This is a genomic window from Pandoraea sp. XJJ-1, assembly GCF_026802345.1.
Classification (GTDB): domain Bacteria; phylum Pseudomonadota; class Gammaproteobacteria; order Burkholderiales; family Burkholderiaceae; genus Pandoraea; species Pandoraea cepalis.
Genome location: NZ_CP113827.1, coordinates 3,439,832 through 3,667,026, shown reverse-complemented (window position 1 = coordinate 3,667,026; position 227,195 = coordinate 3,439,832). Strand labels below are relative to the sequence as shown.

219 protein-coding genes, 4 tRNA genes, 4 pseudogenes and 2 riboswitches (1 of these 229 cut by a window edge) are annotated in these 227,195 nt (G+C 62.4%); of the genes and pseudogenes, 140 read left to right on the top strand and 87 right to left on the bottom strand.

The features are described from left to right. Window positions 1-202: 202 nt before the first annotated feature. From OYT13_RS16845 to OYT13_RS16830, 4 genes are all read right to left on the bottom strand, one after another. Window positions 203-1,075: a DUF6414 family protein gene (locus tag OYT13_RS16845; protein WP_268566679.1), complete on the bottom strand. Its 873-nt coding sequence runs from the start codon at window positions 1,073-1,075 to the stop codon at window positions 203-205. A 346-nt stretch (window positions 1,076-1,421) separates the two neighbouring features. Beyond that, a complete protein-coding gene (locus OYT13_RS16840; RefSeq protein WP_268566678.1) occupies window positions 1,422-1,928 on the bottom strand; it encodes a hypothetical protein in 507 nt (168 codons plus the stop codon). 72 nt (window positions 1,929-2,000) lie between these two features. Further along, entirely contained in the window at window positions 2,001-2,240 is a 240-nt protein-coding gene (locus OYT13_RS16835; RefSeq protein WP_268567894.1) for a DUF3761 domain-containing protein, read from the bottom strand. A 175-nt stretch (window positions 2,241-2,415) separates the two neighbouring features. After that, window positions 2,416-3,165 (bottom strand): S24 family peptidase, encoded by a 750-nt coding sequence (locus OYT13_RS16830; RefSeq protein ID WP_268566677.1) that lies wholly within the window; start codon window positions 3,163-3,165, stop codon window positions 2,416-2,418. Window positions 3,166-3,262: 97 nt separating this feature from the next. On the opposite strand from OYT13_RS16830, the gene OYT13_RS16825 reads away from it, so the two are divergent. Continuing rightward, a complete protein-coding gene (locus tag OYT13_RS16825; protein ID WP_268566676.1) occupies window positions 3,263-3,592 on the top strand; it encodes a hypothetical protein in 330 nt (109 codons plus the stop codon). A gap of 87 nt (window positions 3,593-3,679) precedes the next feature. Here OYT13_RS16825 and OYT13_RS16820 read toward each other — a convergent pair whose 3' ends face one another. The 3 genes from OYT13_RS16820 to OYT13_RS16810 all read right to left on the bottom strand — a co-directional run bounded on the left by OYT13_RS16820 (window position 3,680) and on the right by OYT13_RS16810 (window position 4,834). Continuing rightward, window positions 3,680-3,937, bottom strand: coding sequence for a hypothetical protein (locus OYT13_RS16820; protein WP_268566675.1), 258 nt, complete (start codon window positions 3,935-3,937; stop codon window positions 3,680-3,682). A 154-nt stretch (window positions 3,938-4,091) separates the two neighbouring features. After that, the gene (locus OYT13_RS16815; RefSeq protein ID WP_268566674.1) at window positions 4,092-4,337 is read right to left on the bottom strand and encodes a hypothetical protein; all 246 of its coding nucleotides are present in this window, start codon (window positions 4,335-4,337) and stop codon (window positions 4,092-4,094) included. Further along, window positions 4,334-4,834: a hypothetical protein gene (locus OYT13_RS16810; RefSeq protein ID WP_268566673.1), complete on the bottom strand. Its 501-nt coding sequence runs from the start codon at window positions 4,832-4,834 to the stop codon at window positions 4,334-4,336. The genes OYT13_RS16815 and OYT13_RS16810 overlap by 4 nt, the downstream gene beginning before the upstream one ends. Window positions 4,835-4,988: 154 nt before the next feature. Between OYT13_RS16810 and OYT13_RS16805 the strand changes: the two genes are divergently transcribed. The 7 genes from OYT13_RS16805 to OYT13_RS16775 are packed head-to-tail and all read left to right on the top strand — an operon-like array spanning window position 4,989 to window position 8,815. Then, window positions 4,989-5,303, top strand: coding sequence for a hypothetical protein (locus OYT13_RS16805; RefSeq protein ID WP_268566672.1), 315 nt, complete (start codon window positions 4,989-4,991; stop codon window positions 5,301-5,303). A gap of 1 nt (window position 5,304) precedes the next feature. Continuing rightward, entirely contained in the window at window positions 5,305-5,784 is a 480-nt protein-coding gene (locus OYT13_RS16800; RefSeq protein ID WP_268566671.1) for a hypothetical protein, read from the top strand. Further along, window positions 5,781-6,752 (top strand): YdaU family protein, encoded by a 972-nt coding sequence (locus tag OYT13_RS16795; RefSeq protein WP_268566670.1) that lies wholly within the window; start codon window positions 5,781-5,783, stop codon window positions 6,750-6,752. Before OYT13_RS16800 ends, OYT13_RS16795 begins: the two co-directional genes overlap by 4 nt. Next, window positions 6,703-7,479, top strand: a complete 777-nt coding sequence (locus OYT13_RS16790; RefSeq protein ID WP_268566669.1) for a hypothetical protein — start codon at window positions 6,703-6,705, stop codon at window positions 7,477-7,479. Before OYT13_RS16795 ends, OYT13_RS16790 begins: the two co-directional genes overlap by 50 nt. Before the next feature lie 3 nt (window positions 7,480-7,482). Further along, window positions 7,483-7,686 carry a hypothetical protein gene (locus OYT13_RS16785; RefSeq protein ID WP_268566668.1) on the top strand — a complete coding sequence of 68 codons (204 nt, stop codon included), beginning with the start codon at window positions 7,483-7,485 and terminating at the stop codon, window positions 7,684-7,686. Further along, window positions 7,683-8,156, top strand: a complete 474-nt coding sequence (locus OYT13_RS16780) for a RusA family crossover junction endodeoxyribonuclease (RefSeq protein ID WP_268566667.1) — start codon at window positions 7,683-7,685, stop codon at window positions 8,154-8,156. Before OYT13_RS16785 ends, OYT13_RS16780 begins: the two co-directional genes overlap by 4 nt. A gap of 32 nt (window positions 8,157-8,188) precedes the next feature. Continuing rightward, on the top strand, window positions 8,189-8,815 hold the full coding sequence (locus OYT13_RS16775; RefSeq protein ID WP_268566666.1) for a hypothetical protein: 627 nt from the start codon (window positions 8,189-8,191) through the stop codon (window positions 8,813-8,815). A 180-nt stretch (window positions 8,816-8,995) separates the two neighbouring features. On the opposite strand, the gene OYT13_RS16770 is transcribed toward OYT13_RS16775, so the two are convergent. Then, on the bottom strand, window positions 8,996-9,391 hold the full coding sequence (locus OYT13_RS16770) for a type II toxin-antitoxin system HicB family antitoxin (protein ID WP_268566665.1): 396 nt from the start codon (window positions 9,389-9,391) through the stop codon (window positions 8,996-8,998). Beyond that, the gene (locus tag OYT13_RS25180; RefSeq protein ID WP_327198099.1) at window positions 9,388-9,747 is read right to left on the bottom strand and encodes a type II toxin-antitoxin system HicA family toxin; all 360 of its coding nucleotides are present in this window, start codon (window positions 9,745-9,747) and stop codon (window positions 9,388-9,390) included. Before OYT13_RS25180 ends, OYT13_RS16770 begins: the two co-directional genes overlap by 4 nt. Before the next feature lie 44 nt (window positions 9,748-9,791). Here OYT13_RS25180 and OYT13_RS16760 point away from each other — a divergent pair, with 44 nt between their 5' ends. The 16 genes from OYT13_RS16760 to OYT13_RS16685 all read left to right on the top strand — a co-directional run bounded on the left by OYT13_RS16760 (window position 9,792) and on the right by OYT13_RS16685 (window position 22,951). Further along, window positions 9,792-11,207, top strand: a complete 1,416-nt coding sequence (locus OYT13_RS16760) for a site-specific DNA-methyltransferase (protein WP_268566664.1) — start codon at window positions 9,792-9,794, stop codon at window positions 11,205-11,207. Window positions 11,208-11,283: 76 nt separating this feature from the next. Then, window positions 11,284-11,799, top strand: coding sequence for an HGGxSTG domain-containing protein (locus OYT13_RS16755; RefSeq protein ID WP_268566663.1), 516 nt, complete (start codon window positions 11,284-11,286; stop codon window positions 11,797-11,799). Then, window positions 11,768-13,075, top strand: a complete 1,308-nt coding sequence (locus OYT13_RS16750; protein WP_268566662.1) for a phage terminase large subunit family protein — start codon at window positions 11,768-11,770, stop codon at window positions 13,073-13,075. Before OYT13_RS16755 ends, OYT13_RS16750 begins: the two co-directional genes overlap by 32 nt. Window positions 13,076-13,088: 13 nt before the next feature. Next, window positions 13,089-14,477 carry a DUF4055 domain-containing protein gene (locus OYT13_RS16745; RefSeq protein ID WP_268566661.1) on the top strand — a complete coding sequence of 463 codons (1,389 nt, stop codon included), beginning with the start codon at window positions 13,089-13,091 and terminating at the stop codon, window positions 14,475-14,477. 141 nt (window positions 14,478-14,618) lie between these two features. After that, window positions 14,619-15,392, top strand: coding sequence for a DUF6651 domain-containing protein (locus tag OYT13_RS16740; RefSeq protein ID WP_268566660.1), 774 nt, complete (start codon window positions 14,619-14,621; stop codon window positions 15,390-15,392). Window positions 15,393-15,456: 64 nt separating this feature from the next. Further along, window positions 15,457-16,785 (top strand): P22 phage major capsid protein family protein, encoded by a 1,329-nt coding sequence (locus OYT13_RS16735; RefSeq protein WP_268566659.1) that lies wholly within the window; start codon window positions 15,457-15,459, stop codon window positions 16,783-16,785. Window positions 16,786-16,859: 74 nt separating this feature from the next. Further along, the gene (locus OYT13_RS16730; RefSeq protein ID WP_268566658.1) at window positions 16,860-17,114 is read left to right on the top strand and encodes a HeH/LEM domain-containing protein; all 255 of its coding nucleotides are present in this window, start codon (window positions 16,860-16,862) and stop codon (window positions 17,112-17,114) included. 3 nt (window positions 17,115-17,117) lie between these two features. Further along, a complete protein-coding gene (locus OYT13_RS16725) occupies window positions 17,118-17,519 on the top strand; it encodes a hypothetical protein (RefSeq protein ID WP_268566657.1) in 402 nt (133 codons plus the stop codon). Between the two features lie 9 nt (window positions 17,520-17,528). Continuing rightward, entirely contained in the window at window positions 17,529-18,200 is a 672-nt protein-coding gene (locus tag OYT13_RS16720; RefSeq protein ID WP_268566656.1) for a hypothetical protein, read from the top strand. A 140-nt stretch (window positions 18,201-18,340) separates the two neighbouring features. Further along, window positions 18,341-19,030 carry a hypothetical protein gene (locus OYT13_RS16715; protein ID WP_268566655.1) on the top strand — a complete coding sequence of 230 codons (690 nt, stop codon included), beginning with the start codon at window positions 18,341-18,343 and terminating at the stop codon, window positions 19,028-19,030. A 7-nt stretch (window positions 19,031-19,037) separates the two neighbouring features. Further along, window positions 19,038-19,202, top strand: coding sequence for a hypothetical protein (locus OYT13_RS16710; RefSeq protein ID WP_268566654.1), 165 nt, complete (start codon window positions 19,038-19,040; stop codon window positions 19,200-19,202). A 63-nt stretch (window positions 19,203-19,265) separates the two neighbouring features. After that, window positions 19,266-20,807 (top strand): phage tail protein, encoded by a 1,542-nt coding sequence (locus OYT13_RS16705; protein WP_268566653.1) that lies wholly within the window; start codon window positions 19,266-19,268, stop codon window positions 20,805-20,807. A 102-nt stretch (window positions 20,808-20,909) separates the two neighbouring features. After that, entirely contained in the window at window positions 20,910-21,416 is a 507-nt protein-coding gene (locus OYT13_RS16700) for a Rha family transcriptional regulator (protein WP_268566652.1), read from the top strand. A 69-nt stretch (window positions 21,417-21,485) separates the two neighbouring features. After that, window positions 21,486-21,917 (top strand): hypothetical protein, encoded by a 432-nt coding sequence (locus tag OYT13_RS16695; RefSeq protein WP_094068753.1) that lies wholly within the window; start codon window positions 21,486-21,488, stop codon window positions 21,915-21,917. Between the two features lies 1 nt (window position 21,918). After that, a complete protein-coding gene (locus tag OYT13_RS16690; protein WP_268566651.1) occupies window positions 21,919-22,290 on the top strand; it encodes a hypothetical protein in 372 nt (123 codons plus the stop codon). 172 nt (window positions 22,291-22,462) lie between these two features. After that, the gene (locus tag OYT13_RS16685; protein ID WP_268566650.1) at window positions 22,463-22,951 is read left to right on the top strand and encodes a hypothetical protein; all 489 of its coding nucleotides are present in this window, start codon (window positions 22,463-22,465) and stop codon (window positions 22,949-22,951) included. Here the strand turns inward: OYT13_RS16685 and OYT13_RS16680 are convergent. Next, window positions 22,939-23,163: a hypothetical protein gene (locus OYT13_RS16680; protein WP_268566649.1), complete on the bottom strand. Its 225-nt coding sequence runs from the start codon at window positions 23,161-23,163 to the stop codon at window positions 22,939-22,941. The two genes, OYT13_RS16685 and OYT13_RS16680, sit on opposite strands and share 13 nt — an antisense overlap. A gap of 160 nt (window positions 23,164-23,323) precedes the next feature. On the opposite strand from OYT13_RS16680, the gene OYT13_RS16675 reads away from it, so the two are divergent. The 16 genes from OYT13_RS16675 (at window position 23,324) to OYT13_RS16600 (ending at window position 35,300) form a co-directional block, all read left to right on the top strand. Further along, window positions 23,324-25,087: a hypothetical protein gene (locus OYT13_RS16675; protein ID WP_268566648.1), complete on the top strand. Its 1,764-nt coding sequence runs from the start codon at window positions 23,324-23,326 to the stop codon at window positions 25,085-25,087. Continuing rightward, window positions 25,084-26,043: a hypothetical protein gene (locus OYT13_RS16670; RefSeq protein WP_268566647.1), complete on the top strand. Its 960-nt coding sequence runs from the start codon at window positions 25,084-25,086 to the stop codon at window positions 26,041-26,043. The genes OYT13_RS16675 and OYT13_RS16670 overlap by 4 nt, the downstream gene beginning before the upstream one ends. Continuing rightward, window positions 26,036-27,166 carry a hypothetical protein gene (locus OYT13_RS16665; protein WP_268566646.1) on the top strand — a complete coding sequence of 377 codons (1,131 nt, stop codon included), beginning with the start codon at window positions 26,036-26,038 and terminating at the stop codon, window positions 27,164-27,166. Before OYT13_RS16670 ends, OYT13_RS16665 begins: the two co-directional genes overlap by 8 nt. Continuing rightward, on the top strand, window positions 27,163-27,816 hold the full coding sequence (locus OYT13_RS16660) for a phage baseplate assembly protein V (protein WP_268566645.1): 654 nt from the start codon (window positions 27,163-27,165) through the stop codon (window positions 27,814-27,816). The genes OYT13_RS16665 and OYT13_RS16660 overlap by 4 nt, the downstream gene beginning before the upstream one ends. Continuing rightward, the gene (locus OYT13_RS16655; protein WP_268566644.1) at window positions 27,816-28,217 is read left to right on the top strand and encodes a phage tail protein; all 402 of its coding nucleotides are present in this window, start codon (window positions 27,816-27,818) and stop codon (window positions 28,215-28,217) included. The genes OYT13_RS16660 and OYT13_RS16655 overlap by 1 nt, the downstream gene beginning before the upstream one ends. Continuing rightward, entirely contained in the window at window positions 28,214-29,338 is a 1,125-nt protein-coding gene (locus tag OYT13_RS16650) for a baseplate J/gp47 family protein (protein WP_268566643.1), read from the top strand. The genes OYT13_RS16655 and OYT13_RS16650 overlap by 4 nt, the downstream gene beginning before the upstream one ends. Then, complete coding sequence (locus OYT13_RS16645; RefSeq protein ID WP_268566642.1) at window positions 29,338-30,009, top strand: hypothetical protein; 672 nt, start codon at window positions 29,338-29,340, stop codon at window positions 30,007-30,009. Before OYT13_RS16650 ends, OYT13_RS16645 begins: the two co-directional genes overlap by 1 nt. Before the next feature lie 64 nt (window positions 30,010-30,073). Continuing rightward, entirely contained in the window at window positions 30,074-31,807 is a 1,734-nt protein-coding gene (locus OYT13_RS16640) for a hypothetical protein (RefSeq protein WP_268566641.1), read from the top strand. Between the two features lie 9 nt (window positions 31,808-31,816). Further along, window positions 31,817-31,993 carry a hypothetical protein gene (locus tag OYT13_RS16635; protein WP_261939060.1) on the top strand — a complete coding sequence of 59 codons (177 nt, stop codon included), beginning with the start codon at window positions 31,817-31,819 and terminating at the stop codon, window positions 31,991-31,993. A 286-nt stretch (window positions 31,994-32,279) separates the two neighbouring features. After that, a complete protein-coding gene (locus OYT13_RS16630) occupies window positions 32,280-32,618 on the top strand; it encodes a hypothetical protein (RefSeq protein ID WP_268566640.1) in 339 nt (112 codons plus the stop codon). Then, window positions 32,615-33,094, top strand: a complete 480-nt coding sequence (locus tag OYT13_RS16625) for a glycoside hydrolase family 73 protein (RefSeq protein WP_268566639.1) — start codon at window positions 32,615-32,617, stop codon at window positions 33,092-33,094. Before OYT13_RS16630 ends, OYT13_RS16625 begins: the two co-directional genes overlap by 4 nt. 76 nt (window positions 33,095-33,170) lie before the next feature. After that, a complete protein-coding gene (locus OYT13_RS16620; RefSeq protein ID WP_268566638.1) occupies window positions 33,171-33,785 on the top strand; it encodes a hypothetical protein in 615 nt (204 codons plus the stop codon). A 19-nt stretch (window positions 33,786-33,804) separates the two neighbouring features. After that, window positions 33,805-34,119, top strand: a complete 315-nt coding sequence (locus OYT13_RS16615; RefSeq protein ID WP_268566637.1) for a hypothetical protein — start codon at window positions 33,805-33,807, stop codon at window positions 34,117-34,119. Continuing rightward, complete coding sequence (locus OYT13_RS16610; RefSeq protein ID WP_268566636.1) at window positions 34,116-34,430, top strand: hypothetical protein; 315 nt, start codon at window positions 34,116-34,118, stop codon at window positions 34,428-34,430. Before OYT13_RS16615 ends, OYT13_RS16610 begins: the two co-directional genes overlap by 4 nt. A gap of 10 nt (window positions 34,431-34,440) precedes the next feature. Further along, window positions 34,441-34,908 carry a hypothetical protein gene (locus OYT13_RS16605; RefSeq protein WP_268566635.1) on the top strand — a complete coding sequence of 156 codons (468 nt, stop codon included), beginning with the start codon at window positions 34,441-34,443 and terminating at the stop codon, window positions 34,906-34,908. Next, window positions 34,905-35,300, top strand: coding sequence for a DUF1353 domain-containing protein (locus tag OYT13_RS16600; protein WP_268566634.1), 396 nt, complete (start codon window positions 34,905-34,907; stop codon window positions 35,298-35,300). The genes OYT13_RS16605 and OYT13_RS16600 overlap by 4 nt, the downstream gene beginning before the upstream one ends. A gap of 273 nt (window positions 35,301-35,573) precedes the next feature. On the opposite strand, the gene OYT13_RS16595 is transcribed toward OYT13_RS16600, so the two are convergent. From OYT13_RS16595 to OYT13_RS16580, 4 genes are all read right to left on the bottom strand, one after another. Beyond that, on the bottom strand, window positions 35,574-36,788 hold the full coding sequence (locus OYT13_RS16595; protein WP_268566633.1) for a tyrosine-type recombinase/integrase: 1,215 nt from the start codon (window positions 36,786-36,788) through the stop codon (window positions 35,574-35,576). 184 nt (window positions 36,789-36,972) lie between these two features. After that, a tRNA-Thr gene (locus OYT13_RS16590) sits at window positions 36,973-37,048 on the bottom strand. 203 nt (window positions 37,049-37,251) lie between these two features. Then, on the bottom strand, window positions 37,252-38,274 hold the full coding sequence (locus OYT13_RS16585; RefSeq protein WP_017234213.1) for a class 1 fructose-bisphosphatase: 1,023 nt from the start codon (window positions 38,272-38,274) through the stop codon (window positions 37,252-37,254). A gap of 151 nt (window positions 38,275-38,425) precedes the next feature. Then, a complete protein-coding gene (locus tag OYT13_RS16580; RefSeq protein ID WP_026131998.1) occupies window positions 38,426-39,709 on the bottom strand; it encodes an aspartate carbamoyltransferase in 1,284 nt (427 codons plus the stop codon). A 134-nt stretch (window positions 39,710-39,843) separates the two neighbouring features. On the opposite strand from OYT13_RS16580, the gene OYT13_RS16575 reads away from it, so the two are divergent. From OYT13_RS16575 to OYT13_RS16565, 3 genes are all read left to right on the top strand, one after another. Further along, on the top strand, window positions 39,844-40,764 hold the full coding sequence (locus OYT13_RS16575) for a LysR substrate-binding domain-containing protein (RefSeq protein WP_026131997.1): 921 nt from the start codon (window positions 39,844-39,846) through the stop codon (window positions 40,762-40,764). A 512-nt stretch (window positions 40,765-41,276) separates the two neighbouring features. Continuing rightward, complete coding sequence (locus tag OYT13_RS16570; RefSeq protein ID WP_017234210.1) at window positions 41,277-42,695, top strand: MFS transporter; 1,419 nt, start codon at window positions 41,277-41,279, stop codon at window positions 42,693-42,695. Between the two features lie 57 nt (window positions 42,696-42,752). Continuing rightward, window positions 42,753-43,346 carry a class I SAM-dependent methyltransferase gene (locus tag OYT13_RS16565; RefSeq protein ID WP_017234209.1) on the top strand — a complete coding sequence of 198 codons (594 nt, stop codon included), beginning with the start codon at window positions 42,753-42,755 and terminating at the stop codon, window positions 43,344-43,346. Window positions 43,347-43,380: 34 nt separating this feature from the next. Here OYT13_RS16565 and OYT13_RS16560 read toward each other — a convergent pair whose 3' ends face one another. Continuing rightward, window positions 43,381-44,304: a LysR family transcriptional regulator gene (locus OYT13_RS16560; RefSeq protein WP_017234208.1), complete on the bottom strand. Its 924-nt coding sequence runs from the start codon at window positions 44,302-44,304 to the stop codon at window positions 43,381-43,383. A gap of 135 nt (window positions 44,305-44,439) precedes the next feature. On the opposite strand from OYT13_RS16560, the gene metE reads away from it, so the two are divergent. Then, window positions 44,440-46,746: a 5-methyltetrahydropteroyltriglutamate--homocysteine S-methyltransferase gene (metE, locus tag OYT13_RS16555; RefSeq protein WP_268566632.1), complete on the top strand. Its 2,307-nt coding sequence runs from the start codon at window positions 44,440-44,442 to the stop codon at window positions 46,744-46,746. Window positions 46,747-46,851: 105 nt separating this feature from the next. Here the strand turns inward: metE and pepN are convergent, their stop codons facing one another. Continuing rightward, window positions 46,852-49,563, bottom strand: coding sequence for an aminopeptidase N (gene pepN, locus OYT13_RS16550; RefSeq protein ID WP_268566631.1), 2,712 nt, complete (start codon window positions 49,561-49,563; stop codon window positions 46,852-46,854). Between the two features lie 200 nt (window positions 49,564-49,763). Between pepN and OYT13_RS16545 the strand changes: the two genes are divergently transcribed. Further along, on the top strand, window positions 49,764-50,372 hold the full coding sequence (locus tag OYT13_RS16545; RefSeq protein ID WP_017234205.1) for a DUF4136 domain-containing protein: 609 nt from the start codon (window positions 49,764-49,766) through the stop codon (window positions 50,370-50,372). Window positions 50,373-50,542: 170 nt separating this feature from the next. On the opposite strand, the gene OYT13_RS16540 is transcribed toward OYT13_RS16545, so the two are convergent. The 7 genes from OYT13_RS16540 to xdhA all read right to left on the bottom strand — a co-directional run bounded on the left by OYT13_RS16540 (window position 50,543) and on the right by xdhA (window position 60,765). After that, on the bottom strand, window positions 50,543-51,100 hold the full coding sequence (locus tag OYT13_RS16540; RefSeq protein ID WP_130027900.1) for a TMEM165/GDT1 family protein: 558 nt from the start codon (window positions 51,098-51,100) through the stop codon (window positions 50,543-50,545). A gap of 16 nt (window positions 51,101-51,116) precedes the next feature. Further along, a riboswitch (yybP-ykoY riboswitch) is annotated at window positions 51,117-51,301 on the bottom strand. A 366-nt stretch (window positions 51,302-51,667) separates the two neighbouring features. Continuing rightward, complete coding sequence (gene guaD / locus OYT13_RS16535) at window positions 51,668-53,005, bottom strand: guanine deaminase (protein WP_017234203.1); 1,338 nt, start codon at window positions 53,003-53,005, stop codon at window positions 51,668-51,670. Window positions 53,006-53,024: 19 nt separating this feature from the next. Then, the gene (locus OYT13_RS16530) at window positions 53,025-54,449 is read right to left on the bottom strand and encodes an NCS2 family permease (RefSeq protein WP_254440943.1); all 1,425 of its coding nucleotides are present in this window, start codon (window positions 54,447-54,449) and stop codon (window positions 53,025-53,027) included. Window positions 54,450-54,725: 276 nt separating this feature from the next. Continuing rightward, the gene (locus OYT13_RS16525) at window positions 54,726-55,766 is read right to left on the bottom strand and encodes an adenosine deaminase (protein WP_268566630.1); all 1,041 of its coding nucleotides are present in this window, start codon (window positions 55,764-55,766) and stop codon (window positions 54,726-54,728) included. An 86-nt stretch (window positions 55,767-55,852) separates the two neighbouring features. Continuing rightward, window positions 55,853-56,932, bottom strand: coding sequence for a xanthine dehydrogenase accessory protein XdhC (xdhC, locus tag OYT13_RS16520; protein ID WP_268566629.1), 1,080 nt, complete (start codon window positions 56,930-56,932; stop codon window positions 55,853-55,855). Next, a complete protein-coding gene (xdhB, locus tag OYT13_RS16515; protein ID WP_017234199.1) occupies window positions 56,932-59,280 on the bottom strand; it encodes a xanthine dehydrogenase molybdopterin binding subunit in 2,349 nt (782 codons plus the stop codon). The genes xdhC and xdhB overlap by 1 nt, the downstream gene beginning before the upstream one ends. Window positions 59,281-59,292: 12 nt before the next feature. Then, window positions 59,293-60,765, bottom strand: a complete 1,473-nt coding sequence (xdhA, locus tag OYT13_RS16510) for a xanthine dehydrogenase small subunit (RefSeq protein WP_017234198.1) — start codon at window positions 60,763-60,765, stop codon at window positions 59,293-59,295. Between the two features lie 190 nt (window positions 60,766-60,955). Here xdhA and OYT13_RS16505 point away from each other — a divergent pair, with 190 nt between their 5' ends. Then, window positions 60,956-61,921, top strand: coding sequence for a LysR substrate-binding domain-containing protein (locus OYT13_RS16505; protein WP_017234197.1), 966 nt, complete (start codon window positions 60,956-60,958; stop codon window positions 61,919-61,921). 95 nt (window positions 61,922-62,016) lie between these two features. Here OYT13_RS16505 and OYT13_RS16500 read toward each other — a convergent pair whose 3' ends face one another. The 4 genes from OYT13_RS16500 to OYT13_RS16485 all read right to left on the bottom strand — a co-directional run bounded on the left by OYT13_RS16500 (window position 62,017) and on the right by OYT13_RS16485 (window position 65,610). Beyond that, window positions 62,017-62,529: a disulfide bond formation protein B gene (locus tag OYT13_RS16500; protein WP_017234196.1), complete on the bottom strand. Its 513-nt coding sequence runs from the start codon at window positions 62,527-62,529 to the stop codon at window positions 62,017-62,019. Window positions 62,530-62,750: 221 nt separating this feature from the next. Next, window positions 62,751-64,136 (bottom strand): amidase, encoded by a 1,386-nt coding sequence (locus tag OYT13_RS16495; protein WP_017234195.1) that lies wholly within the window; start codon window positions 64,134-64,136, stop codon window positions 62,751-62,753. A 2-nt stretch (window positions 64,137-64,138) separates the two neighbouring features. Further along, the gene (locus tag OYT13_RS16490) at window positions 64,139-64,852 is read right to left on the bottom strand and encodes a GntR family transcriptional regulator (protein ID WP_017234194.1); all 714 of its coding nucleotides are present in this window, start codon (window positions 64,850-64,852) and stop codon (window positions 64,139-64,141) included. Between the two features lie 71 nt (window positions 64,853-64,923). Then, window positions 64,924-65,610, bottom strand: coding sequence for a DUF2848 domain-containing protein (locus tag OYT13_RS16485; protein WP_268566628.1), 687 nt, complete (start codon window positions 65,608-65,610; stop codon window positions 64,924-64,926). A gap of 460 nt (window positions 65,611-66,070) precedes the next feature. Between OYT13_RS16485 and OYT13_RS16480 the strand changes: the two genes are divergently transcribed. Further along, entirely contained in the window at window positions 66,071-67,852 is a 1,782-nt protein-coding gene (locus OYT13_RS16480; RefSeq protein WP_017234192.1) for a cation:proton antiporter, read from the top strand. Window positions 67,853-67,958: 106 nt separating this feature from the next. Here OYT13_RS16480 and OYT13_RS16475 read toward each other — a convergent pair whose 3' ends face one another. From OYT13_RS16475 to OYT13_RS16465, 3 genes are all read right to left on the bottom strand, one after another. Further along, window positions 67,959-68,525: a PaaI family thioesterase gene (locus tag OYT13_RS16475; protein WP_268566627.1), complete on the bottom strand. Its 567-nt coding sequence runs from the start codon at window positions 68,523-68,525 to the stop codon at window positions 67,959-67,961. A gap of 188 nt (window positions 68,526-68,713) precedes the next feature. After that, on the bottom strand, window positions 68,714-69,457 hold the full coding sequence (gene ribB, locus OYT13_RS16470; protein ID WP_261938203.1) for a 3,4-dihydroxy-2-butanone-4-phosphate synthase: 744 nt from the start codon (window positions 69,455-69,457) through the stop codon (window positions 68,714-68,716). Window positions 69,458-69,554: 97 nt separating this feature from the next. Next, a riboswitch (FMN riboswitch) is annotated at window positions 69,555-69,734 on the bottom strand. Between the two features lie 228 nt (window positions 69,735-69,962). Next, window positions 69,963-70,163 carry a heavy-metal-associated domain-containing protein gene (locus OYT13_RS16465; RefSeq protein WP_026131995.1) on the bottom strand — a complete coding sequence of 67 codons (201 nt, stop codon included), beginning with the start codon at window positions 70,161-70,163 and terminating at the stop codon, window positions 69,963-69,965. 271 nt (window positions 70,164-70,434) lie between these two features. Here OYT13_RS16465 and OYT13_RS16460 point away from each other — a divergent pair, with 271 nt between their 5' ends. From OYT13_RS16460 to OYT13_RS16445, 4 genes and pseudogenes are all read left to right on the top strand, one after another. Next, window positions 70,435-72,981, top strand: a complete 2,547-nt coding sequence (locus OYT13_RS16460) for a heavy metal translocating P-type ATPase (protein ID WP_017234188.1) — start codon at window positions 70,435-70,437, stop codon at window positions 72,979-72,981. 174 nt (window positions 72,982-73,155) lie between these two features. Continuing rightward, complete coding sequence (locus OYT13_RS16455) at window positions 73,156-73,974, top strand: endonuclease/exonuclease/phosphatase family protein (RefSeq protein ID WP_268566626.1); 819 nt, start codon at window positions 73,156-73,158, stop codon at window positions 73,972-73,974. Continuing rightward, window positions 73,971-74,360, top strand: a pseudogene (gene cueR, locus OYT13_RS16450) (Cu(I)-responsive transcriptional regulator); the annotation flags it as partial. The gene OYT13_RS16455 and the pseudogene cueR, both read left to right, overlap by 4 nt. A gap of 484 nt (window positions 74,361-74,844) precedes the next feature. Continuing rightward, window positions 74,845-74,985 carry a DUF3563 family protein gene (locus OYT13_RS16445; RefSeq protein WP_017234185.1) on the top strand — a complete coding sequence of 47 codons (141 nt, stop codon included), beginning with the start codon at window positions 74,845-74,847 and terminating at the stop codon, window positions 74,983-74,985. A gap of 243 nt (window positions 74,986-75,228) precedes the next feature. Here OYT13_RS16445 and OYT13_RS16440 read toward each other — a convergent pair whose 3' ends face one another. Together OYT13_RS16440 and OYT13_RS25305 are read right to left on the bottom strand one after the other, a co-directional pair. Continuing rightward, on the bottom strand, window positions 75,229-75,693 hold the full coding sequence (locus tag OYT13_RS16440) for a DUF995 domain-containing protein (protein WP_017234184.1): 465 nt from the start codon (window positions 75,691-75,693) through the stop codon (window positions 75,229-75,231). Between the two features lie 83 nt (window positions 75,694-75,776). Next, window positions 75,777-75,947, bottom strand: coding sequence for a hypothetical protein (locus tag OYT13_RS25305; protein WP_442796497.1), 171 nt, complete (start codon window positions 75,945-75,947; stop codon window positions 75,777-75,779). Window positions 75,948-76,100: 153 nt separating this feature from the next. Here OYT13_RS25305 and OYT13_RS16430 point away from each other — a divergent pair, with 153 nt between their 5' ends. After that, window positions 76,101-76,577, top strand: coding sequence for a nuclear transport factor 2 family protein (locus OYT13_RS16430; protein WP_017234183.1), 477 nt, complete (start codon window positions 76,101-76,103; stop codon window positions 76,575-76,577). Between the two features lie 58 nt (window positions 76,578-76,635). Here the strand turns inward: OYT13_RS16430 and OYT13_RS16425 are convergent, their stop codons facing one another. Continuing rightward, complete coding sequence (locus tag OYT13_RS16425; protein WP_268566625.1) at window positions 76,636-77,946, bottom strand: Nramp family divalent metal transporter; 1,311 nt, start codon at window positions 77,944-77,946, stop codon at window positions 76,636-76,638. Between the two features lie 19 nt (window positions 77,947-77,965). Between OYT13_RS16425 and imuA the strand changes: the two genes are divergently transcribed. From imuA to OYT13_RS16400, 5 genes and pseudogenes are all read left to right on the top strand, one after another. After that, complete coding sequence (gene imuA, locus OYT13_RS16420; protein ID WP_261938207.1) at window positions 77,966-78,964, top strand: translesion DNA synthesis-associated protein ImuA; 999 nt, start codon at window positions 77,966-77,968, stop codon at window positions 78,962-78,964. After that, a complete protein-coding gene (locus OYT13_RS16415; protein WP_268566624.1) occupies window positions 78,894-80,432 on the top strand; it encodes a Y-family DNA polymerase in 1,539 nt (512 codons plus the stop codon). The genes imuA and OYT13_RS16415 overlap by 71 nt, the downstream gene beginning before the upstream one ends. Window positions 80,433-80,453: 21 nt before the next feature. Continuing rightward, window positions 80,454-83,762 (top strand): error-prone DNA polymerase, encoded by a 3,309-nt coding sequence (locus OYT13_RS16410; protein WP_268566623.1) that lies wholly within the window; start codon window positions 80,454-80,456, stop codon window positions 83,760-83,762. Window positions 83,763-83,795: 33 nt separating this feature from the next. Then, window positions 83,796-83,993 (top strand): annotated as a pseudogene (locus OYT13_RS16405) (type II toxin-antitoxin system RelE/ParE family toxin); the annotation flags it as partial. 63 nt (window positions 83,994-84,056) lie between these two features. Continuing rightward, window positions 84,057-84,368 carry a HigA family addiction module antitoxin gene (locus OYT13_RS16400; protein ID WP_017231791.1) on the top strand — a complete coding sequence of 104 codons (312 nt, stop codon included), beginning with the start codon at window positions 84,057-84,059 and terminating at the stop codon, window positions 84,366-84,368. Between the two features lie 61 nt (window positions 84,369-84,429). Here the strand turns inward: OYT13_RS16400 and OYT13_RS16395 are convergent, their stop codons facing one another. The 6 genes from OYT13_RS16395 to OYT13_RS16370 all read right to left on the bottom strand — a co-directional run bounded on the left by OYT13_RS16395 (window position 84,430) and on the right by OYT13_RS16370 (window position 93,015). Then, entirely contained in the window at window positions 84,430-85,800 is a 1,371-nt protein-coding gene (locus OYT13_RS16395) for a nucleobase:cation symporter-2 family protein (RefSeq protein ID WP_017231792.1), read from the bottom strand. Between the two features lie 431 nt (window positions 85,801-86,231). Further along, window positions 86,232-87,740, bottom strand: a complete 1,509-nt coding sequence (locus OYT13_RS16390) for an HDOD domain-containing protein (RefSeq protein WP_017231793.1) — start codon at window positions 87,738-87,740, stop codon at window positions 86,232-86,234. Between the two features lie 18 nt (window positions 87,741-87,758). After that, window positions 87,759-89,480, bottom strand: a complete 1,722-nt coding sequence (locus OYT13_RS16385) for a putative bifunctional diguanylate cyclase/phosphodiesterase (RefSeq protein ID WP_198288636.1) — start codon at window positions 89,478-89,480, stop codon at window positions 87,759-87,761. A 354-nt stretch (window positions 89,481-89,834) separates the two neighbouring features. After that, entirely contained in the window at window positions 89,835-90,584 is a 750-nt protein-coding gene (locus tag OYT13_RS16380; protein ID WP_017231795.1) for an aspartate/glutamate racemase family protein, read from the bottom strand. Between the two features lie 80 nt (window positions 90,585-90,664). Further along, window positions 90,665-91,567 (bottom strand): transporter substrate-binding domain-containing protein, encoded by a 903-nt coding sequence (locus tag OYT13_RS16375; protein WP_017231796.1) that lies wholly within the window; start codon window positions 91,565-91,567, stop codon window positions 90,665-90,667. A gap of 191 nt (window positions 91,568-91,758) precedes the next feature. After that, window positions 91,759-93,015 carry a D-amino acid dehydrogenase gene (locus OYT13_RS16370; RefSeq protein WP_268566622.1) on the bottom strand — a complete coding sequence of 419 codons (1,257 nt, stop codon included), beginning with the start codon at window positions 93,013-93,015 and terminating at the stop codon, window positions 91,759-91,761. A gap of 220 nt (window positions 93,016-93,235) precedes the next feature. On the opposite strand from OYT13_RS16370, the gene OYT13_RS16365 reads away from it, so the two are divergent. Next, the gene (locus OYT13_RS16365; RefSeq protein ID WP_017231798.1) at window positions 93,236-94,195 is read left to right on the top strand and encodes a LysR family transcriptional regulator; all 960 of its coding nucleotides are present in this window, start codon (window positions 93,236-93,238) and stop codon (window positions 94,193-94,195) included. 15 nt (window positions 94,196-94,210) lie between these two features. Here OYT13_RS16365 and OYT13_RS16360 read toward each other — a convergent pair whose 3' ends face one another. Further along, window positions 94,211-94,822, bottom strand: coding sequence for a hypothetical protein (locus OYT13_RS16360; RefSeq protein ID WP_017231799.1), 612 nt, complete (start codon window positions 94,820-94,822; stop codon window positions 94,211-94,213). Between the two features lie 75 nt (window positions 94,823-94,897). Next, a complete protein-coding gene (dbpA, locus tag OYT13_RS16355) occupies window positions 94,898-96,310 on the bottom strand; it encodes an ATP-dependent RNA helicase DbpA (RefSeq protein ID WP_026131565.1) in 1,413 nt (470 codons plus the stop codon). Between the two features lie 141 nt (window positions 96,311-96,451). On the opposite strand from dbpA, the gene OYT13_RS16350 reads away from it, so the two are divergent. Together OYT13_RS16350 and OYT13_RS16345 are read left to right on the top strand one after the other, a co-directional pair. Further along, window positions 96,452-101,512 (top strand): NAD-glutamate dehydrogenase, encoded by a 5,061-nt coding sequence (locus tag OYT13_RS16350; protein WP_268566621.1) that lies wholly within the window; start codon window positions 96,452-96,454, stop codon window positions 101,510-101,512. Between the two features lie 236 nt (window positions 101,513-101,748). After that, window positions 101,749-102,969, top strand: coding sequence for an MFS transporter (locus OYT13_RS16345; RefSeq protein ID WP_268566620.1), 1,221 nt, complete (start codon window positions 101,749-101,751; stop codon window positions 102,967-102,969). A gap of 15 nt (window positions 102,970-102,984) precedes the next feature. On the opposite strand, the gene pdxR is transcribed toward OYT13_RS16345, so the two are convergent. Then, on the bottom strand, window positions 102,985-104,622 hold the full coding sequence (pdxR, locus tag OYT13_RS16340) for a MocR-like pyridoxine biosynthesis transcription factor PdxR (protein WP_268566619.1): 1,638 nt from the start codon (window positions 104,620-104,622) through the stop codon (window positions 102,985-102,987). 96 nt (window positions 104,623-104,718) lie between these two features. Between pdxR and OYT13_RS16335 the strand changes: the two genes are divergently transcribed. Further along, on the top strand, window positions 104,719-105,444 hold the full coding sequence (locus OYT13_RS16335) for a GNAT family N-acetyltransferase (protein ID WP_261938217.1): 726 nt from the start codon (window positions 104,719-104,721) through the stop codon (window positions 105,442-105,444). Between the two features lie 72 nt (window positions 105,445-105,516). On the opposite strand, the gene OYT13_RS16330 is transcribed toward OYT13_RS16335, so the two are convergent. The 3 genes from OYT13_RS16330 to OYT13_RS16320 form a co-directional block, all read right to left on the bottom strand. Next, on the bottom strand, window positions 105,517-106,809 hold the full coding sequence (locus tag OYT13_RS16330) for an NCS2 family permease (RefSeq protein ID WP_150562824.1): 1,293 nt from the start codon (window positions 106,807-106,809) through the stop codon (window positions 105,517-105,519). A gap of 91 nt (window positions 106,810-106,900) precedes the next feature. Then, window positions 106,901-107,941, bottom strand: a complete 1,041-nt coding sequence (locus tag OYT13_RS16325; RefSeq protein ID WP_268566618.1) for a porin — start codon at window positions 107,939-107,941, stop codon at window positions 106,901-106,903. Between the two features lie 1,117 nt (window positions 107,942-109,058). Beyond that, window positions 109,059-109,898, bottom strand: coding sequence for a metal-dependent hydrolase (locus tag OYT13_RS16320; RefSeq protein WP_268566617.1), 840 nt, complete (start codon window positions 109,896-109,898; stop codon window positions 109,059-109,061). A 157-nt stretch (window positions 109,899-110,055) separates the two neighbouring features. Between OYT13_RS16320 and OYT13_RS16315 the strand changes: the two genes are divergently transcribed. Further along, on the top strand, window positions 110,056-110,706 hold the full coding sequence (locus OYT13_RS16315) for a TetR/AcrR family transcriptional regulator (RefSeq protein WP_261938219.1): 651 nt from the start codon (window positions 110,056-110,058) through the stop codon (window positions 110,704-110,706). Window positions 110,707-110,827: 121 nt separating this feature from the next. Here OYT13_RS16315 and OYT13_RS16310 read toward each other — a convergent pair whose 3' ends face one another. Further along, entirely contained in the window at window positions 110,828-113,068 is a 2,241-nt protein-coding gene (locus OYT13_RS16310; RefSeq protein WP_268566616.1) for an NADP-dependent isocitrate dehydrogenase, read from the bottom strand. Between the two features lie 568 nt (window positions 113,069-113,636). On the opposite strand from OYT13_RS16310, the gene OYT13_RS16305 reads away from it, so the two are divergent. Next, on the top strand, window positions 113,637-114,383 hold the full coding sequence (locus OYT13_RS16305) for a hypothetical protein (protein ID WP_268566615.1): 747 nt from the start codon (window positions 113,637-113,639) through the stop codon (window positions 114,381-114,383). Here OYT13_RS16305 and OYT13_RS16300 read toward each other — a convergent pair. Then, entirely contained in the window at window positions 114,274-115,644 is a 1,371-nt protein-coding gene (locus tag OYT13_RS16300) for a sensor histidine kinase (protein WP_150562820.1), read from the bottom strand. The two genes, OYT13_RS16305 and OYT13_RS16300, sit on opposite strands and share 110 nt — an antisense overlap. Before the next feature lie 2 nt (window positions 115,645-115,646). Then, window positions 115,647-116,306, bottom strand: a complete 660-nt coding sequence (locus OYT13_RS16295) for a response regulator (protein WP_268566614.1) — start codon at window positions 116,304-116,306, stop codon at window positions 115,647-115,649. Between the two features lie 143 nt (window positions 116,307-116,449). Here OYT13_RS16295 and OYT13_RS16290 point away from each other — a divergent pair, with 143 nt between their 5' ends. The 4 genes from OYT13_RS16290 to OYT13_RS16275 all read left to right on the top strand — a co-directional run bounded on the left by OYT13_RS16290 (window position 116,450) and on the right by OYT13_RS16275 (window position 120,655). Further along, window positions 116,450-116,866 carry a PepSY domain-containing protein gene (locus OYT13_RS16290; protein WP_150562818.1) on the top strand — a complete coding sequence of 139 codons (417 nt, stop codon included), beginning with the start codon at window positions 116,450-116,452 and terminating at the stop codon, window positions 116,864-116,866. 112 nt (window positions 116,867-116,978) lie between these two features. Next, a complete protein-coding gene (locus OYT13_RS16285; RefSeq protein WP_268566613.1) occupies window positions 116,979-117,446 on the top strand; it encodes a DUF2271 domain-containing protein in 468 nt (155 codons plus the stop codon). Between the two features lie 25 nt (window positions 117,447-117,471). Next, window positions 117,472-119,682: a PepSY domain-containing protein gene (locus tag OYT13_RS16280; protein WP_268566612.1), complete on the top strand. Its 2,211-nt coding sequence runs from the start codon at window positions 117,472-117,474 to the stop codon at window positions 119,680-119,682. Further along, window positions 119,663-120,655, top strand: coding sequence for an FAD:protein FMN transferase (locus OYT13_RS16275; protein WP_268566611.1), 993 nt, complete (start codon window positions 119,663-119,665; stop codon window positions 120,653-120,655). The genes OYT13_RS16280 and OYT13_RS16275 overlap by 20 nt, the downstream gene beginning before the upstream one ends. 93 nt (window positions 120,656-120,748) lie before the next feature. Here OYT13_RS16275 and OYT13_RS16270 read toward each other — a convergent pair. The 4 genes from OYT13_RS16270 to OYT13_RS16255 all read right to left on the bottom strand — a co-directional run bounded on the left by OYT13_RS16270 (window position 120,749) and on the right by OYT13_RS16255 (window position 123,254). Further along, window positions 120,749-120,823, bottom strand: a tRNA-Val gene (locus OYT13_RS16270). Between the two features lie 256 nt (window positions 120,824-121,079). Then, window positions 121,080-121,820 carry a DNA polymerase III subunit epsilon gene (gene dnaQ / locus OYT13_RS16265; RefSeq protein ID WP_268566610.1) on the bottom strand — a complete coding sequence of 247 codons (741 nt, stop codon included), beginning with the start codon at window positions 121,818-121,820 and terminating at the stop codon, window positions 121,080-121,082. A 112-nt stretch (window positions 121,821-121,932) separates the two neighbouring features. After that, on the bottom strand, window positions 121,933-122,382 hold the full coding sequence (gene rnhA, locus OYT13_RS16260) for a ribonuclease HI (protein WP_017231812.1): 450 nt from the start codon (window positions 122,380-122,382) through the stop codon (window positions 121,933-121,935). Between the two features lie 11 nt (window positions 122,383-122,393). Then, a complete protein-coding gene (locus tag OYT13_RS16255; protein ID WP_017231813.1) occupies window positions 122,394-123,254 on the bottom strand; it encodes a methyltransferase domain-containing protein in 861 nt (286 codons plus the stop codon). Window positions 123,255-123,313: 59 nt separating this feature from the next. On the opposite strand from OYT13_RS16255, the gene gloB reads away from it, so the two are divergent. After that, the gene (gene gloB / locus OYT13_RS16250; RefSeq protein WP_268566609.1) at window positions 123,314-124,096 is read left to right on the top strand and encodes a hydroxyacylglutathione hydrolase; all 783 of its coding nucleotides are present in this window, start codon (window positions 123,314-123,316) and stop codon (window positions 124,094-124,096) included. A 325-nt stretch (window positions 124,097-124,421) separates the two neighbouring features. Next, complete coding sequence (locus OYT13_RS16245) at window positions 124,422-126,098, top strand: transglycosylase SLT domain-containing protein (RefSeq protein WP_261938220.1); 1,677 nt, start codon at window positions 124,422-124,424, stop codon at window positions 126,096-126,098. A gap of 75 nt (window positions 126,099-126,173) precedes the next feature. Here OYT13_RS16245 and OYT13_RS16240 read toward each other — a convergent pair whose 3' ends face one another. The 6 genes from OYT13_RS16240 to OYT13_RS16215 form a co-directional block, all read right to left on the bottom strand. Continuing rightward, a complete protein-coding gene (locus tag OYT13_RS16240) occupies window positions 126,174-127,430 on the bottom strand; it encodes a DUF2087 domain-containing protein (protein WP_268566608.1) in 1,257 nt (418 codons plus the stop codon). 7 nt (window positions 127,431-127,437) lie between these two features. After that, complete coding sequence (locus OYT13_RS16235; protein WP_232424491.1) at window positions 127,438-128,133, bottom strand: hypothetical protein; 696 nt, start codon at window positions 128,131-128,133, stop codon at window positions 127,438-127,440. A gap of 6 nt (window positions 128,134-128,139) precedes the next feature. Next, window positions 128,140-129,018, bottom strand: coding sequence for a class I SAM-dependent methyltransferase (locus tag OYT13_RS16230; RefSeq protein ID WP_017231818.1), 879 nt, complete (start codon window positions 129,016-129,018; stop codon window positions 128,140-128,142). Continuing rightward, window positions 129,018-130,220, bottom strand: a complete 1,203-nt coding sequence (locus OYT13_RS16225) for an MFS transporter (RefSeq protein WP_268566607.1) — start codon at window positions 130,218-130,220, stop codon at window positions 129,018-129,020. The genes OYT13_RS16230 and OYT13_RS16225 overlap by 1 nt, the downstream gene beginning before the upstream one ends. Further along, complete coding sequence (locus tag OYT13_RS16220; RefSeq protein WP_017231820.1) at window positions 130,220-131,410, bottom strand: hypothetical protein; 1,191 nt, start codon at window positions 131,408-131,410, stop codon at window positions 130,220-130,222. The genes OYT13_RS16225 and OYT13_RS16220 overlap by 1 nt, the downstream gene beginning before the upstream one ends. A gap of 100 nt (window positions 131,411-131,510) precedes the next feature. Next, the gene (locus tag OYT13_RS16215; protein ID WP_017231821.1) at window positions 131,511-131,693 is read right to left on the bottom strand and encodes a hypothetical protein; all 183 of its coding nucleotides are present in this window, start codon (window positions 131,691-131,693) and stop codon (window positions 131,511-131,513) included. 755 nt (window positions 131,694-132,448) lie between these two features. Here OYT13_RS16215 and OYT13_RS16210 point away from each other — a divergent pair. Beyond that, complete coding sequence (locus OYT13_RS16210) at window positions 132,449-134,350, top strand: propionate--CoA ligase (RefSeq protein WP_017231822.1); 1,902 nt, start codon at window positions 132,449-132,451, stop codon at window positions 134,348-134,350. Window positions 134,351-134,433: 83 nt separating this feature from the next. Here the strand turns inward: OYT13_RS16210 and OYT13_RS16205 are convergent, their stop codons facing one another. Beyond that, window positions 134,434-135,351: a LysR family transcriptional regulator gene (locus OYT13_RS16205; protein ID WP_017231823.1), complete on the bottom strand. Its 918-nt coding sequence runs from the start codon at window positions 135,349-135,351 to the stop codon at window positions 134,434-134,436. A 217-nt stretch (window positions 135,352-135,568) separates the two neighbouring features. On the opposite strand from OYT13_RS16205, the gene OYT13_RS16200 reads away from it, so the two are divergent. The 11 genes from OYT13_RS16200 to mctP all read left to right on the top strand — a co-directional run bounded on the left by OYT13_RS16200 (window position 135,569) and on the right by mctP (window position 148,803). Then, a complete protein-coding gene (locus OYT13_RS16200) occupies window positions 135,569-136,966 on the top strand; it encodes a M20 family metallopeptidase (RefSeq protein ID WP_017231824.1) in 1,398 nt (465 codons plus the stop codon). After that, entirely contained in the window at window positions 136,963-138,318 is a 1,356-nt protein-coding gene (locus OYT13_RS16195; protein WP_017231825.1) for an MFS transporter, read from the top strand. Before OYT13_RS16200 ends, OYT13_RS16195 begins: the two co-directional genes overlap by 4 nt. 566 nt (window positions 138,319-138,884) lie before the next feature. Further along, window positions 138,885-141,227, top strand: a complete 2,343-nt coding sequence (locus OYT13_RS16190; protein ID WP_268566606.1) for a bifunctional salicylyl-CoA 5-hydroxylase/oxidoreductase — start codon at window positions 138,885-138,887, stop codon at window positions 141,225-141,227. A 9-nt stretch (window positions 141,228-141,236) separates the two neighbouring features. Further along, window positions 141,237-142,049 carry an SDR family NAD(P)-dependent oxidoreductase gene (locus OYT13_RS16185; protein ID WP_017231827.1) on the top strand — a complete coding sequence of 271 codons (813 nt, stop codon included), beginning with the start codon at window positions 141,237-141,239 and terminating at the stop codon, window positions 142,047-142,049. A 35-nt stretch (window positions 142,050-142,084) separates the two neighbouring features. Further along, complete coding sequence (locus OYT13_RS16180) at window positions 142,085-142,948, top strand: enoyl-CoA hydratase family protein (protein ID WP_268566605.1); 864 nt, start codon at window positions 142,085-142,087, stop codon at window positions 142,946-142,948. A gap of 13 nt (window positions 142,949-142,961) precedes the next feature. Then, the gene (locus tag OYT13_RS16175; RefSeq protein WP_261938229.1) at window positions 142,962-144,146 is read left to right on the top strand and encodes an acyl-CoA dehydrogenase family protein; all 1,185 of its coding nucleotides are present in this window, start codon (window positions 142,962-142,964) and stop codon (window positions 144,144-144,146) included. Between the two features lie 59 nt (window positions 144,147-144,205). Further along, the gene (locus OYT13_RS16170) at window positions 144,206-145,849 is read left to right on the top strand and encodes an AMP-binding protein (protein WP_261938230.1); all 1,644 of its coding nucleotides are present in this window, start codon (window positions 144,206-144,208) and stop codon (window positions 145,847-145,849) included. A gap of 87 nt (window positions 145,850-145,936) precedes the next feature. Then, complete coding sequence (locus tag OYT13_RS16165; RefSeq protein WP_017231831.1) at window positions 145,937-146,407, top strand: acyl-CoA thioesterase; 471 nt, start codon at window positions 145,937-145,939, stop codon at window positions 146,405-146,407. A gap of 2 nt (window positions 146,408-146,409) precedes the next feature. Beyond that, window positions 146,410-146,817 (top strand): RidA family protein, encoded by a 408-nt coding sequence (locus tag OYT13_RS16160; protein WP_026131573.1) that lies wholly within the window; start codon window positions 146,410-146,412, stop codon window positions 146,815-146,817. Window positions 146,818-147,025: 208 nt separating this feature from the next. Next, on the top strand, window positions 147,026-147,256 hold the full coding sequence (locus tag OYT13_RS16155) for a DUF3311 domain-containing protein (RefSeq protein WP_017231833.1): 231 nt from the start codon (window positions 147,026-147,028) through the stop codon (window positions 147,254-147,256). Further along, the gene (gene mctP / locus OYT13_RS16150; protein WP_261938231.1) at window positions 147,253-148,803 is read left to right on the top strand and encodes a monocarboxylate uptake permease MctP; all 1,551 of its coding nucleotides are present in this window, start codon (window positions 147,253-147,255) and stop codon (window positions 148,801-148,803) included. Before OYT13_RS16155 ends, mctP begins: the two co-directional genes overlap by 4 nt. Window positions 148,804-149,268: 465 nt before the next feature. On the opposite strand, the pseudogene OYT13_RS16145 reads toward mctP, so the two are convergent. The 3 genes and pseudogenes from OYT13_RS16145 to OYT13_RS16135 all read right to left on the bottom strand — a co-directional run bounded on the left by OYT13_RS16145 (window position 149,269) and on the right by OYT13_RS16135 (window position 152,322). Continuing rightward, window positions 149,269-149,806, bottom strand: a pseudogene (locus OYT13_RS16145) (ureidoglycolate lyase). A 77-nt stretch (window positions 149,807-149,883) separates the two neighbouring features. Beyond that, window positions 149,884-150,909 (bottom strand): annotated as a pseudogene (gene alc, locus OYT13_RS16140) (allantoicase). Between the two features lie 81 nt (window positions 150,910-150,990). After that, window positions 150,991-152,322, bottom strand: a complete 1,332-nt coding sequence (locus OYT13_RS16135) for a C4-dicarboxylate transporter DctA (protein WP_017231914.1) — start codon at window positions 152,320-152,322, stop codon at window positions 150,991-150,993. Between the two features lie 432 nt (window positions 152,323-152,754). Between OYT13_RS16135 and OYT13_RS16130 the strand changes: the two genes are divergently transcribed. The 8 genes from OYT13_RS16130 to OYT13_RS16095 all read left to right on the top strand — a co-directional run bounded on the left by OYT13_RS16130 (window position 152,755) and on the right by OYT13_RS16095 (window position 162,600). Continuing rightward, the gene (locus OYT13_RS16130; RefSeq protein WP_026131594.1) at window positions 152,755-153,522 is read left to right on the top strand and encodes an SDR family NAD(P)-dependent oxidoreductase; all 768 of its coding nucleotides are present in this window, start codon (window positions 152,755-152,757) and stop codon (window positions 153,520-153,522) included. Beyond that, complete coding sequence (treF, locus tag OYT13_RS16125; RefSeq protein ID WP_442796417.1) at window positions 153,519-155,162, top strand: alpha,alpha-trehalase TreF; 1,644 nt, start codon at window positions 153,519-153,521, stop codon at window positions 155,160-155,162. The genes OYT13_RS16130 and treF overlap by 4 nt, the downstream gene beginning before the upstream one ends. Window positions 155,163-155,306: 144 nt before the next feature. After that, window positions 155,307-156,068 (top strand): FadR/GntR family transcriptional regulator, encoded by a 762-nt coding sequence (locus tag OYT13_RS16120; protein ID WP_017231911.1) that lies wholly within the window; start codon window positions 155,307-155,309, stop codon window positions 156,066-156,068. A 195-nt stretch (window positions 156,069-156,263) separates the two neighbouring features. Next, the gene (carA, locus tag OYT13_RS16115; RefSeq protein WP_017231910.1) at window positions 156,264-157,409 is read left to right on the top strand and encodes a glutamine-hydrolyzing carbamoyl-phosphate synthase small subunit; all 1,146 of its coding nucleotides are present in this window, start codon (window positions 156,264-156,266) and stop codon (window positions 157,407-157,409) included. Window positions 157,410-157,448: 39 nt separating this feature from the next. Further along, the gene (gene leuE, locus OYT13_RS16110; RefSeq protein WP_150562794.1) at window positions 157,449-158,117 is read left to right on the top strand and encodes a leucine efflux protein LeuE; all 669 of its coding nucleotides are present in this window, start codon (window positions 157,449-157,451) and stop codon (window positions 158,115-158,117) included. Window positions 158,118-158,135: 18 nt separating this feature from the next. Further along, window positions 158,136-161,378 (top strand): carbamoyl-phosphate synthase large subunit, encoded by a 3,243-nt coding sequence (gene carB, locus OYT13_RS16105; RefSeq protein WP_017231908.1) that lies wholly within the window; start codon window positions 158,136-158,138, stop codon window positions 161,376-161,378. A gap of 246 nt (window positions 161,379-161,624) precedes the next feature. Beyond that, window positions 161,625-162,101: a transcription elongation factor GreA gene (gene greA / locus OYT13_RS16100; RefSeq protein WP_017231907.1), complete on the top strand. Its 477-nt coding sequence runs from the start codon at window positions 161,625-161,627 to the stop codon at window positions 162,099-162,101. Further along, window positions 162,085-162,600, top strand: coding sequence for a DUF4149 domain-containing protein (locus tag OYT13_RS16095; RefSeq protein WP_261938233.1), 516 nt, complete (start codon window positions 162,085-162,087; stop codon window positions 162,598-162,600). Before greA ends, OYT13_RS16095 begins: the two co-directional genes overlap by 17 nt. 118 nt (window positions 162,601-162,718) lie before the next feature. Here OYT13_RS16095 and yhbY read toward each other — a convergent pair whose 3' ends face one another. Beyond that, on the bottom strand, window positions 162,719-163,219 hold the full coding sequence (gene yhbY, locus OYT13_RS16090) for a ribosome assembly RNA-binding protein YhbY (RefSeq protein ID WP_017231905.1): 501 nt from the start codon (window positions 163,217-163,219) through the stop codon (window positions 162,719-162,721). Window positions 163,220-163,358: 139 nt separating this feature from the next. On the opposite strand from yhbY, the gene OYT13_RS16085 reads away from it, so the two are divergent. From OYT13_RS16085 to phoR, 11 genes are all read left to right on the top strand, one after another. Continuing rightward, window positions 163,359-164,009: an RlmE family RNA methyltransferase gene (locus tag OYT13_RS16085; protein WP_017231904.1), complete on the top strand. Its 651-nt coding sequence runs from the start codon at window positions 163,359-163,361 to the stop codon at window positions 164,007-164,009. A 119-nt stretch (window positions 164,010-164,128) separates the two neighbouring features. Beyond that, window positions 164,129-166,003: an ATP-dependent zinc metalloprotease FtsH gene (ftsH, locus tag OYT13_RS16080; protein ID WP_261938234.1), complete on the top strand. Its 1,875-nt coding sequence runs from the start codon at window positions 164,129-164,131 to the stop codon at window positions 166,001-166,003. A gap of 312 nt (window positions 166,004-166,315) precedes the next feature. Further along, a complete protein-coding gene (gene folP / locus OYT13_RS16075) occupies window positions 166,316-167,212 on the top strand; it encodes a dihydropteroate synthase (protein ID WP_410007531.1) in 897 nt (298 codons plus the stop codon). Between the two features lie 191 nt (window positions 167,213-167,403). After that, window positions 167,404-168,747, top strand: coding sequence for a phosphoglucosamine mutase (glmM, locus tag OYT13_RS16070; RefSeq protein ID WP_150562791.1), 1,344 nt, complete (start codon window positions 167,404-167,406; stop codon window positions 168,745-168,747). Between the two features lie 490 nt (window positions 168,748-169,237). Beyond that, window positions 169,238-170,272 carry a phosphate ABC transporter substrate-binding protein PstS gene (gene pstS, locus OYT13_RS16065; protein ID WP_017231900.1) on the top strand — a complete coding sequence of 345 codons (1,035 nt, stop codon included), beginning with the start codon at window positions 169,238-169,240 and terminating at the stop codon, window positions 170,270-170,272. A gap of 136 nt (window positions 170,273-170,408) precedes the next feature. Continuing rightward, entirely contained in the window at window positions 170,409-171,383 is a 975-nt protein-coding gene (pstC, locus tag OYT13_RS16060; RefSeq protein ID WP_017231899.1) for a phosphate ABC transporter permease PstC, read from the top strand. Next, window positions 171,383-172,279, top strand: a complete 897-nt coding sequence (gene pstA / locus OYT13_RS16055; protein WP_017231898.1) for a phosphate ABC transporter permease PstA — start codon at window positions 171,383-171,385, stop codon at window positions 172,277-172,279. Before pstC ends, pstA begins: the two co-directional genes overlap by 1 nt. A gap of 60 nt (window positions 172,280-172,339) precedes the next feature. Further along, window positions 172,340-173,122 (top strand): phosphate ABC transporter ATP-binding protein PstB, encoded by a 783-nt coding sequence (gene pstB / locus OYT13_RS16050; protein ID WP_017231897.1) that lies wholly within the window; start codon window positions 172,340-172,342, stop codon window positions 173,120-173,122. A 20-nt stretch (window positions 173,123-173,142) separates the two neighbouring features. Next, window positions 173,143-173,850 (top strand): phosphate signaling complex protein PhoU, encoded by a 708-nt coding sequence (phoU, locus tag OYT13_RS16045; protein WP_017231896.1) that lies wholly within the window; start codon window positions 173,143-173,145, stop codon window positions 173,848-173,850. Between the two features lie 36 nt (window positions 173,851-173,886). Beyond that, on the top strand, window positions 173,887-174,588 hold the full coding sequence (phoB, locus tag OYT13_RS16040) for a phosphate regulon transcriptional regulator PhoB (protein ID WP_017231895.1): 702 nt from the start codon (window positions 173,887-173,889) through the stop codon (window positions 174,586-174,588). A gap of 91 nt (window positions 174,589-174,679) precedes the next feature. After that, window positions 174,680-176,023 carry a phosphate regulon sensor histidine kinase PhoR gene (gene phoR / locus OYT13_RS16035; RefSeq protein ID WP_017231894.1) on the top strand — a complete coding sequence of 448 codons (1,344 nt, stop codon included), beginning with the start codon at window positions 174,680-174,682 and terminating at the stop codon, window positions 176,021-176,023. Window positions 176,024-176,087: 64 nt separating this feature from the next. On the opposite strand, the gene ppk1 is transcribed toward phoR, so the two are convergent. Continuing rightward, the gene (gene ppk1 / locus OYT13_RS16030) at window positions 176,088-178,208 is read right to left on the bottom strand and encodes a polyphosphate kinase 1 (RefSeq protein ID WP_268566604.1); all 2,121 of its coding nucleotides are present in this window, start codon (window positions 178,206-178,208) and stop codon (window positions 176,088-176,090) included. A gap of 152 nt (window positions 178,209-178,360) precedes the next feature. Between ppk1 and ppx the strand changes: the two genes are divergently transcribed. Then, window positions 178,361-179,905: an exopolyphosphatase gene (gene ppx / locus OYT13_RS16025; protein WP_261938236.1), complete on the top strand. Its 1,545-nt coding sequence runs from the start codon at window positions 178,361-178,363 to the stop codon at window positions 179,903-179,905. Window positions 179,906-180,025: 120 nt separating this feature from the next. Here the strand turns inward: ppx and OYT13_RS16020 are convergent, their stop codons facing one another. Both OYT13_RS16020 and OYT13_RS16015 read right to left on the bottom strand, forming a co-directional pair. Beyond that, window positions 180,026-180,853, bottom strand: a complete 828-nt coding sequence (locus OYT13_RS16020; RefSeq protein WP_026131590.1) for a GNAT family N-acetyltransferase — start codon at window positions 180,851-180,853, stop codon at window positions 180,026-180,028. A gap of 186 nt (window positions 180,854-181,039) precedes the next feature. Further along, window positions 181,040-181,516 carry a SixA phosphatase family protein gene (locus OYT13_RS16015; RefSeq protein ID WP_026131589.1) on the bottom strand — a complete coding sequence of 159 codons (477 nt, stop codon included), beginning with the start codon at window positions 181,514-181,516 and terminating at the stop codon, window positions 181,040-181,042. Window positions 181,517-181,693: 177 nt separating this feature from the next. Between OYT13_RS16015 and OYT13_RS16010 the strand changes: the two genes are divergently transcribed. Further along, window positions 181,694-181,770, top strand: a tRNA-Pro gene (locus tag OYT13_RS16010). A gap of 112 nt (window positions 181,771-181,882) precedes the next feature. Here the strand turns inward: OYT13_RS16010 and OYT13_RS16005 are convergent. The 18 genes from OYT13_RS16005 to OYT13_RS15920 all read right to left on the bottom strand — a co-directional run bounded on the left by OYT13_RS16005 (window position 181,883) and on the right by OYT13_RS15920 (window position 193,274). Continuing rightward, window positions 181,883-182,947 (bottom strand): tyrosine-type recombinase/integrase, encoded by a 1,065-nt coding sequence (locus OYT13_RS16005; RefSeq protein WP_268566603.1) that lies wholly within the window; start codon window positions 182,945-182,947, stop codon window positions 181,883-181,885. Beyond that, window positions 182,944-183,183 carry a DUF4224 domain-containing protein gene (locus tag OYT13_RS16000; RefSeq protein ID WP_268566602.1) on the bottom strand — a complete coding sequence of 80 codons (240 nt, stop codon included), beginning with the start codon at window positions 183,181-183,183 and terminating at the stop codon, window positions 182,944-182,946. Before OYT13_RS16000 ends, OYT13_RS16005 begins: the two co-directional genes overlap by 4 nt. A 242-nt stretch (window positions 183,184-183,425) precedes the next feature. Beyond that, window positions 183,426-184,388: a DNA-methyltransferase gene (locus tag OYT13_RS15995; RefSeq protein ID WP_268566601.1), complete on the bottom strand. Its 963-nt coding sequence runs from the start codon at window positions 184,386-184,388 to the stop codon at window positions 183,426-183,428. Continuing rightward, complete coding sequence (locus tag OYT13_RS15990) at window positions 184,385-184,747, bottom strand: hypothetical protein (protein WP_268566447.1); 363 nt, start codon at window positions 184,745-184,747, stop codon at window positions 184,385-184,387. Before OYT13_RS15990 ends, OYT13_RS15995 begins: the two co-directional genes overlap by 4 nt. Further along, window positions 184,744-184,959 carry a hypothetical protein gene (locus tag OYT13_RS15985; RefSeq protein WP_268566446.1) on the bottom strand — a complete coding sequence of 72 codons (216 nt, stop codon included), beginning with the start codon at window positions 184,957-184,959 and terminating at the stop codon, window positions 184,744-184,746. The genes OYT13_RS15990 and OYT13_RS15985 overlap by 4 nt, the downstream gene beginning before the upstream one ends. Beyond that, the gene (locus OYT13_RS15980) at window positions 184,956-185,501 is read right to left on the bottom strand and encodes an HNH endonuclease signature motif containing protein (RefSeq protein ID WP_268566600.1); all 546 of its coding nucleotides are present in this window, start codon (window positions 185,499-185,501) and stop codon (window positions 184,956-184,958) included. Before OYT13_RS15980 ends, OYT13_RS15985 begins: the two co-directional genes overlap by 4 nt. Further along, window positions 185,494-187,014: a hypothetical protein gene (locus OYT13_RS15975; protein WP_268566599.1), complete on the bottom strand. Its 1,521-nt coding sequence runs from the start codon at window positions 187,012-187,014 to the stop codon at window positions 185,494-185,496. Before OYT13_RS15975 ends, OYT13_RS15980 begins: the two co-directional genes overlap by 8 nt. Then, window positions 187,007-187,390 (bottom strand): hypothetical protein, encoded by a 384-nt coding sequence (locus OYT13_RS15970; protein WP_268566443.1) that lies wholly within the window; start codon window positions 187,388-187,390, stop codon window positions 187,007-187,009. The genes OYT13_RS15975 and OYT13_RS15970 overlap by 8 nt, the downstream gene beginning before the upstream one ends. Before the next feature lie 113 nt (window positions 187,391-187,503). Next, window positions 187,504-187,848, bottom strand: a complete 345-nt coding sequence (locus OYT13_RS15965) for a hypothetical protein (protein WP_268566598.1) — start codon at window positions 187,846-187,848, stop codon at window positions 187,504-187,506. Next, complete coding sequence (locus tag OYT13_RS15960) at window positions 187,845-188,174, bottom strand: hypothetical protein (RefSeq protein ID WP_268566597.1); 330 nt, start codon at window positions 188,172-188,174, stop codon at window positions 187,845-187,847. The genes OYT13_RS15965 and OYT13_RS15960 overlap by 4 nt, the downstream gene beginning before the upstream one ends. A 75-nt stretch (window positions 188,175-188,249) precedes the next feature. Then, window positions 188,250-188,747, bottom strand: a complete 498-nt coding sequence (locus OYT13_RS15955; protein ID WP_268566596.1) for a siphovirus Gp157 family protein — start codon at window positions 188,745-188,747, stop codon at window positions 188,250-188,252. Further along, a complete protein-coding gene (locus tag OYT13_RS15950; protein WP_268566595.1) occupies window positions 188,747-189,388 on the bottom strand; it encodes an ERF family protein in 642 nt (213 codons plus the stop codon). The genes OYT13_RS15955 and OYT13_RS15950 overlap by 1 nt, the downstream gene beginning before the upstream one ends. A gap of 63 nt (window positions 189,389-189,451) precedes the next feature. Continuing rightward, the gene (locus OYT13_RS15945; protein ID WP_268566594.1) at window positions 189,452-189,694 is read right to left on the bottom strand and encodes a hypothetical protein; all 243 of its coding nucleotides are present in this window, start codon (window positions 189,692-189,694) and stop codon (window positions 189,452-189,454) included. Continuing rightward, a complete protein-coding gene (locus OYT13_RS15940; protein ID WP_268566593.1) occupies window positions 189,691-190,185 on the bottom strand; it encodes an HNH endonuclease in 495 nt (164 codons plus the stop codon). Before OYT13_RS15940 ends, OYT13_RS15945 begins: the two co-directional genes overlap by 4 nt. Beyond that, window positions 190,182-191,456 (bottom strand): hypothetical protein, encoded by a 1,275-nt coding sequence (locus tag OYT13_RS15935; RefSeq protein WP_268566592.1) that lies wholly within the window; start codon window positions 191,454-191,456, stop codon window positions 190,182-190,184. The genes OYT13_RS15940 and OYT13_RS15935 overlap by 4 nt, the downstream gene beginning before the upstream one ends. Continuing rightward, complete coding sequence (locus tag OYT13_RS15930; protein WP_268566591.1) at window positions 191,453-191,875, bottom strand: hypothetical protein; 423 nt, start codon at window positions 191,873-191,875, stop codon at window positions 191,453-191,455. The genes OYT13_RS15935 and OYT13_RS15930 overlap by 4 nt, the downstream gene beginning before the upstream one ends. Window positions 191,876-192,049: 174 nt before the next feature. After that, complete coding sequence (locus OYT13_RS15925; protein ID WP_268566590.1) at window positions 192,050-192,568, bottom strand: hypothetical protein; 519 nt, start codon at window positions 192,566-192,568, stop codon at window positions 192,050-192,052. Window positions 192,569-192,593: 25 nt separating this feature from the next. Next, on the bottom strand, window positions 192,594-193,274 hold the full coding sequence (locus OYT13_RS15920) for a LexA family protein (RefSeq protein ID WP_268566589.1): 681 nt from the start codon (window positions 193,272-193,274) through the stop codon (window positions 192,594-192,596). Here OYT13_RS15920 and OYT13_RS15915 point away from each other — a divergent pair. Next, window positions 193,273-193,668 (top strand): transcriptional regulator, encoded by a 396-nt coding sequence (locus OYT13_RS15915; protein ID WP_327198098.1) that lies wholly within the window; start codon window positions 193,273-193,275, stop codon window positions 193,666-193,668. The two genes, OYT13_RS15920 and OYT13_RS15915, sit on opposite strands and share 2 nt — an antisense overlap. Window positions 193,669-193,742: 74 nt before the next feature. Here the strand turns inward: OYT13_RS15915 and OYT13_RS15910 are convergent, their stop codons facing one another. Continuing rightward, complete coding sequence (locus tag OYT13_RS15910) at window positions 193,743-194,003, bottom strand: hypothetical protein (protein ID WP_268566588.1); 261 nt, start codon at window positions 194,001-194,003, stop codon at window positions 193,743-193,745. A gap of 152 nt (window positions 194,004-194,155) precedes the next feature. Between OYT13_RS15910 and OYT13_RS15905 the strand changes: the two genes are divergently transcribed. The 35 genes from OYT13_RS15905 to OYT13_RS15740 all read left to right on the top strand — a co-directional run bounded on the left by OYT13_RS15905 (window position 194,156) and on the right by OYT13_RS15740 (window position 221,337). Then, window positions 194,156-194,539, top strand: a complete 384-nt coding sequence (locus OYT13_RS15905; protein ID WP_150590747.1) for a phage regulatory CII family protein — start codon at window positions 194,156-194,158, stop codon at window positions 194,537-194,539. Window positions 194,540-194,615: 76 nt separating this feature from the next. Continuing rightward, a complete protein-coding gene (locus OYT13_RS15900) occupies window positions 194,616-195,026 on the top strand; it encodes a recombination protein NinB (RefSeq protein ID WP_268566587.1) in 411 nt (136 codons plus the stop codon). A gap of 6 nt (window positions 195,027-195,032) precedes the next feature. Then, a complete protein-coding gene (locus tag OYT13_RS25300) occupies window positions 195,033-195,329 on the top strand; it encodes a Ref family recombination enhancement nuclease (RefSeq protein WP_442796416.1) in 297 nt (98 codons plus the stop codon). A 61-nt stretch (window positions 195,330-195,390) separates the two neighbouring features. Beyond that, window positions 195,391-196,188 carry a helix-turn-helix domain-containing protein gene (locus tag OYT13_RS15895; protein ID WP_268566586.1) on the top strand — a complete coding sequence of 266 codons (798 nt, stop codon included), beginning with the start codon at window positions 195,391-195,393 and terminating at the stop codon, window positions 196,186-196,188. Then, window positions 196,130-196,927 (top strand): ATP-binding protein, encoded by a 798-nt coding sequence (locus OYT13_RS15890; RefSeq protein ID WP_268566585.1) that lies wholly within the window; start codon window positions 196,130-196,132, stop codon window positions 196,925-196,927. Before OYT13_RS15895 ends, OYT13_RS15890 begins: the two co-directional genes overlap by 59 nt. Beyond that, entirely contained in the window at window positions 196,924-197,301 is a 378-nt protein-coding gene (locus OYT13_RS15885; protein WP_268566584.1) for a RusA family crossover junction endodeoxyribonuclease, read from the top strand. The genes OYT13_RS15890 and OYT13_RS15885 overlap by 4 nt, the downstream gene beginning before the upstream one ends. A 9-nt stretch (window positions 197,302-197,310) precedes the next feature. Beyond that, window positions 197,311-197,820 (top strand): hypothetical protein, encoded by a 510-nt coding sequence (locus OYT13_RS15880; protein ID WP_268566583.1) that lies wholly within the window; start codon window positions 197,311-197,313, stop codon window positions 197,818-197,820. Beyond that, window positions 197,820-198,149, top strand: a complete 330-nt coding sequence (locus OYT13_RS15875; RefSeq protein WP_268566582.1) for a hypothetical protein — start codon at window positions 197,820-197,822, stop codon at window positions 198,147-198,149. The genes OYT13_RS15880 and OYT13_RS15875 overlap by 1 nt, the downstream gene beginning before the upstream one ends. Next, window positions 198,149-198,307, top strand: coding sequence for a hypothetical protein (locus OYT13_RS15870; RefSeq protein WP_268566581.1), 159 nt, complete (start codon window positions 198,149-198,151; stop codon window positions 198,305-198,307). The genes OYT13_RS15875 and OYT13_RS15870 overlap by 1 nt, the downstream gene beginning before the upstream one ends. 79 nt (window positions 198,308-198,386) lie before the next feature. Next, window positions 198,387-198,716, top strand: coding sequence for a hypothetical protein (locus OYT13_RS15865; RefSeq protein ID WP_268566580.1), 330 nt, complete (start codon window positions 198,387-198,389; stop codon window positions 198,714-198,716). Between the two features lie 60 nt (window positions 198,717-198,776). Further along, the gene (locus OYT13_RS15860; protein WP_268566579.1) at window positions 198,777-198,953 is read left to right on the top strand and encodes a ribosome modulation factor; all 177 of its coding nucleotides are present in this window, start codon (window positions 198,777-198,779) and stop codon (window positions 198,951-198,953) included. Beyond that, window positions 198,946-199,440 (top strand): hypothetical protein, encoded by a 495-nt coding sequence (locus tag OYT13_RS15855; RefSeq protein ID WP_268566578.1) that lies wholly within the window; start codon window positions 198,946-198,948, stop codon window positions 199,438-199,440. The genes OYT13_RS15860 and OYT13_RS15855 overlap by 8 nt, the downstream gene beginning before the upstream one ends. Next, entirely contained in the window at window positions 199,440-199,895 is a 456-nt protein-coding gene (locus OYT13_RS15850) for a terminase (RefSeq protein WP_268566577.1), read from the top strand. The genes OYT13_RS15855 and OYT13_RS15850 overlap by 1 nt, the downstream gene beginning before the upstream one ends. Window positions 199,896-199,946: 51 nt before the next feature. Further along, a complete protein-coding gene (locus OYT13_RS15845) occupies window positions 199,947-201,407 on the top strand; it encodes a hypothetical protein (RefSeq protein ID WP_268566576.1) in 1,461 nt (486 codons plus the stop codon). After that, window positions 201,404-201,685, top strand: a complete 282-nt coding sequence (locus OYT13_RS15840; RefSeq protein ID WP_268566575.1) for a hypothetical protein — start codon at window positions 201,404-201,406, stop codon at window positions 201,683-201,685. Before OYT13_RS15845 ends, OYT13_RS15840 begins: the two co-directional genes overlap by 4 nt. 6 nt (window positions 201,686-201,691) lie before the next feature. After that, window positions 201,692-203,941, top strand: a complete 2,250-nt coding sequence (locus OYT13_RS15835) for a molecular chaperone (protein WP_268566574.1) — start codon at window positions 201,692-201,694, stop codon at window positions 203,939-203,941. Window positions 203,942-203,943: 2 nt separating this feature from the next. Further along, window positions 203,944-204,306: a zinc ribbon domain-containing protein gene (locus OYT13_RS15830; protein ID WP_268566573.1), complete on the top strand. Its 363-nt coding sequence runs from the start codon at window positions 203,944-203,946 to the stop codon at window positions 204,304-204,306. 649 nt (window positions 204,307-204,955) lie between these two features. Then, window positions 204,956-206,017 (top strand): hypothetical protein, encoded by a 1,062-nt coding sequence (locus tag OYT13_RS15825; protein WP_268566572.1) that lies wholly within the window; start codon window positions 204,956-204,958, stop codon window positions 206,015-206,017. Window positions 206,018-206,036: 19 nt separating this feature from the next. Further along, window positions 206,037-207,026, top strand: a complete 990-nt coding sequence (locus OYT13_RS15820) for a phage major capsid protein (RefSeq protein WP_268566571.1) — start codon at window positions 206,037-206,039, stop codon at window positions 207,024-207,026. 10 nt (window positions 207,027-207,036) lie between these two features. Then, window positions 207,037-207,618, top strand: coding sequence for a hypothetical protein (locus tag OYT13_RS15815; protein ID WP_268566570.1), 582 nt, complete (start codon window positions 207,037-207,039; stop codon window positions 207,616-207,618). A gap of 95 nt (window positions 207,619-207,713) precedes the next feature. After that, window positions 207,714-208,292, top strand: a complete 579-nt coding sequence (locus tag OYT13_RS15810) for a chromosome partitioning protein ParA (RefSeq protein ID WP_268566569.1) — start codon at window positions 207,714-207,716, stop codon at window positions 208,290-208,292. Between the two features lie 9 nt (window positions 208,293-208,301). After that, window positions 208,302-209,246 carry a phage adaptor protein gene (locus OYT13_RS15805; protein ID WP_268566568.1) on the top strand — a complete coding sequence of 315 codons (945 nt, stop codon included), beginning with the start codon at window positions 208,302-208,304 and terminating at the stop codon, window positions 209,244-209,246. Then, complete coding sequence (locus OYT13_RS15800) at window positions 209,236-210,801, top strand: hypothetical protein (RefSeq protein ID WP_268566567.1); 1,566 nt, start codon at window positions 209,236-209,238, stop codon at window positions 210,799-210,801. Before OYT13_RS15805 ends, OYT13_RS15800 begins: the two co-directional genes overlap by 11 nt. A 135-nt stretch (window positions 210,802-210,936) precedes the next feature. Then, window positions 210,937-211,383, top strand: coding sequence for a GNAT family N-acetyltransferase (locus tag OYT13_RS15795; protein ID WP_268566566.1), 447 nt, complete (start codon window positions 210,937-210,939; stop codon window positions 211,381-211,383). Then, entirely contained in the window at window positions 211,358-212,296 is a 939-nt protein-coding gene (locus OYT13_RS15790) for a tail fiber domain-containing protein (protein WP_268566565.1), read from the top strand. The genes OYT13_RS15795 and OYT13_RS15790 overlap by 26 nt, the downstream gene beginning before the upstream one ends. Beyond that, window positions 212,293-212,997, top strand: a complete 705-nt coding sequence (locus OYT13_RS15785) for a phosphoadenosine phosphosulfate reductase domain-containing protein (RefSeq protein ID WP_268566564.1) — start codon at window positions 212,293-212,295, stop codon at window positions 212,995-212,997. The genes OYT13_RS15790 and OYT13_RS15785 overlap by 4 nt, the downstream gene beginning before the upstream one ends. Window position 212,998: 1 nt before the next feature. Then, the gene (locus OYT13_RS15780) at window positions 212,999-213,316 is read left to right on the top strand and encodes a hypothetical protein (RefSeq protein WP_268566563.1); all 318 of its coding nucleotides are present in this window, start codon (window positions 212,999-213,001) and stop codon (window positions 213,314-213,316) included. Between the two features lies 1 nt (window position 213,317). Next, window positions 213,318-214,967, top strand: coding sequence for a hypothetical protein (locus tag OYT13_RS15775; protein WP_268566562.1), 1,650 nt, complete (start codon window positions 213,318-213,320; stop codon window positions 214,965-214,967). Continuing rightward, window positions 214,967-217,636 (top strand): glucosaminidase domain-containing protein, encoded by a 2,670-nt coding sequence (locus tag OYT13_RS15770; RefSeq protein ID WP_268566561.1) that lies wholly within the window; start codon window positions 214,967-214,969, stop codon window positions 217,634-217,636. Before OYT13_RS15775 ends, OYT13_RS15770 begins: the two co-directional genes overlap by 1 nt. 74 nt (window positions 217,637-217,710) lie before the next feature. Beyond that, the gene (locus tag OYT13_RS15765) at window positions 217,711-218,922 is read left to right on the top strand and encodes a hypothetical protein (protein ID WP_268566560.1); all 1,212 of its coding nucleotides are present in this window, start codon (window positions 217,711-217,713) and stop codon (window positions 218,920-218,922) included. Between the two features lie 21 nt (window positions 218,923-218,943). Beyond that, a complete protein-coding gene (locus OYT13_RS15760; protein WP_268566559.1) occupies window positions 218,944-219,780 on the top strand; it encodes a hypothetical protein in 837 nt (278 codons plus the stop codon). Between the two features lie 2 nt (window positions 219,781-219,782). Continuing rightward, complete coding sequence (locus tag OYT13_RS15755; protein ID WP_268566558.1) at window positions 219,783-220,007, top strand: hypothetical protein; 225 nt, start codon at window positions 219,783-219,785, stop codon at window positions 220,005-220,007. A gap of 24 nt (window positions 220,008-220,031) precedes the next feature. After that, window positions 220,032-220,277: a hypothetical protein gene (locus OYT13_RS15750; RefSeq protein WP_268566557.1), complete on the top strand. Its 246-nt coding sequence runs from the start codon at window positions 220,032-220,034 to the stop codon at window positions 220,275-220,277. Next, the gene (locus OYT13_RS15745) at window positions 220,274-220,756 is read left to right on the top strand and encodes a glycoside hydrolase family 108 protein (RefSeq protein ID WP_268566556.1); all 483 of its coding nucleotides are present in this window, start codon (window positions 220,274-220,276) and stop codon (window positions 220,754-220,756) included. The genes OYT13_RS15750 and OYT13_RS15745 overlap by 4 nt, the downstream gene beginning before the upstream one ends. Then, entirely contained in the window at window positions 220,753-221,337 is a 585-nt protein-coding gene (locus OYT13_RS15740) for a hypothetical protein (RefSeq protein ID WP_268566555.1), read from the top strand. Before OYT13_RS15745 ends, OYT13_RS15740 begins: the two co-directional genes overlap by 4 nt. Before the next feature lie 55 nt (window positions 221,338-221,392). Here OYT13_RS15740 and OYT13_RS15735 read toward each other — a convergent pair. Together OYT13_RS15735 and OYT13_RS15730 are read right to left on the bottom strand one after the other, a co-directional pair. After that, window positions 221,393-221,467 (bottom strand) — tRNA-Arg (locus tag OYT13_RS15735). 158 nt (window positions 221,468-221,625) lie between these two features. Then, window positions 221,626-222,849: a CaiB/BaiF CoA transferase family protein gene (locus tag OYT13_RS15730; protein WP_268566554.1), complete on the bottom strand. Its 1,224-nt coding sequence runs from the start codon at window positions 222,847-222,849 to the stop codon at window positions 221,626-221,628. 243 nt (window positions 222,850-223,092) lie between these two features. On the opposite strand from OYT13_RS15730, the gene alaS reads away from it, so the two are divergent. Together alaS and OYT13_RS15720 are read left to right on the top strand one after the other, a co-directional pair. Continuing rightward, window positions 223,093-225,717, top strand: a complete 2,625-nt coding sequence (gene alaS, locus OYT13_RS15725; RefSeq protein ID WP_268566553.1) for an alanine--tRNA ligase — start codon at window positions 223,093-223,095, stop codon at window positions 225,715-225,717. 373 nt (window positions 225,718-226,090) lie between these two features. Next, on the top strand, window positions 226,091-227,195 hold the 5' portion of the coding sequence (locus tag OYT13_RS15720; RefSeq protein ID WP_261938304.1) for a YbfB/YjiJ family MFS transporter. Its footprint extends 161 nt past the window's final position; only the first 1,105 of its 1,266 coding nucleotides appear in the window; the start codon lies at window positions 226,091-226,093; its stop codon lies off the right edge, out of view.

The following is a 227,195-nucleotide window of genomic DNA, read 5'->3' as shown; positions in this document are numbered from 1 at the left end:
AGTCAGCGGAATGGGGTGGGTTGTGTGCTGCGTTGGAGTGAATTATTACCAAAATGGTAAATCAAGTCAAACCAAAAAGGTAATGTTTGGATTGATTTTATTTACTGAATTGGTAATGTCGATAGCGCAAGCTAGGCACGAGGGATTGCGGACGCAAAAAAGCCCGCGCGAGGCGGGCTTGTGGGGTGGCAACGGCAATCAATTATGGCGATGTGCGCTTAGTGACGACGCGGAATATCATGATTGGCGTGATCGCGTAAGCGTCAGTGGTTCGGCCCACCATTTCTCTAACCGACGATAATAGTGTCGAAACGGATTCAATCATGGCGTTCGCATGCGTGACGGAAGGGGCTACGTCGGTCTCGTCGGGAACGGCGTCGAGAACTGCGACCATATGCCATTCGCCTCGCATTTGAGATCCATGAGCAAGAGTGAGAGATGCGGTACTAACAAGCATGTTCTCCTCTTTGAGGCATGCCCATATTTTCCTTCCCTCTTTATCCGAAAAATAGATCTGAGGCATCGGTGGCATGACATTGAGGATGTCACCGATTGAGTCCAGCTGCTTGCGCGCACTTTGAAATTCGGCCCGATTCTTGTGTGTTGGTTTGATGTCGGAAGTCATCAGGTTGATGCCTGGCTTCCATATGTTCTGCATGAATTTGACATCAAGCAGCTGCGGAACCCCAGAGCACAGCACCAGCCCCCCGATTCCAGCGCGAGCCAAATCCCTTTCGATGAAATCGAACTCATCAAGTCTATCGAGTACTGATATCGGGCGTGTCCAGTGCGCGTCGTACAGATGCTCGAATGCCTCGGTCGCACTGTTTGTGGCGCCGAGTTGTCCCCCCAAGGACGCACCTAACCGTGCTTTCAAAATGAGAGCGTTCTTCTCCCCATTCCCATCAACTTTGCCCGAAATCTGGGACGTTGCGCCCTCGCTAGATTGGGCGGAAGACTTTGTGGATGTCAGGAGACCGCCATCAAACAACTGTGAAAACCAATATTTTAGTTTTTCTGAATCAATGTACAGAAAATCATAGATGGAATCTATGTTTTGTGAGCCTTGCTCCATTACGAAGGTCCTCTTCTATTCTCTTTCGTTTTTCTTCGAGGCTCTTCTGTGACCGAACTATCGATTCCGCAAGTTCCCTGAAACCCGCGCGAACGCCGTCCGCGGAAGGGGCTTCCGCTAAGAGCTCTTCGAACAGCTTTTCAGGGACTTTACTCATAAGACCATTCTATCAGGACTATGCGAACCGATTTCTAGCACATGCCGAGCCATCTTACCAAGCATTTTAGAGCGCGTCTTACAGAATTCGACCTCAATTCCGGTTCACTGAGATCGCGTTTGCCACTATCGTCGCCGGTAGCGTCTATGCTCGACCATGGGTCCCGAACACGCCCGTGGACCCCGAAAATCATCGCTTCTTGACCGGCTCGGCCACCCAAGACACGGTCCAGGCCCCCTTCTTCGAAATGGTCTTCTCGCCGACGATTTCGAGAAGCCCCATGTCGGGCGAGTCAGGGATGTTGTACTCGGCCGAAATTACCTTGTAGCGCTTCTTGGGGTCGAGCATGACGCACTGACCATCAGGATTTGATTCGGTGATGACCATCGCAAGCATTTTGGTCTGTTCGCCCTTCGCGCCGTAGTCGAGCGCCTCGCCCAGGGCATCCTTCGTCAAGCAGGCCAGCGATGACTGCGGGAAGCGAACGAGGGCCTCTGCCTCGATCTGCTTTGCGCGCGCGGCAGCAAGCTTCTTCTCGTGTTCCGGATCAGCTTGGGCCGTTGCCGAGGCCGGTGCGGATGGCTCGGCGGCTGCCGACGCAGGTGCGGATGGCTTCTTCTGTTCGTCAGCATCACTGCCGCACGCCGCCAATATGCAGACGCTCAGTGCTGCAACGGCAAATCCCCATTTCGTCATTTCTTGTTTTCCCCTAGTCGTTCGTGACGCCCACTCTCGCCGGATGGCCCGATTACCGTCGACGGTCGACTTTCATTCCCATTCCGCCACACCCCCGTGGCGCGAGCAGGTGCCGCGGTGAGAATGGCTGAAGCTGTACGAACCGTCACGACACCGCGCCGACGTCCCGTCAGGCTTGGCGCCGTTCTTGGTATGCGCTGGCGAATGGACGGTTTCCCCGCGCTTGTTCGCGTAGTGGCCGTGCTCGACGAGTTGGCTTTCCTGCGGCTCTATGTACGTTGAGCGCGCTTGTCTGGCACAGGCAGGTCCCATGGTGCCCAGAAAGCCGGCGGCCGCGATGAATGCTAGTACTGCGCCCCGTAAGTACATTCGTTCCCCCTCTTTTGATTCTTATCGCGGCTGATGGCCGTCTGCTTTCACTTGGTGAGCGTTTTTGATTCCTGACGTCAGAAGCAGGCCATACCATAGAAATGTCGCGCCGAAAGTGCTAATTGCCGCCGCCCCAGCCGGATCCCGATCGGTAGATCACCTCGCCGACGATCACTACGAACTCGAGCATGTTAGGCGGGATCTCCTTGTCTCGATATTTCCCCGAGTTGATCGAATGCAGGACGATGCCCCCGCCTGCAAGCGTGAATATCTGCTTCACGAGCGGCTCGCCTTCAAAGTAGATGGCGTACACGCGCCCGTCACGGATGGCGGTCTTCGTGTCGTCGATGATGATCGAGTCGCGGTTGAACAGATACGGCTCCATGCTGTCGCCGCGCACCACCACCATCTTGCAGTTCTTCGGGTTCGATCCGATTTTCTTGAAGAAGCCTGCGTCGAAGGGTAGGGCGTGCTTTTGCCGCAGTTCCCACTGGATGCCGCCGTTGCCAGCTGAAAAGCCGTAGTCGTATCGGTCAATCCAGACCCGGTCGGGGTCTTCTGGCAGATCAGATGGATCCTCGTAAACCAGCACATTGCCCTTGTCCGCTGGCAGCGGAAGGGTCACGTTGGGCTGCTCGTCAGTGCGGCCCGAGTGCTCAACATCCATCCAAAATTCTGGGTAACCGAAAGTCGATTCGATCTTCCGAGCGGTGCCCTTGCCAATGGGTTTGGCGCCGGAAATATAGCGGCTTACGAGCGATGGCGTCGAATACCCCAGCTGATCTGCAGCGGTCGTTTGGCTGTTGCCGCATTTCTCGCTTACAGCTGAAGCGAAGTTTCGGCGGCGGATTTCCTCGATTGATTTCATGGGACAAATTAAGCCACCCCTTACCGAATTGGTAAATGCACCACTGGGGTAACAAAATGCGCTTGAGATATTACCAAAAAGGTCATAACATTCGTGCATGAACACCTCCGATACCGAAGACTTCAAGGCCTTTTACCGGTCGCTCAGCGCGACCGATAAGCGCCGCTTTGCCCAGGAAGCCGGAACCACGACCGACTACATCGAAACGCACCTGGTGTACGCGCGGAAAGTTCCTCGAAAGCAAAGCATGGATCGCCTTTTCGACGCTTGCAAAAATCACGGCGCGAAGTTCGATAAGGCGGGGTTGATTGCGTTCTTCTACGGAAGTCCCGAGGAACCTCACCCAAGCCCCCGAAGTCGCCCTCCCGCCCAAAGAGGCGGTGAGGGCGCAACGGCTGACGGGGAAACTGCGGGGGCGATCGCATGACGAAGGTCGCCCCGAGCACGAGCATTGGTCCCCGCAGTGCTGAAGGCGCAGCGGGGAACTCCGGTGAATTGTCCGATGAGGTCATGTTCAACGAGGCACTGCGTCGTCATTTGGTTTCCGAGGCGGATCGCCGATCAATTCTAGAAAGGCGGCGCAACGCTCGTCGAAGTGAGTCAGGTACTCGTCAGAGACGTGGCTCGCGATGAGTGTGTCCCGCCATTTCTCTAGGTTGCCGCTGAGCACCGCTTCGTATCCGCGATCCGCGCTGCGCTTGATGGTGGTTGCCAGCGCCAACATAAGCACATCTATCCGGGCCGCAAGCTCGGGCGAGTTGTTTTCGATCACTGAGGGTTCCTCTCTTATGAGAAGTCAATCGGGCTGTGGTGACTGCGATCTTACTGGCGTGAGCCGGAACCCTCACCCAAACACAACGGAGTGCAAATGAAGATCGTCCCGATCCATCGTCGCGCCGGTTTCCTCTGTACCGTCGCCTCGCTTTTCAGCGCATGGCGGCTGCATCGCGCTGACCGCCAACACCCCAGTCCCTACTACGACCCGAAGCAATTCCGGGGGCGTCGATGAGCTCATTTCCGAAGTTCCTTCCCGCGCGCGTTGAGTTTTCCGGTCCGGCGTGCGAGTTGCACGTCACTGTGCCCATCGGCATTGGATCGAAGACGTTCTGGTCGCCAATGTCGTTCGGTGCCGCATTCATCGGCTGGATCCGGTTCGAGTTCGTGGCGGTCATGCATGGGGAAGCAGTGTATGCAGCCACTGAACTACGTCCGGCACATTCTGAAGCCCCTTCTCCACTAGAGATTTGGCCAGTGTTTTCATCGCTTCGGACGAAAGGGTCGACAGATGCTTCTTGAGCGCCGACTTTTCCGCGGGGCTCGCAGCGGAAGCGTCGACGCGCGATTCGATCAGATCCTTGATCGTGTCGGCGTGCAGCTTGACCGTTACCACACCAAAGATTGCAGACAGGCCGCCGTCATCGGCAAGGAAATCCATGCCACGGGCCGTGATTGTAGGCAGTCCGAGCATCGCCCCGCCATTCAGACTGTACGAAATTCGGGCGTCTATCAATCCATGCGCTTCGAGGTATGCGGCGTTCGCGATGTACTTTTCTTCAGTCTCATCGTCAACGTCTTTCAGCATCGGTCGAATGTCATGGGCTCTGGGATAGCTCGACGCCAGTTCGGTCAGCAGTTCCCGCTGGTAAGCGCGGTCCAATTTCAACGTCATGGGGATTCCCCTTGTCATAGCGTCAACGGTGTCAGAGCCAACGATTCTAAGGCAGGTGGGAATCCTCACCATTTCTATTCGGCGCAGTCGCGCCGCCTCGTTTGTTCTGTTGGAACCAATCGTATGGATCACGAACCGCACGTGGGAGCAACACATGAAGGTTGCTGAGAAGAACGAAAATGTGGTAGTGGGCCTCATCGCGAAGCGTACCCAGATCGCCGTCGCGAACGCTCTCGGCATTGACCGGACGAACTTCAACCGCTTCCACAACAGCCGCGGTCACGGGCTGTCTCTCAAGAAGTTCTGCGAAATGCTCGAGCTTCTCGGCCTTGATCTGTCTCGGCTCGAAGGTGCGCCGGAAATCCCTGAAGACGCAGACACGGTCACGATGCCGCGCGCTGAGTACGAGGCGATGCTCGAGCGGCAGGACGCGATGCGCACGCTTCTCAAGCACTCGCTGGGGGACTGATATGGCTGCGAGCAAGCGCCCCCGCAAACCATACCGCCCGGGCCGCAATGGCTGCGGGGTACTACTGCGCGCCGAACCGTGGAAAGTGGCGGCTGTTTTCGGCCCGCTCGAGCAAATCTTGGACGAGCTGGAAGGTGAAGGCACTGTATCGGCTATGCCGAACGGGACGCCGATTTTCCAGGACACGAACGACGGTTGCTGGTACGAGATGGTGCCGGCGCTTGCCGGCTTCGTCGACGCTTACGAGATTCACGAATCACGCTGCGGCCGTGCCATGCCGCTGGAACCGCTGCGCCTGCTGGCGCGCAAGTTGGAAGTGAGCATGCCATTGTTCGACACCGACACGGTGCCGGCGCGCGCAGCGCTCGCGGTGCTTAAAGCGGAAACGATGAACATGCGCGCGGATTACGCGCGCGACCTGGTGCAGACGGTGCGCATCCAGGTCGAAATGGAACAGGTCCGCGAGGCTGGGGCGCCATGAACTTCTACAAGCGACACATCGGTGACTACCTGAAAGACACGGCTCATCTGTCGTTGCTTGAGCACGGCGTGTATGCGCGCCTGCTCGACGTCTATTACACCCGCGAGGCCGCTATCCCGGACGATCAGGCCGCGCGCCTGGTGTGTGCACGTTCCCCTGAAGAGACGGAAGCGTTACGTAACGTGTTACGCGAGTTCTTCACGCGTGACGGTGACGTGTGGGTGCAGGCCCGTTGTGAAGCCGAGATTCAGTCTGCTAACGGCGGCACGGAAGACGAGCCGAAACCGAGCAGGACCACGAAGGCGGAACGACAGAAGCGCTACAGGGAACGCCGCAAGTCCCTGTATGAAGCCCTTAGAAATCATGGGATTACGATGCCTTTCGATGCGTCGATTGAGGCGTTGGAAGATGCATTGTTGCGTGTCGCCGTTACGCCACGCGTTACGCCTAAACATAACGGTAGCGACGCCAATGGCGACGTAACGGAAGACGTAACGGCCACGGCTACCAGAAGCCAGACACCAGAAGCCAGAAGCCAGAGTGAAATCGTCATTGGTGCTTCAAACGCTGTAGGTGCTCGCGTAACGCGCTTCGACGATGACGTCGTTCCGCTCAACGAAGCCGACTGGGCGAAGTTCTACGGCGATGAGCACGGGATCGTCTTCGACCCTGCCAACGTCCACGACCGCAAAAAGTTCATGCCGCTGGCGAAGGCCTGGGTGAACGCCGGTGTGTCGGTCGGGCAGATGCGCGCTGCGATCATCGACGCGCAGGGACGGGCGACGGAAGCCATCGCCTACCTGCCGGCCTACGTCGACCGTGTGCTCGCCAACCAGGGCGCACCCCGCGCCTCGCCGCGCAGCGCCGAAAACGCAGCGATCCTCGCCGGCCTCGCCGGTAACCCCTTGGGAGACGAGTATGGGAACGACCCCGGCACCATCGACGTCGACGCGACTATCGTCGGCTGACTGGCCGCATGACGCGGCACCGCAGCGGCTCATCGAACGCCTGTTCACCCTGCTTGGCCAGCGCTACGGCGCGCGGCTGGCGGACATGTGGCGCGGCGGTGATCCGGCTCGGCCCGAGACCGTGCAAAAGCACCTCGACGGCGTGAAGCGGCAGTGGGCCTTGGACCTTGCCGACTTGACCGCACCCGAGTGGCAGCGTGGCATTGCCGCGCTGCGCGATCGACCCTACGTGCCCACCTGCCCGGAATTCCGGCTGCTTTGCCGGCCGCGCCAGCACGTCAACGAGCTGCTCGACTATGCCGTCGCGCAGCTGCACCGACGCGACACTGATGGCGGCGACGTCTGGCCCGATCCGGCGCTGTACTGGGCGGCGCAGCGTGTCGGCGGGTACGAGATGCGCACGTTCGGCCGGGACGTCCTCGTGAAGCGGTTCGCCGCAGCGCTCGACGCGGTGCGTGACGAGGGCAACCTGCAGCCCGTGCCGGCCGCAATGGCCGCGCTGCCCGCCCCCGGCAAAGCCACGACGGACAAGGCGACAGGCCGTGCTCACCTCGCCGCGATTCTGGCGGCCCGGCCGGGTCGGTCGGAACGTTCGCCCTCGCGTACGCGCGAGGCGTTGCTCCCGATTGCCGATCGCCCCGACGCCGTTGCGAAGTTGCTCCCGGATTCTGTCGTCGCGTACGCGCGAGGGGAAGGCAAGGGCGCTGCTCAGGTTCCAAAGGCATGACACATGGACCTTTGCCCACTGTGCCGCGCCAACGCCGGACGCCTCGACTTCACGAAGCCGTGCTGCCGCGTCCGGCACCTGATGGCGCTGCCGAAGGTCGAAATGCGCCGCGCGACGCTCGACCGGTGGCGCAGGCAGTTGGGCGAGACGGCCGTGAACCAGATCGAAACCGAAGTGAAGGCCCGATGGGCAGCGAGGAACGCATGACTGATAACCGCCATCTGTTCGACGAGACCCGGCTTCTGCGCCGGGTTGTTTTCTCCGTGCCCGGCCAGCCGGTGGCGAAAGGGCGACCGAAGTTCTCGCGCCAGGGCGGCTTCGTGCGCACGTACACGCCCGAGAAGACCGTGAACTACGAGACGCTCGTGAAGCTGGCCGCCGGCGAGGCAATGGCGGGCGCCGCGCCGATCGACGGCCCGGTCGAACTGTGGCTCGACATCGAACTCACGATCCCGGCGAGCTGGTCGAAGAAGAAGCAGGCGGCGGCCGTGGCAGGGAAGGTGGGGGCGACGAAGAAGCCCGACGCCGACAATGTGCTTAAAGCGGTGAAGGACGGGATGAACGGCATCGTCTGGAACGACGACGCCCAAGCGGTCGAGTACCGCATCAGCAAGCGTTACAGCCTGACGCCTGGCGTGCGGGTGCAGGTTGAGCAGTTGCCGCTCGAAGCGGCGTGATGGATTGGCACTTTTGACGGGGGAACAGGCCAATGAACGAAGCATTCCAAGACACTCGACAGGCGCTGCACGTGGCGTACCTCGTTCTGTCGCTGCCGCCGCGCCAGAAGGCGCCGTTCCGAAACATGCTGATTCGGATCATCGAAGCCATCGACAAGCCGACGAAGGCGCAGGAAGCATGGCTGAACGAACTGCGCGGGCCGCAGGGCGAGTATGACCCCGACCGGCTGACGCTCGAGGAATTCCGGACACAGTGCGCCATGATCACGGACGCAGCACACACCAGGTTGCCCGCGCCGGAATATGCCGCGGTGCTCGCGCGCTTCGCGCACGACGACCAGAAGGTGGCCGGAATCAACGCTCTGGCGGTATGGTCGCGGAAGTCGAGCGGCATTACCGCCGTTGCGCTGCTGCGGGATCTCGCCGCGTGGAATTACCTGCCGCGAACGAAGCGCGAGGGCGCATCGATTCGGGATCTGGCCGAACAGCACAAGGTGACGAAGGACAAGGCGTTCCGCGCTGCGAAGTGGATGGCGGGGCGCTTCGCCGAGCTGGAAAATCTCGCAGTCGCGCGACTCGAAACCGGGTTCGTGCTTCACGGCGTTGTGCCGCCAGCAAACCGTCCCACGTGCGAGTTCGCCCAATCCGTTGCAGCGTAAGGACTTCGAAGGAAAAATCCCTTGCAGTTTTGCGACAAAGCACCTAAGATTCGCCAATACTCACCGCGAGTACACCCAAAGCCCGCCCAGCGCGGGCTTTTTGCATTGGTGGATCGAAACCACACGAGGCTGCCAACAGCCAAGAACTGCGGCAGGCATCTCATGTAGTGACGCTCAGTGTTATGCGTGTTCCATCTCGCGCTGTGCCGCGAGCGCCAGGAACGCCGAGCGCGACATATGGCGCTTCTCGGCCACAGCGTCGATTTGATGTACGAGACGCTCGGGCAGGCTGATGTTCAATCGAATCGCCTTGCTGCTGACCTTCGACAGATCGATGTCGACGAACATCCAGCAGCCCGAGCCGTCATCCACTTCGTGCGCGTGCAGCTTGTGGATGTCGTAGGTCGGGGCCGGGATCGCTTCGGCGCTGTCTTCGTACATAAGCTCGACGGCTTCCTGAGCCATGCGCTCGAGTTCGTCGAGCGTATCGGCTGCGGTGTGCACGCCCGGAAGATCCGGGAACGCGGCGCCGAAGGCGCTATCGCCTTCTTGCCACACGTAGATCGGATATTTCATTCGCTTCTCCAGTCAATGCCCGCTTGCTTGAAGATCGAGCGGGCGGTGCCAATCGGCATGTCCTTTTTCGGGTGCGGGACGATCACCACTCGACCGTTCTCGTGCCGAAATTTGTGGTGGCTGCCTCGCACCGACACTTCGGTGAACCCGGCGGCCTTCAGTCGTTTGATGATGTCTGCGCTTGTCATGTGTGTAACTTTACACAATACACAATGTTGTGTAAAGATATTTTGCGCAGGTTGACGCGTATCGGTTGATTCGCCCGTCAGGGCACAGACCATAACGCCGCGTCGCTGCCCGGGCCAGCCGGCCAGTGTCCGATCCCTTCTCGAAATAACCCCGGCAGCGCGCCACATGTCGCCACCCGTACCTCCTGCGGGGAAACGAGCGGTGGGGGCGCGTGGATGTACCGATTTCAGCATCACCCCTATTTTTCCCGTCTATGAAAAAGCCTGCTCAACTCGCGATCGTCTACCGGTCGACGGATGAGCTGGCCGCGTACGAGAACAACGCCCGCACGCACAGCGCGGCGCAGATCCAGCAGATCCGTGAGTCGCTTGCTGAGTTCGGCTGGACGAATTCCGTCCTGATCGCCCACGGCGGGATCCTCGCCGGACACGGCCGCATTGAGGCGGCTGTTGGAATGTGGGAATCGGGCGAGAACATCGCCATGTGCCCGAAGCCATTCGAAGTGCCGACGGTCGACCTGTCGCACCTCGACGCGGCGCAGCGGCGTGCGTACATCCTTGCAGACAACAAGCTGGCCGAAAACGCCGGTTGGGACGCGGACCTGCTCGCGGCGGAACTGACCGACCTGAAGGACGACGGCTTTGACCTGTCGGTGATCGGCTTCAGCGATGCTGAGCTGCGCGAACTATTCGCCGAACCCGGCGAGCCCGGGCCGGGCGGCGAAGGGTCGCTGGCCGAACGATTCATGGTGCCGCCGTTCAGCACGCTCGATGCCCGCGCGGCGGCGTGGCAAGACCGCAAAGACGCATGGCTGGCGCTGGGCATCCAGTCTGAGGTAGGGCGCGACGCACCAGCATACGGCGATGCCAGCGAGACGCAGAAAGCGGCACGCGGCGCCCCGGCGCAGCATCGCACCAGCGTGTTCGACCCGGTGCTGTGTGAGCTGACCTATCGCTGGTTCTGTCCGGACGGTGGCACAGTGCTCGACCCCTTCGCCGGCGGCAGCGTGCGCGGCATCGTCGCCGCGCGCCTCGGACGGCGGTACGTCGGCATGGAACTGCGCGACGAGCAGGTGGCCGCCAACCGCGAGCAGCTTCACCTGATTGCGCCGGACGATCCGGCGCCAGCGTGGCAGGTGGGCGACAGCCGCCACATCGGCAAAGCACTGAAGGACGTCGCCGCCGACTGCCTGTTCTCGTGCCCGCCCTACGCGGACCTCGAGCGCTATTCGGACAGGCCGGAAGACCTGTCCACGATGAAGTACCCCGAATTCCTTGCGGCGTACCGCGAAATCGTCGCGGGCGCGGCGACGCTGCTGAAGCCCGACCGATTCGCCTGCTTTGTGGTGGGCGACGTGCGGGCGCGCAGCGGCGCGTATCGCAATTTCGTGTCCGACACGATTGCCGCCTTCCTCGACGCCGGGCTGACCCTCTACAACGAGGCGATCTTGCTCACTGCATTGGGCAGCGCGCCTATCCGCGCGGGCAAGCAGTTCGCCAGCAGTCGCAAGCTCGGCAAGGTGCACCAGAACGTGCTGGTGTTCGTGAAGGGCGACTGGAAGAAGGCTGTCGCTGCCTGCGGTGAGGTAGACATGACGGACGTTCAATTTCCCGATCCGGATGAGTGATCTGGGGCTGTCCCCAGCGGTTCTGAAATAACACCCCATGCAAGACGGGCCGGGGGCTCGTCGATAGGAGGCCCCGATGGCTCGACTGTGCGGGGCGAAAACCCGCTCGGGCGCGACCTGTAAGAACGGGGCCATGGCCAACGGGCGGTGCCGGATGCATGGCGGGAAAACGCCCCAGACAAACCAGAACGCGGCCAAGCCGGGTTCGCTATACAGCAAATACCTCACGCCGGAAGAACAAGCTCAGTTCGATCAGATCGAGCTGGGCCGCGTTGATGACGAATTGCGGCTGACTCGCATCCGCCTGGCACGCGCACTGGGTCAGGAGCAGGAAAAAGGCGGAACGCTCGAGGTCGATTCCGCAGTGAAGCGTCAGGGAGGTGGCCCGCAGGTCGCCGCAGCCGAATTGCACACAAAGCGCCGTGATTACGTGGGCATCATCGATCGCTTGACCGCTCGCATCGAATCACTTGAGCGTACTCGTGCTGAACTCATGAAGGACGCGCCGCCGGGCGGTGACGATGACCTGACGCGAGATGATACGGTCATTCTTAAACCTGATGAGCCGATCCCCGAAAATCCAGTCGTCTAACGTCGCGCTCACGCCCAAGCAGGCAAACATCTTTGCGTGGGGCTGGCAGCCAGAGGCGCGCTTCCGTGACGCGGTTTGCGGCCGTCGTTTTGGCAAGACGTTCCTTGGTGCGAAGGAAATGCGACGAGCGGCCAAGCTGGCCGTGAAGTGGAACGTCTCGACAGACGATGAAATCTGGTACGCCGCGCCAACGTTCAAGCAGGCGAAGCGAGTTTTCTGGCGTCGGCTGAAAAAGGCGATCCCGCCGGGCTGGCGGTTTGGCAAGCCGAATGAGACCGAGTGTTACATCACGCTGACGTCGGGCCATGTGATTCGGGTCGTCGGACTCGACGCCTACGACAACCTCCGAGGCTCGGGCCTGTTCTTCGTTCTGGTCGACGAGTGGGCAGATTGCCCGTATGAGGCTTGGGAAGAAGTCCTGCGGCCCATGCTTTCGACTTGCCGCTATTACGTGGATGGCATCGAGCGTCGCGGCGGTCATGCCTTGCGCATCGGGACGCCCAAGGGCTTCAATCACTGTTATGACACGTACCTCGCTGGTCAGGGACGCGAGCCGGATCACAAGAGTTGGTCCTACACGTCGGTGCAGGGCGGAAACGTGCCACCCGAGGAAATTGACGCAGCCCGGCGCAGCATGGATCTGCGCACGTTCCGTCAGGAATACGAAGCCAGCTTCGAGAACTACCAAGGCGTCATTTACTACTGCTTCGATCGCCGCCTGAATCATACGGACGAGACGATTCGCCCCGGCGACGAGTTACACATCGGCATGGATTTCAACGTCGGCAAGATGGCCGGAATCGTCCACGTCGTTCGTGGGGATCTGCCTCGCGCTGTAGACGAACTGGTAGACGTATTCGATACGCCGGCGATCATCGAGAAAATCGCGCAGCGATACGCCGGGCACAGGATCGTGGTCTACCCAGATGCGTCGGGTGACAACCGCAAGACGAGCAACGCCAGTCAGTCTGATATCGCGCTGCTGAAGAAGGCGGGATTCACCGTCGTTGTAAATGCTACCAACCCTGCCGTCAAAGACCGTATCAACAGCATGAACGCGATGCTTTGTAACACCTACGGCGAGCGCAGATTGCTCGTCAACACGAAGAAGTGCCCAAAATATACGCAGGCGCTTGAGCGACAGGTTTGGGACGAGAAGGGGCAGCCAGACAAGACCGCTGGCTTTGACCACCCGAACGATGCTGGCGGCTACCTCATCGTGAAGCGCTGGCCGATTGTGAAACAGACTGTCACGGTTCAACCGCTGGCCGCATAACGAGACTCTCAGCATGTCCAACGTTCGCACCCCGTCCGCTGTAGTTGCCGACGCGGCCGAGGATCTCGCCCTGATTGCCGCCTTGATGGGCGGCACGCGTGGAATGCGCGCCGCGGCCAAGAAGTATCTGCCGCAGTGGCCGAACGAGGCGGACAACGCTTATGACGCACGCTTGAGCACTGCGACGCTTTTCCCCGCGTTCCCGCGTACGGTAGAGGTGCTGGCCGCAAAGCCGTTTTCGCGGCCGATAACGCTCGGCGACGACATCCCATCGCGCATCAAGCAATGGTGCGAGGACGTCGACCTTCAGGGCCGCAACCTGCACAGCTACGCCGCGTCGCTCGCCGACGCAGTGCTCGCCGAAGGCATGGCCGGCATCCTGGTCGATCACCCGACGAAGGAGAAGGGTGTCAAGACGGTCGCAGATGAGCGGAAAGCGGGTCTGAGGCCGTACTTCGTGCACATCCGAAAAGGCGACATCCTCGGGTGGCGCTCGGTGCGTATCAAGGGGGTCGAAACGCTTACGCAACTGCGGCTGCTCGAGCGGGTGACGGTTGAGGATGGGCCATTCGGCGAGAAGCAGATCGAGCAAGTTCGCGTGCTGTACATCGGGAAGTGGGAAGTCTGGCGCGAGACAGAAAAGGTCGACGAGCAGGGTGACAAGGTGTGGGCTGTCCACACAACGGGCACCACGACTCTGAGGCGCATACCCTTTATCGTCGTGTACGGCAAGCGGACGGGTTTTATGACCGCCGTGCCGCCGCTGATGGAACTCGCACACGCGAACGTCGAGCACTGGCAGTCGAAGAGCGACCAGCAGACCATTCTGCATGTCGCGCGCGTTCCGATTCTTTTCGGCAAGAACCTTGGCGACGCGCAGATCGTGGTCGGTGCTTCCACGGCAATCAAGGCCGACTCAGCCGACGCCGACCTGAAGTTCGTCGAGCACACCGGGAAGGCCATCGAGGCCGGTCGGCTCTCGCTGCTGGATCTCGAAGACCGGATGCGCCAGGCTGGCGCCGAATTGCTGGTCATCAAGCCTGGCAACGTGACCGAGGTCCAGACGCTCGCGGACAACGAGCAGGGCATGTGTGCCTTGCAGCGCATCGCGCACGACGAAGAAGACGCGATCGACGCGGCGCTTCAGTTGATGGCTGAATGGGTCGGTGAGGCACAGGGCGGCCACGTCACGATCTATAAGGAATTCGGTGCAGCAACCCTCGCGCAGGCATCGCTCGAGCTGCTGCGCGACATGAACATTGATGGCACGTTCTCTGATGAATCGCTGTTCCGAGAGGCGCAGCGGCGCGGCGTGATCAGCCCGGAATTGGACTGGAACGCCGAGAAGACCCGCATTGCCGCCAACCTCAAGCGCCCTGGCGCACCAGTGATCCAAGACTGAGCGGGCGCGTGTCACACGATTTACCGAAGGCCCCTGGCATCGCGCCCGGGGCCTTTTTCATTGCCTGTCCGGCGGACGCCGACTGGCGCACCGCGGCGGATGCCGCATTGAATTGAGGGCGGATGCCCGAGGAAAGCCACCATGCCATTCAAGTACGACGCTGAAGGAAACATCGTCACGCAGGAAGTCAACGGCCAGAAGCTGCCTGTCTTCGTCAACGCTAGCGGCGGTGAAGCGCCGTTCGACGCTGACGCAACGGTCGGGAACATTTCACGGCTCAACGGCGAGGCCAAAAGCCACCGCGAGCGAGCCGAGAAGGCGGAAGGCACTCTGAAGGCGTTTGAGGGCATTGGTGATCCCGCTGCTGCTATCGCCGCGCTGGAAACGGTCAAGAACCTGAACGACAAGAGGCTGGTGGACGCCGGCGAAGTCCAGAAGGTGAAGGACCAGGCGATCGCATCCGTTCGCGCCGAGTTTGAACCCGTCGTCAAAGAGCGAGACTCGCTGAAGACGGCGCTTTTCGACGAGAAGATCGGGGGTGCTTTCGCGCGCTCGAAATTCATCGGCGAGAAGGTCGCCATCCCGGCGGACTTCGTTCAGGCGTCGTTCGGTAAGCACTTCGCCATCGAGGACGGGAAGATTGTGGCGAAGGACGCGAGCGGCAATCAGCTATTCAGCCGCACCCGCCACGGTGAACCTGCCGATTTCGAAGAAGCACTCTCGATCCTGATCGATGCCCATCCACAGCGGGACAGCATCCTGAAGGGTTCGGGTGCAAGCGGCGGCGGTGCGAGTGGCGGCGGCAACGGTGGCGGCAGTGGCAAACGCACGATCACGCGTTCTCAGTTCGAGGGCATGGGGGCGGCCGAGCAGGCAGCCGCCGCGCGCGACGCGAACGTGACGATCACGGACTGATCGGTCCGAATCCCAACTGAAGGCCGCCCAGGGCGGCCGTTTTCGTTTGAAGAGGCTCATACACATGAAGCGTTTCCTTTCCACCCTGCGCCGCACGGCGCTGGCCACGATCGCAATTGCAGTCGTGGTCTACCCGATGGCGACCATGGCAAAGGTCGCTTCCAAGCTGTTCGAGTTCATGGGAGGCGCTGCCGCCTTCCCCGTCAAGGGCGGTGGCATGGTTCTCGGGGCAAACACCCTCACTGGCCTCATCCCCACGATCTATGAGGCGCTGGACGTCGTCTCGCGCGAGCTGATCGGTATGATTCCCGCCGTTTCGCGGAACAGTTCCGGCGGTCGAGCGGCGCTCAACGAGTTGATCACGATCCCGATCGCCCCGCCTGGTCAGCTGGAAGACAACACGCCGGCCGTTACTGCCCCGAACTCCGGCGATTCGAACATCGGCAACGTGCAGATGACCATCAGCAAGTCGAAGCATGTACCGATTCGCTGGAATGGTGAAGAGCAGAAGGGCATGAACAACGCCGGCACCTACGCTGGCGTGCTGATGAATCAGTTCGCGCAAGCTTTCCGCACTCTCGGCAACGCGGTCGAGGTCGATCTCGCCACGACTGCATATCAGAACGCATCTCGTGCCTACGGTACGCCTGGTACGGCCCCGTTCGGCACCGCCGGTGACCTGTCGGACATCGCCCAGGTGCGCAAGATCCTCGACGACAACGGCGCGCCGCAGATCGATCTGCAACTGGCCCTCGGGTCGTCGGCGATCGCCAACCTGCGCGGTAAGCAAAACGTCCTGTTCAAGGTGAACGAATCCGGCACCGACGAACTGCTGCGCCGGGGCATGATCGGCGAGCTGGAAGGCATGGCCATCCGCAACTCGGCGGCCATTAAGCCGATCGCGAAGGGCACCGGGGCGAGTTATACCACCGACACGGCCGGCTATGCCGTCGGCGCCACCCAGATCAACCTGATCACCGGCACCGGCACGGTGCTGAACGGCGACACGGTGACCTTCGCGGGCGACGCGAACAAGTACGTTGTGGCAAGCGGCGTGACGGCCCCCGGCGTGGTCACGATCGCGGGCCCGGGCCTGCTGCAAGCTATCCCGGCGTCGGCTACCGCCGTCACTGTGGGCGCGACGGCGACGTCGAACCTCGCTTTCAGCCGCTCGGCGATCCAACTGATCACCCGTGCCCCCGCAATGCCGGTTGGCCCGGACGGTAAGGCGATGGACATGGCGGACGACGTCATCCAGGTGACCGACCCGGTCACTGGGATCACGTTTGACGTGGCCGTCTACCGCCAGTTCATGCAACTGGTCTACCACGTGCGCTTGGCATGGGGCACGCAGGCCATCAAGCAGAACCACATCGCCGCGCTGCTCGGGTAATCCCGCGCGACGCGTTCCGCAATTGACCGGGGCAAGCGGCGCTTGCCGCGGCCCCGGCCCACACTGGAGTGACCATGCAACTCGAAACCGTCAAAGTCGTCTCGCCTGTGTCCGACGACAACCCGCACGGCTACATCGTGATCAACAAGACGGACCTCACCGACGAGCACGAGCTTTTCGACGAGGACGGCGCGAAAAAGGAACCGACCGCCAAGGCGCTCAACGTCGAGCAGTTGAAAGCAGCGCTCACCGAGAAGGGCATCGCCATTCCGGACGGCGCGAAGAAGGCGGACCTGCAGACACTGCTCAACAAGGCCAGCGAAGGCTAAACCATGCTCACCGACGCGCAACTGACTGATGTTCGCCGGTTCATGGGCTACCCGCTCGCGGGCACGACCATGCCGATCACGAACGATCAGGACATCGTCTACGGGCGCTTCGGGATGGTGGTCATGTCGCTGCATCAGCGGTTGACGACGCTGTCGGCGAGCGAAGAAGCTGTGATGGTGAACACCTACCTGACGTCGCTTTACACGTTGGAGGTTGCGGTTCCTGCGACCGGCGACAACCTTGATACGCAGCAGGCGGCTGTCTGGAAGCACAACCCCAACGAGATGCGGGATCGCCTGGCGCTGTTCGACGAGTGGCGGCGCCGATTGTGCGCCTTCGTCGGCTTCGCGCCCGGCCCGATGCTTGGCCCGGGCGGTTCGACGATCTCGCTCGGCCGCGCCTGACGGTACACGATGGACGCAACCACCCTTCAAAACCGCATCTACGCCGGCTACGCTCAGGCCGCCAAGCGCCTGGGGCTGACATATGCGCAGTATCGACCCGCTTCCGCTGCGAACCCCTTGGCAGTGCAGCAGGGCACTCTGCTTGCGGCGCTCAACGCCGAGGACATGACCTACGGCAAGCCGAATCGGTACGGTAACCCTGTCTGGTACGGCTTGTTCGACGGCAGGCTGACCCAGGCCGGCGACTATCTCGTCGGCGCGGGTGGGACATTCTTCATCGCCAGTCAGCAGTTGCACCTGCCCATTCAGTGCGTCGAGTGCAACGTCACAGTGCGCGTGTCCCGCGTGGCGACACCTGCGGGTGTGGGGGCGGTCGGCTACGGCGGCCCCTGCGGCGAGCCGGGCGCCGCGGGTGACAATTACCTGATCGGGGACGCGACGGGCGCGGGCTGGCCGGCGTCCATTCTGCTGTTCGGGCAGCGCGAGAAGTCCATCAGCGGCTTGCCTTCGTCGTCCCAGCAAATCGGCTGGCGCATCCTGTTGCCGAAGTCGGTACCGCAGTCGGTCATCATTCAGGCGTCCGACACCGTCTCGTGTAGCCTCGGTCGACGGTACGTCGTGCAGGGCGCCGAGCTTACGGACATGGGCTGGCGCCTGACAACCACGGAACTTCACGCGTAATGGCCGACCTCTCAGACGTCAGCAACCTGCTTGTTGCGCAGGTCGCGGCCTACCTGTACCCGAACGGCACAGCGAATCCAATCTCGCCCATCGCCGGGTGCGCCGTCAAGGTCTTTGCCGGGTGGCCACAGCCCGAGGCGATGCGCGAAGACTTCGCCAACAACATCGGGTATGTGTCCGTCTACCCGCTGCCGACCGAAACCGTTTTGCGCTCGACTGTTCGTGAGTGGGAAGTACAGTCCATCGCGGCGCCGACTGTCACCGTCGCGGTGAGCGACGTCACCGCGACGCTGGGCGGCACCGTGGCGGCATCGCAGAACGTCGCGGCGGTTGTCGATGGCAAGCCCTTCGTCTACGGCGTGCAGGCGACCGACACTTTGTCGGGGATAGCGACCGCTCTCGCCACGATGATCAGCGCGGACCAGCCGGCAACGTCGTCAGGCACCGGATTTACCGTGCCCGGCGCGCACTTGATCGAGGCGCGTGTCGGCACCGCTGGCACGATCATTCGCGAACTGCGCCGCCAGCGGAAAGGCTTTCAGATCACGGCCTGGGGTAATTGCTTCGATGTCCGCGACCGGCTAGGTATGGCAATCGATCAGGCGCTCGGGCCGCTCGTGCGCGCGACGCTGCCCGACGGCTCGCAGGCGATCTTTCATTACCAGAGCAGTCGGCAGGATGACACTCAGCAGAAGCAGCTAATTTACCGTCGCGATGTGATCTACGGCATCGACTATTCCACCACTCAGATTGACAACGCTTTCGGCGTCGTCGCCCCGCAGGCGTTCGTCGTCGGCGGCATCGACACGCTGGGAATCCCCACTTCGTGAGGCACTCATGAACCTCGTTGTTTTGCACGCCTTCGGCGAATACCAGAAGGGCGACCGAATCACCGACGTCGACAAGGTGGCGGCGGTACTCGACTCGGAACAGGCCGCTTGTGTCGTGAAGGTCGCGGCGACCGAAGAAGCCAGCACCGCCAAGCCGAAGAGCAGCAAGTAAGCCGCTCGATCACCCGCATTCTCAAGCCGCCTCCGGGCGGTTTTTTCGTTTCCGGAGGCACTCATGCCGGTTTTTCAAGAAGGCGCGCTGAATACCACCGCGCTGATCGTCCCGGACGTCTATGTCCAGATCCTGTCGCCGCGCAACACGCTCATCAACGGCCTGCCGACCAACATCCTCGGTGTCGTCGGGACGGCGCAATGGGGGCCGGTGAACTCGCCCACCATTGTCGGCGACATGCCCGGCTATGCGCAGAACTTTGGCGCTGTAATGGCCCGGAAGTACGACATGGGCACGCAGGTCGCACTCGCCGTCTTGCAGGGCGCCAACAACTTCCGTTGCGTACGCGTGACCGATGGCACGGACGTCGCCGCCAGCGCGGTGCTCGGTACGTCCCCGACCGACATCACCTTCACGGCCAAATACACCGGATCGCTGGGTAATAGCCTTGTGGTTACGCTGGGGACCGGATCGTCGGCGAACTCGTGGCGCGCTGTCGTGGCGATGCCCGGCCAGGTGCCCGAGGTGTTCGACAACATCACCGGAACCGGCGCAGCCCTGTGGGCGAACATCGCAGCGGCGATCAATTCGGGGCAATCCGGCCTGCGCGGGCCTTCGCAGTTCATTGTGGCAACGGCGGGAACCGGCGCGACTGCGCCTACGGCTGGTTCGACCACCCTCACAGGCGGTACCGATGGCGCCGCCACGATCACGAGCGCGACGCTGCTCGGCGTGGATACGACGCCGCGTAAGGGCATGTATGCGCTTCGCAACACGTTTGCCAGCGTGGCGCTGCTGGCGGACTGCGACGACACGACCAGTTGGACGACCCAAGTGGCATTCGGCCTGTCCGAAGGCATCTACATGATCGCCGTCGGCCCGGCCGGCGACACGATTTCGAACGCTGTGTCGACGAAAGCGTCTGCTGGCATCGACTCGTACGCGATCAAGCCGCTCTTCGGCGACTGGATCTACTGGCAGGACACGGCCAACAACGTCACGCGCCTGGTATCGCCGCAAGGCTTGAGCGCGGGGCGACTTGCCAACTTGTCCCCCGAACAGTCGAGTCTGAACAAGCCGCTGTATGGCATCGTCGGCACGCAGAAGTCGATGCAGAACCAGGTCTATTCGAGCGCTGAACTACAAGCGCTCGCGCAGGCCGGTATCGACGTCATCACCAATCCCATTCCGGCCGGCAACTCGTTCGGCGCGCGGATCGGGCACAACGCGAGCAGCAATCCGGTCGTCAACGGCGACAACTACACGCGGATGACGAACTATCTTGCCTACACGCTGAACAGCGCCATGGGCATTTTTGTCGGTAAGTTGCAGTCGACTCGCGATAACGACCCCCTGAAGCGGCAGGCCGGATCGACCATCAGTTCGTGGCTCGAAAGCATGAAGGGCGACGGCGACAAGATCGGGATGATCGACGACTACTCGGTGCAGTGCGACAGCAAGAACAACACGCCGAATCGCATCGCGCTCGGGTACCTGCAGGCCGACGTGAAGGTCCGATACCTGGGCGTCGTCGAGAAATTCATCGTCAACCTTGAAGGCGGCCAATCGGTCACCGTAACGCGCCAGAGCACGCAGCCGGCGTAAGGCGTCACGTGTGGCGGATAGGTCAGGCCGACCGAAAAGCGCGCGTCCTGGGCGCGCCCGCCGCCGCACACCTCATTTCCCAGGCATCCGCAGGTGATATTCATGAATGATTTCCTTTCGCCGCTCGTTACTGCGGTGGACGGCGAACCGCGCGCATCGACTGTGGTGATCGCCTCAGGCTTGGGGCAGCCTCACGCCAGCGTGATTAAACTGGTTCGACGCCATGCCACAGCCCTCGACAGCCTAGGAAGGGTCGGATTTGAAATCCAATCCTTTGCGACGCGTGGCGGGACGCAATCTCGCGAAGTGGCGCTGCTCAACGAACACCAGGCCGCGCTATTGATCTCTTTGATGCGCAATACCGAGCGCGTCGTTGATTTTAAGGTTGGCCTCATTCGCGAGTTCTATCGGATGCAAGACGAGCTGGGGCGCCGCGAGCAGACGCTGTGGCAGCAGATGCACGCGCTCATCGCGAAGGAAGTTGAGTCGAAGGTGCGTGCGTCCTTCGGGTCCCGCCTCATGCTCGAGCGACGCCGTGAAATCCCCCGGTTTGACGCCGAGCGTGACCGGTTGAACGCTCAATTGCAACCGTCCCTGCTTACACACTGACCCGGCCTCGCGCCGGGTTTTCGCTTTCTGGCCTGCCGCGCGCGGGCCTTTTTCATTTCGGAGCACGCCATGCCCGTGAATGGCTTCAACGTAGGCCGCGACGTGTCGGTCGATATCAACACGTCGACCGGCCCGCTGAATTTCGGCCTGATCACCAAGTTCACTGCCAAGCAGGACATCACCGACAAGAAGGTGAAGGGCCTGGACGGCATCACGCGCCATGTGCGCTTCCCGGACGGGTGGTCCGGCACGTTCGACATCGAGCGGCAGGGCCCCGAACTCGACGACTTCTTCGCCCAGTCCGAAGACAACTACTACGCGGGCGTCGATGAGCAGGGCGGCACGATCACGGAAACCGTTACCGAAGTGTCGGGTGCGGTGTCGCAGTATCGCTTTCTCGGGGTGCTGCTGAAGTACGACGACGCAGGTGACTGGTCGGGCGACGATACCGTGAAACAGAAGGTCTCGTTCGTGGCGTCGCGCCGCGTCAAGGTGTCTTGATATGACGAAGCTCACTGTGAATACGGGGACCCCGAGCGACGAGGTCGTGCGGGCAGCCGTTGCCGAACACTCGGTGCAGGACGCGACGGGGCGCACGCTGCTCCTGCGCAAGCCCGGCATCCTCGCGCAATATCGGCTCATCGAGGCTCTCGGGGACTCGGCGAAGAACGAGGCCTACATGGGCATGGTCATGCCGCTGCTTTTCGTCGGCGCGATCAATGGCGACGCGGTGCCACCATTGCGCACGAAGAGCGAGGTGGAGGCACTGATTCAACGCTTGGATGATGCTGGCGTCGAAGCCGTCATGCTTGGCGTACAGGCGCACTTCGCGCGCCAGGATCCGGAGGCGGACCGCGAAGCGCTAAAAAAATAGTCAGGGCCACGCCGATCCGCGAGGCACTCTGGCTCGTCAAGAACGGCGTGCCCTTCGACGTCGCTTTTAGCGTCGACGACGCCACGCGCGCTGGCTGGTCCATCATCTTCAGCGAGATGGAAGGGCACGTTTTCAACTTCCGGACGATGGAATTCGAGCAGCCGAGGTCGTGATGAAGGAATTCGGTGATCTGGCGTCGTTCGCGGCTCATCTCGGTGCGATGGCCACCGTCGTCGACCGCAGTCTGCATCAAGGCCTGAAGAAGGTCGCGGTCGTGATCGAAAAGCGTGCTGAAGCCAAATTCGGTGATTATCAATCCGGCGTTGGCCCGTTCCCCGCATGGGCGCCCCTTGCAGAGTCGACGAAAGCAGAACGAGTTGCGAGCGGGTTCACCCCAGATGACCCGCTGTTGCGCTCTGGCAGCCTGCGCGACTCGGTCGAACATCAGGTTTCGCATCTTGAAGCGATTATCGGATCGCCCGATGACCGAATGGCCTGGCAGGAACTCGGCACGGATAAGATCCCGCCGCGGCCGGTGCTTGGCCCGGCGGCCGTTGAATCGAGAAAGGAAATCGAGCGAATTGTCGCCGGCGCTGCTGTGAGCGGGCTGCTGGGCGGCGACGTAATGGCGGGCGTGCTGGCGAAGACCTACGAGGGTTGATTGCCGAAGCTTGCGAGCACTAAGAAGGCCACGACCAGCAGAACCGGCGCCCAAAGCCACCACATCAGAATCGCGAAGACGAGCCACTTCAACAGCGACCCCGCCCACGAGCCCGAAACTCGGTCCGCGCGTTCACGGCGGACCTTTGGGTATTGGACGAAGCTGAACCGATCAGCGGCCCATTCCTGCATCCGATAGAGAATCTTTCCCATGTTTGAAGCCTATTCGATTGGCATCCGCGTTCGGCTGGTCAATCTGGCCACGCAGGGGCTGACGTTGCTGGGTAAGGACATTCTCAAGACGCACGGCCAAGCGGTCCAGCTCGAAAAGCAACTCAACGCGCTGAAGCTTGCGGGGGCGGGTTTTGCCGCGATGAAAATCGGCGACGGCATGCTCGGCTCGCTCGGAAAAACTCTTGAGGTGTCCAAGGAGTATACGCGACAGCTTTCCCTGATGGGAGCATCGGGGATGTCGCAGAAGGAAATCGCGGAGGCGACCGGAGCGGCATGGAAGACGTCCAAGGACGTACTCACGAGCAGTGCGGCCGAAAACCTGTCGGCCATCCGCGAACTGCGGTCCGTCTTTGGTACCGATCACATGCACGAAGCCTACGGCATTCTGCCTGTGGTGCAGCGCACGCGCGCAGTGATGGAAGCCCTGAGTGGCAAACCGCAAGAGCACGTCGCCTTCGATATGGTCAAGGCGATCGAGCTGCGCAATACGGGCGTGATGAGCATGGAAACCATGCAGCGCAACGCCGACATGATGGCCAGGACGCTGATGGCATTTGGCGGCACGCTGAATGTGCACGACTACCACATGGCACTCAAGACGGCGAAGACGTCCGGGATGCGTCTGGACGACGATTTCGTCTACAAGTACCTGCCGACGCTGATGCAGGAGGTCAAGACGGGCAGCGGCGGCGCGCAGTCCGCCGGTACGATTCTTGAGACCATGCGCCGCGCGATCGCGGGCGGCCGGATCCCCGAGAAGATGATCGGCAACTGGCTCGATGCTGGGCTGGTCAATGCGAATGGCGTCGGGCGGGGTGGGGCGGGCAATCGCCACATCAAGCCGGGGTCGATCGTCGGCACGGAACTGTTTCTGTCGAACCCGTTCGAGTGGGCAACCACGATTGCACGCCCGGCGATCGAGAAGCTGATGAAGACCCGCAACGTCGGCTTCGATACGGCCACGGCGATGCTCTTCGGCGATCGGAACGCAGAGTTCGGCGTTTCGACGCTGATCAAGAAGGCCGCTCAATTCGAGCGTGACCGCAAGCTGGTCGAGTCCGAAGGCAACAGCATGGACACGTACCAGAAGCTGCTGAAAACGAACCCTCAGTTGGCATCCGGCGCGATGCATAAGCAGTGGGAAAACGTCCAGGCACGGCTTGGATATGAAGTGCTGCCGCGCCTGATCCCCTACATGATCAAGTTTGCGGATTCGCTCGACGGCATTTCCCAGTGGATGCAGCGCAACGGCGCAGCAACGAAGACGATTGTCCTCGGCTTTGCCGGTGTTGCCGTTGCGCTTTCTGTGCTTGGGCGTGTGCTGATGACTGCTGGAATCATCAAGTTCCTCGGCCTGGGGCCTATCATCGGGCGATTTTTCGGTGTTCTCGGAACCGGGCTGATGTGGCTCGGCAGAGCGCTCCTGATCGCCGGTCGCGCGCTGCTTCTCAACCCCATCGGTCTCGCCATCACGGTAATCGCCGCCCTCGCATACGCACTCTGGCGGAATTGGGATGACGTCGCGCCGAAGCTGACGGCCGCATGGGAAACCATAAAGTCGTCGCTTGGCGCCGTGGCCGATTGGATTGTCTCGAAATGGAAATGGGTGAAGTCGCTATTGCCATTCGGCGGTGACGACAAGGAATCGACTTCCCCGGCGGCGCCGGGAACGCCAAATGCGCCGAGCGTCGACGGCGTCCGGTACGAGAGCCGCCATATCGCAACCCGCGATCAGGGGCAGCGTCCACTTCAGGCGAAGCTCTTCCTGACCGAAAGCGGCCGGCGCGAGATTGCTTCAAGCACTTCCGCAATTCAGGCGCGGGAAGTGTCTCGTCCGCTCGGCTCTGGCATGTACGACGTCGGTCTCGGGCTGCCCCCGGTCGGCATGAAATACGCAAAATGACACCTGACACTGTTCTCATGCTCGGCGACTTCAGCTTTACGCGCCTTGAGGTCCCTGAAAGCATCCGCTTTGGCGGCCCGCAGGCGCTGGTCGTGCACAAGATGGTCGGCGGCGTGCGGCACGTTCAGGCAATGGGCGACGATCCGGAGCCGTTGTCATGGTCGGGCCTGTTTTTCGGTTCCAATGCACTCGATCGCGCGCTGTACCTGAAGACGTTGAAAGAGTCCGGCCAGGAACTCGAGCTGATCTGGTCCGAGCTGTACTACCTGGTCGTCATCCGCGAATTCACGGCAGACTTCGAGCGCTGGCACCAGCTGCCGTACCGCATCACGTGTGAGGTCGTGGAAGACCTGACGCGCTCGGTGCGCGACGTGCCGGACGCGGGCATCGACGCTCTCGTGAGTGACGACATGCTGTCGATCGGCGGCCTCTCTGACCTGGTCGGCGACGGTCCGCTGTCCGCGCTGGTAGGTGGCCTCAACACGGCAATCGGTCAGGTGTCGAGCTTCGCCAAGGCCGCGCAAAGCACCATCAACGGGGTGCTACAACCGCTCAATGCGGTGCGCTCGCGGGTTCAGACGTTGATTGCGTCGACGAACAACACGCTGCTCAACGTCACGACACTGGGCGGCATTCTGCCGAACAACCCGATTTCTCAGAATATCGCGCGCTTGACTCAGCAAGTGACCGCTGCAACGCAATTACCGGTGTTGGCTCAGCTCAACACCGTGGTCGGGCGTCTCGGCAAGAACCTCGGCACGATCAACGCAGGAACGAAGAGCCTGACCCTCGCTGGCGGCAATCTCTATCGCGTGGCCGCCAACGAGTATGGCGACGCGATGGGGTGGACGACGGTCGCTGCGGCAAACGGCATTACGGATCCGGTGCTGAACGGCGTTAACTCGGTGAAGATCCCGCCGTACAACGTGCCCACGGGGGGCGTGTTCAATGCGTAGCCTCAACCAGGTGCCCATGGCGGCTACCGCCACCCAGGCGCGAGGGGCCGTAAAGTTGAATGACACGCTGATCACGGGCTGGGTGAGTTGGGAAGCTGAATCGAACGGTTTCTACTCAGCGGACACCTTTCGGGTGACGTTCGTTGCCGACATGCTGCCAAGCGACCGCGACGCGCGCTGGTTTTCCGAGCAGGAAGACATGTTCGTCGAGTTGTTCGGCGGGTACGTTGACGATCCCGACAGGTATGAGTTGACGGACCTTGTCAGCGAACTGTACGGCCGCGTCGACGATATCGATTTCGACATCGTGGCCGGCACGATCGAGCTGGTCGGGCGCGATCTCACGTCGGTATTCATCGACGCCAAGACAACCGAGAAGTGGCCGAACCTGACCGCGTCGCAGATCGCCACCCAGCTCGCGCAGCGTCGTGGCCTTAAGCCGGTGGTCACTGCGACGAGCGCCAAGGCGGGCAAGTACTACGAGATCGATCACGTCAACTTGACCGATCAGCGTAGTGAGTGGGACTTGCTGGCATATCTCGCGCACATTGAGGGGTTCGTCGTGTACGTCAAGGGCAAGGAACTGCACTTCGAGCCGAAGACAGATCCCGATGCGACGCCCTATCTGATTCAGTGGGTTCCGCCGGACGACACGAAGGGCTACCCCGAAGCGAATGTCGTGGACATGAAATTCAGTCGTGCGCTGACAGTGTCCCGGGGCATCCAGGTTGTGGTGCGGACGTGGAACGCCAAGCAAAAGAAGGGCTTCACGGTGTCGTACCCGAACAAGGGCAAGACGACACAGGCGGGCAAGGCGAAGCCATTCGGCGGCGCACAGATCTACAGCTACACGATTCCAGGCCTGACACAAGAGCAAGCGCTGGAACGCGCCCAGAAGATCCATGCGGAACTCATCGCGCACGAGATGAAGCTTCAGATTTCCCGCATGCCTGCCGACTCGATCCTCGGGGTCACAACGATGGTCGAGGTTGCCGGTACGGATACGGCCTGGGACCAGAAGTATTTCCCGGACAGTGTCGTTCGTCGAATGAGCATGCCCGATGGCTATGTGATGTCGCTGAACGCCAAAAACCATGCCCCTGATTCGACGGTGACACTATGAACCCTCATGCCCTAGCGAACGCGATGCGCGGGCTGGCTCAGATTAATGCTTGCACGCGCTCGGAATCGCGCGACGGGACGATCAGCAGTTATGACCCGGATGCGCACTCGGTCAAAGTGCTTCTGCAGCCCGAGGGGGCGGAAACGGGATGGATCCAACTCGCGGCAGCAGCCGTCGGGGTAGGGTGGGGTGTGGTGTTCGCCCCGTCCATTGGGGACGCGGTCAAGGTCGATTTCGTCCTCGGCAACGCCGAGACGCCCGTTGCCGTGGCGCGATTCTTCAATGACGTCGACCAGGCGATGCCGGTGCCATCCGGTGAGTATTGGATGGTGCACAAATCCGGCGCGTTCATGAAGATGACGAACGACGGGAAGGTCGCGATCAACAGCTTGGTCGAGATCGATGCCACGGCGCCGACGATCATGATCCAGGCCACCGGGAATGTGAATGTGCAAGCCGGTGGCCAGGCAAACATCACCGCGCCGGCCATCAACATTGGCGCGGCGGGCCAATCGCTGCTTTCCATCATCACGTCAGCGTTCATGTCCCTGTTCAACGGCCACACCCATAACGAGACGGGGACGGTCACGGCTGCCCCGAATCAACAGATGGGCGCAGCGCACATGACGTCTACGGTCAAGGCATCCTGATGAGCGATTTGAATCACATGTGGGGCTCAGACCTTACCGTCTCGGCCTCGGGCGATTTGCAGCTAGTCGGCGGAGCCGACCAGACGCAACAGCGTATCTTGCGGCGCCTGATGACCAACCCGCGCGGCCCGGCCGTTGGCGGGACGCCGCCGGAACCCGGCGATTACATCTTTCATCTGGATTACGGGGCGGGCCTACCCCGCGAAGTCGGGCGCACGCTCGATGCCGGGCGCATCCGCGCCAAGATTCGCGGTCAGATCCTGCGTGAAGCCTCGGTTGCCCGCCGGCCGATCCCTGTGATCGATGTTCAAGCCATCGCGAGCGGGGTCAGCGTGTCGATTCGCTATACGGACGCGGCCACCGGCCAGCCCGCCACCCTCAGTTTCAACGTGAATCAATGACCATTTCCACGAAAGACTTCGTGACGCTGGTGCGCGAGCAGGTGACGGCCATTCAGGGCGCTGCTGCGGGGCTCGTAGACCTCACCATCGGCTCGACGCTGCGCGCGGTCGTCGAGGCGACCGCAGCCGTTGCCTTGTGGCTGCAATCGCTGATTCTGCAGTTGCTGGTCATCACGCGTGCGTCGACGTCGAGCGGTTCAGACCTTGATTCGTGGATGGCTGATTTCGGGGTGACCCGAATTCCCGCTGACCCGTCCAGCGGGCTCGTGACGTTCGCTCGGTTTACGCCGACGCTCAATGCGATCGTGCCGATCGGTGCGCGCGTGCAGACAGGGGACGGTACGCAGACGTTCGCGGTCACGCTGGATGCAACGAACCCAGCCTACGACGCGACTCAGAACGCCTATGTATTGGGCTCTGGTACGTCTTCCGTTTCGGTGCCTGTGCTCGCTCAAGTTGCTGGCGCGTCGGGCAATGTTGTTGCCGGTGCGGTGAACACGATCGTGCAGGGTATGCCGGGCATCGACACCGTGACCAACGCCGCAGCGTTTACCAACGGCGCCGATGCCGAGATCGACACGGCACTGCGCGCCCGCTTCGTCGCGTACATCGGCAGTCTGTCCAAGGCAACGAAGGCGGCGGTTCTGTATGCCGTGCTTTCGCTGCAACAGAACGTCAGCGCCACGGTCACCGAAAACCAGCAGCGCAGCGGGTTGGCGCAGCCCGGGTTCTTCTATGTGATCGTCGACGACGGCACGGGCAGTCCTTCGTCGACGCTGCTTGCGTCTGCGGCCAATGCGATTGAAGATGTGCGCCCGCTGAGCGTGACATACGGCGTGTATGGGCCCAATACGGTCATCGCCAACGTGGTCATGGCGATTGCGACCGCGAGCGGGTACGACCATGCTGCAACCGTCGCCTTAGTGACAGCGGCGATTCAGAACTACATCAACACGCTGGGACTCGGCGTGTCCCTGAGCTTCACGCGCCTCGCGCAGGTCGCGTACGCGGCGTCCGACGGCGTCACGAACGTTACTGGCGTCACGCTGAACGGCGGGACGTCGGACCTCGCTGCCACGTCGCAGCAGACCATCAAGGCCGGTACGGTGCAGGTGACGTGATGACGGGTGACCAACAGGACATGTTTCAGCGCCTGCGTGCGCTACTGCCGACGGCCTGGTTCCCGGGCGTTGCCGAGATCCTCGACGCGTTGCTGGCGGGCATCGCGTATGCCCTGAATTTCGCCTACTCGTTGTTGGCATATGCGAAGTTGCAGACGCGCATCGCCACGGCCACGGACGGCTGGCTCGACATGATAGCGTGGGACTTCTTCGGCGCTGCGCTAATGCGCGAGCCTGGGCAGTCCGATGATTCGTTCCGTATTCGGATCATCATCAACCTGCTGCGGGGGAAGGGAACCCGGCCGGCGATGGTCCAGGTGCTGAAGGATGTAACCGGGCAAGCGCCGATCGTCTTCGAGCCGAACCGGCCGATGGATATGGGCGCGCTGAACTCGCCAACGTCTGCCGGCTACTGCGGCGTCGCTCGGTTAGGCTCGATGGCCGTTCCCTACACGGCGATGATTACCGCGTTCCGCCCCGTCTCTACGGGCGGTACTGCTGGGGCGGCGTACTGCGCCGCGCCGTCACAATCGGCACTGAATACGCCACTCGCTGCGTCCTACACGAACTCTTCGTCTTACACCCATTCGTCGGCGTCCGACGCCGACATCTACGCCGCCGTCGACGCTGTCAAGCCAGTGGGCACGGTCATGTGGGTGGCCATCCGCTGATTGCAGAATTTCTTCATTGACCAGGGTCGCCAAGTGCGGCCCTTTTTCATTTCGGGGGCAATCCTTGAATCGTCTTATCACACAGATTGGCCAGTCGATCTACGAGTGGTTTTTCACGAAGCCGGCGCAGGACAGTATGGTCGCGCTGGGTAAGCTTTCTGCGGCCGTGCTGGGCACGTCGCCAATCGCGAACGGACTCGCGTGCACGCCAACGTCCCCGGCCACACTTCAGGTGACGATCGGTGCGGGTGAACTCTATGCGCTGGCACCGCTCGAGGCATCGGTCTATGGCACGTTGCCTGCCGATACCACGCACCAGGTTGTCAAGCAGGGGATTTCGCTCGATCCGGTGCTCGTGTCGTGTGCGCCGCCGCTGACAGCGGGCCAGGCAATCAACTATCTGATTCAGGTCCAGTATCAGGATCAGGACGTGAGCCTCGACCCGACGACTGGCAGCTCCACCCCGGTCGTGCTTCAGTTTTACAACTCGTCGAACCCTTCCCAGCCCTGGCAAGGCCCTAACGACAGCGGGCAGACCAGCAACACCATCAGGAAGGGAATTGTGGCGGTTCAGGCGAAGGCGGGTATCGCTGCGCCGACTGGATCGCAGGTAACGCCTGCACCGGATGGCGGGTGGACGGGGCTGTGGGTTGTCACTGTAGCGAACGGTCAAACCACGATCACGGCCGGCAGCATTACGCAATTCAATGGTGCGCAAATTCTGTCTGAAACGCTTACGCAGAAGATCAGCCAGGCAAGCGGTGACGCACGATATGCGGCGCTCGCTGGGCTGTCATCGCAAGTGTTCTCGGTCGCGCAAGCGACGCAGTCACAGCACGCCATGCCGCTCGGCCAAGTTCAGGCGTCGATCGGTGATTCCGGCTCTCCGTCCTTCCGGAACAAGCTCGCGAACGGATGGGCCTACATCGCTCAGGATGCCGTGCGCAGCCTATCGACGAGTCCGCAGTACGGCTTGGTCGACATGGCATCTGGTTGGGCCTCCGGTGGGGCGGTAAGCGCCGGGACGATCACGCAGGACGCGGCATCACCGGTTGGTCGCACCGGGTATGCCTTTAAGTTGGCGGCGGTCACGCTCACGGGCGCAGGGCAAGTGTCTTGGCGCTATCGAATGGATTCGGCGAACGCGCTGGAGTTCAAGAACCAGACAGCGCAATTTCAGATTGCCGTGCAGCACGATGTCGGCGCTGCGATCAACTACACGGTGATCGTGCGCAAGCCCACCGCGCTCGACAACTTTGCGTCGACAACCACAATTGCAACTTCGGCCTCTACATCAGTTTCAAGCGGCACGCCGACGAAGCTGATTCCGTTCCCCGCTGGACAGGCGCTCGGCGACGTATCGAATGGGCTGGAAATCGAGGTTCAGGCCGCGTGTGGTGCGATCACCGCCAAGAACTTCTGGTTCACGGAATGGCAGTTGGAAGAGGGCACGAAGGCAACGCCGTTCGAGTTCAGGCCGATCACTGTAGATACGGCCGCGTGCGAGCGCGTCTTCCAGAAGATCGGTTTCAGCGCGAATACCTACACGCTTGGCCAGCGAGGTAACGCGGCCGCCGCGAACACCCAATACATGAACGCCTTCTACCGAACCCGGATGCGGGCGGCTCCGGCCGGAAGTGTCGTGGGGACCTGGGTGGTCAGCAACTGCTCGCAGCCCGGCATATCGGCATGTTCCGACAACTCGACGCTGATTCTCACCACAGCAACGGCGGCCGGTGATTTCTACTTCCTGCTCAATTCCGCGAGTACCGGCATTGTGCTGGACTCTCGTCTCTAAGGAGCCATCGTGGCCACTATTCAATTTCAGCAGATGAAAGACCCCATCACGATGGAGGTGCGGGCAAACGTCATCCAGTACACGGATGACGACGGCGGAGTGTGGACCGTGCCGCAGGGACATCGTTTCTGGGACATCTACGAAAAGTGGCTGTCGGCGGGAAATTCGCCGTTGCCGGCTGCCTAGCGAGGCCGCGCCGACGACGAGCCGCCGGTGAGTGCGCGCACCAACATATCGGCCACCCTCGGGTAGTTTTTTTGTTGCCCGCCGCGCGCGGGCACTTTCCCCAGAGGAACACATGCCACGAATTGATGCTGTCACTGCTGCCGGCAGGGACGGGCCCGCGATTGTTTATCAGGTCGTGCCGCTTGCTTCGGCAAGGTGACAGAGCAATATCTGCCGCAGTCGCCTAAGAGCGAATTCGATAGTGTAACCAAGCCGCCTACGGGCGGCTTTTCATTTCCGGGGATCAATGGAACCGAGCGAAATCATGGACATGCCCGAGGAAGATTTTCGGCGTCACGTCGCTCTGCGCATGAGCGCGCAGGATATTGCCATCGCGGAGAACACGGCGTTGACGCAGCAGGTTGCCGACGACACTGCATTCATTCGCAGCGCCTGGGCGGAAGGCATTGTCGCCGTGCGCTTTGGCTGCCGCCTAGCCGCTGCCTGGCGCTTTCTCATGCGCAGCGTGTTTCTGCCATTCGTTGCGCCATTCGCAGCGCTCTATGGCATTTGGTACTACAGGCATTTTCACGAATTTCCGGACTGGCTCAGCGCCACGTTCAAATTTGTAATGGCGGTGCTATGAGCCCGGAAGATTTCATCGCAGCCATCGCGCCGGCAGCCCAGGCCTGCATGCGCCGCACCAAAATTCCCGCCAGCTTCACGATTGCTCAAGGTGCACTGGAATCGGGCTGGGGGGCGTCGCAGCTCGCGACGAAGGCCTTCAACCTGTTCGGCGTCAAGGCCGATCGCGCATGGAAGGGGCCGACGGTCATCATGCCGACCATCGAGGTCATCGGCGGCAAGCGGATCACGGTGTCGGCGCAGTGGCGCCGCTACTCGGGGTGGCAAGAGTGCATCGACGATCACGCTGCATTTCTGATGAGCAATCCCCGCTACCGTGCGGCATTCGACTTTCCAGACGGTATCAGGTTCGCCAGCGCGATCGCGGCGGCTGGATATGCCACGGACCCGGATTACGCCCGAAAGCTGACCGCAACCATTCAGGCGCGCAAGCTTGACCGGTTCGATGTGATTGGAGGTGCTGCCGGGCTTGGTTAAGCATCGCGAACAAGAGCGACAGCTCTGCCTCATGTAACTGCCGCCTTTGGGCGGTTTTTTCGTTTACGGAGTCCATATGGAGCGATGCAGCCACGGGTTGCCGCTTGAGAAGCCGTGCCACTCGTGCACGGCCGATGGCTTGGCGAAGGTGGCCGGCGAACATCTCGTCAAGGAAACCATCGTCGAGGTCGAGTACTACCCGGACCACAGCGCGCCTCGCACTGAATCGGCGACGTTCCGGCATACCAAGGCAGCGGGTCATAAAGCGGGGCTGCGGTGCGCGATCAGTGGCCAGCCCGACCCCGAATATCACCACTTGTTCTGCGAGTGGGCCGACGCAGATGCGGTCGACTGGGAGGCGGTGCGCGGAATCGCTCTCGGCGAGATCACCGAACTGCCTGTGCTCGATCTGGCGACTGATGCGCCAACCGGCGAGACGTTCCCGGCCAGCGAATCGCTCATCTGGCTGATCTGCAAACTGTCCGAGTTGCGCGGGTTCGATTGGAAGGCATTCGATCCAGCCAAGCCGGACATGTTTGTGGACTCGATGCAGAACATGCTTCCGGTCGCCGTCAAGTTCCATCGGTCGCCGACGCACGGCATCCATCACCGCAGTTTCCCGACCTACGTGTTCCAGGCGTATCCCCGCAAGTTGGGGTTCGTGTTCACCCCAGACGAAGTGCCTCACTAACCAACCTGAAAGGAATGTCATGAACATCAAGCAAAAAATTGTGGTGTATCTCGGGCTCGTGCTGCTGTTGATAGCGGTCCTGGCGCTGTGGGCCGTGTTCGCCTACAACGGCAAGACCGACGTCGGCGCGTTCATTGCGCAGATCGGCGGCCTAGTGACCATCATCATCGCAGCAATCAGTGCAGTGGGCGGCTTCCACTCGGCGCAGTCGGGCGGCTCGGCACTTCTTGCGGGCGTCTCGCTTTTGCCGTCGAACGATACGGCGGCTGTGCCGTCGGCCGGCACCAACGCTGCCCCAGATCCCGTGACGCCGCCGGTTGGCTCCTCGCAATGATTCGCGCCGCGCTCGCGTGTGCGGTTGGCCTGGCGCTGTCGGCCTGCGTTGGCACTGCCCGGTATGAGGTGCGGCCGTTCTATGACTCGGCTGGCCGGCTGATCTGCTGCGAGGCATCCGTCTCAAGCAGCAAGGACGTCGGTGCCGTTACCGTGCGCGTCAGTAACACCCCCGATGGCTTCAGCCTCGACTTCGGCGAGACCGGCGTTTCCGCCAGCGCGCCGATCACCGCCGGCGGCGGCATCGCTTCCAGCATCTCGGCCGCAGTCACCAGCGCGGCGGCTGCCGCCGTCAAGCTCACCACCCCGTAAGGAAATCACCATGAAGAAGATCCTCGTGCTGCTTGCGGCAGGCATTGCCGCGTTCATCGCGGCTGGCTGCGCCAGCCAGTCGGCGACCATCCCACCGGTTGCCATCCAATCGCCCGCGCAGATCGCCGCTCGCGCGTGCCCATTGCTGACGGACGAACTCAGCACGCTTGCGCTCGCCGGCGTGTTCACTGGCGGCGCGCAGGACACGCTGACGAAAGAGATTCAGCCTGCAGTTGACAAGGTATGCGAGGCCGGTGCGGTTCCGACGCAGTTGAGCCTTCAGACGCTCTCGAAGTCCGTTACCCCGCTGCTCGTCGCTTTGGTGAAGGCATCCAGCCTACCGGACGTGGACAAGACGAAGGCGATCCTCGTGATTGGCACCTCGAAGGCGGTGCTCGATACCGCGCTCATCGCGCTCGCGCCTCCTGCTGCTGCTGCAGAGGTGCCTGCGGCAGCTTCGGCGCCAGTCGCAAAATGAGCAGGTTCCTGACGAACCTGGCCGTCACGCTAGTGAGCGACGCGACGAACTCGGGACGCGGCACGTGGCGGCTCACGGCGCCGCTGGTATATCGTTCCGATGTCGCCGGCCAAACGTTCGCCGTGCCAACCGGCTTCGAAACCGACTTTGCATCGGTCCCGCGCGCGCCGGTGGCGTTCCTGCTTACGGCAGATAGCGCCCACGAGGCTAGCGCACTTCACGACTGGCTGTATTCCACACATCCTGTCGACAGGGCGACGGCGGACGCGATCCTGAAAGAAGCATCGATTGCGTCCGGCGTGCCGGCGTGGCGTGCGTGGTTGATGTATTGGGGCGTGCGGCTCGGCGGGGCATCGCATTGGTCGACGAATGCCGCAGCACGCGCGCAGTGAAGTCGGAAAAGATAATCATCGTGAGCAAAAAATAAAATATGATCGCTTAGATTATCTTTTCTCCGTCCGCCACCATTGCGGGGCGCTAGCGGTTCGGGGCGTCAGGTATCCCGGGCAGTTCTCCCCGCCGCTGCCGCTGATCGGAAAGAAGCGCCTGAAGCCTGGATCGCCATCGGTGGCATCTTGGGCGTTGCTTCGTTCTTCCGCGGCAAGATGCAGGCTGACCCGAGCGTTAAAACGGACAATCGGGGGTAAGCGTGCCATCGAGGGGCGTCACTTTGCAGATTCCCGTAACTGGTCGAGATAGTCTGCCCATCGCTGCATGATGGCGCGGCGCTGCTGCACGTGGCTCGTGCGGTTGTAGGCGCGCCCGAGTGAGTCGCGCACCTTGTGCGCGAGTTGCGCTTCGATATGATCGACGTTCTCCTCGAGCACTTCATCTAGGATCGTGCGTGCCATTGCGCGGAAGCCATGCCCGGTCATGATCGTGCTGTCGTAGCCGAGGCTGCGCAGAGCCGCATTCACTGTGCTGTCGCTCATCGGCCGATCGCTGCCGCGCGCGCCGCGGAACACGTACTTGTGTGTTCCCGTGAAGCGATGCAGTTCGCGCAGCAGTTCGACGGCCTGTGTTGGCAGTGGCACGATGTGCGGGCGCCCGTACAATTTGCCATCCTTGCGCCGCTTCATGCGTTTAGGCTGAATCACCCACAGCGCCTCCTCTAGATCCACCTCATCCCATTCAGCCATACGCAGTTCACCGGGGCGCTGGAACAGCATCGGCGCGAGCTTCAATGCGATCCTAACGGTGTGCGTACCAGCGTAGCCATCGATCGAGCGCAGCAACTGGCCGACCTGTTTCGGATCGGTGATCGCGGCGAAGTGGCTGACCTCGACCGGCTTCAGGGCATCGCGCAGGTCTGAGGTGATATCGCGGCGGGCACGGCTGGTGCCGATCGCGTACCGCATGACCTGGCCGGTCGTGTCGCGCAAGCGGTGCGCTGTCTCATGCTTGCCTTCGCGCTCGACGCGCACCAGCACCTCGAGCAAGTCCGGCGGCTCGATATCCCCGATGCGCTTATCGCCCAACCATGGGAAGGCGTAAAGCTCGAACCGGCGCATGACCTTCTCGGCGTACTTCTCGGACCAGCCGGATTTGACCTTGCCGAACCACTCTCGAGCGACGATCTCGAAACTGTCGTCGGCATTGACGCGCGTGGCACGCTTCTCGGCCTTTCTCGCCGCGCCCGGGTCTGCGCCGTTGGACAACTGCATGCGGGCCTCGTCGCGCCGCCTACGCGCTTCCGCGAGGGTGATCTCGGGATAGCTGCCCAGGGCGAGCAACTTCTCCTTACCTCCGAATCGGTATTTCAGCCGCCAGTGCTTCGAGCCGTTGGGCATGATCTGCACGTACATGCCGGCGGTGTCGGTGAGGCGATATTGCTTCTCGCGCGGCGCGGCCTTGCGCACCTCGACGTCGGTAAGGGCCATCTGTCGATTCCCGGTGGGGTGGGGGTATCGAAATGCGGGGGTATGGCCTGCTACCCCCAAGGATACCCCCATGCTTGTCAGTATTCAGGGGTATCAGATGGTACTACATGCGCAAATAAAAAAGCCGCCAGGCTATATGCCACGGCGGCTTTCGTACTTCATCGCATTCCAAAAAACAGGCTTTTGGTGCCGGAGAGAGGAATCGAACCCCCGACCTTCTCATTACGAATGAGCTGCTCTACCGACTGAGCTACTCCGGCGCTGCGAAGAAGTGAGATAATAGCAGACTTTGCCCGTTTGTCACTACCTTTTCCAAAGATTTTTTACTGTCTTTGCGTGAGTTACGCGTAAATCTTTGAAATCTCAGACATTCAGCGCTTTCGTCGTCGCGAAGCATTTTTCCCAATCACGGGCTCGCGTCATGCGGCCTTCGCAACGACGATCCATCCGCCTTGATTCCGCTTCATTCGCCCTGTTTCGTACCCGCTTCCAGGTGATAGCCCGTCACGCGCTCGACTTCATGCTTCGAGCCGAGGAACACCGCCACGCGCTCATGCAACTTTTGCGGTTGAATTTCCAGAATGCGCTGCACGCCGTTCGTCGCCGCGCCACCCGCCTGTTCGACCAGGAAGCTCATCGGGTTCGCTTCATACATGATGCGCAGCTTGCCGGGCTTGTCCGGATCGCGCTTGTCGGCCGGGTACATGAACACACCGCCGCGCGTGAGAATGCGATGCACGTCGGCCACCATCGAGGCGATCCAGCGCATGTTGAAGTCCTTGCCGCGCACGCCTTCCTTGCCTTGCAGCAGCTCGTTGATGTAACGCTGCACCGGCGCATGCCAATGACGCTCGTTCGACATGTTGATCGCGAACTCCTTGGTGTCCTCCGGAATGCGCATGCCTTCCTGCGTGAGCACCCACGACCCCATCTCGCGATCGAGCGTGAAGCAGTTCACGCCGTGACCCGTTGTCAGCACCAGTACCGTTTGCGGGCCATACACCGCGTAACCGGCCGCGACCTGTTGCGTGCCCGGTTGCAGGAAGTCCTTCTCGGTCGGATCCGTCACGCCGTCCGGACAACGCAGCACCGAGAAAATCGTGCCGATCGACACGTTCACGTCGATATTCGACGAGCCGTCGAGCGGATCGAACATCAACAGATACTCGCCCTGCGGATAACGGTTCGGAATATGGAAGACGTCTTCCATCTCTTCCGATGCCATCGCCGCCAGATGACCGCCCCATTCGTTCGCTTCGAGCATGATTTCGTTGGAGATCACGTCGAGCTTCTTCTGCACTTCACCCTGGACGTTTTCGCTGCCGGCGCTGCCCAGCACGCCGCCAAGCGCGCCCTTGGACACGGCATGGCTAATCGACTTGCACGCGCGCGCGACCACTTCGATCAGCAGGCGCAGCTCAGCAGGAATATTGTCGAACTCCCGCTGCTGTTCGATGAGATATTGGGTAAGGGTCTTGCGCCGCATGTGGGCCTCCGGGAAAGCAAAAAAGCGTACCGATTCGAGATGGACGCAATTTTACTCGTAAAGACACACTGCCCCCGCGAAAAATCCTTGGGGGCAGTGCAATTTCAGGTGTGTCTGAGGTCGGTTTCGGTGTTTTCCGAGCGACGACCGATCAGTCGAGGCCGTCGAACAGGGCGTCGTCCGGGCCGATGTGCGAAGGCGCGCGCCACGCGGCGTCGCGCATGCTGTGCTGCACCTGCTTGTCCACGCCGAGCAGGATCGCGAAGATCGCCATGCGCACCGGAATGCCGTTGTCGGTCTGACGGAAGATCGCCAGGCGCGGGTCGTGATTCAGGTCCGTCGACAGATCGTTGGCGCCGGGCCGGCTGTCACGCGGCAGCGGGTGCATGATGATCGTGCGGGCGTCGCAGTACTGATTGATCAGCGCTTCGTTGATCTGGAAGTCCGGCGTATAGCCCTCGATGGCCTCATCGGCGAAGCGTTCCTTCTGGATGCGCGTGGCGTACACCACATCCGCACCGTTCAGATCGGCGAGCGAGTGGCTCTGCACGATCACGTGACCATTTTGCGAGATCTGATCGAGGATGTACGTCGGCATTTCCAGCGACGGCGGCGAGATCAACGTAAACTTCAGGCCGCGGTACAGGGCGAGCAGCTTGATGAGCGAGTGCACCGTGCGGCCGTAGCGCAGGTCGCCGACCATCGCGACATGCGCGCCGTCGACCAGCTTGCCCAGACGCGAAAATTCCCGGCCGATCGTGTACAGGTCGAGAATCGCCTGGCTCGGGTGTTCGCCCGGGCCGTCGCCGCCGTTGATCACGGGAATGTTCGTGGCGCGCGCAAACTCGGCGACCGAACCCTTTTCCGGGTGACGTACGACGAGCGCGTCGACATATCCGCTCATCACGCGACTCGTGTCGTAAATCGACTCGCCCTTGGCCATCGACGAGAACGTGAAGCCGGTCGTGTCGCACACCGAGCCGCCCAGGCGACAAAAGGCTGCGCCAAAGCTTACGCGGGTACGCGTGCTGGCTTCAAAGAACAGATTGCCGAGCACCGCGCCTTCGAGCACGCGCGAAATCTTTTGCCGGCGTGCAATCGGTTGCATGATATCGGCAACGTGGAACAGGGCTTCGAGCGAATCGCGCGAGAACTGGTCGACCGAGATCAGATGCGGCTTGCCGTCGAGGCCCATGCGTTCACGCAGCGGTTTGTGTGCGCTTTGCGTAGATTCCGAGGACGGAGCTTCGCGACCGAGGATTTCACCGACGAATTTCTCCACGATGCTCGGCATCGTGCGATATTCGCTCGAGTCCTCCGGCAGCAGCCAGGTGTCGAGGGCGCGCCGGCGAACGCCGATGCGCTCGGCGAAGCTGTCGCGGGTCATGTTCAGGCGGCGCATCGCGTCGCGCAGGAAAGTCTGCTGTGCACTCATGGTCGGGTCGGCAGGGAGGTGTACGCGATGCGTATAATAGGCGTCGATTCGTTGTTTGTCCAGCAAAAGACGTGCCCCGCGCGGGGCCGCGCCAGCCGGGCGTTTCCGGCATTTCCGGCGTATGCCGTACGGGTATGGAAAACCTTCTCCGCAAGCTAGACCTTACATCGTTGCGCCTTTTCGTGGCCGTGTGCCAGGAGCGGAGCATGGCGCGCGCCGCCGAGCGCGAATTCATTGCGCCGTCGGCGATCAGCCGGCGCATTGCCGACATCGAGGCGATCGTCGGCCTCCCGCTCATCCAGCGTCATCAGCGCGGTATTACCGTCACGCCGGTGGGCGAGACGGTGCGCCGCTATGCCGAACACATTCTCGGCACCATCGAATCGCTGGGGGCGGAGTTGTCGCAGTTCCACGAGGGTGCGCGCGGCAGTGTGCGCATCGCGGCGAACCTGTCGGCCATCGTGCAGTTCCTGCCGGAAGATCTGGCCGCGTTCGGCCGAGTGTTTTCCGCCGTGGACGTCGAGCTCGACGAACAGCACAGCAACGAAGTGCTCCAGCGCGTGGCCGAGCGGGCCGTGGACGTCGGAATCTGCAACGCCGTCGAAGGCATCGAGGCGTTCACGATGGTGCCGTACCGCCGCGACCGCCTCGCCGTGATTCTGCCCGCTGGACATCCGCTGGCCGCGCGTGCGGGCGAGATCCCGTTCTCGGCCTGTGCCGGCGAGACGCTGGTGGGCCTTCAAGGCAACAGCGCACTCACGCAGTTGCTGCGCCAGCAGGCGAGCGCAGCAGGGGCGCCGTTGCGGATCAAGATTCGCGTGTCCAGTCTCGACGCGTTGTGCCGCATGGCGCATGCGGGCCTGGGCATTGCCATCGCACCCGAGCAGGTCGGTCAACTCTACGTGGGCAAGCTCGATGTGGTTGTGCGCCCGCTGACCGACGAGTGGGCGCATCGCCAGCTCTGGCTCGTGTTCCCCTCGCGCGAGCAGTTGAGTGCGACAGCATCCGCCGTGGTGAATTTCCTCGCACAAGGGCAGGCGGGATCCGGGCTGTAACGGGAACTCGCGACGCGCGAAGGCCTTTCATCGGCTCGTCGGCGGCACGCCGGCGGCCCAAGGCGCCCCCGCAACGGCTCACGCCGACGCACCGAACCGGCGATCCGCCGCGCGCGCCTCACTTCGCAAACGGTCACGCCGGCCTTGCCAAGACGGCACGGCAGGGCGCAAACCGCGCCGCTATGCTGTCTTCGGGAGCACGGTCCGGCTGCGACGTTCGTTTCGGTGGCTGCATTCGGTTCCTGTCCGACGTTCCGGTCATTGTGCGCGGTGCGCGGACTTGATGAATATCGCCATTTTTCGTAGTACGTGACAAAGCTGACAGGCGCGGTGTCATTCGTGGCACAATTTCGCCCCCTTGCCTGTCGATTCATGGTGTATCCGATGCGCCGGTCACGGCTCGTCAGGCGATTGCCTGCCAGCCGGTCGGCCGGGACGCGTCGGACAATGATCTGTTCGGCCATGACCGAGCGGGCCCGGAGACGATTTCCATGCTATCCCCCGACGCTTCAATGCCTTCCATGCCTCGTGCCGCTCAAGCCCCCGCTGCGGCAACCCGCCTGAGCGCCGGCGAGATCTCCGCCCGCCTCGACCGTTTGCCCCCGACGCGCACCGTCTGGAAACTGGTGGTGTTGCTCAGCCTGGGCTTCTTCTTCGAACTCTACGACCTACTGTACACGGGCTATGTGGCGCCCGGGCTGGTGAAAAGCGGCATCCTGACGCCCACGACATCGGGGTTGTTCGGGATGACGGGCGTGGCGAGCTTCATCGCGGCGCTGTTCACCGGTCTGTTCATCGGCACCATCGCCTGCGGCTTTCTCGCGGATCGGTACGGCCGTCGCGCCGTCTTCACGGGCTCGCTGCTCTGGTACACGGTGGCCAACGTCATCATGGCGTTTCAGGACACCGCCACGGGCCTTAACTTCTGGCGCTTCGTGGTGGGGCTTGGCATCGGCGTGGAGCTGGTGACGATCGGCACCTATATTGCCGAACTCGTACCCAAGCAGATTCGCGGTCGGGCGTTCGCGTGCGAACAGGCGGTCGGTTTCACCGCCGTGCCGGTCGTTGCGCTGCTCGCCTACTGGCTCGTGCCGCGCGAGTTCCTCGGCCTGGAGGGCTGGCGCTGGGTGGTGCTCATCGGCGCCCATGGTGCGGTGTTCGTCTGGTGGATTCGCCGCGCGCTGCCGGAGAGCCCGCGCTGGCTAGCGCAGAAGGGGCGCCTCGACGAGGCGGACCGCGTCTTGTCAGAACTCGAAGCGAAGGTCGCCCGCGAATACGGCAAACCGCTGCCGCCCCCGGGCGAGCCGGAGCGGGTCGTGCCGAAGGGCGCGTTTCGCGACATGTGGGTGCCGCCGTATCGCAAGCGCGCGATCATGATGATTCTGTTCAACATCTTCCAGACGGTCGGCTTCTACGGCTTCGCCAACTGGGTGCCGACGCTGCTCATCAAGCAGGGGATTACCGTGACGACGAGTCTGGCATACGCCAGCGTGATCGCGCTGGCCGCCCCCGTGGGTCCGCTGATCGGGCTGTGGATGGCAGACAAGGTCGAGCGCAAGCACGCCATCGTGTGGACGGCCGGCATCGGTATCGTGTGTGGGATCGCGTTCTCGCAGGTGACGTCGTCGTTTCTGCTCGTGGCAATGGGGATCGGCCTGACGCTCGCGAACAACATCATGTCTTACAGCTATCACGCGTATCAGACCGAACTGTTCCCCACGGGGATCCGGGCGCGCGCCGTCGGCTTCGTCTATTCGTGGAGCCGCTTCTCTGCGATCTTCACGGCGTTCCTGATCGCCGCCGCGCTGCGCCATTTCGGGGTGACCGGGGTGTTCGTGTTCATCTCCTGCGCGATGCTGATCGTCATGCTCGCCATTGGCCTGATGGGCCCGCGCACGCGTGACATCGCGCTGGAGAAAATCTCGCAGTAAGGCATAGTGCCACGCGCTGACGCGGTCATTCCCCGCTGGCTTCCGGAGTCGCCGATCATGACGGATCTGCAAACAGAAGCGGCCTACGAGGCCAACGCCGTTCGTTACAACGAGGACTGGTGCAACCAGCCGCCGCCGGACGACATGTACGCACTGCTGGTGCGCCATTTCGTCCCCGGTGGACGCACGATCGATGTGGGCTGCGGCAACGGACGCGATGCCGCCTGGCTCGCGCAGCAAGGGTTCGACGTGGTCGGCTACGACAGTTCGCCCGCGCTCGTCGAACTGGCGCGTCAATCGTTTCCGTCGGTGACGTTTCACCTCGGGCACCTCCCGGGACTGGAGGGCGTGACGGCGCAGTTCGATAACGTGGTGTGCGAGACGGTGCTGATGCATCTGCCCGCGAATGATGTGCCGCAGGCGGCCGCCCGGCTCTGGGCGCTCGTGCGTCCGGGGGGCGTGCTTTACGTTTCATGGCGTGTCACCGAGGGTGACGATCTTCGCCATGCGGACGGACGGCTCTATAGCGCCTTCTCGCCCGACGTGGTGCGCGCTGCCCTTCACGGCGGCGTTGTCTTGCACGAGGAAGACGTCACCAGCGCGAGTTCCGGTAAGCGAGTGTGCCGTCTGGTCGTACGTCGCCCGGCATGACACCGCGGATGGCTATCGGCCGCGCGACGCCGCGTCAGAGCAATTCGATTTCCGGAAGCGTGAGCAGGCTCGTCTCGCGCATGAGCGAGACGAATTCGCCGATATAGGGACGCGCGGTGATCGCTGGCAACGTTGCCGCCCAGAGTTCCGCGGTGAGCCCTTGCGGTGTGATCGGGCGCGCGCTCACATAGCGGCGCTCGAGATAGCCCGACACGGCCCACAGCGGCAGGGCAGCCAGCCCGCGCCGGCTGGCGACCAGTTGCAGAATCGCCACCGTCAACTCGGTGGTACGGCGCGTCGGTTCGATCCCTGCGGGACGCAGTACCTGACGCACGATATCGAGCATGTCGTCGGGCACGGGATAGGTGATGAGCGTTTCGTCACGGAAGTCCGCGGCGTCGAGATACGGTTTGCCGGCGAGCGGATGGTCGTTCGCCATGAGCGCCATCATCTGGAAGCGGAACAGCGGGTGGAAATCGACCGCCTCGCCTTCTTCACGTTCGGAAATGATCGCCAGATCGGCGCGGTCCTGATGCAACAGCCCGATGGGGTCGGCATGAAAGCCCGACACGATATCGAGTTCGACTTCCGGCCAGCGTTGCCGGAAGGCATCCATCGCGGGCATCAGCCAATCGAAACACGTGTGGCACTCGACCGCGATGCGCAGCGTGCCCTGGGTGCCCTGCGCAAGCCGCGTGAGGTCGCGACCCGCTTCGTCGACGGCCGGTACGACTTCTTCCGCCAACGCCAGCAGCCGCTTGCCCGCGGGGGTGAACACCAGCGGCGACGACTTGCGCACGAACAGCGGCAAGCCATAGAAATCCTCCAATGCCTTGATCTGATGCGAGAGCGCCGACTGCGTCAGGTGCAGCCACAGCGCCGCACGCGAAACGCTGCCCGTATCGCGCAGCGCGAGCAACGTCTGCAGATGGCGAAGTTCGATGGGAGTGCGTTGCATGAATAAAATTAATAATAAATGGCAAAAACTTTCGTTTGAATAATACACGGATGGCCGGGATACTGCCAGCCTGGGCGGGCATTGCCCGCAGACGACGACTTCGCAACATCGCACGCTTCCCGGAAGGACACCCCCATGGCTCAGGCCCACGTACTCGGATTGCCGCGCATCGGCGCACACCGTGAACTCAAATTCGCCGTCGAGGCGTTCTGGCGCGGCGAGATGAGCGCCACCGCGTTGCAAGAGATCGGACGGCAGATTCGCGCGGCCAACCGGCGCGCGCAGCGCGAGGCGGGGCTCGACTGGATCACCGTCGGCGACTTCCATTGGTACGACCACGTGCTCTCGACGCTGGCGCTCGTCGGCGGGCTGCCGGCGCGCTTTGGCTGGGCGCCCGCAGCGCTCAGCCTCGACGACTACTTCGTCGCTGCGCGGGGCGATGCTGGCCAAAGCGCGATGGAAATGACCAAGTGGTTCGATACGAATTACCACTATCTCGTGCCGGAATACTCGCCGCAGACGCGTTTCGGCGAGGGCACCGAGTGGCTGTTCGACGACGTGGCGGAAGCGCTGGCCGAGGGCGGAAGCGTCAAGCCGGTGTTGCTCGGCCCGCTTTCGCTGCTGTACCTGGGCAAAGAGAAGAACGGCCTGGCCGACCGTCTCTCGTTGCTGCCCGACCTGCTCACGCAATATGAGCGGGTGCTGGCGCGCCTGAAGACGCAAGGCGTGACGTGGGTGCAGATCGACGAGCCGATTCTGGCGCTCGACCTGCCCGAGCCGTGGCGCGACGCCTTCACGCCTGTGTATCACCGTCTCGCGCCCGTCGCCCCATCACTGCTGCTCGCCACGTACTTTGGCGATGTCAGCGAGCACGCGGCGCTGCTGGCGGCGTTGCCCGTGGCCGGGGTGCATCTCGACGGCGTGCGTGCACCGAAGCAACTCGACACATTCGCCGCGCAGTGGCCGCAACAGAAGGTGCTGTCTGTGGGAGTGGTCGATAGTCGAAACGTCTGGCGCTGCGATCTGGCGAAGGCGAGGGCGTTGCTCGTGCCGTTGGCGGATGCGCTCGGGGACCGGCTGTGGGTGGCGTCGAGCGGCTCGCTGATGCACTGCCCGGTCGACCTGGCGAGCGAAGGGCGTCTGGACAAGGAAGTGCGCACTTGGCTCGCCTTTGCCGTGCAGAAGCTTGCTGAAGTGGCGTTGCTGCGCCGCTCGCTGGACGCTGCGGCGTTCGCGAGCGCCGACGTAAGCGCCGCCTTCGTCGCCGATGCCACCGCGCAGGCCGCGCGCCGAACGTCGCCGCGCATTCACAACAGCGTGGTGCAAAAGCGTCTGGCGGCGCTCACCGACGCGCACGCGCGCCGTGCGTCCGACTACCCAGCGCGTGCCAGCGCGCAGCGCGCGTGGCTCAAGCTGCCCGTACTGCCGACGACGACCATCGGATCGTTCCCGCAGACGCCGGCGATTCGTCGGGCGCGAGCCGACTTCAAGCGACGCGCGCTGTCGCATCTCGATTACCTGGAGACGATGCGTGCGCAGATTCGTCTGGCCGTCGAGAAGCAGGAAGCGTATGGACTCGACGTGCTCGTGCATGGCGAGGCCGAACGCAACGACATGGTCGAGTACTTCGGCGATCTGCTGTGGGGCTTCGTGATCACCGAGCAAGGCTGGGTGCAGAGCTACGGTTCGCGCTGCGTGAAGCCGCCGGTGATTTACGGCGACGTGTACCTGCCCGAGCCGATGACCGTCACATGGAGCGCTTATGCGCAGCAACTGACGGACAAGCCGGTCAAGGGCATGCTGACCGGCCCGGTGACGATGCTGCAATGGTCGTTCGTGCGCGACGATCAGCCGCGCGAACTCACGGCGTTGCAGATTGCGCTGGCGCTGCGCGAGGAAGTGGCTGCGCTGGAGAAGGCGGGCGTGCGGGTGATTCAGATCGACGAACCTGCGCTGCGTGAGGGGCTACCGTTGCGCGAGGGCGATTGGCCGTCGTATCTGGCGTGGGCGGTGCGCGCGTTCCGCGTGTGTTCATCGGGCGTGGCCGACGACACGCAGATCCATACGCATATGTGCTATTCGGAGTTCCACGACATTCTGCCGTCGATTGCGGCGCTCGATGCCGACGTGATCTCCATCGAGACCACGCGCTCCGACATGGAACTGCTTGGCGCCTTCGAGGCCTTCGCGTATCCGAACGAGATCGGCCCGGGCGTGTACGACATTCACTCGCCGCGCGTGCCGTCGCAGGCGGAGATGGAGCATCTGATCGAGGCGGCGCTCACACGCATTCCGGCCGAGCGTCTGTGGGTCAACCCGGATTGCGGGTTGAAGACGCGCGACTGGGCGCAGGTCGATCACGCGTTGACGAATATGGTTGCCGCCGCGAATGCCGTGCGCAAGCGTCTGTCGGCGGGGCAGCGGCAGGTGTTGGCTGCCTGACGTTGCGGTCGTCTCCGGCGTGGGGCATTCAAGACAAAACGCCGCTGATGCACGGGCGCATCGGCGGCGTTTCTTGCGTTGCGGGGCCGGTCAGCCCAGGTCAGCTCAGGCGAGCGATTTTTCGACGATCTCGCGCACATCCTTCGACAGTGCCGCGTGCTGCGAGACTTGCTGCAACGCCTCACGCATGCGCTCGCGCAGGGCGGGCGTGTATTTGCGCCAGCGGTCGAGCACGCGAGCCAGCCGGGCGGCCACCTGCGGGTTCAGCGCGTCGAGCGCGAGGACCTGTTCGGCCCAGAATCGATAACCGGAACCGTCGGCCGCATGGAACTGCGCGGGATTGCCGCTGCAGAAGCTGAAAATCAGCGAGCGCGCGCGGTTGGGGTTCTTCAGCGTAAAAGCCGGATGCCCCATGAGGGCGCGCACCCCGTCGATCACGCAATGGCCGCCGTCGCCGCGTTGCATGGCTTGCAGCGCGAACCACTTGTCGATGGCGAGCGGCTCGTGCTCGAAGCGCTGATAGAAGTCTGCCAGTACCTCGGCGGCATGGAGCGACCCATGTGCCGCGTCGCTCTCGCGCGCGGCGCCGCCGCGTTGTACGAGCGCGGTGAGCGCGGCGAAACGGTCGGTCATGTTGTCGGCCGAGTCGTATTGGGTGCGCGCGGTCTGCGCGATACCCGCATCCGAGAGTTCCATCAGGTACGACAGCGCGAGGTTCTTCAGCGCGCGCTCGCCCGCCGAGGCGGCGTCCGGGCGGTAGGCGCCCGGCACGCGATGGTTGTGATACGCGGCGAGCCACTCGGTATGCAGCGATGCGGCCAGACGCTGACGCAGATACTGACGTGCCGCGTGAATGGCCGCCGGGTCGATTTCCGTCATCTGCTCGCCGAGATACGACTCGGCCGGCAGCGTGAGCGCTTGCGCGCGGAAGGCGGGGTCGAGCGTCTCGTCGCGCAGCACCTGGCGGAAGGCTTCGAGCACATAGCTGTCGACGCTCGGCAACTGGCCCATCTGAATCGATTCGACGAGCGCCAGCAACTGACGCGTGGCCAGCCGCTGTCCCGCCTCCCAGCGGTTGAACGGATCGCTGTCGTGCGCCATCAGGAACGCGAGTTCGTCGATGGTGTACTCGTGCTCGACGATCACCGGCGCCGAGAAGCCGCGCAGCAGCGACGGCATCGGGTTGTGCGGCACGTCGACGAACGTGAAGCTCTGGCGCTCCTGCGTGAAGTCGAGCACCTGCGTGGTGGCGGCCGGCGCATCGCCGGGCTCACCGGCCAGACGCAGTGCCATGTCGCGACCGTCGCGATCGAGCAGGCCGACGGCGAACGGGATATGGAACGGCTGCTTGACGAGCTGGCTGTCCTGCAGCTCCACACCGACCTTCGGGCAGCGCTGCGTCAGCGTGAGGGTATAGGTGCGCGCGGCCTCGTCATAGGCGGCTTCGACGCTCACGCGCGGGGTGCCGGCCTGGCTGTACCAGCGGCCAAACTGCGTGAGATCGCGCTGATTGGCATCGGCCATCGCGGCGCGGAACTCGTCGCACGTGACCGCCTGCCCGTCGTGACGCTCGAAGTACAGGTCCATGCCCCGGCGGAAGCCCTCGCGCCCGAGCAGCGTCTGATACATGCGCACGACTTCGGCGCCCTTTTCGTAGACGGTGACCGTGTAGAAGTTGTTGATTTCGACGTAGCTCTCGGGACGCACCGGGTGCGCCATCGGACCGGCGTCTTCCGGGAACTGGGCCTGACGCAGCACGCGCACGTCGTCGATACGCTTGACGGCGCGGCCCGACTCGGAGCCCATCATGTCGGCCGAGAATTCCTGATCGCGGAACACGGTCAGGCCTTCCTTCAGGCTCAACTGGAACCAGTCGCGGCAGGTCACGCGATTGCCGGTCCAGTTGTGGAAGTACTCGTGGCCCACCACGGCTTCGATGTTGCCGAAGTCGTCGTCGGTGGCGGTGGCGGCATCGGCCAGCACATACTTCGTATTGAAGATGTTCAGGCCCTTGTTCTCCATCGCGCCCATGTTGAAGTCGCTCACGGCCACGATCATGAAGCGGTCGAGATCGAGCACGCGGCCGAAGCGCTGCTCGTCCCACCGGATCGAGTTGACCAGCGAATCCATCGCATGTTCGGTCTTCTCCAGATCCTGCGGCTGTACCCAGACCTGGAGCAGCTTCTCGCGGCCGTCGCCGGCGACGAGGTGCTCCTCACGGCACACCAGTTGACCGGCGACCAGCGCGAACAGGTAGCTGGGCTTCTTGAACGGGTCGTCCCAGACGGCGAAATGACGGCCATCGGGCAGGTCGCCCTGGTCGATGAGGTTGCCGTTGGCCAGCAGCACCGGATACGCTTCGCGATCGGCGCGCAGCGTCACGGTGTACGTTGCCATCACATCCGGGCGGTCGAGGAAGTACGTGATCTTGCGAAAGCCCTCGGCTTCGCATTGCGTGAAGAAGTTGCCGCCCGAGACATACAGCCCCATGAGCGACGTGTTCTCCTGGGGGCGACAGCGCGTGACGAGCATGAGGTCGAAGGCCTCGGGGGGCGCGTCGACCGTGAGCGTTTCCTCGCCGGTGCGGTAGCCGGGCCAGGGCTTGCCGTCGAGTTCGAGGCTCACCAGTTGCAGGCCTTGCCCCACCAGTTCAAGCGCGCCGCCCGGACCCGCCGGGTTGCGGTGGACCCGCATGCGGCTGGTGACGGTGGTGACGTCGGGGGCGAGGTCGAAGTCGAGTTGGACGGTGTCGATCAGATACGCCGGGGGCGTATAGTCGGAGCGTTGGATGACACCTGCGAGGTCGGTTCTGAGCATGGACGGTGTTTTGCGGACGGCCAAGGATTTGCAAATTGTAACGGAGTGGCGGCGCCTTGGCGTTCAGGCGAGCGATTTGCTGAATTTTGCTTCGGCGCCGCCGTCAAAGGTTTCGGATGTGCGCGCTGCGCCGTCCTATGTTTAAATCGGCGCGACGGGTGCACGGCGGTGCGCCCGGCCGCTTACTGGAGCAGGCGATCATGGGGAAACGATGGGCCTTGGCGACGTTGGCCGTCGTCAGTGTTTTGCTGGCGGGGTGCGCCAGCACGGTCACGAGCCAGGTGACCGCGTTCGGCGATGCACCGGGCTTCGACGGCCCGCGAACTTACGCGCTCGTGCGCACGCCCGAACAGCAGAACAATCAGGAGCACGCGACTTACGAGCAGTGGCTGCGAACGCGTCTGGCCGGAGACGGCTTCAGCGAGCGAAGCCCGTCGAGCGCGCACTATCTGGTTGGGATGAGCTACGGCATCACCCAACAGATAATGCGTGTGGCTGAGCCCGTCTACGATCCGATGTTTGCGCCCGCCCCGTGGGGGCCTTGGGGGCGTCCGTGGGGCGGTTACGGCTACCCGTTCGGCGCGCCGCCCGCGTACGTCCAGCGGGATTATTCGTATGGGCTGGCGGGTTTGCAGTTGCGCTTCACGGACCGTGCGAGCGGCAAGGAGGTCTACCGAGTGCAGGCCAATACCAGTGACGCAGGCACGTCGCTGGCCTCGGCCATGCCGTACCTGATCGACGCCGCGCTCAGGCAGTTGCCGTTGCCGAGCGGGCGCACGATTAATGTCGAGCAGAAGGTCGGGCGTTAGGCGGGCGTCAGGCCGGCCGAGGGCGGGAAGGGGGTAGGTTGCCAGGGGAGAGACCCGGCAGACGTTGGGCGGTCATCCAGAGGTCACGCCGACGAACGGCATGCGACAGACTTACGCCAAGGCGAGGCGACGTGTCTTCGAGACGCGCGACTCGCCTTGGCGTTTGCGGTTTACTGCATCAACGTGATGATGCCGAGCACTGCGAAGATCACGGCGGCCACGGCGTGTACGGTCTTGGTCGGCAGACGACCGGCGAATTTGTGGCCCACGAGCACGGCCGGCACGTTGGCCAGCATCATGCCGAGCGTGGTGCCGGCCACCACGCCGAAGAAGTCCTGGTAGCGCGCGGCGAGCATTACCGTGGCGATCTGCGTCTTGTCGCCCATCTCGGCGATGAAGAACGTGAAGACGGTCGTCACGAACACGCCGAATTTGCGGCGCGTGGTGGTCTCTTCGTCATCGAGCTTGTCGGGGATGAGAATCCAGATCGCCATGCCGAGGAACGACGCGACGACGGCCCACTTCATGATGGCGGGACTGATGGCCGTGGACAGCCATTCGCCGACGGCGCCGGCAAAGCCATGATTGACGAGGGTGGCGACGAGAATGCCAAGAATGATCGGCACGGGCTTCTTGAAGCGCGCGGCGAGCACGAGGGACAGCAGTTGGGTTTTATCGCCGATTTCAGCGAGCGCGACCACACCGGTCGAGACCAGGAAGGGGGACATCGTATTTTTTATCTCCGCCGGGCCGTGAATACGCGAGCCAATGACCATGCGTCCCGGCCCGGATGGCGGAAGCATCGTCATCGGTCTCGCCAGGCCCGAGGGCTGCGCACGCCATAGCCGGTATCGGCCAAGTCTGTTGACGTACGCCCCTGCAGATGACAATCGTCTCTGACAGGGCGGCTACTCCCCAATGAATCGGAGCGGATTATAGCATTTGCCACGTGACATGGGCATGACGGGGAGGGTTGGCCGCTGGATGGGCACTTGATAAGCACTTGACGGGCGTATGCCGGGAAAGGAAAAAAGGGCAGCCGATCGGCTGCCCAAGGAGATCCCCGGCCGCATGCCCCTTGCGCGCGACCGGTGACCGCGAGGGAATGCGCGTCGTGCCAAGGCGACGGCGCGCGTTCTCTCGCGTAAGTCGTGACGCTCCGTGATGTCTCACAGCGTCTTGCAACGTCTCGCAGCGTCCCAAACGTCCCGAATGTCGTGAACAAGCTGAACGACCCGAACGCCCGTGCGGACGCCAGGCGCGTCAGTGCGTCAGTGCGTCAGTGCGTCAGTGCGTCAGTGCGTCAGTGCGTCCGTGCGGCGATGCACCGGCTGGCCGGCGGCGTAGGTTGTGGCGATGGCACGATCGTCGCCAAGCATGGCGAATGCGAACAGCAGCTCTTCGAGCGATTCGGCCAGTGCCGTGCGACGGGCGAGCAGCGGGGTGGCCTTCGGGTCGAGCACCACGAAGTCGGCCTCTGCGCCCACGGCCAGCGTGCCGATGGTGCCGTGCAGATCCAGCGCGTGCGCGGCGCCTTCGGTGGCCAGGTAGAACATGCGTTCGGCCGAGAGGTGATAGCCCGACAATCGCGCCACCTTGTGGGCCTCGTTCATCGTCTGCAGCATCGAGAAGGTCGAGCCGCCGCCCACGTCGGTCGCGAGCGTCACTGGCATGCGGCTCGCTTCCGCTGCCGCGAAGTCGAACAGACCACTGCCGAGGAACTGATTCGACGTCGGGCAATGCGCGGCGACAGTGCCCGTTTCGAACATGCGGCGACGATCATGCTCGTCGAGCCAGATGCAATGGCCGTACACGGCGCGCTTGCGCAGCAGCTTGTAGTGGTCGTACACGTCGAGGTAGCTGCGATGCCCGGGAAACAGCGAGCGCACCCATTCGACCTCGTCGGTGTTTTCGGCCACGTGGCTCTGGATGAATACGTCTGGATACTGCGTGGCGAGTTCGCCGCAAACGCCCAACTGGGCTTCGGTCGATGTCGGCGCGAAGCGCGGCGTGAGCGCGTAGAGCTGGCGTCCCTGGTTGTGCCAGCGCTGAATCAGCGCCTCGCTGTCGCGCGCGCCGCTCTCGGCCGTGTCGCGCAGGAATTCGGGGCAGTTGCGATCCATCATCACCTTGCCGGCGATCATGCGCAGATTGCGCGCGTCGCTGGCCGTGAAGAACGCATCGACCGAGCCGGGGTGCACCGTGCAGTACACGAGCGCGCTCGTGGTGCCGACACGCAGAAGTTCATCCAGGAAGAACTGGGCGACGTCGGCCGCGTAAGCCGGATTCTCGAAACGGCGCTCGGTCGGGAACGTGTACTTCTCGAGCCACGGCAGCAGCCCCGGCGCGGGCGACGCGATCATGTCCGTCTGCGGATAGTGGATGTGCGTGTCGATGAAGCCGGGCGTGACGACCTTGTCGCGCAGATCGTCGATCGGCGTGCCGTCGGGCAGCGTGGGGGCCACCTTCGCGTAGTCGCCCACGGCGGTGATGCGCCCATTCTCGAAGGCGACGAGGCCGTCGGTATGGTGCACGGTGCCTGGCGAGCCGTCGAGGTAGGCGCGCGACGGATCGTGCGTGAAGTAGACCAGTTGCGCGCGCACAGCGCGCAGGGCTTGGTGTGTCGTGGACATGTACAGGGTCCTTGCGTCGTTACATTTGCGTGAGCAGCAGCACTGCCAGCGCGGCGACGATCCACATCGCCGGCTTGATCTCCTTCACGCGTCCCGTGAACAGCTTGAGTACGACGAACGCGAGGAAGCTATAGGCAATACCGTCGGTGATCGAGTAAGAAATCGGAATCATCACGACTGCGATGAAGCTCGGAATCGCTTCGTCCATGCGGTGCCATTCGATGCGCGCCACGGACTCCATCATAAACACCCCGACCAGGATCAGCGCCGGCGCCGTCGCGATGGCGGGCACCAGCGAGAGCATCGGGGAAACGAACAGGAACGGCAGAAACAGCAGGGCGCATACGACGGCGGTCAGGCCGGTGCGTCCGCCCTGGGCAATGCCGGCGGCCGATTCGATGTAGGCGTTGGCCGGGCTCGTGCCGAGCGGGCCGGAGATCAGCACCGAGAACGAATCGACGATCATGGCCTGACGCATATTGCGCGGATTGCCATCGCGATCCTTCATGTTGCCGGCCTCGGCAATGCTCATGAAGGTCGAGAGCGTATCAAAGAACGCGGTGAAGAGCATTACGAAGATGAACGGCAGGTACGCGACCTTGAGCGCACCCAGCAGATCGAGCTGGCCGATACCCGAGAAATCGGGCGCGGCGAAGAAACCGTGGAAGTTCACTAACGTGGCCGTGGCGATTTCCTTGGGGAAATACGCGCTGCCGTCGCCCCACAGACGTCCGACCGGAATGGCCATGAGCGTGGTCGCGATGATGCCGATCATCAGCGCACCGTTCACGCGGCGCGCGACGAGCACGGTCGTGAGCGCCAGCCCGATCAGGAACGTGACGGTCGGCGGCGACAAGTGGGCCAGCCGCACGACGGTGACCGGGTCACCCACCACGAGCCGGGCGTTGACGAGGCCGATCACGGTGATGAACAGGCCGATGCCGCACGAGATTGCATAGCGCAGGTTCGCCGGAATCGCCTCGACCACGAAGCGTCGCACATTGAGCGCGGCGAGCAGCGCGAAGAGGATGCCCGACCAGAACACGCAGCCGAGTGCGGTCTGCCACGGCATGCCGACGCCGTGCACCATCGTGAACGCGAACAGCGCGTTCAGCCCCATGCCCGGCGCGACCAGCACCGGATTGCGCGCGTAGAGCCCCATCGCGCAACTGCCGAAGAAGCTGATGAGCACCGTAGCGGTCAGGGCCGCCGGGAACGCCATGCCGGTCTTCGACAGAATGGCCGGGTTGACGACGATGATGTACATCGCGGCAAGGAACGTCGTGATACCCGCGATCACTTCCGTACGGAACGTCGATCCGAGTGCGGTGATGCCGAAATATCGGTCGAGGGGCGAGACAGGTTGCGCGCCCGCCACGCGCGTGCTGTCGTGGGCCGCTTCGGGCGCGGCACTGCCCGCAGGAGGGCTGAGCGATGAGTCCATGGGGTGTTGTCTCCGATGTTCTAAGGTGTCGTGCTCGCATGACGCCGCGGGTGTGGGGGCACCGCGTGACGCCTATCTGGGCACGCTCGAAAAATAGCATCGGGCCCCGGCGAAAATATTCCCCTTGCGGCATGTTCCACATCATCGCGAGATGATGTGGCGATGCATCGGGGCGCGGTGTGCGTTGCGCGGGCATAAAAAACGCCCGAAGGGCCTTCGGGCGTTGTGAGATTCGATGCGGTTCGGGGTGGCCGATCGACAAGGCTCGGCTAACGCTTACCCCGCCTGCGCGGCGCGAAAACGCTCCAATTCGTCCACCAGACGCCGTTTTTCGCTGTCGTCGATAAACGAGGCTTCGAAACTATTCCTTGCCAACGTGTAAGCGTCGTCGAGCGTCATGTCCAGCGCGTCGAACGTGGCGAGGAAGTTCTCATTCAGGTAGCCGCCGAAGTAAGCCGGGTCATCCGAGTTGATCGTGACGGCCAGTCCGCGCTTGAGCAACGCGTGCAGCGTGTGCTGACCCATATGGTCGAACACCTTGAGGCGGATGTTCGACAGCGGGCACACTGTCAGCGCGATCCTTTCCCGGGCCAGGCGCTCGAGCAGCGCCTCGTCTTCAATGGCGCGAACACCGTGGTCCACACGCTCAACGTGCAGCACGTCCAGCGCCTCGTGAATGTACGCGGGCGGCCCTTCTTCCCCGGCATGCGCCACGAGGTGCAGCCCCAACTCGCGGCATCGCGCGAACACGCGTGCGAATTTGGCGGGCGGGTGGCCTTGCTCGGACGAATCGAGGCCTACGCCGACGAGCCGGTGCCCGTGGCTGTTGAAATACGGCAGCGCCGTTTCCAGCGTTTGCAGGGCGTCCGCTTCGGGCAGATGACGCAGGAAGCAGAGGATCAGGCGGCTTGTGATGCCGTGCTGCGTCTCGGCTTCGGCCAGTGCGCGTTCGATGCCGTGGATCACCGTCGCCATCGATACGCCGCGCGCGGTGTGCGTCTGCGGATCGAAAAAGATTTCCGTATGGCGGATATTGTCGGCGGCCGCGCGCGCAAGGTAGGCGCGGGTCATGTCGTAGAAATCGTCTTCGGTGAGCAAGACGCTCGCGCCCGCGTAGTAGATGTCCAGGAACGACTGGAGATCGGTGAAGGCGTAGGCGTCGCGCAGGGCCTCTACGCTCGGGTAGGGCAGCGTGACGTGGTTGCGCTCGGCGAGCCGGAAGATCAGTTCGGGCTCCAGCGTGCCCTCGATATGCACGTGCAGCTCCGCCTTGGGCATGGCGCAAAGGGTCTTGGCGAGTTCGGGCGTGAGTGGCATGACTAGGTCTTGATGAGGGGGATGGGCGGGATTTTACCGTCGCCCGCGAAAGTCGGTCACCCGGTGTCCCGGGCGCCAGGGGGCCTTCAAACGTGGACACCGGTGTCCTGCGACGCGGCCGGTCCGCTGTGTTGCATCTGTTGCTCGCGCACGCGCAGCAGTTGCGCGGCGACCGCGATCGCGATCGTCGCCGGCGCCTTGCCCGTGATGCCCGCCACGCCGATCGGGCAGATCATCTGCGCGAAACGCTCCGGCGGCACCCCGCGATCGCGCAGGCGATGCTCGAACTGACGACGTTTGGTCATCGAGCCGATCAAGCCGAAGTAGGCGAAGTCGTCGCGCTTGAAAATGGTCTCGCACAGGCGCTGATCCAGCGCATGGTTGTGCGTCATGACCAGGAAATACGCGCCCGGTGGCGCTTCGTCAACGACGGCTTCGGGGGTGTCGGTCGACTCGACGATGGTGTTCGGCGGCACCGTTTCCGGGAAGGTCTCGGTCCGCTCGTCGGCCCAGGTGACGCGGCACGGCAGCGTGGCCAGCACCTGCACGATGGCCTGTCCGACGTGACCGGCACCGAACAGCACGATGTGGAAATCGCTGGGCGCCAGCCGCTCGCTCAGCCAGAGCCAGCCATCGCTGGCTTGCCAGAACGAGCAGGCGGCGTCGTCGGCGTCGCGGGTCAGCGTGTGCGGATGCGCGAGCGGTTCGCTCGGATCGAGTGCCGTGAGCAAGACGGCGCCGCCTTGCTGCTGGCTGGCCGCCGCATCGGCCCCGGGTGCGCCGAACGCCACGCTGCGCAAGCTGGCCTCGCCGGCTGCGAGCCGTTTGTGCAGGGCACTTACCCAGGCCAGATCGGTTAGCGTGAGCACCTCGAAGGCGAGGGTGACGGCGCCGCCGCAGCACTGTCCGAGGCTCGGGCCGAGCGCGAAACGCTCGACGTGCCGCGCGCCTTGCTGTCCGTACTGGCGCAGCAACTGGCGCGCGACGTCCATCGCCCGCCATTCGAGATGGCCGCCGCCGATGGTCTCCCACGCGTGCTCGCGTGTCACAAGCAGGTGCGTGCCCGCTTCGCGCGGCGCGGAGCCTTCCACGCGCGCGATCGTCACCAGTACCGCGGCCTCGCCGCGGACCAGCAGCCTGTGAGCGGCCTCGACCCAGCGATGCATCAGGCGGCGCTCCGCGTGCGCAGCTCGGTGATCGCCGTGAGCAGCGCCTCGGACGTTGCCGGCGCATTGAGCACCGGCTCGTCCCGATAGTCGTTCACGCTCGCCACGGCGTCGCGCAACGCGTTGAACACCGAGAACGGCAGCAGCAGCGGCGGCTCGCCCACGGCCTTGGAGCGGTGGATGGAGTCCGACACGTTCGTGTTCTCGAACAGCGCCACGCGGAAATCCGTTGGGCAATCGCTGATGCCGGGGATCTTGTACGTGGACGGCGCGTGCGTCATGAGCTTGCCCTCCTGATTCCACCACAGTTCTTCGGTCGTCAGCCAGCCCATGCCTTGAATGAACGCCCCTTCCACCTGCCCGATGTCGAGCGCGGGGTTGATCGATTTGCCGGCGTCGTGAAGCACGTCGGCGCGTAGCAGACGCCATTCGCCGGTGAGCGTGTCGAGCACCACTTCGGAGACGGCCGCGCCGTAGGCGAAGTAGAAGAACGGGTTGCCGTTCATGGTCGCGGCGTCCCAAGACAGGCCCGGCGTGGCATAGAAGCCGTCGGACCACAATTGCACGCGGGCCCAATAAGCCGCTTCCACCAGATCGGGGAAGGGGATGTCGTGGCCATTTGCACTCACCACATCGTTGGCGAACTGCACGTCGTCGGGCGCACCGCCGTACTTCTGCGCGGCAAACGCGGCCAGACGTTGGCGGATCTGCCATGCGGCGTTCTGCGCGGCCTTGCCGTTCAGGTCGGCGCCCGTCGAAGCTGCGGTGGCCGACGTGTTCGCCACCTTGCTGGTGTCGGTCGCCGTCACGCGCACATGCGAGAGATCGACGCCCAGTTCGTGCGCCACGACCTGCGCAACCTTCGTGTTCAGGCCCTGGCCCATCTCGGTGCCGCCGTGATTGACCAGCATCGAACCGTCACGATAGATGTGCACCAGCGCGCCCGCCTGATTGAAGGCCTGCACGTTGAACGAAATGCCGAACTTGAGTGGGGTGAGCGCGAGGCCCTTGCGCAACACGGGACTCGTGCGATTGAACGCGCGCACGGCGTCGCGACGTGCGCGATACTCGCTCGTCTGCTCCAGTTGCGCGACGAGTTCGTGAATGATGTTGTCCTTGACGACCTGTCCGTACGGCGTGACGTTGCGCTCGGTCTTGCCGTAGAAGTTCACGCGGCGCACGTCGAGCGCGTCTTTGCCCAGGCGCCGTGCAATGGCGTCCTGTACGACTTCCATGATGAGCGCGCCCTGCGGGCCGCCGAAACCGCGAAACGCCGTGTTCGATTGCGTGTTCGTCTTGCCGCACAACGCGCGCAGGTCGGCGTCGGGCACGAAATAGGCGTTGTCGAAGTGGCAGATGGCGCGTGTGGCGACCGGTCCCGACAGGTCGGCCGAGAAACCGGCACGCAGTGTCATGTCGACCTTCGCGCCCGTGATACGGCCGTCGTCGTCGAAGCCGACGTCGTATTCGAAGTAAAAGCCGTGGCGCTTGCCGGTCATCATGAAATCGTCGTCGCGATCCAGACGCAGCTTGACCGGGCGTTTCAGACGCGTGGCGCACAACGCGGCGACACAGGCAAACAGCCCCGATTGCGATTCCTTGCCGCCGAAGCCGCCCCCCATGCGACGGCATTCGACCTGCACCTGATGGCTGTGCCAGCCCAGCGCGTGCGAGACGAGCGCCTGCATCTCGGTCGGGTGCTGCGTCGAGCAGTAGACGTGAATGCCGTCGTTTTCCTTCGGGATCGCGTACGAAATTTGCCCTTCGAGATAGAACTGCTCCTGCCCGTTGCACTCGAATGTGCCGCTCAGACGGTGCGGCGCGGCTTGCAGCGCGGCGTCGGCGTCGCCACGGCGCAGTTGATAGGGCGGCAGCACGCTGGCCCCCGCGGCCTTGGCGGCCTGTGGCGTGAGAATGGCGGGCAGGTCTTCGTATTCGCCCTTGGCCAGACGCGCCGCGCGGCGGGCCGCGTCATGCGATTCGGCCACCACGGCGAACATCGGCTGCCCGATGTACTGGACGAGGCCGTCCGCGAGAATCGGGTCGTCGTGAATGACCGGACCGCAATCGTTCACACCGGGGATGTCGGCGGCAGTGTAGACCGCGACCACGCCCGGCGCCCGACGCACGGCGTCGAGATCGAGCGAGAGCACGCGTGCGTGCGCCTTGGGCGACGCCCCGAGCGCGCAGTGCAGCGTGCCTTGCAGTTCGGGGATGTCGTCGGTGTAGGTGGCTTCGCCGGCCACGTGGAGTTCGGCCGACTCGTGGGGCCGCGAGCGGCCCACCTGTGCGCTGGCGCCTGCCGCGGCACCGGTCTGCGTCATGAAGCCTTCGACTTGCGTGTTCATGGGCAACTCCGGTTAGACGTTGGCGAACGCGTTGACTTCGTGTGCCGCAAGCGGCGCATCGAGGCGCGTCTCCAGGAAAAAACGATACAGCAGATTCTGCGCGCCGGCGAGCCGGTAGGCGCTGGTCGCGCGCATGTCCGAGAGCGGTTGGTAGTCGGCGGGCAAGGCCGACATTGCCGCGTGCACGGTGGCGTCGGTCCAGGGCTGGCCGATCAGGGCCGCTTCGATGGCGCTGCCGCGTTTGGGCGTGGCCGCCATGCCGCCGAAGGCCACGCGTGCCGAGCGTACGATCTCGCCGTCGAGTTCGACCGCGAAGGCCGCGCATACCGCCGAGATGTCCTGATCGAAACGCTTGGCCAGCTTGTAGGTGCGAAAGCGTTGCACCGCCGGGGGCAGCGGTACGCGGATGCCCTGCACGAATTCGCCCGCCTCGAGCGCGTTCTTCTGATAAGCCACGTAAAAGTCTTCGAGCGGCATCTCGCGCACGGCCCCGTCGCGATGCAGCACGATGCGCGTGCCGAGCACGATCAACGCGGGCATCGAATCGCCGATGGGCGAGCCGTTCGCGACGTTGCCGCCCAGCGTTCCGGCGTTGCGGATCGGGAACGAGGCGAAGCGCTGACGCAGCTCGGCCAGATCCGGATAGTGGGTGACGAGCGCATCGAACGCATCGTTGAGCAGCGCCCCCGCACCGATGTAGAGGCCGTTCGGACCCTCCGAAATCTCGCGTAGTTCCGCCACCTGTCCGATATAGATCAGATGCTTCAACTCGCGAAATTGCTTGGTGACCCACAGACCGACATCGGTGCTGCCAGCCAGAAGGCGCGCGTCCGGGTAGGCGGCGCGCAGGCGGCCCAGCTCGGCCAGCGTGCGCGGGGCGTGGAAGACCTGGCCGTCGTGCGAATACGACAGCGTGTCGTCGCGTTGCAACGCCTGGAGCTGCTTCGCCAGCGCCGCGCGGTCGAATTCCTGGCGCGGCAGGTCGAACATCTGCTGGGCGGCGTCGACGATCGGACGATACCCGGTGCAGCGGCACAGATTGCCGGAGAGCACGTCGTCGATCTCGCGGCGGGTCGGGCAGCCGGCCTGCTCGGGGCGGTTCACGTACATGGCCCACAGCGACATCACGAAGCCCGGCGTGCAGAAGCCGCATTGCGAGGCGTGGCAGTCCACGAGCGCCTGCTGCACCGGATGCAGCGCGCCGTCGGGCGCGCGCAGATCCTCGACCGTGAAGAGCGCGCGGCCGTCGAGCGTGGGCAGAAACTGGATGCAGGCGTTCACCGCGCGCAGCGCCACGTTGCCGTCGTCGGCCAGTTCGCCGATCACGACGGTGCAGGCGCCGCAGTCGCCCTCGGCACACCCTTCCTTGGTGCCGGTGCAGTGCAGGTCTTCGCGCGTGTACTGAAGCACGGTACGGGTCGTGGCTTCGCCAGTGACCTCGTGCACCTTGCCGCGGTAATAGAAGCGGATGGCTTGTGTCTCCATGGTTCTCAGTGTAGTGCAGTGGGATTGCGGGCGCGCCGGGACATGGCCGGCGTGGGAATGAGCCGAAGATAGCACCGGCGGCGGGGGTAAATATTTCGCGGCCATGATGATGGCTATTCGGTCGCCCCGATGACGTGGCATTGTCATAAACTATGGCTCGACCCCAAGCCTCGCAGAGCGCGCCCGCCCCATGCAAAGACCCCGCGAACAGATCGACGCGTACCTGCTGCGGGTACTGCACACACTGCTCACCGAGCAGAGTGTCTCACGCGCTGCGCTCAAGCTCGGCCAGTCGCAGCCGGCCATCAGCAACTCGCTGCGCCGCCTGCGCGAGATCACGGGTGACGCCATCCTGGTGCGCGGCAAGAGCGGCATGGTGGCGACCGAGCGTGGCCGGGAGTTGCTGGGCTACGCCACCGACGCGCTCGCCGCCATCGAGCGCATCACCCATCCCGCTACGGAATTCGCGCCTCAGACCACCACGCGGGCGTTTCGCCTCGGTGCCCCCGATTACCTGGACGCCGTCTTCCTGCCCAACATCGCCGAAGTGCTGCGCCGTGACGCCCCCTCGGCGCGGCTGCACGTGCAGCCGATCAACACCGCCTTCGACTACGCGGGCGCGTTGGAGAACGGTTCGCTCGACGTGGTGATCGGCAACTGGCTGGAGCCGCCGCCGCAACTGCACATGTCCCGGCTGTTCGACGACGAAGTGGTTTGCATGTTGGGCGCGCAGCATCCGCTCGCGAACAAGGGCATTTCGCTTAAGCATTATCTGGAATTGCCGCATCTGGCACCGACGCCTTACGTGGCCGAGCGCCAGAGTTTTATCGACGGATGTCTGGCCGAGCAGGGCCTGCGCCGCAATATCCAGATGACGATGCCTTACTTCGGACTCGTGCCGTACGTGCTGATGCGCACCGATCTGGTGTTCACGACCGGGCGGCAGTTTGCGCAGCACTATGCCCGCTATCTGCCGATTCGCGTGTTGCCGTCGCCCTTTGCCTTTCCGCCGATGCGCTTCTATCAGCTATGGCACGAGCGCACGCATGCCGCACCGGAGGTGACGTGGCTGCGCCGACGCGTGGCGGAGGTGGCAACGGAACTCGATGCCGCGAACGGCGGCGGGACGCCGGCGCCTGTGGTGGCGCGACCTTGACGGCGGGGGGCGGACGTTTGAACGACCGGACGGCTAAAGGGGCGGCGAGATGAGGCCGCTGCCCGGAGGCAGGCGGCCCGGGAGACGCGTGACGCTCAGCGCAGCGAAATCGCGCGGCGCGGACGATGCAACGCCAGCGAGAGGAAGATCACGACAAACGCGGCGAGCGACCACATCGGCAGGGTGAGACCGAGGATGGGCGGGTACATCGTCTGACACATCCCCTGAACCTGGAAGACTTGCGGCAGCAGGCGCGACGTCGGCAACGCATCGACGAATGCCTCGACCACGTCGTACCCGCAGCTCACCAGCGGATTGGCCTGCACGTAGATCAGATACCCCGACGCCGCCATGCCGCCGATCGCCGACAAAGCGGCGAGCACACGCGCGAACTGAATACCCGCCCAGCCACGCGAGACCGCGCCGGCCAGCCCGAAGATCGCGATCAGCACAAGTGCGTAACGCGCCAGAATGCACAGCGGACACGGATCCTCGTGACGCACATACTGGAAGTACAGCGCGCCGCCCAGCAAGGCGAGGCAGACGACGGTGAGCAGGAGGTACCGCAGGCGTTCGCGGCGCAGGGCCGGGTCGATTTGAGCGTTCATTTCACTTCGGGCGGTAGGCCATCACGAATCCCGCTCAACCCCACATGACGCCGGGCGGCAGGCACTTGGGCTGGCATTGTAACCCCAGCCCGAGGCGTGCGTGAGTCGAAAAGTTGCGGAACTATTTGCCCGAGAATGAGACGGTTGCGGACGCTGCGTCGACGGTCATGGCCCGGTGTTGCGGCGCAGCGCGAGCGGTGCCGCCGCCCGCGCTGCCAACATCAACCGCCCAGGCCGGCCGAGCGCAGGGCGTGCTCGATGGCGCGTCCGACCGGGAACAGGCGGGCGTCGTCGCCTGCCGCGGCGCTGACCATCAGGCCGATGGGCGCTTCGCCCTCGGCCTGGCACGGCAGCGAGAACGCGCAGCCGTCGATCATGTTGATGGCCGTCGGGTTGCGCAGCACCAGCGCGTTGGTGGCCGTAAAAGTGTCGTCGTTCGCCTCGAGCGGCGCGATGGCCGGTGGCGTGAGCGGCACGGTCGGACACAGCACCGCGTCGAAGCCCTGCCAGACAGGGGTCGCTGCGGCGATGAGCGCGGCGCGGGCGTTCAGCAGGTCAATGTAGTCGGCGGCGCTGGCCGGCTCACCCTTGCGGATGCGCACCAGCACCCGAGCGTCGTAGTCCTGCGCACGCTCGGCCTGCAGCTTGCGATGCCACGCGAAGGCTTCGATGGGCGAAAAGCCGAATCGATTGATGGCGGGCAACTGTTCGAACGGCGTGAACTGGAATTCCACCAGCGTCGCCCCCGCCCTGGCGAGCGTGGCGAGGGCGCGCTCGTAGATCTCGATGGCGGCGGGTTCCGCCCCGTCCAGCACGAAGTTCGTCAAGACGCCCAAGCGCATGCCGCGAACGTCGCGCGGCGGCGGCAGGGACTCGTCGACGGCATGGCCCGAGAGAATCGCATCGACCCAGGCGCAGCAATCGACCGAGCGGCCGATGGGGCCGACCGAGTCGAGCGATGTCGACAGCGGCAGGGCGCCGTCGCGCGGCGTGCGCGCCGCCGTCGGCTTGAAGCCTGTCAGGCCGCAGAAGGCCGACGGAATACGGATCGAGCCGCCGGTATCGGTGCCGAGTCCGACCGCCGCCATGCCATCGGCCACCGACGCGGCCGCGCCCGACGACGATCCCCCGGCAATGTGCCCGGCCTGACGCTGCCACGGCGAGCGCGGCGTGCCGTAATGCGGGTTCAGGCCGAGTCCGGAAAAGGCGAATTCGGTCATGTTGGTGCGGCCGATGATGACGGCGCCGGCCTGACGCAGGCGCGCCACGGCGAGGGCGTCGTGCTTGGCCGGGGCGGCGTTCGACAGGACTTTGGACCCTGCGCGCGTGACTTGTCCGGCGACGTCGAACAGATCCTTCACCGACACGGGAACGCCCATCAGCGGCGACAGACGTGCACCGGCCCGGCGCAGGGCGTCGAGGCCGTCGGCGGCGCTGCGCGCGGCTTGTGCATCGACTTGCGTGAAGACGACGTTGCCCTGACCCGCCGGATCATTGATGCGCGCGAGCGCCTGCTCGGTCAATGCGCGGCTGGTGGTGCGTCCGGCGTCGAGCGCGGCGGCGAGGTCGGACAGGGGGCGTTGCAGATCGATGGCGTCGGTGCTCATGGTCAGATCGCTTTCAGGATATGGGTACGGAATTCTTCGATATGCCGGGCGATGGCCCGGCGGGCGCGTTCGGCATCGTGCGCGGCGAGCGCTTCAAATAGTTCGAGGTGTTCCTCGTAGACGTCTTCCATATGGCTGGGCGTCGACAGGGCGAGGAACCAGAATCGCAGCGAGCGCTCGTGCAGACCGCGCAGAAGCTCGGCGAGCGTCTGGTTGCGCGAGGCGCGCGAGATGGCCAGATGGAAGTCGCGGTCGATGCGCATCATCGCCGCCACGTCGCGTGCGGCGATGGCCGCCTGAGACCGTGCCAGCACGGCTTCGATGGCGGCGAGGTCGTCCGGCGTGGCGGCGCGCGCGGCCAGCCCCGCGCAATACGTCTCGTTGATCATGCGCACGTCGATGATCTCGAGCGCATCGTTGAGCGAGACCGGCGCGACCATCGCCCCCTTGCGCGGCAGGATCACCACCCACCCTTCGAGGGCAAGGCGGTGCATCGCCTGATGCACCGGGGTGCGTCCGAGTCCCGTCGACTGCATCAACTGCGCTTCGTTGAGCGTCTCGCCCGGGCGTAGACGCAGCGTGATGATGTCGTGCTTGATCGCGTCGTACGCGCGCTCGGTCAGGCTGCGGCCATCTGCGGCGGCCTGCGGTGTGGCGGTAGCGGACGCATCGGGATTGGCCGCGAGAAGCGTGTCGTCGGGGGTGTCGTTGGGCATCGGGGCGGGTCGGTTCTATCGGCCAGCGTCGGGTCTGCGCTTCGATGGGCGCCGGTCGGCGTCAGTCGGCTTTAGTCGGCAATCGCCAGCGCCTGCGTGGCGTAGCGATGTCGGATCGTGCGGCCGAGGACCGGATCGTGCAGTTCGATCTCGAACTGCTCGCCGCCAGCCACGCCGCCAATGGCAGCGAGTGTGCCACAGAACATGGCGGCGCCCGCCGGCAGGCCATCCGGCCCGAGTTTGTCCATCAATTCCTGCGGCGAGAGCAGGCTGGCCACGGTGCCTTCCTGATAGAGGCGCCGTTCGCCGTCGCGCGTCACCCAGGAGCGCAGCATCAGCTGATCCCAGTGCGCGGCGACATCGGCAAAGCGCCACGCGTCGCGTGCCACCGGCTTCGCGCAGACTTGCTTCGAGACGGTCACGCCATAGGCTTCGACTTCGCGGTCGGTGTGATCCGAGCCCACGCTCACGAGCAAATCGCCACCGTGGCGCACGAGCACGCATTCGGCTTCGCCGCTGCTCGTCTGGCCGACGACGTCGATGGTGTCGTCTTGCGCGAGCAATGCGGGCGCCAGTCGGTAGAAGCACGGCGTGCTCGACGGGCGGCGCACGCCCAATGCGGCCAACTCGGCAATGTGGTGCTCGACGGCGTCGCGATCGCGTCCGGCCCAGCCGGCGATGATCAACGTGTCGACGGACACGTCGACGCACGGATGGGGGCCGTCGCCGGACACCCTGAAGGACAGATGGGAACGCATACGTGACCACTCCTGTAAAATTCGATTGATATTTGTGTGATATTTCACAAGGTCGGAAGACAAAAAGCAAGCGGAAAAATTTCGTCGTGTGCGACGAATATGGGGAATTTTTTATGAAAAGCCCCGTCAATCCTGGGTTGCGCGCGTGTTCGCCGATCGCGTATATTGAATCGGCATCGGTATTGGGTTGGATATTCGTCTGATTTTTGCCGAAACGGTCGCGGAGGCCGACGCCCCTCAGGGGGATTGGCGGGACAGCGGACCGGCGGCCAATGCCCGAGTGACGACCGGGCGAACGAGCGCAACGTCAATCAAGTCGGCGGCACACCGCCGGCTTCCCACCTTCATCAAGCATCGCGTTTTGCATCGTCGCGGCGGCCCGTCAGGGAAGCGGCGCGCGGCGGGCGTGACATCAAAAACAGCAAAATCGGCGCAACTCGCCGCGGGGAGAACTTATCGGATGCATCACGCCATTGACTTCATTCAGGACCTGGCCGTCATCATGCTGCTGGCCGGCATCGTGACGGTCATCTTCAACCGGTTCCGACAGCCGGTCGTGCTCGGCTATATCGTGGCGGGCGTGATCATCGGCCCGTATACACCGCCGTTTGCGCTGATACATGACGAGAAGACGATCGGCATTCTGGCCGAGCTCGGTGTCGTGTTCCTGATGTTTTCGCTGGGGCTGGAGTTCAGCTTGCGCAAGCTTGCGCGAGTGGGCGTGACGGCATTCGTGGCGGCGATCACCGAGATTGTGCTGATGCTCTGGCTTGGCTACGAGATCGGCCGCTTCTTCGGTTGGAAGGCGATGGACTCGATTTTCCTTGGCGCGATGCTCGCCGTCTCGTCGACCACCATCATCGTCAAGGCGCTCGACGAACTCGGCATGAAGCGAGAGCGATTCGCCCAGCTCATCTTCGGTGTGCTGATCGTGGAAGACGTGCTCGCCATTGGCATGATCGCGCTGCTCTCGGGCATCGCCATCAGCGGCTCGGTGGATGCCGGCGAGGCCACCTTTACGCTGGGCAAGCTGCTGCTGTTCATGGTGGTGTCGCTTGTCGTGGGCATTCTGCTCGTGCCGCGCATTCTCGCGTACGTGGCGAAATTCAAGAGCGATGAGATGCTGCTGGTCGTCGTGCTCGGCCTGTGCTTCGGCTTCTGCCTGCTGGTGATTCAGATGGGTTACAGCGTGGCGCTCGGCGCGTTCCTGATCGGCGCGATCATGGCCGAGGCGCGAGAGCTGCATACCATCGAACGGTTGGTTGCACCGCTACGCGACATGTTCAGCGCCGTGTTCTTCGTCACCATCGGACTGCTGCTCGATCCGCACGTGCTGGCGACGTACATCTGGCCGATTCTCGTCATCACCCTCGCCGTCGTGATCGGCAAGATCGTCTCGTGCGGACTGGGGGCGTACCTTTCGGGGCAGGACGGCCGGACGTCGATGCGCGTGGGCATGGGGCTGTCGCAAATTGGCGAGTTCTCTTTCATCATTGCGTCGCTCGGGTTGTCGCTCAAGGTGACGAGCGACTTCCTCTACCCGATTGCGGTCGCCGTCTCGGTCATCACGACGCTGCTCACGCCGTACCTGATCAAGAGTGCCGATCCGTTCACGGGATGGCTCGGCCGCATGATGCCCGGACGTCTGTCATACGTGCTGCGTCAGTACACGCAGTGGTTGCAGAGCATTCATCTGACGGGCGATAGCGCGGCGCTCGTCGGCATCGTGCGTCGCATCGTGATGAGCGTGGCGATCAATCTTGCGCTCGTGGTGACGATTTTCCTCGGCGGCGCCTTCTTCTATCGGCGTTTGGCGGCGCTGATGTCGCCGTGGGTGCGCGACCCGAGCCTGCAAAGCGCGGTGGTCTGGGGCGTGGCGCTCGTGCTGTCGCTGCCGTTCCTGATCGCGGTGTACCGCAAGCTCAAATCGCTCTCGCTCCTGCTTGTGGAGTTGTCGGTGCCGCCGAGCCTGACCGGACGCTACACATACCAGGTGCGCCGCGTGGTGGCCGAAATCCTGCCGATTGCCGCCATGGTCGGGGTGATCCTGCTGGTGGCGGCCTTGTCGGCGAGTATCCTGCCGTCCACGGAGATGGTCGTGCTGATCGTGGCGGGAACGGTGGTGCTGGCGATCATCATGCGGAGCTGGTTCGTGCGCATGCACGCCAAGCTGCAGATTGCACTCAAGGAGACGCTGGAACACCAGCCCGATAGCGAGCAGGGCGGCGGCTCCCCGCATTGAGCGACGCGCGAGCCGTGGCGACGTCCTGACGACGGCGCGCAGCGACACAAAAGCCCGCCGGGGGATTTGCTTCCCCGGCGGGCTTTTTCATGGCGCGTCGCTGCCCTTATGTCTTGCGCGGCGGAAAGTCGAAGATCAGGCACGTCGTCGTGGCGTGCGCATACAGGGTGCCATCCGGACCGACGATGCGGCCCTCGGCGATGCCGACCTGACGCCCGACCTGGATGACTTCGCCTTCCGCACGCACGCAAGGCACGTCACGCGTGAGGGCGCGCACCATATTGGTCTTGAGTTCGAGCGTGGTGTAGCTGCGTCCGGCGGGAAGCGTGGAGTGCACCGCGCAGGCGACCGCGGAGTCGAGCAGCGTGGCGAACCAGCCGCCGTGTATGGCACCGAGCGGGTTGTAATAGGGCAACGCCGGGCGGCCTTGAAAGACCGCGCGGCCGTTCGCGGCTTCGATGGCGATGAAGCCCAGCGTCTCACTGATCGGCGGCAGCGGCAGCCTGCCGTCGAACATCGCTTCAAATATTTCCATGCCCGACAGGCCGATCACGTCGGACGGCGTTGCCACGCCGTAGCGTAGCGGACCGTGACGTGTGAGCCGTTCGCGCACGGCGGCTTCGTCGGCTTCCCATTGCGCCAGTACGGCGGCGGCATCCGGTCGGGTATTCATGGCGTTTTCCTCGTAACTTTTATCAGGCAAGCGATGGCGCGAGATTATAAAAGTCACGGTGCGCCCCGGGGGTTTCGGCGTTAGAGGGAAGCGTCGAGACCGGAGCACGGCAACGGCGGCTCACGCCGTCGCCGTGATTCGGGTTGTCGTCGTTACCTCGGAAGGAGGGGGCTGGCCGCGCCGCCAGCTCAGGCCGCTTGGGCGTGCCTGCGACGATACTGGGCCAATTCGTCGATGGTCAGGATCGGCAGGCCATGTTGCTCGGCGAAGCGCTCGATGTCGGCGCCGCGCGTCATCGTGCCATCTGGATTCATCAACTCGCACAGCACGGCGGCAGGTTTCAGGCCGGCAAGCACCGCCAGATCGACCGAGCCCTCCGTGTGACCGCGACGCGTCAGCACGCCGCCCGGCTGTGCGCGCAGCGGGAAGACATGGCCCGGGCGGGACAGGTCGGCGGGCTGGGCATCGTCGGCGATGGCGGCGCGAATCGTGGTCACGCGGTCGGCCGCGCTCACGCCGGTGCTCACGCCCTGGCGCGCCTCGATTGTCACGGTGAAGGCCGTGCCATGGCGGCTCTGATTCTGCTCGACCATCGGCGGCAGATCGAGACGGCGCAATGTCTCGTCAGGCAGACACAGGCACACGATGCCACTGCATTCGCGGATCAGCATGGCCATGGTGGCCTGCGTGATTTTCTCGGCGGCGACGATCAGATCGGCCTCGTTCTCGCGGTCCAGGTCGTCCATCAGAATGACCGGACGGCCTTCGCGCATGGCGTCGAGCGCGGCTGGCAGACGGACGTCGACCGGTGCCAGGTTGGCGAACGCCGGGTAGGCATGCAGATCGTCGGTTGTGCGGGTCGCATCGGCCCTGTGAGCGGTCGATGTAACGGCTTGCGATACGGCTTGGGTGGTGCTTTGGGTAACGGACATGAAACGCTCCTCGCGTAAATCAATCGGGCGAAAAACGTTTTCGGGGCATGCGAACGGACGCCTCCATGGGACAGTGCCCCATAGCGCGCGGGTATCGACGCATCTTCTCTCATCCGGACTATGACCGTCGGCTCTGGCTTCGCACCAGATCTGCTGACCCTGTCAGTGTCACGAAAGCGACGGTGACAGGCGCTCGCGGGCTCATGACCCACGCAGCTTGCACTGCGCGGCGTCACATACCGCCGGTGGGGACTTTCACCCCGCCCTGAAGACGTGTATGCCGCAAGCAGCGCGCCTCGCAGTCACTGATCGCGTGGCGTCGTTGCGTAGTCGGCGAGAGAGAGCGTAGCACAGGGTGTTGCTGCGCTGCAGGGAAGACTGCGCGGCGCTCGTGGGAATGATGGCGGACGATTGGCTCAACGTCGGCTCGGGAGGAAGGCCGGCGCGGATGTCGCGCCGACCGCCGATGTGAGCGTTGCGCGACGTCGGACGTGCCAGGCGATGCTCAGGCGTGGGTGCCCTTGACGGTGTACCCGGCGTCGGTGATGACGGCGCTGACCTCGGTGGGCGAGAGGCGGCTTTCGACGTCGACGCGACCCGAGTCCAGATCCACATTGACCTTGGCGGCCGGATCGCGCTCGGTGATCGCACGCGTGACGGCTTTGACGCAATGACCGCAGCTCATTCCTTCGACTTGCACTTGCATGTTGCACTCCTTGAAAGCGGTTTCGGTGACGGTGATCAAACAAATCGATGATAGACCTTCCTACGACAGGAAGCTCAAGCGCTATTTTCAGTGTATTCGCTGGATCGCCCAGACGCAGCCCAAACCCGAGCGGTTCCGGGCGCGCTATCGTAATAAATGACGAGACTGTCATGGGATGGTGTGCGGCAGATTGACGCTGGCGGCTTGACCTTCCCTTCATGGAAAGGTCTATGCTTCGACGCATGATGACAGTCCTCCTGGAGACCCTGAAATGATTCGGAACTGGTCGGTCGGTATCGAAGGCATGACCTGCGCCTCATGTGTGACGCGGGTTGAGAAGGCATTGCGGCGCGCGCCGGGTGTGGCCAGCGCCAACGTCAATCTCGCGACCGAGACGGCGGCCGTGGAAGCTGCGCCCGGCGTGACGCCCGCGGCTCTGCTTGGCGCGGTCGAGACGGCCGTCAACGACGCGGGATACCAGGTGGCGGAGCAATCGTTCGAGTTGGCGATTGGCGGCATGACCTGCGCATCGTGCGTGGGGCGTGTGGAGAAGGCCCTTCGTCAGGTGCCCGGTGTGGTCGAGGCAAACGTGAACCTGGCGACGGAGCGTGCCGCCGTGCGCGGGGTGCGTGGCGTCGTCGACGTGGCGGCGCTCACCGCTGCTGTGGAGCAGGCGGGATACGAGGCGTCGCCAGTCACGGACCCCGCGCAGGCGGCCGCATCCCACGAAGGTCCGGCGTGGTGGCCGGTTGCCGTGGCGGCGGTCTTGTCCCTGCCGTTGTTGTTGCCAATGCTGCTCGAACCCTTCGGCATTCATCTGATGCTGCCGCCGTGGGTGCAATGGTTGCTCGCCACACCGGTGCAGTTCTGGCTCGGGGCGCGCTTCTATCGGGCGGGGTACAAAGCGGTGCGCGCCGGTAGCGGCAATATGGATTTGCTGGTGGCATTGGGCACGTCGGCCGCCTATGGGCTGAGTCTTTACGAATGGTGGCGTGCCCCGGCGCACGGCATGACGCACCTGTATTTCGAAGCGGCGGCCGTGGTCATCACGCTGGTGCTGCTTGGCAAGTGGCTGGAAGCGCGGGCAAAGCGTCGCACCGTGGAAGCGATTCGTGCGCTGGCGGCCTTGCGTCCCGAGACCGCGCGCGTGTTGCGCGATCCGCAGGGCGCGGCGAGCGAGGTGACGGTGCCGCTGGGCCAAGTGAAGGTCGGCGACTGGGTGGTGGTGCGCGCCGGTGAACGGGTGCCTGTCGACGGCGTCATTCGCGAGGGGGCGAGCCAGCTCGACGAGTCGTTGCTGACCGGCGAACCGTTACCGATCGAAAAAGCGGCCGGCGACAAGGTCGTTGGCGGCTCGATCAACGGCGCCGGTACGCTGCGGGTGGAGACGACGGCGGTCGGCGCCGATACGGCGCTGGCCCGCATCATTCGCATGGTCGAAGATGCGCAGGCGGGCAAGGCGCCGATCCAGCGCGCCGTCGATCGGGTGGCCGCGGTGTTCGTGCCGGTGGTGGTGCTGGTCGCCGTCGTGACGCTGGTCGTTGGCTGGGGGCTCGGCATCGGCCTGGAGACAGCGCTGCTCAATGCGGTGGCAGTGCTGGTCATCGCGTGCCCGTGTGCGCTGGGCCTGGCAACGCCTGCCGCGATCATGGTGGGCACTGGGGCGGCGGCACGGCAGGGCATTCTCATCAAAGATGCCGAAGCGCTCGAACTGGCGCACCGCATCCGCGTCGTGGCGTTCGACAAGACGGGCACGTTGACCGAGGGCAAGCCGCGCCTCGTGGCACACCTGCCGGTGACGGGGGTGCGTGCCGATACCTTGCTGCGATGGGCCGCGGCGGTGCAGTCGGGCAGTTCGCATCCGCTGGCGAAGGCGGTCACGACCGCCGCAGCGGAAGCCGGGGTGACCTCGGCGGTGCCGACGGCATTCGACATCGCTGCGCTGCCGGGGAGAGGGATGCGGGCACGTATCGAGGAAGTTGGGGAGGGTGGGGGTGTTGGGGGCGTCGAGAACGCGGGCGCCTCGCGCAACGGTCATACGCTGCAGCTGGGGAACGCGCGGTTGCTTGAGGAGTTGGGTGTCTCGGAAGGGGCGCTGGCTCACGAGGCAGCGCGTCTGGCGGCCGAGGGACGTACCGTCTCGTGGCTGGTCGAGACTTCAGGGGAGGGCGCAAATGTCGAGGCACCGGCGCGCTTGCTTGGGCTGTTGGCGTTCGGTGACACGCTCAAGGCCACGGCGCGGCCGGCCGTCGACCGCTTGCATGCGCTGGGCGTGCGTTGCGTGATGGTGACCGGCGACAACGCGGGGAGCGCCAAGGCGGTCGCCGACGCGTTGGGACTCGACGAGGTGCATGCCAACGTGCTGCCGGAGCACAAGGCGGCGGTGATCGCGCAACTCAAGCGTGACGGCGTGGTCGTAGCGATGGTGGGCGACGGCATTAACGACGCCCCAGCGTTGGCCGCGGCCGACGTCGGCATCGCGATGGGCTCGGGTACCGACGTGGCCATGCAGACGGCGGGCATCACACTCATGCGCGGCGATCCGCTGCGGGTGGCCGATGCCATCGATGTGTCGCGTCGCACCTGGTCGAAGATTCGCCAGAACCTCTTTTGGGCGTTCGCGTACAACGTGGTCGGGATTCCGCTGGCGGCGTTCGGGCTGTTGAGCCCGGTGATTGCGGGGGCGGCGATGGCGCTCAGCAGCGTGAGTGTGGTGAGCAACGCGTTGCTGCTGCGGCGCTGGCGTTCATCGGCGACGCAAGACGTCAGTGCCGGCGCTGCCGCCAAGATTGGCGAGGCCCGCAGCGCGAGTGCTTGAGGGCGGTTTGCCCGGGCACAAGGCGAACGGCGCATAATGAATTTGTTAGAGGCACGCGCGGTCGGCGACTGCCCGATGCGTTGCCTGAATTTTTAATTGACTTGAAATTCGTCGAAAGCGGCATCATTTGATTGGTATCGTCTGCCTTCCGGCGCGGAATGAATCCTGCCGAACATGAATAGCCTCCATATCGCAAGTTACAACATCCACAAGGGCTTTTCCGCATTCAACCGTCTGCGTGTTCACGAACTGCGTGCCGGCTTGGAAGGGCTTGCGCCGGATCTGGTCTTCTTGCAGGAAGTGCAGGGCCTGCATCAGGGGCATGCGGTGCGTCACAGGAATTGGCCGGTGCAGCCGCAACACGAGTTTCTGGCCGGCGCCATGTGGCGCGATCACGCGTATGGGCGCAATGTCGTCTATGAACAGGGGCATCATGGCAATGCGATTCTGAGCCGTTATCCGATCGTCAGGTCGGACAACCACGACATCACAACCTATAGTTTTGAGAAGCGCGGCATGCTTCACTGCGAGATTGCCGTGCCGGGTCTGAAGCAGCCGCTGCATTGCCTGTGTGTGCATTTGTCGTTGGCCGGACATGGTCGCCGTCGCCAGTTCGAAATGTTGACGGAGCGTGTGGCCGACGCTATTCCCGCCGATGCGCCGTTGATTATCGCGGGTGACTTCAATGACTGGAGCAATCAGGCAGACCGGTTGCTGGCGGAACGCTTGGCGCTGACCGAGGTGTTTCAGAACCGCGGGGGGCGTCCGGCGCGCAGTTTTCCGAGCGGATTGCCGCTTTTACGACTTGACCGCATTTACGCACGAGGCTTTCATATCGAAGGGGCGCAGGTTTTACACGGGCGTCCCTGGTCACGGATTTCCGATCATTCACCGATCAGCGCCCGACTTGTGCCGTCGGACGCCAACAGGACGATGAGCGGTTCCTCCACTCCCGTCGTTCAACCCTCGTTCCCCCCAGTGAGGCAGCCATGAACATCGGACAAGCGGCGCAGGCCAGCGGCGTCACGGCCAAGATGATCCGGTACTACGAAAGTATCGGCCTGATGCCCCCGAGTCCCCGCTCCGAGGCGGGTTACCGGCGATATGGCGAGCCGGATCTCCATCTGCTTCGCTTCATTCGCCAGGCGAGGCGGCTGGGTTTTGGGATCGATCAGATCCGTCAACTGCTGGCACTATGGCAGGATCGAGACCGATCCAGCGCGCAGGTGAAGGCGTTGGCGCAAACCCATGTCGATGAACTCAACCAACGCATCGGTGAATTGGTGGCCATGCGCGACACGCTCTCTCATCTCGCCATGCACTGTCACGGTGATGATCGTCCAGACTGCCCGATACTCGAGGGGATCGCTGCCGCTGACCTTCCCGGTGACCTGGGCGGCAAGGGGGCGCGTTTCGCGAGCGCGATAGCGTCGTGCGGTCCGGCGCAGTCGGCCACAGCCTCAGACGCCGCAACCGGCACCGATGCCCCGGCGTCGGCAGGCGGCTCGGTCAGTGACAGCGAGGGGCAGATCCGTCACGTCCCCCAGCCCTAACACATGAAGTCGACATGACCGGCTGACGCCCGATATCCCCTATGACGCGCCGCAATGACGGCGCTTTTTTTGTTTCCTGAATTTTGATTCGCCCGCTGCGACAGCATGCCGCAGCGGGTGTTGCGTTACGTCGACAGCCGAATATGTATTTGATTTTAAATAGAATTTTCACGAATTGACTGGATTCGAAGTGAGCCTCTAGCAGATTTTTGATGTTTTTCGCAAATAGGGGCTAACCCTTAACGGGAAAACCCTATACAATGCGAAGCACTGCTGCAATGCAGCACACTAAATGAATTGGAGAAACATCATGGTTGCCGCCCTGTTTGAAGTCGTGAACACTTGGTTTGAAACGGCTGAGCGTCGTCGTCGCGAAGCGTTCCTGGCTGAGTCGAAGGACATCATTGAGTTGGAACAACGTATCCGCGCGCTCGAAACCGCCGGTTACTAAGCAAGTTTGTAGCAAGTCCCTCCGGACGAACGGTCGTCGCTGGCGCAATCAGGCAAGTCGATCGTCACAGCGGGCGATCCCCGTCATCCATGCGATGGCGTGCGACGGCGCCCAACCGTGAGTCCGGATGCCAATCCCTGCGGTTTCGGGGTTGGCGAGTGCAAGCCCGCCACTTTGGCGGGCTTTGTCGTTAATGTCCTGCCCTTTCGTCCTTCGCTTTCGCCGTACCCCGGCGGAACGTGTCTATTTCTCGATTCTGAACTCGGTGGCGAGCGCCGCGCCGTTGGCGAGCGAGGTCACACCGTAGTACTTGTCACCGACCTTGAACATGAAGCGGCACCAGTTCTCGGTCATCGCGCGCCATTCGAGGTTCACGCAATACGAACCGTTGTCGTTGACCGACCACGTGCCGGTGGCGTGAGCGACCTGGTTCGCGCGGCTACCCGACCCGATGCTGCCCTTGTTGTCGCTCGTGGCATTGAGCGACCCATTGGTGTCGTTGATCCATTTGCGCGTACTGCCGTTGTTGGCGAGGTGGGTGATGTGCGCGCCGGGCATGAGCGAGCGCAATTCGTCGACACTGAGTTGCTGACCGCTGGCACTCTTGATATCGGAGAGATGCATCGGGTCCGCGTGGGCGAACGACGACAGTGCGAGCAGGCCGGTAGCAAGGAATGCCGTGGCGGGGGAAGTGAAGCGGCGGACCATGATGACTCCCGGACGAAGCCTGCCAATGTTGCGTGCAGGCCGACGGAACACGCGTCGCGATCGGTCGTGCGTGCCGTCAGACGTTATCGTCCCGCATTGAGACGCGGTGTCGCTATCGGTCCAGATGATGCGCTATTACTATAGGCGACAAGCGGGCGTCTGCACAGATGCGTGCCGTCCGGGGCGCGCGGTGAGCAACCCATCGCCTCGTCCCCGAAGATCTCGCGCAGCTTGGCCGGACTGACCTGGTGGATGTCGCCGGCTACGGTCAGGTCGTTCTGGCGGAACGACTCGTCGTCGTGTTAGTGCGTCGACGGAGGTATGCGCGCCGCTGCGCCAAGCGCCAAGCGCAGCTTGGCGATACACTCGCACGGCTTTCCCCTCGTACTTTCGATAGGAGTGTTGTCATGGCCGACAGTGAAGCCCGCCCGCCGTTTCCGCCATTCACGCGTGAGACTGCAATTCAGAAGATTCGTATGGCCGAGGACGGCTGGAACTCGCGCGATCCTGCACGGGTTGCGTTGGCCTATACGGTCGACAGCCGCTGGCGCAATCGGGCCGAATTTCCGCGTGGCCGTGAACAGATCGTCGAATTCCTGACGCGTAAATGGCAACGCGAACTCGACTACCGGCTAATCAAGGAACTGTGGGCGTTTACCGAGAATCGCATCGCGGTGCGGTTCGCTTACGAATGGCGAGACGATTCGGGCAGTTGGTTCCGTTCGTATGGCAACGAAAACTGGGCGTTCGACGCGCAAGGGCTTATGGCCGAGCGCCATGCCAGCATCAACGACTCGCGCATCACCGAAGGCGAGCGCCTGTTCCATTGGCCGCAGGGGCGCCGTCCCGACGATCATCCGGGATTGACCGAACTCGGGCTGTAAAGCCGGCGGGCATGGCGACGATGACGCTGACGCGCGTCGCGTCGCCGTTTGCGCGACCTCAGTCCAACCCGACGATGAGCAGCAGGTTAGTGGCGGTGATGACCGCGAAGAGGCCCCACGCGAGCGCCTGTGCGGGACGCCCGAGCGTGTTGCCGTTCATCACGCGCGGGTCGCTCACCGAGCGGATGAGCGGCCACATGGCGAACGGCAGTTGCAGACTGAGCAGCACCTGACTCCATACCAGCAGCTTGCCCACGGCGCCGTCGCCGAGCCACAGCACGCCGATCAGCGCGGGCACGAGCGCCAGCCCGCGCGTGATCAGACGACGCTGATAGCAGGGGATCCGGGCGTGCAGAAATCCGTCCATGATGACTTGCCCGGCGATCGTCCCGGTGAGCGTGGAACTTTGTCCCGACGCAAGCAGGGCGATGCCGAACAGGAAGGCCGCGGCGCCGCCCGCAAGCGGCGTGATGAGCCGATATGCCTGCTCGATATCGGTGACGTTGGTCTGGCCGCTGGCGTGAAATACCGAACCCGCCAGTATCAGAATGGCCGCATTCACGCACATGGCGAGCGCGAGCGAGACCCATGTGTCGATGCGCACCAGCGCGAGGGTGTCGCGCACGTCGCCGCGTTTGCCGCCGACCACCCGCCGCGTCTGCACGACCGACGAATGCAGGTACAGATTGTGCGGCATGATCGTGGCACCGACGATGCCGAGCGCCAGCACGAGGGCATCGTGCCGGTCGTGGCTGGGCGCACCCGGCATGAGACCGGCGGCCACCGCATGCCAATCGGGCGGCACCATGACCACTTGCGCGACGAAGCACAGCGCCATCGTGCCGATCAAGCCGAAGACAATGGCTTCGATCTGACGGAAGCCTTTGCCCTGCAGGCCGAGCACGATCATCGTGTCGAGCGCGGTGAGGACGATGCCCCAGGCGATCGGCACCCCCAGCAATAGCTTGAAGGCGAGCGCACAGCCCAGGACTTCGGCGATATCGCAGGCGACGATCGAGATCTCGGCGGTGATCCACTGGACGAGTCGTCCCGCCCGCCCGTAGCGCTCGTAGCTCGCCTGCGCGAGGTCGCGCCCGGCGACCAGTCCCAGCCGGGCAGCGAGCATCTGGAGAAAGATGGCGGCAAGGCTGGAGAGCGCCACCACCCAGAGCAGCGAATAGCCGAATTGCGATCCGGCCTGGATGTCCGTCGCCCAGTTGCCGGGGTCCATATAGCCGATGGCGACGAGCAGGCCCGGGCCGGCAAAACGCTTGAGTTTGATCCAGCGGGGTTCGCGTGCGTCGATGACGATGCTGCCTTTGACTTCGGAAGGACAGAAGGGCGCAGTGGCGGTGGTCGGCAGCGGCATGAGAAAAGGAGATCGGTCGATGACGCCAACGGTAGCCGGGCCGGCGCCTGCCCGCAAGCGCGATCATGGCGGCGGCAAGGTCACGGATATCACGGCGGTGGCAGATGAACTGCTATACTGTACATTCATACAGTATTTTGGGTGCGCGATGACCCTGCCACTTTCCTCTTTGCCTGCCGGGCTGTGGCGCGCCAGTGAACTGGCGCATTGCCACCGTGCTGGCCACACCACGGGTTTTGCCGCGCTGGACGCCGAGCTGCCCGGCGCCGGGTGGCCGCATGGTGCGGTGACGGAGTTGCTGAGCGAGCGTCCGGGCATCGGTGAATGGCGGTTGCTGGCCCCGACGCTACGCGATCTCACGCAGGCGGGCCAGCCGGTGATGGTGATTGCGCCGCCGATGCTGCCATATGCCCCGGCGCTGGCGGGATGGGGCATCGATCTGCGCTGGCTCAGTGTCGTGATGCGTCCGGTGAGTCCGGCACGTCAGGCGCCTCGGGCGCGCGGCACACGCGGCCTGAAGGCGGAGGATCGCGACATGCTCTGGTGTGCCGAGCAGGCCCTCAAAAGCGCGTGCTGCGGGGCGGTGCTCACCTGGCTTCCGGCCGCGACGCCCGAGCAGATCCGGCGGCTTCAGGTCGCGGCCGGTGGCGGCGAGACGCTGACCTGGGTGGTGCGAGGGCCCGCCGCCGTCGCGACCGCCTCGGCGGCACCGTTGCGACTGGGGCTTGCCGTTGGGCCGGGGAGTCGTCTCGGCGTGCAGTTTCACAAGCGGCGGGGGCCGCCGCGTCTCGAACCGCTCTGGCTGACGTTGCCCGCGCCGTATGCGCATGTCTCGCAACCGGTGACGGGCGCGGCCGACGATGCGCGGCCGGGGCCTGTCGGGCCTGGTCCGGCACCTTCGTCCACACCGTCCACGGTGCCTTTGGTTTCTGTTTCCGGAGTCTCGCATGGCTTGCTGGATCGCCCTGCATCTGCCCTATCTGGCGCTCGAGATCGCCTCTCCGCTCACACCGGCTGACACGCTGACCGACACAACGGTCGTGCTGGCGCAGTCGCGTGTCTGGCAGGCGAGTGAGGCGGCGCAGGCAGCCGGCGTGCAACCCGGCATGCGCCGTGGCGGCGTGCTGGCGCTATTGCCGCAGGCGCGATTCCACGATCGCGACGAAGCGGCCGAGACGGTCGCGCTCGAGGCGCTGGCGCTGGCCTTGCTGCGCTTCGGCCCCGACGTTGCGATCGCCTCGCCACAATGCGTGCTGATCGACGTGGCACCGAGCCTGCGCCTGTTTGGCGGTCTGGCATCGCTGGCGGCGCAGGTGTTTGAGAGTGCCGAGGCGCTCGGGCACCGGGCGTCGTTGGGCCTTGCCGCCACGGCCAGCGCGGCGGCGCTGCTCGCGCGTGCCGGTACTCCTTGTCGGCCGCCGCGGTTGCCACCGACACCACCGACGCCGATGACGCTGCCGCAATCCCTCGATTCCCGCTCGGTCGCCTTGTTGCCCGAGGCGCAGCCGTGGCTCGACTGGCTCGCGCAAATCGGCTGTGTGACGTTGGGCGAACTGCGCGCGCTGCCTGCTGCGGGCGTGCGGCGCCGCTGCGGTGCGGAACTGCCCGCTGCGCTTTCCCGGGCCTATGGCGAGACGCCGGAGGCCCCCGCCTGGTATCGCGCCCCGCCCCATTTCGAGGCGGTGCTGCCGCTGCCATCGCTCACGCATGACGTGGATGTGCTGCTCTTCGGTCTGCGCCGTCTGCTCGCCCAACTCACGGGATGGCTGGCCGCCGGGCAACTGGCCACGCGCGCGCTCGCGCTGGTGCTCGAGCATGAGCCGCTCGGGCGGCAAACGCTGGCACCGACGCGTTTCGACATCCGTCTTGCCGAAGCGAGTGCGGCGCCCGCGCACTTGCTGTCGTTGTGCAAGGAGCGGCTGGCCCGCTCGCCACTGGTGGCCCCGGTGCTGACGTTGCGGCTCGATGTCACGCAGACGGCGCCCCATGTGCCGCAAAGCGGCTCGCTCCTGCCGGAGCCGGGCCGCGCCCGGCAGGATTTTGTGCAACTGATGGAGCGTGTGGCGGCGCGGTTGGGCGACGAGCACGTGCGGCGTTTGCAGGTGCGTGGCGATCACCGGCCCGAGGCGGCGTTCGTCAGCTTGCCGTATGGGGCGTCCGGCAATCCTTCCCATGCCTCCCACGGCACGATGTCCGGCGCGGTCGGTCATCGGCCCGATGGCGAGTCCCTGTTGCCGCCGCGCCCGGCGTGGCTGCTCGATGTACCGCAGCGCCTCGGCGTACGTCAGGAGCGCCCGTGGCGGCAGGGGCCGCTACAACTGATGAGCGGTCCTGAGCGTATCGAAGCCGGCTGGTGGGAGCCAGGCACCGTCACGCGCGACTACTTCATTGCGGCCGATATCACGGGGGCGTTGTTGTGGGTGTTTCGCGAGCGGCCCGTGAATGGGGCGGATGCCGCGTGGTACTTGCATGGCCTGTTCGGCTGAGTCCGGCGGGTCCGCTGTGCGATGAATGTCGACGATTTCCTGCCGTGGCAAGGCCCGACCGAAGGGCTGGCCGCCAATGATGAGCGTGCCGACGCGGCCGGCGCCGATCCGGCGGCGCCCCCCGATCCGCGTGCGGCCGACGACGGCAGCCTGCCTGCCTATGCCGAACTGCACTGCCTGTCGAATTTCTCGTTCCAGCGTGGCGCGTCGCATCCGGAGGAACTGATCGCGCGGGCCGCGCACCTGGGCTACACCGCGCTGGCGATGACCGACGAGTGCTCGCTGGCCGGTGTCGTTCGCGCACTGGCCGAGGCGGTGCAGTATCCGTCGGTGTCGTTGATCGTGGGCAGCGAGTTTCGTCTGACGCCCGAGGACAGCGCAGCCGCGCTGGGCAGTGTGCATCTGGTCGCGCTTGCGCAGCACCGCGAAGGCTACGGCAATCTTTCCGAGATGATTACACTCGGTCGCATGCGCGGCCCGAAGCGCGGTTATCGGTTGCACGCGCGAGACTTCAGCGCGCCGGCAACCGGGCAGGCGCATCTGCGGGGTCTGCCGGGGTGCCTGATGATCCTGGTGCCGGAGACCGGCGCGAGTCCCGAGCGCACGCTGGCCCAAACCCGCTGGGCGGCACAGACGTTCGGCGAAGGACGCGTGTGGCTCGCGCTCGAACGCCATCACCGAGCCGACGACGACGCGCATCTGGCCCGGCTGCGGGCGATCTCCGCCGAGTGCGACGTGCCGCTCGTCGCCACCGGCCATGTCCTCATGCATGTGCGCTCGCGCAAGCCGTTGCAGGACACGCTCACCGCCATTGGACTGGGCAAGCCGGTGCAGGCCTGCGGATTGGCGCTCGCCGCCAATGCGGAGCAGCATCTACGCACGCGGTTGCGGCTCGCGTGGCTCTATCCGCCGGACGCCCTGGCGCAAACGATTGCCATCGCCTCGCGTTGCCATTTCGATCTGCGCAGCCTGCGTTACGAGTATCCCGAGGAACTGGTGCCCGCCGGGCATACGCCGGTGACGTATTTGCATCAGGAAGTCGAGGCCGGCGCGGCGCGGCGCTATCCGAACGGGGTACCGCAGAAGGTGCGTCGTCTCATCGAAAGCGAACTGACGCTGATCCGGGAGCTGGCGTACGAGCCGTATTTCCTGACGGTCTACGACATCGTGCGTTTCGCCCGCAGCCAGAACATCCTGTGCCAGGGGCGCGGGTCGGCGGCCAACTCGGCGGTGTGCTATTGCCTGGGAATCACGGCGGTCAATCCTGACGAGGTGCAGGTGCTGTTCGGGCGTTTTCTGTCGAAGGAGCGCAACGAGCCGCCCGATATCGATGTGGACTTCGAGCATCAGCGGCGCGAAGAGGTGATCCAGTACATCTACGACAAGTACGGCACCGACCGGGCGGCGCTGGCTGCGACGGTGATTTCGTATCGCATGCGCAGTGCGGTGCGCGACACGGGGCGGGCGCTGGGCATCGATCTGTCGATTGTCGAGCAGGTCGCGCAGAGTCAGCAGTGGTGGGACGGTCGCGAGAATCTGCTCGCGCGCATGGCGGCACAAGGGTTGTCGCCCGACGCCCCGACCACGCGGCTATGGGCGGATCTGGTCGCCCGGCTGATCGGCTTTCCCCGGCATTTGTCGCAGCACGTGGGCGGTTTCGTGATTTCGCGCGACAAGCTCTCGCGCCTGGTGCCGATTGCGCCGGCGGCGATGGACAAGCGTTACGTCATTCAGTGGGACAAGGACGATATCGAGACGCTCAAGCTGCTCAAGGTCGATGTGCTGGCGCTCGGCATGCTGAGCGCGTTGCGCCGCACGCTCGATCTGCTGGGGGAATGGCGCGGTGAGCCGATCTCGCTGGCGGACATTCCGCGCGACGATCCGGCGACGTACGGCATGATTCGTCGTGCCGATACCGTGGGTGTCTTCCAGATCGAGTCGCGTGCGCAGATGAGCATGTTGCCGCGCTTGAAGCCGGACAAGTTCTACGACCTGGTGATCGAGGTGGCGATCGTGCGGCCGGGGCCGATTCAGGGCGGGATGGTGCATCCGTATCTGCGTCGCAAGCAGGGCAAGGAGGACGTGGTCTATCCGCGCGAGGAGATCAAGGCGGCGCTCGAGCGCACGCTGGGCGTGCCGATCTTTCAGGAGCAGGTGATGCAGATCGCGATGATCGCCGCCGATTTCTCGGCCGGCGATGCCGATCAGTTGCGTCGTTCGATGGCGGCCTGGAAACGCAAGGGCGGGCTCGAGAAATTCCAGACCCGCATCATCGACGGGATGCTGAAAAACGGCTATCCGCGCGAGTTTGCCGAGGCCATCTGCCGCCAGATCGAGGGCTTTGGCGAGTACGGTTTTCCGGAGAGTCATGCGGCAAGCTTCGCACTGCTCGCCTATGCGAGTGCGTGGCTCAAGTGTCATGCACCGGAGATGTTCCTGTGCGGGTTGCTCAACAGTTTGCCGATGGGATTCTATTCGGCGTCGCAGCTGGTGCAGGATGCGCGACGGCATCATGTCGAGGTGCGCGCGGTCGACGTTTGCGTGAGCGATGTCGAGTCGCGTCCCGAGGCGCGCATCGGGCGGTACGGCAATGCCCGCCGGCCGGCGGTGCGGCTAGGGCTGTCGCTGGTCAAGGGCTTGTCCGACGACGGGGCGCGCGCGATCGAGCGTGCGCGTCGGCAGCGACCGTTTACCGACATCGACGATCTGACCGCGCGGACTGCGTTGTCACGTCGGGACCTCGACGCCCTGGCGGCTGCCGACGCGCTGTCGGCGTTGCTCGGCGGTCGGCGGCAGGCGCGCTGGGCGGTCGCCGCATGGCAGCCACCCACGCCGCTGCTGGGGGCGACGGTGCTGCGCGACGCGGTGCCGGGCAGTGCCGACGAGCAGGTGGCGCTGCCGCCGATGGCCGAGGGGCAGGACATCGTGGCCGATTACGCAAGCACGGGGCTGACGCTGCGGCGTCACCCGCTGCTGCTGTTGCGCGAGACGCTCACCCGGATGCGGGTGCGAACGGCGAGGGATTTGCAGACCGAGGGCGTGCACGGGCGCCGGGTGCGCACGGCGGGCATTGTGACGGGACGGCAGCGCCCGGGCACGGCCAATGGCACGGTCTTCGTCTCGCTGGAAGACGAAACGGGCGTCATCAACGTGATTGTCTGGCCCGATCTGGTCGAATCGCAGCGCACGGCGTTGCTGGCGTCGTCCTTATTGGGGGTGGAAGGGGTATGGCAACGCGAGGAGCGCGTGACCCATCTGGTGGCGCATCGTCTGGTCGATCTCTCGTCGATGCTCGGCGAACTCACGATCTCGAGTCGGAACTTTCACTAAGGGGACTTCGATAGGATGGGGTGTCTCCGGCCCCCCGCCATGCGCAAGCTTCAGCAATTGCATGCCGCCGCGACACTCGCTTTCTCGCGCGCACTGCCGGGTAACCGGCTCGAGGCGCTGAGAGGAAATCGCCTGGGGCAGTACAGCATTCGTATCAACGATCAGTGGCGCTTGTGTTTTCGCTTCGACGCGGGCAACGCCTCGGACGTCGAGATCGTGGATTACCACTGATCGGATGGGCGGGCGCGTTCCGATAATTCTGCGGATTCTGCTAAAGGTCGACGGAGGCCGAAGATGACCCGACAAGTACCCCTGGCGACGCCGGGCGAGATTCTCGCGCAGGACTGGCTGGGCCCGATGGGGCTTTCTCAATATGCGCTGGCGAGGGCCATTGACGTGCCGCCTCGCCGCATCAACGAAATTGTCCTGGGCAAGCGTGCGATTACCGTCGATACGGCGCTGCGCCTGGGGGCGTTCTTCGGCGTGGATGCACAGAGCTGGCTCAATCTGCAAAATCAGTACGATGCCGAGATCGCACGCGCCAACATGGCCGATGTGCTGCGCGACATCAAGCGACGTGCCCGGGATCTTCTCGCTACGGCGTGATGCTCCCCCCAACGACACGTCAGCCGTTGCCGTCGCGCGTCGACGGATGTCATGCCATTGCTCAATGCGCGGCGTCGGCCTGCTTGCCGGCCGCTTGCGCGAGGGCGCTCGCTTCGGCTTCGCTGCGCAGGCCGTTGAAGTGCGCGTTGAGCAGCACCGCGCTGATCGACGCGAGCAGAATGCCGCTGTGGAAGAACGGGGCGAGTGCATGCGGCAGTTTCATGAAGAACTTGTCCGACGCCACCGGAATCATCCCCACGCCAATACTGATCGCGATGATGTACAGGTTGTAACGATTCTTCGACAGGTCCACCGTCGAGAGAATCTTCACCCCCGTGGCCGTCACCATGCCGAACATCACGATGCCCGCGCCCCCCAGCACGAACTGCGGCACCGACGCCACCACGTGTGCCACCTTCGGAAACAAGCCCAGCGCGATCAGGATCAGGCCCCCCATGGCACACACCCAGCGGCTCTTCACCCCGGTCACGCCGACCAACCCCACGTTCTGCGAAAACGAGGTGTAGGGGAACGTGTTGAAGATGCCACCGATCATCGTGCCCAGCCCATCGACGCGCAAGCCGCGCACCAGCGTCTTCCTGTCGACCGGACGGCCGACAATGTCGCCCACCGCCAGGAACATGCCGGTCGATTCGATGAACGTCACGAGCATGACCAGCGTCATCGTCGCAATGGCAACCGGATCGAAGCGTGGCACGCCGAAATGGAACGGCATGACGAAGCCGAACCACGGCGCGTCGGATACGCCCGCAAACGACACTTTGCCCAGCGCCATCGCCACGATCGTGCCGAACAGAATGCCCAGCAGCACCGCAATGTTGGCGAAGAAGCCGCGCACGTACTTGGTGATGAACAAAATGCACAGGAGCACGGCGAACGACACGCCCAGATAGAGCGGATTGCCGTAATCGGGATTGCCGAAGCCGCCCGCCGCCCAGTTGATGCCCACGCCCATGAGGGAGATGCCGATCACCGTGATGACGGTCCCGGTCACCACCGGTGGGAACAGCCGCAGCAGCTTGCCGATGAGCGGTGCCATCAGAATGCCGATCAGGCCCGAGGCAATGGTCGCGCCATAGATATCGAGCAACCCGAGATCGGGATTCGTGCCGATGGCGATCATCGGCGTGACGGCGGTAAACGTCACCCCCATCATGATCGGCAGACGCAAGCCGAAGATCCACAGGCCGAGTGTCTGGATCAAGGTGGCGATCCCGCAGGCGAACAGATCGGCGTTGATCAGAAACGCGACCTGATCGACCGACATGTGGAGCGCACCGCCGACGATCAACGGTACCGCCACCGCCCCCGCATACATCACCAGTACGTGTTGCAGTCCCAGCGTGAACAACTTGGGGAGCGGCAGGCGCTCGTCGACCGGATGCACCGGTGCAGCAGCAGATTGCGTCATGTCTTCTCCTGGTCCGACGGTACGAATCGATTTACATGGTGGAACCGAGCGTAAATTTTTTACCGAGGCGCAGCGAGTGCCGTCAAAAATGCAGAGCGGATGGTGTGGGGTGCGTCGTGCTCGCCCCCCGGCGGGGCGTCATGGAGAAAAATTGAGGCATCGTGACAGGGTACGCCGGTTGGCGCCGCAGCGGGCGACTTCCCGGAAAGCCTTACGACGTATGGCTCGGACGTTGCGGGGGCGTGACAGGCGGGAGGGGGCGCGAAGCGTTCGGACGCGTGCGAATCGTACCGAGCTGTGCGGCGGCCGTTGGCCGCGCGCCGAGGATCATATCGAATCCGCAATACTAAAGATTGCAACTGACGTATGAATCTCGGCGACAGTGCGATACCGGGATATCGCCCCGCCACAACGCCGTAAGGCGGCGCGGCTCAGCGTGTGCCGGTTGTGCCGGAGGCCTTGCGGGCGAGCATATCGCCGGCATTGGCGGTAATGCCCGCGCCACCGCTTTGCTGTGCCACGCTATCGAGCTTGCTGGAGATCTCGTTGCCCATGTGCTGCAGGAATTCCAGCTCCTTCGCGCCGATGCCTCCCGCGCACAGCGTGCCGCCCCAGTCGCCGTAAAGCAGTGCCACGGTCTGGTTACGTTGGCGAACTGGCAGCAGGAAGAACGACTTCACGTTCGAGAAATGCTCACGGTGCCACATCGGAATACGCGGCACGATACGCGGCTCGCGAGCGTTGTCGATCAGAATCGCGCGGCCGTTGGTCAGAGCCAGATGGAAGACGTCCGGTTCGAAGGCTTCGGGGAACGACAGGCCCAGCGCGGGCTGCACGTCGCGGCCGATGCCGAAGCGCAGCTCGAACGACTTGCCCGCCGGCACGCGCACGAAGGCCGCGCAGTTGGCGAAACCCAGCGACTGCATGATCGCTTCGAGCGTCAGGTTGAGCAGACCGACCGCGTCGGTCTCGCCCGTGGCGGCCCGCACTTCCGAGAGACCGTCTGCCAGACGTCGCGCCGAGTCCAGCGGCTTGCCCGCCGGCGGCTGGCGCGTGCTCGACGCCTTGGTGCTGATCGCAATGAATTCCTGGTGGCTCGTGTCGCGCACCATTTCTTCGCCCACGGACACCACGTCTCGCACGTCCAGCGCGAGACGGTCGGCATAGCGCTCCGCCAATTCGGCCAGACGCTCCGGGTCGGCCCCGCGCGTGAGTTCCGTCACCATCTCGTTGGACATGTTCGCCACCGCACACAGCCAATCGCTATGCGAGAGCGGGGCGTCGCCCTCCAGATCGATCGGACGCATGCTCGTCGCGATCGACTCCGGCAAGCCCCACTTGCGGGCCGCCGCTTCGGCCAACTCCGGGAACGAGATGGCGAGCACCTGTTCGCAGGCGTCGCTGTCGCTGATGCCTTGCGCTGCGGCGAGGGTCTGGATTTCCCCCCATTCGGCCGGGAAGCAATAGGTCACGAGCAGTCGTGCGACATGGTGCAGCAAGGTGCAGACTACGGCTTCCTCGCCGTCGCGAATGCCATTCTTGGCGGTGATGTCACGGGCGAACGCCCCGGCGAGCGTGGCGCGCGCAAGTTCGCGGGCCATGTCGTCGCGCTGTGCGGCGACTTCACCGAAACCCTCGAGCAGTTTCAGGCTCAGGGCGAGGTGGCCGATCGTGTCGACACCGAGAATCATGATGGCGCGCGAGACCGTCGTCACGTTGCAGCCGAACGGCGCATACATGGCGGAGTTGGCCAGGCGGATCACTTTCTGGGTGAGGGCGAAGTCGGATAGCACCGACGCCGCCAGGTCGGCCGTGCTCGTGCTCTCGCTTTGCATGGCGCTCACGATGCCGCTGACGGAGCGCTGCAGCGACGGAAATTCGCCGCGCTCAGCCAGGCGCTGCCACAACAATTCGAGCGTTTTTTCTTTGGTCAGGCTCATGGTAGCGGGGTTATCCGGTCAGTGGCCGGCATCCACATTGAGACGCCCGCTCGCAAAGGCCGCCTCCAGTTCTCCCGCAGGCAGGGCCTTCGACACCAGCCAGCCCTGGATGGAATGGCAGCCGCGCTCGATCAGCATCTGCCGTTGTTCTTCTGTCTCGACCCCTTCGGCGACCGCCGACAGCCCCAGCTCACGCGCCAGTCCCAGGACTGCCGTCACAATCGTACGGTCATTCGATGACGTGGGCATGTCTTTCACGAAGCTGCGGTCGATCTTGAGCGCGGAGAGCGGGAAACGCTTGAGGTATCCCAGGCTCGAGTAGCCCGCGCCGAAATCGTCGACGGAGAAGCGCACGCCCAGCGTTTGCAACTCGCGCAGCACCAGATTGGCCTGTTCCGGGTCGCGCATCAGGACGCTCTCGGTAATTTCGAGCACCAACCGGTGCCCTTCCACGCCCGAATCGGCAATCGCTTGCCAGACCAGGCTCGGGAACGACGGATGGTGAAATTGCTGTGCCGAGACGTTGACCGACATGTACAGCCCGTCGAGCCGGGTGCGATCCCAGCGCGCGAGCTGCATGCAGGCGGCGCGTAACGCCCAGCCGCCCAGCAGGTTGATCAGGCCATTGGCCTCGGCCAGCGGAATGAATTCGTTCGGTGACACCGGGCCGAGCGCGGGATGCCAGCGCATGAGCGCCTCGACACCCTTCACGTTCAGCGAGATCGGATCGCAGATCGGCTGGTAGTGCAGGCTGAATTCGCCATTGTGAATCGCCTCGAACATTGCCGATTCGAGCGAGAACGCCTTGCGGTGCAAGTCGCCCAGATCGTCCGTATAGACGAACAGACCGTTACGGCCGCGATCCTTCGCGCAGTACATGGCGGCGTCGGCGTGCTTGATCAGCAGGCCGGCCGAGTCGCCATGGCGCGGATAAAACGACACGCCGATGCTCGTGGTGAGGTGCAGCAACTTGTCGCCAATCTGGAACGGTTGCTGCACCGCCGAGAGCAGGCGCTTCATGATGCCGCCAAGCGCCTGTTCGTCGTCGCAGCCGGGCAGCACGAGCACAAACTCGTCGCCGCCCATGCGCGCGGCCATGTCCGTCTCGCGGATCTGCGCGATCAGGCGTTGGCCAGCGTCGCACAGGAGCTGATCGCCCACGTCGTGGCCGAGCGAGTCGTTGACCTTCTTGAAGCCGTCCAGGTCGAGCAGGGCGACGGCAAAGTTCGGCCCGCCTTCACGCGCGTGCTGGATGGCTTCGGTAATGCATTGATGAATGTACTGACGATTCCCCAGCCCGGTCACCGCATCGCGCACCGCCAGATCGGACAGGCGTGCTTCGTTTTCCTTGAACGCGGTGATGTCCTCGCCGTGCACGACGAACGTTGCGCTCGTTCCGGCGATACGGGGCGTGTACTGGGCAATGCGCAGACGCATCCAGACCCGGTCCGTCAGACCGCGCAGCAGGCGCACGGTGCACTGCTGGGGACCGAGCATCTGGGCGGCGGAGAAGGCATCCTGCAGCGTCGGCACATCTTCGATACCGGTCAGCTCGAAGAGCGTGGCGTGATCGGTGTACTCGCGCGAATATTCCAGCAGGCGCAGGGAGGCTTCGGCAATGAAAAGGAAACGGCCGTCGGCAGCAACGTGCGCCGAGAGGCCGCCGGTCAGCTCGACCAGCGCCCGGGACAATGCCGGGGCCGGCACCGCGGCGTGAGCCTCGGCGATTGCCGATGCCAAGGTCGAAGGTTCGACCAAAGGGACGCCGGCGGGGAGTCGATCTGAACTCATTGTTGTTGTCTGTGCATGCATCACGTCGAGCGCGCTGCGACCCATGTGCTTCCCCGTTCAGGCAAACGCGCTCATGGCCGAACCTTGGTCCGGCAGGTGTCCGATGGATTGTGGGCCATTATAGCCAAAGACGCCAGCGAATTTGGTAGCGGGAATCCCCGATTCATGCCACTTTCCACACGTTTTCTCGCGTAGGTTTTTTTCTGACAAGGCGATCGGGGATTATTCCTGCGCGGCGGCTGGCCTGCCGCCGGTATTTCCTTGGAATTGCCCGTCAGATGGCACTTCCGCACATCGGGACATTCACTGGCGCGATTTTCCCGTGGGCGTCTCGTGCGCGAGCGACCAGGCGATGCAGGCGCGCGCGAGGGCGGCCGAGGCGTCCAGGCCGAAGCGGCCCAGCGGTGTTTCACAGGTGGCCAGCGCCACCGGGATTTCCGTACAGCCGAGAATGACGCGTTGCGCGCCGGCTGCCAGCAGGGTCTCCAACGCCATGGCCAGGGCCTCGCCGCCGCGACGATTCTCCCCGGCCTTGGTCAGCCGGATGCCTTCGTTCACGAGCGCCTGGTGCGCAAGCGGTTCGGCAACCTGAACGAAACGATAGCCCAGCGCTTCGAGCCGTGGCCGGTAGACGTTGGCGTGGTGGGTGCCTTCGGTGGCCATCAGGCCGATGAGCGCGCCCGGCGCGACGCATTGGGCCAGCTCGCCCGCGACGGCTTCGACCACATCGAGCACCGGCAGCCGGGTTCGATGACGCAGTGCGTCAAGCCAGGCATGGGCCGTGTTGCAGGCAATGGCAATGCAGCCAACGCCGGACTGCTCCAGCGCGTGAACGCCGTCGAGCATACCGTCCAGCGGTGAAGCACCGTCGCGCAATAGCGCCTCGGTGCGGTCGGGGATCTGGGGAACCGAGTAGAGAATGAATGGGATGTGATCCTGATCGCGGTGGGCCGGATGTTGATCGACGATCTTGCGGCAGAGGTCGATGCCGGCGGCGGGGCCCATGCCGCCGAGGATGCCGAGCGTGGCGTGCGAGTTCATGGTGATGACCATCATTCAACGGGAACGGCAAACATCGGGATCGCGCGCGAGGGCAGGGGCCGTGGCCCCGCCCCGCACGGCGTCCGACAGGATCAGTCGTAAGCCTTGGTGATCGGATCCTTGAACATGGCACGCATTTCCGCCGTCATCGGATAGTGCATATTCTGGTTCTTCGGCGGCACCGGTTCCATGAACCACTTGTTGTACAGCTTCTCCATCTCGCCGGACTTCTCCATCTTGGCGATGACCGTGTCGACGACCTTCGTGAACGCCGGATCATCGTGGCGCAGCATGCACGCATAGTTTTCGAACTGGAGGTTCGGACCGACGACTTCGTAGCCCTTGGCTTCGTCGGCCGACAGGGCGGCGCGCTGGCCGTAGAGCAACGGCTCGTCCATCACGAAGGCCACCGAGCGGCCTTGCTTGACGGTCAGGAAGCCGTCCGAGTGATCCTTCGTCTGAATCAGGTTGAAGCCGACCTCACCCTTCTTGCCCGAGAGAATCCGATCGGCGGTCGTGCCGGCGGTCGTCGCGATCGTCTTGCCCTTGAGGCTGTTCAGATCGGTGATGCCCGAGCCCGACTTGGCGATCATCTTGATCGAGTACAGGAAGATGTTGTGCGAGAAGCCTACTTGCTTCTCGCGCTCGAACGTGTGCGTGGTCGAGCCGCATTCCAGGTCGATCGTGCCGTTCTGCACCAGCGCGATACGGTTCTGCGACGTGATCGGCGTTTCCGTGACCTTCAGGTTCGGCAGGTTCAGGTCTTTCTTGACGGCGTCGACGATCTTGAGCGCGATTTCCTGCGAGTAGCCGATCGTCTTGCCGGCGTTGTCCGTGTACGAGAACGGAATCGACGACTCCCGCACCCCGAGCGCGATCACGCCGGTGTCCTTGATCTTCTTGAGCGTGCCGGTCAGTTCCTGCGCGCTCGCGGTGTGCGCGAACAGGGCGGCGGCGGCGCTGACGAGCAGCAGGGGAGCAAACAGCTTCTTCATGGTCTCTGTCCTATCGGAAGTGAATGGCACGGTGGTCCGCGCCGTTGGTATGTCAACTGCCAAAAACACTGGTACAACCCGACACGTCCCTCCGCTGTTCCCCACGGAAACGACGCCCCGCAATACCCCATAACGCCCCGTGTCATGACGGCGATCGACCCGGGAGGCCGGCTATGTTCGATCAACGCGATTCACGCGGCCAGCCGGGCAAACCCTGCCAGATCGACCGCGGGACGCTTGCCGCCGATGGCATCGGCAATCACGCGCGCCGCGCCCATCGACAACGTGAAGCCCAATCCGCCATGGCCAACGTTCAGCCACAAATTGTCCAACGTATCCGCGCGCTGGAGGATCGGGCGGCCGTGCGGCGTGGCCGGTCGCATACCGGTCCATTCCAGCGGGGGCCCCTCGCCGGCCAATGCGGGAAACAACGCCGCCGAGAGCGTGCGCAGCGCCTGGATGCGCCGGGCCGCGATGCGATAGTCGTACCCCACGAGGTCGGCCATGCCCGCCACTCGCAGATGCTCGCCGAGGCTGGCGTAGACGACCTTGTTGTCGGCGTCCGTCACCGATACCTGCGGGCGCGCGTCGACCGGGGCGTGGCGATACGTCAGGCTGTAGCCCTTGAGCGGGTATAGCGACACCGACTCACCGACCTTGTGCAGCAACGGCATCGCCGCCAGGCCATTGGCGACGACACAGGCATCGACGGCCACGTCGCCCATGCGGGTGCGAATCGACCGCACCGTGCCGCCATGCACATCGAAGCCGGTCACTTCGCGTTCATACAGCAACTTGCCGTCGGCGTGCGCACCGACGATCCGCGCCAGTTCCATGCATAACGACTGGCAGTCCCCGGTGCCTTCGCCCGGCGTGTGAATGCCGCCGGCCAGCTCACCGGCGATCGTCGCCAGGGCGGGCTCCAGCATGGCGCATGTCGCGGCGTCGACCCGTCGCTGTGTGTAGCCAAGTCCGTTGGCCAGTTCGAGCGAGCGTTCGGCGGCGGCGAGCTTGTCCGCATCGCGGTACACCACGAGCTTGCCGCTCAGTCGGTAATCGAACGACACCGATTCCCGCGCCAGAAATTCCTGCATTACCGCGCGGCTGTGCAGGCCGAGCGAGAGCAAACGCAATGTGGAACGGGCGTTCGCCTGCGCATTGCAATGCTTGACGAATGCGATCGACCAGCGCCAGAAGTCCGGATCAAACGACGGCTTGATGCGTAGCGGCCCGGTGCGAGCGAACAGCAGCGAGGGCAACTGCGAAAGTACGCCGGGGGCGGCCAGTGGCGACACGTACCCGTAGCTCAGTTGGCCACCGTTGGCGAAACTTGTCGCCAGACCCGGACCGCGTCCGGCCTCGATGACCGTGACCGCATGGCCTGCGCGCAGCAGTTCATACGCGCTGGCGAGGCCCACGATGCCTGCCCCGATGACTCCAATATGCATAGCGATGAATGACAACCAAAAACGTCAGGGAATGCAAGGCGGGAAAATATTCGGCGTGGAGAGCGAGGCCTCGCGGCCGCGTTTTCCCCCTACCTTTGCTACGCAGTGTAGGGCGAGAAAATTCGGTAACCTATGCGGATTTGAGGCAGCATATGTCTTTTGGCTATAGGGTCGGCACCACCGCCGAACCGCTTTTCGCGACACGGGGACAACGTCAGGCATGAAATTGCGGCATATCGAGACGTTTCGCGCAGTGGTACTGACGGGCTCGGCCAGCGGCGCCGCGCAATTGCTCAACGTGTCGCAACCCGTCGTCTCGCGCGTCTTGCAACATGCCGAACAGCAACTCGGCTTCAAGCTGTTCGACCGCGTCAAGGGCCGACTCGTGCCGACGGCCGAAGCGCGTCGCCTCTATCCCGATGTCGAACGCATCTTCAGTGATCTGGAACGCCTGCGTACCACGTCGCGCAATCTACGCCAGCATGGCGTGGGTCATCTGCGCATTGCCGCGACACCGAGTCTTGCGCAGAGCCTGTTGCCTGCCGCCATCGAGCGCATGCGGCGCGCGCATCCAGACGTGGTCTTCGAACTCATTACGCACCACACGACCGAGATGATCACGGCGATCCTCACCTCGTCGGTCGACGTGGGCATCGTGTCGGCCCCGCCGATGGCGGCCGGCATTGTGAGCCGTCCGGTGGCGCAGGGGCATATTGTGCTGGCGGTGCCCGCGGCGTGGCCGAAGCTCTCGCGACGGGGGCCGGCCAGTGCCGATGCGCTCGCCGGGCGCGATCTCATCAAGCTGCACGATGACACGCCGCTCGGTGCCCTGATCAACGAGCGTCTGGAGCAGACCGAGTTGCTGCAGGACGCCGAAGTGATGGTGCAGACCTATTCGCTCGCGGCGGCGCTCGTCGAGCACGGTCTGGGCTACGCGCTGCTCGATCAATTCACGGCGGCCAGTGCCCATGAGCAGGCGCAGCGCCTGTATCGCGTGGCTCCGGCCATCGAATTTCCGGTAGAGATGTTGCGGCCGTCGCATGAACCCGAGTCGGTGCTTGCCGACACCCTGCGGCGGCATCTGGCGGACGTGGCCAGCGAACTCAGCACGCGAGCCGAGGCGTTGTGCGAAGGGCGTGAGATCGTTCTGGCGCCGGGAACGGACATCGACGAGCCGTAAGCGTGCCGGCAGGACTCACCGGCAGCCGGGCTCGCTCTTCACTTCGAAATAGGTAAACGGTTGCGGCTGGAGCTTACCGGCCAGCGACGGATAGTTCGCCTGCACGAAGCGCCGCGCGCCCGCCATGTCGAACTCGGTGCGCAGCCAGAGCTTGCCGTCGTGGCTATCGAGCATCAGGGTGCCCGCGTAGATCACATCGCCCCGCTGGACCTGCACCGTTGGCACCTTGCGGCCCTTGCAATAGCGAAAGCGATAACTCTTGTCGGCCGGCGTGAATTCCATCGGACCGAAGCGCTCGTTGCGCATGAGCGGCGAGACGCGCATCGCCACGAAGCCACGCGTCGGCGGATTGCTGTTGAGTGTGCGCGTGACCTTGCCGCCGACGATGCCATTCACTGTCTGTGAGAAGTCGGAGTAATTCCACGGCCCCCAGGTGCTTTGCAGTGGCGTGTCGAGGCCAACGATGACGATCGCGTACTCGTCGAGCGTGTCTTCGGTGAGGACAGGGTTGGGCGGCACGCCCTGGGTGCTGCAGGCCGTCAGCCAGCCTGCGGCAAGCGCGGCGAGCGCCGAGCATCGCGCACGGCGCGCGACGGGAGAGAACCACAGGGTACGCAGTGACCTCATTGCAGCCTCCTTGCCGCGCGCGGCGCGCAGGGGACGATCCGAAAACGGCGTCGGACGCCGGCGTCTGACCCGCCCTTAATCCTGCAGGAATCTTACCTTGACCTTGCGGCCTTTGACGCGGCCGTCGGACAACTTGCGCAACGCCACCGGGGCGATGTCGCGCTCCACCGCAATATACGTGAAGTTATCCAGAACGTTGATTTTTCCGATCTGGCTGGCGGCAAAGCCGGCTTCGCCGGTGAGGGCGCCGAGCACGTCGCCTGGGCGGATTTTGTCTTTCTTGCCGCCCAGCATCTGGAGCGTGACCATTGGCGGCAGCAGATGCCCGCCGCCCGACGGCGTGAGTTCCTCGAGCTTGTGCCACGGCACTTCGTGGCCCAGCGCCGCTTCGAGGTTACCCACGCGGCCCATCTCGTTCATGCTTGCCAGGCTGAAGGCCCAGCCCGCTTCGTCGGCGCGGCCCGTGCGGCCGATGCGGTGCACATACACCTCGGGGTCGGGTGTCACATCGACGTTGATCACGGCTTCGAGTTGCGTGATGTCCAGCCCGCGAGCGGCCACGTCGGTGGCGACCAGCACCGAGCAACTGCGGTTCGCGAACTGGATCAGCACGAGGTCGCGCTCGCGCTGCTCCAGCTCGCCGTGCAGCGTCAGGGCGTGAAAACCTTCGGCGCGCAGCACGTCGGTCAGATCGCGGCATTGCGCTCGCGTATTACAGAACGCGATGGTGCTGACCGGCCGGAAATGATCGAGCAACTGGCCCACGGCGTGCAGACGTTCCTCTTCGCGCACTTCGTAGAAGCGTTGGCGAATCTTGCTGGCGTCGTGCTTCTCTGTCAGACGAATTTCGCGCGGCGTGCGCAGCAGGCGTTGTGCGAGCTTCGCGATGCCCTCCGGGTACGTGGCGGAGAAGAGCAGCGTCTGGCGCGAGGCGGGCGTTTGACGCGCGACCGTGGCGATGTCGTCGAAAAAGCCCATGTCGAGCATGCGATCGGCTTCGTCGAGCACCAACGTCTTGATCCCGGCGAGCGAGAGCGTGCCGCGCTCAAGGTGATCCATGATGCGGCCCGGCGTGCCGACGACCACGTGCGCGCCGTGGGCGAGGCTTTCCGCCTGCGGACGCAGCGGTGCGCCGCCGCACAGCGTCAGGATCTTGATGTTGTCTTCGGCGCGCGCGATGCGTCGCACTTCCTGCGCCACCTGCTCGGCGAGTTCTCGCGTGGGGCAGAGCACGGCGGCCTGCACCGCGAAATCGCGGGCATCGACGCGCTGGAGCAGGCCGAGCGAGAATGCGGCGGTCTTGCCGCTGCCGGTCTTGGCCTGGGCGATGAGGTCGTGCCCGGCGAGCATATCGGGGAGCGACGCCTGCTGAATGGGCGTCATCGAGACGTAACCCAGCCGTGCGAGGTTCTCCTGCATGGCAGGCGAGAGCGGCAGGCTCGAGAAGGGGGCGCTGTCGGTGCGCGAATCGGTGGCTTTTGAGTTCATGCGCAATTATACCGGGCCGACCGGGGCCGCCGGGGTGGGCGCCGACGCGGGGTTAGGGATCGCGCCGTTGCCAGTCCGGGGCCGCCGGGCGTAGCATGGCTTTGCTTGTCGATGTCTCGTCCATTCCCGCAGAGGTTGCCCATGCCTGTGAATCCGGAAGAGAAAGTCCGCCAGCATATGGCGGAAGTCGTCGCGATGGCCCGTGAGCGTGCGCCCGACGTGGTCGCGCTGTTCGAGCCCTTCGTGCGGCATTACTACGGTCTGGCCGATGCCGAGGACGTTGTCTCGCGCAGTGTCGACGACCTGTATGGCGCGGCGATGGCGCATTGGCAACTCGGCCAGAAGTTCGTCAGCGGCGAGCCACGCATCCGCATCTACAACCCCACGCTCGATCAGCATGGTTGGCATTGCAGCCATACGGTCGTCGAGATCGTCAACGACGACATGCCGTTTCTCGTCGATTCGGTGACGATGGAGATCAACCGGCAGGGGCTCGCACTGCACTCCGCGTTTCACCCGGTCTATCGCATCAAGCGCGACGGCGCGGGCAAGCGCCTCGCCGTGTCGCCGGGCGGTGGCCTTGGGCAGCCGGTGTCCGCGGGCGAGCGAGTGACGGGCGATAACGGTGATGGCGGCGATAGCGGCACTAAAGGGGCGAACGGCGTGAACGGCGGCGACGTCGGGGCGCTGCTGGCGTCGGGCGCGACGGCGCAACGGGCGGGCGATGCGAGCGCCGACGGCGGCCGCTTCGAGTCGTATATCCACATCGAAGTCGACCGTTTTTCCGAGCCGGACCGCATTCAGGCACTGGCTGACGGATTGCAGCGCGTGCTTGGCGATGTACGCGCGGCGGTCGAAGACTGGCGCGCGATGCAGGCGGCCGCGCATGCGGCCATCGAGTCCCTTCGGCAGCGGGCCGAACAAACGAGCGTGAGCCCGCCGGAGCGTGTGGAGATTGACGAAGCGCAGGCGTTTCTCGACTGGATGCTTGCCCGGCATTTCACGTTCCTCGGTTATCGCGATTACGCGCTGGTCGTGCGCGACGGCGAGCACTACCTGCAAGGCGTGGCGGGCACGGGGCTTGGCGTATTGCGCGAGGCCCGCCGCGATGCCAGCACCCCCGACGAGACGCGCCTGTCGCCCGGGGCCATTGGCGTGGCCCAGACGAGTACGCCGATCTTTTTGACCAAGGCCAATTCGCGGGCGAGCGTCCATCGTCCCGGCTATCTCGATTACGTAGGCGTCAAATGCTTCGATGCGCAGGGGCGCGTGTGCGGTGAGCGGCGCTTCCTCGGGCTTTACACGTCGAACGTCTACATGGTGCCCGCCGACGAAATTCCGCTCGTACGACGCAAGGTCGCCGAAGTGATCGGGCGCACGGGCTTCCTGCCCAACGGGCATCTGGCCAAGACGCTCGCGACGATCCTCGAACAATATCCGCGCGACGAACTCTTTCAGATCGACGTCGATCCCCTGGCCAATATCGCGCTGGGCATTCTGCGACTGCAGGAGCGCCAGCGCACGCGCCTGTTCGTGCGGCGCGACCGCTTCGATCGCTTTGTATCGTGCCTCGTCTTCGTGCCGCGCGAGAAATTCAACACCGATCTGCGCGTCCGCGTGCAGAACTTGTTGCAGGCGGCGTATCACGGGACCAGTGTTGAATTCACGCCGCAGCTCTCCGAGTCGATGCTCGCGCGCATTCACATCACCGTGCGGACCGAGCCGGGCAACGTGCCGGATGTCGATGTCAACGATCTGGAAGCGCGCATCGTCGAGGCGACCCGCCGGTGGCAGGACGATCTGTCCGACGCGCTGCGCGAGCAGTTTGGCGAAGAGCGCGGCACGCGCGCACTGCGGCGGTACGCGCAGGCGTTCCCCGCGGCGTATCGAGAAGACTACGCCGCGCGCATGGCGGTGCGCGACGTCGAGTTGATCGAGCCGCTGCTGAGCGTCGGACACGCGGTGCCGGTCGAGGCTTCCGACGCCACGCCGCTGGCCATGCAGCTCTACCGGCCGCTGGAGGCCGCGCCCGGCACGCTGCGCTTCAAGATCTATCAGGCGGGCGAGCCCATCGCGCTCTCGCGCAGCCTGCCGATGCTCGAACACCTCGGTGTGCGCGTCAACGACGAGCGCCCCTATCGGATTGAACCGGCCGACACCGGCGTTGTCTGGATGCACGACTTCGGCATGACCAGCCTCGACGGCGCGGATGTCGACCTGGAGAATGCCCGCCTGCGCTTCGAGGAGGCGTTCGCGCGCATCTGGACGGGCGACGTCGAGAACGACGACCTCAACCGGCTGGTCTTGCGCGCCGGACTGACGTGGCGCGAAGTCCGCATTTTGCGCGCCTACGCGAAGTACATCCGCCAGGTGGGGTCGACCTTCAGCAATGCGTATATCGAGAATGCGCTGACCGGAAATCCGTCGATTTCGGGCATGCTCGTGCGGTTGTTCCTGGCCCGCTTCGATCCGGGGCTGGCGGCGCCGGCTCGCGCATCGCAGGCGGAGCGGCTACGGGCGCAAATTCACGCGGCGCTCGAAGACGTTCCCAACCTCGACGAGGATCGCATCCTGCGTCAGTTCCTTGGCGTGCTCGAAGCGACCTTGCGCACCAATTACTTCCAGACGGGCAAGGACGGCGTGACGCAGAAGCGCTATCTGTCGTTCAAGTTCGATCCGTCGAAAGTGCCGGGTCTGCCCGAGCCGAAGCCGATGTTCGAGATATGGGTGTATTCGCCGCGCGTGGAGGGCGTGCATTTGCGAGGAGGGCGTGTGGCGCGGGGTGGCTTGCGCTGGTCGGATCGCCGCGAAGACTTCCGCACCGAGGTGCTGGGTCTCGTCAAGGCGCAGATGGTGAAAAACACCGTCATCGTGCCGGTCGGCTCGAAGGGCGGGTTCGTGGTGAAGCAACCGCCATCGCCAGGCGACCGGGATGCCTATCTGGCCGAGGGGGTGGCGTGCTACCAGACATTCCTGCGCGGGCTGCTGGATCTGACCGACAACTACGTCGACGGCCAATTGGTGCCCCCGTCGCAGACCGTGCGTATCGACGGCGACGATCCGTATCTCGTCGTCGCAGCCGACAAAGGGACGGCGACTTTTTCCGATTACGCCAACGCCATTTCGGCGGAGTACGGATTCTGGCTCGGCGATGCCTTTGCGTCCGGCGGCTCGGTCGGCTACGACCACAAGAAGATGGCCATCACGGCGCGCGGCGCGTGGGAGTCCGTCAAGCGGCATTTCAGCGAGATGGGCGTCGACACCCAGACGCAGGACTTCACCGTGGTGGGTATCGGCGATATGTCGGGCGATGTCTTCGGCAACGGCATGTTGCTCTCGAAACACATCCGGCTGGTGGCCGCGTTCGACCATCGGCACATCTTCCTCGACCCCACGCCCGATGCTGCAACGTCGTTTGCCGAGCGCGAGCGCCTGTTCCAACTGCCGCGTTCCAGCTGGGCCGACTACGACACACGGTTGATTTCGGCGGGCGGCGGCGTGTTCCCGCGCACGGCCAAAGCCATTGTGCTCTCTGCGCCGGTGAGGGAACTGATCGGCACCGAGGCCACGGAGATGGCGCCGAACGACCTGTTGCGGGCGTTGTTGAAAGCGCCGGTCGATCTGCTGTACAACGGCGGCATTGGCACGTACGTCAAAGCGAGCACCGAGACGCATGCGCAGGTGGGCGATCGTGCCAACGACGGCTTGCGCGTGAATGGCGCGGAACTGCGTTGCAAGGTCGTGGCCGAGGGCGGCAACCTTGGGCTGACGCAGCTCGGGCGCATCGAGTACGCGCAGCATGGCGGTCGCATCAATACCGATGCCATCGACAATTCGGCCGGTGTCGATTGTTCCGATCACGAGGTCAACATCAAGATTCTTCTGGGCCTGGTGGTGACGGACGGCGAGATGACACTGAAGCAGCGCAACACGTTGCTCGCGGAGATGACCGAGGAAGTCGGCATTCTTGTGTTGCGCGACAACTATTTGCAGACGCAGGCGCTCTCACTGGGCCGGTTGCGAGCGGTGGCGTCGCTCGACGACGAGACGCGCTTCATGCGGTACCTGGAGCGGGCACAGCGGCTCTCGCGCACCATCGAGTTCCTGCCCGACGACGAAACACTTGACGCGCGGCGTGCGTCCGGCGCGGGGCTGACCTCCCCCGAACGCGCGGTCCTCATGGCCTACAGCAAGATGTGGCTCTACGACCTGCTGCTGGCAAGCGATCTGCCCGACGCCGATTTCGTTGCCGACGAATTGCCGTCGTACTTTCCCAAGCCGCTCGCGAGCCGATGCGGCGCGGCGATGTTGCGTCATCCGCTCAAGCGGGAAATTCTCGCGACGATGCAGGCCAATGCGCTCGTCAACCGGGCGGGGGTCACGTTCGTGCATCGACTCAGCGAGGAAACGGGCGCTGAGCCGGCCGACGTCGTGCGGGCCAGTCTGGCGGCACGGGGGGCCTACGACCTCGACACGTTGTGGGGCGAGATCGATGCGCTTGACGCGCGCGTCTCGCACGAAACGCAGGCCTCGCTCTTTGCCGCGATTGCGCAGTGGCACGAACACGCCACCCTATGGTTCTTGCGGCGGCGTGTGGCCGACGTGCCGCAGACGCTCGAGCGTCTGCGCGCTGTGCTCACGCCCATCCTGCCGACACTGGACACCCTGGTCAGCGGCGCGGCCGCCGATGACGCGCGGGCCAGATGCCAGACCATGATCGATGCGGGCGTGCCGCCGTTGCTTGCACAAACGGCCGCGGGCGTCGGCGCGCGGGTGGCGTTGCTCGACATCGCCGAAGTGGCGAGCAGCAGCGGGTGCGAACCGTCGCTGGCCGCGCAGGTGTATTTCGCCCTCGACGCACCGCTTGGCTACGCTTGGCTCCAGGCGGGGGTGCTCGGCCTGCCGATGCAGACGCACTGGCAGCGCCTCGCGCGGGCCACCTTGCTCGAAGAATTGTCGGTATTGCGGCGACGCCTGACGGCGAGCGTGCTGGCGGGCGGCGAGGCGGTGCTTGATCCAGTGCATGCCGGCGAGCCAGCCGACCCAAGCCCGGCGGGCAAGCGCGTCGCCCACTGGGAGACGTTGCATGCAGACGCGCTCGCGCGCTACCACCGTGTGCTGGCCGACCAGGTCGCGGCCGGTAACGCCGACCTGGCCATGTTGTCGGTGAGCCTGAAAGCGTTGGCGGAAGTCGACCGCTGAGCCGAGCAGGACGGTCGCCCCCGAGCGCCGTGGGGGCCGTCCGCGCCGCGGCTGGCGGATACGCGACGGGCTGTCGTCGAAAGCCGTCGCGGGGGCATTTTTAAGCGTTTACACAAAAGTCACGAAACCGCGTATGATCCGGGAAAACCCTAGGATTGAGTTGACCTGCGCGGATGCTTGCCCGTCGCGCGGGGTGGCGCGTCCTGGGGTTTCGTCGATTCCTGAACTCCTGCGCAATGCCCAACGACACCCGCCCTGCGAACCCACCGTTCGCCACGACGCTGCAGATCGTCTCCACCGTGTTCTTCACGTTCCTCTGCTATCTGACGATCGGATTGCCGCTCGCGGTGTTGCCGTCGTTCGTGCACGTCGATCTCGCTTACAGCTCGGTCATTGCCGGGTTGGCCATCAGCGTTCAGTATCTTGCGACGCTGCTCTCGCGCCCTTACGCCGGGCGGACTGCCGACGCCTGGGGCCCGAAACGCACCGTGTTATGCGGGCTGGTGGCTTGCGGTGCCTCCGGGTTGCTCGTGGCCTTGGGCGGTGTGTTTTCCGGCGTGCCATGGTTGGCGCTCCTCACGCTGATCCTTGGACGTCTTGTGCTTGGCTTTGGTGAGAGCTGGGTGTCGACGGGCGCGATCATGTGGGGCATCGGCCAGGTGGGTCCGTCGCACACTGCACGCGTCATCTCATGGAACGGCGTGGCAACCTACGGCGCGCTTGCGCTGGGCGCGCCGCTTGGCGTTGCACTCGACAATGCGTATGGCATCCAAGTACTTGGCGCGGCGATCGCGCTGGCGGGCGTCGCTGGCCTGCTGCTCGCGCGCATGAAGCGTGCGACGCCGGTCATCCATGGAGAACGTCTCGCATTCCGCGCCGTGCTCGGTCGCGTGTTGCCGTTCGGCATGGGGCTTGCGCTGGGCTCCATCGGTTTTGGTGCCATCTCCACGTTCATCACGCTTTACTACGCAAGCCATCACTGGGACAACGCTGCACTGGCGTTGACCGCGTTCGGCGTGTGCTTCATGGGCGTACGACTGCTCTTCGGCAGCAGCATCGGGCGCTTCGGCGGCTACCGTGTGGCCATGATGTCATTCACGCTCGAGGCCTTCGGCCTGATCGTGCTCGGGATCGCGCCCACGGGATTCACGGCGTTGCTCGGTGCGGCGCTCTCCGGCGCGGGGTTCTCGCTCGTGTTCCCGTCGTTGGGCGTGGCGGCCGTCAATCTGGTTCCGGCACAGAACCGGGGTGCGGCACTGGGGGCGTACTCCGTCTTCCTCGATGTTGCGCTTGGCGTGACCGGACCGGTGGCGGGCCTGATCGTCGGGGCTTACGGCTATGCCGAGGTCTACCTGTGTGCATCAGTGGCTGCTGTGGCGGCCGTCTTGCTCACGCTATGGATGGCGCGAGCCGAGCAGGCGCGCGACGCCGACAAGAAAGTCGTACAGACGGCGTAATCGCTGACGGCGGGGTCAGTCGGTCGCCACCGTCTCCAACGTCGCCCGCTGCTGCGCCGCGACAATCGCGGCGAGCCGCTGGATCAGGCCCGGGATGCGTGCCGCGTCCGTATCGCCGTAGCCGATCACCAGACCGTTATCCGTGGGGTGTGGATCGAGTGCAAAGCTCGATAGGGCGCGGGGGCCGATGCCTTCGCGCTGCGCGGCGGTCACGATCGCCTTGTCCGGGAATGCGGGATCGAGCCGCACCGTCAGGTGCAGGCCGCAGCGCTCGCCAATCACCGCATACGCCGGGTCGAAGTGGGTGGCCAGCGCGTTGCGCAAAGCCGTCTGACGTTCCCGATACAGCCGTCGCATGCGACCCAGATGCCGTGCAAACTGGCCGCTGCGGATGAATTCCGCCAGTGCCAGTTGTTCGAAGCGATGCCCGCCGCGCAAGAGTTCGTCGAGGGCGTCGCGGGCTTGCGCGGCGAGCGCGGTCGGCAGAATCAGAAAGCCCAGGCGCAGCGCGGGAAACATCGTCTTGCTGAACGTCCCCACATAGACAACGGGGGCGTTGGCCACCATCCCCTGCATGGCGGCGATCGGTTCGCCTTGATGGCGAAACTCGCTGTCGTAATCATCTTCCAGAATCCAGGCGCCGTGACGCCGCGCCTGCGCGATCAGATCGAGGCGGCGCGAGGCCGACAGCACGCTGCCGAGCGGATACTGATGCGACGGCGTGACATACACCAGTCGTGGCGGCGAGCGTTCCCACTGTCCTTCCGGAATCACGATCCCCTCATCGTCGACGCGCAGCGCGTGAAGGCGAACATCGGCCGAATGGAAAGCGGCCTTCGCACCGCGATAGCCTGGGTCTTCCATCCACACCGTATCGCCGGGATCCGTGAGCAGGCGGACGCAGAGAATCAGCGCCTCGTGGGCGCCTTCCGTGATAACGACTTGCGACGCATCGCAACGCACGCCGCGCGAGATCCGCAAGTGTGCGGCAATGGCGTCTCGCAGCGCGGGTTCGCCGAGGGGATCGCCGTAGTGATAGTGGCGGGGTTGGGCTTCACGCATGACGCGTTCGAGCGTGCGTCGCCAGGTACTGGTGGGAAAGTGGGTGAGTGCGGGAACCCCGGGCGTAAACGGCAGGGGCGACTCGTCGGCGCGGGCGGCGTGGCGCGTCGCGGGCAAGCGTTGGATGCGGCGCGAGGCGAGTGGTGTTGGGGGACCGTCGGGGGCGCTGGGGGGCGTCGCCACCGGGTCATTGGCTTTCGGCGTCTTGGCGCTGGCGGTATGTGCGGCTTTGGCGGCGAAGAGGGGATCGAGAGGGAGTTGGGCGACGCGGGTACCGAGCCGGTGGGGCACGATAAAGCCTTCGGCGGCCAGTTGGTCGTAGACGATCGAGACCGTGTTGCGTGAAATGGCGAGATCTTCGGCGAGCGTGCGCGAGGCGGGCAGACGGGCGCCGGCGGGCAAACGACCTTCGAGAATGGCGTGTTTGAGGCGGGAGAGGAGTTGTTTTTGAAGCGAGGTGCCAGCGCGCCCGGGGCCGGTCGTCAGGGGGCTGTCGAACAGTGCGGCGACGTTCTCCGGAGCAGGATCGGGAGTGCCGGGGCGGGGCGCCGGTCTGGCTTGCCGAGCGGTGGAGTGAGCGTGTGGCACCATGAGATTCTCAAAGAGTGGTGCTTTTCATCGTACCACTGAGGCGATACTTTAGACGTCATGACTTGCGTGTTGCGCCAACTTCCGGAGATGAGCGAGATGACTGACGCCCCGAATTTCAACGAATACGACCAGCCGATCGGTGCAGCGCTGCCGGACTGGAAGTCGAGAGCGCAGCCGCCGCGTGCGCCGATCGATGGGCGTTACTGCCGGATCGAGCCGATCGACGTGGAGCGTCACGCGAAGGACCTGTACGAGGCGTATGCCAGCGCCGCGGACGGTCGCGACTGGACATACATGAGTGGGGGGCCGTTTCCGGATTTCGACAGCTACTACGCGTACGCGACCAGGATGGCGGCGTCCAGCGACCCGTTGCATTACGCGATCATCGATCGGGAGACGGAGCGGGCGGTGGGGACGTTGGCGCTCATGCGCATCGACGCGGTGAACGGCGTAATTGAAGTCGGGCACGTGGCGTACTCGCCGATGCTCAAGCGCACGCGTGCTGGCACGGAGGCGCAATACTTGCTGATGCGTCGGGCGTTCGACGAGTTGGGGTATCGCCGATATGAGTGGAAATGCGACGCGCTCAATGCCCCGTCGCGGCGGGCGGCGGCACGTTACGGGTTCACGTTCGAGGGCATATTCCGTCAGGCGATCGTCTACCGGGGTCGTAGTCGCGACACGGCGTGGTTCTCGATCACGGATGGCGAATGGCCGGCCATCAGTCGGGGGTTCGAACAATGGCTTTCGCTGGAGAACTTTGACGCACAGGGCCGCCAGCGCACGGGGCTAGCCGAATTGATTTCGGCGGCGAGGGCGTGAGCCTCGGGTAGAAACAAACGGCCCGCCGGGGATGCTCCGGCGGGCCGTCACGCTATCGGGACATCGTCTCGATCAGCTCGGGAAGAACACGTACTTCAGTACGAAGAGCACGGCGATCACCCAGGCGGCCGGGTGGACATCCTTCGCGCGGCCCGTGAAGAGCTTGAGCACGGCGTACGAGATGAAGCCGAATGCCAGACCGGTGGCGATCGAATACGTGAACGGCATGGCGAGGGCGGTCAGGGCGGCCGGGGTGGCTTCCGTGATGTCGTCCCACTCCACGTCGAGCAGCTCGCGCAGCATCAACCCGGCCACATAGAGCAATGCCGGTGCGGCCGCGTAGGCGGGCACCGAACCGGCCAGCGGCGCAATGAACAGGGCGAGGATGAAGAGCGCGGCAATCGTGAGCGCGGTGAGGCCGGTGCGTCCGCCCGCCTGCACACCCGAGGCGCTTTCCACGTAGGCCGTCGTGCTGCTCGTGCCCAACAGCGAACCGAAGAAAATCGCAATCGAATCGGCGAAGAGCGCGCGGCCGAGGCCCTTGTAGTGCGTACCTTCGAGCAGGCCGGCTCGCTTTGCCACGCCCATCAGCGTGCCCGTTGCGTCAAACACTTCCACCAGCACGAACGCCAGAATGACGTGAACGAAGCCTGCATGCAATGCGCCCGGGATGTCGAGTTTGAGGAACGTCGGGGCGAGGCTCGGCGGCATGGCGAAAACGCCCTGGAACTGATTCAGTCCCAACACCATCGAGAGCACCGTCACGGCCAGAATACCGATCAGGATCGCGCCGCGAACGCGCAGGGCGTCGAGCACGGCAATCAGGAAGAAGCCGAAAATCGCGAGCAGGGCTTGCGGGGCGTGGAGATCGCCCAGGCCGATCTTCGTTGCCGGATTGGCGACGACCACGCCGGCGTTACCGAGCGCGATGATGGCGAGGAACAGACCGATACCGGCGGCGATGGCGCATCGCAACGATTTGGGTACCCCGGCAATCAGCCAGGAGCGTATGCCCGTCACCGTCAGAATGATGAACAAACAGCCTGAGATGAACACTGCCCCCAGGGCTTGCTGCCACGTGTAGCCCATCGCGCCCACGACCGTGAAGGCGAAGAAGGCGTTCAGCCCCATGCCCGGCGCCATGCCGATCGGGTAGTTGGCGATGAAGGCCATCACCACCGAGCCGATCGCGGCTGCGAGACAGGTCGCCACGAACACGGCGCTCTTGTCCATGCCCGTTGTGCCGAGAATATTGGGGTTGACGAAGATGATGTACGACATGGTCAGGAAGGTCGTGAGACCCGCCACCATTTCGGTGCGTACGTTGGAGCCATGCTCCTGGAGTTTGAAGAATTTTGTCAGCAACGTGCTCTCCTTGTGCCTTTGTTATGCCGTTGTTCGTGTGCAGCGGGGGCGCGCGCATTGTACTGTGCGCGAGTCCGTGCAGCGGAGTTTCTCAGAACTTGGTTCGCATGCCCAGCCCAAAAGTATTCCCGGCCTCCAGCCCGGATACCTTGTCGTTCAGGTAGGCCACATACAGATCGGTGCGCTTCGAGACGTTGTAGTCATAACCGACGGCCCAGGTATTTCGGCTGACGTCGTTCTGGCCAGAATTCTTCGTATAGGCGTACGACGCGATCGCGCTGCCTGCGCCGAGCGGCACCGACACCCCGAACTGAGCGCCGTTCGACGTCAGATTGCCCCCGGTGATCGTGTTCTTGATGTACTGATATTGCCCGTAGAATTTGACGACGTGAAAATCGTAAGTCAGGCCAGCCTGGAGCGCTTGCTGATTGCGAAAGCCGGTGATGCCGGCCTGATCGTCGGGCGTCGAATCGAACTTCACTTGCTGATACGCGAGCGTGGCGGCGAGCGGGCCGTGAAAATACATCGCGGCGGCGCTCCACTTGTTCTGCCCGGTCTCGCCGGCTTTGTTGCCGAAGGCATAAGACACGCTGGCCCCGAGCCCCTTGTAATCCGGCGTGGCGTACATCACGGCGTTGTTCCATCCCGAATCACCGACGATGCCTTGGCCGGCGAGGCCGAGGAACGTGTGATAGACCATCGGGCTGAACGTATACGAGTCAACGAAGGGGTTGAACAGAATCGTCGAGACGAAATACGACGTGGTAAGTCGGCCCATCGTGACCGTACCGAGCGTATTCGACTGTAGGCCGACGTAGGCATTCCGGGAGAAGAAGCTGTCGCCGGTGAAGCGTCCGTAATGTCCGGTTTGCGGCAGGAAGAAGTCCTCCAGCGCAAAGATCGCCTTGAGACCGTCGCCGAGATCTTCCGTGCCCTTCATCCCCCAGTACGACGTGGACATTCCGCCGCCGGCCTGCGTCCAGGCGCGTTCGCCGCCGGGCGTTTTGACCGCACCGGCCCAGGCGTCGACCTGACCGTAAAGCGATACGTTCGATTGCGCGTGGGCGACGCCCGCGGCTCCGCAAACCGCGAGGGCAAGCGCGCCCCGCAGCCAACCTGCTGCCTTGCTCATGACTGTGTCTCCGTCTCGTTTTGATTTATGCGTGCCTCTGAACTTCGCTTCTCACCGAAGGGTGCAAGGGGGCACGCCTGAGTCATTGACACACTGACTTCACGTTGCGCGGGTATCGGTGCTGCTTTGAGGTGTGATTATTATTATCAAGATGCCGCTTGTGGCATATCACTCGGCGTTGATACTCGGTATTCCGTTGTTGGGGTGACGCTTGACCCTCGCCTCCCTCTGCGGTCGGCCGCCGGGCCGGTACCCGTTTTCGTCGCTCCACGAAATTCGCTTTGGAAAACGGGTACCGGCCCGACGACTCGAAACACGCCAATCCATCGTCGCAACCTCCCCATCCACCCACCCCGCCACCATCACCACCCCCACCGTCACGACGACACCGCCGCTTCATGCGCGCAGGCTCTCGCCGACCGTCCCCACGTGCTGCGCATCTGCTGGTGACGGTCGGCGAGACCCTCGACATCCCATCAGTCCCTCGCTTCGCCCAGTCCACAACGGCCGTGGCTACCGACAACGCTGCAACACCATGCGTCCAACCAGCCCATGCATCAATTCGCGACAACATCGCAATGCCCGGTGCGATCAAGTGTTTCGGCGCGGGCCTAATCAGGGAGAGAAACAGCGCGCGGCGACGACATCACGGTACCTGGCGTGGCCAAGTGTTTCAGAGTGAGCCTACTCAGGGCGAGAAAAAACTCACGACGAAGACATCACGATGCGGGCGTGGCGAAGTGCTCCGGATGCGTCCAGATGGCGCGTGAAACATTTCGCGAAGAAGTCACGAAACCGGGCATAGGGAAGTGCTTGGGGGATGGCGAGGCTCTCGACGATCGTCACCAGCAGATGCGTAGCACGTGGGGACGGTCGGCGAGAGCCTGGGCGCATGAGAAGACGGTGTCATCGTGACGACGAGGTGGGGGAATGCGGTGAGGTGGGGGCGTGGGGGAGGGGGCGACGATGTGTGGGTGCGTTTCGAGCTGTCGGGCCGGTGCCCGTTTTCCAAAGCGAATTTCGTGGAGCGACGAAAACGGGCACCGGCCCGGCGGCCGACCGCAGAGGGAGGCGAGGGTCAAGCGCCAAGCAGCACGAACAAAGCGTCGAGCAAAAATCAGCGAACCGCCCGCCAATTGGCCTGATGCGCCGTCAGCCACTTTTCGGCGAGCGAAGGATCGCCGTGCCGGTTCGGATGAAACGAAGGCGCGAGGTACTTGAGCATTGGCCCGGTGCTACGCCAGACGACCCCATCGCGCCCGAAGAACATCGTGGTGAAACCCCACCACGTGCGGGGCTTGAAGAGGGTGCCGTCATGCCAGAGGTTATTGATCGTCTGCGCGTGGCTCTCTACTGCGAACATGAACAGCACGTAGAGATACGTGAGAACGCGTTGGCGTTCGCTGCCGCCTAGCGCGCGATAGAGATCGAATGCCACAGCCTTGTGCTCCGTTTCCTCGGCCGCGTGCCAGCGCCACATCAGGCGCATCTTCGGTTCGGCCTTCGCGAGCCAACGGTCGTAGCGAAGGGCCCCGTCGCCGAATACCGCCGTGCAGTGCTCGTAGGCGGCCGTCACGGCCAGCATGTACATTGGCGAGAGCTTGCGGCGGCGCGCCCACTGAATGCGTGTCGTCGCCCAGTTCTCCCAGTGATTGATCAGTCCCTGCTTCGCCAATTGTGCGTTGTACTGACCATGCAGATGCCGATGCGTCGCTTCCTGTCCGATGAACTGGGCGATGTCTGCCCGAAGCGTGTCGTAGCTCGCATCGGCGGGCAGGCGATCCATCGTGTCGCGCACCGAGTCGATGAACGATTGCTCGCCGACCGGGAAGCTCATCGACAGCGCGTTGTAATACATGGTGCGGTAGGCATCGCCGCTGTGCCAATGACGCGCGAAGCCATCGGCCAGATCGACAGTCAGTTTGCGTACGGTCAGGGCAGAAATATCGTGGCTCATGGTGTCTTGCCTCTGCGGCGATGTTGAGGGATTCGCGGCGCCGAGGTGGCGCGGCAAGCGCGTTCCGTTGCGGTCTCTTGAGTTTTGCGGCGAATGTGAGCATTATTCATTTTTCAGGCGCTTTGCCGCAACTCGCTTCCCGCTCAGGTTTTTCAAAATGGCCACACCCAAGCCGCCCGCGACCCAGAACACCCCGTCCGCCATGCGAAAGCGGCCGATGCAGGCACGGGCGCAACACACCGTCGAGACCATTTTTGAGGCTACCGCTCAGGTTCTCGACGAAGAAGGCGAGGCGGCGCTCACAACCAATCGCATCGCCCGCAAGGCAGGCTTCTCCATCGGTACCCTGTACCAGTACTTCCCGACCAAGGAGGCGATTCTGCTCGCGATGATCGCGCGCGAACGGCGTCGGGTGATGGACGAACTCAACGAGCGCATCGCCCGAGCGGCGGACGAGGGGGCCGACCCGGAACGCGTGATTCGCGAGCGGCTGCGGGTGCTCATCGAAGCCTTCGGCGCAGGCGGGCGCGTGAAACGCTCGCTCATCAAGATGGCGTGGCAACTCGATCACCACGAGAACATCATGCAAGCCATGCGCGAGGCGGCCGAACATATCGCTGTCGCCATGTCGCGGCGCGACGCGCCCGAAATGCGTCCACCCACCGCCGCCACCGTCTTCGTGCTCACGCGGGCCGTCATGGGCACGCTGCGCTCGGCCGCGCTCGAAGACTCCCCCTTGCTTGGCACTCCCGAGTTCGAGGACGAGCTTTACCGGTTGTGCTGGGGGCTGTTGCGCGCGGACGGCTAAGGCTACGGGTGCCCGTGTTGAAGAAGGCAACAAAAAAGCTGGCATCTGCCAGCTTTTTTGTGGGGACTACCGGGCGATCCTTGATGATCGCCCGTCGTTCGGCCCGGACGTTACTTCTTCATTACGCCTTCGCGACGCTTTCCAACGCAGCGTTGAACGTCTTGCTCGGACGCATGACCTGCTCGAGCTTCTCGAAGTCCGGCTTGTAGTAGCCGCCGATATCCGCCGGCTTGCCCTGCACGTCGGCGAATTCGCCCACGATGGCCTTCTCGTTCTCGGTCAGTTGCTTGGCGAGCGATACGAAGTGCTTAGTCAGATCGGCGTCGTCCTTCTGCTCGGCCAATTCCTGCGCCCAGTACATCGCCAGATAGAACTGGCTGCCGCGGTTGTCCAACTGGCCGGTCTTCGGCGACGGACCCTTGCTGTTGTCGAGCAGCTTGCCGGTGGCAGCATCGAGCGTCTTGGCGAGGATCTTGGCGCGCTGGTTGCCCGTCTTGATGCCCAGGTCTTCCAGCGAGACTGCCAGCGCCAGGAATTCACCCAACGAATCCCAACGCAGGTGGTTCTCTTCCACCAGTTGCTTGACGTGCTTCGGTGCCGAGCCGCCGGCACCCGTTTCGTACATGCCGCCACCGGCCATGAGCGGCACGATCGACAGCATCTTGGCGCTGGTGCCCAGTTCCATGATCGGGAACAGGTCGGTCAGGTAGTCGCGCAGAATGTTGCCGGTCACCGAGATGGTGTCCAGACCGCGAATCACGCGCTCGAGCGTGTAACGCATGGCGCGCACTTGCGACATGATCTGGATGTCGAGACCGTTGGTGTCGTAATCCTTCAGGTACGTTTCAACCTTCTTGATCAGCTCGGCTTCGTGCGGGCGGTACGGGTCGAGCCAGAACACGGCCGGCATGCCCGAATTGCGCACGCGGTTCACGGCGAGCTTCACCCAGTCACGGATCGGCGCGTCCTTGACCTGGCACATACGCCAGATGTCGCCGGCTTCCACGTTCTGCGAGAGCAGCACTTCGCCCGTGGCGATGTCGACGATATTCGCCACGCCGTCTTCGGCGATTTCGAAGGTCTTGTCGTGTGAGCCGTACTCTTCCGCTTTCTGAGCCATCAGGCCGACGTTCGGCACCGTACCCATGGTAGTCGGGTCGAAGTTGCCGTTGGTCTTGCAGAAGTTGATGATTTCCTGATAGATGCGCGCGAACGTGCTCTCCGGGATCACGGCCTTCGTGTCCTTCGGACGGCCGTCGGCACCCCACATCTTGCCGCCGATACGGATCATGGCCGGCATCGAGGCGTCGACGATCACGTCGTTCGGCGCGTGCAGATTCGAAATACCCTTGGCGGAGTCGACCATCGCCAGTTCCGGGCGATGCTCGTGGCAAGCATGCAGGTCGCGGATGATCTCTTCACGCTGCGTGCTAGGCAGCGATTCGATCTTCTCGTACAGATTCACGAGGCCGTTGTTGACGTTCACGCCCAGTTCGTCGAACAGCTTGCCGTGCTTTTCGAAAGCTTCCTTGTAGAAGATCTTCACGGCGTGGCCGAACACGATCGGGTGCGAGACCTTCATCATGGTGGCCTTCACGTGCAGCGAGAGCATCACGCCGGTCTTGCGCGCGTCTTCCATCTGCTCTTCATAGAAGTCGCACAGCGCCTTCTTGCTCATGAACATGCTGTCGATGATTTCGCCGTCGAGCAGCGCGACCTTCGGCTTGAGCACGATCGTCTTGCCGCTCTTGGTGACGAGTTCCATCTTGACGTCACGGGCGCGGTCGAGCGTCATCGACTTTTCGCCGTGGTAGAAGTCGCCATGCTTCATGTGCGCCACGTGCGTGCGCGAAGCCATGCTCCACTCGCCCATGCTGTGGGGGTGCTTCTTGGCGTAGTTCTTGACGGCGAGCGGGGCGCGACGATCCGAGTTGCCTTCGCGCAGCACCGGGTTGACGGCCGAACCGAGGCACTTCGAGTAACGCTTCTGGATGGCTTTCTCTTCGTCGGACTTCGGGTCTTCCGGAAAGTCCGGCACCTTGTAGCCCTTCGACTGCAGTTCCTTGATCGCGCTCTGGAGCTGGAACACCGACGCACTGATGTTCGGCAGCTTGATGATGTTCGTATCAGGGTCTTGCGTCAGACGGCCCAGCTCGGCGAGGTTATCCGGCACGCGCTGGTCGTCCGTCAGAAATTCGGGGAATTCTCCGAGGATACGAGCCGCGACCGAGATGTCGCTCGTCTCGACCGACACGCCCGCCGGTGCCGTGAACGTACGAATGATCGGGAGGAAAGCGCTGGTGGCCAGAAGCGGTGCTTCGTCGGTCAGGGTGTAGATGATGCTGGGTTGCTGCGTACTCATCGCTGGTCTCGGATTCAAGAAGCAGGGAACGGTGGGGGAGCGCTGCCGACTGGGGTAACAGTCAGCTAGCCATGACGAATTTTTCCGATTGTGACACGGGTCGGGGGCAAAACTGAAATGCCTTTTCGTAATGTGAATGCTTGGGTCTTATATAAGACTGGCACTGTAGGCCCCATAACTTCATGCAAAACCCCGCAACGTGGGGCGCAGCTTGGGCAAGGCAGCGTGTTGAGGGGGCTGGCGGGAAAATAAACATGATTGATTTTTTATTTCAATAGATAAAATCTATAGAAATGGGTGCGCCGAGGATGGATTCGGCAGGCGAACCCCGGAGCGAATGTGGTAGGTGGGCACCCTGATTTCCCGCTTGCTATGCCAGCATCGTTGCGCTCTAACGGCCCCCACGCGTTGGCTCCACGCGTTCGTTGCGGCGGCGTTTTCCGCTGTCCTGGCTGGTGGCGTGTGCGCTTCCGAAGGCGCTGTTGTCGACGTGCGTTTCTCCCTTCAACCCCGCCCGCCAGGTTCGTCCGAAGTAAAAGATCAGGCGCAACAACAGGCGCGCGCATTGATGCGCACGGGATCGCCCGACGCGCCCTATGCGGCGCTCGCTCAGCTGGAGTGGGGGAAATGGACGTCGCGGCGTGCGTTCGATCACAACGTGGCGTTCGATCTGACGACTTGGCGCTCAGGCATGCCTTACATCGTGGGGCGCCCGACGCTGGACGCCGATCTGCCGGTGTCCGGCACGATGACCTATGCGCTCGCTGGTGCAACGAAGGCCATCGACATGACGACGGGCGCGGTTGGCACGCTATCCGGGTCGCTCAGCATTGCGTTTCAGAACGCGCAGTACAGCGTCACGCCTAATGCGAGTATTGCGATGCCCGGGCAGACCTACGTGACGGGGTCGGGAACCACGAGAATCGGTCCGGATGGCGCGCGGGGGACGTTCCACACCATGACGCAGAACGTGAGTGGTGGCGCGTGCGCGGGCAGCGCCTGCACGTTTTCGACGCAGGGTGTGCTCACGGGCACGGCCGCGAACAACGCGGGGATCGTCTATTCGCAAACGGGGCCGGAGGCACGAGTGATCGGCGCCGCAGGGTTCAAGCGCAGATTCCGGTGCAGGTTGGCCATTCGTTCGCATCGATCCCGGTATCGTTCGGTTGAATCCGGGCTGTCTCGCGTCACACCATCCCAACTGATTACGCTGGTCCGGTCTTCTCGCGAATCGGCCTCGCGGACGCAAGCGGCAAACCATCGATGCTTACCTGCAGGCCATCCTGCCAGCCCGGAGCCGGTGAGCGCAGCGTAAGAACCGAACCCGCGCCGCGCACAATCGCTTCGACGATCGCCAGACCAAGCCCGCTGCCTGTGGCGGTCGTCGCGCCGCGCTCGAACGGTTTCGTCAGACGCTCAAGTTCATCGTCCGGCAGCACTGGCCCTCGATTCCGGACACTGAGCGTACCGGTGACCGACAGCGCGATCGCCACCGGTTTCCCGGACGCACCATGTTTGAGCGCATTCTCAACCAGATTGCGCACGACGATAGCGAATGCGTCCGCGTCGATCCACGACGACACGGGCTGGTCGGGCACGTCGAGCTGGATCGGCTTCTCAGACGCAACGCGCCGAAAATCCTCCACGACAAGCTCCAGTACCGGGCGCAGATCCTGCGGCGCGTCCCCGAGCACGCGTCCATTCTCGGCCTTCGCGAGTTGCATGAGCCTTTCGCTGACCCGCGACAAGGTATGCAGGGACCTCTCGACATTTCGCACGCGTTCGCGCGCGTCGGCGGAAGGCATTTCGGCCATGAGGCGCTGCGTCTGCGCGAGGGCTGCGGCAATTGGCGTGCGCAACTCGTGCGCGCTGTTGGCAGTGAAGCTGCGCTCCGCTGCCAGCGCGCGGTCCAGGCGGGCCATCAGGTCATTGACCGCGTCGGCGACCGGAGCGACCTCCGTCGGCAGTTCCTGCTTTTCGAGCGGTGTCAGGTCGTTCTGGCCGCGTGCGGCGATGCTGTCGCAGAAGCGCCGGATTGGCCGTAGCCCGGTGCGGACAATCAGCCAGATGCCACACAGGCCGACCGGCAGAAACAGGATGAGGACCCTGGCGACCGCGAGTGCGGCTTCAATCACTGCATGGCGGCGCGTGGCGAGCGGCTCGGCGATCATCAGGGAGATCGTGCCCTGCAAGCCCGGTTCGGCGTAAATCCGGTGCGACGCCGTGGAAGTGAAGCCCGCTTTCAGGTCAGGCGGGAAGATGGCGATATCGGCGTCGTGCGATCGTAGCAGGAGCTTGCCACGGTCATCGCGAACCGCGTAGGTCAGCAATTCGTCGTGCGGGCGAACGGCTGCGATACGGCGGCTGCCATCGTCATCGCCATTCGCGTCGCGCCCGACGATATCCATGATGGCAAGCGGCAACAGGCGCTGCGCCGTTTCCTGCAACGCACTGTCCGACATCTGATCGACTTCGTGGCGCAGCACGTGAAATGAAGCGGCCGCAGCCGCGAGCGACAGTACGGCGAGCCCTGCCACCAGTGCTGCCGCGAGTCGACTTTGCAGGCTGTGCAGCATGGTCAGTCCAGCTTCAGCCGATAGCCGAGCCCGCGCAAGGTCTCGATGACATCGGCACCAAGCTTCTTGCGCAGCCGGCTCATATGTACCTCGATGGCGTTGCTGCCAATTTCCTCGTTGAAGGAATAAAGGCGATCCTCCAGGCGGCTCCTTGATACGATCATCCCCGGATGCTGAATCAGGGCTTCGAGAAGCGCCCACTCACTGGCCGTCAGGTCGATGCGTGCGGCATCGCGCATCACGCTGCGCCCCGCCGTATCGATACGCAGTTCGCCGAGCCTGACCAGGGGATTCGGATTGCCTGAATACCGGCGCGACACCGCGCTCACTCGTGCGGAAAGCTCGGACAGGTCGAACGGCTTGACGAGATAGTCATCGGCGCCGGCGTTCAGGCCGGCGATACGGTTCGACACCTGATCGAGCGCTGTCAGGATGATGACGGGCACGGTCGATCCACTCGTGCGGAGCTGTCGCAGGAAGTCGAGTCCCCTACCGTCGGGAAGCAGCAGATCGAGCAGAACCAGGTCGTAGTTGGCGACCGCAAGGTGCCGGCGTGCCTCGGCGAGGGTGGTGACGAAGTCGGTCGGATGTCCGTCTTTCTCGATCTGGTCGCGAACGGCCTCCCCGAGCCAAGGCTCATCCTCGATGAGAAGAACTCTCATTAAGATCTCCCGGATGGGTGTCTCGCGTGACTTTGCCACGCGAACCTGTCGCGAACATGACGAAAATTTCCTGTGTTCGCAAGCTTGGCTTCAGGTTTCGGGTGCATTGTGGCGTCCAAGGATGCGAATGGGAGATGTTAGTCATGAAACAGCTGCGAATTGCCAGAAGCCTGGTACTCACGATGTTTGCGCTTGTCGGCGCTGTCGGCATTCACCATCCCGCACAGGCGCGCGACAGCGACGATTGCGAGGCGCCGGTCAACGCCTGGAAGCCGCGTGACGCCGTCCAGACGATGGCGCAGCAAAAGGGGTGGCAGATCGACAGGCTCAGGATCGACGACGGTTGCTACGAGGTCAAGGGGCGTGATGCCGATGGCCGGCGTTTCAAGGCAAAACTTGATCCCGTCACCCTTGACGTCGTCCGCATGAAGCGTGAAGACGACGACCACAGCGGCGCACGCGGACGCCTGCCGGACGCGAATGCCGGCAAGCCGCCGGCTGACGCACCCCCCGGAGGTTTGCTGAAGCCCGGCACGAAGCCCCAGGTCCAGATCCGCTGACCCCTTATTGCCGACGCACCGCGTACCTCATCGGCATTGACCCTGCTGAAGCAGCGGCAGGCCAATGCGATGGGTGCGATGCCCCCCTTTTGCCCAAATCAGGAGAATCCAGATGAAACACGCATTCCCGATCGCTGTGCTCACCGGCGCGCTCGTAGCCCCTTCACTTGCATCCGCGCGCCAGGTTTCGTTCGAAACGCAACTGTCGAACTATGGGGGAGATGGCGCTTACGTCGCCATGTATGTCACCGATCGCGCGGGACGGTATCAGGGCACGCTGTGGGTGGCGGGGCGCAAGGCCAAGTACTACCGGCACCTGAGCGACTGGTATCGCGCCACGGGCGGCACCCCAAAGGTAGATGGCATTACGGGCGCAAGCATCGGCGCAGGCAAGACACTGCGTGCGACTCTGGATCTGTCCGACACGCTGCTCGACGCCGGATACGAGGTTCACATCGACACTGCGGTCGAGGACATGAAGGAGTACCCGTCCGAGGTCGTCGTGCCGTTGACCACCTCGGGCGCAAACAAGACGATCAAGGGGCGCGGCTATGTGAAGTCGTTCCGCTATTCACTGTAGCCAGGGGCAGGCGAGGAGGTGCCCGATGTTACGCAAGCTCCATTCAATCCCCGGTCTCATCGCTGCATTGCTGATGACAGTCGTCGCCATGACAGGCGCGGTGTTGTCGGTGAATCCCGCAATTGAGCACGCAAGTGCCGTTCGCTCAGACCTCACTTCGTTGAGCGTTGCAACGCTCGCTTACCGCGTGAGCACTTCGGTGCCCGACGTCGAAACACTCGTGCGCCGACCGTCAGGGGAGATCCTCGCGTACTACCACGCCGGCGGCGAACAACATGCATCGATCATTGATCCCGCTACCGGCAAGGCCGTCGGCGATTATCGCCCATCGCCTGTCGAGCGTTGGGTGAAGAACCTCCATCGCAAGCTCTTTCTCGGTGACGCTGGCCGGATAGCAACAGGCGCGACTGCTGCCTTCATGCTGTTCGCGGTGTTGTCTGGGCTTGTGTTGCTCGCACGCCGGATGGGCGGGTGGAAGCATATTCTGGCCCCGATTCGGGGGGACGGGTTGCAGCGACTGCATAACGAAACTGCACGGGCCGTGCTTGCCGGGCTCACGCTGTCGGCGATGACCGGGGTCGTCATGTCGTTGACGACGTTCGGCGTAATCCCGGAAGGCGGCGCGCGGGAGCTCAGCCTCGCCGTTTCGGCAACCACGACGTCCCCGATGCCGCTGCGGCAGTTGCCCGCACTGGCCATCGATGTCTCCAGGCTGCGTCAGTTGACATTTGCCAACGCGGCCGACCCGAGCAGCGTCATCGAAGTGAATACGACAGATGGCGTCGGTTATGTCGATCCATCGTCAGGCAGATGGCTTGCCTTTCAGCCGGCCGATGCCTGGCAACGTTTGCAAGGAGTCGTCCGCATGCTGCACACGGGCGAAGGGCTATGGTGGCTCGGGTTGATCCTCGGCGCATCGTCGGCGTCGGTGCCGTTGCTGGCCGCAACCGGCCTGCTGCTGTGGCTGCGTCGTCGGCGGGGTATGCCGAAGCTCGCTTGCAACGTGCCGGCACGCGACGCGGATACTGTGTTGCTAGTGGGCACCGACGGCAATAGCACGTGGGGCTTTGCTTCGGCACTGCATGCCGCGCTGACCCAGGCTGGCTTTCGTGTGCATATTGCGCCAATGAACGATTTTGCTGCCGGCTATCTCAGCCTGAAATGTCTGCTGGTCCTGACTGCCACGTATGGTGACGGCGATGCACCGGAGAGCGCTACACGATTCCTGCCGAAGCTGGAGCGTCTGACGATCCCTGGCGGGGTGGCGTTCGGGGTCTTGGGCTTCGGCGACCGTCAGTTTCCTCATTTTTGCGGGTATGCGCGAACGGTTCATGACGCGCTGAGCGCCAAGGGGTTGGACGCACTGACCGATCCGGGCACGGTTGACCGGCAGTCTGAACCCGAATTCCGGCAGTGGTGCACGGGGCTCGCCGAAAGGCTCGGCGTGCCGCTCGATATTCACTACACGCCATTGCTGCCTCCCACGATACCGCTCAAGCTCGTCTCACGAGACGACTATGGTGCCGGTACAGACGACATGACTTCGGTGCTGCGCTTCATGCCCGCCGAGGGGGCGGGCGTCTGGGCCACCCTGCGACGGCCGCGGCTGCCTCGTTTCGAGACCGGGGATCTGCTCGGCGTCGTGCCGCCGGGCGCCACCTCGCCCCGGTACTACTCGCTTGCGAGCGCAACGGCGGATGGCCTGATTGAGATCTGCGTGCGGCGTCACCCGAACGGCGTGTGCTCCGGGTATCTCACAGGCCTGCAGCCCGGCGAAGCGGTTGAGGCATTCATGCGGTCGCACGCGTGCTTTCGGCCGGGTGCCGGAAGCGCTCCCGTGATCCTGATCGGGGCCGGTACTGGGATCGGTCCACTGATTGGTTTCATCCGGCACAACGCGTCCCGCCGTCCGATGCACCTTTACTTCGGTGCGCGCGATGCAGACGGTGGCTTCTTGTACCGCGACGAACTCAAGCATCTGGTCGCCGACAGGCGACTGCAGGCGCTCACGACTGCCTTCTCACGTTCCGGGAGCCGGAGTTATGTGCAGGAGCGCCTTGTCGCCGATGCACGGAGCCTGCGCACCCTGGTTGCGCACGGCGCGCAAATCATGGTGTGCGGCGGCCGCGGGATGGCGGAGGGCGTCGCGCAGGCGTGGGAACGTATTCTGACGGATACCGGTTTGTCCGTCGAACAACTGAGAGGGCAGGGACGCTATGTCGAAGATGTCTATTGAGGCGTTGCCGGACACGCAACTTAAGCTTTGGCGCGTGAGCGGCGCGACGATGGGAACCCGCTACACCGCAGCCTTCCATGTGTCGCCGAAGACGGACGAAAAGGAACTGGCGGCGCGGCTCGCGGCGGCGGTTGGCGCGGTTGACGAGCAGATGTCGAATTGGAAGGAAGGCTCCGACCTGTCGCGGCTGAATCGTGCCGAGCCGGACTGCTGGGTCCCTGTGTCCAGAAGTCTCGCGGCTTTGCTTGCACGTGCGCTGGAAATTGGCAGTGATACGCACAATGCCTTCAACATCGGCGTCGGCGACCTTGTCGGTAGGTGGGGCTTCGGGCCATCGAGCGAGCAGCGTGCACATCGTCCAGGCGCGGTGGACGCGTCGCAAGCGAGCCCATGTCCCTCGGTGAGCGATCTGATCGACGTGGACGTGTCGCTGTGCCGGGTGCGCAAGCGTGGACCCGTTGCGCTGGATCTATGTGGCATTGCAAAGGGATTTGGCGTTGACGAACTGGCACGCGTGTTGAGCGAGCACGAGATCGGCTCATGGCTCGTCGGTATCGACGGTGAAATGCGCGCGCGCGGAAGCAAGCCGGATGGGTCGCCGTGGGCGATTGCGCTTGAGGCCCCGGATTACGAGCGACACACATCAATGGGCGTGATCGAACTGAGTAACGCCGCCATCGCGACGTCCGGCGACTACCGCCGCTGGGCCGACATCAACGGTGCGCGGGTCTCGCACACAATGGATCCCAGAACCGGCGGGCCACTGTGCAGTTCTGTTGCGTCGGTGACGGTCATTGCACCGACGTGCGCGGACGCGGACGCTTACGCGACAGCCTTGCTGGTGTTAGGCGTGAAGGCGGGACGAGATTATGCTCAGCGCCGGCGCCTCGACGCACTCTTCGTCGTACGCGACGGCGATGCTCTTCGCGTGATCGGGACTGGCTGCTTTGCCAGCGTGCAGCAGACAGATTGACGGCAAATGCCTCTGCTGACGGAGGGCGGCGACAAAAGAAAAAGGCCCTCGGCATTTGCCTGAGGACCTTTTTCGGCGCGATTCGCGCAAATCTGGTGGGTGGTACAGGGATTGAACCTGTGACCCCTGCCGTGTGAAGGCAGTGCTCTACCGCTGAGCTAACCACCCAAATCATTAACTAAATCAATGATTTAGTGCTGATTGCTGAAGCTTTTGTTTCGCAATCAGGAGCAGAACTTTAACTGCTTTCGTAGAAGTCTGCAACTTTTCTTTTGTTCTTTTTTGCTGCCGCCGTGACGATATCTCTCGATCACTTCACGCCGTTTCTCGCGATGACTCGCAAGCAGCAAAGAAAGCGATTATAGGGATGTTTTCTTTGCTTGGGAAGACCTTTGGGCGAATTTTCGCCACGCTCGGCGCAAATTCACACAGCCGGTGCCGCGTCGCCTTCCGGGAGCGCCGGTTCGGTACGCCATACGCACGTCCCCTTCATCCCCTTGTCGATGTCGTTCAGCACACCGGCATGCTGAGCGACCTCGTCATCTGCTGCCGCGATTACGGGAAGATCGAACTGGCGCAACGAAATCTTTTCGCGCTGGGTGCCCACATCGCCCCCGTCGCCATCGCCGATCTCGATGACGAGACTCTCCTGGCCGCGCGTCATGGCGAGGTACACGTCGGCGAGCAATTCCGCGTCGAGCAAGGCGCCGTGCAGCGTGCGGTGCGCGTTGTTCACGCCGAGACGCTCACAGAGGGCGTCCAGCGAATTGCGTCGACCGGGGAACATCTCCCGGGCACGCAGCAGCGTGTCGATCAGGCTCGAGCAATGCTGCATGAACGGCGGCCAGCCGAGGCGGGCGAATTCCATATCCAGGAAGCCCAGGTCGAACGCCGCGTTGTGAATAATGATTTCGGCGTCGCGGCAGTACTCGCGCAACTCTTCCGCAATCTCGGCGAATTTGGGTTTGTCGGAAAGGAATTCGGTGGTGAGTCCGTGCACCGCCAATGCGCCCGGATCGCTGTCGCGCTCGGGGTTGATGTAGAAGTGCAGGTTGTTGCCGGTCAAGCGGCGATTGACCAGTTCGACGCAACCGATTTCCAGCAGACGGTCCCCCGTCTTCGCATTCAGGCCGGTGGTTTCGGTATCGAGGATCAGTTGTCGCATGCTGTTCGTTGAATCTAGTGTGCTTCGTGTGCTTTCGGAATTGACGCGCCGCGGGTCATGACCCCTCACGCAATGCGCGGATACTGCTCAAGCCGCGGCGATGGCCACCTGCTCACTGGCCGCGACGCAGGCTCTCAACGCCTCGGTTGGCCAACTGGTCGGCGGCTTCGTTGCCGTCGTGGCCGGCATGACCTTTCACCCAACGCCAGTCGATCTCGTGTTTCTGCGAGACGGCGTCGAGTGTCTGCCACAGGTCGGCGTTCTTCACCGGCGCCTTGGCGGCGGTTTTCCAGCCACGGGCCTTCCAGCCGTGAATCCACTCGCTGATGCCTTTCTGCACATACTGCGAGTCGGTGTGCAGCACCACGCTGCAGGGCTTGTTCAGGGCTTCGAGCGCGCGAATGACGGCCAGAAGCTCCATGCGGTTGTTGGTCGTGTTGGCTTCGCCGCCGAACATTTCCTTGCGGTGTTTGCCCGCGACGAGCAGGGCGCCCCAGCCGCCGGGGCCAGGATTGCCTTTGCAGGCACCGTCGGTGTAAATCTCAACTTGCGGCAAGGTCATCTCTCAAACGATCAATCGGGCGCGTCGGCCGCTTCCGCCATCTGGCGATGCGTGGTGTTGGGTGTTGCCACGGGGGCCGCCGCCGGCTGGAGGCCGAGTATACGCTTGCGCACTTTGCCGACCAAGCGCATGCCTCGCACGCGCTTGACCGCGCGCACCGCATAGAGTGCCCCGAAAATTGGCCACCAACGGTCGCCGGCCGGTTCCATGAACTCGAAGCGCTGCAGCCAGTGCTCGCCGCGCAGGGGCGGGCGGTAGCAGCCGAAGCGGCCGCGATCGATGTCGAAAGAGAGCAGCTTGAGCCAGTCCTTCAGACGCGTGAAGGCGATGAGATCGGCGCCAGGCGGCAGGAACGGCGTGCCGGCGAGTCGTCCCAGCTCTTCGCGCGCACCCCACAGGCTCAGATTATTGAAGCCGGTGATGATGACCTGTCCCTCGGGCACGAGTATGCGTTCGACCTCGCGCAGGATGTCGTGCGGATTCTCGGCAAACTCGAGCACGTGCGGCAGGACCACGAGATCGGTGCTCGCCGTGGCGATAGGCAACTCGTCGAAGCGGCTCACGAGGATGTCGCGTGGGATCATGTCGGCCGCGCCCGCGTGGCACGACGGCGTGCCACTGGTTGTATCGCTGGCGGCCTTGGTCACGAGCGGCGAGGCGTCGGGGCCGCGCGCAGCCGTCAGGACGAGACCGCGATAAGGCATGCGGTTCTCGCGCAGGGTATCCAGTTCGGGGCGGCCAAGTTGCAGCGCGTGATAGCCGAACAGATCCCCGACCCATTGGTCGAAAAGGGCCTGTTCCCATGCGAGCGCGTAGCGGCCTGGTGGTGAGACGAGCCAGAGGGGCCAGTCTATAATCGGACGTTCTGACATGGTGGCGAGTATATATGGATGCGCACGCAGATGCGGTAAGTGAGGCGTCGGCCGGAACAATGACCGTCTTTCCCGTCCCCGCGTTCCAGGACAATTATCTCTGGGTCGTTGATAACGGCAAAGATGCCGTGGTGGTCGACCCGGGCGACGCCGCGCCGGTGCTCGCCTATCTCGAATCGCGTAATCTCACGCTGCGCGCCATTCTCATCACGCACAAACATGCCGATCACATCGGCGGTGTCGATGCGCTGCTCGAGCATTTCAACGTTCCCGTGCACGGCCCGGCCGGCGAAGCCATCGCCTGCGTCGATCATCCGCATGGCGGCGGCGAGACGGTTCACATCGCCGCCCCGGCCATGACGCTGGAAGTGATCGACGTGCCCGGCCACACCCAAGGGCATATCGCATATTTCCTCGGCGCCGGGGCCGCAGGCGCGCCGCATCTCTTCTGCGGCGACACACTGTTCTCGTGCGGCTGCGGACGCCTGTTCGAGGGCACGCCTGCACAGATGCTCGCTTCGCTGGATGCGCTCGCCGCGCTGCCGCCCGCCACGCTCGTGCACTGCGCGCACGAATACACGCTGTCGAACATTCGCTTCGCGCTGGCGGTCGATCCGGATAACGCGGCGCTCAATGCGTGGCATCGGGAGGCAACGGCGCTTCGCGCGGCCGGCCGTCCCCCATTGCCCACGACGCTCGCCCAGGAGCGCGTGACCAACCCCTTCCTGCGCAGCGACGCACCGGCCGTCATCGCGGCTGCGCAACGCCATGCAGGGCGTGCGTCGCTCTCTCGCGAGGCGGTATTCGCCACCGTGCGTAGCTGGAAAGACAGCTTCCGTTGATCGTGACTCTGCCACGCTGTCAACAGCGTGGCATGGCATGACATTGTCACAAAGCGGGCGTTGACATGTTCGCTCACACCTGCTCAGCCTTGCCGCATCCCCGCCCTGCGATGTTTCGGTCTCTTATCGATCCCATCGGGCCCGCCGTCCCGGCGTCTCGTTTCAGCCACATCGCGACCGTCCAAGATCGGGGATAACCCTCAAATTTGGGGTCTTTTTGCGTAAATTTTGCAAAAAAATTAGGCAGAATGGTTGACGCATCTGAAGGGTTTCCTTACCATTCTTGCCAATTTCATGAAGATGCAACCCAATTCGAGCCCGATCAATGCGACTTATCGTTAGCTTGCTACTGACGCTGCTTCTGGCGGCGTGTGCCGGCACAGCACCGACCAACGGTGCATTGAGTTCCACGCCGACTGCGCAAGGCCAATCGCCTCTCGCCACGACAGCCAAAGGCAAGCAACGCGTCTCAAGCGATCAGACCATTGACCTTGACAGCGACTCGATCAACGACCTGGCCTACGGCAGCGACGACGCCGACCTCTGGTCGCGCATTCGTCACGGTTTCGCGATCCCCGATCTGGACACCGACCTCGCGCAGGACCGCACGCAGTGGTACGCGCAGCGTCCCGAATACGTCGAGCGCATGATCGAGCGCTCGAGCAAATACCTGTTCCACATCGTTGAAGAACTCGAGCGCCGTCATATGCCGACGGAACTCGCGCTGCTGCCGTTCGTGGAAAGCGCGTATAACCCGCAGGCGCTCTCGACGGCGAAGGCGGCCGGCATGTGGCAGTTCATTCCCAGCACGGGCAAGACGTACAACCTCAAGCAGAACATGTTCCAGGACGAGCGCCGCGACGTGCTCGCCTCGACGACCGCAGCGCTCGACTACCTCTCGAAGCTCTATGCGATGTTCGGTGACTGGCAACTGGCGCTCGCGGCCTATAACTGGGGCGAAGGCAACGTGCAGCGTGCGATCGAGCGTAATCAGGCGCAAGGGTTGCCGACCGATTACCTGAGCCTGCGCATGCCGACCGAGACGCGTTACTACGTGCCGAAGCTGCAGGCGATCAAGAACATCATTGCGCACCCGGAAATCTACAGCGTGAAGCTGCCCGAGATTCCGAATCACCCGTACTTCGTCAGCGTGACCACCAAGCGCGACATCGACGTGGCATTGGCCGCGAAGCTGGCCGACCTGCCGCTCGACGAATTCCGCGCGCTCAATCCGTCGTTCCGCAAGCCGGTGATTCTTGGCGCGGCACAGCCGAAGATTCTCCTGCCGTTCGATAGCGCCGAAGTGTTTCAGCGTCGTCTGAAGGGTTATGACAAGCCGCTTTCGAGCTGGACGACCTACACGTCCGCATCGCGTGAGCGTCCGGAAGACGTCGCGCGCAAGCTGGGTGTCGACGCCGCGGTCATCCGTTCGGTCAATAACATTGCGCCGCGCATGCGCCTCAAGGCGGGCTCGACGTTGCTGGTGCCGCGCTCGGACGACATTGACCAGGACATCAGCGCGTCGGTAGCACGCAATGCCGTGCTTGCGCTGGAGCCGGATATTCCCGATACGCGCAAGGTGATGGTGCGCGCTCGCAAGCACGACACGCTTGCCCGCGTGGCCCAGCGCAGTGGCGTGAGCGTTGCACAGATCAAGAGCTGGAATCGTCTGCGTCGCGATACGCTCACGTCGGGCCAACTGCTGGTGCTTCACGTGCCGGTCAAGGACGCCTTGCGCGTGGCGGCTGCGTCCGAGGCCCCGGCGGCCACGGGCGACGGCGAAGCGCAGCGTACGCGTCTGGTGCGCGGCAAGCATGGCAAGATGATCCGCGTGGTGGAGCGTCGGCCGGCCAAGGCTGCCGTCGCTGACAATAGGACCGCAACGGCCAAGGTGGCATCGAAGGGGCGGGCGAAGGCCCCTGCGAAGACAGTCGCCAAGATGGCTTCGAAGCCCACCGCCAAGAAGGCACCTGCGAAGGTGACCAAGACGGCACAACGCTGAGCGTAAGCTTTCTGTTAGCCGGGCGATCGCGCGTCCCCAAAGTCAGGTGAGGCAGGACGCCGGTGAGGAATTCAGTCACTGGTGTCCGTGAGATGTCCCCCTGGCTTCGCGATCCGACAGCACCCGTCGATAGACGCCATTGTGACGTTGCAACACACCGCGATCGACAAGATATCGCCGCAGTCGGGCGTAATCGGTGGTGAACAATTGGCAGATTCTGGATATCTCCAATTCCGTGTATTCGACTTCCGGAGCGAAAGCCGTCGCGATCTTTTCGATGACGAGATCCGTTTCCAGCTGTCGATCGCTCAAATCTTCAGCGCTACGATGCTGCCGATCGGCAATGTCCCCCCACGCCGTGTCGACATCCGAAAATCCACGCTCATTTCGCTGAATGAGGCCAATGCTCAGTAACTGGGTCACGATTTTGCCGACGACCTTTGCATCGGTGCCAACTCTCTCCGCGATATCGGCAAGGCGACCGACGCCGAGGACGATTGCCGCGTAAACGGCGCGTGTCTCACGTGACGTCATCGTGGCAACGATGGCGTTTTTGCGAAGACGTTGGTTCAGTGCCTGCTCCCCAATCGGCAAGTAGCTGCTGCGAATTGGAATTTCTCCGAGTTCGACAAGCTCGGACTGCAGTGACTGCCAACGGAGCACGCGTTCACTATGTTGACGCTTCCGAACAATACCCAAGCCACTTTGGCGATATTTGTGCGACTCCGGCAGCGTTATCAACTCGAACGAATTGTCCAGCCTGTGCAACAGGGCTTCCCAGATCGGCGTTCTGACTCTGCGAACGCGTGGCTCGCCATTCCTGCTGATGGTGGTCAGCATGGTTGGCTCATGCAGGCACAGAAAGCCACCGGGCGCGATGTGTTCCCAGAGCGCCGCGACGAATCTGACGTCGTCGGCCGGCGTGCCTGCATCGATCCACGCGATGTCTATCGGTCCCCATGAAGCGATGGTGGCGGCGTCGAGTGCATAGAAGTCGCGGTTGACGAAGGTCACGAATCCTCTGTCGATATCATGATGCTTTAATGCATCCCATGCCGCTTCGGCCGAGGAGCCTTCGACCGAGAAGTCGTCGATGGTAATCAGCCTGGGTTGATAGACGTCGGGAATTCCGGTCGGATCCAGAAGTGCGCTGCGTTCTTGCCAAGTCGAGGCATCCAGCAAATCCCTATCGTGTTGCCATGCCTGCCGCGCCTGCTGGAGTGCCTTCACGATGAAAATCGTGCTGTCGCCGGCACCTATCTCGACGACGGTTGCAGGGCGGGTCATGCAGATAAGTGCCGAGATTAGACTGGCGCTGCTCTCGGTACCCATTCCGGGTCTAATCATGTGCATAGGCACTCCCTCCAGAGAGTAATCGCAGCATGCCGGCTTCCACAAAGTTGGCGATGTTCAGCGGCACGGATTCCGGTATCGCTTTCCATTGCTCGTCCAGGGAGAAGATGCGTTGAGAAGCTTCGCTCAATCGAATGGTTCGGCCGTTAAGCTGGTTGATCGCTACGCGTCCGATCCCGGGTGCGTCGGCAAAGCGGCAGGTGGGTTCGATCATGTAGCGGACCGCAGGAGATGCCGGGAACGCCTCATCGAGCTCGATGAATCCATGTCGATACAGCGCGACCAATAGCGTGGCCGCCTCATGCACTACACCATTGACTTCCATGCCCGACAACGCACCCACGGTCGTCCCTCCCACGAGCGCCTGAACGTCCGCATGACGAAACCCTCCAAACGCCTGCGCGCTTTCCACCACAACAAGCGACGATCGAACTCCCCGAGTACCGACAAGCCGAGGCGTGTCGTGAGCGATGCGTACCGAACGAGACCATCTGACTAAGTGATGTGGCTGAAGGAATTCAGGGCAGGCGGCAAGCGGGTTGTGCAATTGCGGCGGTATTGACTTGCAAAGCGTGTAGCTACCGTTTTCGTCGCCGTGGCCGCCCTGGAGATACTCGGCAAGCTGCCAGGCGTATCCGCCCGTGCCCCGATAGAAGTTGGGTTGAATCGGATCGGTTCTCATGGTCGTTCAAGCCGATTTCAATATGACAATTGCCGTTGCCATGCCTACGGCAGCCCCGTCCTGTACTTCGGACGGGATTATTTCTTCGACCGTGAGGCCGCTGGCCTGCGCGATGGGGACGATTGACGACGGTGTCCACATCCGGTCTCGAAGATCGCAAACGACCCCTTCGATATTCCCATCATCACTCCGTCCCGATTGCGCAAACACGGATCGATGCATGATCCGCTTGTCGCTGTCGTATTTGTAGGCCCACCAGATGAGCGTGGCTTCCCCGTTACTCCGCCGAAATGGCACTACGGTGCATCGCTTGTCCATGAACGAAAGGCGCTCGGGTGTCCCGTCACCGAAGACGGCGAGCATCATCCTTGATCCGCCATCGCGCAGCTGCGCCTTCGCGCCACGCAACAGCACTTCGAGCTTGTCGTCGTCGAGAATGAAATTGACGGTCGCATCGCCAAAAAGCACGACATCGAAGCGTCGTTCCGTGATCGGCCTCGGCAAATCAAATATGTCGCCTTGGAGCGCGTGAATGTGGTTGTGACTGATGGCCGCGTTGAAGCGGTCGATGGCCACGGGAGAGATGTCGATGCCAAAGCTCTCCTTCAGCGAAAACTTCCTGGCCAGCTGAAGGAGCAGTCGACCATCGCCGCAGCCGAGATCGAGAACATTTTGCCCGTCGCGGACAATAGATTCCGCAGCGGAAAAATCCCACGTCGCACGGACGGTCGTTAACTCATACTCGTCGAATAGCGGCTCGTCGAAGTAGTAATGGCTGGCTCTGAGATTTGCTATGCCCGATGTCACGATGCGATCCAAAGGGGCTTGCAACGTTACCGAGTTCGAATCGTTTGGCTTCGACCCGAAGCGTCCTATCCCATCCATCAACAAGCTCCTTTTGTGACCATGCCTGGTCGGTTTTTGACGTTTAATGCGAGGCCGCAAGCGCCGACGATCGCCGCAGCGACGCCAGCAGCCAAGAGCGCCGTGCTCACGTGCGCCGTACTGATCATGCCGGCGCTCAGGAAGCCGAGAAATACCGAAGACTGGATGCAAAACAGGTAGGCGGGCATCAGGTTGACACGCCGCTGAGGATCAATCGCCTTCATCATGAAACTCGCTGTGAGCGTGTTCTGAATGCCGTTCGCCGATCCAATCAGAAACGTGGCGCACATGATGATCCATGCCGTGTCGCTCAAGGCGAGCCATAAAATCCCGAAACCGATGACACTGGCTGCAATAGAGGCGCCGGCGGCGTCGCCGAATCTTGCCAACATCCCGGAAAAAAGCACGGGACCGACGATCAGTCCGACACTTAACGCGCTGATCACGAGTCCGTAGATATCCGCGCTGAATTGCAGTTCGGTGCGAATTCGGAAAATCAACAACACATTTAGGGTAGATGTCAGCACGACCGTCATCAACAATGGGGAGACCGCACGGACCACACCGGCTGTACGAAACAGACCGGTCAGGTCTAGTCGTGCCTTCCGCTTGTCTTGTGTGGGCACCTGATCGGATTTTCTGCCGCAAGCATCCAGTACGTTGAACGACCTCGCGGTGACAGACGCGGCGACCAGCACCAACAGCGCCAGCAGCAACAGCCCCCGCGAGCGCTCGGCCGTGCCGTATAGCAGCCCGCCGAGCGCGGGACCGCCCACGTAACCCATATTTCGCACCGATTGCGCAATCCGGTTGATGCGATCGATGTGCCGTTCGTTGTTGGTAACGCCAGGAATGGCGACCATGATTGCCGCCCACTGAAGGGATCCCGTGGATCCGAGCGCCATTGATACGACGACGTAGCTCCAGAAGTGGTTGGCCAATGACGCGATCGCGATCAGAAGCGATTGAATGAGAAAAGCCGCAGGAATCGTCTTGCGAGGCCCGATTCGCCGGAGGACCATGGGGGCAATCGGACCAGCAAGCATGCCTCCGATGAGACCGGCGGCGAGCAATATCGATATCGAGAGCGTATCGTCGGCCATCCTCAGGGCGAAAGTCACTTGAGCGGCCTCATCGGCGAAGCTGCCGAACGACACGGAGATGCCAATGAAAACGAGCGCCCATCGGCCCATGATGCTCATCAAAGGGCTCCCCACCGCGCCAGCGATGCGGCGACGCTCAGGAGATCATCGTTGAGCATTCGGTCTTTCCCGCTCGATAGGTTGGAAATATTCACTTGCTGGCCGGCGCTCAGGCGACTCAGAAAGTCGTGCAATGCACGGCTGTATCTGAAGTTGCCGCAATGGCCGTTGGCCGCGACCAGGACTTCTCCGTCCCGAAATACCGGCATCCACTGCAGCGTGCTGATGGCGTTGAGGGCGATGATGTTGTTCAGTGTTTCGACGTCAACGATTGGACGACCGACGTTCAACCGGCTGCTGGTGTCCGAGATGAGTTGGGAAATCATCATTCGTCTTTTCAGAGCCTTGTCGTCAAGCAAGGCCCTCAAGGACGAAAGCAGAAGCTCGTCATCGGGGTTCAGACTCGCGATGCCGGACGAGCGCACGTCATGGCGGGTACGATTGGGTGTCTGGAGGCGGTCCTGCACGTAGTTCGCGTTTTGCTGAGCGTCGTTGCCGGTCTCCCAGAATGCGATGTTCACGTTTACCGACACGTCGGATTTTGTTTCGGCAACGTGCAGCCAGTCCTCGGGGAAATAAGTAACTCGATTCCTTTTGTTCTCAAGCGGAATGGCTTCAGACTTGAATGATTCATAGTCTGGAAATCGCACGCCAATGAGATCCGACCGGACTCCGGGCCAAGTGAACATCGTTTTTCCATCGCGCAAGGTGAACCCGAAATTGTGCGCATGATCCACATGAATTCCGATATGAGTGGATGAATATCGCCCGATAAAGCAATCAAGATCGACGCGGCCGCCAGGTCGATAGCCTATTGATAAGGCGAGTCGATCAGAAAACGCTTTTGCGATATCCCAGATAGTTGGGCTTGCCGCATGAAGCCCGTAGTACATGACCGCCCACTCGTCATCGCCGGCGAGACGCCCGACTCTAGACACATAATCCTCGAGCGTGTTATCCGTGGGAAGCGCAAGGAAATCAGGGCGCGGTTCTGGCGAGCGCTTTCCATTGAAAGCCGTTATGGCTTCGGAATTCGGGTTGCGGGAGCGAATGTCGCTCGCGCACGCAGCATATTCCTGGAGCGCACCCATCAAATCTTTTTCGTTGAATGGAATCTGCGATATGACCATTTCCGTCGCTTGCTTACCCCATAATTCATTCGCGAATTGCGGCGACAGGAAGGTGGCCATATTCGATGTTCCGTTCAGGGAGATTTGGGAAAATGAGCAAGAGGCGTCGGCCTCTTGCTCGCGGCGCGGAAACAGCAATGAATGAGCTTTGTTTCGACTTTCAAGTGGCCTCTGCGACGGCCGTGACTTCGTCATCGTTACGCTGCGCATACTTGACATTGGCCACGACAGGCGCCACCTCGAAATCATTGCGCTGTGCATATTTCACGTTGGCTACGATTGGATCAACCTCGTCAGCGGTCAATTCACGATTTCTTGGGATGTTTTTCAGAGGAATCGGCATTTTGATAATCCTTTTAAAGAAATATGAATTTGTGAAAAAATTATGCGCACATCCGGATTTTTTCATTGGAAATGATGGCTGCGTGCGGATTAAAGTTGCATTGGATGTAATGGAGGTGTCAAGCGTGGGTGACGTCGATTTGGCGCGATAGATCCTTTGTGGGTGCAGTGAGCGAATCTATTTTCTCGGCTTTGATTCATTAAAATCAATGATTTAGAAAGTATCTCTGGGATTTTTCCGATTAATGCAAAGGAGGATGCGGCGGGGCTCAAGTTTCGGACGTTTTCGTACCACAATGGCGCATCGGTTGAGCACGTGCCCAATCGTCGTTTCTGTTGGCAACTGTTGTAGTCTTGCCTACGCGACGTCGTGAGGTACCCGCCGCTGGCGGCGGGCGGTGCGGCAGTCCGTTCGTGGCGCTGCCAGTCGTCGAAGCTGGTGACGCAGTGCCGATGTCCTTGCTGCAGCTATGACTCCGGTCGCCGAGCCAGCCTGACTCAGCGTAATCCCCTAGCGTTTTCGGCCGCTGGACGGCCTGTCCGGTAAGCCTTCCGTAAGCGTCAACGCGCACACTGAGCGCGAGGCACGGCATCCGTGTCCGACGATTTCATTGCACCGAAACGCATTGCCTGTCGACGGCGACATGCCGCTCGACCTTGCCGGCCCGATCCGGCGCCGCGCCACCTCCGTTCCCCACCGGCACTCCCGGTCGGGCACCGGGCGCGCGAGCCAATTCTTATATGCAAGGAGACACCATGACTTCGTATGCGTCGTTTCACGCCCGTTCCATTGCGCCCGATTCGCGCGCGGCCTTCTGGGAGGAGCAGGCCCGTCTGATCGACTGGGAGACACCCTTCACCCAGGTGCTCGATTACGACAAGCCACCGTTTGCACGATGGTTCGTTGGTGGCCGAACGAATCTGTGCCACAACGCCGTCGACCGCCATTTGCCGTCGCGCGGCTCGCAAAATGCGCTGATCTGGGTGTCGACGGAGACCGAGCAGGAGCGTGTCTATACGTACGACGAACTGGCGGCAGAAGTGAATCGCATGGCGGCGTCGCTGCAATCGCTGGGCGTTGCGCGCGGCAAGCGGGTGCTGATCTACATGCCGATGGTGCCCGAAGCGCTGTTCGCGATGCTTGCCTGCACGCGGCTCGGTGCGATTCACTCGGTGGTGTTCGGTGGCTTCGCCTCGGTCAATCTTGCAGCACGCATCGACGACGCACAACCGACTGTCATCGTCTCGGCCGACGCCGGTTCGCGCAACGGCAAGGTCGTGCCCTACAAGCCACTGCTCGATGAAGGCATCGCGCTCGCACAGCACAAGCCGTCGAATGTGCTGCTGATCGACCGGGGCCTCTCGCCGATGACACGTGTGCCCGGCCGCGACATCGACTACGCGCCATTGCGCGAGCAGTTTCTCGATGCCGCCGTGGCGTGCGAATGGCTCGAATCGAGTGAGCCGTCCTATGTGCTCTACACCTCCGGTACGACGGGCAAGCCGAAGGGCGTACAACGCGATACCGGCGGGTATGCGGTGGCGCTGGCGGCGTCGATGCAGCACATCTTCTGTGCGAAGCCGGGCGACACGATGTTCTGCGCGTCGGACATTGGCTGGGTGGTCGGGCACAGCTATATCGTGTACGCGCCGTTGCTCGCCGGCATTGCGACCGTGATGTACGAAGGCACGCCGATCCGACCCGATGGCGGAATCTGGTGGCGCATCGTCGAGAAATACAAGGTCACGCAGCTTTTCACCGCGCCCACGGCGATTCGCGTGCTCAAGAAGCAAGACCCGGCGTATCTGACCCAATACGACCTGTCGTCGCTACGGCTGATCTTCCTCGCGGGCGAGCCGCTCGACGAACCCACGGCGCGGTGGCTCACCGACGGCGTGGGCAAACCGGTCGTCGACAACTACTGGCAGACGGAGACCGGCTGGCCGATTCTGGGCATGGTGCGCGGCGTGGAGGCCTTGCCGGGCAAGCTCGGGTCACCGGGCAAACCGGTGTATGGCTACGACGTGAAGCTCGTCAACGAGGTGACCGGCGAGGACTGCGGGCCGAACGAGAAGGGCGTGCTGGCCATCGAAGGGCCACTGCCGCCGGGCTGCATGAGCACCGTCTGGGGTGACGACGCGCGCTTCGTCAAGACCTATTGGCAGACGGTGCCAGGCCGCACGCTGTATTCGAGCTTCGACTGGGGCGTGCGCGATGAAGACGGCTATTACTTCATCCTCGGTCGCACCGACGACGTGATCAATGTGGCGGGGCACCGGCTTGGCTCGCGCGAGATCGAAGAGAGCATTTCGAGTCACCCGGCCGTGGCGGAAGTTGCGGTCATCGGTGCACAGGATGCCTTGAAGGGGCAGGTGGCCATCGCGTTCGCAGTGCTGCGTCAACCGGCGTTGGCGGCCACGCCCGAGGCGCGTCTGGCGTTGGAGGGCGATGTCATGAAGACGGTGGACAAGCAACTGGGGGCGGTGGCGCGTCCGGCACGCGTGTTCTTCGTCGCGATGCTGCCCAAGACGCGCTCGGGCAAGCTGCTGCGTCGCGCCATCCAGGCCATCTGCGAAGGCCGCGAAACCGGCGACCTGATCACGCTGGAAGATCCGGCCGCGCTCGATCAGGTACGCGACGCGGTGAAGGGCGCGTAGTTCGCAGCGTCATGAGCACGGCGCAGGCGCGTGCTCATGACAGGTCATCGCCCGTCGATATCCCGTCTCCCAATTCGACCTCGTCACCTGAATGGCTTGTCGAGAATTTCGGGCGCGCGGATGGCGTCGATCAGCAGGCCGAGAAACGCTTCGACGGGGGCGGGCAGGGTGCGTCCGGCCATTGTCTGCACTTGCAGTGAGCGTTGGTGCAGCGCCGGATTTCGAATGGGGATGGCGACGAGCCCTTCCGGATCGAGCCGGCTGCGCACCGTGAGCAGGCCGGTCAGTGTGACGGCGTTGCCGGAGCGCACGAAGCTGTGCAGCGAGGCGTGATAGTTGCTCACGAACACCGGTTCGAACAGCAGGCCTTCGAGAATGCAGCACAGGTCGAACATCTGGCGGATGGTCACGCCGGCATTCGATAGCGCCATCGGGTAGGGCAGCAAGTCGGCAAGCGCGATGTCGCGTCGTTTGGCGAGCGGGTGCTGCTTGGCCATCAAGGCATAGATCGGCGCCGGTTGTGTGTGAACGACCTGCACCCCTTTTTCCGGGGCGACGCTGAAACACACGGCGATATCCGCTTCGCCGTCGCGTACGCGCTCCGTGGCGACGAACGGCGAGACAACATCGAGCAGAAAGTGCGCGCCAGGGTAGGTTTCGCGAAAGCGTGCGAAGACCTGTGGCAGGAAATCCCGCGCGACACCCTCCGCACTGGCGACGCGAATCGTCGCGCGCCCCACTTCCGACAGCCCCCGGATTTCCGACGTGACGCGTTCCGCATCGAGCAGCATGCGACGCGCATGATCGGCAAGCAACTCGCCCGCCTCACTCAACACCATGCCGCGCGGACGACGCTCGAACAACGGTGTGCCGAGATCTTCCTCGAGCTTCGCGATTTGTCGGCTCAAGGCGGAGACCGCCACGTGCAGGCGCTCGGAGGCGCGACTGAGCGAGCCGGTACGAGCGACTTCGAGAAAGTAGCGAAGTGCGTGTGTTTGCATGGGCGGATGAGCGGATGGCGCCGTCTGTTGCGAGAGGATTGGCTGCGATTTCAGCTTTGCCGAAACGGCAACGAAACCTTCGAAATATTATCATTGTTGTCAAAAATACCCGCTCCTAGAATGGCCTGAACGGTTGCGTTGCAGCGTGCTACCGACACGCGTGGCCGTGTGTGCGAGCCAGGCAGCCGTGCCCTCAAAAGCCATCTGGAGACAAGCAGTGACACGTAGCGCAGCAATTTCCCAAGCCACCGCCCAATACGATTCGGGCGCGTTCCTCGATACGCTCAACCGCCGCGTCGCCTACAAGACCGAGAGTCAGGAGGCGGATAGCGGCGATGTCCTTCACTCGTACCTTGCGGATGAGATGACGCCTGCGCTCGCGGCGCTCGGCTTTACATCGCGCATCGTGCCCAACCCGGTGCCGGGCGGCGGCCCGTTCCTGATTGCGCAACGTCACGAGAGCGACGATGCGCCCACGGTCCTCACCTACGGTCACGGCGACGTGGTGCGAGGCTACGACGCGCAATGGCGCGACGGCCTGAAGCCCTGGGAGATCGTGGTGGAAGGGGATCGTTGGTACGGACGCGGCACCGCCGACAACAAGGGGCAGCACACGATCAACCTGTCGGCGCTGGCGGAGGTGCTGGCGTTGCGTGGCGGCAAGCTCGGCTACAACGTGAAGATGATCGTGGAGATGGGCGAGGAGATGGGCTCGCCGGGCCTGCATGCGATTTGCGAGCAACTGCGTGACGAACTGCGGGCCGATGTGCTGATCGCTTCTGACGGGCCGCGACTGGCGGCGCAACGTCCGACGGTGTTTCTCGGCTCGCGCGGCTTGGTCAACTTCAAGCTCAGTCTGAATTTGCGCGACGGCGGGCATCACTCGGGAAACTGGGGCGGACTGTTGCGCAATCCCGGGGTGGTGCTGGCGAACGCGATTGCATCGATTGTCGATGGCAACGGCAAGATTCTCGTCGATGGCTTGCGTCCGCCCGAGGTGCCGGCGTCGGTGCGTCGCGCGCTGGCTGGGTTGGAAGTGGGCGGCGGACCGAACGATCCCGAGGTCGACGTTGATTATGGCGAGCCGGGATTGACGCCGACGGAGCGCGTGATTGGCTGGAACAACATCGAAGTGCTGGCGTTCAAGACCGGCAATCCGGAAAAGCCGGTCAACGCGATTCCGCCGTACGCCTATGCGCACATGCAGATTCGCTTCGTCGTCGGCACTGACTGGGAGCGGCTGGGCGAGATCGTGCGCGCGCATCTCGACGCGCACGGTTTCCCGATGGTCGAGGTGGAGGTCGAGCGCGGCGTGATGGCGACGCGTCTCGATCCGGAAGATCCGTGGGTGCTGTGGGCGTTGACGTCGATGCGCGAGACGACGGGCAAGCCGCCGGTGCTGCTGCCGAATCTGGGGGGCACGTTGCCGAACGATGTGTTCGCGGACGTTCTGGGGCTGCCGACGCTGTGGGTGCCGCACTCGTACCCGGCCTGTTCGCAGCACGCGCCGGACGAGCATCTGCTGGGGTCGGTGGCGCGCGAGGCGTTGCAGATCATGGCGGGTCTGTTCTGGGATCTGGGGGAAGTCGATCTGAAAGAGGGGAAGCCGCGATGAACAGCTCAGTGACCGCCGCTGGGGCGGATCAAACGAACGGCGCGCCGCGTGTCGGCAACGAGGGGGTGCGTGCCGACGTGCCCGTGTACAAGTTGATTGTCGCGACGTCGATCGGCAATGCGCTCGAGTGGTATGACCTGATCGTCTATGGCTACTTTGCCGTGACGATCTCCAAGTTGTTTTTTCCCGCGCACGATGCGACGGTGTCGCTGCTCATGGCGCTGGGGACGTTCGCGTTGTCATATCTTGCACGTCCGCTGGGGGCGTTTGTGCTGGGCGCGTATGCGGACCGCTGTGGGCGTCGTGCGTCGTTGATGTTGTCGATTGCGATGATGACCTTGGGCACCGGGCTGATCGCGTTCATGCCGACGTATGCGGCGATTGGGGTTTGGGCGCCGATCGGCATTTTCTTGTCGCGCGTGTTGCAGGGATTTTCGGCGGGCGGCGAGTTTGGTAGCTCGACGGCATTTCTCGTTGAGCATGTACCGAACCGGCCGGGCTTCATGTCGAGCTGGCAGTTTGCGAGCCAGGGGGCGAGTACGTTGCTGGCGTCGGCGTTCGGGGCGGTGCTGACCGGGGCGCTGACCCAGCCGCAATTGGAATCGTGGGGATGGCGGATTCCGTTCCTGTTCGGGATGCTGGTCGGGCCGATCGGGCTTTACATCCGGAAGTACGTGGACGAGACGCCGGCGTTCGAGCATGACGTGGCGCGCAAGCGTCAGGCGCAGGTGGAGGGCGACGACGCGGGTCAATCGCCGGTACGAGAGGTGTTGGCAACGCAGAAGTCGCGTCTGCTGGTGTCGATTGGGGCGCTGGTGCTGACAACGACGGCCAACTACATGATCCTGTACATGCCGACTTACGCGACGAAACAGTTGGGTTTGCCGCCGGCGCAGGGCTACATTGCGACGCTGGTGACGGGCTTCGTCATCATGACGCTGACGCCGTTCGTGGGGCATTGGTCGGACAAGGTGGGGCGTATTCGCATCATGCTGGCGGCGGGGGCACTGTTCTTCTGTACGGTGTATCCGGCGTTTGCGTACATGAATGCGCATGCGTCGCTGCTGACGATGATGGTCGTGATGCTGTGGGTGGGCACGTTGAAGGCGGTGTACTTCGCACCGATTCCGGCGCTGATTTCGTCGTTGTTCCCGACACGAACACGGGCGACGGGCATGGCGGTGGGTTACAACCTCGGTACGACGATCTTTGGCGGCTTTACCCCGCTGGCGGTAGCGTGGCTGATTGCGTCGACGGGCAACAAGCTGGCGCCGGGGCTGTATTTGATGGTGGGGGCGGTGGTAAGTCTGATGACGCTAGTGATCGCCAAAACGCGGATGGGCGTGCGCTGAGGCGAGACGATTGGCTGTGGAATGAAGAGGCGCCCGGCGGCGTCGCGTGTGAGGGTTGCATGCGAGGCTGGCGTGGCGCCTTTTTTGTTTGTCAGTGGTTCCCCTGCCGGAATATATGCGTTTTGCGATACATCCGGAATTCCGGTGAGCAGTCAATCGAGCGGTGCGCCGTGTTCATTTGAAGCATCTGCCCTGCAGTGTCGTTTTGCAACGTGACGTGCTATTCAAATTGGGGGGGGCGTCGATGAACATGCAGCAGCCGGGGGGGGCTTACACCCTGGCGTCAGACCAGAGGTTGGAAGGAACCGTGAGTGACACGACGGCGAGAATTCTGGCAGACGAGCATTGCCAAATATTTCGGTTTTGGACCCATGGACGAAGTTTCGGAATCGTCCGATGACCGCCTCAGACGATTCACCTTCTAAGGGCTTTCCCGACCCGTTGAACATCAGGGTCTGACCACCTTGCCGGCCGTAATTTTTTTCGCTAGTATTTTAGGTATAAACTATTTACGATTTAACAAAGATCGGCAAACGCGACGCGATCTATGAATCCGGAGGCTGGAGATGAATATCGTCTGTATCGGTGGCGGTCCCGCGGGCCTGTATTTCGGGTTGTTGATGAAGCTGCGCGACCCGTCGCATCGTGTGGTGGTGGTCGAGCGAAATCGGCCCTACGATACGTTCGGCTGGGGCGTTGTGTTCTCCGATGCCACCATGGACAACCTTCAGGAGGCCGATCCCGAGAGCGCCGCGCAGATCAACGCCGCCTTCAACCGGTGGGATGACATCGACATCCACTTCGAAGGCCGCACGATCACCTCGGGCGGTCACGGCTTCATCGGCATTGGCCGCAAGAAGCTGCTCAACATCCTTCAGGCGCGCTGCGAAGCGCTCGGCGTCGAACTGGTCTTCGAGACCGATGTCGACGACGACGAAGCGATCGCCCGCCGCTATCAGGCCGATCTGGTGATCGCCTCCGACGGACTGAACAGCCGCATCCGCACGCGTTACGCCGACACCTACCGCCCGGACATCGACACGCGTCAGAATCGTTTCGTCTGGCTCGGTACGCATCAACGCTTCGACGCTTTCACGTTCGCCTTCGAGAAGACCGAGCATGGCTGGTTTCAGGCGCACGCCTATCAGTTCGATGCCGACACGTCGACGTTCATCGTCGAGACGCCCGAGGAAGTCTGGCAGGCTCACGGCATCGATCAGATGAGCCAGGAAGAGGGCGTGAAGTTCTGCGAAAACCTCTTCGCGAAGTACCTCGGCGGCCATGAACTCATGAGCAACGCCAAGCACCTGCGCGGCTCGGCCATCTGGATCCGCTTCCCGCGCGTGATCTGCGAACACTGGGTGCACTGGCGCGATGTCGACGGCAAGCGCGTGCCCGTCGTCCTCATGGGCGACGCCGCCCACACCGCGCACTTCTCGATCGGCTCGGGCACCAAGCTCGCGCTGGAAGACGCCATCGCGCTTGCGGACGGTCTGCGCACCCAGGGCATCGATGCCCTGCCGCGCGTGCTGGCCGACTACGAAGCGGCGCGCGGCGTCGAAGTGCTCAAGATTCAGAACGCCGCCCGCAATTCGACGGAGTGGTTCGAAACCGTCGAGCGCTACGCTCGCTTCGCGCCGGAGCAATTCGCCTACTCGCTGCTCACGCGCTCGCAACGGATCTCTCACGAGAACCTGCGCGTGCGCGACCCCGCCTATGTCGAAGGCTTCGAAGACTGGCTCGCCACGCGTTCCGGCGTGACGCGCGCCGACGGCCAGCAGGCGATTCCGCCGATGTTCACCCCGTACCGGGCGCGCGAACTCACGCTCAAGAACCGTATCGTGATGTCGCCGATGGCCATGTACTCGTCGGTCGACGGTGTGCCGGGCGACTTCTACCTCGTACACCTGGGCAGCCGCGCGCTGGGCGGTGCGGGCATGATCGTCGCGGAGATGACCTGCGTGTCGCCCGACGCACGCATCACGCCGGGGTGCCCCGGCCTGTGGAACGATACGCAACGCGACGCGTGGAAGCGCATCGTCGACTTCGTGCACGCAGGCAGCGACGCCAAGATCGCCATGCAGATCGGCCACGCCGGTCGCAAAGGTTCGACGCGCCTGGCCTGGGATGGTATCGACCAACCGCTCGACGACGGCAACTGGCCGCTGATCTCGGCCTCGCCGCTACCTTACATCGAGGGCGTGTCGCAGACGCCGCGCGAGATGACCCGCGCCGACATGGACCGCGTCAAGGACGACTTCGTGCACGCCGCCCGCCGCGCTGCCGAGGCGGGGTTCGACTGGCTCGAATTGCACTGCGCTCACGGCTATCTGCTCTCGAGCTTCATTTCTCCGCTCACGAACCAGCGTCAGGACGCGTACGGCGGCTCGCTGGAGAACCGACTGCGTTATCCGTTGGAAGTCTTCCATGCGGTGCGCGACGTGTGGCCGGCGGCCAAGCCGATGTCGGTGCGGATTTCGGCGCACGACTGGGTCGAAGGCGGCATCACGCCGGACGACGCCGTGACGATCGCGCGCGCCTTCAAGGACGCTGGTGCGGATCTGATCGACTGCTCGTCGGGCCAGGTCAGCAAGGACGAGAAGCCGGTCTACGGCCGCATGTTCCAGACGCCGTTTGCCGACCGTGTGCGCAACGAGGCCGGCATTCCGACGATGGCGGTGGGCGCGATTTTCGAGGCGGATCACGTGAACAGCATCATCGCGTCGGGCCGTGCCGATCTGTGTGCGCTGGCGCGACCGCACCTCGCCGATCCGTTCTGGACGCTGCACGAAGCCGCGAAGATCGGCTACAAGGATCTGCCATGGCCGTCGCAGTACTATGCGGGCAAGCGGCAGTACGAGACCAATCTGGAGCGTGCGGCTGCCTACGCTCAACAGATCGGTAAATAAGGACAGTTCATGACGTCAACGACAATCTCGGCCGGCGCGTCGCCAGCATCGCTGGCGGGCGTGCATGCGTTGGTGACGGGCGGCGCGCGCGGCATTGGTGAAGCCGTGGCCCGGTCGCTGCTTGCGCAGGGCGCACGAGTGACGCTGCTCGGGCGCAACCAGGCCACGCTCGCGAGCGGTGCACACGCTTTGGCCGCGCATGGCGAGGTGGCTTGGGTCAGCGCGGATATTTCGGACGCCGCCGCCGTCGCCGCGGCCTTTGCACGCGCGGCCGGCCGCTTCGGCCCGGTGCAGGTGCTGGTGAACAACGCGGGGCAAGCACTCAGCGCGCCATTCGGCAAGACGGACAGTGCGCTCTGGCAACAAATGATCGACGTCAACCTGACGGGGACGTTCCACTGTATTTCCGCCGCGCTGCCCTCGATGCTGTCGGCCGGGTGGGGCCGCATCGTGAACGTGGCGAGTACCGCCGGGCTGATCGGTTATCCGTATGTCACGGCGTATTGCGCGGCCAAGCACGGCGTGGTCGGGCTTACGCGCGCACTGGCGCTCGAAGTGGCGAAGAAAGGGGTGACGGTGAATGCCGTTTGCCCGGGGTATACGGAAACGGATATCGTGCGCGACGCGGTGGCCAATATCGTCGCGAAGACCGGTCGTGGTGAAGACGATGCGCGCGCCGAGCTGGCCCGCCGCAATCCGCAGGGCCGTCTCGTGCAACCGCAAGAGGTGGCCGACGCTGTGCTGTGGCTCTGCCAGCCGGGCGCGGGCGCAGTGACAGGACAATCGATCGCGGTGGCGGGCGGTGAAGTGACCGTCGGCTAAGCGGCCATGCACACACTATTTGAGGAGATCGGCCAATGAGTGACGTGAAACTGACGATGGCGCATCACAAGCGCCCGTTCGCGAACTATGAAGCCAAGCACTTTCTGTGGTCGGTGTCGAACGACGCGCAAGGGCGCGCGAGCGTGGGCACGATCACGCTGAACCGTCCGGACAAGAAGAATCCGTTGACGTTCGACTCGTATGCCGAGTTGCGCGATCTGTTTCGCGGTCTCGTCTATGCCACGGATATCAAGACGGTCGTTGTGACCGGCGCGGGCGGCAATTTCTGCTCGGGCGGCGACGTTCACGAAATCATCGGCCCGCTCACGCAGATGAGCATGCCGGAGCTGCTCGACTTTACGCGCATGACGGGCGATCTGGTCAAGGCGATGCGCGCCTGTCCGCAGCCGATCGTCAGCGCCATCGACGGGATTTGCGCCGGGGCCGGGGCGATGATGGCGCTCGCCTCCGACATGCGTCTGGGCACGCCGCAGGCGAAGACGGCGTTCCTGTTCGTGCGCGTGGGGTTGGCGGGTGCCGACATGGGCGCGTGCACGCTGCTGCCGCGCATGATCGGACAGGGCCGCGCGTCGGAGTTGCTGTACACCGGTCGCGTGATGACGGCCGAGGAAGGCCTGCAATGGGGTTTTTTCAATGCCCTGCATGACAGCGGCACCGTGCTCTCGGCCGCGCAGACGCTGGCCGACCAGATCGCCTGCGGCCCGACGTTCGCGCACGGCGTGACCAAGAAGCTGCTGCATCAGGAGTGGAACATGGGCGTGGACGAGGCCATCGAGGCCGAAGCCGAAGCGCAGGCCATCTGTATGCAGACGAAGGATTTCCGCCGCGCTTACGACGCTTTCGTCGCCAAGCAGAAACCGGTGTTCAAGGGCGACTGACGCGAGCGAGACGATGAGCGATATCACTCCCCAAAACGCGCGCAATGGCGACTTTCTGGCATGGCCGTTTTTCGACGAGGCGCATCGCCGGTTGGGCGCGGAACTCGACGCCTGGTGCACGCGCGAACTGAAGGTCGATCACCACGCGGATACCGATGCGACATGCGTGTCGCTGGTGCGCCAACTGGGTCGCGCAGGCTGGCTGAAGTATTGCGTGAGCGCGCGTCATGGCGGCGCGCTGGATCAACTGGATTCGCGGGCGTTGTGCGTGCTGCGCGAGACGCTCGCGCGTCACGACGGACTGGCTGACTTCGCCTTTGCGATGCAGGGATTGGGTAGCGGCGCGATCACGCTGGCGGGCAGCGAGGCGCTCAAGCAGCGCTATCTGCCGCGCGTGGCCTCGGGCGAGGCGATTGCGGCGTTTGCGCTCTCGGAGCCGAACGCCGGGTCGGATGTGGCCGCGATGGCGTGTTCGGCCACGCGCGATGGCGACGACTACGTGCTGAACGGCGAGAAGACGTGGATTTCGAATGGCGGCATCGCGGACTTCTATTGTGTTTTCGTGCGTACGGGCGAGGCGCCCGGCGCCCGCGGTATCAGCGCGTTCGTGGTGGATGCCGACACGCCGGGGCTGACGATTGCCGAGCGAATCGATGTGAGCGCACCGCATCCGCTGGCGCGTCTGAAGTTCGAGAACTGTCGTGTGCCGGCTTCGCAGCGTTTGGGCGAGGCGGGACAGGGTTTCAAGGTGGCGATGATGACGCTGGATATTTTCCGCGCGTCGGTGGCGGCGGCGGCGCTGGGCTTTGCCCGTCGCGCGCTCGACGAAGGGCTGGCGCGCGCGAAGTCGCGCGAGATGTTCGGGCAGACGCTCGCCGATTTCCAGATCACGCAGGCGGCTTTGGGCGAGATGGCGACGTCGGTGGACGCCGCGGCGTTGCTGACGTATCGCGCGGCCTGGCAGCGTGACGTGCAGGGGCAGCGCACGACACGCGAGGCGGCGATGGCGAAGATGTTCGCGACGGAGTCGGCGCAGCAGGTGATCGACCGCGCGTTGCAGATGTTCGGCGGCGCGGGCGTGGTGTCGGGCGCGATCGTGGAGCGTCTGTACCGTGAGATTCGCTCGCTGCGGATCTACGAAGGGGCAACGGAAGTACAAAAACTGATCATCGCGCGCGAACTGCTCAAGGACGGCTGAGCGCGGTCTGTGGCGGCGCGCAGGCGCCAAGCTTGATTACCGGGGGCAAGGAGAAGCACATGGAACGATCTGGACATCTCGACACTTTCGCGCGCGACAATCTGCCGCCCGCGGATCAGTGGCCCGAGTTTCTGCTGGACAATCCGGACGTGGCGTACCCGGCGCGTATCAATTGCGCCGCCGAATTACTGGATCGCGCGATTGCGCAAGGTCGCGGCGAGGCGCCTGCGATTTATTCGGTGGAGAACGGTCAGCCGACGGTCACGACGTATTTCGGTTTGCGTGAGAGAGTCGACCGCATCGCGCACGTGCTGCGCAACGACATGGCGCTGGTGCCGGGCAATCGCGTGCTGTTGCGCGGACCCAATAACCTGTTCATGGCGGCCGCGTGGCTGGCGGTGATCAAGGCGGGGCTGGTGGGCGTGCCGACGATGCCGTTGCTGCGCGCGAAGGAACTCAAGCAGATCGTCGACAAGGCGGAGGTCGGCGCGGCGCTGTGCGACGGACGTCTGAAGGATGAACTGGAGTTCAACCGCCGGGCGGACCATGAGTATTTCTGTCCCGCGTTGACGCAGGTGGTGTACTTCCACGACGTGGGTGAGGACTCACTGGAGGCCCGCATGGCCCGCCAGCCGGCAAGCTTCGAAGCTTGCGATACGGCGGTGGACGATGTCTGCCTGATCGCTTTCACGAGCGGCACGACGGGGCAGCCGAAGGGCACAATGCATTTCCATCGCGATGTGTTGGCAATGTGCGATCTGTTTCCGCGTCATGTGCTAAAGCCGGGGCCGGAGGACATTTTCTGCGGCACACCCCCGTTAGCGTTCACTTTCGGTACGGGCGGCCTGTTGACGTTCCCGTTGCGCGTCGGAGCGGCGACGGTGTTGTTGGAGAAGCTCACGCCGGACAGTCTGCTGCAGGCGATCGAGCAGTACCGCGCGACGATCTGTTTTACGGCGCCGACGTTCTATCGTCAGATGGCTGCGCTGGTGGGCAAGTACGATCTGTCGAGTCTGAAGAAGACGGTGTCGGCGGGGGAGGCGTTGCCGGATGCGACGCGTCAACTCTGGAAGCAGGCGTCGGGTATCGAGATGATCGACGGCATTGGCGGCACGGAGATGATTCATATTTTCATCTCGGCGGCGAACGGCGACGTGGTGCCGGGCGCGATCGGCAAGCCGGTGCCCGGCTATATCGCGATGATCGTAGACGAGAACATGCAGCCGCTGCCGCCGGGCAAGGTAGGCAAGCTGGCGGTGAAGGGGCCGACGGGATGTCGATATCTCGCGGACTCGCGTCAGACGAATTATGTGAAGAACGGCTGGAATCTGCCGGGCGATACGTTCCGTTGCGACGAGGCCGGTAATTATTACTATCAGGCGCGCTCGGACGACATGATTGTGTCGGCGGGGTACAACATCGCGGGCCCGGAAGTGGAGTCGACTTTGCTGCAGCATCCGGCGGTGGCGGAGTGCGGGGTGGTGGGCGCGAGCGACGAGGCGCGCGGCCAGATCGTGAAGGCGTATGTGGTGCTCAAGGCGGGCGAGCCGCGCGACGACGCGATGGTGAAGGCGCTTCAGGAGTATGTGAAGGCTAACATCGCGCCGTACAAGTATCCGCGGGCGATTGAATTTGTCGATGCACTGCCGCGCACGGAGACGGGCAAGCTGCAGCGCTTCAAGCTGCGGCAGATGGCGCATTGAGGTGCATTGAGGCGAGGGTGGGGCGCTCCAGTTGGCGCCCACTCACGTTGACGCGGTGTGACGACGAGGCATGCGGGGGGAGAGGATATGTCGGAAGCTGAGGTGGCGGCGCACGCGTTTGTGAAGCCGTTGTTGGTGCGGTTCAAGCATTGCGACCCGGCCGGGATTGTGTTCTATCCGCGCTATTTCGAGATGATGAACGATCTGGTCGAGGACTGGTGCGCCGAAGGGCTGGGTCTGTCGTTCGGCGAGATGCATTTGCGTAATGCGATGGGCGTGCCGACGGCGAACATTGAGTGTCGCTTCAGTGCGCCGAGTTTTTTGGGTGAGACGCTCCAGCGTTCGCTGGAGGTCTCGCGTCTGGGTCGTTCGTCGATGACGTTGCGCATCCGGTTTTCCGGAGCGAACGACGAGACGCGTTTGCAAGCCACGCTGGTGTTGGTTTGGGTCGCGAAGGGCGAGGGCGGCAGGCCCGCCCCGATCGCGGTGCCCGACGCCCAGCGCGCGGCGATTGTGCGCTTTGCCGCACCTGATTCTGTTATTGAAGGAGTGTCCTGATGCTGCAAGTTCTGCAACCCCCCGAATGGGCGAAGCCGCGCGGCTATGCGAATGGCATGGCTTTCGAGATGACGGCGGGCAGCCGCATTGTGTTTGTCGGCGGTCAGATCGGCTGGAATGGGCAGCAACGTTTCGAGACGGACGATTTCGCGCTGCAGGTGCGTCAGACGCTTGAGAATATTGTGGCGATTCTGGCGGAGGGCAATGCGAAGCCGGAACATATCGTTCGCATGACGTGGTATGTGAAGAATAAGCGCGAGTATGTGGAGTGTTATCGCGCGATTGGGGAGCATTATCGCGCAGTGATCGGTCGTCACTTCCCGGCGATGACGGCGGTGGAAGTGGCCGATCTGGTGGAGGACGAAGCGAAGGTGGAGATCGAGGTGACCGCCGTGGTGCCGGCGGCGTAGGCGTTGGGGATGTTGGGTCGGTGAAGGGGGAAGCTGGATGGCGGGCATGGTCTGACGACGCTGGTTTTTCCTCGCGAAATGCGGCTTATGGCGAATCCGGTTGGGTTGGGGTTTGTCCGTAAGCCGTTTTGCTTTTCAGGACATATAGTCGTTATAGGCACACGTTGCGTGAGCGATCGGTGGCGATCCCGCCGGGAGGTACGCAATCATGAATGAAAACGCGTCGCTATCGCGCGGCAGGGGTTGGCTGTGGCTGTTGTTGCTGCCTTTCGCTGGCGTTCTGTGGGTGCCGTTCTACAACCGGCTCGAGCCGTCTCTCTTCGGTTTCCCGTTTTTCTATTGGTATCAGTTTGCGTGGGTGTTGGTGACCGCGCTGCTTACGGCGTGGGTGCACCGACGCACGGCGCCGGCTGACGCTGCGACGGGAGGTCGATCATGAACTGGACGGCCACGGTGGTTTTTGTCGCGCTGTTTGTGTTTGTCACGATCGTGGGGTTCGTGGCGGCGCACTGGCGACGCGGGGATCTCGCGCAGCTCGACGAGTGGGGGCTGGCAGGGCGACGCTTCGGCACGATTGTCAGTTGGTTTTTGCTCGGCGGCGATTTGTATACGGCTTATACGTTTATCGCTGTGCCGGCGTTGGTGTTCGGCGCCGGCGCGCTGGGGTTCTTCGCGTTGCCGTACACGATTCTGGTTTTTCCGTTTGCGTTTGTGGTCTTTCCGAAGCTTTGGCAGGTGTCGCGAAAGCATGGCTATGTGACGGCTGCGGATTTTGTGAGCGCTCGCTACGGCAGCGGTTGGCTAGGGCTGGCGATCGCGGTCACGGGGATCGTGGCAACGATGCCGTACATTGCCCTGCAATTGGTCGGGATCGAGGTGGTGATCGGCGCGCTGGGCTTTCACGCGACTGGCTGGCTCGGCGATTTGCCTCTGATTATCGCGTTCGTGATTCTCGCGGCTTACACGTACACCAGTGGATTGCGCGCACCGGCATTGATCGCGATTGTGAAGGACACGCTGATTTATCTGACGATTATCGCGGCGTTGATCGTGATTCCGATTCGCCTGGGCGGAATGTCGCATGTGTTCGCGGCAGTCCCCGCAGGGAATCTGCTGCTGAAACCGCCATCAGGCGGTTCGCTCGCAGGCTACAGTGCTTATGCAACGCTGGCATTGGGCTCGGCGTTCGCTCTGTTCTTGTACCCGCACTCGATTACGGCGCTGCTCAGCGCAAAGAGCGGTAATACGATTCGACGCAATATGGCGCTGTTGCCCGCCTATACGCTGCTGCTCGGGTTGATCGCCTTGCTCGGGTACATGGCGTTGGCCTCCGGAGTGAAGTCGATGCCTCAGTTCGCACCCTATTTCGCGCAATATGGGACGAATTTCGCCGTACCGGCGCTGTTCCTCTATGCCTTCCCTTCGTGGTTTGTCGGCGTGGCATTCGCCGCTATCGCCATCGGTGCTTTGGTCCCCGCCGCCATTATGTCGATCGCCGCCGCGAATCTCTATACACGTAATGTGCATAAGGAATTCCTGAATAAATCGGTGTCCGCTGCGCAGGAGACGCTGATCGCAAAACGTGTCTCGCTGGTGGTGAAGCTCGGCGCGCTGTTCTTCGTGCTGTTCTTGCCGCTTCAATACGCGATTCAGCTGCAACTGCTCGGCGGCATCTGGATCATTCAGACGCTTCCCGCAATCGTGCTCGGGCTTTATACGCGTTGGCTCGATCATCGCGGCCTGCTGATCGGTTGGTTCGCCGGTATCGCCGTCGGTACGTGGATGGCCGCCTCTACAGGCTTCAAGTCGTCTGTCTTCGCTCTGCACATCGGCTCGCTCACGATGCCCGGCTATGCCGCACTCTATTCGCTCTTCATCAATCTGCTCGTCGCCGTTCTGGTGACGGCGCTCGTCAAGGTGCTCGGCATGCAACCACGCTCTGATGCCACCCAGCCAGAGGATTATTCGGACGCAGTCCATTCTTGATGAGGTGTTTTGCTGGCGGATCGGGGCCTCAACACCACTCCCCTAGACGGACCGGGGCCCCTTTCCGCCTCTCAAACATAAACCCAACTCGCTGCAGAAAGGGGCCCCGGTCCATCCCCCTCCACGCCCCCAGTCCCCCCACCGACACCGCCCGCTTCCCACGCCTCCCCCCACACCGCCCCTGTCCCGTCGACACCCCGCCCGTCTCCATCATCGCCATCGCGACGCCGCACCCGCCCCGCGCGTGCTCCGCATCTGCCGCAGGACGGCCGCGTCGTCGCCCACGCCTCTCCAGTCCCTCTTCTCCTCCTACCTCCTTCTTGCTTCTCCTAGTGCCTCCTAGTGCCTCCTAGCGTCTCCTCTCGCTCGCCTCCATCGCTCGCTTTTTCATCCCCCCATATGCAAAACGCCGGGCTCTCCCCGGCGTCTTCGCTGTCCTGCACTTATCGTTCGCTACCACTTTGCTTATGCCGCCTTTCTCGCTGAGCGCACCGCCTCCAACGCCGCTCGCGTCAACACATACGTGCCCGGCAAATCCTGCTCGTCACAGTTGTGACCCTCTCCACCCCCCGATCCACCACCACGAAGTCACTCACCATCATCCAACGCCAACAACGGGTGATGCCACACGCCACGCGCATAGTTCACCCCCTGCCACCCCTCCGAAACAAACGCCCTCATCTGACTCACATCCAATTCGCCCGCCGGCGCTACCACCACCAGGTACGGCGTCGTCTTCAACGGTATGAACGCCTGACTCCCCAACGGATGCCGCCAACAACATCTTCACCTCATACGGCAACTGCCTCGGCTGGCCACGAAACACATTGACCAACGTGCGGCCGCCCTCCGGCCCCAAATCTACCGTCGCCAAATCGTGAAACCGCTCCGTCGTCCCGCCATTGATCCCGAAATGCTTCGCCCCCGACAACTCAATCACATCGCCAAACGGCGCAAACGCCTCTCGCGTCAATCGCTCGATCTTCAACGCCGCTCCCGCCATGTCACTCTCCTTTTTTTCCCTTTTTTCATTTCCCCCTCTCGCAAACGTCGCCGACCGCGAGAGGGATTCATTCACGCTTACGCTTTCTTTTCGCTCAACCGGCCCCACAACCGCAAACGCGATACACCCCCGTCCGGAATGATGTTGAAGCGAATGTGCGTGATCGCCCCCAGCCTCTGTACCGCTCCTCAAAGCTGAATTGCTTGTCCATCGCGCCAATTTCTGCTCAGGCAACAGCTCCGGCCAGAACATCGACTGCGTAATCAAGGACTGCTCGGTGCCGCCCGTTACATACGCCGCCTGAATGGAACAACGATCCGGGAAGTTGCCCTTGAAGTGCGCCGTGTCCACTTCGATCTTCGCAATCTCGCCCGGCTGCGCCAACGCAATGATCGCCCAGTCGTTGCCCGGCTCACGACGTCGACGCGTCTCCCACCCATCGCCCATGTTCACCCCCCGGCCCGGCATCAACAGGTTCGACGCCATCCCGAAGTGCTGGTTGTTCGCCGCGACGACGTAACCGCCATTCTCCATCGCGATGAGGTCGATCAACTCGTCACGCGAGCGTCGCGCCCAATCGCTCTGCGGCAACCCATACACGCGCAAACGCGCCAGGCCACCATCGGGGTACAGGTTCACTCGCACATGGGTCACCGCACGCGACTGCGTAATCGCATGGTAGTGGTGCGCATTGCCCTGCAAGCTGGTCGACGCCAGCAATTCGAACCACTCGGCCGACTCGCCCGGGGCGCCGTCCGGGCTGTGGCAACCCTCGAGCGACGCGGCCGGCGGAAAGTTGCCGGTGAAGTGGCTGGTGTCGAGGTCAACGCCAAACAACACGCCCGGTCGCGCCAGCTTGACCACACACCAGTCGTAGCCGTTCACACGCTTGCGACGTGTCTCCCAACCATCCATCCACTTGCCGTTGTCGTCGTATTTGCCAGGGATGAACACGGCCGGCTCAGGGTTGAGCATGCGCTCCTTGGCCGCGAAAAACTCTCGTCGCTGGCCTCCAACGCCTGCGCACCCAGGCGCGGATCAGCCAAGTTGACGTAACGGCGCACAAATTCCGGTGCGTTCGGGTCTTGCGGGGCGAGGGCCATGTTGCGTTTGACTCCAGGAGTAGCTGCCGACGCCTCGCGTCGGCATTGGGTTCGTTGGTTCGTTTAAGTAGTGACGCTCGTTCAGCGTGTCAGTGCCACGTTGGCCGGCGTGCCAGCTTCGGCTATGTCGTCCACGGTCACCGCAATGGGCTCGTAAGGCAGCACGCCATCGAGCACTTTGTGGGCTCTCGCAAAGTCGACGTCTTTTTCCCACGCGGCCACGACGAGGGTCGCGACGCAGTTGCCCAACAGATTGGTGACGGCCCGCGCAATGCCTACGAACCAGTCGACCGGAAGGATCAGTACGAGGCCAATGACCGGGATGGCGGGAATGGCCGTGAGCGTCGCCGCCAGGATCACGATGGCCGACCCCGGAATGCCATGGGCCCCCTTGGACGTCAGCAGCGAGACGAGGATGACGAGGATCAGGTCATGGATGGACAACGGGGTGTTGGTCGCCTGGGCAATGAAGATGACGGCCAGCGTGAGGTAGATGGAAAAGCCATCGAGGTTGAAGGAGTAACCCGTAGGTATCACCAGACCCACGGTGGATTTTTTGATGCCCATCCACTCGAGCTTGCGCATGATGGCCGGCAATACGGCATCGGACGACGCGGTGCCCAACACGATGGACAACTCTTCACGGAAGTATTTGATGAACTTGAAGATGTTGAAGCCCGCCAGACGCAATACGGTACCCAGTACCACGGTGACGAAGACGAAGCAGCTCACGTAGAACACGAGCACGAGCATGCCAAGCTGCTTGAGCGACGACGCGCCGTATTTGCCGGTGGTGAACGCCACGGCACCCAAGACACCCAGCGGCGCGAGTCGGATGATGAACGCCATCACTCGGAAGAAAACGTGGCTCAGGTCTTCGATGAAGCGCGCGACAGGACGCCCACGCTCACCAAGGGCGGCCAAGGCACAGCCGAACATGACGGAGAAGACGAGAATCTGCAGGATGTCGCCTTTGGCAAAGGCGTCGGTGACCGTGTCGGGGATGATCTTCAACAGGAAGCCAGCGGTGTCCTGCAATCCCTTGGCATTCTCGGTGTACGCCGCCATCGCACTCGGATTGAGGCTGCGAACGTCGATGTTCATGCCCACGCCCGGATGCGTCGCCCAAGCCAGCAAAGCACCAATGACTAGCGCGAAGGTGGTGATGACTTCGAAGTACAAAACGGCCTTGACGCCAACCCGGCCGACTTTGCGCAAGTCACCCGCACTCGCCATGCCACTGACCACCACGCAGAAGACGATCGGTCCAATGACCATCTTGATGAGCTTCAGAAAGCCATCGCCCAACGGGCTCAATGACTCTCCCAAGTGCGGAAACCAAATGCCAAGCGCCACGCCAACGATCAGCGCAATGACGACTCGGCCAAACAACGAACGAAACAGCTTGGGCATGGTTTGTCTCCTCTGCCTGCAAAATCACTCTCTCGGATTTCGCAATCTCTACGCCTGACGGACTGCGCTCTCTGGGGGCTAATGTTTTCTACCGCAACCACAATTCGAATCAACACCCATCCATGTATTCAGACAAGTCATACCGGTCTGACCAGTGGTGTTATGGAGAATATTAGAAAGCCAATATGGTGGGGTCAAGACGTGTTTTCTGAGGGGATTCCCTAGGGCAGGGCGATGCCCCACGCAGCTTGGGCCAGGGGCGGCGATTCGCTCGTATTTGCCGGTTTTGTTGGGCGAATCCTCCGCAGTTTGTGTGAACTTCGATTTGGGACGGGCGGTCGCACTTGCGTAGGGTGCGCTGCCTCGACGCCCGGTGAAAGCCGCAAGGCAGTGTGCGCAGATCCCGCAATTTGTGCAGAAATAGGGGGCGCCATGCGAATGAAGGACACGGTGGTATTGGTTACCGGCAGTGCTCAGGGCATCGGACGCGCCATCGCGATCCGTCTCGCACAGGAGGGCGCACGCATCGTGGTGGAGGATCGGCAGCACAACGCGATGGCCGAACAGACGCTCGACGCGGTGCGCACGGCCGGTAGCGACGGCTGCGTGATCGCGGGAGATGTCGGTGTCGCCGCGGACGACCGCGCAGTGATTGCGCAAGCCGTCGAGGCCATGGGGCGGGTCGATGTTCTGGTCAATAACGCGGGCGTGGAGCGGCGGGCGCCCTTTCTGGATGTGACGGAAGCGGACTACGACCTGGTGATGAATGTGAACCTGAAGGGGGCTTTCTTTCTCACACAGGCGTTTGTGCAGCACCTGCGCGACACGAAGCGCGGCGGGCGCATCGTCAACGTCAGCTCGGTTCACGAGGAGCTGCCGTTTCCGCATTTCACCAGTTACTGCGCCAGCAAGGGCGGCCTGAAGATGATGATGCGCAATCTCGCGATCGAACTCGCCCCGCTCGGTATTGCGGTCAACAACGTCGCGCCCGGCGCGGTCGGCACGGCGATCAATCATCAGCTCCTCGCCAATAAGGCGGAGCGCGACGCGCTGATCGCCAACATCCCCCTCGGGCGTCTCGCCGATCCGAGCGAAGTCGCCAACGCCGTGCTGTTCCTCGCCTCGCCGGACGCCAGTTATGTTACGGGCACTACGCTGTTCGTCGACGGCGGCCTGCTCTGGCGTTACGCGGAGCAATGACGATGACGGACACTGTACAACGCTCGCTGGCCGCCGGCGGCATGACGCCGGACGTCGCACATTCGGCACCGTCTGACGTACTCACCCCCGCCGATCGCTATCAGCAGTTGTTCGTCGACGTGCAGACGCAGCGCATTTTTCCCGACAGCAAGACGTTTGTGGACTGCGTGCCCACGCTGGCGCCGGACGAGATCCTGCGCCGCTATCGCGACGACGTCGCGAAACCCGGCTTCGACCTTGCGCGCTTCGTGTCGTCGTATTTCACCCTCGAACGCCCACCCGCCAGTCACTATGTCTCTGACCCAGGGCAGGGGCTCGTCGACCATATCGACGGACTCTGGGATGTCCTCACGCGCTTGCCCGAAACGCACCCGGCCTACAGCTCGCTGTTGCCACTCCCCCGGCCATATGTGGTGCCGGGCGGACGCTTCCACGAGCTTTATTACTGGGACTCGTATTTCACGATGCTTGGCCTGGCTTGCAGCGCCCGCCACGATTTGCTGGTGAGCATGGCCGATAATTTTTCTTTTCTCATCGACACTTACGGCCACATCCCGAACGGCAATCGCACTTACTACCTGAGCCGCTCGCAGCCGCCGATGTATGGACTGATGGTGGCGCTGTTCGAGTCGCACGGCGTGGCGCGCGCGATCCGGTATCTGCCCCACTTGCGTCGCGAGTACGACTTCTGGATGGACGGGGAGGCGTCGCTCGCCCCCGGCGATGCCTATCGCCATGTCGTGTGCCTGCCCGACGGCTCACGCCTCAATCGCTACTGGGACGAACGCGATACGCCGCGCGAGGAAGGGTATCTGGAAGATGTGAATACGGCGCTCCATGCGCCGGATCGTCCCGCTGCGCAGGTGTATCGCGATCTGCGCGCCGGCGCAGCCTCGGGCTGGGACTTCAGCTCGCGCTGGCTGGACGACGCGACCAACCTCGGTTCGATCCGCACGACCGCCTTCGTGCCCGTGGACCTGAATAGCTTCCTGTTCGCCTCTGAAGTGCAGATTTCCAGGCTGAGCGAGGCCAATGGCGACACGGAAAACGCCCGAGCCTTTGCCGTGCGTGCGCAAGCCCGGCGCGAGGCGATGACGCGCTATCTCTGGTGCGACGACGAGGGCGCATTCCTGGATTACGACTGGCAGCGCGGTGCGCCGCACCCGCGGTTGTCGGCCGCGCTCGCCACGCCACTCTTTGTTGGATTGGCCTCGCGTGAGCAAGCACGCCGCTCGGCGCAGACGATCGAGGATCGTCTCCTGGCCCCCGGAGGGCTGCGCACGACGCAGGCGTCCAGCCTGCAGCAATGGGATCCGCCGAATGGCTGGGCGCCGCTGCAATGGATCGCCATTCACGGGCTTCGTCAGTACGGCGAGCACAGGCTCGCGAACGATATCGCCCACCGCTGGCTCTCGACGGTCAGCGCGCTCTATGCTCGCGAAAGCAAGCTCGTCGAGAAGTACTCGCTGCATGCGAGCGATGCAATGTCGGCAAGCGGTGGGGGAGGCGGGGAGTACCCGCTTCAGGATGGCTTCGGCTGGACCAATGGGGTCGTGCGTCGCCTCCTCGGCGACCATCCCGAACACCCCGCCCACCAGGCGACGGCGCAAGGCCGCGCGCGCGGGGGCACGCGTCGATAGCGCCTGCTCCGCGCCCGTGCGCCGGGCGAACGGTAAGTCCCCACGCCGCCCGGGTTTGCTCACGCGTTGCCGGCTGAGTGCCTGGGGAGATATTTGGCGTCGTACAATGCGAGATACGTATACCCGCATTCCCTGTGAGGCCTCATGAAGCATTCGGCGCATGCCGTAACCGACGCCGCCGTCGCCATCATCCGCGAGCGCATCGAACGTCAGGTCTATCCGGCTGGCGCGATGCTCCCGTCACAACGCCAACTCGCCGAAGAGCTGACGATCAGTCGCGCCTCGCTGCGTGAGGCCCTGTCGACGCTCGAGGCGCTTGGCATGGTAGCGATCCGCCCCGGTAAAGGCGTTTATGTGAACGACGCCTCGGCGCGCCTGGGCGTCGCCTGGCGCTTCGCCGACCAGATCTCGCTCGCCGACACGTATCAGTTGCGCTATGCGCTCGAAGGCTTCTCCGCCCGCCTCGCCGCCCACGCGGCCAGCAATGGCGAGATCGAGTGGCTCACGGACAACGTGGAGGCGATGAAGGTCGCACTGGTCGACGGCGACGTCGACACGGCCGCCCAACTGGACTTTGCCTTCCACCTGCGCATCGTGGGACTCGCCGGAAACGGGGCCATCGCGGATATCCTGCGCGGCAGCACGGAGATTGTGATGGAAAGCCAGCGCCTTCCGTTCTATCAGCGCGAACTGGTGCTCTCCACCTATCATGAACATCTGGAGATACTCGACGCCCTGCGCCGCCGCGATGGCGCCGTCGCCGGGGCCGCCATGGAGCGCCATATCGTGCTGGCGGCCCAGCGGGCGGGCATCCATTTCCCTATCCCCTCTGCGTATCCGTCCCCAAACAGCCTCACCCCCAGGGAGAACGCAGAGCGTACTGGTGTTCCACATGTTCAGCTTTGAGATGATTGGGATTTGCGCTATACTTTGAAGGTTTTAGTCATTTAACCCTCACCCTAGCGCCTACCCGCCTGACATCTCGTCCGTAGCCCGAGCCTCCGCTGTGCGCATATTCCGCGCAATTCCGGTGCCCGCGCAAGTGTCATCGCGAGCGGACGATGGGGCTGGCAGCCGGGGTGAAACCTCCAGGAGTTTCCCGTGCTGCCGTCATTCCCACCCGCCATTCTCGCGCTCGCTGACGGCACGGTCTTTCGTGGGTACGCCATCGGCGCTGCCGGTCACACCATCGGTGAAGTGGTTTTCAATACCGCCATCACCGGCTATCAGGAAATCCTCACCGACCCCAGCTATGCGCGTCAGATCGTCACGTTGACGTATCCGCACATCGGTAACACGGGCGTCAACGGTGAAGACGTCGAAGCCACGAAAGTCCATGCCGCAGGCCTGATCATCAAGGATCTGCCGATCCTTGAGTCGAATTTCCGCGCCGACAGGACGCTGTCGCAATATCTGAAGGACGAGGGCGTTGTAGCCATCGCCGGTATCGACACGCGCCGCCTCACCCGTATTCTGCGCGAGAAGGGCGCCCAGAACGGCTGCATCCTCGCCGGAGAAGGCGCTGACGCGGCCAAGGCCATCGCGCTTGCCCAATCGTTCCCGGGCCTCGCCGGAATGGACCTTGCCAAGGTCGTCTCGACCACGGAGCCGTATTCGTGGACGGAAACGGAATGGCGCCTGGGCGAAGGCTACGGTGAACAGAAGGATCCGAAATTCCACGTGGTCGCACTGGACTACGGCGTCAAGCGCAACATCCTGCGCATGCTGGCCCAGCGCGGTTGCAAGGTCACGGTCCTGCCGGCGCAAAGCTCGGCCGACGACGTGTTCGCGCTGAACCCGGACGGTGTGTTCCTCTCGAACGGCCCCGGCGACCCGGAACCTTGCGATTACGCCATCGCCGCCACGAAGACGTTCCTCGAACGCCGCATCCCGACCTTCGGCATCTGCCTCGGCCACCAGATCATGGGTCTGGCCGTCGGCGCGAAGACGCTGAAGATGAAGACTGGTCACCACGGCGCCAACCATCCGGTCAAGGATCTCGCGACCGGCCGTGTGGTCATCACGTCGCAAAACCATGGCTTCGCCGTGGATGCCAATAGCCTGCCGGCCAACGCGCGCGTCTCGCACGTGTCGCTGTTCGATGGCACGCTGCAAGGCTTCGAGCTGACGGATCGCCCGGCATTCTGCTTCCAGGGACACCCGGAAGCCTCGCCCGGCCCGCACGACATCGGCTATCTGTTCGACCGCTTCGTGCAGTCGATGGTCGACGCGAAGCAGCCCGCGTAAGGCCTGGCACGACGAGATACGGATAAGGGAACGCTCAACATGCTCGGAAACTCGATCGGCATCGTCAACCTCTGGACCTACCTGGCCGGGGTGGTGGTGATCATTCTGCTGCCAGGGCCGAATTCGCTCTATGTGCTGTCGGTGGCAGCGCAGCGCGGGGTTCGCCAGGGCTACGCAGGCGCATGCGGCGTGTTCCTCGGCGATACGATCCTCATGACCCTGTCGGCCGCCGGCGTGGCGTCGCTGCTGCACGCGCAGCCGGCGCTTTTCTTCGTGGTGAAGTATCTCGGCGCCGCCTATCTTTGCTGGATGGGCGTAAACATGCTGCGCGGAGCCATCGCCAACGCGCGGGCCGCACGCGCCAATGCAGGGACGGCAGTCGCCGCGCCCAAGCCAGTCGACGCGGATCACCCGTTCAAGCGGGCGCTGTTCATCAGCCTGCTCAACCCGAAGGCGATCCTGTTCTGCGTGTCGTTTTTCATCCAGTTCGTCGATCCGGGCTACGCCTACCCCGCCGTGTCGTTTGCGGTGCTGGGCGCGATCGTGCAGACCTGCAGTTTCCTGTATCTGAGCACGCTGATCCTGGCCGGTTACCGCTTGGCCGAGCACTTCCGGCAACGTCGCCGGTTGAGCGCCGGGGCAACCGGCGGCGTGGGCGCGCTGTTCGTCGGCTTCGGTGTGAAGCTCGCGACCGCGACGCTGAGTTAAATTTTTGTTGAGAACGTTATGCCAAAGCGCACAGACATCAAGAGCATCCTCATCATCGGCGCCGGTCCGATCATCATCGGTCAGGCATGCGAATTCGACTATTCCGGCGCACAGGCCTGCAAGGCGCTGCGCGAGGAAGGCTTCAAGGTCATCCTGATCAACAGCAACCCCGCCACGATCATGACCGACCCGGACACGGCCGATGTGACCTACATCGAACCGATTACCTGGGAAGTCGTCGAGCGCATCATCGCCAAGGAACGCCCGGATGCCATCCTGCCGACCATGGGTGGCCAGACCGCGCTGAACTGCGCGCTCGACCTGCACAAGCATGGCGTGCTCGATAAGTACAAGGTCGAGCTGATCGGCGCGTCGCCGGAAGCCATCGACAAGGCCGAAGACCGCCTGAAGTTCAAGGACGCGATGACCAAGATCGGTCTCGGGTCGGCCAAGTCGGGCATCGCCCATTCAATGGAAGATGCGCTCGCCGTGCAGGCGCAGATCATGGCCGAGATCGGCGGCAGCGGCTATCCAATGGTGATCCGTCCGTCGTTCACGCTCGGCGGCTCGGGCGGCGGCATCGCCTACAACCGCGAAGAGTTCGAAGAGATCTGCAAGCGCGGTCTCGACCTCTCGCCCACGCGTGAACTGCTCATCGAAGAGTCGCTGCTGGGCTGGAAAGAGTACGAGATGGAAGTCGTGCGCGACCGCGCCGACAACTGCATCATCGTCTGCTCGATCGAGAACCTCGACCCGATGGGCGTGCACACCGGCGATTCGATTACCGTAGCACCCGCCCAGACGCTGACCGACAAGGAATACCAACTGCTGCGTAACGCGTCGCTGGCAGTGCTGCGCGAAATCGGCGTGGAGACGGGCGGCTCGAACGTCCAGTTCTCGATCAACCCGAAGGACGGCCGCATGGTCGTCATCGAAATGAACCCGCGCGTGTCGCGCTCTTCGGCACTGGCGTCGAAGGCGACCGGCTTCCCGATCGCCAAGATCGCCGCCAAGCTGGCCGTCGGCTACACGCTCGACGAGCTGCGCAACGAGATCACCGGCGGTGCTACACCGGCTTCGTTTGAGCCGACCATCGACTATGTCGTGACCAAGGTACCGCGTTTCGCCTTCGAGAAGTTCCGCGAAGCCGACGCGCGCCTGACCACGCAGATGAAGTCGGTCGGCGAAGTGATGGCCATGGGCCGCACGTTCCAGGAGTCGTTCCAGAAGGCCATGCGTGGCCTGGAAGTCGGGGTGGATGGTCTGGACGAAAAGTCGACCGACCGCGACGAGATCGTGGCTGAGATCGGCGAGCCGGGCCCCGACCGCATTTGGTACGTGGGCGACGCGTTCCGTCTGGGCATGAGCCTGGAAGAGGTGTACGCCGAGACGGCCATCGACCCGTGGTTCCTCGCTCAGCTCGAAGCCATCGTCAAGAAGGAACAGGCGTTGGCCGGCCGTACGCTGGAGAGCCTGTCGACCGACGAGCTGCGCTTCCTCAAGCAAAGCGGCTTCTCGGATCGCCGCCTCGCCAAGCTGCTCGGCACCGACCAGACGGCCGTGCGCCAAGCCCGTATCGCACAGAAGGTGCGCCCGGTCTACAAGCGCGTGGACACCTGCGCTGCCGAATTCTCGACCGACACGGCCTACATGTACTCGACCTATGAGGAAGAGTGCGAAGCCCAGCCGACCAACAAGAAGAAGGTCATGGTGCTGGGCGGTGGTCCGAACCGTATCGGCCAGGGGATCGAGTTCGATTACTGCTGTGTGCACGCGGCGCTCGCACTGCGTGAAGACGGCTACGAGACCATCATGGTCAACTGCAACCCGGAAACGGTGTCGACGGACTACGACACGTCGGATCGTCTGTACTTCGAACCGGTGACGCTGGAAGACGTGCTCGAAATCGTCGACCTCGAAAAGCCGGTCGGCGTGATCGTGCAGTACGGCGGTCAGACCCCGCTCAAGCTGGCCCTCGATCTCGAAGCGAACGGTGTGCCCATCGTCGGCACCAGCCCCGACATGATCGACGCGGCCGAAGACCGCGAGCGCTTCCAGAAGCTGCTGCAGGACCTGGGCCTGCGCCAGCCGCCGAACCGCACGGCGCGCGCCGAGGACGAAGCGCTCAAGCTCGCCGCCGAGATCGGCTACCCGCTGGTGGTGCGTCCCTCGTATGTGCTGGGCGGGCGTGCGATGGAAATCGTCCACGAGCCGCGTGACCTCGAGCGCTACATGCGCGAAGCCGTCAAGGTCAGCCACGACAGCCCGGTGCTGCTCGATCGCTTCCTCGACGACGCCATCGAATGCGATGTGGATTGCATCTCCGACGGCACGGACGTCTATATCGGCGGCGTGATGGAACACATCGAACAGGCTGGCGTCCACTCGGGCGACTCGGCTTGCTCGCTGCCCCCGTACACGCTCTCCGCGCCGACCGTGGCCGAACTCAAGCGGCAGACGGCCGCCATGGCCCGCGCCCTCAACGTGATCGGCCTGATGAATGTGCAGTTCGCGATCCAGCAGGGCAACGGGGTCGACACGATCTACGTGCTCGAAGTGAACCCGCGCGCCTCGCGTACGGTGCCCTACGTATCGAAGGCGACCGGTCGTCAATTGGCCAAGATCGCCGCGCGTGCCATGGTCGGTCAGTCGCTCAAGTCGCAAAACGTGACGAGCGAAGTCGTGCCGCCGTACTTCAGCGTCAAGGAAGCCGTGTTCCCGTTCGTGAAGTTCCCGGGCGTCGACCCGGTGCTTGGACCGGAAATGCGCTCGACGGGCGAAGTGATGGGCGTGGGCCGCACGTTCGGCGAGGCGCTGTTCAAGTCGCAACTGGCCGCGGGCTCGCGCCTGCCGGCCTCGGGCACGGTGCTGCTCACGGTGAAGGACGCCGACAAGCCACGCGCGGTTGAAGTGGCCCGCATGCTGCACGCGCTGGGTTACCCGATCGTGGCCACGCGTGGCACCGCCGCGGCTATCGACGCCGCCGGCATCCCGGTGCGCGTGGTCAACAAGGTGAAGGACGGCCGTCCGCACATTGTCGACATGATCAAGAACGGCGAGATCGCGCTGGTGTTCACCACGGTGGACGAGACGCGCACGGCGATTGCCGATTCCCGCTCGATCCGCATGTCGGCGCAAGCGCACAAGGTTACGTACTACACGACGATCTCGGGTGCCCGTGCCGCCGTGGAAGGCCTGAAGTATCTGCAGAATCTCGAGGTCTACGACCTGCAGGGCCTGCACGCCTTGCTGCCGGCCTGATTGCGCAAGGCCTGAGCGGTTACGCTGCAAGAAATGGCGCGCTCGGCAGGGAACCGATCCCCGTCGGACGCGCCAAATGGTGCATAGCTGTTGCAATGTCGTGCGGCCGGCCCTGTGGTTGGCGGCCTCGACAACTCTGCTACACTAACGCCACATAGGTGTCACAGCCGCGGTCAAGCGGCGTTCGCAAACCAGTGCGAATGCGGCTTTGCTGCGGCAATTTTTTTGTCTTTCGGAACAACGCGTATGAGTACCATTCCTCTGACCAAGCGGGGCGCCGAGCTGCTCAAAGAAGAGCTGCACCGCCTGAAGACCGTCGAACGTCCGGCCGTGATCACTGCGATTGCTGAAGCTCGTGCGCAGGGCGATCTGTCGGAAAATGCGGAATACGACGCCGCCAAGGAAAAGCAGGGCTTTATCGAGGGGCGTATCGCCGATCTCGAATCCAAGCTCTCCGCCGCGCAGATCATCGACCCGTCGTTGCTCGACGCCGAGGGGCGCGTGGTTTTTGCCGCCACCGTCGAACTCGAAGACCTCGACAACGGCGGCACGGTGCTGTACCAGATCGTCGGCGACGACGAAGCCGATCTGGAACACGGCAAGATCTCGGTGAGTTCGCCGATCGCACGTGCCCTCATTGGCAAGTACGCTGGCGATGTGGCCGAAGTGCAGGCCCCGAGCGGCGTGCGTGAGTACGAGATCATCGATGTCCGCTACGTCTGACGTAACGTCCGCCCGCGGCGCACCGCGGCTGGAACGGCTGTTCCGCCTGATTGCGACCCTCTGGTGCGGTAGTCAGTGGGCGATCGGCTATGTCGTGGCGCCCACGCTCTTCGCAGTGCTGGAATCGCGCACCATGGCCGGAACGGTCGCCGGTCGCCTGTTTCACACGCAAGCCTGGATAAGTCTCGTCTGCGGCGTGCTGCTGGTCTGGCTGGCGACGGCGCTGATTGCGCGTGCGGGCGACGCCCAAGCGGCACGCAGCTATCGCGGACTGCGGTGGCTGGCGGTGGCGATGATGGTCTGTGTGCTGATCGCCTCGTTCGGCCTCCAGCCGTTGATGGCGGATCTGCGCGCGCAGGCGGACGCGGCGGGCGTGGAGATCGGCCAGTCGGCGTTCGCTGCACGTTTTGGCATGCTTCACGGTATTTCGAGCGGCATCTACCTGCTGCAAAGCCTGCTCGGCATGGCACTGATCTGGCGTCAGCCGGTGCGTAGCTGAGTGTCGCAGGGGTGCGGCGACGCTGGCTTCGCAGCCAATCCGATCGCGGCATCCATAAAAAAACGCGCCTGTTGTCCGGGCGCGTTTTTTCGAGAACTGGCGGCGGTGTGCCGTTCGCTCAGTCGTTGCGTTGGCGTTTGACGCTGGTCTGGCGCTTTTTGGCCTTCTTGACGATGCCGCCAGCGGTCATGCGTTCGTTGCCGCGAACGGTCACTTTCTTGACGGTCGGACGGCGTCCCGCGTTGGTGCTGGTCTTGACGACCGTGACAGTGCGCGGGGCACGGCCCTTGACCGTCGCACCCGTACCGCCGGTCCGGGAGCGAACCGGCGCTTCCGTTTCGTCCGGCGTCGGGCGGTACAGAACAAGCAGCTTGCCGATGTGTTGTACCGGCGCTGCGCCGAGTTGATCGCAGATGGCTTCGTAGATGGCCACGCGTGCATCGCGTTCGTCGCCGAACACACGTACCTTGATCAGTTCGTGAGCCTTCAGGGCGCCGTCGATTTCCTTGAGCACCGCCGGCGTCAAGCCGTCGGCGCCAATCAGAACAACGGGATTCAGCGCATGGGCGGTGGAGCGCAAGTCGGCGCGTTGCGCCGGGGTCAGGGTCAGGGCGGGCATAGAGGACAGACGAGACAAACGAGTTAGGATGCACCCGTACGCGGCGGCCGGCGCACCTGCAAATACCAGAGGCCGACTCGCGCATTTTGGGCGCGCAAGGGCCTATTATCCTGCAAAATCGCAGCGTTTTTGAAGAATTATGGCAAAAAACCGTTTCAGCCACGCCTGGCTGCACGATCACATCAACGATCCCTACGTCAAAATGGCGCAGCGCGAGGGCTATCGTGCCCGCGCGGCCTACAAACTCAAGGAGATCGACGAGCAGGACCGGCTGATCAAGCCCGGTCAGGTCATTGTCGACCTGGGCGCGACGCCCGGGAGCTGGAGTCAGTACGCGCGCAACAAGCTCGCGGGCGGCAAGCGCACGGAAGGGGGTATCGACGGCACGATCATCGCGCTGGACATCCTGCCGATGGCGCCGATCGCCGACGTCACCTTCCTGCAGGGTGACTTCCGCGAGGACAGCGTGCTCGTGCAGCTCGAAGAAATCCTCGCCGGACGCAAAGTCGACCTTGTAGTTTCCGATATGGCCCCCAACTTGTCGGGGGTAGCGTCGGCCGATGCAGCGCGGATCGAGCATTTGTGCGATCTGGCGATGGATTTTGCTCAGCGACACCTGAAACCGGAGGGTGCATTGCTGGTCAAATGTTTTCACGGCAGTGGCTACAGCCAGATTGTCGAAAAATTCAAGCACCAGTTCAAAACCGTGGCGCCGCGCAAGCCAAAGGCGTCCCGAGATAAATCTTCCGAAACGTTCATTTTGGGACGAGGATTGAAAAATCCGGCTTGATGCCCGTCAAACCAGCGCTCTGGCGCTATGGCGGCGGTAAAGAATCACTATGGCGGTGCGCCTGCGAGTGGATTAGAATGAATTCCTGGCGCGAAGCGATTTCATGAAGGAGCAACGCTTTGAACAATAATATGTTTTCCAAAGCGGCGGTGTGGTTGGTCATCGCGCTGGTCTTGTTTACTGTGTTTAAACAGTTCGACAAGCCGCACGTCCAGGAAGGCGTGACGTACTCCCAGTTCATGGACGATGCCAAAAATGGCAAGGTCAAGAACGTGATAGTGCAAGGGCGCAGCCTTCAGGTGACGCCCAGCGACGGCCAGAAATACACCATCGTGTCGCCCGGCGACATCTGGATGGTGGGCGACCTCATGAAGTATGGCGTTCAAGTTTCGGGCAAAGCCGATGACGAACCGAACGCGCTCATGTCCGTGCTCTACTACCTCGGACCCACGTTGCTGATCATCGGCTTCTGGTTCTACATGATGCGGCAGATGCAGGGCGGGGGTAAGGGCGGTGCCTTTTCCTTCGGCAAATCCCGCGCGCGCCTCATCGACGAGAATGCCAATCCCGTGACGTTTGCCGACGTCGCCGGTTGCGACGAAGCCAAATATGAAGTCGGCGAGTTGGTCGACTTCCTGAAAGACCCTCAGAAATTCCAGAAGCTCGGCGGTCGTATCCCGCGCGGCGTGCTGCTCGTCGGCCCGCCGGGAACCGGTAAGACGCTGCTTGCCCGCGCCATCGCCGGCGAGGCCAAGGTGCCGTTCTTCAGCATCTCGGGTTCCGACTTCGTGGAAATGTTCGTCGGCGTGGGGGCGGCCCGCGTCCGCGACATGTTTGAAAACGCGAAGAAACAATCGCCGTGTATCGTGTTCATCGACGAAATCGACGCGGTCGGCCGCCATCGTGGCGCCGGCATGGGCGGCGGTAACGACGAACGCGAGCAAACGCTGAACCAGATGCTCGTCGAGATGGATGGCTTCGAAGCCAACTCGGGCGTGATCGTGATCGCCGCGACGAACCGGTCGGACGTGCTCGACAAGGCGTTGCTGCGCCCGGGCCGCTTCGACCGTCAGGTCTACGTCGGGCTGCCGGACATCCGCGGCCGTGAGCAGATCCTGAAGGTGCACCTGCGCAAGGTGCCGATCTCGAACGACGTCGACGCTTCGGTCATCGCGCGCGGAACGCCGGGCATGTCGGGCGCCGATCTGGCGAACCTCGTGAACGAAGCCGCGCTGTTCGCGGCGCGCCGTAACAAGCGCATCGTCGAAATGCTCGATTTCGAAGACGCGAAGGACAAGATCTTCATGGGTCCGGAGCGCAAGTCGGCCGTGATGCGCGACGAAGAGCGACGTGCCACGGCGTATCACGAGTCGGGTCACGCGGTGGTGGCAATGCTGCTGCCGGGTGCCGATCCGGTGCACAAGGTCACGATCATCCCGCGCGGCTGGGCTCTGGGCCTGACGATGCAGTTGCCGGAACACGACAAGTACTCGGAGTATCGCGACACGATGCTCACGCAGATCGCCATCCTGTTCGGTGGCCGTGCGGCAGAGGAAGTGTTCATCAACAAGATGTCGACGGGCGCTTCGAACGACTTCGAGCGTGCCACCAAGCTCGCCCGCGACATGGTGACACGTTACGGGATGTCGGACGCCCTGGGACCGATGGTCTACGTCGACACGGAGCAAGACTCGGTGTTCGGCCGGATGTCCGCCAAGTCCGTGTCGGAAGCCACGCAGCAGAAGGTCGACGGGGAAGTTCGCCGCATTCTGGACGAACAGTACGCCCTGGCCAAGACGTTGCTGCAAGACAACCGCGACAAGGTCGAATCGATGACCCAGGCGCTGATGGAATGGGAAACGATCGACGGCGAGCAAATCGGCGACATCATGGATGGTCGTCCGCCGCGTCCGCCGAAGAACGGTCCGACGAACGGTGGCGCGTCGGGCGGCAATCCGCCGCTCAAGCCCAGCAACACCCCGGCGACCGTCTAAACGCGTAAAAGCCTGGCACGCGCAAGCGCTGCCATCCCAGAAAGGCCGGCATTGCGCCGGCCTTTTTGCGTTCAGACGCGGTGGCGCTGCCCGCTGCCCGCTGCCCGCCGCCGAGCGCGGAACGCGACGAATATCGGTGTTACCGAGTGTTTCGATGGTCGATGTGACGGGTGATTCCGGTAACATTACGCCCATACGCAGCGTCCGGTATCTCGGGCGCGCAGGTCCGGTCCTGGCGAACGGGCCGCTATATTTGGCCTTATTGAGCAGAGCTTCCGAATGTCCTCCGAGCCGTCGCAATCCCTTCCTCCCATGTCCCCTGACGCCGACGATATCGTCGAGGCAGGCGCGTTACCGGACGTCCCGGCCCCCCCCGCCACGCTGGCCTTCGGCCCACGTTTCCAGCTCGATGGCCGCCGCGTGCATGTCATGGGCATCCTGAATGTCACGCCCGACTCATTTTCCGATGGCGGCAAGTTTGTCGCGCGCGACGCCGCTCTGCGCCATGCTGAACAGTTGATTGCCGACGGCGTCGACATTCTCGATATCGGCGGGGAATCGACCCGTCCGGGCGCCGAAGCGCTGTCGGAAGCCGCCGAACTCGAACGCGTCGTACCGATCGTCGAAGCGCTGCGCGATTGCGGCGTGCCGCTCTCGGTCGATACCTATAAGCCGGGCGTGATGCGCGCGGTGCTCGCGGCTGGCGCGGACATGATCAACGACATCTGGGGGTTCCAGCAGCCCGGTGCCATCGACGCGGTGCGCGAGAGCGAAGCCGCACTGTGCGTCATGCACATGCTGCACGACCCGAAGACCATGCAGGACGCACCAATCTACACCGACGTTGTCACCGAGGTCGCCGCGTTCCTCGACGGCCGGGTGGACGCACTGCTTTCGGCCGGTGTTGCGCCGTCGCGCCTGTACCTCGACCCGGGATTCGGCTTCGGCAAGAATCTCGCCCATAATCTCGCACTGCTCAAACACTTGCGTGTGCTGTCGCGCGATGGATTGCCGTTGCTCGTTGGCATGTCGCGAAAGCGGATGCTCGGCGAAATTACCGGGCGTCAGGCGCCATTGGAGCGCCGGGTGGCCAGCGTCGCCGCAGCGATGTGTGCCGCGCAGCAGGGCGCGGCCATCGTGCGCGTGCACGATGTCGCCGAGACGGTCGATGCGCTCAAGGTCTGGCACGCCGTGCGCGACGCCGAGTAACCCTGCTGCGGGCAAACCCGCCGGAAGGCCCCACCGCCGCAAGCCAATGGGGACCCAGCGGGGACGCGCGCCGGCGATAATGGCGGGGGCGGTGGCCCCCCACCGTCTGACGGCGGCACATATAAAGATTGAACGACGCGCGCGTCCGGTCTCTCATCCGGCGCAGCGCCTCAACTGGGAACGATGCAACGATGAAACGACGCTATTTTGGGACCGACGGGATTCGCGGTACGGTGGGCGAAAGTCCGATCACGCCAGAGTTCGTGCTGCGACTCGGTTATGCCGCGGGTCGCGTGCTGGCCGGCAACCAAACGCTGGGCCGTCCGACGGTGTTGATCGGCAAGGACACGCGCGTCTCCGGCTATATGCTCGAAGCCGCGCTGGAAGCCGGTTTTGCGGCGGCCGGCGTCGACACCATGATGGCGGGCCCGATGCCCACGCCCGCCGTAGCCTACCTCACCCGGGCGCTGCGCCTGGCGGCTGGCGTGGTGATCAGCGCGTCGCACAACCCGTACCACGACAACGGCATCAAATTCTTCTCGGCGGATGGTAACAAGCTGCCGGACCAGACCGAACTGGCCATCGAAGCCGAACTCGACAATCCGATGACCTGCGTGCGCTCCGAGCAACTCGGCAAGGCGCGTCGTCTGGACGATGCCGCGGGCCGCTACATCGAATTCTGCAAGAGTACGTTCCCGAACGACTTCGACTTGCGCGGCATGAAGATCGTGGTCGATTGCGCCAACGGCGCCGCGTATCACATCGCGCCCCATGTCTTCCACGAGTTGGGCGCCGAGGTTATCGCGATCGGCAACCAGCCGAACGGTTTCAACATCAACGAGGACTGCGGGGCGACGGCGCCGGATGCGCTTATGCGCGCCGTGCGTGCGAATCACGCGGATCTTGGCGTGGCGCTCGATGGCGATGCTGATCGCCTGCAGATCGTCGACGGTGCGGGACGTCTCTACAACGGCGACGAGCTGCTGTATCTGTTGGTGAAGGACCGGCTGGACAATGGCGGTGTGCCGGGTGCCGTGGGCACGTTGATGACCAATATGGCCGTCGAAGTCGCCCTCAAGGGCCTCGGGGTGCCGTTCGTGCGCGCCAAGGTCGGCGACCGTTACGTGCTCGAGCAACTGCACAAGCACGGTTGGCAGATTGGCGCGGAGGGCTCCGGCCACATTTTGTGTCTGGACAAGCACACGACGGGCGACGGCATCATCTCGGCCTTGCAAGTGCTGGCGGCGATCCGTCGCGCGGGCAACCCGCCGCTGGCGAAGCTGCTCGACGGCGTGCGCCTGTTCCCGCAACAAATGATCAACGTCCGTACGCCGGCCGGCTACGACTGGCAGAGCGATGCGCGCCTGTCCGACGAGCGCAACGCCGTCGAATCTCAGTTGGGAGATACGGGGCGCGTGCTCATTCGCGCATCGGGCACCGAGCCCGTGCTGCGCGTGATGGTGGAAGCCCGCGAAGCTTCCCAAGCCACGTCCTTCGCCCAGCATCTGGCCGACGTCGTCAAATCGGCCGCCTGAGCGTTCCCTGAGCGCCCGGTCTGCCATCCGTCCTGGCAGGGCCGTGCCCCCCCGAGTGGGGCGGCACGGCAGACAACGCCGAATCCCCCTCATCGAAGTCGATCCCGCGGGCGCAAGCGCCGGTCAACGCGTTGTCGCACCCGTGCGGTCCAGGCTTCCCATCATGGCAATCGGATCAACCCGATATTTCCATTTGTGACACGGTGGCCTAGGATGGTTAGACGGTTTGCACCCGTGTCACGGCGCTGACATGTGTCCCGAATTGGGCGTTTTGCGCGATGGCATGTGCTTGGAGATACCCTAAACCCTTGCCAGACAAGGCTTTTTGGTCCCAACGAGAGGCGGAAGATGCCTCCGGCAACGTGACGATCCCGAGTCAACTTTATGACGCCGATATTGTGAGCTTTCACAGATGACACATGATTGTCACATTCGGACTCTATTCTTCGAGCCAACCACACGCTGTATCCACACCAACTCGGAGAAATCCATGAAGCTGATGAAGACTGCGATTGCCGGCATGGCTGGCATTCTGTTTGCCGCTGGCGCGATTGCGGGCGAAATTACGGGTGCAGGCAGCACGTTCGCCGCGCCGATCTACACGAAGTGGGCTGACGCCTACCAGAAGGCGACCTCGAACAAGGTCAACTATCAGGGCATCGGTTCGTCGGGCGGCATCAAGCAAATCCAGGCCAAGACTGTCGATTTCGCAGGTTCGGACGCTCCGCTGACGGACGAAGAACTGGCCAAGCAAGGCCTGTTCCAGTTCCCGACGGTGGTTGGTGGCATCGTGCCGGTGGTCAACGTGCCGGGCGTGAAGGCGGGCGAGCTGGTCCTGTCGGGCCCGGTGCTGGGCGACATCTATCTGGGCAAGATCAAGAAGTGGAACGATCCGGCCATCGCCAAGCTGAACCCGAAGGTCAAGCTGCCGGATACCGATATCGCCGTGGTTCGCCGCGCCGACGGTTCGGGCACGAGCTTCGTGTTCACGAACTATCTGTCGAAGGTCAATGCCGAGTGGAAGAGCAAGGTTGGCGAAGGCACCACGGTGAACTGGCCGACGGGTACGGGCGGCAAGGGTAACGACGGCGTCGCCGCTTTCGTGCAACGCCTGCCGGGCGCGATCGGTTATGTCGAGTCGGCCTACGCCACGCAAAACAAGCTGACGTACACGGCACTGACGAACGCCGACGGCAAGACCGTTGAGCCGACCACGGAAACGTTCGCCGCGGCAGCGGCCAAGGCCGAATGGTCGAAGACGTTCTACCAGATCCTGACCAACGAGAAGGGCGACAAGTCGTGGCCGATCGTGGCTGCCACCTTCGTGCTGGTGCACCAGAAGGCTGACGCCGGCAAGGAAGCACAGGGCGCCGACGTGCTGAAGTTCTTCGACTGGTCGTTCAAGAATGGCGAGAAGACCGCCAAGGAACTGGACTACATCCCGCTGCCGGAAGCGGTGCTGAAGCAAATCCGTGCAGGTTGGAAGGCGAAGGTTGCCGAGTCGGCCCACAAGGCCGGCATCTAAAGCAGCCTTGCTGGCCCGAGGCAATGCACGGTTGCATTGCCTCGGGCCTCAACCCGGCATTATCCGCGCCGCCTGTTCCGAAGCCCGACCTCTGATCTGGCAACGGCAGGCGGCGCGCTCACGCTGAGACGACATCATGGCAGAAGCCACCCGCCCCCTCGCAACAGCAGGCGCGCAGCGCGCTCCGTCTTCCGTTGGCGACTTTCTTTTCGCGCTGCTCACCCGCGCGGCTGCGCTCATTACGCTGCTCTTGCTCGGTGGCATCATCGTGTCGCTGATGTACAGCGCACTGCCGTCGATTCAGAAATTTGGCTTCGCCTTCCTGTGGACGAAGGAATGGGATCCGCCCGCCGATCACTTCGGCGCGCTCGTGCCGATCTACGGCACACTCGTCACGTCGCTCATTGCGCTCATCATCGCGGTGCCGGTCAGCTTCGGCATTGCGCTGTTCTTGACTGAACTCTCGCCCGTATGGCTGCGCCGCCCGCTCGGTACGGCCATCGAGCTGCTCGCCGCCATCCCGAGCATTGTCTACGGGATGTGGGGTCTGCTGATCTTCGCCCCGATCTTCAGCCAGTACTTCCAGAAGCCGCTGCAGACGCTGCTCGGCAACGTCCCGGTCATCGGCGCGCTGTTCCAGGGACCGCCGCTGGGCATCGGTATTCTGCCCGCCGGTGTGATCCTCGCGATCATGATCATTCCGTACATCGCCTCGGTCATGCGCGACGTGTTCGAAGTCACGCCCGTGCTGCTCAAGGAGTCGGCCTACGGCATTGGCTGCACCACCTGGGAGGTGATGTGGCGCGTGGTGCTGCCCTTCACGAAGACGGGGGTGATCGGTGGCGTCATGCTGGGGCTGGGCCGCGCGCTTGGCGAGACCATGGCCGTCACCTTCGTGATCGGCAACACGAACCTGCTCGACAACGTATCGCTCTATTCGCCGGGCAACAGCATTACCTCGGCGCTCGCCAACGAGTTCGCCGAAGCCGGCCCGGGGCTGCATACGGCCGCCCTGATGGAGCTCGGCCTGATTCTGTTCTTCATCACCTTTGTGGTGTTGGCGCTGTCCAAGCTCATGCTGTTGCGCCTTGAGAAAAGCGAAGGTAAATAATGACCCAACAAGCGCTCGAACTGGAAACCCCAGCCGTGAAGCCGACCGACGCCGTGACCCGCGTGCGGCTGCAAGCTTACCGTCGCCGCAAGAACATTTTTGCGATCGCGATGTCGCTCGCGGCCATGGCCTTCGGCCTGATCTGGCTGCTGTGGATTCTCTACACCACGCTCTCGCTGGGCATCGGCGGTCTGTCGCTGTCGCTGTTCACTGAAATGACGCCGCCGCCGAACACGGCCGGCGGGGGGCTCGCCAATGCCATCGCGGGCAGTGTCGTGATGGTCGGTGTGGCCACGTTCCTCGGCACGCCACTGGGTATTCTGGCCGGGGTGTACCTGGCCGAGTACGGTCAGAAGTCGTGGCTCGCGAGCCTCACCCGCTTCATCAACGACATTCTGCTCTCGGCGCCGTCGATCGTGATCGGCCTGTTCGTGTACGCGCTGGTCGTGGCACAGATGGGGCACTTCTCGGCGTGGGCCGGCATTGTGTCGCTCGCGCTGCTGCAGATCCCGATCGTGATCCGTACGACCGAGAACATGCTCAAGCTCGTGCCGAACAACTTGCGTGAGGCCGCGTTCGCTCTGGGCACGCCGAAGTGGCGCATCATCGTCAAGATTACGCTGAAGGCGTCGATCGCCGGTATCGTGACGGGCGTGCTGCTCGCCGTGGCGCGTATCGCGGGCGAGACGGCACCGCTGCTGTTCACGGCGCTGTCGAACCAGTTCTGGTCGATGAACCTGAATCAGCCGATGGCCAACCTGCCGGTCACGATCTTCAAATTTGCCATGAGCCCGTTTGCGGAGTGGCAGTCGCTCGCCTGGGCGGGCGTGTTCATCATCACCCTCGGGGTGCTGCTGCTGAACATCCTGGCGCGCACGCTGTTTGCCAAGAAGTAAGCGGCAACGCGAGACGACACAACGCGACGACACCACGCATACCTGACGGTTAAGACGACCATGACGAATCCGACGCAAGACATCAAACTGCCCTCGAAGATTGAAGTCAATAACCTGAACTTCTTCTACGACAAATACCACGCACTCAAGAACATCAACCTGCGCATTCCCGACCGCAAGGTCACGGCCTTCATCGGCCCATCGGGCTGCGGCAAATCGACGCTGCTGCGCACGTTCAACAAGATGTACGCCCTGTACCCGGAGCAACGCGCCGAGGGCGAGATCAACATGGACGGTGAAAACCTGCTGACCTCGAAGCAGGACATTGCGCTGCTGCGCGCGAAGGTCGGCATGGTGTTCCAGAAGCCGACGCCGTTCCCGATGTCGATCTACGACAACATCTCGTTCGGTGTGCGCCTGTTCGAAAAGCTCTCGCGCTCGGAAATGGACGACCGCGTGGAGTGGGCGCTGACCAAGGCGGCGCTGTGGGGCGAAGTCAAGGACAAGCTGCAACAGTCGGGCTACGGCCTGTCCGGCGGTCAGCAACAGCGACTGTGCATTGCGCGCGGCATTGCGATCCGCCCGGAAGTGCTGCTGCTCGACGAGCCGTGCTCGGCGCTCGACCCGATCTCCACGGGCCGTATCGAAGAGCTGATCGCCGAACTCAAGGACGACTACACCGTGGTGATCGTCACGCACAACATGCAGCAGGCGGCACGTTGCTCGGACTTCACCGCCTATATGTATCTGGGCGAATTGATCGAATTCGGGGAAACGGAGAAGATCTTCATCAAGCCGGACCGTAAAGAGACCGAAGACTACATCACCGGCCGTTTCGGTTGATGCCCACGAGGAATTTCGATATGAACGACAAACACCTTTCCAGCCAGTTCGACTCGGACCTGAATCAGCTTTGCTCGCGCGTTCTTGAAATGGGCGGCCTGGTCGAATCGCAGCTCGTGACGGCCATGCGGGGGCTCAACACGTTCGACCGTGCTCTGGTCGACGAAGTGATCGCCACCGAGCAGCGCCTGAACACCATGGAAGTCGAGATCGACGAAGAGTGCAGCAAGATCATTGCCCGTCGCCAGCCGACCGCGCGCGATCTTCGCCTGCTGCTCTCGATCTCGAAGTCGATCACCAACCTCGAGCGCGCAGGCGACGAGGCCGAGAAGATCGCCAAGCGTACCCGTCACCTCCTGGAAGACGGCGCGGCGCAAACCGTGAACTTCGCCGAGATCAAACTCTCGGGCGACATGGCCGCTCAGTTGCTGCGCCGCACGCTCGACGCGTTTGCGCGTCTCGACATCGTGGCCGCGGCCGAGATCGTGCGCGACGATAAGGCCATCGACAACGAATTCCGTGGCTTCGTGCGCAAGCTGGTGACCTACATGATGGAAGATCCGCGCACCATCTCGGCGGGCCTGGAATTCCTGTTCATCGCCAAGGCGATCGAGCGCATCGGCGATCACGCGAAGAACATTGCGGAATTCATCATTTACATTGTCAAGGGCACCGACGTCCGGCACATTTCGCGCGAAGACCTGCAGCGCCAAGTGCAAGGCGAATGAACGGCCCGACATCATTGAAGGTTTGAGAGGAAACCGATGCCCAGCAGCATTCTGATCGTGGAAGACGAGCCGGCGATCTCCGAGCTGATCTCCGTTAATCTGCAACACGCGGGTCACTATCCGATTCGGGCCTACAACGCCGAGCAGGCACTCACGCTGATCAGTGACGTGCTGCCCGACCTGGTGCTGCTTGACTGGATGCTGCCAGGCAAGTCAGGCGTGACGTTCGCACGAGAGCTTCGGGCAAACGAGCGCACCAAGCACGTGCCGATCATCATGCTCACCGCCCGCAGCGAAGAGCAGGACAAGGTGATGGGCCTGGAGATCGGCGCGGACGATTACGTCACCAAGCCGTTCTCGCCGAAGGAACTGATGGCGCGGATCAAGGCCGTGCTGCGACGCCGTGCGCCGCAGTTGACCGAAGACGCGGTGAGCGTGAACGGCCTGAAGCTCGATCCGGCGACGCATCGCGTTACGAGCCATCAGTCGAGCGGCGACATCAAGGTGGATTTGGGACCGACGGAATTCCGCCTGCTGCACTTCTTCATGACGCATCCGGAGCGCGTGCACAGCCGCTCGCAATTGCTCGACCAGGTGTGGGGCGATCACGTGTTCGTGGAAGAGCGCACGGTGGACGTGCACATCAAGCGTCTGCGCGCCGCGCTCAAGCCGGCCGGCCACGATGCTATGATCGAGACCGTACGCGGCAGCGGCTACCGTTTGACGAAGTCGGCTTGAGGCATCGCGCCTCGCCTTCGGGCGAGGCCTGCCGTGCCAATGCCGCCCTTGTCCCATGGGGCGTGGGCGGCAAAACCCCTGTGCATCGTCTATGAATATCATCTGGGCCCGTGCGCTGACGCTCCTGATCCTGCAAGCCTTCATCTCGACGGCCATCGGCTGGTTCTTTGGCGCGAGCGTGGGCTATATCGCGGCCATCTTTCTGCTGGTCACACAAGTCCTCTTCAACGTCTATCACGCCCAGCGCCTCTGGCGTTTGCTTGACGCCCCAGTCTATGGTGAGGTGCCGAGTGCACTCGGGTTGTGGGGGGAAATCTATTACCGGCTGCACAAGCTGGCCAAGCGCTGGCATAACCAGGTCAAGCAGGTGGAACAACAGCACGCTCGCTTCATCCAGGCGATCCAGGCATCGCCCAACGGCGTGATCATGCTCGACGAGCACAACCAGATCGAGTGGTGCAATGCGATTGCCGAGTCGCATTTCGGTATCGACGCCAAGCGTGATCTGCGTCAGCAAATCACGCATCTCCTGCGCACACCGGCCTTTGTGCACTACCTGTCGTCGGAGCGCTACGACGAGGCGCTGCTCATGCACCACATGGGCGAGAAGCGCAACAACGTGCTGTCCATGCAGGTGTTCCCGTATGGCGACCATCGCAAGCTCATGATTTCGCTCGACGTCACCGATCTCGAACGCACCGACTCGATGCGCCGTGACTTCGTGGCCAACGTCTCGCATGAACTCAAGACGCCACTGACCGTGCTCTCCGGATTTCTGGAGACGGTCGGCGAGCTGCCGCTCTCGCCCGAGGAGATCCAGCGCTATGTCGAGATCATGCGCCAGCAGGCCTCGCGTATGCAGAACATCGTGAACGATCTGCTCACGCTGGCGAAGCTCGAAGGCAGCGGCAAGCCGCCGCCGGACGAGCGCATCGATATGGGCATGCAGATGCGCTCGCTACGCAGCGACGCCGAAGGGCTCTCGCAGGGGCAGCATGTGATCGAAGTCACGCAGGCCGACGGACTCGATTTGCGTGGTGCCGAAGGCGAGCTGCACAGTGCGTTCAGCAATCTGGTGAGCAATGCGGTGCGCTACACGCCGCCGGGCGGCAAAATCCGCATCGAGTGGGGGCCGACGGACGACGGCGGTGCCCGCTTCGCGGTGACCGACTCCGGGTTGGGGATTCCGGCGGAACATATTCCTCGGCTCACAGAACGCTTCTACCGTATCGACCGCAGCCGATCGCGCGATACGGGCGGTACCGGCCTCGGCCTCGCGATCGTCAAGCACGTGCTGACGCGCCATCAGGCCGATCTGAAGGTGACGAGCGAGGTGGGGCGCGGCAGCACGTTCGCCATTCAGTTTCCGCCCACGCGCGTGACGCAGCGCGCGCCGGTCGACGCCGCTGCGCCACGTTTGACCGTAGACGGCTAAACCTGGGCGACTTGGCGCGCACGGTACACGCGCACGGCTGACCGATGACCGATGACCGGTCAGGTCAGCCGCGCGTACCGGTCTGCACGTGCTGGGCGAGTTCCTGCATCAAAGCCATCTGGCTGTTGAACGGCCTTTTGCCCGGCTTGCGACGCACGTAGGTGCCGTCCGGACGCATCAGCCATGCGGCGGTGTTGTCACGCAGGTGCACCATCAGACCCTCGCGAATCACGCGGGCCTTCAGGCGCTTGTCTCGTACCGGAAAGGCCACCTCCACGCGACGGAAGAAGTTGCGCTCCATCCAGTCGGCGCTTGAAAGCATGACTTTCTCGTCGCCGTTCGCATAGAAGTAATAGATGCGATGGTGCTCGAGAAAGCGCCCGACGATCGAGCGCACGGTAATGTTCTCGGAAAGGCCCGGTACACCGGCGCGCAGCGAGCACACGCCGCGCACGATCAAATCGATTTTCACCCCCGCGCGCGCCGCTTTGTACAGTTCGGCAATGATCGTCGGTTCGAGCAGCGCATTCATTTTCGCGATGATGCGGGCTTTCTTGCCGGCCGCGGCCGCTTCCGTCTCGTGCCGGATGGCCTCGAGCAGATGCGTGTGCATCGTGAACGGCGATTGCCACAGGCCCTGCAACTGGGTCTGCCGGCCGATGCCTGTCAGTTGCTGGAAGACGATGTGGACGTCGGCGCACAGCGCCTCGTCGGCGGTCATCAGGCCGAAGTCCGTGTACAGACGGGCCGTGCGCGGGTGATAGTTGCCGGTGCCGAGATGGACGTAGCGTTTGAGGAACGTCTTCTTGCCCTGACGCGTGCGGCGCACGACGAGCAGCATCTTCGCGTGACACTTATGACCGACCACGCCGTAGACCACGTGAGCGCCGACCGCTTCGAGCTGTGCTGCCCAGTTGATGTTGGTCTCTTCGTCGAAGCGCGCAAGCAGCTCCACCACGACCGTGACTTCCTTGCCGTTGCGGGCCGCCTCCATCAGGGCATCCATCAGCGCGGATTCGTTGCCGGTACGGTAGATCGTTTGCTTGATGGCCACCACGTCAGGGTCGCGAGCGGCTTGCAGCAGCAGCTCCAGCACCGGCTGGAAGCTGTCATACGGGTGATGCAGCAGCAGGTCGCCCTGGTCGATGAGGTCGAATATCGCGGGCGCCGCGCTCATGCGCTTGGGCAGCGCCGGCACGAATGGCGCGAACTTGAGGTCCGGGCGGTCGACCATCTCGGGCAGCGGCATCAGGCGCACGAGGTTGACGGGGCCCTTGACGCGGTAGCAGTCCGAGTCGGTCAGGCCGCATTCCGTTTGGAGGCGTCGCACGAGGCGCGACGGCGTGCCGGCATCGACTTCGAGACGTACGGCGTCGCCGAGATGGCGGGCCGGGAGTTCGCCTTGCAGCGCGGTGCGCAGGTTGGTGATTTCGTCCTCGTCGACGAACAGATCGCTGTTGCGCGTGACGCGGAACTGATGGCAGCCTTTGGCCGTGAGTCCTGGGAACAGTTCACTGGCGAAGCGCAGCATGAGCGAGCTGAGCAGCACGAAGCTGTTCGGCAAGGGGGCGAGCCCTGGAGGCATGGGAACCAGCCGGGGCAGGGCGCGCGGGGCCTGGACGATGGCGAGTTCGGCGTCGCGTCCGAAGGCGTCTTTGCCTTCGAGTTCGACGGCGAAGTTCAGGCTCTTGTTGAGCACGCGTGGGAACGGGTGTGCGGGATCGAGCCCGATCGGCGTGAGGACCGGCACGAGTTCGCGCAGGAAGTAGTCGCGGGCCCATTCGACCTGGGCGTCGTTCCACTGGCCGGACGGGTGAAACGCGATGCCTTCGGCTTCGAGGCAGGGCAGCAGGTTATCGAACATCGCGTACTGCTTTTCCACCAGCGCTTGCGCCCGGGCGCAAACTTGCGTGTAAACTTGCTGGAACGTCATGCCGTCGGGTGTGAGCATGCCCGGATTTTCGCGCATCTGCTCCTTCAGCCCGGCGACGCGGATTTCGAAGAACTCATCCAGATTGCTACTCACGATACAGACGAAGCGAAGGCGTTCCAGCAGCGGCGTTGCGGGGTCGGCTGCCTGGGCGAGTACGCGTTCATTGAACGCCAGAATGCCCAGCTCGCGGTTGAGCAGCGGATAATTCATGGTGACCGTGCGAAAGACATGGGATTGGCGTGAATTCTTCATCCGTATTGTTACAGTTATATGACGTTCACATTTGTCAACGACGTGTCATATTCGATTTGTAGCGTATTCGTCATTTATTTGTCGAGTGCGCGTCATGCTTTTCGTGTGATACGTCCTCCACTCCGGCACCCTTCGCTCAGGCGCATCCCGACATGAGTACTCCCTCGCCCTTGTTAGCGGCCGTCGATCTCGGCTCGAACAGTTTTCGCCTGATCATCGGCCGCGTGGAGGAAACGTCCGCCGGCACGCAGATCTATCAGGTCGATGCGCTGCGCGAGCCGGTTCGGCTGGCGGCGGGCCTGAACGACGAGAAGTACCTCGATCATCCGTCGCAGCAACGCGGCTGGGACGTCCTCAAGCGCTTTGGCGAGCGGCTGCGGGGCTTTCATCCCGACAAGGTCCGCGCGGTGGCCACGAACACGCTGCGTGTCGCCAAGAACGCCGACGATTTTCTTGGTGAGGCACAGCACGCGCTCGGGTTTCCCATCGAAGTCATTGCCGGGCGGGAAGAGGCGCGCCTGATCTATGCGGGTGCCGCACACTCGGTGCCGACGTGCCAGGGTAACCGACTTGTCGTGGATATTGGGGGGGGCTCCACCGAATTCATTATCGGGCAGGATTACGAGCCGCTCATCATGGAGAGCCTGTATATCGGCTGCGTGAGTCATAGCCGGCAGTTCTTTCCCAGCGGCAACGTCGACGAATACGCAATGAAGCAGGCCGAACTGGCCGCTCGTCGCGAGATTCAGATCATTGCGGCGACTTATCGTGACGCCGCCTGGTCGCAGGCGATCGGCTCGTCGGGAACGGCACGTGCGCTGGCCGAATTGCTCGAAGCCAATGGGTTCAACGACGGCGGTTTGCACGGCCTCACGCGCGGTGGGCTCGAGCGCCTCAAGCGCGCGCTTATCAAAGCGGAGAACGCCAACCGCCTAAAGCTGGCGGGGCTCAAGCAAGATCGAATTCCGGTGCTGCCGGGCGGCCTGTCCATCATGTTGTCCGTCTTCAATGAACTCGAGGTCGAGCATATGGAGACGACCGACGCCGCGCTGCGGCTCGGCGTGATGTACGACTTGCTGGGGCGTACCCAGCATCAGGATATGCGGGCGGTGACCGTCGAACAGTTCGTGCGTCGGTATGGCGTGGACCGTGCACAGGCCGAGCGTGTAGGACGCCTGGCGATTCGGCTGTATCGCCAGTTGCCGGTCGAGGCGGTCGAGGTGCTCGAGGACGACGGCGCGGCGGGGGAACTGGACGACGGTCGCGGGGAAGGCGAGGCGTTGCTCAACTGGGCGTCGTCGTTGCACGAGATGGGATTGTCGATCTCGCACAGCGCGTACCACAAGCATTCGGCGTATATCGGCAGCAATGCGGATATGCCGGGCTTTTCGCGCCCCGATCAGGCGCGATTGGCCGAGCTGTTGCTGGGGCATGTCGGCAAGCTGGGCAAGTTGGCCTCACAGGCGCAGCAGGTCGATTGGCAACTGTTGTTCTGTCTGCGCCTGGCGGTATTGTTCTGTCGCCGCCGCACGGATGCGTTGCCGGACGCCATCGAGGTCAAACGGCTTGGCGATGGCTTCATGGTGTCGGTGGCACGCGCGTGGATCGACGCCAATCCGCTGACCGACTATAGCCTGCAGCGTGAGGCGCAGGAGTGGGAGAAGATCGGCATGCGCTACAAGGTCGTGTACGCCTGACGCATGAGGGCCAGCCCGCCTGTTGAGGGCGAGGGGGGGGCAAACGACGAAGCCCGGCATCTGCCGGGCTTTTTTGTGTCCGTTGGCGGGACGGACGACTTGGGCGGAGGCGGCAGGCGTTCAGGCCTGTTTGAGCTTGTTCAGCAGTTCCGCGCCAAGAAAATGGCGTGCGTAGCGCGGGTTGATGTCGGACAGGCGGAACAACGTGAGGAAGTCGGCGGTGTTGAAATCGGGGTCCCAGGCCGGGGCGCCGCAAATACGGGCGCCTAGGCGCAGGTATCCCTTGACCAGGGCGGGCGGCTCGACCTCCAGCGTCGATTGCAGCTCGCTCACCGGCAGCGCGATGCGCGGCACGGCGTGGTACTCGGCCGGCGCCATGGCGGTGTCCTGCAGCTTGCGATAGAGGCTGGCGGCGTAGTGGCCGCCGTCGGCCATCGGCACGCTGGCGCAACCGAGCATCGTCTCCAGGCCGTTGCGCAGCATATACTCGGCCAGACCGCTCCAGAGCGCCATGATGACGGCGCCGTTGCGGTATTCGGCATGCACGCACGAGCGGCCGGTTTCGAGCATCTTCGGGCGCAGATGGTCCAGCCGGGAGAGATCGAATTCCCCTTCGGAGTACAAACGGCCAAGGCGCTTGGCCTGACCCGGGGGCAGTACGCGGTAGGTGCCGACCACCTTGAGCGAGTCCTGATCGCGTACGATCAAGTGGTCGCAGTATTGGTCGTACTCGTCGACATCCAGGCCTGCGGGGCCCTTGACCGACGCGCCCATTTCTTCGGCAAAGACGTGGTATCTCAGGCGTTGGGCTTCCCGAAGCTCGCTTTCGTCGCGTGCCCACGCCACACCCAGATTCGGCTTGAGAGGCGTTTCAGGGCGAGGAAGACGCCTCCGCGAGTTGGGGGTCAACGAAGAGAGCGGCATGGTGGGGTTCGGCAGGTCGCGCATAAAGGCCCTTTGTTTGACGGTCGCGTTGCGACGTACTTTAAAAAGCATCAATGTCGATTCCGTGAACGGTAGGTGACAATTCTATGGCAAAACTTCCGGTGTCATGATGTCAGGGCGCGTTTTGGGCGCCTTGCGCCAGCCAATTCACGGGGGGAAGGAGAGGGAGGCGCCGCCGTCGCCTTCGGTTTAGAGCAGGTCGGGATTGACGACGGCGCGCACGACCACCTGGCTCTCGTCTTCGCGGCGGCGTGAGGAGAGCCACCAGATGCCGGCCTTCTTGATCGTCCAGTAGGCTTCCTGGCCGGTCAGCAGCAGGGCGGCGAGTTGGCCGAGGGCGGGTTGGTGGCCGACGAGCACGACCGTCTGGACATTGCCGGGCCAGCCGATCGTCCCCAGCAGCGTCATGGCGTTCGCGCCGGGGGCGAGATCGTGCACGATGCGTGGTTTGGGGGTAAGCGCCTGAGCGGTCTGGACCGCCCGCAACGCAGGGCTGGAGAGGATAAGGGCGTCTTCTGGGAGACGCGGGCGCAGCCATTGGGCGGCCTTTTCGGCCTGTTTGCGGCCACGGTCGGTGAGCTCGCGGGCCAGATCGGCCTGGGCACTGAGGGCGAGGGAGGCAGGCAGGTTTTCGGCGTCGGCGTGACGCCAGAGAATCAGGTTCATCGACACAGGTTCGGACATGGTGAACCTCCCACTATGACGAGGTTTCGTGGCGACGGCATGACCGTCGGCGAGCCGCTGCGAGACGACTATTTTGCCAGCGGTGGATGGAAAAATGCCGACGCAGCGCACATTGATTTGACGCGGTGCGCCGAACCCACTAGAATGCGTGCTCTTCGTCGGAGCGTAGCGCAGCCTGGTAGCGCATCTGATTTGGGATCAGAGGGTCGTAGGTTCGAATCCTATCGCTCCGACCAAGAAACGCAGCAATATCAAGCAGTTACGGAGCGCCCCATCGGGGCGTTTTTCGTTTGTCTAATATCCCGTCTAACTGCGTCTAATATCCAGTGGTAATACAGTGCTGGGATTTCATCCAGCTTTCGGCATATTCATTCGCACAACGCTCGTCGGTGTCAGTCGAGATTTCAGGTAGATCTCGGTCGTTTTGACGTCAGAATGTGCCGCCGCCACACGAAGCTGTTCCATCGTATAGCCGGCTCGCTCGGCATCAGTCAGCGCCTTCGCACGGATGTCCTTGACCGTGTAGACTACCTCTCGAAGCCCCGCTCTCTCGCAAGCCCTATCCCAAGCACTCCGGACTGCTGTAGCGCCGTATGGCTTGCCGCTGAGTGAGTGGATGACATGCTTGCCCTTTACCTTGCCAAAGGTCCGCGCGCGCTCTAGGACGGCATCGATTTCCGGAGTGATCGGCCAGTCCACGGCTTCCCCCGTCGAGTCTTCCGTTTTTGAGGGCTGGAAGTGAATCACCTTGGCCTCACGATCCACGTGCATCCATTGCAGATTGCGCACGTCGGTTGACCTCTGCATCGTCAGATAGCACAGATCCACGAAGCATTGCATCATCTCCCCGCTCCGCACGTCCCTGCCACCTTTCTCTTTCGCCAACGCATTTCTGATGGCGATAAAGTGACCGTCGGGAATGTAGACGTCGCGTGCCCTGGGCTTCTTCAGCTTCACTTCTCGGCATGGATTGACCGACATGTGGCGCTTGATGATGCACCACGCGAAGAAGCCTGACAGGAACGCACGCATCACCCGCTGCATGTGCAGCTTTCCATCCCAGTTCGTCGTCAGAAATTCCACCACGTAGGCTGGGTCGACCTGATCGACGTCCACATCGCGGAACGACGCTTTGACGTATTCCGCATAGTGCGGCCACGCCTTTTCCTTGTGCTTGTGTCGGTGGATGTCGACGTATTGGTCGACAAGGGCAGGGATGTTGCCGGAGCCAGTCGATGATTCAGCTTTACGCTTCTCGCAACTGAGGCGCTCAAGCATTGTGGTTTCGCCGTCGCTGACGCGGCAGAGTTTCACCCATCGGTTTGTGCCTGGTTTAAACCAATAATAGCTGCCGTGCTTCACATACACGCGACTTGGCAAGCCGTCGGGGCTCTGTCTGCGTCGTGCGTTCATGCTGCCCGCCTCACCGAGTGGAGCGCCGGACGCGCCGGCGGCGCTGACGACGCAAGCACCCCAGCCTTCTTCGCGGTGAGTGCCTCGAACGTCGCCCATGTCATGATGATATGCCCGTTCGCGCGCTTCACGACGTCGACGCCGAATTGCTGCTTGAACCACGCGGCTTGCGTCGAGCATCGTTTCTTGCCTGTGATCTGGACGAGATCGGCGTCACTGATTAATCGGCTGTCCATTTTTTACTCCCCATTGCTTCGCAGTTACCCGCAGAATCTTTTCCAGTGCTTCGGCCGTGGCCGGTGGTGCTTGCTCTATCACTCTTTCCTCAAACGCATGTTTGGTTTGGCCGGGTATTCCTTAGCTTGCCGGCAATTTGGCGCGCGTAGACTTTCCTGACCGTGACGCAATGTCGTGCCCCCGCTCCACGGATTCATGGCCCATCCATCGTGATGGGCTTTTTTTGTGGCCGAGTGGGTGGTCATGCCGTGTCCAATTGCAGGCCCGGCTGTCGCGTGCGATCGCGCTGCAGGGCGAAGTACTCGGGGTTCAGCTCGCAACCGAGATAGTGCCGGCCGAGCCGACTGGCGACCTGCGCGACGGTGCCGCTGCCCATGAACGGGTCGAATACGATGTCGCCGGGGCGGCTGCCGGCGAGCACGCACGGCTCGACGAGCGCTTCAGGGAAGGTGGCGAAGTGCGCGCCGTCGAACGACTGTGTCGGAATCGTCCAGACGCTGCGGCGGTTGCGTGTGTCGACCAGATCCTTCACGGCGGCCGAGAACGACGCGTTCTGCTTGACGCGCGGCTTGGGCTCTTTGTCGTAACCGCGACCGAAGCCGACGCCCGTTCCCGCATATCGGCCAGTCAGGTTCCTGTGGCCGCCGGCCGACGTGTCCCAGCCGCTCGGCGTCGCCTTCGGGTTCACGCCCGCGCCGCGAGCATGCGCACCGCCCGTTACCGGCTCTTGCATGGCGGCGAAGTCGTAGAAGTACTTCTCGCTCTTCGTCAGAAGGAACAGGTATTCATGGGCCTTCGTGCAGCGATCGCGCACGCTCTCGGGCATCGGATTGGGCTTGTGCCAGATGAGATCCTGACGAAGCCACCAGCCGGCATCCTGCAATGCGAATGCCAGGCGCCATGGCTGCCCGGTGACCTCCTTCTGCTTGATGCCGGCGGCGCGGTCGGGCACGTATCCGTCACCCATGTTGAGCCAGAGCGTGCCGTCGTCGGCGAGCAGATTGCGACACAGTTCGAACACCTCGACCATGTTGCCGAGGAACTCGGACAGCGTCGGCTCAAGGCCGAGCTGGCCTGCAACGCCATAATCGCGCAGGCCCCAGTAGGGCGGACTGGTGACGATGCACTGCACCTTGACGCCCTCGGCGATCAGCATGCGCATGGTGTCCCGGCAGTCGCCCAGAATGATCTCGTTCTGTCTCATGAGCGGTCCTTTGCGGTTGGCGTGAGCATGTCATCCATGAGGCGTCCGCAAAGCTCGATGACTTCGAGAATGTCTTCCGCATACGCCGCGCTCTGAATTTCCGCTACGCGTTGGGCTGCCTCGCCATAAAGATGCCCAAGCAGAGCTTGACGCGCCTGCATGTCGACCCGGTCATGATGACTGGACTTGGCGACGGTTCTAACCTCTAACATGCACTGCGTCACAAACAGGTAGACGTCATCACCACGAAACATGTGGTCAGGCGGCTGCTGAACATCGAACACCAACTTTATGGTGGGCATGACTGCATAGCGAGTTTTGGTGCGTTCAGTGCGCACCGCGTCTAGGAACTTGTTCACGATTTCCGCTCCTCATCAATACTCACCCACAAAGTGCCATCCGGGCCGCACAGGGATTCATTCATTCGAACCTCCCCGCCCCTGAGCGTTGCATCGCCAGTCACCTTATCGAGCGCTTTAGGGTGAGCGCAGAAACCGTACATACCTGTCAGGCGATCGAGCCCCCGCGGCTCGATATAGTGCTTGCAGTCCTTGCAGTAGCGAACGCTCACGATTTCCGCTCCTCCGCTGCCTGCGAGGCGCGTCCGTGGTTCGGGTGAAATCCGAAGCGAGCTTCTGCTGCTTTTCGGGCCTCTACTGCCGCCGCGAGTTCATCGAACAGTCCTAGGTGGAATGAGCGCCGTGAGTAGCCTATCTGTGCTTGCCACTTATTGACAGACCGATTCCAAGTGACGCCTATATGTCCACTCGTGTTATTAGTAGATCGCGGCTTATTCTTCATGTTCTCGCGAGAGGTGACGGCGCGCAGATTCTCAAGACGATTGTCCGTGGGGTTTCCATTGATGTGATCAATATGTTCGAATGGCGCGTCCCCATTGACGAGAATCCAGATCACGCGGTGTAGTCGCAGGTTCTTCTTGTTGATACAGATCTGCATGTAGCCATCTGACCGATTCAGCGAGCCAGCGATCTTGCCGGAGTGCAATGCGTTCCACCGTCGGAGGTTCTGGCGTGGCTTCCATCGGACGACACCGGTAGACGGGTCATAGTCGATCAGCGTGCGCAGCTCAGCCTGAGAGATAGAGTTATTCATCGCTCTTCCCCTTCGCCTTGGCGGCAATGGCGGCGCGTGCCGCATCGATGGCTTCGCGAGCAGTGGAGAATCGCGGGTAGTCGTCCGCAACGGTTCCCGTGCGATACGGGATCACAACGTACCAGCCGGAGCTAGGGGGCGGTTCGTTGTGAATCGATGCTCCGTGATGCCCCATAAATTCCAGCCGTTGTGCATCATCTTGGAGCGCGTCGTTCGCAAGATCTGCAACGTGCAATGCCTCGTTAAGCTCGATGACTTGCGTGCGCAGTCGTGCAAGCTCATCCCCGCCATCCGCCGACAGCGCGGCGCGGCCTGCTTTCCATGCGGTAAACATGTTGTGGCGGTATTTGGTAAATCCAATCTCTCCGAACCATTTATTAAATGCCATTCTTTCGTTATCGCCTACGTTCGCAGGCACGCCATATACGGCAATGATGGCGCGGGCCATATCAGCAAACGTAGAGATGTAACTTTGCGGGTGCAGCGTCACCGGGTGATCTGGCTCGGCAGCTTCCCATGCCTCGCGCAGCAGATTTCCAACCGCGTTGATGTCGCCCACCTTCGCGGGAGACGAGAGGGCGGCTTGCTGCTCCTTATGCGCCCCAAGACATGGGTCAAGCTCATCGTCTCGGCAGCTACATCCGATGCAGTAACCATACTTGTCCAGGTTCTTAGTAATGCCAGCGCCCACCTGCGGCGCATCTGCGGTACCCATCGGCATCTGCTTGATGGTGTCAGACCACTTGCCGAGGAACGACTGCGGCGCATCTGCGGCGCGCTCGGGGTGCAGGCGCTTGCGCAAGTGATCTGCTGCTTCATCCGGCGTCGTCGGCCAGTCTCTCCCATTGCACAGCCCGACCATTGCGTTGCGCCATGCGTCGCGCTCCATGATCGCGCGCAGGTGCGAATCGTCGCTATCGCGCTCGCCGCCATTCACGGGCGCACTGTAATTCTCGGCCGAAACGTTGCGAAGTTCGATATCTTTCGACCAGCCGTTTGCCACCATATCGAGATAGACGGTATGCGCATCCCAAGCAATGGGGGCGCTCACGCGTCGCCGCCACTTGTTAAACGCGTATACGTCCCACAAGCCCTGCGTGCCGCCATTCACGGGCGCGGCGTAGTCACGACAGGCCCGCGCTATTTCATTGCACGTTTCTTCGCAGCATTTGCCCGACGCGTGTTCATCGCGATACAGTTCAGCAAATCGTGCGCACCGTTCCGCAACCGGCTCAGAGGCATTCACGGGCGCGGGGTAGAGCTTGTCTCCAACTTTGATTCCAGTGGCGCGCACGATCTCAGCAATCGGCTTAGTTCCGACCCAACGCAACTCGTAATCGCTGCATACCTCGGCCACCGCCTCTTGCCCTGCGCCCGGTGCGGCTGGCGTGGGGGCGGCGGCACTGTACGCGATCTGCCACGTGTACCAATCCACGTTCAGAGCCTTGGCGCGCGCCTCATCAAAGTCTTGGCGCATCCGCACATCAAACGTCACGGTCTTGTGGTCAGGCATTGTTTTGTTCCTCGATCGGCTTGGCCATGTTGTCGTCGACCCACTTGCGCATGTGATGCCAGCGTGCGCGCGCCATCAGTTCGGGGTCGATGTTCACGCGCACGGTGATCATCCGGCGATCACAACGGCGCAGTGGGCCGCAAACTTCGACTTCGACCCAGTCCCAGGGATAGAGGGCTTCGTCGTTCTCGTAGACAATCTCGCGGGCCATCGCCGGCGCGATGTTGAATGCCTCCGCAACTGCATCCGGGTCTTCTGGGTCGAGCGGCTCCATATTCAAGCCACGGGCATGGCCCAAAACGCCCAGCGTGCAGAACTCGCCATCGGCATTTACGAGCGAGTCAGCCGCTAGCACCTTATCGGGCATCGCGTCCATCGCCATAGCCAGTTCACGCAGGGCTTGTTGCCCACGTCTTCCGCGGATTGCAGATGCCACGCGGCCACGCCACAGTCCGAAGCCTTCGCAATCGTCGCTGTATCCGCTTCTGCTCATGCTTCCACCTCATTCGGATTGACGCGCGGCACGCGGGCGTTCTCGGGCCAGTAGTCGGTCCATTCGATTTCAGCGACATGACGAGCGCCTTTAACGGTTGCGCGTATGCCAGCCACTTCTGCGGTGTGCTCGATGGGGTCGCAGAACCTGCTCCACCAGTGACCATTCCACCAACCCCACATCTGACCTTGGCAGAATGCCCCTTCGAAGGTTCGAGCGTTCCACCACCCCACATGCGGAGGCGTTCCCTTGTGCCAGGTGCGAGGCTTGAGCGTCTCCACCACAGACTTCGGCGCAGGCTCGGTATTCAGCCCTTCGGGGCGGGGGTCCATGTAGGTCATACGAACATCCCCAAAGATGAGACATCCGAGTCGTAGAAGACCCCGCATGCAACCAGCTCGGAGATTTGAGCGCTCGATATCTTGTCGGCCAGATCCTCGATATCTACGTCTAACCAGATTTGGTAATGCTCAGCCGAACAAACCATGTCTCGGCCACGTTCATCGGAATACGGGAGAATTGATTCCAGAAGCATGAACGCGTGCAAATCCTGACGGTTTGCTAGACGGTTCTCCGTTGCAATCTTTTCCCAGGTAGGGGAATTCGGATCTGCATATGACAGATTTCCAATCCGATCAAACTCTGCGATCATTTCGTCTAAAGTCATCTCACTCTCCGTATCAGTATGTAAATCCCGGCTGTTCGCCACCATTCAGCAGCACGGCCGCCGGGCGCCTCGAAATCAGCGGATTTGCAGGCTCGGATTCGACACGAGCTTTGCACCTGGAACGTCGAATCCATCTTGAATCGCCTGTTTGATCAGCGCCTTGTCGGGACGCGGTGCGGGCGGCTCGGGCTGAGTGAGATAGTCGACAGGAAGCTGCGCTTCATCCTCAATCAGTACAGCAGGAGGGCCTTTGCGCACGCTGATGCTGAAATACGGGCTGTCGATCTTCTGCACGCCGGCAATCTGAAGCTGAGTCAATAGATAACGGCGCACGCGGTCGGCGTTGTTCTCGATCACCTTCCGGCGCTTCGCCATTTCGGCTTCAGCGGCCTTGATCTGCTCGGCTAGTACTTCGAGATTTCGCGCGACCATCGCCGTGCTGATGGCCTTAGGTTCGAGTTCTCCGCCGAGACTTTCGAGCGTGTCCTTGAAAGTCGCTTCATCAAGATTCAGTTCTTCCAGTTGCTCGACGGCGGCACGATGTTCGGCAGCGAGTACATAGAGGGCAGTCATCACGCGGTCTCCATAGCGGTTTCGATTTCGGCCTTGCGCTTGTCATAGACCGTCTTGAGTTCGGGCTTCTGCTGAGCGGTAGCCGCTTTGTAGGCTGTAGCAAAAACACCTTGCAGGCTTTCGAGCGAATCACTTTCACGCAGAGCAACGACTGCATCGTCCAAGTTCAGTCTCGGCTTTGCTTCTTCGTGAACCTTCGGGGAGACGCTATGCGTTTCGCTATCAGCGTCTGGATTGCCCTCGGTCGGGATGGCGAACGTCTGGAAAGCCGCGTATTTGTATGCCGCGCTCATGGCCTTGTTGGTAGCCTTGTCGCCGCTGTCCATTGCTTCGCCATAGGTGCGCACAACACACTTGCTGCCATCCTCGGCGCTGACGAAATCGAATTCCGCTTCGACAGTCACATAGAACAGCACACCGCCCTTCGCCGTCTGACGTTCCTCACATGAACGAGAAAGCATGCGCGGCAGGATGCATAGCCCGTTCTCAGCAAGCAGCGGGGAAAGTGCGTTGTACACATCATCAATCCCCCGGAACTGATAGCCCTGCTGTTGATTGCGGCGATCCTTGCTGATCCCGGTTTCCGAGAGTGCTTTCTGCACCTTGTTGATCGCCTGATACACCTTGTTCGTTGTCGTCATGATTCTCTCCAAGCTCAAATTCTTCACGTTGGCCGACTTCGGCCCACCATTGCGGATCCATGATCAGACGCTCCGAGAAGCGATGGACTGCGCGACATGCAAAGCATCGTCAGCATCGAGGGCGCCAGCGATTCCTGCACCGAGTGCGATCACAGCGATGAAGATCAGCGCAGCAACGCCGGGGAATCGGGCGGCGAAGCGGTCGATACGCTCCATCAGCGTTGGTGCAGGCTGTCGGTAGCGAAGCGAGCATTCGTCGGATGTATGGCCTTGTCGGCCGCAGCGCACGCAGTAGTCGGGGGTCATACTTCACCTCTCTGTTCATCGCGCATACGGATCTTTTCCATTGCGCTCAGGTGCCCTGCGCGTTGATTGCAAGCGGCGTGGGCAAGCACGAGATTGCTGATGTGGTTCGGTCCGCCATGAGCCGCCGCAACAAGATGCTCTACGGTGCGATCCGTTTCGGTCGTATGGCCATTACAGTAGAAGCAGCGGTCTCCATCACGCTCAAGAAGCGTTGCAACGATAGGGCTCATCTTCCGGCGTGCAGTCCGTGCGCCTGCTGACCACGCGTGACTGAACTTGAATGCGTTCCATGCCCTGAGTGCTTCGCCGGTAAACGTTGTTCCGCCCTTAGAGTTGCCATAGATGATGGCAACGCCCTTGGCACAGTCAAATCGAACCAGTTCCCAATCGTTCGTCGGGCGCAACACCTGTGCTCCGCGTGCGATCAGAAACTCGATGAACTTCGGCCTGTCCGCCTCAACCTTTCGACGTGTCGGGTTGTCGTGGCTCATACCTGTTCACCTCGTGCTTTGGAGAGGGCGGCGCGGGCTTTTTTCACCGCCTCAGACGCGCGTAACCACCGCGCCTTGTCCCAGCCGTTTATCGTCTTATCGCTTGGCCAATCTTTGAAAATTGCAAGGTATTCGTCTGAGAGATAAACGGATTCAGCAAGCATTCCTTCCAGCGCCTCCAGCAGTTCCGCGTTGATGGCGTTAGATTGCGGCGCATCTGCGGCGCGCTGGCTTTTGAGTTCTCGAATCGCCGCCGCGCACTTGCCGTCCATGCCGCAGGTGCCGCACTTGAACGCGTCAGCGATCTGAGCGGCTTCTTCGATTGCTTGCGCGCGCTCGCCGCCATTCACGATATCAACGAGACGCTTAAACACTGCCTCATGTTCGTCCGGACTGCCGGGTTCAAGATGCCAATTGATTGCCTGAGCAGCTTTTAGCAGCAATTCCTTACTGACAAGAACGTGGTCAGGGTGAAGCTCGCCGCCATTCACGGGCACAACACAGTGATGCTGGCCGGGGTCTCCAATGGAGCCTAGAGGCTTACCGGATGCTTCCCATGCTACGCAGATGGGGCATTTCTCGGATGGCGCTGTGGGTTTTCCGCCATTCACGGGCGCGGCGTTGCGCTCATGCAGCTTCGCTTCGATCTCTCTGACGAGCGCATCAAGAGGGGACACAAAGCCCGTTCCATAGTCGCAAATTCTTTCAACGAAATCGTCTATCTCCCTCTCAGTCAGTCCGCGCCACGTCACCGGCTCAGAGGCATTCACGGGCGCGGCGTGCCGATACAGCGGCTCGATGACACCTTGTTCGGCGGCGTCAATGGCGGCATTCTCACGGCGCAGCCACACACTCTTAGGTCCGGATTGATCGGACACGAGATAGGCCACCACCTCTTGCCCTGCGCTCTGTGCGGCTGGCGTGGGGGCGCTTCCGGGGGCGGAGGGAAGCGACATCCAGTGCGTCGGCATATCGGCGCGATGTCCGCAAACCTTGCCATCAGCAATCCACGCAACATATGCCCAATCCTTGGCTTGCGTTGCGCGCATGTTGGCGCACAGGATCATCGTTCCTTGTGGCGCCGTCTCAATCGGCTGCCACTGGCTCGCATCTGCTGGCGTGGGGGCGGCGGCGAGCATGGCGGCATAAACGTCCGAAGAAATGCCGTAATTCTTCTTATTATTGCCCGCGATTAGCATGTCCCCGGTCGGCACCTTCGGCACCAGTTGCCACTGGCTCGCATCAAACGTCACGGTCTTGTGGTCACTCATACCTTCACCCCCATCTGCGCAATAGCAGCAGCGCGCTTTAGGTCTGCTTGGGAAATGTCGGCAACAGAGAACCCCACTCGCACCGAAGATTCAGCCACGCGCAGGCATTCGATTTCCGCCGTCTCGCGCCATTCGCGGCGAAGGATGGTCTCCATCACCTGTCCGAGCGCAATGGTCAGTGCGACGCCTTTTACGCCCGACCGAAACGCCGCGCAGATCACCGTCACGTCCTCCGGTTTCGCCAAGCCCCCCAGCACATCGTTGATGTCTTCGGGAAGCGCAGCACGCTCGATCAGCGATGCGCGGGCAGTGACGGCGGCGTCGAAGTCCGTCTCAATGCGATCCAGAACCTCAGCCGCTTCCGGCTGCGTCATCACGTCGAGTTGGCTGCGTAGTTGCTCTGGGATGGGTGCGTTCATAGCTTGCCTCGCGTTCCTTGTGGATGTGAGGCGTTTGCCTCGGTGTTCGTGTGAACTTGAGACAAATATAAAGCATTGCTTTTCATAAGGCAAGCAATGCTTGATGTTGTGGCCAAAAAAATATCGCCCCTCGAAAAAAAACCCGCCGGAGCGGGTCTGCGAGGTGCGGGAAAGTCAGAGAGTTTTGCTGGAAGTATCCTGCTTGCGTTGGTTTTGGATGGCTTTTGCAAGCGACTGCATCATGGCTATGGCATCAGATGCACCGGCCATTGAGAACCGGTTGACCTTGAATAAGCTATTTCCGATGCCATAAGCTATTCCTATCAGGCCCCGATTATTGGCCGCGATTGAATCAATCTGATCAGGGTCGAAAATGATGTAAGTATATAGCTTGAATTCCGTCAAAAACTGGCCGCATTGGATCGTATGTGCCGAGGATCCGGAATCGGCATTGAAAAGTGCTGGGCCCTGGCTGTTCATTTCGCAACGTGTTTTCGATCCTAGCATCCAATAGCATGTAGCTTCCGATTGAAAGCATTTCTTTCCGAATGCTTCACCGCTCGAGTTGGTCGTAATCGCATAGACATTCCCGCCGTCGTCGAAGCCCACCGTCCAATCCTGAAATTGACGGGGCGTTTGCCCAAAGCACACTGCGGAGGCGCAAAGCAATAACAGCGTTACGAACATTTTCATTTTTATCTCCTGACAGTTCCCTCAGTCACCGCGTTAGATTCCTTCGATGCTCCACCACCGTCCCAACAATGTGCATGGGCTGTCGATCACTATAGATCGTTGCGAAGTCTGGATTTAGCGGAACAAGTTCGAATACATCGTTGCCGTTTTCGTCGACGCCGCGCGGTCGGTATTTCTTGAACGTGGCTTTCTCTTCGCAATTCTTGGCGACCACGAACTGTCCCGGCTTCGGCTGTACCAGCGGATCGACAAAAATCACGTCTCCTTCCTTGAAGTCAGGGAGCATGGACTCGCCTTCAACTTCTAGGGCGAACGTGCAATCTGAGCATTCAACGGTCGCATACACATGGCGTAAAGCCCCTCCTATCGGGTAGGCGTCGACCGCTTCTGCCATAGCGCCGGCCTGCACATAGCTGATGACCGGAACACGCCGTTGGCGCAGCTCAGGCTCCGCCACGTTGGAGCGCATCGTTTCCCCGGCCAAAAGATAGTCCGATGTCACGCCGAGTTCGCGCGCGACCTCGGGAATCTTCGCCTTGTCGATCCGGCCCGTCTTCAACCAGCCGCTCACAGCTTGGGGCGTCACTCGCAACGCGCGCGCAAGATCCGCCGCCTTCTTCTCGGACGCTTTGAGAGCGGTCTTGAGCCTAGCGGCCACATCGGGCGCTGTTGGGTTCTTTGGATTAAGCATTGCTTGAATATACATGTGTGCCTTCCGCGTCATGCAATGCTTGACTTTATATAAAGCAATGCTTACCATGATTTTTATGGACCATAAAGACGAAAACCTCCCGATCCGGCGTGCATGTGACTTGCTTGGAAGCCCGAGTGCGCTCGCGGCCGTCCTCGGAGTAAGTCCGCAAATGATTTCGCAGTGGCTGAAAAACGAGCGCCCAGTCCCAATCGATCGATGCGTTGAAATCGAAATGGCGACTCAAGGTGCTGTCCGATGCGAGTCGCTGCGCCCTGACAAGGCCAAGCACTTCGCTTACCTCCGAAGCACAGACCCCCGTTTCCGAGCAAGCCCCAGCGTTCCACAAGAGGACGCAGGGGCACCGGAAAGTAGTACCGGGGGCATGACTCTTGAGGGGGTCGCCTGAGATGAGCACGCCAGAAGAAATGGATGAGGCTCGTCTCAATGCGCGGCTTTGGGTTCTCTCGCGTTTGTCACACGCTACCGGGGCATCCCCGCGTCCAGCATCCCTGAAGCAGATTCCGGGCCTTCTCGGGCCAATTCCGCAAGCGTCGCTAGATCCAGTGCGAATCGTTGCTGTTCGGCGTTTTCCGCGTCTTCGTTCATTCGGGCGGCTTTGTCTTGCAAAGACGCTGCGATGTGAAGCCTGGTATCGGCTGGCAATGAATCGCAGATGGCGTGCAGCACGGCGGCGACGAGATTGAACGGATCGTCGTTGATTGGGTATGAATTTTGAGTCACGGAGTCCTCTCGTCATGAGTTTTGAAGTTGATGGCCTGGCAGCCGATTTCGATTTTCGCATGGTCTGAGGCTCCCTCTTTTTTGTTGGTGTGGCGTCCGAAGAGACGTCTTTATTTTGGGCTTTCTCGTACCGGCAACTACAGGAAAACAACATGACGGTAATCACCACTAAGCAGATGACGCTTGATTTTCAGCCGGGTTTGGCTGAACGCCATCAGTCTTTGCTGGCCTGTGTCCGTGCTGGCGCCTACTCCCATTCCAACCCGCTGAAGACTATTGCAGCGGACATGGACATGTCGCAGTCGACGCTTTCTCGCAAGCTTGGCGGCGATCCCGATGACCCCCGCAAGTTTTCCGTGGATGACCTTGAGAAGTATCTGGTAGCCACGGGCGACCTGACGCCGGTCTATTTCCTGATCGAGAAGTATTTGCAGGACGAGAAAGCGAAGCAGGATCGAGCGCTTCAAGAGTTGGCGAAGCGTCTGCCTGACGTGCTGGCATTGATCAAGCAGGTGAGCGCAGGAGGGGCAGCTTAATGACTGCTTACATCATGAGCGCCGTCGTGTTTCTGGCCATAGCCATTCCGACGTACTTGGCGCTGCGGGGCGATTGATGGCCGCTCTCTATCGGGAATTTTGCGTCGATCGCCGCGGCGTGCTGCCTAGCATCGTCGCTTTCGTGAAGGCCAACGCGCTCGCCTGCTTTGAGCGGGGCGAACCGATCCGCCTGATCGTCACGAGCGACGAGAAGAAGCGGAATAGCCAACAGAACCGGAAGCTCCACGCGATGCTTCAGGAGATCGCGGATAACGCTTGGTGGAACGGCCGCCAGTACCCGATGGAGTTCTGGAAGGAGTACTACCGCCGGCGCTTCTTGCTTAAGGACGAATACGTAATAGATGGCGGCGAAATCATCCAGGTCTATTGGTCTACCGCCGATATGTCGGTCGGGCACTTTGCAGAACTGATCCAGCGCATTGAGGTCGAGGCCGCGCGCGATTTTGGCATCGATTGGAATCTCTGACCCGATATGAAAGGCCGCTCTCCCACCTCCGCTCAAAAGCATTTCCACGATGACCTGTGCCGTCACATCGGATGTGTCGCGTGCCGTTTCGAGGGCATTTTCAACGATTACGTTTCTTTGCATCACATCGATGGCCGCACGAAGCCGGACGCGCATTGGCTCGTCCTGCCTCTCTGTGGCGGCCATCACCAGGATAACGGGACGGCAGTAGCTGTCCACCCCTACAAGGCTCCTCTTCGAGGAGCGCTACGGCGCGCAGATGGACTTGCTGCGCTGGTGCATCGAGTGGCTACAGCAACGTGACATGAAAGTCCCTGACGGCGCTCTGATCGCTGCCGGGATGCTCCCGGAGGCATCCATTTAGATGGGATACAAGGCTGTCAATTGGGCATTGGCTCAAGACATCAAGCACTCCACGGCGAAATTCGTCCTGGTGGTGATGGCGCATCGTGCCGACGGTACGACTTGGGAGTCGTTCCAGTCCGTTGCTGCCCTTGCGGCCAACACTGGGCAAGACCGCAAAACCGTGATGGCGAACATCGCGAGATTGAAAGATTTGGGTCTGATTTCCGAAACTGGGCGACGTGTCGGGGACACCGGGCAAATCCCCGTTTTCATTTTAAACGGTTCCGAAAACGGGACTGTTGGCGGAAGTGGTAATGACGATGAAGGCAGCTTAAACGATACCGAAAACGGCACCGTTAAAGAGTACCAAAAACGGGATAGTAACGAAAATGTAAACAGTACCGTTTTTCCTTCAAACAGTACCGTTTTTCCCGCTAAACAGTCCCAATTTTCCCATGAAACAGTACCAAAAACGGTACACGGAAAGGTAAAGCAAACAACACCGAAAGGAAGGAAAGGAAAAGCTATAGGTTTCGAACTTCCGGATTGGGTGCCTGCTGATCCGTGGAGAGCATTCGTCGAGATGCGGCAAAAAATCAAGAAGCCTCTGACCGACTACGCCAAGGAACTTGCTGTAGGCGATTTGAAGAAGTTGAGGGATGAAGGGCAGGACGTCGAAGCGGTGATCAACCAGACGGTCTTGAAATCGTGGCAGGGATTTTTCCCGGTCAAGGCCGCAAACGGAACGGTGAGCAAGCATGGGAACTTTGGAAGCCAGGACTATCACGCAGGCATTGGGCCGGATGGGCGTTTCTGACTGGCCTACGGAGTCGCGTACCTGTGTTGAGCACGGCGAATTCAAGTCCACCAAGACCCCAGGCGGTTGGACTGATTGCCCGACCTGCAACGACATTCGGATGCGCGAAGCCGAGGCGGAACGCCAGCGCGTCGAGGCCGCGGAGCGTCGCCAGCAGATCGCAGACAAGCTGCTGGGTCGCGCCGCCATCCCGCCACGATTCGCCGATAGGTCGCTCGAAAGCTACGTTGCATCGACGCCTGGAGCCAAGAATGCCCTCGCCGTGGCCACGGCATACGCGAATGCTTTCGAGGCGATGCTTGCCGACGGCTCGAGCCTGATTTTCTGCGGTGGTGTCGGTACCGGCAAAACACATTTGGCCATCGGCATCGCGCGGCGCGTGATCGATCGAGAAATGGTCGCGGTGTTCACGTCTGTGCTCGGGGCTGTGCGTTCCGTCAAGGAAACATACCGCAAGGGCTCGGATATCTCGGAGGAGCAGGCCATTGATCGCCTGATCGAGCCTGACCTGCTGATTCTGGACGAGGTGGGCGTCCAGTTCGGAAGCGACACCGAAAAAATGATCATGTTCGAGATCATCAATGGGCGCTACGAGGCCGTGAAGCCCACGATCCTGATCAGCAATCTGGCCGTGAAGGAGCTTGAGACCTTCATCGGTGAGCGGGCTTTTGACCGGCTTCGTGAGGGTGGTGGACGTGTGGTGGTGTTCGACTGGCCCAGCCATCGGAAGCAGGCATGAAAAGCCTTTCTCTCGAACTCCCAATGCCGCCGAGCACGAACCGGATTTGGCGCAATGGCCAGGGCAGGAATTACCGTTCTGCTGAGTATATGCGGTTCATCCGCGCGGTCAGCCTTGCGGTGGCCGCTGCCGGCGCGCCGACGTTCGACGACAAACGCCTCGAGGTGCGTATCAGGTTGCATCCGGCAACTCGAGCACGGCAGGACATCGATAACCGTATCAAGGCTTGTCTGGACGCCCTGACGCATGCCGGGGTGATGTTGGATGACTCGCAGGTTGACGTGCTGGTTGTTGACCGTGGGCAGATCGTGAAGGGCGGCAAGTCTGTGGTGACGCTGCAAGTCATCGAGCCGAAGCCGTCGACTATCTATTGAGAGGCTGATATGACCATACGCCATTCATGGAACAAGGAACAGAAGGAGGCGCTCCGGGAAATGTGGAAGCGCAAGGCATCCACCAAGGAGCTGACCGAGTATTTCGGGATAGGGATGAACACCATTTGCAAGCGCGCTCGAATCATGAATCTCGGCACGCGCGGTGGTGAAAGCCAGACGGACATTATCCGCAGGACGCTCGAGAAGCTGAAGCGGGCCACGGCCAAAGACCTGCAAAGGGAAAGCGGGCTAACCCGTAACGGGGTCGATCGGGCTATCGATCGACTTCTGGAAAATGAGGAAGCCTACATCGTGGGCACCAGAAAGGTAAGTGCCGGACGAAGCCATTCAAGCACCGTCGAGGCGCGAGAGTATTCCCTTGTTGATGACGGGGAATGCAGCATCCAAGGGTTTCGGGGTGATGGCGTGCCCCGCGTCAATCGCGTGAAGCACCGTTTCGGAACTGCGCCAATTCCGCCGCGTCATCCGCTCACTGCTGCGCTGTTCGGGAGCGTGTGATGACCGACAAAAAAATGCTGGAACTGGCGGCTAAGGCGGCGGGGATGTTGACTCGTTCTGACAGAACGTCTGTTTGGATTGTGGAGGATGACGGAAGTCCGATCCGACGATGGAACCCACTAATGGACGACGGCGACGCGCTGCGGCTGGCGGTGAAACTAAAAATTCCGCTGCAATTCCCAGACTGGCAAGACGTGGCCAGGACATGGGGCGCTAGAGACAGCAATGAGACCTACGATGAGGCCGCGATTGATAACAACGATGATTTGGCCGCAGCGACCCGCCGCGCCATCGTCCGCGCCGCCGCAGAGATCGGGAAGGCCATGTAATGGACGAACCCCGCGACCAAAAGACCGTAGTGCCGCTCAAGCAACGTCAGCGTGTTCCGCTGCCGCCTGACCTGCGTGTGCCCGCGCTCATGTGCATTGTCGCGTGCTGCGGGCTGATCTTCGCGGGGTGGATCTGCGTGGAACGGTACGTCGTTTGACGAACTGAGCACTTCGCTACGCCGATGCGTACTCGGCCTCTGGCTCCTGAGTTACGGGCAGTCTTACCGGGGAAATGCCATGCGACCACGCAAAACGTTGTTGCCGCTGACGCTTGAAAACATTACCTCAACGCTTGCTCCTGGCAAGCCCTATAGCGCAGATGCTCTTGCGCTTATCTTCGATGCACCAAAGGAAACCATCCGAGATTTCCTTGAATCGGCAGTCGATCAAGGCTCCATGTTCGCCTCCCGCGAGGTGCGCGGATTCCGGCGAAATTACTGGATTCCTGAAATCGGTCAAATGAGTGTGGCAACGCGCCGTCTTCAGCCTGGGGACATGAAAGAACCGCTCACGGGATATGACCCTTGGCGGCTGATGCGTCTTGCGATGGGCATTCGACGCGCTTAATTCGCCATAGAAATTCCCGCTGCTTACCATCTTCGGCATTCACCCGAAGAGAGCGAAGTCTTGCTTACCCGCGAGCAAATCGAGGAGCTGATGCGAGAAGGTGCCGAAGCATTTGAGGTCGGCATGGCCCGCGACAGTTGCCCGTATCCGCTCATGAGTGCTGCATTCGCTACCTGGACACGCGGATATCAAAACGCGGCCTATGGTGCCGCATTCAGTGGAGCAAGCCATGCCTGATGAAGCCGGTAGCGAAACGCCGATGACGGAAACGATTCCGACCGCCGCGCCCGAGGTGCAGCCGACGGGGGAGGCGAGCACGGTAGAAGCTGCAACTGCAACTTCTGCCGAATCTTCTTCGACGAGCATTACCTCCGCGCCTGTGGAATCGGCATCTGAATCCCCAAACGGCAATGCGTCCAGTGCGGACGGCCAACCCGAAAGCGCTATGCCGCCATCTGCGCCGATTGCAGCCTTGGACGTTGGCACATCGCCCATCGCCGCAAGTTCGGCCGATGAGCCGCTTCATTCGCGCATTGCCCAGCATCTGGAAGCCATCTATGAACTGGCGAAACAGCACGTCGAAGCGCCGATCACTACGGTCACCCAGGCTGCCGCCGACCTGAAGGCTCACGCCAGCGACATTCTGCACAAGCTTCACAACGGGATTGCTGTATCCGAAGGTGAGCTGGTGCAGAAGCTCGAAAAACTTATCTCGATGCTGTGATGGGACGCCAGAGCACATTCTCCCAAGAGGTGGCCGACGCTATCTGTGAGCGCGTTGCAGAAGGCGAGCCACTTCGCGCTATCTGCCGTGAGGAGGGGATGCCTGCTTGGCGCACGGTGTATCACTGGACTGAAGATATCCCTGAGTTTGCGGCACACATCGCGCGTGCGAGGGTGATGGGACGCGAGGCGATCTTTGAAGACACGCTGATCATCGCTGACACGCCAGAGGAAGGCGTCGAGACTGAGACCAGTGAGAACGGGGTAAAGGAGCGGCGTGGCGACATGCTTGGGCATCGCAAGCTCAAGATTGAGACGCGCTTCAAGCTGCTGGCCAAGTGGGATCCGAAAAAGTACGGCGAACGACTGCACAACGAGGTTACGGGGGCCGATGGCGCGCCCCTGCAGCAGGTCATTCGGCTGCATATGACGCCAGTCGAGGAACTCCCCGAATGAACGACGAACTCGACCATCTCGATGAGCGCCTAGGGGATTCGCGGAGGCGTCGTGCAGGCTGAAATCGATATCCCCCACAACTGGACGCCGCGCATCTATCAGGGCCGGTTGTGGAATTACCTCGTCTCTGGTGGAAAGCGCGCGATCGACATCGCTCATCGGCGCTGGGGTAAGGATGACGTTTGCCTGCACTGGTCATGCGTGGCTGCGCATGATCGCATTGCTACCTATTGGCATATGCTGCCGATGGCTTCTCAGGCGCGCAAAGCGATCTGGGAAGCAGTTAATCCCCATACCGGCCGTCGTCGCATCGATGAGGCATTCCCGCATGAGTTGCGGGCGAGCACGCGTGAGAACGACATGCTGATCCGCCTGAAGTGCGGTTCAACGTGGCAGGTTCTAGGCTCAGACAACTTCGACAGCTTGGTCGGCTCACCCCCTGCAGGCCTTGTGTTCTCGGAGTGGGCACTGTGCAATCCCGCAGCATGGGCCTATCTCAAGCCGATCCTGGACGAAAACGGCGGCTGGGCCGTGTTCATCACCACGCCGCGCGGTAAGAATCACGCGCATGAGATGTATGAGATGGCGCGCAAGAACCCGAAGTGGTTCGCCGAGGTGTCGAATGTACTGAAGACAGGGCGATTTTCGCGCGATGAACTCGAAGAGATGCGCCTTGAGTACGTCAGCATGTACGGTAAGGACCAGGGCAATGCGATGTTCGCTCAGGAGCTTATGTGCAGCTTCGACGCCGCCGTCTTGGGTGCATATTACGGCGAGGAAATGGCGGATGCCGAGCGAGAGGGGCGCATCGGAAGCGTGCCGCACGACCCTTCCTTGCCCGTATTCACCGCTTGGGACATTGGGCGCACCGACGATACCTCCATCTGGTTCTATCAGGTGGCATGGGGCGAGATTCGCGTCATTGACCACTTCCGTGCCTCTGGCAAAGACCCCATCCATTACGCCGAGGCGTGCCATGGGCGAAAGATCGAGGTCAGCGAATATGGCGTGAATGGCAAGCCGGTGAAATGGACGTTTGGTGCACCCATCCCAGAGAGCGCCCATCGAATCGCCTATCGATATGGACGACACTGGCTGCCGCATGATGCGAAGCCGAAGAGTTTCGCGTCGCTGCGCTCCGGATTGGAGCAATTGCGCGACTTCAACATCAATGCCGCCATCACGCCGAATCTGAGTGTGCAGGATGGCATTCAATCGGCCCGCGCGACACTCAAGCATTGCCACTTCGATGAAGAGCGTTGCAGCTTCGGCATCAAATCGCTCAAGGAATACCACCGCGAGTGGGATAGCGACAAGAAGATGTTCACCGACCATCCGGTGCATGACTGGACCAGCCACGCCGCGGACGCTTTTCGGTATTTGTCTCTCGTCTGGCGAAACCCGGAGTCGGAGAAGCCTGCCGAGAAGCCGCGATTCCTGCACGACATGACGGCCAGTGAGGTGTTCTGGCCTACTCAATCATCCAATTCACCCCAACGGGAGCGCATATGAACCCCGCAGCACCAGCCTATACCTACAAGCAAGTCGCTGCCTCGGGCAACGTCTGCGCGAATGATGGCATTCTCGGAGGCATTTTTGTGAGTGCTGCCAGTGCTACGCCAACCATTACGGTCTACGACGATGCCGGCACCGGCACGGCGACAAAGATCGTCGACACATTCACTCCGACTCCTGGCACCTACTATCCGATGCCCTTCGGTTTCGCCAAGGGACTGAATGTCGTCATCGGGGGAACCGTTTCCGCAACCGTTGGTTACACTCCGGGCTAATAGATCATGAGCGACGCAGGAGCAGCAGCCAATACGGCCACGCCGAGCGATGATTCCGTCACTCGCTGGGTGAAGGAAATAGAGCTATACGAGCAGAAGGCCAGCAAGTGGCAGGAGAAGAGCGAGAAGATCCTGCGCCGCTACAAGGACGAGCGCAATGCGCGTGAGTCCAAGGAGTCGCGCTACAACATCCTCTGGTCGAACATCCAAACGCTGCTGCCGGCACTCTATTCGCGCAATCCGAAGCCAGACTTTCAGCGGCGCTTCCTGGATGCCGATCCAGTAGGCCGCGTGGCATGTGAAGTGCTCGAGCGCGCGACCAGCTTCACGCTGGATAAGGAAGATTTCCACTTGACGGCTCGGCAGTGCGTAACTGATCGCCTGTTGCCAGGGCGTGGCACGGTGTGGGTGCGGTATGTGCCTCATTTCGCCGAGGCCGATGCGGGCAGTTTGGGCACGGAAATGGCGAACGAAGGGCCGCAAATCGATGATGACGCCGACGCCAACGAGCCAGCCCAGAACGTGCAGCAAACGACGTCAGACGGCACGCCCATTGAGGAATTGGAGTATGAGGAAGTCGATATCGACTATGTGCATTGGTCGGACTTCGGGCATACGATCGCTCGCACATGGCAGGAAGTGCGCGCCGTCTGGAGAATCTGCTACCTGACGCGTGCCGAGCTGATCGAACGTTTCGGGCGTGAGATTGGCATACAAGTCCCGCTCGACTACAAGCCGGAAGACCTGAAGGGCCAGGAGGTCACCGAATATCAGCAGAAAGCCCGCATCTATGAGATCTGGGACAAGACGACGAAGCGTGTGACGTGGCTCAGTAAGTCGTTCTCGATGCGCACGCTCGACGAGCGAGCCGACATGCTGGGCCTGCAGAACTTCTTCCCATGCCCGCGCCCCATGTTGCCGAATCTCGCCAACGACAGCGTGATTCCGGTTCCTGACTATACGATGTATCAGGATCAGGCCCACGAACTGGACGACCTTACCACTCGAATTTCGCTTCTGACCGACGCGATTCGGGCCACTGGTGTCTATGATTCGACGGTGCCTGGGTTGCAACATATTCTCGCCGGCGGCTATGACAATAAGCTGGTGGCGGTCGACTCATGGGCTGCATTCGCAGAGAAGGGTGGGCTGAAAGGGGCGATTGAACTGCTCCCCATGACCGATCTGGCGAATACCCTGATATCGCTCTACGACGCCCGCGAGAAGGTCAAGCAGGATCTGTACGAAATCACCGGCATGGCCGACATCATCCGCGGCTCGACTGACCCGAATGAGACCTATGGAGCTCAGCAGATCAAGGCGAATTTTGCGTCGATCCGTCTGGAAGACATGCAGGCCGAGGTGCAGCGATTCGCGCGTGATGTGGTGGTGATGATCGCCGAGGTGCTCGCGAACCAGTTCGACATCAAGACGCTTGCCGAGATTTCGGGCTATCCGCTCATGACGGCGCAGGAAAAGGCGATTGCGCAGCAGATCACGCAGCTCGGCGGTGATCTGCCAGACGACATGGACAAGCCTTTTCTTGAGCCGACGTGGGAAGAGGTCGAGCAGTTGCTGCATGACGCGAATATGCGGCATTTCCGCCTCGATATTGAGACTGATTCCACGCTCAAGATGGATCAGGTTCAGGAAAAGTCGGACCGCACCGAGTTCCTCTCGGCAATCGGCGACTTCCTGAAGTCTGCGGAAGGAGCTGACCCTGCGCTGATGCCGTTGTTAGGCCAATTGCTCATGTTTGCGGTTCGCGCCTTCCCGGTTGGCAAGCAGATGGAATCTTGCCTACAGGAAACGGTCGATGCGCTTCAGAAGCGTGCAAAGCAGGCTCAGGATAGCCCTCCGCCGAACCCTGAGCAGGTCAAGGCACAGGCGCAAATCCAAATCGCGCAGGGCAAGAATCAGAGCGATTTGCAGCAAAACCTTGCCGAGATTGCTGCACGAGAGCGCGCTCAGCAGGCCGACCGACAAGCCGAGGCTCAGGCAGATGCTCAAGAGCGCCAGATGCAAATGATCGCTGACCGCGCGAAAATGCAGATGGAATCGCAGCTTCAGCAGATGCGCGCGGCACAGGATGATGCAATGGAACGCCAGCGGATGATGTTCGAAGGCCAGATGAAGATCCTGCTCGCGCGTATTGACGCGGCGACCAAGGTAGAGACTGCAGAGATAACCGCCGGCGCTACCGTCGATGCAGCGCAAATCAGTGCGGCAAATGCTGCCGTCAGTTCGGAGGGGTAACCATGCCTATCTATGCCCTGCAATGCCAGTCTAAATGCGGCCACGAAGAAGATATCTACCGTTCGATTGCCGAGCGCGACCGAGATCTGCCGTTGTGCTGCGGTGCCCATATGATCCGCAAGATCGTGGCTCCTATGGTCGCGCCCGATATCAGCGCCTATCAGGCCATTGCCGTGGATGTTGCGACCGGGAAAGCCCCGGTCATCAATAGCCGCAGCGCGCACCGAGACTTCCTGAAGCGCAACGGCTATACCGAGGTTGGAAACGAGCGCGTCGGTCGCCAGCAGGGCGAAGTCCGAGGCGATTTCAATGTGCGCGGCGATCTGACGAAGGCCACGCGCGAAGTCTTGGGGAAACAGAAATGATCGGTGCATTCCTTCCGCGTCTGATGGCGCTTTTGCAGAAAACGCAAGCCCAGGCTATGCAAGCTCAGATGGCCCAACATGCTCAAGCTATGCAGCAGATGCAGTCCCCCAGCGCGCCTCAGGCTCAGGGACAGGGCATGGCGCCGCAACCGATGGCGCCTCATCCGGCTATTGCGCCGCAAGGTGCAATGCCTGGGCCCGGTATTGCAATTCCGCCCCACGTTGCCTAATATGCTTCCATGCCTTTCATTAAGGCACCTCACGCATGGCGATTGGATGGTGGGACTGGCCGACCTTGAATCGGTGCAGCACCGTTCGACAAACCGCATTGGGCGAGTCCAAAGGGCTGTGACATGGCCAGCCACGCCGCTTTGCAGGTGTCGTAGACAGTCGCCAGCCGTGAGAGTGGAAATCCTTAGCGGCGCGTAGCCGTGAAAAGCCCGAGATAGGTGCGGGCACTCTCATCCAAATACTGGTGTGGCCTGAGTATGCCGGGAATGCCTCACCCGGAAGTCGTACAGCAGGCCATCAACCTTCTGCGCGCATCCTAAATCAACCGCCTCCGGGCGGTTTTTCTTTGTTACTCCCATTTGCTCCAAAAATTCCCGCTGCATAGCATGCTGTTCATGCAAATCAGCGGGGATATCAAATGCAAGTCGATAACGGTCAGCAGGGCGAAGTGGAGCAAGTCAACCAGACGGCCGAGCTTTCCTTGCGCGAAGAGCTTGCAAAGAACCTCGCCGATCTGAAGGGCGACACCGGTGGCGATGAGGTTGCCGCATCGGGCAAGACAACCACGAGCGCTGAGAGCGCCGCTACCGGCGAACCCGTCGCCGCCAAGACACCCACTGAAGGAAGTCAGCAGACTACCGAGGGTGAGCAAAGCGCGACTGCGACTGCCGATACGCAGAAGACCAAAGCCCCACAATCCTGGAGTGCTGCCGAGCGCGCGCATTGGGAGAAAATCCCCCCCGAAGCCCAGGCCGTGATCGCACGCCGCGAAGAAGAAGCCCACAAGGGCATTACGACCTTGGGCCAAGACGCTTCCTTCGGTAAGAAACTCAAGGATGTGATCGCCCCGTATTTGCCGATCATTCGCGCCGAAGGTGGCGACGAAGCCGGCGCAGTGCGGGACCTACTCCAAACTGCCTATGTGCTGCGCACTGCGACGCCCGAACAGAAGGTCGGGTTGTTCCGGCAACTCGCGGGGCAGTTTGGAGTGGATTTACACGCTGCTGCCCAGGCCGCGCCGCAGGTAGACCCCGAAATGCAAGCACTCCGTCAGGAGCTTGCGCAAGTGAAGGGCCATCTCGTCTCGACTGAGCAGCAGCAACATCAGCATGTTGAGGGGCAGGCACAAGCCATTATCGACGCCTTCGCTGCAGACCCGAAAAACGAGTTCTACGAACAAGTAAAGCCCTATATGGGCCAGTTGCTTGTCGGTGGGCTTGCCAAGGATATGCAAGAGGCATACGAGATGGCATGCCACGCAAACCCCAATGTTCGTTCCACAATTCTGAGCCGCCAAACGGCGGATGCAGAGGCGAAGCGAGCAGCCGAGGCGAAAGCCAAAGCTGATGCGAAGCGTCGGGCAGGAGGCTCGATCAGCGGATCTCCGGCATCACCTGTGACTACCGGGACCACCGCCAATCCAAACCTTTCCCTACGCGATGAGCTGCGCGCGAATTTTCGCGCTGTGACTTCTTCGTAACTCGTTTGGAGCCTAAATCATGGGACTGCAAAACCCGTCAAGCACGTTGACGGAAATCGTTACCACTACCCTGCGTAATCGCACGGGCAAGCTGGCTGACAACGTGACCAAAAACAACGCCCTGCTATATCGCCTGCGTCGCAAAGGCAATGTGAAGCCCGTCTCTGGCGGCCGGACCATTGTCCAAGAACTTGAATACGCCGAAAACGGCACGTTCAAGCGCTACTCGGGCTATGAAGCGTTGAATATCTCGCCGTCGGATGTGTTCACGGGTGCCGAGTTCAACTATGCGCAGGCCGCCGTGGCGGTGTCAATCTCGGGTCTGGAGCAACTCCAGAACAACGGCGAAGACGCGATCATCGATCTGCTCGAAAGTCGCATCAAGAACGCCGAGAAGACGCTCGTCAACAACATCGCGCTCGACTGCTACTCCGACGGCACTGCCGACGGTGGCCGTCAAATCGGTGGCCTCGCGCTGCTGGTTTCGACCACGCCGAGCACGGGCGTTGTGGGCGGGATCGACGCTTCGACCACCATCGGCGCTTTTTGGCGCAACACGAAGTTCTCGGCGGTTACGGATGGCGGCGGCGCAGCTACGTCGGCGAACATCCAGTCGTACATGAACCGCGTGTACGTCCAACAGGTTCGCGGCACCGACCGGCCGGATCTGATCATCGCCGACAACAACTACTTCCGGCTGTATCTGGAGTCGTTGCAGGCGATCCAGCGCATCACATCGAACGAAATGGGCGAAGCGGGCTTCGACTCGCTGAAGTACATGAATTCGGACGTGGTGCTCGACGGCGGCTTCGGCGGAGGTGCGCCGGCCAATACGATGAACTTCCTGAACACGGACTACATCTATTTCCGCCCGCACGTCGACCGCAACTTCGCCCCGATCGGTGACGATCGGTTTGCCGTCAACCAGGACGCGATGGTCAAGCTCGTCGGTTTCGCCGGCAACATGACCGTTTCCAATCGCCGTCTACAAGCCGTCCTGACGGCGTAAGGAGAAGATCATGGCTTTCATTGCATACGATCCCCTTCTCGGCGTCGTCAAGTTGACCGATGTCGACACCGTCGGCCCCGGCCCGCTCAATCTCGTTGCTGGTTCGGGCGCAGGGCGTCAATCATTCTCGTTCGAGAGCATCCGTGGCTATGATGCCAATCTCGGCGGCGGCGAATTCGTTTTCGCTCAGGCTGGGGGCACGATTGCGGCTGGCACCGTCTGTCAGTTCAATGAGTCGATCGTCAGCGGCGCTATCGTCGACACGGCTGTTGCATGGGCAGGCACTGCGAACAGCGGGGATGTTCTCGGCGTGGCAATGGCTGCATTGACCGTCGGTCAGTGGGGCTGGTTCCAGGTCGGCGGCCACGCCATCGTGACGTGCCAGGGTGCGCCGGTCGCCGGAAACCCGGTGTATTGGCAGGCGGCGGGCGTTGTTAGCCCGACGGCGGTCGCTGGCAAGCAGATGGAGGGCGCAAAGTTCTCGACAGCGCCGGCCGTCACGCTTGGCACGGGCGCTGCGGCAATCGTGCTCTCCGCTACTCAAGCCGTCCTGCTTCTGAACCGCCCGAGCGCCCAAGGCGCAATCACCTAACCAACCGAGGGGCCGGGCGCCCCTCTTTTCGGAGATTCACCATCATGGATTTTGCACAGGCGAAAGTCGTCGAGCAAGGCAACCAGCTTCACGTCGTGCACGGCGACGACAGCAGACTTTATGTGGAATTCACGATGGAGGCGATCCACCAGACCGCCGAGTCCGAAAAGCAGGGGCGCCCGATTTTCAAGGATGTGCCGCACATTCAGATCCATTTTCCCGGCGATCGTACGAAAAAAATCTTCCGCCCGGTGAAGATGGAAGATGACATGCAAGGGCCGGCCGATCCGCGGCGCTTCCCGAAGCAATGGAGCGCATTCGAAGCCCAGCGTGAGCAAGTGCAGGACGGCACGCCGATCGAGCAGTGGGGGCCGATTACGAAGTCCCAGGCGATGGAACTCAAGTCCATGCATATCCACACGGTGGAGCAGCTCGCCGGCATCGCAGACAGCAACCTCACATGGCTCGGTGCCCGCCAATTGCGCGACAAGGCGGAGGCGTGGTTGAAGCAGGCCGACAACGGCAAGGAGGCCATGCGCCTGCAAGCCGAAAACGATCAATTGCGCGAGGACATGGCATTGCTGCAACAGCAAATGCGTGATCTCGCCGCGCGCGTCGAAGGGCATGTCGAGCACGACAAAGAAGCTGCTGCTTCGAAGAAATCCTCGAAGTAAGCCGGCGCCATGACCCAGCCCATTACCTCCGCGAATCAAAAAACGCTCCTGAAGATTATCCAGGAGGTGATGGGCGACTTCGGTCTGCCTAAGCCCAATACAGTCATTGGCAACACCGACAAGACGGTAAGCCAACTGCTGGTCCATGCTACGCGCGTCGGTGAAGACCTCGCGGCGCGCGGGTCCATGAACGAAGGCTGGCCGGTTCTGCGCAAGGAATATAAGTTCAACCTTGTCGGCTATGGCGGATACACAGGAAACACAACTGCTGGCAGTAATGTGATTGCCAGCATGCCGTCGGTGTCTAACATCACGGTCGGCATGATCGCGACGAGCACAGCTCTTCCCTATGGCGCCGCGGTAACAGCAGTCGGCGCGAATAGCGTGACGCTTGACTCCAATGCACTCACTACTGCGGTCGGTGCAACCTTCTCGTTTGGCAACGAGAGCTATGCGATCCCGGCAGATTGTGATCACTTCATCACCCAGACGGGATGGGATCGGTCATTCCGCTGGCAACTGGTGGGTCCGCTTTCGCCGCAAGAATGGCAGGTGCTGAAGTCCGGTATCAGCCCGACCGGGCCACGGCTCCGGTACCGCATCATGGACGGGATGATCTTCGTCAATCCGGTGCCGGCGTCGCTCGACAATCTCGTGATCGAGTACTACTCGACGGGATGGTGCCAGTCTGCGGCTGGCGTATCCCAGACTGCGTGGGCAGCCGATACGGACACGCCCACATTGCAGGACCGGCTTTTTATCCTTGGCATCATCGCGCGTTTCCTGAACCGCAAGGGACTCGATTCGAGTGTGGCACAGCGCGAATATGAGGATGCCGTTGAAGCCGCCGTCGGCCGGGCAGGTGGAGCGCGTGTTCTACCATTGAATGCTCGAGCAGAACCTCCGATTCTCCTTGGAAGCGCGAACGTGCCGGATACCGGCTATGGCTCCTGATATGCGAAGCCCGGTCAATCGCTCCGCACGCGTCCAGATCGAGGCTATTCCTCCCTGCGTAGGTGGGCTTAATACGCTCGACGCCGTGGCGAACATGCCGGCCACGGACGCTATCATCCTCGACAACTACTTCCCGGGCACTGCCGACGTACCCCTGCGTTTAGGGTATCAGCTCTGGGGTTCCGGGATCACCGGCAATGTCGAGACGCTCGCCTCGTACAATTCTGGCACGACGAAGAAGCTATTCGCGGTGGTCGGCGGCAGCGTCTATGACGTGACGGCCAATGCTGCGGTAGGAGCACCGGTCGTAACGGGCCTAACGAACTCGCGCTGGCAATGGGTCAACTTCAGCAACGCCGGCGCCACGTTTCTTGTGATGGTCAACGGCATCGACCCGCCGCTACTCTACAACGGCACGACGTGGCAGTCGATCACCCAGCTATCAACCCCGATTGCAATCACTGGCGTCAATCCGAGCACGTTTGTGCATGTGCAGGTTTTTGCCAAGCGCCTCTGGTTCACGCAAATCAACAGCATGCAGTCGTACTACCTGCCAGTGGGGCAGGTGGGCGGCGCAGCTACGCTATTTGACGTTGGCCCCGAGACGATATTGGGTGGCTATCTGATGGGAATCGCGACCTGGAATATCGACAATTCGGCTGGACTGAACCCTTACATCATCTTCGTCACGTCGATGGGCGAAGCCATCGTATATCAGGGGTCTGACCCCTCGCAATCATCGAGTTTTGGAATTTCTGCGCGTTTTAGGATCGGCGCGCCGGTCGGCCGCCGTTTCTTCGAAAAGTTGGGCTCTGACGTGGTGTTCATTGGGGCGGACGGTCTGACGCCACTCAGCAAAGCGTTGTTGACAGATCGTGCCGAGCGCGATATCACGCTCACCGAAAAGATCAGCCCGACGGTGAACGCCGATGTAATGGCCTATCGCGGCAACTTCGGCTGGCAGGCGACGCTCTACCCAGACGGAAACAAGCTACTTATCAACGTCCCGACGCAGGAAGACTTGACCTCATATCAGTACGTGATGAACACCATCACGAAAGCATGGTGTCGCTTCACTGGCTGGAATGCCTTCTGTTTTGTCTATTTCAACGGCGCGCTCTACATGGGCGGCGCGAATTTTATCGCCCAGGCGGACATTGGCAATGACGACGGCGGCAATGCGATCAACAGTGACATCAAGCCGGCGTTCAATTACTTTGGAATGCGCGGGCAGGAGAAGTATTTCCACATGATGCGCCCAGTGTTCCTGACGAACGCCGCCTTTACCCCGCAGATTGACCTCTCGGTGGACTTCAGTAACGCGCTTCCTACCTCTTCGCCGACCTTCTCCGCAGGTGCAGTCACGCCTTGGGATACGACGCCTTGGGATACGGTTCCGTGGGGTGGGAATCAGACCGTGCAGACCGATTGGGAAAGCATTGACGGAAATGGGTATGCGGCCACGTATCGGATGCGCGCGCAGACCAAGAGCATCCAATATTCGATCCAATCGGTCGATTTCATGTTCGAGCAGAAGCTAACGCCAACACTTTGATTTTCCCGCTGCTTAGAATCAACGCTTAGATTTTCCATCTTCATGCACGCGGCCCGCGATGGGCCTCGGTAAAAGGTGCGCAAGGCAAGACGCGCGCCCTCCGTGCATCCGGCTTTGCGCATCAGGAGTCATCCGATGAAGCGCATCGTCTGGGACCAACCCGAACGAGTCATGCAGTTTGTCGCCGAACGCACTGGCGAGGCCGCATATCGCGATTACACCGCCATCGGCCTTGAGCGCGATGGCGAGCTGGTCGCGGGCGTCGTTTATCAGATGCACACGGGGCCTGCGGTGCTCACCCATATCGCCTCAGACGGAACCCGCGCGTGGCTCACGCCGGCCTACCTCGGGGCAATTTTCCGCTATCCGTTCTTGCAGCTTGGATGCAACCGGATTACCGCCATTGTGCGGGCCGACAACGCGGACTCGTTGAGGTTCGTTGAACACCTTGGTTTTGAGCGCGAAGGGGTTATGCGTCAAGCGGAGCGCGACGGCACCGATCTGATTATCTTTGGCATGCTCAAGGGCGAATGCCGCTTCATCGAGGGAAGACACCATGCGGCACTCCTCCGAGCTGCCTGACCTGCCGCTTCGAGCGTTCAAGAAGGCACTTTTCGCCAACCGCCCGGTAACGCTTGAGGGTAAGGGTGGCGGCGACGCACCTCAAGCGCCAGATCCGTATGTGGTGGCAAACGCAACCACGCAGACCAATCAGGCGACGGCGGCTTATAACAAAGCGCTGAATCTGAACAATTCGAGCGGCCCATTTGGCTCGCAGCAATCGAACGTCACGGGCATAGATCCCATTACTGGCGCCCCGATCTACAACACGAATATCAGCGCCAGCGCACCTTTGCAAGGGCTGATTAATTCGTCGTTGGGGGCTGCTGGGAATTCCAATAATGTACTGAATGGCGCGATGTTCGGGCTTGGCGGCCTGTCTAGCCAGATCAGCCCGACGGCGGCTCAGGATGCAAACCAGCAGGGACGGCAGGCTGCTTATGCTGCGCAGACGCAATATCTCGATCCCCGGTTCTCGCAGGAGCAGACGAGCCTTGAGTCGCAATTGGCGAATCAAGGGCTGACACCGGGTTCTCAGGCGTATGACAACGCCATGAAGAACTTCAACCTGTCGAAAAATCAAGCGTACAGCGATGCTGGGAACCAGTCGATTCTCACCGGCTCGCAGATCGGCACGCAGATGCTCCAGAACCAACTCGCCACTGTCGGCCAGCAGGCCAATTTGTATGGCCAACAGGCGTCGCTCTCGCAGCTTCCGTATTCGCAGCTTTCGTCTCTAGCTGGCCTGATTCCAGGAAACTCCGGCACCGCGCAATCGGCTGCGTCGCCGGCGAATATCGCGCAGTCGTTCCAGAACCAGTATCAGGGCCAGCTCAATAGCTACAACTCGGACGTTGCATCGCAGAACTCGACGACAAGTGGCCTATTTGGGCTAGGTAGTGCTGGTTTGATGATGGGGGCAATGGCGCTATGAGCACCAAAGCCCTCGCATTCTCAGGCGGCAAAGACTCGCTGGCTTGCTGGCTTCTCTGCCGGGATGAAGATCCCTACGTGATTTGGGTGAATACCGGGAAGGCATATCCGGAGACTCTTAAGCTCGTTGAGCTTGTGCGCGCGCAAACGGACAAATTCATCGAGGTGAAAACCGATCAGGCAGCGCAAAACGAGTTGCATGGACTGCCTTCCGAGATCGTGCCGATCGATTGGACATCGGACGGTATGCAGATTACCGGTGACAAGCCGGTACGAATCCAGAGCTATTTGCAATGCTGCTGGCAGAACATCTCCGGCCCGCTGCACGACGCCGCGAAAAAGTTGGGCGTCGAATTCCTGATTCGTGGGCAGCGAAGCGATGAGCATCATAAATCGCCCTCGCGTGATGGGAGCGTCGTCGACGGAATCACCTACCTTCAGCCGATCGAGCAGTGGACCCGCGAGCAGGTGCTTGATTTCATTTCTGAGCACATGGACGTACCTGAGCACTTTGTTCTAGATCACTCGTCGATGGATTGCTACGACTGCACGGCATTTCTCGGGCAATCAATTGACCGGGCCGAATGGTCCCGCGTGCGCTGGCCGGAATTACATCGGGCGCACATTCGACGTCTGGAGCAAGTGGCGCAAGCCGTGCTTCCGAGCATCGGCGCACTGAATACTCTTCTGAAGGGAGCCTGACATGAGCCTCTTCAATCTTGGCGGCGGCGATATGGGGATGTCGTACGGCCCTACGCCGACGGGACTTTTTAGCGGACTGAATCAGATGGCGAACGCGACGCCGACGCCGGACTTGTCGGCTTCGTCAGGGGGAGACATGAATCCGATGCTCGCGGCGATGATGATGAGTTACGCGCTCTCGGGTGGCGGCCAGGGCGCGCAGCCTGCCCAGCAAGCCCAATTCGCCCAATATGCAGATCCGCAAGCGACGTTGTTGCCTGGGCCATCCACGCCTAACAACGCATTGCTCGGCCACGTGCTGATGCGAGGAGGGTATTGATATGGCTGGCCAAATCCTTGGTGGTCAAGGGATATTGTCGAATCCGCTGATCGCAACGCTGTCGCCCGACCAGCAGCAGAATCTTGTGCAGTTGCAGCAACGGCAGGCCATCGGGCAAGCCATGCTTGCGCAAGGGATGACGCCGCTCGATACCAGCAACGCGCAGGTCGGCGGTATGGCATATCACGTCAGCCCGCTCAACGGCTTCGCAAAGCTCCTGCAAGCCTATGTAGGCAACAAGCTGTCGATGGATTCGATGGGCCAGCAAGCTGGATTGATGAGCCAGATGGTTGGAAAGCCATTCTTAGGTGGAGACAATACTCAAGCTCAATCTACTGATTCTGGCGGGGGGCCCACCGTATCACTGCCGCCATCAAGCGCCAACGACACTGCGCCCATGCAAGGCGTTTCGGCAGGTTTGGGGCTGAATACGCCGACGCCGATCCAACTCGGGCAGGCTATGGGCGGCCAACAGCCTGCTGCCCATTACGGCCCCATGACGCTTCCCGGCAAGACTCCTCAAGAGTCGATGCAGATTTTCGCAATGGTTGGGCCGGACGCTTACAGTCGGATGCTCACCCAATGGGCTGCGCCGACGGATGCGACGCGTATGGCGCTCGCTGCTGGCCAAGACACGGCCCAAGCCAATGCAGGCGCACTGTTCAAGAACAACTATGTGGCGCCAAATCAGGGAACACCTGGAACCGTAGCGCGTGATCCTCGCACCAATATGCCGCTCTATTACTCGCCTGACGTGCCGAAGGGCGCACAGCCGGTATTTGGTGCTTCGGGTAACTTGGCGGGCGTGGCCCCGATGCAAGGTTCTGCCGCGGCGATTGCAAATGCAGCCGGTGCGGAAGCCCGTGGCCGGGCACAGTATGAACTGCACGACACATTCAACCCGACAACCAACACGCCCACGGTAGACACGGTATTCAATATTGCGAACCGCGCGAACGGAACCGGCCAAGGCGTCCAGACCGCTCCCGCACTCGGTGCGACGCCAGCGGCAAATGCGATGGCCGAGGGTGCCGCGAAGCAGGGCCTTTCACTGCAACAGCAAGCCGAGGGCGCGCCGATGCGCAAGTCCTACCTTGAGCAGATGGACAATGCACTTGGCCAGTTCGCCGGCGGCAAGGGGGCCGACTGGTCGCTTTATACGAAGTCGATGATCAACCGCACGCTGCCGACCGGCATGCAGCCGTTCGACCCAAAGAGTATCTCCAGCCAGGAAGATTTCAATAAGCAGTCGACGCAGTACGCGCTGCAGCAGTTCCAGACGCTCGGGTCGGCCGGTTCCGACAACTCGATGCAAACGACGTTGCACGCGAATCCGAACCAGCTCCTGTCGAACCTAGGCAACCATCAAATCATCCAATTGCTCAAGGGCAACGAGGATGCGATTGACGTCAAGAATCGCGCCTATCAGCAGTGGCTCTCGCAAGGTAATTCGCCGAAGGACTACGGCCAATTCCAGACGCAGTTCAATCATCGATTTGATCCGCGCATCTTCCAGTCGGTATACATGGCGCCAGACGAGCGCGGGCAACTCGTTAAGGGCATGACGGCGGCCGAGCAGCAAGCGTTCCGTCAGAAGTACAACTACGCCGTGCAAAACGGCTGGATCCCTGACCCGCGCGGAGGCCAGTAATGCCGACACAGGTTCAGAGCTTCGTTAGCCAGTACGCGCCGCTCGCCGCGCAGGTAGGTCAGCAGATCGGCGTGACGCCGGACGTTGTGCTCGGCCATTGGGGCGAGGAAACGGGATGGGGCAAGTCGATCATCCCGGGCACGAACAACCTCGGCAACATCAAGGGGCAAGGCATCGGAGCGACCGACAACATGACGGGTGCCACCGACCAATATCAGGCATTCGATTCCCCCGATGCATTCGGCTCCGGATTCGCGAGTTTAATAGCCAAGCACTATCCGGGCGCAGTCGGTACCGGCAGTGATGCGCAGGCTTATGCGACCGCATTGCAGAAAGGCGGCTATGCACAGGACCCGAACTACGCCTCGAAGCTAACGGGCGCGGTTGCGACCGTACGCAAGTTAGGCGACGTCCTCGCCTCGGCGATCTCCGGCTCTGTGCGCGCGAATGAGTTGACATCGGCGCAGCACGGTCAGCCTGGCGCCAGCAATGATCCATTCTCGGCTGCGTTTCTCGGGACGCAGGCAGTTTCGCAGCCCCCGGCTGCTACACAGGCGTCGAGCCCTCCGCAACCCACCAGCGCTCCGGGCAATGATCCGTTCTCTGCTGCATTCGGTCCGGCGTCGTCAGCGCCGTCGCCTGAGAAGGTTATCGCCCCGCCGCCCTCACCGGTCGCATCCATCACCGCCGGCCAGCGCATCAGTCAAGGGCTTCTCGATCCGATGAACGCGGGGGCTCAGCTGCTCACGCACACGCTCCCCGGCGCGGTTGTCAATGCAGTGAACCACGGAACGCAGTGGGTCAATAATCAGCCGGTCATAGGTCCGATTACGAAGGCGCTCGGCATGGTGCCGGCTACTTCCCAGCAGATCGACGCCTCTATCTCGAATCAAGAGGAGCAGTATCAGGCCGCGCGCAAGGCTGCCGGGCAGGACGGCGTCGACTGGCTGCGCCTCGGCGGAAACGTCGTCAGCCCCGTCACGATAGGCGCCGCGATGCTTTCGCCGGCAGCCGGCGCGACGGCTGGCATCGGCGGATTGGCGGCGGCAGGCGCGGGTGCCGGGGTCGTCGGTGGCGCGCTGCAACCTGTCACGCAGGATGCGGATACGCGCTTCTCCGGCCAGAAGCTCGGCCAGATGCTCGTCGGTGCGGGAACCGGCGCCGTCGCAACGCCGATCATGTCGAAAGTCATTGCGCCGCTCATATCGAAGGTCGCCGGTTATGTGTCGAATGCGGTCGGCGGCTCGTCGGGTGGTATGGCTGGCATGCAGGCAGCCGCGCAAACCGATCAGATGATCAGTCAGGCGCTGAAGGAAACCGGCCAAACGATCGCGGACGTGCCGGCTAGTCAGCTCGCAAACCTGCGCGCGACTGTTACAAATGCGCTCAAGAACGGTCAGCAGCTTGATCCGGCGGCGCTCATGCGCAATGCCGATTTCGAAGCTGTCGGTATCCCGCCGACGCTTGGCCAGATTACGCGCGATCCGGCGCAGTTCGCTGCCGAGCGCAATCTGCGCGGTATCGAAGGTGTCGGCGATCCCCTGCTGCAGAGGTTCAATTCGCAAAACCAAGCGCTCCAAAAAGGCATTTCCAACTTCGGCGGCAATCAGGCGCTCGAATCGTATCCGGCCGGCAAGATGCTCAGCGGCTCGCTCGCAGACGCTGACGAGACGATGCGCAAGGGGGTGACGGCGGCTTATCAAACCGCGCGTGCTTCATCGGGCGTCAACGATACGGTGCCCCTATCAGGCATTGCCCAGGACTACGCGACGATCCTGAACAACTACGCGGAGAAGGTGCCGGGCGGAGTGCGCAACGCGTTTGAGCAATATGGACTGCTCGGGGGCGCGCAGCGCAAGGTATTTGGCATCGGAGACGCTGAAAACCTCTTGAAGGTGATTAATGCGAACCGAAGCAACGATCCGGCCACGAACAGCGCGCTCGGCGAACTGTCAACGTCGGTCAAGAACGCGATATTGCAAGCTGATGATCAAGGCGGCGTCTTTGCAGCCCCGCGCGCTCTCGCCGCTCAACGGTTCGCCTTGCACGACGCAGTGCCGGCGCTGAACGCGGCTGCGCAGGGTACGGTCGCGCCCGATGACTTCGTGCAGCGCTTCATCATCAACGGCAATACGGAAGAGGTGCAAGGCCTCGCGAAACTGCTCGATCCGCAGTCGTTCCAGCAAGCGCGTGCGCAGATCGGGGCGAAGCTGCAAAACGCGGCGTTCGGCCAGAATGCAGCGGGGGACAAGATTTTCACGCCGGAACGCTATTCGAAAGCGCTATCCGATCTCGGCACTGACAAGCTAGGGGCCTTTTTCGGACCGCAAGAAATCGCGCAAATGCATGCCTTCGGGCGCGTGGGCGCCTACATAAATTCGACGCCGTCAGCCGCGGCCGTCAATACCTCGAATACGAGTTCGGCGATTCTTTCGGCGCTCGGCAAGGGTGCTCTCGGACTCTTCCACGTAGTCCCAGGTGGCAGCCTCGCCACGGGTGCCATCACGAAGGGGATGCAGGGAGCGACGAACGCGCGCGCAGTAGGCGAAGCACTGGCGGCACAGGTACCCCAGACGGCGACCCCCATGAATCCAGCGCAAGCGGCGCTTCTGGGCCGCCTGCTCTCTGGCGGCGGCCTTGCGGCGGGCATAGCGGCTGCGCCGCGCTAGGTCAAACACGATGCCCCAGAACGATATGCCAACAGCCATCGCAACTGCACCCAGATATTCCATAGGGGATCACCATGCCATTTAACGGAAGCGGCCTGTTCAATTTGCTATACAACTGGCAAAACGACGCGGCCCAGAATCTTAATATTAGCTCATCCCGGATGCAAAATCAGGATGCGGATATTGCCTCGGGCCTTTCCGATTGCATCACGAAGGATGGCCAGACGACGCCGACCGCGAACCTTCCGATGGGTGGCTTCCGGCACCTGAACGTCGCGAATGCAGTAGGGCGTGGCGAATATGCGGCTGTCGGGCAAGTGCAGGATTCTGCGTTCACCCTTCTGGGCAGCATCGCCGGCACCGACACAATCACGGGCACACTTTCTCCGGCGATCACGGCCTATGCCGCTGGACAGCGCTTTGATTTCATTTCTGCTGGCACCAATACGACGACCGCCGTCACATTGAATATCAATGGGCTGGGAGCAAAAAGCATCACAAAAAGTATCACTAGCGCTTTAGCTATCGGTGATATGCCGAAAGCAGGTGCGCGGGTCAGTGTTTTCTACGACGGCACCAGATTTCAGCTCGCACAGGTTGATTTGGGAAGTGTCGTTACGCTTCCTGCCGGGCAGACAAACGCGCTTCTTTTTGCCGTTGATTCCGGAGCGGCCAATGCCGCTGTAGCGGATTACTACCCAGCAATTAGCGCTCTCGTTGATGGCATGGTTTTGTGGTTTAAGGCGAAAGCCGCGAATACCGGAGCGGCCACGATCAATGTCAATAGCCTGGGTGTACAAAGCATTGTCGGCCTGAATCTATCGGCATTGCAGGGTGGCGAAATTGTTGCCGGCGGCCAATGCGGGATTATGTGGAGCGCAGCTCTTGGCGTTTTCATTTTGTTTTCCTCCGGCGGCGGAAATTTACAAATTCCTGCCGCGACCAAAAGCAATCACGCTATCAATCGCTCTCAAGCGCTAGGGGTCGGTCAGACGTGGTCTGATCAAACAGCAAATAGGGCAATTGGTACTGTTTATACAAACAATGGAAATGCTCCTATTCAAGTGATTGTGTGCGCCTATAGCACTCAGGCCGTTGCCGCTAATATAAGTATTGCTATTAATGGCTCGCTGACTATTGGTGAAATTGCGACAAATCAAAACAATGGGTCGTCATACCAAGCTTTTCGTAATTCATTTAGTTTTATCGTGCCCCCTGGTGCTACCTACGTCGTATCGAATGCTTCCAGCGTTTCCATAATTGCGAGCTGGTTAGAACTCAGCTAATCATAGATTTAAAGGAAAATTATGCTCACCAAAACTGCCGCCGTTTTCGCCCCTTTCGCCGTCGAATCCAGCGTTGTCAATTTCAACGGTCGGCTGATCATCCTGTACGTGCCACGCACGCCCGCGCAGGCCGACACGCTGGTCATCCGCGACTTCATCACCGGTGAGACGATCGGCACGGTGCCGGCACAGAGCATGTCGCTCGGCTGTGCGCTGGTGGTCGGCACCGCGCCGAACCAGACCTTGCATTACTGGGGGACGCGCGATGTAGGCGCCCCCGGCAACAGCATCTGGCACATGGAGACGACTGACCTCGCAACATGGTCAACTCCGGATCAGACATGGGTGGTTGGCGATCCGCGTCAGAAGATTTTCAATACCTCTGTGTGTTTCGATCCCGATGCCAATCGCTATGTGATGGCATACGAGACTTCGGAGCCATATTACGGATACACGGACTTCAACGTCCGTTGGTTTGTCTCGACCGATCTCGTTACGTGGGCTCCCTACGGCAACGTGTTCGGCTCAGATCGCTATGTTGCATGCCCACGCATTGACTACGCGAACGGGTACTACTACATGCATTACCTCGTCGTGGAATCGGGTGTCTTCAAGACCCGCGTGGCACGCGCAACCGATCCGTCTGGAACATGGACGGAATCGACTAAATATGCGTTGACGCCGACGCTGCCGGATGAGCTTTCCAACACGTCAGATATCGATTTCTGCGAAATGGGAGGCAACCTTTACTTTGCCTATGCCGCAGGTGATCAAGGCGCTGGCGCAACGAACGCAATGGACTTGAAGCAGGCGTTCGCCTACGGATCGAAAGCGGCATATCTGGCGTCATTCTTCTGACTATGAAGCGCTACCTGCTCAACTGGCTGATCTGGCTCGATGCGGGCCTCAATACACTGACCGGTGGTGATCCGCTGGAAACGATGAGTTCGCGCGCCGGTAAAGCGCAGAACGAGGGAAAACAGTGGGGGTGCTATCTCTGCCGCTTCCTCAGCCTGTTCCAAAAAGACCATTGCCAGAAATCCATCGACAACTCAGACGGACAACGCGCCGTCATTCCAGACTGATACGGGGGAAGCATGGAGCTTGGGATGATCATTCAGCTCGCCGGAGGTGGCGTGATTACCTTACTCGGATTTCTTCTCAGCCGGACATATGGTCGCATCGATCAGGCGCACAAGGATCTTGGGACAGTCCGCAAGGAGATGACGGAATTGGCATTGCAGGTCGCCAAGGAGTACATCCGGCGTGATGACTTCCAGGCTGTCACCGATGCCATTTTCAAGAAACTTGATCGCATCGAAGACAAGCTTGATGCCAAGGCCGATAAGCCATGAGCAGCTTTGACGATGCATTCGATGCCTTGATCGGCAATGAAGGTGGCTACAGCAACAATCCCGCTGATCCAGGCGGCGAAACAATGTTTGGGGTGACCGCACGTGTGGCGCGCGCCTACGGCTATCTCGGTCCCATGCGTGACTTGCCACGCGACACCGCCAAGGCGATTGCCAAAAAGCTCTATTGGGATCCTTTGCGGCTCGATGAACTCGACACCCGGGTCGCCTTCCAAATCTTCGACGCCAACTACAACGGCGGTCATCCTGTGATCTGGATGCAGGGCGCCGCGGGTACGAAGGTCGACGGCTTGATCGGGCCGCAGACCATTGCAGCGGTTCAGGCTACCGACCCGCTGCGATTCATGATGCGCTGGAACTCGCTACGCCTGACGTACTTCACATCGCTCAAGACCTGGCTTGACTTCGGCAAAGGCTGGTCCCGTCGTATTGCTTCAAATCTCATGAAAGGAGCTGCATGATGCCGCTTATCCCTATTGCAATGGCGCTCGCACAATTCGCGCCGATGATAGCCGGCTGGCTAGGCGGCTCCAAGGCCGAGGACGTTGCCAGCAAGGTTGTCGGTGTAGCCCAGGCGGTCACTGGACAGTCTGCCCCGGATGCCGCGCTCGCTGCCATTCAGGCCGATCCTAACCTCGCCATGCAGTTCCAGAAGGCGGTGCTCGAGCAGCAATCGCACCTCGCAGAAGTGGCTGCCGACTTGCAAAAAGCCGAGATTGCGGCCGATGCGCAGAATACCGCGGCCGTGAATCAAACCATGCAGGTTGAAGCCAAAGCCGACCACTGGCCAACTTACGCATGGCGCCCGTTCGTCGGCTTCTGCTTTGGATTGCTGGGGTTAGCATCCGGCGTGACGGTTGCCGTGGCCTATCTCAGTGTGATGTTCTTCAAGGTAAACGCAGAGGTGCTGTCCCAGTTGCCGGGGATGCTTGGCGCAGAGGCTGCCGTGATGGCTACTATGGCTCCCGTGCTCGGCATCGCCAGCTACTTCCGAGGCAAGATGCAGGCTGACCCCAGCGTCAAGACCGACAATCGAGGGTAATACGTGCTGATTTGACACAAACGTGTCACAGCGATCGCTGAAAGCCTTATTCTGCTGGTCCCCCCGACAGGAATCGAACCTGTATCTAGCGCTTAGGAGGCACTCGTTCTATCCATTGAACTACAGGGAGGGCGCGATTACGGTTTGACGCAGGCGTCCTACAGTCTCGCGAGCGCAAGAGTATAACAAAAAGCCCTTTCGCGACACCGCCAAAACATTGAGCGCGAATTGGCTCATGCCGACGACGCGCCGCGAAGCCCGTCGATTGTTTTTTTTCGATACTCCGATTCAAACCACGCCATCGGCGCGCAACTGCGCAATCCTGGCGTCGTCGAAGCCGAGGCGTTCACGCAGGATGTCGTCGCTGTGCTGCCCCAACGTGGGCGGCGCGGTGCGCGCGATCGGCGGCGTCTCGCTCATCTTCATGGGACTCGCGACCACCCGGGCGACACCCCCAGACGGATGCGGCAACGCCACTTCCATGCCGCGCGCCTTCACCTGCGGATTCGCGAACACCTCCGGCAACGTGTTGATCGGCCCGCATGGCACGCCCGCCGCTTCCAGCTTGTCGATCCAGACATCCTTCCCGAACTTGCGCACCATGTCGGCGAGCATCGGCACGAGCACTTCCCGTTGCCGCACGCGCGATGGATTCGTCGCAAAACGTGCGTCGTCCGCCAGTGCCGCTTCGCCGCCAGCCTCCACGAACTTGCGGAACTGGCCGTCGTTGCCCACCGCCACGATGATCCAGCCGTCGTCCGCCGTCTGGAATGTCTGGTACGGCACGATGTTCGGATGCGCATTGCCCCAGCGAACCGGTGCCTCGCCGCTTGCGAGATAATTCGTGTTCATGTTCGCCAGCATCGCCACCTGCGTGTCGAGCAGCGCCATGTCGATGTATTGACCGACTCCCGTGCGGTCACGATGCGTGAGCGCTGCCATGATGGCGATGGTCGCGTACATCCCGGTCATCAGATCGGCAATCGCGACGCCCGCCTTCTGTGGGCCGCCGCCCGGCAGGCCGTCACGCTCGCCCGTAATGCTCATGAAGCCCCCGATCCCCTGCACGATGAAGTCGTAGCCCGCGCGCGACGCGTAGGGGCCATCTTGGCCGAAGCCTGTCACCGAGCAATAGACGAGATCGGGCTTGATGGCGCGCAACGACGCGTAATCCAGCCCGTATTTCGCCAACTGACCAACTTTATAGTTCTCGACGATCACGTCGCTCTGCGCCGCCAATGCCTTGACGATCGCCTGCCCTTCGCCAGAGGCGATATCCAACGTGAGCGAGCGCTTGTTGCGGTTTGCGGCGAGGTAGTAGGCGGCTTCGCCCGTCTCGCGTCCGTCGGCGTCACGCTGATAAGGCGGCCCCCATCGGCGAGTGTCGTCCCCGACACCGGGGCGCTCGACCTTGATCACGTCCGCGCCCAGATCGGCCAGATTCTGTGTGGCCCATGGGCCGGCCAACACGCGCGAAAGGTCCAACACCCGGATATGACTCAGCGCACCCATCGTCCGCTCTCTCCTCGATTTCATCGTCTGATTGCTGTCCCGACGTTGTGATCGGAACATTGTTTTGCATTGCGGAACTAGCGCGTTGAAGTCTACGGTGTGCAATGCGCAACTGACCAGCGCCGTTTCGCAGTGCGGTTGTTGGCTGGGCGCTGTGGGGGGACTGATTTCCCGTATAATCAAAAGTTTGCAAAATACCCCGCCCAGCTTGACTGGCCCGGTCCCCACGCTCCTTCGCACGCTATGAAAGTCGCAGACATTCGGGAAAAATTCCTCACCTTCTTCGAGTCGAAGGGGCACACCATCGTGCGCTCGTCGAGCCTCGTGCCGTCCAACGACCCCACGCTGCTGTTCACGAACTCCGGCATGGTGCAGTTCAAGGACGTCTTCCTCGGTCTCGAAACGCGCCCCTACAAGCGCGCGACCACGGCCCAGCGCAGCGTGCGCGCGGGCGGAAAGCACAACGACCTCGAAAACGTCGGCTACACGGCCCGCCATCACACGTTCTTCGAAATGCTGGGCAACTTCTCGTTCGGCGATTACTTCAAGCGCGAAGCCATTCAATACGCTTGGGAACTGCTGACGGACGTCTACAAACTGCCCAAGGACAAGCTGTGGGTGACCGTCTACCAGGAAGACGACGAAGCCTACGACATCTGGGCAAAGGAAGTCGGCGTGCCGACCGAGCGCATCATCCGCATCGGCGACAACAAGGGCGCGCGTTACGCGTCGGACAACTTCTGGCAGATGGCCGACACCGGTCCGTGCGGCCCGTGCTCGGAAATTTTCTTCGACCACGGCGCAGACGTGTGGGGCGGCCCGCCCGGATCGCCGGAAGAAGACGGCGACCGCTATATCGAAGTCTGGAACCTCGTGTTCATGCAGTTCAACCGCGACGAGCAGGGCAACATGACGCCGCTGCCCAAGCCGTGCGTGGATACCGGTATGGGGCTGGAGCGTATCGCGGCCGTGCTGCAACACGTACACAGCAACTACGAGATCGACCTGTTCCAGCACCTGATCAAGGCGGCCGGCCGTGAGACCGGCGTGACCGATCTCGCCGCGAACTCGCTCAAGGTGATCGCCGATCACATCCGCGCGTGCTCGTTCCTGATCGTCGACGGCGTGATTCCGGGCAATGAAGGCCGCGGCTATGTGCTGCGCCGAATCATCCGCCGTGCGATCCGCCACGGTTACAAGCTCGGCTGCAAGACGCCGTTTTTCTACAAGCTCGTGCCCGACCTGGTCGCCGAGATGGGCGCGGCCTATCCGGAACTGGCGCAGGCGCAGCAGCGCGTGACCGACGTGCTCAAGCAGGAAGAGGAACGCTTTGGCGAGACCATCGAGAACGGCATGGAGATTCTCGACGGCGCCCTGGCCGATCTGGCCAAGCGCGGCGTGACTACGCTCGACGGCGAACTCGCCTTCAAACTGCACGATACGTACGGCTTCCCGCTCGACCTGACGGCGGACGTCTGCCGCGAGCGCAGCATCACCGTGGACGAAGCGAGCTTCGACGCCGCCATGGCGCGTCAACGCGAACAGGCGCGTGCCGCCGGCAAGTTCAAGATGGCGACGGCCCTCGAATACAACGGCGACAAGACGCGCTTCCAGGGCTACGACAAGCTCGCGCTCGACGGCGCGAAGGTGACCGCGCTCTACGTCGACGGCACGAGTGTGAACAAGCTCGCCGCCGGGCAGCAGGGCATCGTAGTGCTCGATACCACGCCTTTCTACGCAGAGTCGGGCGGCCAGGTGGGCGATCAAGGGCTGATTACGGCGGGCAGCGCCCGCTTCGGTGTGTCGGACACGCAGAAGATTCAGGCTGACGTCTTCGGTCACTACGGCAAGCTGGAATCGGGTGAATTGACCGTGGGCGCGGCGGTCACGGCGCAGGTCGATGCCGTGCGTCGCGCACGCACCGTTCGCAACCACTCCGCAACGCACCTGATGCACAAGGCGCTGCGCGAAGTGCTGGGCGGCCACGTGCAACAGAAGGGCTCGCTCGTCGACGCCGACAAGACCCGTTTCGACTTTGCCCACAATGCCGCGATGACGGCCGACGACATCCGTCGTGTGGAGGACATCGTCAACGCCGAAGTGCTGGCCAATGCTCCGACGCAGGCCGCCGTGATGTCGTTTGACGACGCGGTGAAGGGCGGCGCGATGGCTCTGTTCGGTGAGAGGTACGGCGACGAAGTGCGGGTGCTCGATATCGGCACGTCGCGCGAACTGTGCGGCGGTACGCACGTGGCGCGCACGGGCGACATCGGCCTGTTCAAGATCGTGATGGAAGGGGGCGTCGCCGCCGGTATTCGCCGCGTGGAAGCGATCACCGGCGACAACTCGGTGCGTTTCGTGCAGAAGCTCGACGATCAGGTCAACGAAGCGGCTGCGGCGCTCAAGACCCAGCCGGCCGAACTGACGCCACGCATCGCGCAGGTGCAGGAACAGGTCAAGTCGCTGGAAAAGGAACTGGCGGCACTCAAGTCTAAGCTGGCGTCGAGCCAGGGCGACGAATTGCTCGAGAAGGCCGTCGATGTGAGCGGTCTGAAGGTGCTGGCCGCGCAACTCGAAGGCGCCGACGTCAAGTCGCTGCGCGAGACGATGGACAAGCTCAAGGACAAGCTGGGCAGCGCGGCAATCGTGCTCGCGGCGGTCGAGGGCGGCAAGGTCAGCCTGATCGCCGGCGTGACGGCCGACGCCACCAGCAAGGTCAAGGCGGGTGAGCTGGTCAACTTCGTCGCGCAACAGGTCGGCGGCAAGGGCGGTGGTCGTCCCGACATGGCGCAGGCCGGTGGTACCGATCCGTCGCAGTTGTCGCAGGCGCTCGCCGGTGTGCAGGGCTGGGTGGCTGGCAAGCTGTAACGGTGAGGCGAGCGCGGCGGTGTCCGTCGCGGCTCGCTGTGGGACCTGTCAGCCCCGGTAGCGCGTCGGGATCGCGCTTGCCGCTTGCCGCACGCAAGTTGCACAGAACCCCAAGCGTTGGATCGCGATCCGACCCTTGGGGTTTTTTTATCATGTGGCCTGATGCCCCAGCAGTACAGTTTCGGTATTCGAAAGGATCTGTAAGCGGGAGAGGTCAGTGTTTCGCAAGCGAAAGGATTCAGGCGGACGCGCACGGAAAATGCCGCGCATTGCCCCTGATGCCACAGGGGAACCCCCGCTTGTCCTGATGGTTTGCATGTAAAGTATTCGGCAGACCTCGCGTGTCGTCGCGCGATTTTCCCCCGCTACCGTTATGCCCGCCACTTTCACCGAATCCGACCGCGCCATCTCGTCGCGCCAGCCGTCCCCTGAGCGCGCGGCGTGGCGCATTGCGCTGTCTTGCATGCTCGCGCTCGCCATTGCCATGGGGATTGGCCGCTTCGCGTTCACGCCGATGCTGCCGCTGATGCTGCATGAGCACCTCACCGACATTCAACACGGCAGTTGGCTCGCGTCGCTCAACTATGCGGGCTACTTCGTCGGCGCGCTGTCGTGTATGTGGCTGCGCTTCACCCCGACGCGCATCGTGCGTTTCGCACTGGCGCTCACGGTCGTGCTGACGCTCGCCATGGGCCTGCTCGATTCGTTCGCCGTGTGGGCCGTCGTGCGTACGCTGGCGGGGATCATGAGTGCCTGGGCGATGGTGTTTTCGGCCGGCTGGGCCTTCCGAAAGCTCGGTGAGCTACACATGCCGAGTCTGGGGGGCGTGATTTTCGCGGGCCCCGGCGCCGGCATCGTGGTGACGGGGCTGCTCGCGAGCCTGAACAGCTCGCTCGCGTGGCCTGCGCGCGGTGGTTGGCTGCTGTGCGGGGGGCTGGCGCTGGCGCTGCTCGCGTTGATCTGGCGCACCTTCGAGCCGGATGGCCCCGCACCCGCGACGGCAGCTGGCGCGGCAAACCCCGGGCACGCTACGCACGCCGCACAGGCGCAAACCGCGGCGCATGCCGTCAATCATGGCAGCGGCGAGACGGTGATTCCCGTCACGGTGCTCTACGGATTTGCCGGCTTCGGCTACATCATCACCGCCACCTTCCTTCCGGTGATTGCGCGGCAGGCGCTGCCTGGCTCTCCGTGGCCGGATCTCTTCTTTCCGTTGCTCGGCCTCATGGTGATGCCCGGTGCGATCATCGGTGCACGGGCGCCACAGGCCTGGGACAATCGTCTACTGCTCGCGGCATGCTATGTCACGCAAGGGGTGGGCGTTGGCATCGGCATCGTGCTGCCGAACGTCGTGGGGTTCGCGGTGGGTAGCGTGCTGGTCGGACTGCCGTTCACGGCGATTACCGTGTACGCGGTGCGCGAGTGCCGACGCCTGCGTGGGGACAATGCCAATGGTCTGATCGGCCTGGTGACGGCAT

Bases quoted from the DNA above. Each gene is read 5' to 3' on its own strand.
- OYT13_RS16845 (WP_268566679.1), bottom strand. From the start codon at position 1,075: ATGGAGCAAGGCTCACAAAACATAGATTCCATCTATGATTTTCTGTAC.
- OYT13_RS16840 (WP_268566678.1), bottom strand. From the start codon at position 1,928: ATGACGAAATGGGGATTTGCCGTTGCAGCACTGAGCGTCTGCATATTG.
- OYT13_RS16835 (WP_268567894.1), bottom strand. From the start codon at position 2,240: ATGGGACCTGCCTGTGCCAGACAAGCGCGCTCAACGTACATAGAGCCG.
- OYT13_RS16830 (WP_268566677.1), bottom strand. From the start codon at position 3,165: ATGAAATCAATCGAGGAAATCCGCCGCCGAAACTTCGCTTCAGCTGTA.
- OYT13_RS16825 (WP_268566676.1), top strand. From the start codon at position 3,263: ATGAACACCTCCGATACCGAAGACTTCAAGGCCTTTTACCGGTCGCTC.
- OYT13_RS16815 (WP_268566674.1), bottom strand. From the start codon at position 4,337: ATGACCGCCACGAACTCGAACCGGATCCAGCCGATGAATGCGGCACCG.
- OYT13_RS16810 (WP_268566673.1), bottom strand. From the start codon at position 4,834: ATGACGTTGAAATTGGACCGCGCTTACCAGCGGGAACTGCTGACCGAA.
- OYT13_RS16805 (WP_268566672.1), top strand. From the start codon at position 4,989: ATGAAGGTTGCTGAGAAGAACGAAAATGTGGTAGTGGGCCTCATCGCG.
- OYT13_RS16800 (WP_268566671.1), top strand. From the start codon at position 5,305: ATGGCTGCGAGCAAGCGCCCCCGCAAACCATACCGCCCGGGCCGCAAT.
- OYT13_RS16795 (WP_268566670.1), top strand. From the start codon at position 5,781: ATGAACTTCTACAAGCGACACATCGGTGACTACCTGAAAGACACGGCT.
- OYT13_RS16790 (WP_268566669.1), top strand. From the start codon at position 6,703: ATGGGAACGACCCCGGCACCATCGACGTCGACGCGACTATCGTCGGCT.
- OYT13_RS16785 (WP_268566668.1), top strand. From the start codon at position 7,483: ATGGACCTTTGCCCACTGTGCCGCGCCAACGCCGGACGCCTCGACTTC.
- OYT13_RS16780 (WP_268566667.1), top strand. From the start codon at position 7,683: ATGACTGATAACCGCCATCTGTTCGACGAGACCCGGCTTCTGCGCCGG.
- OYT13_RS16775 (WP_268566666.1), top strand. From the start codon at position 8,189: ATGAACGAAGCATTCCAAGACACTCGACAGGCGCTGCACGTGGCGTAC.
- OYT13_RS16770 (WP_268566665.1), bottom strand. From the start codon at position 9,391: ATGAAATATCCGATCTACGTGTGGCAAGAAGGCGATAGCGCCTTCGGC.
- OYT13_RS25180 (WP_327198099.1), bottom strand. From the start codon at position 9,747: ATGTGGCGCGCTGCCGGGGTTATTTCGAGAAGGGATCGGACACTGGCC.
- OYT13_RS16755 (WP_268566663.1), top strand. From the start codon at position 11,284: ATGGCTCGACTGTGCGGGGCGAAAACCCGCTCGGGCGCGACCTGTAAG.
- OYT13_RS16750 (WP_268566662.1), top strand. From the start codon at position 11,768: ATGAGCCGATCCCCGAAAATCCAGTCGTCTAACGTCGCGCTCACGCCC.
- OYT13_RS16745 (WP_268566661.1), top strand. From the start codon at position 13,089: ATGTCCAACGTTCGCACCCCGTCCGCTGTAGTTGCCGACGCGGCCGAG.
- OYT13_RS16740 (WP_268566660.1), top strand. From the start codon at position 14,619: ATGCCATTCAAGTACGACGCTGAAGGAAACATCGTCACGCAGGAAGTC.
- OYT13_RS16735 (WP_268566659.1), top strand. From the start codon at position 15,457: ATGAAGCGTTTCCTTTCCACCCTGCGCCGCACGGCGCTGGCCACGATC.
- OYT13_RS16730 (WP_268566658.1), top strand. From the start codon at position 16,860: ATGCAACTCGAAACCGTCAAAGTCGTCTCGCCTGTGTCCGACGACAAC.
- OYT13_RS16725 (WP_268566657.1), top strand. From the start codon at position 17,118: ATGCTCACCGACGCGCAACTGACTGATGTTCGCCGGTTCATGGGCTAC.
- OYT13_RS16720 (WP_268566656.1), top strand. From the start codon at position 17,529: ATGGACGCAACCACCCTTCAAAACCGCATCTACGCCGGCTACGCTCAG.
- OYT13_RS16715 (WP_268566655.1), top strand. From the start codon at position 18,341: ATGCGCGAAGACTTCGCCAACAACATCGGGTATGTGTCCGTCTACCCG.
- OYT13_RS16710 (WP_268566654.1), top strand. From the start codon at position 19,038: ATGAACCTCGTTGTTTTGCACGCCTTCGGCGAATACCAGAAGGGCGAC.
- OYT13_RS16705 (WP_268566653.1), top strand. From the start codon at position 19,266: ATGCCGGTTTTTCAAGAAGGCGCGCTGAATACCACCGCGCTGATCGTC.
- OYT13_RS16700 (WP_268566652.1), top strand. From the start codon at position 20,910: ATGAATGATTTCCTTTCGCCGCTCGTTACTGCGGTGGACGGCGAACCG.
- OYT13_RS16695 (WP_094068753.1), top strand. From the start codon at position 21,486: ATGCCCGTGAATGGCTTCAACGTAGGCCGCGACGTGTCGGTCGATATC.
- OYT13_RS16690 (WP_268566651.1), top strand. From the start codon at position 21,919: ATGACGAAGCTCACTGTGAATACGGGGACCCCGAGCGACGAGGTCGTG.
- OYT13_RS16685 (WP_268566650.1), top strand. From the start codon at position 22,463: ATGAAGGAATTCGGTGATCTGGCGTCGTTCGCGGCTCATCTCGGTGCG.
- OYT13_RS16680 (WP_268566649.1), bottom strand. From the start codon at position 23,163: ATGGGAAAGATTCTCTATCGGATGCAGGAATGGGCCGCTGATCGGTTC.
- OYT13_RS16675 (WP_268566648.1), top strand. From the start codon at position 23,324: ATGAAAATCGGCGACGGCATGCTCGGCTCGCTCGGAAAAACTCTTGAG.
- OYT13_RS16670 (WP_268566647.1), top strand. From the start codon at position 25,084: ATGACACCTGACACTGTTCTCATGCTCGGCGACTTCAGCTTTACGCGC.
- OYT13_RS16665 (WP_268566646.1), top strand. From the start codon at position 26,036: ATGCGTAGCCTCAACCAGGTGCCCATGGCGGCTACCGCCACCCAGGCG.
- OYT13_RS16660 (WP_268566645.1), top strand. From the start codon at position 27,163: ATGAACCCTCATGCCCTAGCGAACGCGATGCGCGGGCTGGCTCAGATT.
- OYT13_RS16655 (WP_268566644.1), top strand. From the start codon at position 27,816: ATGAGCGATTTGAATCACATGTGGGGCTCAGACCTTACCGTCTCGGCC.
- OYT13_RS16650 (WP_268566643.1), top strand. From the start codon at position 28,214: ATGACCATTTCCACGAAAGACTTCGTGACGCTGGTGCGCGAGCAGGTG.
- OYT13_RS16645 (WP_268566642.1), top strand. From the start codon at position 29,338: ATGACGGGTGACCAACAGGACATGTTTCAGCGCCTGCGTGCGCTACTG.
- OYT13_RS16630 (WP_268566640.1), top strand. From the start codon at position 32,280: ATGGAACCGAGCGAAATCATGGACATGCCCGAGGAAGATTTTCGGCGT.
- OYT13_RS16625 (WP_268566639.1), top strand. From the start codon at position 32,615: ATGAGCCCGGAAGATTTCATCGCAGCCATCGCGCCGGCAGCCCAGGCC.
- OYT13_RS16620 (WP_268566638.1), top strand. From the start codon at position 33,171: ATGGAGCGATGCAGCCACGGGTTGCCGCTTGAGAAGCCGTGCCACTCG.
- OYT13_RS16615 (WP_268566637.1), top strand. From the start codon at position 33,805: ATGAACATCAAGCAAAAAATTGTGGTGTATCTCGGGCTCGTGCTGCTG.
- OYT13_RS16610 (WP_268566636.1), top strand. From the start codon at position 34,116: ATGATTCGCGCCGCGCTCGCGTGTGCGGTTGGCCTGGCGCTGTCGGCC.
- OYT13_RS16605 (WP_268566635.1), top strand. From the start codon at position 34,441: ATGAAGAAGATCCTCGTGCTGCTTGCGGCAGGCATTGCCGCGTTCATC.
- OYT13_RS16600 (WP_268566634.1), top strand. From the start codon at position 34,905: ATGAGCAGGTTCCTGACGAACCTGGCCGTCACGCTAGTGAGCGACGCG.
- OYT13_RS16595 (WP_268566633.1), bottom strand. From the start codon at position 36,788: ATGGCCCTTACCGACGTCGAGGTGCGCAAGGCCGCGCCGCGCGAGAAG.
- OYT13_RS16585 (WP_017234213.1), bottom strand. From the start codon at position 38,274: ATGCGGCGCAAGACCCTTACCCAATATCTCATCGAACAGCAGCGGGAG.
- OYT13_RS16580 (WP_026131998.1), bottom strand. From the start codon at position 39,709: ATGAGTGCACAGCAGACTTTCCTGCGCGACGCGATGCGCCGCCTGAAC.
- OYT13_RS16575 (WP_026131997.1), top strand. From the start codon at position 39,844: ATGGAAAACCTTCTCCGCAAGCTAGACCTTACATCGTTGCGCCTTTTC.
- OYT13_RS16570 (WP_017234210.1), top strand. From the start codon at position 41,277: ATGCCTTCCATGCCTCGTGCCGCTCAAGCCCCCGCTGCGGCAACCCGC.
- OYT13_RS16565 (WP_017234209.1), top strand. From the start codon at position 42,753: ATGACGGATCTGCAAACAGAAGCGGCCTACGAGGCCAACGCCGTTCGT.
- OYT13_RS16560 (WP_017234208.1), bottom strand. From the start codon at position 44,304: ATGCAACGCACTCCCATCGAACTTCGCCATCTGCAGACGTTGCTCGCG.
- metE (WP_268566632.1), top strand. From the start codon at position 44,440: ATGGCTCAGGCCCACGTACTCGGATTGCCGCGCATCGGCGCACACCGT.
- pepN (WP_268566631.1), bottom strand. From the start codon at position 49,563: ATGCTCAGAACCGACCTCGCAGGTGTCATCCAACGCTCCGACTATACG.
- OYT13_RS16545 (WP_017234205.1), top strand. From the start codon at position 49,764: ATGGGGAAACGATGGGCCTTGGCGACGTTGGCCGTCGTCAGTGTTTTG.
- OYT13_RS16540 (WP_130027900.1), bottom strand. From the start codon at position 51,100: ATGTCCCCCTTCCTGGTCTCGACCGGTGTGGTCGCGCTCGCTGAAATC.
- guaD (WP_017234203.1), bottom strand. From the start codon at position 53,005: ATGTCCACGACACACCAAGCCCTGCGCGCTGTGCGCGCGCAACTGGTC.
- OYT13_RS16530 (WP_254440943.1), bottom strand. From the start codon at position 54,449: ATGGACTCATCGCTCAGCCCTCCTGCGGGCAGTGCCGCGCCCGAAGCG.
- OYT13_RS16525 (WP_268566630.1), bottom strand. From the start codon at position 55,766: ATGCCACTCACGCCCGAACTCGCCAAGACCCTTTGCGCCATGCCCAAG.
- xdhC (WP_268566629.1), bottom strand. From the start codon at position 56,932: ATGCATCGCTGGGTCGAGGCCGCTCACAGGCTGCTGGTCCGCGGCGAG.
- xdhB (WP_017234199.1), bottom strand. From the start codon at position 59,280: ATGAACACGCAAGTCGAAGGCTTCATGACGCAGACCGGTGCCGCGGCA.
- xdhA (WP_017234198.1), bottom strand. From the start codon at position 60,765: ATGGAGACACAAGCCATCCGCTTCTATTACCGCGGCAAGGTGCACGAG.
- OYT13_RS16505 (WP_017234197.1), top strand. From the start codon at position 60,956: ATGCAAAGACCCCGCGAACAGATCGACGCGTACCTGCTGCGGGTACTG.
- OYT13_RS16500 (WP_017234196.1), bottom strand. From the start codon at position 62,529: ATGAACGCTCAAATCGACCCGGCCCTGCGCCGCGAACGCCTGCGGTAC.
- OYT13_RS16495 (WP_017234195.1), bottom strand. From the start codon at position 64,136: ATGAGCACCGACGCCATCGATCTGCAACGCCCCCTGTCCGACCTCGCC.
- OYT13_RS16490 (WP_017234194.1), bottom strand. From the start codon at position 64,852: ATGCCCAACGACACCCCCGACGACACGCTTCTCGCGGCCAATCCCGAT.
- OYT13_RS16485 (WP_268566628.1), bottom strand. From the start codon at position 65,610: ATGCGTTCCCATCTGTCCTTCAGGGTGTCCGGCGACGGCCCCCATCCG.
- OYT13_RS16480 (WP_017234192.1), top strand. From the start codon at position 66,071: ATGCATCACGCCATTGACTTCATTCAGGACCTGGCCGTCATCATGCTG.
- OYT13_RS16475 (WP_268566627.1), bottom strand. From the start codon at position 68,525: ATGAATACCCGACCGGATGCCGCCGCCGTACTGGCGCAATGGGAAGCC.
- ribB (WP_261938203.1), bottom strand. From the start codon at position 69,457: ATGTCCGTTACCCAAAGCACCACCCAAGCCGTATCGCAAGCCGTTACA.
- OYT13_RS16465 (WP_026131995.1), bottom strand. From the start codon at position 70,163: ATGCAAGTGCAAGTCGAAGGAATGAGCTGCGGTCATTGCGTCAAAGCC.
- OYT13_RS16460 (WP_017234188.1), top strand. From the start codon at position 70,435: ATGATTCGGAACTGGTCGGTCGGTATCGAAGGCATGACCTGCGCCTCA.
- OYT13_RS16455 (WP_268566626.1), top strand. From the start codon at position 73,156: ATGAATAGCCTCCATATCGCAAGTTACAACATCCACAAGGGCTTTTCC.
- OYT13_RS16445 (WP_017234185.1), top strand. From the start codon at position 74,845: ATGGTTGCCGCCCTGTTTGAAGTCGTGAACACTTGGTTTGAAACGGCT.
- OYT13_RS16440 (WP_017234184.1), bottom strand. From the start codon at position 75,693: ATGGTCCGCCGCTTCACTTCCCCCGCCACGGCATTCCTTGCTACCGGC.
- OYT13_RS16430 (WP_017234183.1), top strand. From the start codon at position 76,101: ATGGCCGACAGTGAAGCCCGCCCGCCGTTTCCGCCATTCACGCGTGAG.
- OYT13_RS16425 (WP_268566625.1), bottom strand. From the start codon at position 77,946: ATGCCGCTGCCGACCACCGCCACTGCGCCCTTCTGTCCTTCCGAAGTC.
- imuA (WP_261938207.1), top strand. From the start codon at position 77,966: ATGACGCCAACGGTAGCCGGGCCGGCGCCTGCCCGCAAGCGCGATCAT.
- OYT13_RS16415 (WP_268566624.1), top strand. From the start codon at position 78,894: ATGGCTTGCTGGATCGCCCTGCATCTGCCCTATCTGGCGCTCGAGATC.
- OYT13_RS16410 (WP_268566623.1), top strand. From the start codon at position 80,454: ATGAATGTCGACGATTTCCTGCCGTGGCAAGGCCCGACCGAAGGGCTG.
- OYT13_RS16400 (WP_017231791.1), top strand. From the start codon at position 84,057: ATGACCCGACAAGTACCCCTGGCGACGCCGGGCGAGATTCTCGCGCAG.
- OYT13_RS16395 (WP_017231792.1), bottom strand. From the start codon at position 85,800: ATGACGCAATCTGCTGCTGCACCGGTGCATCCGGTCGACGAGCGCCTG.
- OYT13_RS16390 (WP_017231793.1), bottom strand. From the start codon at position 87,740: ATGAGCCTGACCAAAGAAAAAACGCTCGAATTGTTGTGGCAGCGCCTG.
- OYT13_RS16380 (WP_017231795.1), bottom strand. From the start codon at position 90,584: ATGGTCATCACCATGAACTCGCACGCCACGCTCGGCATCCTCGGCGGC.
- OYT13_RS16375 (WP_017231796.1), bottom strand. From the start codon at position 91,567: ATGAAGAAGCTGTTTGCTCCCCTGCTGCTCGTCAGCGCCGCCGCCGCC.
- OYT13_RS16370 (WP_268566622.1), bottom strand. From the start codon at position 93,015: ATGCATATTGGAGTCATCGGGGCAGGCATCGTGGGCCTCGCCAGCGCG.
- OYT13_RS16365 (WP_017231798.1), top strand. From the start codon at position 93,236: ATGAAATTGCGGCATATCGAGACGTTTCGCGCAGTGGTACTGACGGGC.
- OYT13_RS16360 (WP_017231799.1), bottom strand. From the start codon at position 94,822: ATGAGGTCACTGCGTACCCTGTGGTTCTCTCCCGTCGCGCGCCGTGCG.
- dbpA (WP_026131565.1), bottom strand. From the start codon at position 96,310: ATGAACTCAAAAGCCACCGATTCGCGCACCGACAGCGCCCCCTTCTCG.
- OYT13_RS16350 (WP_268566621.1), top strand. From the start codon at position 96,452: ATGCCTGTGAATCCGGAAGAGAAAGTCCGCCAGCATATGGCGGAAGTC.
- OYT13_RS16345 (WP_268566620.1), top strand. From the start codon at position 101,749: ATGCCCAACGACACCCGCCCTGCGAACCCACCGTTCGCCACGACGCTG.
- pdxR (WP_268566619.1), bottom strand. From the start codon at position 104,622: ATGGTGCCACACGCTCACTCCACCGCTCGGCAAGCCAGACCGGCGCCC.
- OYT13_RS16335 (WP_261938217.1), top strand. From the start codon at position 104,719: ATGACTGACGCCCCGAATTTCAACGAATACGACCAGCCGATCGGTGCA.
- OYT13_RS16325 (WP_268566618.1), bottom strand. From the start codon at position 107,941: ATGAGCAAGGCAGCAGGTTGGCTGCGGGGCGCGCTTGCCCTCGCGGTT.
- OYT13_RS16320 (WP_268566617.1), bottom strand. From the start codon at position 109,898: ATGAGCCACGATATTTCTGCCCTGACCGTACGCAAACTGACTGTCGAT.
- OYT13_RS16315 (WP_261938219.1), top strand. From the start codon at position 110,056: ATGGCCACACCCAAGCCGCCCGCGACCCAGAACACCCCGTCCGCCATG.
- OYT13_RS16310 (WP_268566616.1), bottom strand. From the start codon at position 113,068: ATGAGTACGCAGCAACCCAGCATCATCTACACCCTGACCGACGAAGCA.
- OYT13_RS16305 (WP_268566615.1), top strand. From the start codon at position 113,637: ATGCGCACGGGATCGCCCGACGCGCCCTATGCGGCGCTCGCTCAGCTG.
- OYT13_RS16300 (WP_150562820.1), bottom strand. From the start codon at position 115,644: ATGCTGCACAGCCTGCAAAGTCGACTCGCGGCAGCACTGGTGGCAGGG.
- OYT13_RS16295 (WP_268566614.1), bottom strand. From the start codon at position 116,306: ATGAGAGTTCTTCTCATCGAGGATGAGCCTTGGCTCGGGGAGGCCGTT.
- OYT13_RS16290 (WP_150562818.1), top strand. From the start codon at position 116,450: ATGAAACAGCTGCGAATTGCCAGAAGCCTGGTACTCACGATGTTTGCG.
- OYT13_RS16285 (WP_268566613.1), top strand. From the start codon at position 116,979: ATGAAACACGCATTCCCGATCGCTGTGCTCACCGGCGCGCTCGTAGCC.
- OYT13_RS16280 (WP_268566612.1), top strand. From the start codon at position 117,472: ATGTTACGCAAGCTCCATTCAATCCCCGGTCTCATCGCTGCATTGCTG.
- OYT13_RS16275 (WP_268566611.1), top strand. From the start codon at position 119,663: ATGTCGAAGATGTCTATTGAGGCGTTGCCGGACACGCAACTTAAGCTT.
- dnaQ (WP_268566610.1), bottom strand. From the start codon at position 121,820: ATGCGACAACTGATCCTCGATACCGAAACCACCGGCCTGAATGCGAAG.
- rnhA (WP_017231812.1), bottom strand. From the start codon at position 122,382: ATGACCTTGCCGCAAGTTGAGATTTACACCGACGGTGCCTGCAAAGGC.
- OYT13_RS16255 (WP_017231813.1), bottom strand. From the start codon at position 123,254: ATGTCAGAACGTCCGATTATAGACTGGCCCCTCTGGCTCGTCTCACCA.
- gloB (WP_268566609.1), top strand. From the start codon at position 123,314: ATGACCGTCTTTCCCGTCCCCGCGTTCCAGGACAATTATCTCTGGGTC.
- OYT13_RS16245 (WP_261938220.1), top strand. From the start codon at position 124,422: ATGCGACTTATCGTTAGCTTGCTACTGACGCTGCTTCTGGCGGCGTGT.
- OYT13_RS16240 (WP_268566608.1), bottom strand. From the start codon at position 127,430: ATGGGTACCGAGAGCAGCGCCAGTCTAATCTCGGCACTTATCTGCATG.
- OYT13_RS16235 (WP_232424491.1), bottom strand. From the start codon at position 128,133: ATGAGAACCGATCCGATTCAACCCAACTTCTATCGGGGCACGGGCGGA.
- OYT13_RS16230 (WP_017231818.1), bottom strand. From the start codon at position 129,018: ATGGATGGGATAGGACGCTTCGGGTCGAAGCCAAACGATTCGAACTCG.
- OYT13_RS16225 (WP_268566607.1), bottom strand. From the start codon at position 130,220: ATGAGCATCATGGGCCGATGGGCGCTCGTTTTCATTGGCATCTCCGTG.
- OYT13_RS16220 (WP_017231820.1), bottom strand. From the start codon at position 131,410: ATGGCCACCTTCCTGTCGCCGCAATTCGCGAATGAATTATGGGGTAAG.
- OYT13_RS16215 (WP_017231821.1), bottom strand. From the start codon at position 131,693: ATGCCGATTCCTCTGAAAAACATCCCAAGAAATCGTGAATTGACCGCT.
- OYT13_RS16210 (WP_017231822.1), top strand. From the start codon at position 132,449: ATGACTTCGTATGCGTCGTTTCACGCCCGTTCCATTGCGCCCGATTCG.
- OYT13_RS16205 (WP_017231823.1), bottom strand. From the start codon at position 135,351: ATGCAAACACACGCACTTCGCTACTTTCTCGAAGTCGCTCGTACCGGC.
- OYT13_RS16195 (WP_017231825.1), top strand. From the start codon at position 136,963: ATGAACAGCTCAGTGACCGCCGCTGGGGCGGATCAAACGAACGGCGCG.
- OYT13_RS16190 (WP_268566606.1), top strand. From the start codon at position 138,885: ATGAATATCGTCTGTATCGGTGGCGGTCCCGCGGGCCTGTATTTCGGG.
- OYT13_RS16185 (WP_017231827.1), top strand. From the start codon at position 141,237: ATGACGTCAACGACAATCTCGGCCGGCGCGTCGCCAGCATCGCTGGCG.
- OYT13_RS16180 (WP_268566605.1), top strand. From the start codon at position 142,085: ATGAGTGACGTGAAACTGACGATGGCGCATCACAAGCGCCCGTTCGCG.
- OYT13_RS16175 (WP_261938229.1), top strand. From the start codon at position 142,962: ATGAGCGATATCACTCCCCAAAACGCGCGCAATGGCGACTTTCTGGCA.
- OYT13_RS16170 (WP_261938230.1), top strand. From the start codon at position 144,206: ATGGAACGATCTGGACATCTCGACACTTTCGCGCGCGACAATCTGCCG.
- OYT13_RS16165 (WP_017231831.1), top strand. From the start codon at position 145,937: ATGTCGGAAGCTGAGGTGGCGGCGCACGCGTTTGTGAAGCCGTTGTTG.
- OYT13_RS16155 (WP_017231833.1), top strand. From the start codon at position 147,026: ATGAATGAAAACGCGTCGCTATCGCGCGGCAGGGGTTGGCTGTGGCTG.
- mctP (WP_261938231.1), top strand. From the start codon at position 147,253: ATGAACTGGACGGCCACGGTGGTTTTTGTCGCGCTGTTTGTGTTTGTC.
- OYT13_RS16135 (WP_017231914.1), bottom strand. From the start codon at position 152,322: ATGCCCAAGCTGTTTCGTTCGTTGTTTGGCCGAGTCGTCATTGCGCTG.
- OYT13_RS16130 (WP_026131594.1), top strand. From the start codon at position 152,755: ATGCGAATGAAGGACACGGTGGTATTGGTTACCGGCAGTGCTCAGGGC.
- treF (WP_442796417.1), top strand. From the start codon at position 153,519: ATGACGATGACGGACACTGTACAACGCTCGCTGGCCGCCGGCGGCATG.
- OYT13_RS16120 (WP_017231911.1), top strand. From the start codon at position 155,307: ATGAAGCATTCGGCGCATGCCGTAACCGACGCCGCCGTCGCCATCATC.
- leuE (WP_150562794.1), top strand. From the start codon at position 157,449: ATGCTCGGAAACTCGATCGGCATCGTCAACCTCTGGACCTACCTGGCC.
- carB (WP_017231908.1), top strand. From the start codon at position 158,136: ATGCCAAAGCGCACAGACATCAAGAGCATCCTCATCATCGGCGCCGGT.
- greA (WP_017231907.1), top strand. From the start codon at position 161,625: ATGAGTACCATTCCTCTGACCAAGCGGGGCGCCGAGCTGCTCAAAGAA.
- OYT13_RS16095 (WP_261938233.1), top strand. From the start codon at position 162,085: ATGTCCGCTACGTCTGACGTAACGTCCGCCCGCGGCGCACCGCGGCTG.
- yhbY (WP_017231905.1), bottom strand. From the start codon at position 163,219: ATGCCCGCCCTGACCCTGACCCCGGCGCAACGCGCCGACTTGCGCTCC.
- OYT13_RS16085 (WP_017231904.1), top strand. From the start codon at position 163,359: ATGGCAAAAAACCGTTTCAGCCACGCCTGGCTGCACGATCACATCAAC.
- folP (WP_410007531.1), top strand. From the start codon at position 166,316: ATGTCCCCTGACGCCGACGATATCGTCGAGGCAGGCGCGTTACCGGAC.
- glmM (WP_150562791.1), top strand. From the start codon at position 167,404: ATGAAACGACGCTATTTTGGGACCGACGGGATTCGCGGTACGGTGGGC.
- pstS (WP_017231900.1), top strand. From the start codon at position 169,238: ATGAAGCTGATGAAGACTGCGATTGCCGGCATGGCTGGCATTCTGTTT.
- pstC (WP_017231899.1), top strand. From the start codon at position 170,409: ATGGCAGAAGCCACCCGCCCCCTCGCAACAGCAGGCGCGCAGCGCGCT.
- pstA (WP_017231898.1), top strand. From the start codon at position 171,383: ATGACCCAACAAGCGCTCGAACTGGAAACCCCAGCCGTGAAGCCGACC.
- pstB (WP_017231897.1), top strand. From the start codon at position 172,340: ATGACGAATCCGACGCAAGACATCAAACTGCCCTCGAAGATTGAAGTC.
- phoU (WP_017231896.1), top strand. From the start codon at position 173,143: ATGAACGACAAACACCTTTCCAGCCAGTTCGACTCGGACCTGAATCAG.
- phoB (WP_017231895.1), top strand. From the start codon at position 173,887: ATGCCCAGCAGCATTCTGATCGTGGAAGACGAGCCGGCGATCTCCGAG.
- phoR (WP_017231894.1), top strand. From the start codon at position 174,680: ATGAATATCATCTGGGCCCGTGCGCTGACGCTCCTGATCCTGCAAGCC.
- ppk1 (WP_268566604.1), bottom strand. From the start codon at position 178,208: ATGAAGAATTCACGCCAATCCCATGTCTTTCGCACGGTCACCATGAAT.
- ppx (WP_261938236.1), top strand. From the start codon at position 178,361: ATGAGTACTCCCTCGCCCTTGTTAGCGGCCGTCGATCTCGGCTCGAAC.
- OYT13_RS16020 (WP_026131590.1), bottom strand. From the start codon at position 180,853: ATGCGCGACCTGCCGAACCCCACCATGCCGCTCTCTTCGTTGACCCCC.
- OYT13_RS16015 (WP_026131589.1), bottom strand. From the start codon at position 181,516: ATGAACCTGATTCTCTGGCGTCACGCCGACGCCGAAAACCTGCCTGCC.
- OYT13_RS16005 (WP_268566603.1), bottom strand. From the start codon at position 182,947: ATGAACGCACGACGCAGACAGAGCCCCGACGGCTTGCCAAGTCGCGTG.
- OYT13_RS16000 (WP_268566602.1), bottom strand. From the start codon at position 183,183: ATGGACAGCCGATTAATCAGTGACGCCGATCTCGTCCAGATCACAGGC.
- OYT13_RS15995 (WP_268566601.1), bottom strand. From the start codon at position 184,388: ATGAGACAGAACGAGATCATTCTGGGCGACTGCCGGGACACCATGCGC.
- OYT13_RS15980 (WP_268566600.1), bottom strand. From the start codon at position 185,501: ATGAATAACTCTATCTCTCAGGCTGAGCTGCGCACGCTGATCGACTAT.
- OYT13_RS15975 (WP_268566599.1), bottom strand. From the start codon at position 187,014: ATGCCTGACCACAAGACCGTGACGTTTGATGTGCGGATGCGCCAAGAC.
- OYT13_RS15970 (WP_268566443.1), bottom strand. From the start codon at position 187,390: ATGGACGCGATGCCCGATAAGGTGCTAGCGGCTGACTCGCTCGTAAAT.
- OYT13_RS15965 (WP_268566598.1), bottom strand. From the start codon at position 187,848: ATGACCTACATGGACCCCCGCCCCGAAGGGCTGAATACCGAGCCTGCG.
- OYT13_RS15960 (WP_268566597.1), bottom strand. From the start codon at position 188,174: ATGACTTTAGACGAAATGATCGCAGAGTTTGATCGGATTGGAAATCTG.
- OYT13_RS15955 (WP_268566596.1), bottom strand. From the start codon at position 188,747: ATGACTGCCCTCTATGTACTCGCTGCCGAACATCGTGCCGCCGTCGAG.
- OYT13_RS15950 (WP_268566595.1), bottom strand. From the start codon at position 189,388: ATGACGACAACGAACAAGGTGTATCAGGCGATCAACAAGGTGCAGAAA.
- OYT13_RS15945 (WP_268566594.1), bottom strand. From the start codon at position 189,694: ATGACCCCCGACTACTGCGTGCGCTGCGGCCGACAAGGCCATACATCC.
- OYT13_RS15940 (WP_268566593.1), bottom strand. From the start codon at position 190,185: ATGAGCCACGACAACCCGACACGTCGAAAGGTTGAGGCGGACAGGCCG.
- OYT13_RS15935 (WP_268566592.1), bottom strand. From the start codon at position 191,456: ATGAGTGACCACAAGACCGTGACGTTTGATGCGAGCCAGTGGCAACTG.
- OYT13_RS15930 (WP_268566591.1), bottom strand. From the start codon at position 191,875: ATGAACGCACCCATCCCAGAGCAACTACGCAGCCAACTCGACGTGATG.
- OYT13_RS15925 (WP_268566590.1), bottom strand. From the start codon at position 192,568: ATGAAAATGTTCGTAACGCTGTTATTGCTTTGCGCCTCCGCAGTGTGC.
- OYT13_RS15915 (WP_327198098.1), top strand. From the start codon at position 193,273: ATGTGTGCCTTCCGCGTCATGCAATGCTTGACTTTATATAAAGCAATG.
- OYT13_RS15920 (WP_268566589.1), bottom strand. From the start codon at position 193,274: ATGTATATTCAAGCAATGCTTAATCCAAAGAACCCAACAGCGCCCGAT.
- OYT13_RS15905 (WP_150590747.1), top strand. From the start codon at position 194,156: ATGACGGTAATCACCACTAAGCAGATGACGCTTGATTTTCAGCCGGGT.
- OYT13_RS15900 (WP_268566587.1), top strand. From the start codon at position 194,616: ATGGCCGCTCTCTATCGGGAATTTTGCGTCGATCGCCGCGGCGTGCTG.
- OYT13_RS25300 (WP_442796416.1), top strand. From the start codon at position 195,033: ATGAAAGGCCGCTCTCCCACCTCCGCTCAAAAGCATTTCCACGATGAC.
- OYT13_RS15895 (WP_268566586.1), top strand. From the start codon at position 195,391: ATGGGATACAAGGCTGTCAATTGGGCATTGGCTCAAGACATCAAGCAC.
- OYT13_RS15890 (WP_268566585.1), top strand. From the start codon at position 196,130: ATGGGAACTTTGGAAGCCAGGACTATCACGCAGGCATTGGGCCGGATG.
- OYT13_RS15885 (WP_268566584.1), top strand. From the start codon at position 196,924: ATGAAAAGCCTTTCTCTCGAACTCCCAATGCCGCCGAGCACGAACCGG.
- OYT13_RS15880 (WP_268566583.1), top strand. From the start codon at position 197,311: ATGACCATACGCCATTCATGGAACAAGGAACAGAAGGAGGCGCTCCGG.
- OYT13_RS15875 (WP_268566582.1), top strand. From the start codon at position 197,820: ATGACCGACAAAAAAATGCTGGAACTGGCGGCTAAGGCGGCGGGGATG.
- OYT13_RS15870 (WP_268566581.1), top strand. From the start codon at position 198,149: ATGGACGAACCCCGCGACCAAAAGACCGTAGTGCCGCTCAAGCAACGT.
- OYT13_RS15865 (WP_268566580.1), top strand. From the start codon at position 198,387: ATGCGACCACGCAAAACGTTGTTGCCGCTGACGCTTGAAAACATTACC.
- OYT13_RS15855 (WP_268566578.1), top strand. From the start codon at position 198,946: ATGCCTGATGAAGCCGGTAGCGAAACGCCGATGACGGAAACGATTCCG.
- OYT13_RS15850 (WP_268566577.1), top strand. From the start codon at position 199,440: ATGGGACGCCAGAGCACATTCTCCCAAGAGGTGGCCGACGCTATCTGT.
- OYT13_RS15840 (WP_268566575.1), top strand. From the start codon at position 201,404: ATGAACCCCGCAGCACCAGCCTATACCTACAAGCAAGTCGCTGCCTCG.
- OYT13_RS15835 (WP_268566574.1), top strand. From the start codon at position 201,692: ATGAGCGACGCAGGAGCAGCAGCCAATACGGCCACGCCGAGCGATGAT.
- OYT13_RS15830 (WP_268566573.1), top strand. From the start codon at position 203,944: ATGCCTATCTATGCCCTGCAATGCCAGTCTAAATGCGGCCACGAAGAA.
- OYT13_RS15825 (WP_268566572.1), top strand. From the start codon at position 204,956: ATGCAAGTCGATAACGGTCAGCAGGGCGAAGTGGAGCAAGTCAACCAG.
- OYT13_RS15820 (WP_268566571.1), top strand. From the start codon at position 206,037: ATGGGACTGCAAAACCCGTCAAGCACGTTGACGGAAATCGTTACCACT.
- OYT13_RS15815 (WP_268566570.1), top strand. From the start codon at position 207,037: ATGGCTTTCATTGCATACGATCCCCTTCTCGGCGTCGTCAAGTTGACC.
- OYT13_RS15805 (WP_268566568.1), top strand. From the start codon at position 208,302: ATGACCCAGCCCATTACCTCCGCGAATCAAAAAACGCTCCTGAAGATT.
- OYT13_RS15800 (WP_268566567.1), top strand. From the start codon at position 209,236: ATGGCTCCTGATATGCGAAGCCCGGTCAATCGCTCCGCACGCGTCCAG.
- OYT13_RS15795 (WP_268566566.1), top strand. From the start codon at position 210,937: ATGAAGCGCATCGTCTGGGACCAACCCGAACGAGTCATGCAGTTTGTC.
- OYT13_RS15790 (WP_268566565.1), top strand. From the start codon at position 211,358: ATGCGGCACTCCTCCGAGCTGCCTGACCTGCCGCTTCGAGCGTTCAAG.
- OYT13_RS15785 (WP_268566564.1), top strand. From the start codon at position 212,293: ATGAGCACCAAAGCCCTCGCATTCTCAGGCGGCAAAGACTCGCTGGCT.
- OYT13_RS15780 (WP_268566563.1), top strand. From the start codon at position 212,999: ATGAGCCTCTTCAATCTTGGCGGCGGCGATATGGGGATGTCGTACGGC.
- OYT13_RS15775 (WP_268566562.1), top strand. From the start codon at position 213,318: ATGGCTGGCCAAATCCTTGGTGGTCAAGGGATATTGTCGAATCCGCTG.
- OYT13_RS15770 (WP_268566561.1), top strand. From the start codon at position 214,967: ATGCCGACACAGGTTCAGAGCTTCGTTAGCCAGTACGCGCCGCTCGCC.
- OYT13_RS15765 (WP_268566560.1), top strand. From the start codon at position 217,711: ATGCCATTTAACGGAAGCGGCCTGTTCAATTTGCTATACAACTGGCAA.
- OYT13_RS15760 (WP_268566559.1), top strand. From the start codon at position 218,944: ATGCTCACCAAAACTGCCGCCGTTTTCGCCCCTTTCGCCGTCGAATCC.
- OYT13_RS15755 (WP_268566558.1), top strand. From the start codon at position 219,783: ATGAAGCGCTACCTGCTCAACTGGCTGATCTGGCTCGATGCGGGCCTC.
- OYT13_RS15750 (WP_268566557.1), top strand. From the start codon at position 220,032: ATGATCATTCAGCTCGCCGGAGGTGGCGTGATTACCTTACTCGGATTT.
- OYT13_RS15745 (WP_268566556.1), top strand. From the start codon at position 220,274: ATGAGCAGCTTTGACGATGCATTCGATGCCTTGATCGGCAATGAAGGT.
- OYT13_RS15740 (WP_268566555.1), top strand. From the start codon at position 220,753: ATGATGCCGCTTATCCCTATTGCAATGGCGCTCGCACAATTCGCGCCG.
- OYT13_RS15730 (WP_268566554.1), bottom strand. From the start codon at position 222,849: ATGGGTGCGCTGAGTCATATCCGGGTGTTGGACCTTTCGCGCGTGTTG.
- alaS (WP_268566553.1), top strand. From the start codon at position 223,093: ATGAAAGTCGCAGACATTCGGGAAAAATTCCTCACCTTCTTCGAGTCG.